Here is a 225,505-nt window from a genome sequence, read left to right on the forward strand (position 1 = left end):
GGTGGTGGTGCGTTCGGCGGCTCCGGTGGCGACGGCCTGGGCGATGGGGTGTTCGGAGGAGTGTTCCAGGGCGCCGGCGAGGCGGAGTACGTCTGCTTCGTCGGTGCGGTCGGCGGTGTGGACGTCGAGGAGGGTCATGCGGCCGGTGGTGACGGTGCCGGTCTTGTCGAGGACGATCGTGTCGACGCGGCGGGTGGTCTCCAGGACCTCGGGGCCCTTGATGAGGATGCCGAGCTGGGCGCCGCGTCCGGTGCCGACCATGAGGGCGGTGGGGGTGGCGAGGCCGAGGGCGCAGGGGCAGGCGATGATCAGCACGGCCACGGCGGCGGTGAACGCGGCGGTCAGGCCCGAGCCGTTGCCGAGCCAGAAGCCGAGCGTGCCGAGCGCCAGGGCGATGACGACGGGGACGAAGACGGCGGAGATCCGGTCCGCGAGGCGCTGGGCCGCCGCCTTGCCGTTCTGCGCGTCCTCGACCAGCTTCGCCATCCGGGCCAGCTGGGTGTCGGCGCCGATCCGGGTGGCCTCGACGACGAGCCGGCCGCCCGCGTTGAGCGTGGCCCCGGTGACGGAGTCGCCGACGCCGACCTCCACGGGCACGGACTCACCGGTGAGCATCGAGGCGTCCACGGCCGAGGCACCCTCGACGACGGTGCCGTCGGTGGCGATCTTCTCGCCGGGGCGGACCAGGAACCGGTCCCCGACCTGGAGTTCGGCGGTCGGTACGGTCACCTCGCGGCCGCCGCGCAGCACGGTGACCTCCTTGGCGCCGAGCTCCAGCAGCGCCTTGAGGGCCGCGCCCGCCTTCCGCTTGGAGCGGGCCTCGAAGTAGCGCCCGGCCAGGATGAACGCGGTGACTCCGGCGGCCGCCTCCAGATAGATGTTCCCGGCGCCGTCGCTCCGGCCGATGGTCAGCTCGAACGGGTGCGTCATGCCGACCATGCCCGCCGTGCCGAAGAACAGCGCCCACAGCGACCAGAGGAACGCGGCCGAGGTGCCGACCGAGATCAGCGTGTCCATCGTCGCCGCGCCGTGCCGGGCATTGGTCCAGGCGGCCTTGTGGAACGGCCAGGCGGCATACGTGACGACGGGGGCCGTCAGCGTCAGCGAGAGCCACTGCCAGTAGTCGAACTGGAGCGCAGGGATCATCGACATCGCGATCACCGGCACGGCGAGCGCGACGGCGGTCAGCAGCCGCTGGCGCAGCGGCCGCAGCTCGTCGGCCCCGGGGGCGCCTTCCTCGGCGCGTACCGGGGGAGCGGGCTCCTGCGCGGTGTAGCCGGTCTTCTCGACGGTGGCGATCAGGTCCTGTACGGAGATGTCCTCGCCCCGGTAGCTGACCCTGGCCTTCTCGGTGGCGTAATTGACGGTGGCCTCGACGCCGTCCATCCGGTTGAGCTTCTTCTCGATGCGGGCCGCGCAGGAGGCGCAGGTCATGCCGCCGATCGCGAGCTCGACCTCTGCGGTGCCGGTGCCGGTGGCAGTGCCGGTTGTGGCGGTGTGCGCGGACACGGTGTCCTCCCTGGCGGTGACGTTGATACCCCTGGGGGGTATGCATTGCTGATTCAGGTATACCCCCCTCCCCTATGAAACGCAAGGGGCGGGCAGGACACACGGGCCCGGATCGTGAGCGTTCGATCACCCGATGTGCGTCCGACCTCACGTATCTTCGCCTGGCATTGAGGCTGCATCCTCGGTGTACCGACCCGTAGGCTGGCCATTGGACTAGACCTATTGATGCTTCCTGGAGGATGGGGCCCATGAGCAACCGTGCAGTCCTGGAGGTGATCGCACTCGACGCGGAGGACGCGGTCGCCGCCCAGGCGGGTGGTGCGGACCGGCTTGAGCTGGTCACCGACATGGCGGCGGACGGTCTGACCCCGTCCTGTGCGACCTTCGCGGAGATCCGGGCCGCGGTGGACATCCCGCTGCGGGTGATGCTCAGGGTGGCGGACGGCTTCGCGGCCGGCGACATCGAGGTGCTGCTGGACCGGGCGCGCGAGCTGCGCGCGGCGGGCGCCGAGGAATTCGTCCTCGGCTTCCTCGACGAGGAGGGCCGCCCGGACCTGGTCGCCGTCGAACGGCTCGTCGCCGAGCTGGACGGCTGCCGCTGGACCTTCCACCGGGCGATCGACCGGGCCGCCGACCGGGACGCCCTGCGCAAGCGGCTGGCGGACCTGCCCGGCCTGGACACGTACCTCACCGCCGGCTCGGCCAAGGGCGTCGACGACGGCATCCCGACGCTGCTGGCCGAGGCGGCGCGCAAGGGCGAGCCCGGCTACGAGCCGCAGATCCTGGTGGGCGGCGGGCTGCGCCTGGAACACCTGCCGGAGCTGCTGGCCGCGGGCATCGACGCCGTGCACATCGGCGGCGCGGCGCGCCCGCACGGGTGGTCGGGACCGGTGGACGCGGCGGCCGTCCGGGAGTGGCGGACGGTGCTCGACGCGTAGCGGGGCGGGGCCGGGGGTGCGGGGGCTCTGCCCCCGCACCCCCGCTCCTCAGACGCTACGGGCCAGTTCGGCCGGCAGCTCTGCCGCGTGCACCACCGTCAGCCCCGACACCGCACGCGTCAGCGCCACGTACAGCCGGCGCAGGCCCGTGCGCTCGTCCGGTTCGCCGTCGACCACCGCGGCCGGCTCGTCCAGCACCACGTAGTCGTACTCCAGGCCCTTCGCCAGCGACGCCGGGACCAGGGTCAGGCGGGACTCGGCGGTCGTCTCCTCACCGGGCGAGAGATACGCGTGCCCCGCAGCGGCCAGAGCCTGGGCCAGCGCGGGGATCCGCGCGTCGGCCGCGATCAGGCCGATCGAACCCTCCCGCTCCAGCGACTCCTCGCACGCCGCCAGCACCGCCGCGTCCAGCTCCGCCGGACCGGCCGCCGCCCGCACCTCCAGCGAACCCGGCGACTCACGCACCGACTCCACCGCCGCCAGCCCCGGCGAGATCACCGGCAGCAGCCGCGAGGCGTACGCGATCACCTCGCGCGGCACACGGAAGCCCGCCGTCAGCTCCTCCACCACCGCGTCCGGCTTGCCGAGATGGTGCAGCGCCTGCGCCCAGTTCTCCGTCGACCACGGCGTCGTGCCCTGCGCGAGGTCACCGAGGACCGTCGCCGACCCCGTCGTGCAGCGCCGCCCCACCGCCCGGTACTGCATGGGGGACAGGTCCTGCGCCTCGTCGAGCACCACATGGCCGAGCGAATGCGTACGCGCCACCAGATCGTTCGCCTCGTCGATCAGCACCGCGTCCGCCGACGACCACTTCGCCGACTTCACGCTCCGGGCCGGCTTCGTCCACAGGATCGTCTTCTGCTCGTCCTCGTCGAGCAGCCCCTCGGCGTGGGCGGCCAGGAACTCCGCGTCCGACAGCAGCCGCAGCACCAGCTTCGCCGGGTCGACGGCCGGCCAGATCGCCTTCACCGCCGCCTTCACCGCGGGGTTGCGGGCCACCGCGTTCTGCACCCGGTCGTCGGGCGCCTCGCCCGCCTCCTCCATCCGGACCAGGACGGAGTGCGCGATGCGCTGCGGAAGCGCGTCGTGGGCGGCCCCGTAGCGCATGTCACGGGCCAGCAGCTCGGTGACCATCTCCTCCAGCTCGTACGCCGGAACCCGCCAGCGCCGCGAACCGCGCACCACCACGACCGGCTCCGTCGGGAGCGTCACATGCGAACGGATCGCCCGCCGCAGCACCTCGGCCATCCGGGCATCGCCCTTGACGACGGCGGCGTCCGCCGTGTCCGTGCCGCGCACCTCGATGCCGGCCGTCACCAGATCGTCGACGGTCGCCTGCTTCACCGCCAGCTCGCCGAGGGCCGGCAGCACCTGCTCGATGTACTGGAGGAAGGACCGGTTCGGCCCGATGACCAGCGCGCCGGTACGGGCCAGCCGCTCCCGGTGCGCGTACAGCAGATACGCCACCCGGTGCAGGCCGACGGCCGTCTTCCCGGTGCCGGGGCCACCCTGCACGCACACCGTCCCGCCGAGCTCGCTGCGGACGATCTCGTCCTGCTCGGGCTGGATCGTCGCGACGATGTCCCGCATCGGACCGACACGCGGCCGCTCGATCTCCGCCTGGAGCAGCTTGCTGGTCTGCTCGGCCTCGGCGGGGTCGGTGAGGTGCTCGTCCTCGTACGCGGTCAGCTCACCGCCGGTGTAACCGAAGCGGCGACGCTGCCCCACGTCCTGCGGGTCCTTCCTGGACGCCCGGTAGAACGGCTGCGAGACGGGCGCGCGCCAGTCGATGACCATCGGGTCGCCGTCGGCGTCGTGGACATGGCGGCGCCCGATGTAGAACTGCTCTCCCTCCGCGCCCTCGGCCTGCTCGGCACCGACCCGGTGCAGATAGTCCAGCCGCCCGAAGAAGAGCGGGGTGTGGGCGAGGTCGGCGAGCGACTTGATGCGCTCGTCGATCTGGGCCTGCAGGACGGCCGCGTTGACCCAGTTCGCGGTGACATCGCGGATGTCCAGGGCCTGGGCGTCCTCGCGCATGGCGCGCAGCGCGGCGCGGGACGCCGTGAGATGGGCGCGTTCGCGGGCCAGCGGATCGGTGGTGGTGTCGCTCTCGTGTTCGTGCGCGGGCACGGTGTTGCCTCCGGCTGTTCAACGCAGGACGGCGGACCGCAGCCCGTCCCCGGCAGGCGCTCGGGGGCGATGCGGTCCGCTGGGGGATCGATCACGGGTACGCGCAGCGGCTGCGCGTACGGCTGTCGGCCGGTTTCCGTCCGGTCGGCGGCGCTCCCCCGGCTGCCGGCGGACCCTCGCGGGCCGCTGCCGGTACCACGGTGCGGGAGGCGGGCAGACCGGCGATTGTATCGACCGCTTCCGCCGGGGGCGAGCGAATTACCGCCGGCGTCCATCCCGTAGGGGACGGCATGCGACCGCAGACCTACCCGCGGCGCCGCCGGATTCCGCCCGCGGGCCGATGCCCGTACGGGCCGGGCGCAGGACCATGGAACACATGAGCACAGTCCTTCTGAACCCCCGCAGGACCGGCCCCGCGCACGGCGCGACCGCGGCCACCGGTCACCACCGCAGCCACCGCTTCGGCGACGCGGTCCGCGCCGTCAAGGTCTTCGCCCGCGCCGCGTTCGGCGTGGTCGTGCTCGGCGAGTACGCGGAGGAGGCGGGCGTCCGCCGCCACCACGCCCACTGAGCACGACCACGCCGAACGCGGCCGCCGGTCAGCTGTCGGCCAGCAGCTCGTCCGCGTCCACGATCCGGTACGCGTACCCCTGCTCGGCCAGGAACCGCTGGCGGTGCGCCGCGAAGTCCTGGTCGATCGTGTCGCGCGCGACCACCGAGTAGAACCGCGCCTCGTGCCCGTCCGCCTTCGGCCGCAGCACCCGGCCGAGCCGCTGCGCCTCCTCCTGGCGCGAGCCGAAGGTCCCCGAGACCTGGATCGCGACGGTCGCCTCCGGCAGGTCGATGGAGAAGTTCGCGACCTTCGAGACCACCAGGACGTGGAGTTCGCCCTCCCGGAACGCGTCGAAGAGCTTCTCGCGCTGGGCGTTGCTCGTCTCGCCCTTGATCACCGGGGCGTTCAGATGCTCACCCAGCTCGTCGAGCTGGTCGATGTACTGCCCGATGACCAGGGTCTGCTCGCCGCGGTGCTTGCGCACCAGCGCCTCCGTCACCTTCCGCTTCGTCGCGGTCGTCGCACAGAACCGGTACTTCTCCTCGGCCTCGGCGGTCGCGTAGGCGAGCCGCTCCGAGTCCGTCAGATTGACCCGCACCTCGACGCAGTCGGCCGGCGCGATGTAGCCCTGCGCCTCGATCTCCTTCCACGGGGCGTCGAACCGCTTGGGCCCGATCAGCGAGAAGACGTCCGACTCGCGCCCGTCCTCGCGCACCAGCGTCGCGGTGAGACCGAGGCGCCGCCGGGCCTGGAGATCGGCGGTGAACTTGAAGACGGGCGCGGGCAGCAGATGCACCTCGTCGTAGATCACCAGCCCCCAGTCGCGGGAGTCGAACAGCTCCAGGTGCGGGTAGACGCCCTTGCGACGGGTCGTCAGCACCTGGTACGTGGCGATGGTGACCGGCCGGATCTCCTTGCGCGTACCGCTGTACTCGCCGATCTCGTCCTCGGTCAGCGAGGTCCGCTTCACCAGCTCGTGCTTCCACTGCCGGGCCGAGACGGTGTTCGTCACAAGGATCAGCGTGGTCGCCTTCGCCTGGGCCATGGCACCGGCCCCGACCAGCGTCTTGCCCGCACCACAGGGCAGTACGACGACACCCGAGCCGCCGTGCCAGAAACCCTCGACGGCCTGCTTCTGGTACGGCCGCAGCGCCCAGCCGTCCTCGGCCAGCTCGATGGGGTGCGCCTCGCCGTCCACGTAACCGGCGAGGTCCTCCGCAGGCCAGCCCAGCTTCAGCAGCGTCTGCTTGATCTGCCCGCGCTCGGACGGGTGCACCGCCACGGTGTCCGGGTCGATCCGCGCCCCGACCAGCGGCTGCACCTTCTTCGACCGGAGGATCTCCTCCAGTACGGGCCGGTCCGTGGAGGTCAGCACCAGGCCGTGCACCGGGTGCTTGGACAGGGTGAGGCGGCCGTACCTGGCCATCGTCTCGGCGATGTCGACGAGCAGCGCGTGCGGAACGGGATAGCGCGAGTACTGCACGAGGGCGTCGACGACCTGCTCGGCGTCGTGCCCGGCGGCGCGCGCGTTCCACAGCCCGAGCGGCGTCAGCCGGTAGGTGTGGATGTGCTCGGGCGCCCGCTCCAGCTCCGCGAAGGGCGCGATGGCCCGGCGGCAGGCGTCGGCCTGGTCGTGGTCGACTTCGAGGAGCAGCGTCTTGTCGCTCTGGACGATGAGAGGTCCGGTCACGCGCGTCGGCCCTTTCTGCGGGGTGCGGCCACGGATGCGGCCAAACGTCCAGTGTGCCGCATGCGGGCGCGGTCGTGCCCGGTCCGGGCCCGTCCGCCGGTCAGTCCGCCCGGCGGCGGCCGCGCCCTTCGGGGAGCTGCCCCAGGTGTACGGCGGCGTGGACGGTCAGCGCCAGTTGCCGGACGTCCTCGGTGAAGGTGTCGACGCGGATCCTGCGTCCGTCGGTCAGCACGAGGTCGCAGGTGAAACCCACGCCGCGGGCCTCGGCCAGCAGCCGGTCGTCCTCGCCGCGCGCGCCGACGGACGCGATGTCCTGCCACGGGACCAGGGTGACGGTGCCTGCCACACGGTGGGTCAGCCCCCGTTCGTGGATGTCGAAGCACTGCTCACGGGTACGGAACCCCTGGACCAGCCGCCAGATCCCCAGGCCCAGCCCCACCAGCCCGACGCCGAGCAGCAGACCGGCCAGCTGCGGAGCCCCGTCGGTGGTGCCGATCGACGCGACGGCCACCGGCACCCCGAAAGCCATGCCGACCGCTCCGACGAGGAGCATGATGCCGGCGTGCCGCAGCCGTCTGCCCCCGTCGGTACGGTGCTCACGGACGAATCCCCCCAGCTGTCTGGCCGCTTCGGTGCGCCGCATGACATCCCCCTCCAGCGTCGTGGACACGTCAGAGTGTGCCCTTCGTCCGGCCGGCCCGCCCCCGATTCGCACGCACTGCCGCGTTCGGCGGGTGGCCGACGGGGCGGGGACGGGGGACGGGCGGGGAAGCGCCGGGGGTTACGCCGTGGCGTCGTCGGCCAGTTCGGCGACGCCGGTGATGCGGTGCAGCGGGTACGTGCGGACCTCGTCCGCCGTGTGGTCGTACGCCGTGACGAAGCCGCCCTCGACCCGGACCGGGGCGATGACGCGCTGGCTGGCGGCGCCGTCCGCGTTCACGTAGCCGATCCAGAGCGCCGATCCGGTCATCGCGGCGGCCTGGACGGTGGCGAGGGTCTCGGCGGAGGTCGTGCGGGGCAGGGCGCCGGGCGTGGTGGCGGGGGACTCCGGGGCGTCCTTGCGGACCACCGTGGCGGCCGTGTCCCCGGCACGGATCGCCCGGACCGCCGCGCCGAGCAGGGTGTCGTCCGGCACCGGAGGGCCCTCCGGCACGGGGACGGGGGCCGTGCGGGGCGGGGTGCGGCGGGTGCCCGCACGGGTGATCAGGACGTCGCCCTCGGCGGACTCGGCGGCCGGGGCGTACCCCATCTCGCGCAGCCCTTCGAGCAGGGAAGCCGGGTCGACCTGGGCGGCCAGGGCGGTCGGCGCGAGGCGGCGCAGGCGCAGGGTGGCCGAGCGCTTGTCGGCGAGGATCTCGTTCAGCACGGCCTCGTCGTCGCAGCGCACGTACGAGGAGGCGGCACCGATCCGGAGGTGGCCGTGGCGGCGGGCGACGTCGTCGACGAGATAGCTGAGCGGCTGCGGGACGGGCGTGCGGCTGTGGGCGGCGAGGAACGCGTGCAGGTCGGCCGCGGACTGCCCGGCGTCCAGGGCGCGGCGTACGGAGCCGGGGGTGAAGCGGTAGACCGTCGCGCCGCCCTTCGACTCGATGTCCGCCAGGGCGGAGAGCATGTCGGCCAGGGGGCGTTCCAGCGGGCCCGGGGCGACGGCCGTCAGGTCGGCCTGGAGCAGTACGTGGTCCAGCGGTTCCGGGATGAGCGGCGCGAGCAGCGCGGCGGCCTCGGCGGGCCCGGTGCCGAGCAGGGCCCGGGTGTGCGTGGCGAGCGCGCCGCGGCCGGTGATGCCGAGGAGCTCGGACTCGTTGAGCGTCCACAGGGCGATCCGGGACCGCAGATCGACGGTGTCCCCGGCCGAGGCGGAGGCGCCGCGCAGGGGGCGTTCCCAGCGCAGCCGGGCGAGGACGGTCTCCGGGTCGGGGGCGGTGCCGGGTTCCAGGGCGGAGAGGAGGGCGAGGACCCGGTGGCGTACCTCCGGGGCGGCGGAGCGGTCGAGTTCGGGGCCCAGTGCGGACAGGGCACGGCCCTTGGCGTCCTGGCCGCCGACCAGTCCGGAGGTGCGGGTGGCGGCGAGCCAGGCGGTGGCGAGGGCCGTCCAGCGCTCCTGGGCGGGGAGTTCGGCCCAGTCGTCGTACGCGGGCGTCGGCGCGTAGCGTTCGTCGGCCTCCCCGTCGGAGGCCAGCAGCCCGGCCGCGTAGGCGAGTTCGACCCAGAACGCGGCGACCTGCTCGGGGACCTCCAGGGCGGTGGCGGTCCTCTTCAGCTCGCGGACGCTGAGCCCGCCGGCCCGCAGTATGGCGGGGCCGCCGCCGTTCCAGCTCTTCAGCAGCTCCTCGACGGTGTTCACCGCCAGGAACGCCTGGCCGGCCGCGGCGCTGTCCACAGCCTGTGGATCGCGGTTGGCGACCGCCTCCACGGCCGGCGGCCGCGGTTCCGGTACGCGGTGGGCGCGCCCGGCCCGCAGATGCAGGGCGGCCTCGCGCGGCAGCACCACGGTGCGGGTCGACACGGGCAGCAGCAGCCCGTGGTCGCGCAGCCACTTCACGGGCGGGGTGGGGTTCGGGGTCACCTCCCCGTACGGCGGCCCCCACACCAGCCGGTCCAGCACGGACAGGGCCTCGGCCGGGGCGCTGTCCAGCAGCTCGCCCATCCTGGCCCGGTCGGTGAAGAGCGCGGACAGGGCGGACACGGCGGAGACCGGGTCGTGGGTGGCGGGCAGCCCGGCGGCGGCCAGGATCTCCTGGAGGCGGCCCGGTGACATGCCGGAGGTCGCCTCGGCGACGGTCGGCCCGAGACCGGTGGGGGAGGCGTGCTGCGGGGACGGCGCGAGGATCTCGCGCGCCGTGCGCACCAGTCGCAGCCGCTCGTCCTCGCCCCAGACGAGGGCCTGTTCGCGCAGGGTGGCCAGCGCGCCGGGCAGCGCGTCCGTGATCGTCGCGCCCGCGCCGTCGCGGTGCTCGCCGTCGTCCCGGCCGTCGCCGGTGAGCAGCCCGAGCAGCGTCTCGTACGCGGCGGGGTCGGCGGCCACCGCGAGTGCCTCGGCGGTCTGCAGGGCGAACTTGTCGAGGTGCTCCAGCGCGCGTACGACGGAGGCGCGGGTGCCGGCCCTCGTCGCGAGCTGGGTGATGTCGCCCGGCACCGGGTTGAGGAGATCGGGGCGGGCGCGCAGCAGCCCGGCCAGCGACTCGTCGTCCCGGGCGCGAAGAGCTTCGGCGAGCGTCCGCGGTGGTGTGGTCATCCCCATCCGTCCCACGGTAGCCGCTCCGGACAGGCCCGAGAGGCTCCGAGGGCGCTACCGTCGGTGCAGGGCGGTAGAGGGGAACGATCGCGTGGGGATCGAGAGCGACCAGCTGGTCTACGACTATCTGAGCCGGGTCGGGGACCTGGCGCAGCAGCAACAGCTGTCCTCGGCGGCCCGGATGAGGCTGGTCGCGACGCTCCGGGGCGAGATCGACCGGCAGCGCGGGAAGCAGTCCGGGGACAGCCCCGCGGCGGTTCGCCGCATCATCGGCAGGCTCGGCACACCGGACGAACTGGTGGCCGCCGCGGCCTCGTCGGGTGACGGCACGGTGGAGATCGCGGGGCGGCCGGAGCCCGCGGCGGAGGAGGGCCGGAGCATTCCCCGGCCGCGCAAGGGGATGCTCCGGAAGGACGGCAAAGACAGTTCGGGCAAGGGCGCGTCGCGGCCCGAGGAGCCCGGGTCCGGTGCGCCGGAAGCGCCGGCTGGCCGGGTGCCCTCGCCGCCGCACATGGCCGGCACGGACGAGCTGGGCCCGTCCGGGAGCGAGCCCGACTGGTGGCGGATCGAGCCGGGGCCGTTCGACGACGGGGTCGCCGTGCCGGGGTTCGTCGGCGGGGTCGAGATCCCGGACATGATGAGGCAGCCGCCGTCCGGGGAAGCGGCAGCGGTGCCGCGCCCGCGCGCGGCGGGGGACGACGAGCCGGACGAGGACCCCGGTGCCGGGGAGGAAGAGGCGCAGGAGGCGCCGCGCCGCCGCCGGTTCCCGCGGCTCCGGCGCCGTGCGCCGCGCGAGGACCGGGCGGGTGGCCACGGCTTCTCCCACCCGCTGCTGCTGCTCGCCGCGGTGCTGCTGGTGGCGGGCGCCGTGACGGGTTCCTGGCTGGCCCTGGCGGGCGGCTGGCTCCTCGCGTACAGCTCGCGCACCCTGTCCCGCGTGGAGGCGAAGTGGGCCGCGATGGGGCTGCCGGGCGTGGTCGCGGCGGGTGCCCTGGTCTGGCTGTGGGGCAGGACCGACGGCCGGTGGGGCGAGCCCATCGGGACCGGGCAGATGAACGACGCGATCGACCAGACGTGGCCGTGGGTGGTGCGGGGGGCGGCCGTCGCCTCCGCGCTCTACCTGGTGTGGCGGTCGCGGAGGCCGCGGTCGTGACGGCCGGGGCCGCGCCCTCGTTGTGCCGGGCGGGTCCGGGACGTCAGCCGGTCATCCTCGCCTGGAACTCGTCGAGGATCCTGCCCGCGGCGGTGTAGCCGATGCCCGCGATCCACAGCCGGTCGTCGACCTCGAAGACCTTTCCGTCCTTGGAAGCCTTGAGCCCCTTCCACAGGCCGCTGTTCATCGTCCTGGCCGTCCCCGCCTTCGCCGGGTCGCCGTACGTCGACGTGAAGACGACGTCCGCGTCCGCGAGGTCGATCTTCTCGGGCGACACGTCGTACGAGAAGCCGTCCTTGGCCTTGTCGGTGATCGCGGGGCGGCCCATGCCGAGGTCGGCGAGGATCGAGCCGATGTAGTTCTGCTTGCCGTAGATGCGGATGTCGGCGCCCTCGACGAAGCGGACGAAGTTGACGTCGGTGTCGGCGGCCTTCTTCCTGCCGCCGATCGCCTCGGTCACCTTCGCGACATGGGCGTCGTAGTCGGCGACGGCCTTCTTCGCCTCGGCCTGCTTGCCGAGCGCCTCGGCGTGCAGCTGGAAGTTCTCCTTCCAGGCGGTTCCGGTGGACTCCGTCATCACGGTCGGGGCGATCGCCTTCAGCTGCTCGTAGCGGTCGCCGTCGCGGACCTTGGAGGTGAGGATCAGGTCCGGCTTCAGCGAGGCGACGGTCTCCAGGTCGGGGTTGGCGATCTCGCCGACCTCCTTGATGCCCTTCGTCCGGTTCGCGGGCAGGTAGGAGGGGAAGCCGTCCTCCGAGGCCGAGTGCGTCGCGCCGACGGGCCGCACGCCGAGGGTGAGCGCGGAGTCCAGCTCACCGGTGTCGAGGACCACGACGCGCTCGGGGGCCACCGGGACCTCGACGTCGCCCATGGCCGTTTTGACCGTGTGGGTCTGCGCGGCGCCGGAGTCGGAGGAGCCGCTGGCGCTTCCGCCGGACTCGGAGAATCCGCAGGCGGAGAGCGTGAGCGCGCCGGCCAGGGAGAGCGCGCCGAGAGCGAGGCCGCGGCGGCGGACGGAGGGGGCCATGGGGTGCCTTTCGTAGGAGTGGGGGTGGTCGCCGGCCGGGTGCGCGCCGGAGCGACCGGGGTCGGTGCGCGGGCTCACGAGTCCGGTCCGGCCTGCCACGGGGCACCCGGCACCACGAGCGGCGAGCCGGTCACCGGGTCCGGGACGATCACCGCTTCCAGGCCGAAGACCTCGCGTACGAGTCCGGTGGTGACGATGTCCTGCGGGCGGCCCTCGGCGACGATCCGGCCCGCCTTCATGGCGACCAGGTGGTCCGCGTACCGGGCGGCCTGGTTGAGGTCGTGGAGCACGGTGACGACGGTCCGGCCGCGGGTGCCGTCCGCAGCCGGGGCGGTGAGCCGGCGCACCAGGTCCAGGACCTCCACCTGGTGCGCGATGTCGAGGTACGTGGTCGGCTCGTCGAGCAGCAGCAGATCGGTCTCCTGGGCGAGCGCCATCGCGATCCAGACCCGCTGGCGCTGACCGCCGGACAGCTCGTCCACGGACCGGTCGCCGAGTGCGGTGATGTCCGTACGCGCCATGGCGTCCGTCACCGCCCGCTCGTCCTCGTCCGACCACTGCTGCCACCAGTGCTGATGCGGCTGGCGGCCGCGGGCGACGAGGTCGCTGACGGTGATCGCCTCCGGGGCCACCGGGGTCTGCGGCAGCAGCCCGATCGACTGGGCGATCTTCCGGGTGGGGATCTTCGACAGCTCGGTGCCGTCGAGGAGCACGGCCCCGCCGCGCGGCTTGAGCAGCCGGCCGAGCGCGCGCAGGGTGGTCGACTTGCCGCAGGCGTTCGGGCCGACGATGACCGTGACCCGGCCGTCCGGTACGTCGAGGTCCAGCGCGTCGACGACGGTGCGGTCCTCGTACGCGAGCGTCAGCCCCCGCGCGGTGAGCCGGCCGGTCGTGGTCCCGGCCACCGTGGCGTCGGACATCGGGGTCGAACTCATGCTGTGCCTCCACTACGGCCGCGACCGCCGCCCTGCCCGCGGATGATCAGCCAGATCAGATACGGGGCGCCGACCGCCGCCGTCAGTACGCCCACCGGCAGTTCGGTGGGCGAGAAGAGCCTGCGGGCCAGCAGGTCCGCGGAGACCACGATCACCGCGCCGAGCAGCGCCGAGCAGAGCAGCGGGATCTGTGCGGTGCGGGTCATCCGGCGGGCGATCTGCGGGGCGAGGAGCGCCACGAAGTCGACCGGTCCGGCCGTGCCGGTCGCCACGGACGCCAGGATCACCCCGAGCGCGACAAGGCCCAGCCGTACCCGCCCCAGCCGCACCCCGAGCGCGGTCGCGGTGTCGTCGTCCATCGAGACGGTGCGCTGGGCGCGGGCGGCCCACAGGACGGCGGGCAGCAGGATCAGCAGCGTCCAGCCGATCGGGGCGGCCTCGGCCCAGCCGCGGCCGTTGAGGGAGCCGGTCATCCAGATGTGTGCCTGCTGGGCGACCAGGTAGTCGCCCTTCGTCAGGAACAGGGTGGTCACCGAGCGCAGCGCGATGGCGAAGCCGATGCCGATGAGGACGAAGCGGGTGGCGTGCAGCCCGCCGCGCCAGGCGAAGACGTACACGAGCGCCGCCGCGGCCACCCCGCCGATGACGGAGAGGTACGGCAGCACGGTGTACGAGGTGATGCCGAAGGTCATCGCGCCGACCGTGAGCGCGCTCGCCCCCTGGCTGATGCCGATGATGTCGGGGCTCGCGAGGGGATTGCGGGCAACGGTCTGGATCAGCGCGCCGGCGATCCCGAAGGCCGTGCCGACCAGCAGCCCCACGGTCATCCGCGGCAGCCGCAGCGTGCCGACGACCAGTTCGTCGGGGGACGGCTGCCCCAGGACCACCTTCACGACCTCGCCGGGCGCGACGAAGCTCTCGCCGACGCAGAGGTACGCGACACAGACGGCGGCCAGCAGCACGACGAGTGCGGTGGCGACCAGGGCCGCCCGCCGGTGCAGCAGGAACCGCCCCCGCGCCCCGATCCGTACGACGTGATACCCGGCGGGCCGCACCCGGACCGCGGTCTCGGCACTCATGCGGGCACCGCCTTCCGGCGTACGAGGGCGACCAGGAACGGCACCCCGATCAGCGCCGTCATCACGCCCGCCGGGACCTCGCTCGGCGGGAAGACGATACGGCCGATCACATCGGACACCAGCAGCATCACGGGCCCGATCAGCGCCGCCATCGGCAGCACCCAGCGGTGGTCGGAGCCGACGACCGCGCGGGCGATGTGCGGTACGGCGAGCCCGATGAACGCGATCGGCCCGGCCGCCGCGACCCCGACCCCGGTCAGCACCGTGGCCCCGACGCCGCCGACGATCCGCACCGTCGCGACGTTCTGCCCGAGTCCCTTCGCGACGTCCTCGCCGAGCGCCAGCGCGTCGAGCCCCCGGGCGACGGACAGCACGAGCACCGTCCCGATCAGCACGAACGGCCAGATCTGCCCCGCCACCTCGGCCTCGCGCCCGCCGAGCGAGCCGACCTGCCAGAAGCGGAACTCGTCCAGCGCTGACGCCTTGGTCGTCAGCACCGCCGAGACCACCGACACCAGCAGCGCGTTGATGGCGGCGCCGCCCAGCGCGAGCTTCACGGGGGTGGCGCCCCCGCGCCCGCTCGACGCGATCGCGTACACGGCGACGGAGGCGATCGCCGCCCCCGCGAAGCCGAACCACACGTACCCCGTCAGGGTGTGGATCCCGGCGAACGCGATGGCCAGCACCACACCCACCGAGGCGCCCTGGCTGATCCCGAGGATGCCGGGGTCGGCGATGGGGTTACGGGTGATGCCCTGGAGCACGGTGCCCGCGATGGCCAGCGCGGCGCCGACCATCAGCCCGATCAGGGTGCGCGGGACGCGCATGTTCCGGATGACTTCGGCGTTGTCGGAGTGCCCGCCGTGCAGCAGGGCGTCGAACACCTCGGACGGGGGTATGGAGCGGGCCCCCACGGCCAGGCTGAGGAGTACCGCCACGAGCAGCGCCGCAACGGCCGCCGCCGTCGCGAGTGCGCGTCTGGAGCGGCGTGGAGCGGCGGCTGACATCGGACCCAATCAAGTGGCGGAGAACAAGTGGCGTGAACGGTGCGAAGGTAAGGCTTGGCTAAGTCTAAGCACCGTCATTCCGGGCCCGAAGGCCGCACCGGGCACGGACGCGCCGCCCGCCCCCACGACAATGGTTGCCATGCCCTCTCCCCCCTTGACGGTCGGCTTCGACCTCGACATGACGCTCCTGGACACCCGGCCCGGCATCAAGGCCGCCTACCTGGCGCTTTCCGCCGAAACGGGGACGCCGATCGACGCCGACCTGGTGGTGAGCAGGCTCGGCCCGCCGGTCGACGAGGAACTGCGGAACTGGTTCCCGGCCGAGAGGGTGGCCGCGATCGCCGACCGCTACCGCGAGATCTACCCCACGCACGCCATCGCCCCCAGCCTCGCGCTGCCCGGCGCCCGGGAGTCGATCGCGGCGATCCGGGAGAGGGGTGGCCGGACGATAGTCGTCACCGCCAAGCACCGTCCGAGTGCGGAACTCCACATGTCCCACCTCGGCATCGAGCCCGACGCCGTCATCGGCGGCCTGTGGGCCGAGGCCAAGGGCCACGCCCTGCGCGAGCACGGCGCACACATCTACGTGGGCGACCACACCGGCGACGTACGGGGCGCCCGCACGGCCGGCGCCCTGTCGGTCGCGGTCACCACGGGCCCTTGCGACGCGACGGAACTCCGGGCGGCGGGAGCGGACGTCGTCCTGTCGTCCCTGACGGAGTTCCCGGCGTGGCTGGAGGGGTACGCGGCGCGCTGAGGTCTGCGGGAGCGCCTACGCCTTGGCCGCGCACTCGGCCCAGAGCAGCTTCCCGCCCTGCCCCGGCAGTCCGCCGCGCATCGGGTACGCGCCCCAGGACTCCGCGTAGAGCGTGACGAGGTAGAGGCCGCGCCCGCGTTCGGCCAGTTCCTCCGGTGTCCCGGCGCCCCGTCGGAACGGGGCGGGGATGTGCGGATCGGTGTCCCACACGCTCAGCCGGACACGGCTGCGCCCGGCGTCGCGCAGGCGCAGGGAGTACGGCCCCGAGGAGTAGAGGTAGGCATTGGTGACCAGTTCACTGGCCAACAACTCGGCGATCTCGGTGAGTTCGGGCATGCCGTGCACGCGCAGAACGTTGCGGAGGGTGGCACGGGCGACGCCGGGGGCGCGGGGATCCTGCGGGAGTTGGAGGGTGTATGTCCAGGGCGGGGATACCGTGGAACCGACCATGGAAGTCTCCGTTCACGGAGGGAAGTTGAAGGATGCACTTCGAGTTGCCCGGTGACGAGGCCGCTCCGTCGAGCGGGGTACTTCCGGGCGGGTGGCCTGAGACCAAGCTAGCGGCATGAGGCATAAAGTATTTGCTCAATTGCCAATCGGTTGAGATATGCACTCGTGTGAGTGACGTTGCCAACGCGTTTCTGATTAAGGAGAGTTGACGCATGGCGTCCAGAAGCACCCCCGGCGTGCGGCGCCTGCGCCTCGGGACCGAGTTGCGCAGACTGCGGGACCGCGCTGGGCTCACGGCCACCGAGGGCGCGCGCCTGCTCGGCATCAGCCAGGCTCAGCTCAGCAACATTGAGGCGAGTCGATTCGGTGTGAGCGAGGAGCGGCTGCGCGCAATGGCGCGCAACTACCGCTGCTCGGACCCCGCGTACATCGCAGGACTGCTCGATCTCGCCGGGGAACGTTCGTCGGGCTGGTGGGAGACATTCCGGGAGGTGCTGCCCTCCCCGTTGCTGGACATCGCAGAACTGGAGCACCACGCGACCGCGCTGCGGTCTGCCAACACGTCCCACGTCCCGGGACTGCTCCAGACCACGGACCACGCCCGCGAGATCTTCCGGCAGGTGGTGCCGGAATTTTCCCGCTCGGACATCGAGCACCGTGTGAACCACCGACTACAGCGCCAGGCCCTCCTGGACCGGCCAAGCCCGCCGGCGTACTGGGCAGTCATCCACGAAGCCGCCCTCCGCGTGCCGGTCGGCGGTCCAGCCGTCACCAGGAACCAGCTCCGGTATCTGCTTGAGCAGGGCGAGCGGGCACACATCACGGTCCAGGTGATCCCGTTCGCCATCGGCGCCTATCCCGGATCGGGGCAGACCATCCTGTATGTGCACGGCTCGGTGCCCCGCCTCGACACGGTCTCACTGGACCAGTCGCACGGCCCTGTCCTGGTGGACGCTGAGGCGGAGCTGGAGGCTTACCGCCTCCTGCTGGCACGCATGGAGGCCGTGGCACTGACGCCGGACGAGTCCAGGGATTTCATCCACAGTCTGATCGCCGACCAGTGAAGGAGCCGGATATGCGCCAGCGCTCATGGCAGAAGTCTTCGTACTGCGGGCAGGGCGAGTCGTGCCTGTACGTCGCCGCGCGCAGCGGCGCGGTCAGCCTCACCGAGAGCAGCGACCCCGCCGGAGCGATACTCCGTACCACTCCCGCCGCCTGGGCCGCCCTCGTGCGCACTCTCAAGGAGAGCCACCGGCAGGACTGATTCCCGCGTCAGGCCAGACCCGGCCCGTGCGGGGGTTCAGCCCCTGTCGGCGCCAGTGGCCACGTGGTCGTTGATCTGGCGCAGTCGCTGCCAGGCGGCGGGGTCGGTGCCGTCGCCGAGCGTGTAGTGCAGGGCGGGCCGGGTGGCCGGGCCGAGACGGATGGGCGCGAAGGCCTTGTGGTCCCCGCTGAGGTCGGTGACGGCGTCGGGGCCGAGGGTGAAGGAGAGTGGCACCGGCGGCGGCTCGTGGTGGGCCGGGGTGGTCAGATCAGCGCGTGCGGTGCGCAGTTGGCCGATCATCGTGGCGAGGTTGTGCCTGGCCGCCAGGGATTTGGCCAGTTCGGGCATGGCGTCCAGCGGAGTGTGCTGATCTGCGCGGTAGCCGACGGCCAGCGTGATGTGCTCCTCGACGCCGAGGTGGGTGCGGACGGCACGCACGGTGGCGATCGCCGGGTGGTCGGGGGTGCCGATCGCGACCGCCCAGGTGGGCAGGGACTGCTGGGCGCGGGTGCGGGCCAGATCGGTCAACTGGCGTGGTGACCAAGGAACGCCGACGGGTTCGGAGGTTGCCCATCCGGCGGGCGGGGCTCCGGTGAGTGTGCGCCAGGCCTGTTCCAGGGCGCCGCCCAGGACGAGATGCTCGTCGGCGGGGTGGACCGTACGGATGGAAAGCAGCAGCTGTCGTTCGCCTTCGGTACCGGGGCGGGGTCGGAAGGCGTCCGCGACCTGGGGTCTGTCGTCGGCGGCGTGGGTGAATCGCCCCTCCTGCCAGCGCAGTACGGCCCCGGAGAGGCCGTCGTAGTAACCGCACTCGGGGTCGCCCACGACCCAGCGGGAGGGCAGCCCGTCCAACAGTGTGCGGGCGGGGAAAGTGAGCCGGGTGCTGGGCGGAGTGACGATCTGGAGTTCGCGTCCGGTGCGGGCCGCGTTGCGCACCACGTCCGTCAGCCAGGTCGTGGCAGCGATCACGGGGCGGCCCTGGATGACGACGGCGGCCTTCTCGGTGAGCAGGTCGACGCCCAGGGGTGTCGCTTCCGCGACGGCGTCGGCGAGGTCGGTCACGACCTCGGTGTGACCGGCCTCGCGCGGCCAGACATCGCCCCCGTGCACGGCGACCAGCCGCCCGGCGACGGACCCGGCCAGCCGCGCGGCCCCCTCCACGGAACTGGTCGCCCGTACCTCGGTCCACCACACGGGCGACTCCGCGCGCACGTCGGGCCCGAGCAACCGGGCCACCTCACCCGGTACTTGGACGTACCGGGGCGCTTCGAGCGACACCAACGCCTGCCCGGCAGCCGTGCACAGCTGAGCGACGGACCCGTCGCCGGCCCGGTTCACGAGCAGATCGGGACCGCCGGCGAGGAGCCCGGCCAGCAGCGTCCTGGTGTCCGGCATCTGTGGGGTGAGGGCTATGACGTCCTGGGTCATTGGCTGCTCCTGAAGTGGTGGAACGCGTCATCCCTCTTCGGTGGGCTTGAGAGGCCAACCGCAGCGTCAGTCCCGCAGGGTATGGACAGCCGGAGAAGAAGAACCGGCTTCAGATGACGCAGATGCGCGGCCGGGCATGCTCATCTTGAAGAGCGGGAGAGGTGCCCGCACAGGCGTCTATTCGCGATGCCAGTCGCGGACAATGTTGCCTTTATCGTCCCAAGTGGTTTCTTCCCGAAGCGAATAGATGTCATTATCGAAAAACTTTCGAGACTTCAGGACGCCATTGGGATACCATTCCAGGAACTCTCCTGATGCGACGCCATTGATAACAGCTCCCCGCAATCTCAAAGAGCCATCCGGATGCCACATCTGGGACAATCCGTTCTTGATTCCATCGACGTAGGTATCGAGGCAGACCATTTGCCTGTCCTGATATTCTGCGGCCTCTCCCGTGAACAACTCTCCGCGATAGAGTAGGCGATGCCCCATGTCCATATCGACATCAGGGTCATCGATGTCGATGCGATGCACCTGGTTCATCATGGAATCCAATTCTCGTCGCTCGGTGGATAGCCCGTAAATCGACCGTTAGGCGTCGGCATTTCGGGAAGCATACTGTAACAGTTGGCGCAGAATGGGGCGCCTCTGCCCGGAAGTCCCGTTTCCTTGTTCTTCAGGAAGGGGAACTCGACGGACGCCCGTATCTCCTTGAGGGCGTCTACGCCGTCCGGTAATCCCAGACGGGTGCGAGCCCGCAGCAGCTCGTTGGTGGCTTTCACCTCTGCATGACCCAGCGGATGGTCCGGGTGCGGCTTGTTCGGAGCCAACGTCTCATAAAGCTTTTGAAGCGTCGGGTGCAGCTTTTCCTTGGGGATAATGTTGTCCGGACGCCCGTTGATACCTTCGATCACAATGCCGGTCCGAGGGTCCATGACTGCACCCACGCAGGCGCCAACGTCACCCTTGACGAACTGTTTGGCATCCTTGGCGTCCCGGTAGACCTGCGCCCTCTCCTTCGCAAGGGCGTCCAGATACTTGTCAACAGGCTGGCCGTCAATGTGGGTGATTAAGCCATCTGTAACTGTGACGCGGGAGCTTTGCGGGTCGATCAAGTCCAGCAGTTTCTCTCCATGGTCGGCTGGGAGAGTACCGTCCGGGTCCGGCAGACGGGTCTCCGGAGAAATTGCTTCGGCTGCTGTTGACGCAGTTCCTTGCGCGTCGTGACCTGCGTGTCCATCAGGGCCCGAAGCATGCGGGAGATCGGAATGACCTTGCCTTGGAACAGTCGGGCTGTCTGTGGAGCCCGAGCCGCCGGGGCCATCCGCGTGACCCGGGCTGTTCCCGGTCTCTCCGTGCCCTCCTTCGGTATGGCCGCCGTCGCCACTTCGGACCGGGCCCGGCTCGCCTGTCGGCCCATGCGTCGTGTTTCCCGTACCGCTGCCACCGCCCGTGTCGTGGACGGCGTGCGGGCGGGGGCCGTCGCCCGCATGGGCGGTCGCTCCGGGCGCGTGTCCGCCCACGCCGACCGGCTCGCGGTCGCCGTGCGGTTGGCCGGCGCCCCGTTCGGCGGCGGAGGGTTCCTGCCTGGCCGGGGTCAGGTCGGGTTTGCCGTCGGGGCCCAGGGGGACGAACTTGCCGTCCTCGTCGACCCGGTAGCGGTGGTCGAGGTCGAGGGCTCCGTCGGGGAACCTGGTCTTCGGGATCTGGAGGTGGTCGCTGACGTTGGCCAGGACCTGGGAGACCTTGGGCAGACCCGAGAGGGCCTTGGCGGCCTTGAACGTGCCGGAGAGCGGGTCGAGGGCGTCGCCGATCTTCGCCATGGTGCCGGCGGCCTTCGCGATCGTGCCGCCCTTGCCGAGTTTCGCGGCAGCGGCGAAGGGGCCGGTGGCGAGGGTGAGGATGTTGAAGGAGACCACGGCGTGGGCGCGAGCCGGATCCTCGTTCGCCATGTCGTACGCGATGAACTGCTTGCCGAACTCCTTCGCGTACGGCTTGCTGTCGCGCTGCCAGTCGGACAGGTGCTCGTCCTGGCCGAACAGGTCCATGCCGTAGGCGTAGCCGCCGACGACCGTGCGTCGCAGACCGTCCCAGGCCTGGTCGCGCGCCTCGCCCCCGTGAAAGCCGACGAGGGTGATCAGGCCGTCGATACCGCCCCCGATGCTGTCCTTGACCAGGCCGTCCCACGCCCAGCTCTTGGCCCCGTGCCCCCACCACCCCAGGCTCCAGCGCTCATAGGTACGCCCCTCGGGGCTGCCCCACGGCAGGTCCTTCACGTCCTTGAGCGCGCCGGCGCTCTGGCCGTACATGCCGAGCCCGTGGCTGCCGTCGTCCACGATCCACGCGGGGCGGCAGGCAGCGGGGCTGATCGCGTTGATCTTGTTGGCCGCGTTGCGTTCGGCCTCCTGGAAGGCCGCGCGCGCCGCATCCACACCGTCCATCAACGCCTGGTGCCTGTCGGTCTTCTCCTGATCCTGGGTCCAGTCGTCATCGCCCCGGACGCTGTCGACGAAGCCGATCGCGTCCAGTTTCAGCTGCTTGAGACGGTCGGCGTGCGGCTTGGCCTCGTGGATGAACGTGTCCAGGGCGTCGGCGAGCGACTCGATGTTCCCCGCGAATTCGTCGGCCGTGTCCATCACCGGCCGGGTCGAGGAGAACAGCTTCTCGGCCTCGGGTGCCTTGTAGTACGCGGCCGTCGCCTGGAAGCGGGAGTGGATGTCCTTCCCGCCGTTCCGGATGCCCGTGGCATGCGTACGCAGAGCGGACGCGGCCTTCTCCAACTGGCCGAAGTCACCGGTGTACTGGGGTATCCCACCCGGTTCGATCACGGCGGCTACTCCCCGCCCCGGTGGCCGGGCTTCTGCCCGACCGCCCTGATCTCGGCGGGGGTCGGGGCCTTCGCCGCCTCGCGCTGGGCGCGGGCGGCCATGGCCAGATCGCCCTCGATGTACTCGGTGGTGGCCTTGACGGTGCCGTCCATCGACTTCTTCGTGCGGGCGGCCATGAACCTGATCCGCTGCTGGGTGTCCGCGATGAAGTTCGCCACCGCGGCGCCGACCGGTCCCGCCGGTGCCTCGCCGCAGTACGGCCCGCTGATCGTCCCCGCGTGCAGCGCGGCATCCTCCACGTTCTCGCCGTAACCCCTGACGCCCTTGCTCAGGTCGTCGGCGGCCAGCCCCACCAACGACAGAACGGACTCCACCCCGCTCGGCCTGATGTCCCACCCCGTCATGCCGTCCCCCTGCATCCCCCGGCCGATACGTCTCGTCACCCGCGTCCGGCGATGTGCGTGCCGCCGCCGACGGGATCTTCATCTGTATCAAGGGGTTCTTAGCACTGGCAACGCAATTCAAGCCAAACGTGTGCTGGATTGAGTACGCAGTGTGCTGCCAGGGGGCTGTGGCGACCGGGGCTCGCCGAAAGGTGGGGGGCTTGAGCAGCCTTTTCCGTCTCCTGTCGCAAACCCGAGAGGGTGTGGTCCGGCGACTGGACGGTGCGGCTGATGGTGTTTGCGCTAGGGAATGAGGATGGCAGGTGCTTCGGTCGCGCTACCGCTTGGCCGCCCCCGCCCGTACCGACCGGATCACGCCCGCCGCCGCGATCAGGAAGCCGACGCCCATCAGCATGCACAGCGACCAGGCGATCGACGGGAGCGGGTGGGTGCCGAGGAAGAGAGGGGCCATGGTGGCCAGCGTGGACAGCGCGCCGATGAAGAAGACGATCGCGCCGATCCGGACCAGCCGGTCACCTGCGCCAGAAGGTGTAGTACTCACCCCACAAGGGTAGTTCCCGGCAGCGGCGCACGACCCTGCGGTCAACCCTTCGGTCGACCTCGCGGTCAACCCCGTGGTGACCGGCGTGCGCGGCAGGCGCCGTTTCCGGACAGAGTCCGGATGACCAGGCTTGACGAGGGGTACCCCCCCTGGGGAGGCTGCTGCCAGCAGGGGAGCACCACCACTGGATAGCCTGACCTGCTGAGGATTTGTTCCGGCATACAGGTTGCACAGGTTGCATACGGGTTGAGATGGGGTGCGTGCTTTGCCGACTGGCAAGGTCAAGTGGTTCAACAGCGAGAAGGGCTTCGGCTTCCTCTCCCGCGACGACGGCGGCGACGTCTTCGTGCACTCCTCCGTGCTTCCCGACGGTGTCGATGCCCTCAAGCCGGGCCAGCGCGTCGAATTCGGAGTCGTCGCAGGTCAGCGAGGGGACCAGGCGCTCTCGGTGGCGATCCTGGACCCGACTCCGTCCGTCGCGGCCGCGCAGCGCCGCAAGCCGGACGAGCTCGCGTCCATCGTGCAGGACCTGACCACCCTGCTGGAGAACATCACGCCGATGCTGGAGCGCGGCCGGTACCCGGACAAGGCGGCCGGCAAGAAGATCGGCGGCCTGCTGCGCGCGGTCGCCGACCAGCTGGATGTCTGATTCCGCTCGGCGTCCGGTCCCGGGCGCGGCCCGGGACCGGACGCGCGGTCAGACGAACGACAGCGCGTCGGGGCCGAGGGGCGGTACCAGTCCCTCGGCCGCCGCGCGGGTCAGCAGTCCGCGGATCGCCGCGTAGCCGTCCTCGCCGAGGTCGGCCGTGAACTCGTTGACGTACAGCCCGATGTGCTGGTCCGCCACCGCCGGGTCCATCTCCTGGGCGTGCTCCAGCACATAAGCCCGGGACGCCTCCGGGTCGTCCCAGGCCATCCGCACCGAGGCGCGCACCGACTCGGCGAGCAGCTTCAGCGTGTCCGCGCCCAGCGACCGCTTGGCGATGATCGCGCCGAGCGGGATCGGCAGCCCGGTCGTCTCCTCCCAGTGCCGGCCCATGTCGGCGAGGTTGTGCAGCCCGTAGTTCTGGTACGTGAACCGGGCCTCGTGGATGACGAGACCGGCGTCCACCTTCCCGTCGCGCACGGCGGGCATGATCTCGTCGAACGGCATCACGACGATCTCGCCGACACCGCCCGGCACCACCTCGGCAGCCCAGAGGCGGAACAGCAGATAGGCGGTGGAGCGCTCGCTCGGTACGGCGACGGTCCGGCCCGTCAGGTCGGTGTCCGCCCCGTCCCTCGTGAGGACGAGCGGGCCGCAGCCCCGGCCCAGCGCCCCGCCGCACGGCAGCAGCGCGTACTCGTCGAGCACCCATGGCAGCACCGCGTACGAGACCTTCAGGACGTCGAGCTCGCCGCGCTCGGCCATTCCGTTGGTGAGGTCGATGTCCGCGAAGGTGACATCGAGGGCGGGCGCGCCGGGGACCCTTCCGTGCGCCCAGGCGTCGAAGACGAAGGTGTCGTTCGGGCACGGCGAGAAAGCGATCCGCAGCGGAGCCGACGGGTCAGAAGTCGTTTCGGTCATGGTGGGTCCAACCTTCCAGTACGGGTACGAGCTTCCCGAACGCCTCGGTGAGCGCGGCCAGCGCGTCGCCGATGCGCCAGGAATCCCGGTCGCGCGGGCCGACGGCGTTCGAGACGGCCCTGATCTCCAGGACGGGCAACCCGACGCGCTCGGCGGCCTCCGCGACCCCGAAGCCCTCCATGGCCTCGGCGGCCGCCGAGGGGTGCGCGGCGAGCAGGGCGGCGGCGCGGTCGGCGGAGCCGGTCACGGTGGAGACGGTGAGGACGGTGCCGGTGACCGCGCCGGTGGCGGCGGCCGTCGCCCGTACCAGCGACCGGGGCGGGAGATGCCGGACGCGGCCGAAGCCGAGCTCGGTGACCGGCACGAAGCCCGTCGCGGTCTCGGCGCCCAGATCCGCCGCATCGATGCGGTCGGCCACCACCAGGGAGCCGACCGGTGCGACACCGGCGAACCCGCCGCCGATGCCGGCCGAGATCACCAGGCCGTAGCGGTCCGAGGCCAGACCGAAGGCGGCCGAGGCCGCCGCGGCGGCCGGTCCCGCGCCGCCCGCCAGGACGTCGAAGGGGCCCGCGCGGTGGATCTCCGCGCCAGGGACCCGGCGCACCGGCGCTTCGGAACCGCCCCCGCACGCACGCGTGACCGCGTCCCGTTCCGCGGGGACAGCGGTCACGACGAGCACACGCACGGGGCAGCCTCCGAGGCGCAGGAGGGGATCAGAAGGGCGTCAGGAGGACTTCTTCAGTTCGAAGTGCCAGATGCCGGTCAGCTGCTTGCCGTTGGTCTCCACGATGCTGATCTGCGTCTTGTCCGTGGTCTCGCCGGTCTGGCTGGAGAAGAAGGCGCTGCCCGGGATGGACCGGTAGGTCTTCTTGTACGGCTCCTGCTCGGCCTGCTGACCGTTGATGAACAGGGTCCAGCCGTTGTCCGCGATCTCCGGGTCGACGCCGAAGCGGACCTTGTCGTCCATCGCGACCTCGACGGACTTCTCCGCCTTCTTGTTGAGGCAGGCCTGGTACTCGGACTTCTTGAGCGGCTTGCCGTCGTTGTAGCAGGCGGCCTCGGAGCTCACCGAGTTGCCGCCGACCGTTACGGTCGCGAGCGGCGTCGGCTTGTCGCAGGCGGAGAGGACAAGGAGTCCCGCGGACACGGCACCAAGAGCGACGCCGATTCGGCGGCCCTTACCGGAGAAGAACGCAACGGTCATGGGCCGAAGGCTATCGGTCGCTCCGGTTCACGCCACGCGGGGGTGCGGCGAGCCGCGTCGCGTGGCGCCCAGCAGACCCCGTACGGACGTTGCGGCGCCGAGGGCGAGGATGCCCGCGGCGACCGACATGCCCAGTACGCCGTTGAGGGGGAGGAGGATGCCGATGCCGCCCCCGACCACCCAGGCCATCTGGAGCAGGGTCTCGGAGCGGGCGAACGCGGAGGTGCGCACCTCTTCGGGTACGTCGCGCTGGATCATCGCGTCCAGCGAGAGCTTCGACAGGGCCAGCGTGAAACCCGCGGTGGCGCTGAGCGCGGCGACCATGACCGTGCTGAAGAAGAGCGCGGCGAGCACGGCGACGCCCAGGGCCAGGGTCAGCACCGAGACGACGATCACCTCGGGGCCGCGGGACCGCAGCCAGGAGCCGACCGCGGTGCCGGACGCGTTGCCCACCCCGGCCGCGACGCCGACGATGCCGAGCGAGACCGCGGCGCTCTGCCCGGGGAACGGGTGCTCGCGCAGCAGGAACGCCAGGAAGAAGATCAGGAAGCCGGAGAGCGCGCGGTGCGCGGTGTTGGCCTGGAGCCCGTTCAGCACGGACGGGCCCACGGACCGCAGCCCGGGCCGCTTCTCGCCGTTGCGCGCCCGGCCCTTCCGGGGCTCCCTCGTCCCGGACCCGGGGGCCACCGTGCCGTGCGGCGGCACCAGCTGGGCCTTCCGCTCGCCCTTCGAGGAGTCGACCTTGTGCGGCAGGGTGAAGGCGAGGACCGTCCCGCCGATGAAGATCACGCACGCGCCGTACAGCGGCCAGCCGGATCCGAGGGTCTGCAGCCCCGCCGCGACCGGGGCGGCGATCCCGGTCGCCAGCAGCCCGGCGAGCGTGACCCGGGAGTTCGCCTTCACCAGGGAGAAACGCGGCGGCAGCAGACGCGGCACCACCGCGCTGCGCACCACCCCGTACGCCTTCGAGCAGACCAGGACGCCCAGCGCGGCCGGATACAGCTCCAGGCCGCCGGTGGCGACCGCGCCCGACATGGTGAGCGCGAGCACCGCGCGGGCCAGCATCGCGGCGGCCATCGCGGCGCGCCGGCCGTGCGGCAGCCGGTCCAGGAGCGGGCCGATCACGGGAGCGAGGAGCGTGAAGGGCGCCATGGTGATGGCGAGGTAGAGGGCGACGCGGCCGCGGGCCTCGTCCGTCGGCACGGAGAAGAACACCGTCGAGGCGAGCGCGACCGTGATCATCACGTCGCCCGCCCCGTTCACGGCATGCAGTTCGATCAGTTTGCCGAGCCCGGACTCCCCGGCGCCATGGGCGTACGTCGCCTTGCGGATGCCCCTCGCGGTGCCGGTGAACGGCTGGTGGAGAGCATGACCGATCGCCCGGCCCGTCCTGCGGAGCGGGCCGGGCCCCTCGTGCGACCTGGCGGAAGTCACCTCGTCATAGTGCCCCAGTAGCGGTGTCGGCGAACCGGCATCCGCGCGGGGCGCGGTGCACTCCGCCCTGTCGGGCCAGTGATCCGCCCGCCCCGGGCAGGGGCGTCCCCCGCCCGGGACCGTGACCTTTCGTGAGCCGCCGAGGGAGGTCTCCCCAGCGGATTCCCGGGGGATTCCCGGGGGATTCCCGGGGGATTCGCCAAGGACACGACACCGGATACGGCCTCGTTTGGGACGGGCAGGTGGGCGGGGGGCGGCGGAGAGGGTAGCGTGCGTAGCGCGCCACCGGCGGTTGTTCTCGGCCGCGCGCCTCTCGGCGATCCCGCAGAATGGATTGCAGAAGGTGTGCCCGAGGCAGGCAGCAACGGGTGTGGACGTCGACGCGGCCCCCAGGTCCGCTCCGCCCGCATCCGTCATGGCCGAAACCGATGGATGTGCTGGCGCGCTCGTGAGACTGGCGTAGGAGAGAAGCGAGACCTGTGAGTGCTGCGACGACGCGAAGCCGTACGGCCCGTACCCCCGTTCCCGACCGTCTGTGCGCCGAGGCGGTAGACCTGGCCCGCGCGGCGGCCGAGGAGGCAGCCGCGCCGGGGGTCGTCGGTGAGCATGTGGGCGTGGTCTCCGAGGGGGACCGGGTCGTCACGCACCTCTTCGAGTGCAAGGAGCCCGGCTACCGGGGCTGGCGCTGGGCGGTGACCGTCGCGCGGGCCTCCCGCGCCAAGTACGTCACCCTCGACGAAACGGTGCTGCTGCCCGGCAGCGACGCGCTGCTCGCCCCGGAATGGGTGCCGTGGAGCGAGCGGCTGCGCCCCGGCGACATGGGGCCGGGCGATCTGCTGCCCACCGAGGCGGACGACATCCGCCTGGAGCCCGGCTACACCGGCGAGGACGAGCCGCCGCCGAACTCCGCGGTCTCCGAGATGTCGCAGGAGATGGCCGACCTCGTCGACGCGGAGGACGCGGAGCTGACGACCCGCCCCGCGACGACGAGCCGGGGCTCGATCGCGGCGGTCGCGGACGAGCTCGGCATGCGGCGGGCGCGGGTGCTGTCCCGGTACGGGCTGCACGCGGCGGCCGACCGGTGGGACGAGGCGTTCGGCGCGAAGACGCCCATGGCACAGGCGGCCCCGGCCTCGTGCGTCACCTGTGCCTTCCTGGTGCCGCTGGCGGGTTCGCTCAGGCAGGCGTTCGGGGTGTGCGCGAACGAGTTCGGTCCGGCGGACGGGCGGGTCGTGTCGCTGTCGTACGGGTGCGGCGGGCATTCGGAGGCGGCGGTGATGCCGAAGCCGCCGAAGCCGGCGCCGCACGCGCTGGACACGATGCAGGTGGACGAGTACCCGTTGCGGCCGGCCCGGGACTCCGGCTCGGTCCCGGCGGAGGCGGACACGCCCACGGAGGACCTGGGCCACTCGTAGGCGGTGGCCGGGTGCGGGGTGCTCCTGCGGCCCGGCTTCCGTCCTCGTTCGCCGCACGGGATCGAGCGGGCTGCCCGGTGGCCCCGGCGCCGCCTTGCTCCCGATCGCCGGTCGGGCCTGATTCTGCCGCTCGTCCGAGGGATTCCGCGTCCGCCCGGCGAACCGCCCTGCCCTCGATCACCGGGCGGGCCCGATTCCACCGACTGTCCGCAGGCGAGGGCCTGAACCGGCCGATGCGCTGTTCCGCCGCCCACGTCCGGCGCGAGGACCCGGTACCTTCGGGCGCACACTTGGCGGCATGGGCAGTGCGTAACCCGAAAGAGCGGAGTCAGAGCGTGAGCATGAATGCGACCGAGGGGGCCGACCCGTTCGGGACCGCGCGGCTGCGGCGCGGTGTGCTCGACGCCTGGGGCGCCGGCCCCGCCAGGTTCCGCGAGGACGCCAACGCCGAGGAGGACCTCGCGCTCGGCGGCTACCGCGACCGCCTCGTCGTCGAGCTGGCGCAGAACGCCGCCGACGCCGCCGCCCGCGCACAGGTCCCCGGCCGGCTCCGCCTCACCCTGCACCCGGCGGCCCCGGACACCCCCGCGGTCCTCGCCGCCGCCAACACCGGCGCGCCCCTGGACGCCACCGGCGTGGAGTCGCTCTCCACGCTGCGCGCCTCCGCCAAGCGCGAAGGGCACGAAGGCGCCGTCGGCAGGTTCGGCGTCGGGTTCGCCGCCGTGCTCGCGGTCAGCGACGAGCCCGCCGTCGTCGGCCGGCACGGCGGTGTCCGCTGGTCCCTCGCCGAGGCCCGCGACCTCGCCGCTCGGGCGGCCGTCGCCAGCCCCGGCCTCGGCGACGAACTGCGCCGCCGCGACGGCCACGTACCGCTGCTCCGCCTCCCGCTGCCCGCCGAGGGCACCGCACCCGACGGGTACGACACCGTCGTGGTCCTTCCGCTGCGCGACGGCGGCGCCGAGGACCTCGTGCTGCGGCTGCTCGACGCGGTCGACGACGCCCTGCTGCTCACCCTGCGCGGCCTCGACGAGATCGTGATCGAGACCCCGGACACCGTACGGACACTGCGCCGCACCGAGCACGGCCCGTACACCCACGTCGAGGACTCCGCGCACGGCACCAACCGCTGGCGCACCGTCTCCCACCACGGCCCCGTCGAGCCCGCCCTGCTCGCCGACCGCCCCCGCGAGGAACGGCTGCGCCCGCACTGGTCGGTCACCTGGGCGGTCCCGGTCGACACGGAGGGCGCTCCGGTGCGCCCCCGCACCCTCCCCGTCGTCCACGCGCCGACCCCCACCGACGAACCCCTCGGCATCCCCGCGCTGCTCATCGCGTCGCTGCCGCTCGACACCGCCCGCCGCCACTTCGCGCCGGGACCGCTCACCGACTTCCTGGTGCAGCGCGCCGCCGACGCGTACGCCGAACTGCTCGCCGGCTGGCAGCCGGTCTCCGTCGACACCATCGACCTCGTACCGGGGCCGCTCGGCAAGGGCGAACTGGACGGTGCGCTGCGCGGCGCGATCCTGGAGCGGCTGCCGCGCATCGCGTTCCTGGCGCCGGCCGCCCCGCGCGACACCACCGCCGAGGCGGACCGCTGGGACAGCTGGGACGTGGCGGCGGACGGCCTCCCCGGGGCGGCCACCACCGCGCTGCGGCCCATCGAGGCCGAGGTACTGGAGGGCGTCGGCGCCGAGACCGTACGGGTGCTCGCCGAGGTACTGCCGTGTCTGCTGCCCGCCGGGCTGGAACGCCGCAGCGAGCTGCGCACCCTCCAGGTCGCCCGGGTCCCGCTGACCGAGGCGATCGACCGGCTCGCCGGTCTGGAACGCGACCCCGGCTGGTGGCGGCGGCTGTACGACAGCCTGTCCGGCATCGACCCGGACCGCCTCTCCGGCCTGCCCGTACCGCTGGCCGGGACCCCGGAGACCGCGGACCCCGGGACCCCCGCCGTGCCCCGCACCACCATCGGACCCCGCCAGGTCCTCCTCCCGCTCCCCGACGCGGCCGCCGGACCGGTGCTGGGCCGCCTGGCCCGGCTCGGGCTGAAGGTCGCCCACCCGGACGCCGCCCATCCGCTGCTGGAGAAGCTGGGCGCCCTGCCCGCCACCCCGCGCGCCGTGCTGACGACCCCGCAGGTCCGGGCCGCCGTCGCCGGTTCGCTGGACGCGGGCGAGATCTGGGACGAGGACGCGCTGGACGGCGACGAGCTCGCCGAGACCGTCCTCACCCTCGTCCGGGACGCCGAGCTGGCACCCGGCGACGAGCCCTGGCTCGGTGCGCTCGCCCTGCCCGACGAGGACGGCGAACCGGCCCCCGCCGGGGAACTCGTGCTGCCCGCGAGCCCGTTCGCGGCCATCATGCGGGAGGGCGAACTCGCCCTCTGCGACCAGGAACTGGCCGACCGCTGGGGCGAGCAGCCGCTCACCGCCTGCGGGGTGCTGGCCACCTTCGCCCTCGTACGGGCCACCGACGTCGTGCTGGACCCGGACGAACTGGAGCCGCGCGAGGGCGACTTCGCCGAACCCGACGACGCCGGTCTGCTGGACGCCGTGGACGTGTGGTGCGAGGACATCCTCGACCAGCTGCCCGACACCCCCGTTCCGCCGGTCGCCACCGAGATCGTCGCCGTCCGCGACCTGGACCTGGTCGACGACGACGCCTGGCCGCAGGCGCTCGCCCTGCTCGCCCGGCCGCCGCTGCGCGACGCGCTGACCCAGCCGGTGCGGGTGCTGCTGCCGGACGGCACCACGCAGTCCGTCCGCCCCTACACGGCCTGGTGGCTGCGCGACCACCCGGTGCTCGACGGCCGCCGCCCCGCCGGGCTGCGGGCCGCGGGCGGGGACCCCCGGCTGGCCGGGCTGTACGACTCCGCCGACGCGACCGGGTTCGACGACGCGCAGGTGCTGCGCGCCCTCGGCGTACGGACCTCCGTGGCCGCCCTGCTCGACGAGCCGGGCGGCGCCGCCGAACTCCTCGGCCGGCTCGCGGACGAGGACCGCCCGGTCGGCCCCGTACAGCTGCACTCCCTGTACACGGCGCTGGCCGACCTCGACCCGGAACAGGTCACGCTGCCGGACGAGCTGCGGGCCGTGGTCGACGGCGAGGTGCGGGTCGTCGACGCGGCGGACGCCGTGATCGCGGACGCCCCCGATCTGCTGCCGCTCACCGGGGGGCTCCCGCTGCTCCCGGTCGCCCCGACGCGCGCCGCGGAGCTGGCCGAGCTGTTCCAGGTGCGCCGGCTCGGCGAGAGCGTCGAGGCGGAGGTGTCGACGGAGGGCGAGGAGCACCAAGTGCCGGACGCGGTACGGGTCCTGCTCGGCGCCGGCACCCCGGACGTGTACGTCGAGCACGGCGAGCTGCGCGCGGGCGGCGTCGAGCTGGACTGGCGCCGCGCTCCCGACGGCACCGTGCACGCCGCCACGCTGGAGGGCGTCGCGGCGGGGCTGGCCTGGGCGGCGGGGCAGTGGCCGCGCCGCTTCGAGGTCGCGGCGCTGCTGGAGGACCCCTCCCGTACGGAGGAACTGGCCCGGGACCGCTGGTTCGACTGACGGGCGGTCACGGGCGCCGGGGTACGTCCACGGAGGGATCTTCGCAAGAAGTTCATTTCCGTGTACAACCCTTCACATGAGTTGCGGGTCTGGTTTGACGAGTCAGCAGACTCACAGTCCGAACCAGCCCCGCCCGTGGCGCGTCACGTGCCCGCGGGGCCTTTCTCCACTGGGGAAACACATGCGTATTCGTGCCACCGTGGCCGCCGTCTCCGGCGCCCTGGCCCTGTCTGCTCTGGCTGTCCCGGCCGCCGTCGCCGGCGACCACTCCGTCCCGAACCTGAACAAGCCGACGTCGGGTGCCGAGGTCTTCGGCACCGCCGCCCGGGGCGTCTCGAAGGCCGCCGCGGCCTCCGCCGCCGACGCGTCGGAACCCGTCATCTCCAAGGTCGTCGTCAACGGCGGCAAGGACATCGTCCTGGGCACCACCGCCAAGAAGACGATCTCCATCTCCGTCACCGCCTCGCACGCCACCGGTGTCGTCGACGTCTACGCCGACCTGTGGCACGGCACGAACCCGACGTCGGAGAACACCATCGACGGCGCGATCCTGCCGAACGAGGACCTGTCGAAGTGCACCAAGGTCAACGCGACGACCTCGACGTGCAAGCTGACGTACACGATCGACCCGCGCTACGACCTGTACAAGAACTCCCTGGCCGGCACCTGGCACGTCTCCGCGGGCGCCCTCGCCGGTAACCAGATGGACATCGCCTACACCGACTTCTACAGCACCGCCCGGGTCCAGCGGCTGTCGAAGCTGACCGTCAACGCCTCGCCGGAGCCGGTGAAGAAGGGCAAGACGATCACGGTGACGGGGAAGCTGTCGCGGGCGAACTGGGAGGACCACGCGTACCACGGTTACGCGACGCAGCCGGTGAAGCTCCAGTTCCGCAAGAAGACCAGCTCCACGTACACCACGGTGAAGACGATCAAGTCGAGCAGTGTCGGGAACCTGAAGACCACGGTCAAGGCCTCGGTCGACGGTTACTGGCGCTACAGCTTCGCGGGTACGTCCACCACCCCGGCCGTCACCACCGCCGGTGACTTCGTCGACGTGAAGTAGTCCCGTCCGGCCGCATCCGGCCACCTGTGGTCACCCGTGAGCAGCGGGATCCCTCCGCGAGGGGTCCCGCTGCTCACGCATCCCCGCCCCGTGCATCCCATCCGGCCTCCCGAGGCCTTTCTCCACGGAGAAACCCATGCGCATACGTGCCACTGTCGCCGCAGCCTCCGGCGCCCTGGTCCTGTCCGCCCTCGCCGCCCCCGCGGCGCACGCGGCATCGGCCGACCCCGTCATCTCCAAGGTCACCATCAACGGCGGCAAGAGCACCGTCCTGGGGGTGACGGCACCGAGGACCATCACCGTCTCGGTCACCGCCTCGCACGCCTCCGGCATCGAATCCGGCTGGCTGATCCTGTGGCACGGCAAGGACCAGGACGAGGGCATGGACGGCGCCCTGCTGCCGAACGAGGACGAGGCGACGTGCAAGGCCGCGAGCGCGACCACCAGCACCTGCTCCCTCACCATCACCGTCGACCCCAGGGTCGACCTGCCGAAGAACGTGCTCGCGGGTTCCTGGCACGTCCTCGCGGGCGCCGAGGCCAAGGACGGCTCCAGCTACTACTCCGACTTCGCCGCCACCACGAACATCCAGCGCTACTCGGAGCTGACCGTCAACGCCTCGCCGGAGCCGGTGAAGAAGGGCAGGACGATCACGGTGACGGGGAAGCTGTCGCGGGCGAACTGGGAGGACCACGCGTACCACGGTTACGCGACGCAGCCGGTGAAGCTCCAGTTCCGCAAGAAGACCAGCTCCACGTACACCACGGTGAAGACGATCAAGTCGAGCAGTGTCGGGAACCTGAAGACCACGGTCAAGGCCTCGGTCGACGGATACTGGCGCTACAGCTTCGCGGGCACGTCCACCACCCCGGCCGTCACCACCGCCGGTGACTTCGTCGACGTGAAGTAACGGCGCGGGGCGTAAGGGGGCGGGGGACCGCTCCCTTACGCCGGGAAGCGTCGGCCGACCAGCCGCCAGGCGTACTCCAGGCCGGCCGACGCCACCACCGCGATGCCCACGGCGGCCCACGGCATCGTCGTCCCGACCAGCTTCAGCGCGAAGAAGTCCTGGAGCCACGGCACCACCAGCACGACCAGGAACGCCAGCCCCATCGCCAGCACCAGGCCGATCCGCCACCAGGTGTACGGGCGGGCGATGATCGCCAGCACCCACATCGAGACCAGGAAGAGCGTGAGCGTGGCCGCGCTGGTCTCCGCTTCGAGGGCGCCCGTACCGGTGTAGTGGTGCCGGGCGATCAGATACGTCGCGAAGGTGGCGACGGCCGCGATGACGCCCGACGGGATCGCGTACCGCATGACCCGGCGCACGAAGTGCGGATGCGCCCGCTCCTTGTTGGGGGCCAGGGCCAGGAAGAACGCCGGGATGCCGATGGTCAGCGTCGACAGCAGGGTCAGATGGCGGGGCAGGAACGGGTAGTCGACCTGGAAGCAGACCACCAGGACCGCCAGCAGCACCGAGTAGACGGTCTTGGTCAGGAACAGGGTGGCGACCCGGGTGATGTTGCCGATCACCCGGCGGCCCTCGGCCACGACGGACGGCAGCGTCGCGAAGCTGTTGTTCAGCAGCACGATCTGGGCGACGGCCCGGGTCGCCTCGGAGCCCGAACCCATGGAGACGCCGATGTCGGCGTCCTTCAGCGCCAGTACGTCGTTGACGCCGTCACCCGTCATGGCGACGGTGTGGCCGCGGGACTGGAGGGCGGCGACCATGTCCCGCTTCTGCTGCGGGGTGACCCGGCCGAAGACCGCGTTCTCCTCCATGGCCGTGGCCATGTCGTCCGGGTCGGTGGGCATCCGGCGCGCGTCCAGGGTGTGCTCGGCGCCCGGCAGCCCCAGCTTTCCGGCGACGGCGCCGACGGAGACCGCGTTGTCGCCGGAGATGACCTTCGTGGCGACCCGCTGGTCGGCGAAGTACGCCAGGGTCTCCCCGGCGTCGGGCCGCAGCCGCTGCTCCAGGACGACCAGGGCGCTCGGCACGGCCCCGGCCGCGATGTCCGGCCCGTCGAGCACACCCTCCGCGCGGGCCAGCAGCAGCACCCGCAGCCCCTGCTCGTTGAGCTGCTCGATCTCGGCGAGCGCCGGGTCCTGCTCGGGCAGCAGCACATCGGGGGCGCCGAGCAGCCAGGACGACTCCCGGCCGCCGCCCTCGTCGAAGGCGGCGCCGCTGTACTTGCGGGCCGAGGAGAACGGCAGCGCCTGCGTGCACCGCCACTGCTCGCCGTCCGGACAGGCGTCGACGATGGCCTGGAGGCTGGCGTTGGGCCGCGGGTCGGACGAGCCGATGGCGCCCAGCACGCTGCGTATGTACGTGTCGTCCGCCCCGCCCAGCGTCCGCACCTCGGTGACGTCCATGCCGCCCTCGGTGAGGGTGCCGGTCTTGTCCAGGCAGACGACGTCGACCCGGGCCAGGCCCTCGATGGCGGGGAGCTCCTGCACCAGGCACTGCTTGCGGCCGAGCCGTACGACACCGATCGCGAAGGCGACCGAGGTGAGCAGCACCAGGCCCTCGGGGATCATCGGGACGATGCCGCCGACGGTCCGGGCGATCGATCCCCTGAGGTTGTTGTCGTTGACGAAGAGCTGGCTGATGATCAGGCCGATCGCGGTCGGCACCATCATCCAGGTGACGTACTTGAGGATCGTGGAGATGCCGGTGCGCAGCTCGGACTGGACCAGGGTGAAGCGGGACGCCTCCTCGGCGAGCTGGGCGGCGTAGGCCTCGCGGCCGACCTTGGTGGCGGTGAAGGCGCCGCCGCCGGCGACGACGAAGCTGCCGGACATCACCGGGTCGCCGGGGTGTTTCAGCACCGGGTCGGCCTCGCCGGTGAGCAGCGACTCGTCGATCTCCAGGCCGTCGGCCTCGGCGACCGTGCCGTCCACGACGGCCTTGTCGCCGGGGCCCAGCTCGACGAGATCGCCGAGGACGATCTCGGAGGTGGAGATCTCGGCCGCGACCCCGTCCCGCCGGACCGTGGGTTTCGCCTCGCCGATGACCGCGAGGCTGTCCAGGGTCTTCTTGGCCCGCCATTCCTGGATGATGCCGATGCCGGTGTTGGCGATGATCACGAAGCCGAAGAGGCTGTCCTGGAACGGCGCGACGATCAGCATGATCAGCCAGAGCACGCCGATGATCAGGTTGAACCGGGTGAAGACATTGGCGCGGACGATCTCGCGCAGCGAACGGGACGAGCGGACGGGTACGTCGTTGACCTCGCCGCGGGCGATCCGCTCGGCCACCTCGGCCGCGGTCAGCCCGCGTGGGTCCACGACGGGGGCGGGCAGCCTCACCGGGTGGACCGGGTCGAGCTCCGCCCCGGCGTCGATCATGGCCGAACCGGGGTGGCCGGTGGAGCCGTCTGCTTCGGGAGTCTGCTCACCGAAGGAATGGGGTGCCCGCTGCGTCATGGTTTCGACGGTACGGGGGGATGGTCCGGTTCACCCAACGAGGGGTCCGAAGATCAGACCGGGGGAGGAGGGGAATGGTCCTGTGGTGGTACGGGACCGGCGCCGGACCCCTAGGCGGTGGCGCCGTTCCCGGTGTCGGTGGTCTCGGCGGACGCCTCGGCCGCGGCGGCCGCCCGCTTGATCGCGGCGTCACGTCCCCGCACGTACCAGATGCCGATCAGGCCGAGCCCCGCACCGGCCAGGCAGGTCCACACCCACCACAGGTGGCCGTGGTCGTCGAACCAGTTGTAGAACGGGATCTGGACCAGGAAGAGGACGAACCAGAGGATCGTGCCGCCGGTGATGGTGGCGACGACGGGCCCCTCCAGGGGCTCGGGTGCCTCGTGCTTCGGTGTCCACTTCGCCATGACCTCAGTGTATGGGGCCCTCGTACGGAGCCTCCGCGGCCCGGGCGGCCCAAGGGTCTACGCGCGGAGATAGCGATCTTCGCCTTATGTATTCATACTGAATCTGCTTACGGCTGACTCGAATTATTCGTGTGAAAGTCCAAAGCTGACCACTTTCATTCCCCCTCTACGTACGACTGAGGTCATACATGTCCCCCTCGGCCACCGCTCCGGTCGACGCCAAGCAGCCCCCGGCTCCCCAGTCGCAAGGCAGTCTGGATCGTTTCTTCAAGATCTCCGAGCGGGGGTCGTCGGTCGCGCGCGAGATCCGCGGCGGATTCGCCACGTTCTTCGCAATGGCGTACATCATCGTGCTGAACCCGATCATTCTCGGTAGCGCGAAGGACATGTACGGCCATCAGCTCGACAGTGGCCAGCTGGTCACCGCCACCGTGCTGACCGCCGCGTTCTCCACGCTCCTGATGGGCGTCATCGGCAATGTGCCGATCGCGCTGGCGGCCGGCCTCGGCGTCAACACCGTCGTGGCCCTCCAGCTCGCTCCCCGGATGAGCTGGCCCGACGCGATGGGCATGGTCGTCCTCGCGGGCATCGTGGTGATGCTGCTGGTCGCCACGGGCCTGCGGGAACGCGTGATGCATGCCGTGCCGACCTCGCTCCGCAAGGGCATCGCGATCGGCATCGGCCTCTTCATCCTGCTGATCGGCCTGGTCGACTCCGGCTTCGTCTCCCGCATCCCGGACGCCGCGCACACCACCGTGCCGCTCCAGCTCGGCGGCGACGGCCACCTCACCGGCTGGCCGGTCCTGGTCTTCGTCATCGGTGTGCTGCTCACCCTCGCGCTGATCGTCCGCAAGGTGCCGGGCGCGATCCTGATCTCCATCGTCGCGATGACGCTCGTCGCGATGATCATCGACGCCGTCGCCGACCTGCCGGCCGGGGCATGGGGCCTGACCGTGCCGCAGTGGCCGGGCAATCCGGTCGACACCCCCGACTTCGGGCTGATCGGTCACGCCAGTCTGTTCGGCGGTTTCAGCAAGGTCGGTGTGCTCACCGGCATCCTGTTCGTCTTCACCGTGCTGCTGTCCTGCTTCTTCGACGCGATGGGCACCATCCTCGGGGTCGGCGACGAGGCGAAGCTGACGGACAAGGACGGCAACTTCCCCGGCATCAACAAGGTGCTCTTCGTGGACGGCATCGCGGTCGCCGCGGGCGGTGCGAGCTCCGCCTCCGCGGGCACCTGTTTCGTGGAGTCCACGGCGGGTGTCGGCGAGGGTGCCCGCACCGGCTTCGCGAGCATCGTGACGGGCCTGCTGTTCACGGTGGCGCTGTTCCTGACGCCGCTGGCGACCATGGTGCCCTCGCAGGCGGCCACCCCCGCGCTGCTGGCGGTGGGCTTCCTGATCATCTCGGGCTCGGTGCGGGACATCGACTGGAGCGACTACACGCTCGCCATCCCGGCCTTCCTGGCCATGGTGATGATGCCGTTCACGTACTCGATCACCAACGGCATCGGCATCGGCTTCATCGCCTTCTCCGTGCTGCGCGTGGCGGCCGGACGCTGGCGCGAGGTGCCGGTGCCCATGTACGTGGTGTCGGCCGTCTTCGTCTTCTACTACGCGATGCCGGCCCTCGGCCTCACGTGACCTCTTCGGTCCTGATCCCCGCGGTCCCCTCGGGGCCGTAGAACCTCTCCGTCTCGTCGACGGCCGCCTTGAAGCGCTCGTCGAAGTCATCGCGAATGAGCGTCCGGACGACATAGTCCTGGACGCTCATTCCGCGTTTGGCGGCATGCTGCCGGAGCCGGTCGAGCAGCTCACCGTCTATCCGCAGGCTGAGCACAGTCGATCCCATGGCAAGCAGGGTTACGGCCCAGTGGGTCGTTTCGCGTCACTTTACGGATCCGACTCACTCGTTCGGGTGACCGATTGGGTGAAGTGCCTCTCGCGCGTGTAACACGAATGGTCTTTAGGGTAGGTAATGAGTTACGCTAATAAACATGCCTGACCTGATCCACGACGGCGACAGTGCGGCCGCCGTGAGCTCCCTTCGCTCCGCCGTGATGCTGCTCAGCCGGCGCCTCAAGCACCAGCGCGTCGACGAGTCGCTGAGCCCCACCGAGATGTCGGTGCTCGGCACGCTCGCCCGGTGCGGCTCGGCCACACCGGGCGAACTGGCCCGCAAGGAGCATGTGCAGCCTCCGTCGATGACTCGCATCGTCGCGCTGCTCGAAGCGAAGGGGCTGGTCAGACTGGAACCGCACCCCGATGACCGTCGCCAGAAGGTGGTCAGCCAGACCGAGCAGGCGGAAGCCATGCTCGAAGAGAGCCGCTCCAAGCGGAACGCCTGGCTGACCGCCCTCGCCGAGGGCCTGGACGAGGACGAGTGGGAGACGCTGCGCAAGGCGGCGCCCGTGCTGGAGAAGCTCGCCCACCTGTAGCGGGGCGGGCCGCGCCGGACCACAGCCGGCGCACCGCCCGTACCGCCGCACCCCGTCAGTCAGCGAAACGTATACGCCCGAGGAGGCGAACCCTTTTGAGTACGGGATCCGGAGCAGACTCCGCCCCCGCACCGACTTCCACCCACGAGAGCAAGCCCGGCGGGACCTTCTCGTCGCTGAAGATCCGTAACTACCGCCTGTTCGCCACGGGCGCCGTGATCTCCAACACCGGTACCTGGATGTCCCGCATCACGCAGGACTGGCTCGTACTGAGCCTCACCGGGTCCGCCACGGCCGTCGGCATCACCACGGCCCTCCAGTTCCTCCCCATGCTTCTGTTCGGCCTCTACGGCGGTGTCATCGCGGACCGTCTCCCGAAGAGGAAGCTGCTCCTCGTCAGCCAGGCGGCGCTCGGCCTGTGCGGGATCGCCCTCGCGGTGCTCACGCTCTCCGGTGTGGTCCAGGTGTGGCACGTCTACCTCATCGCCTTCCTGCTCGGCATGGTGACGGTGGTCGACAACCCGGCCCGCCAGTCGTTCGTGTCCGAGATGGTCGGACCGGCGCAGCTGCGCAACGCGGTCAGTCTCAACTCGGCGAACTTCCAGTCCGCCCGGCTCATCGGCCCGGCGGTCGCGGGTGTCCTGATCACCACGGTCGGCAGCGGCTGGGCCTTCATGTTCAACGGCCTGTCCTTCGCCGCCCCGCTCATCGGCCTGCTGATGATGCGCCCCGGCGAGCTGCACAGGGCCACCGTCGTACCCCGCGCCAAGGGCCAGCTGCGGGAGGGTCTGCGCTACGTCTCCGGCCATCCCGAGCTGATCTGGCCGATCGTCCTGGTCGGCTTCGTCGGTACCTTCGGGTTCAACTTCCCGATCTGGCTCACGGCCTTCGCGGACGAGATCTTCCACGGCGGCGCCGGGATGTACTCGTTCTTCAACATCCTCATGGCGGCCGGCTCCCTGGCCGGCGCCCTGCTCGCCGCCCGCCGCCGCTCCTCCCGGCTGCGGATGCTGGTGGCCGCGGGCACGGCGTTCGGTCTGCTGGAGATCATCGCGTCCCTGTCGCCGTCCGTCTGGCTCTTCGCGATCCTGCTGGTCCCGATCGGCATGATCGGCCTGACGACCAACATCAGCGCGAACACGAGCGTCCAGATGGCCGCCGACCCGGCCATGCGCGGCCGGGTCATGAGCCTGTACATGATGGTCTTCGCCGGTGGTACGCCGGTGGGCGCCCCGATCGTCGGCTGGATCAGCGACGCCTACGGGGTCCGTACCGGCATGGCCGTCGGCGGCGCGTTCTCGCTGGTGGCCGCGCTCGGTGTCGGCCTGATGCTGGCCCGCGTCGGCGGCCTGCGCCTCCGCGTCGACCTGCGTCCCGGCCGCCCGCACGTCCGGTTCGTCCCGCGGGAGGAGCTGGCCGCGGCGGCGTGAGTGCCGTCCGAAGAGGTACAGGGCACGGCCCCGACCGGTGGGCACCGGCCGGGGCCGCCGTGCGTCGGGGAGCGTCAGTCGCGGGGGAAGTCGCCGGTTTCCAGAGCGAGGCCCACCACGGTCGGGGTGAGATCGACCGGGGTGCCGAAGTCGAGGCTCAGCACGCTGCGGTACTCGTCCTCCTTCGGAAGCGTGTGGAGGTGCCAGGTACCGGTGTACGGGTCGACGGTGAGGTACACGGGCACACCGGCGGTGGCGTAGGTGGCCTTTTTCGATCCGTAGTCATTGGCAGCGGTGCTCTTCGAGACCACCTCCGCCACGAACTCGATGTCCTGGTAGCGGCATCGGCCGTTCGCGTCCTCGGCGGCCCCTTCGGTCAGTGCCACGACATCGGAGGCGAAACCGTTGAGCAGCCCGGGGAAGTCGATGCGTACATCGGACAGCAAGCGCTCCCGCGGGTACCTTGCGCGCAACTGCTCGATGATGTCGAGAATGATCCGCCAGTGTGTGCGCCGCTGCGGCGACATGTAGATGATCCCCTCGACGATCTCGACCTTGAATCCCTCGGGGGTGGGCTCAAGCCACTCGAACATCATGTCCAGAGTGCGCTCGTCGCTGCTGTCGGCCATCTCGATCCTGTCGGTGTCTACGACGGTCATCGTGGCGCTCCTCCCCGCTGCCGCGCGGGCGCGGGCAGCCGCGTAGTACAACGATACGTACGGAGGCCGGGACACGCCGGTACGGTGCGACACTCGGCCCATGAGCCGTCTCAGACTCTTCGTCGCCGTGCTGCCGCCCGCCTTTGCCGTCGAGGAACTGCGCCGTGCCGTCGCCCCGCTGCACGCGCTGCCCGAGGCCGAGGGGCTCCGCTGGACCGGGGTACCCGGCTGGCACTTCACGCTGGCCTTCCTCGGGCCCGTGGACGAGGGACTGCTGCCCGAGCTGGAGGAGCGCCTCGCCCGGGCCGCCCGCCGCACCGGCCCCTTCCCGCTGCGCATCCACGGCGCCGGCCGGTTCGGCGGGCGGGCGCTCTGGGCGGGGGCCGCGGGCGCGCTCGACACGCTGCGGCTGCTCGCCGAGCGCGCCGACGCCGCTGCCCGCCGCACCGGCATCCCGATGGACGAGCACCGCCGCTACAGCCCGCACCTCACCCTCGCCCGCAGCCGCCGCGCCGACATCGACCTGCGGCCCTGCGTCGAGGCGCTCGGGGGCTTCGAGGGCACCGGCTGGGAGGTCGGCGAGATGGCCCTCGTGCGCAGCGATCTGCCGGTCGCGGGGGTGCCGGGCGAGCAGCCCAGGTACGAGGTGGTCGCATCCTGGTCGCTGGGTCACTGAGACCGGCGGTTAGGCTCGAAGGGTGGATCCGAAGACCAGAAACCGCATCATGGCGGCCGTGCTCGTGCTGATGTTCGTCGTCGTCGCCGTGGCGGCCGCCGTCGGGGCGTGACACGGCCGGGCCCGTCAGGCGGCCGTCCTCACCAGGCGAACGCCTCCGGCGAAGGCCCCGGACCGGGGAAGATCTCGTCCAGCGACGCCAGCAGCTCCGCCGGGAGATCGAGCTCCAGCGCCCGCAGCGCCGAGTCCAGCTGCTCCCGGTCGCGCGGCCCGACGATCGGCGCCGTCACCCCCGGCCGGGTGAGCAGCCAGGCCAGGCCGACCTCGCCCGGCTCGAGACCGTGCTTGTCGAGCAGATCCTCGTACGCCTGGATCCTCGCGCGCTGCGCCGCGTCCTTCAACGCGTCCGCGCTGCGGCCGGAGGCCGAGCGCCCGGCCGTGCCCTCGCGCTCCTTCTTCAGCACACCGCCCAGCAGCCCGCCGTGCAGCGGGGACCACGGGATGACGCCGAGGCCGTACTCCTGCGCCGCCGGGATGACCTCCATCTCGGCGCGGCGCTCGATCAGGTTGTAGATGCACTGCTCGCTGACCAGTCCCAACGAGCCCCGCCGGGCGGCCAGTTCATTGGCCCGGGCGATCTGGTAGCCGGCGAAGTTCGACGAGCCGGCGTACAGGATCTTGCCCTGCTGCACCAGGACGTCGATCGCCTGCCAGATCTCCTCGAAGGGAGTGTTCCGGTCGACGTGGTGGAACTGGTAGAGGTCGATGCGGTCCGTCCGGAGCCGCTTGAGAGAGGCGTCGACGGAACGCCGGATGTTCACGGCGGAGAGCTTGTCGTGGTTGGGCCAGGCCTCGCCGCCCATGTCCCCGTACATCTTGGTGGCCAGGACCACCCTGTCGCGGCGTTCGCCGCCCTTGGCGAACCAGGTGCCGATGATCTCCTCGGTGCGGCCCCTGTGCTCGGCCCCGCCGTACACATTCGCGGTGTCGAAGAAATTCAGACCCGTGTCCAGCGCCGCGTCCATGATGGCGTGGCTGTCCACCTCATTGGTCTGCGGGCCGAAGTTCATGGTGCCGAGGACGAGGCGGCCGACCTTGAGTCCGGTACGTCCGAGCTGCGTGTACTCCATGGACAGCAAGCCAACGCCTTCGAGCCCGCTCGAAGCAAGGGGACCGGCGTGCGACTGCCCCCGGCGGGGCGTCGGAGCGCCGGGGGCAGTGCGTCGTGCCGTGCGGGCTACTTCAGATACACGATGCCGTCGGTGGTGACCGTCGGCCGGCCCGAGGTGGCGACGACGACGATCCTGACGGTGTGCTTGGCACTGGACGACCAGCTCTTCGTCCACAGCGCGTCGCGGTACTTGGTGGTGCCGGATTTCAGATCCACCGTGGACACCTTCACCCCGTCCACGTAGACGTACACCTGCCCGGACGTGCTCGCCCGTGAGGTCACCAGGGCGACCGAGCGGCCGGTGAACGTCCAGCTCAGCGAGGCACCCTTCGACGTGCTGGAGTACGACTTGCCGCCGAGGTAGCTCGACGAGGACCGCGTCGTCCACGAACCGGACTTCGTCGCCGAGCTCTCCTGCACGATGACCGGCGTACCGGCGACCGAGGCGGTGGCGGTGTTGCCCGCCTGGTCGTACGCCTTCATGGACCAGGTGGTCGCCGCGCCGGACCTGGCGGTGTGCGAGGCGTCGGCGGTCGTCGGGCCGTACGTCCTGGCCACCGGCGCGGTGAGCCGGACCTCCTTGAGCGAAGCGGCGTCGGTGGCCTTCCACTTCAGGGTGAGCGGGACGGCCGTGGTGTTGACCGTGCCGGTGCGCAGCGCCAGGTTCGGCTTGGTGGGGAACGTGGGCGCGGTCTGCTCGGCGACCACGGTGGCCGCCGCCGAGGTGGTGACCTTGCCCGACTGGTGCGTGGCGCGGACCTGGATCCGGTGGGAGCCGATGGCGAGGGTGGCCGGCGCGGAGGTCGCGGTGCCCGCGGTGGTGGCCACGGACTTGCCGTCGACCAGCAGCTCGTACGTGGAGACGAACGCGCTCGGGGTGCTCGCCGACCAGCCCACGGTGACCGCGGACCTGGTGTAGTACGTCGTGCCCGAGAGCCCGGCGCCGGTCACCGACTTGACGGCCAGCCCGGTGACGGGGCCCGCGGCGAGATCGCGGATCGACTTCAGCTGCCCGTACAGCTTGGTGCCGGGGCACTGGGTGTTGAAGCCGTCGCGGTGCCCGGAGATCCGGCTGAAGGAGTACTTCGTACCGGCGGTGAACGTCCTGCCGAAGTAGTTGTTCCCGTCGGCGCCCGCGGTGAGCACGGTGGTGCCCGCCGGGTCGCCCTTGTACTGGCCGAGCTTCCACGCGGCGATCCGGGCCACCGCCGTGGTCACCGCGCCGGGCGCGGCCGCGTCCGTGTACGTGCCGATGACCGCGATACCGGCCGAATCCCGGTTGAAGCCGTAGGTGTGCGCACCGAACACCGGCCGGTCCACACCGCCCTTACGGCCCTCGAAGATCGTCCCGCACTTGTCGACCAGGAAGTTGTAGCCGATGTCCTTCCACTTCTCGCTCTTGACGTGGTACGCGTACAGGCTTCGCACCACCGCCGCGGAGTCGGCGCAGGAGTAGGTGTTGCTCCCCGCGGTGTGGTGGACGAAGACGGCCTTGACGCCGTCCAGGTACTCCGGCGCCTCCGGGCTGATCGACTCGTCGGCGCCCCAGCCGGCCCGCGGGACGATCGGCGGCTTCGGCACGGTCGAGGCCGGCGCGGGCGGCAGGGTCCCGGCCGGGGAGGAGCTCGGCGACGACGGGGGGCTCGGGCTCGCCGGGGGAGTGGGTTCCCGGGTGGCCGTTTCGGACGGGGCCGGTTCGGCCGACGTGGGCTCGGCGGGCGGTTGCGTGCCGTCGCCCGGCGCGGCCGGGTCGGACGCGACCGGGTCCGTCGGTTCGGCGGTGGGCGTGGCCGTCGGGTCCTCGGCGGGCAGGTCGGCCGCGAAGGCGGCCGGTTCCGCGGCGAGCGAGCCGCCCCGGCCCGGGTCCACGGTGTCCAGTCGCAGCCCCGCGGGCAGCTTCGCGGACACCGTGCCGCCCGCGTTGATCCGCACCTCCACACCGTTGGAGGGCCCCACCCAGCGGGGCTCGGTGCTTCCCCGTACGCCGGACCGGCCGGTCTCCGTGCGCCCGTCCAGGTCGGTTTCGAGTTCCACCCAGGACGTCCAGTTCCCGCTGGTGGCGGACCTGGTGCGGACCTCCACGGCTCCGGCGACCCTTGCCGCCGGGTCGGTCCAGGTGACGCCCAGCATGCTGAACGGTGCGGTGTCCCGCCTGCCGAGGGCGGCGGACGTGCCGTCGTCACCGACCTTCAGCGAGGTGGCGCGTACATCGGCCTTCGCCGGGCCGGGCTTGGCGTCGGCGTCCACCGAGGAGTTGCCCGTCACCCCCTCGAAGACCAGGACGCCGGCGACCGCCGAGGTCGCCACTGCGGCCGTGATCCGGATTCTTCGCTTCGAGAAGGACTGGTTCGGGATTCTGCGCTTCGATCTCAAGTCGTACCCCAGGGATCGTCTTCGACATTCGGATCATGACCCGCTGCGACAAGCGACGGCACAGGTCACAGGTGACCAGTGGGGGGTACGAGTGCCGGCGCGCACACAGCGGAACCACAGCTTCCCATGCCTCTGCTACGCCCCGGCATCGCCCCCGCCGGGGCGTAGCCTGGCTGCCGTGACCTCCGTACCGCGCGTTCTGGCCGTGCTCGACGAGCTGCTCCGCGACGCGGATCCCGGCGGGCGCGGGGCGCTGTGGCAACTGGCTGAGCAAGGCCGCGAGTTGGATGCCAACCTGGTACGCCTGCCGCCCGGCGGCGAGGTCGGCGAGCACCAGGAGGACGTGCTGGACGTCCTGCTGGTCGTCGTCGCGGGCAACGGCCGGATCACGGCGGCGGGTGAATCGCTGGAGTTGACGCCCGGCACCGTCGCCTGGCTGCCCCGGACCTCCCGCCGCGCCCTCGCCGCCGGTCCGGACGGCCTCGCCTGGCTGACCGTCCACCGCCGCCGCCCCGGCCTGACCATCGGGTCCGCGGCCGCCCCCGCCCTGTCGTACGGGGGCGGCGAGTCCCCCTGCATGCTGGACCGGGTCTGCCCGGGATGCGGCCGGCTCTCGCCGGACCCGGAGCCCGTGTTCTGCAGCCGGTGCGGGGAGCGGTTCGCCGAGGGGTGAGCACGGACGGCCGGGAACGGCCGTGAGGTGACCGGATCACAAGTGCTGTGCGCCGCTGCGCATATGACCGAACGTCTAGTCTGTTGCCACCATGTAGTCCACAGGGGGTCGCATGCACAGCGAGGGTACGGCCGGTCGCGATTCGGACCACGGGCAGGGCGAGGATTCCCCGCGTGGCGCCGACGCCGGCCGGGCGGGCGACTTCCTCCGGAGCGATTCGAGTGAACACGCCCGGTCATGGCCCCCGGCGGAGCCGGATTCGGACCGGGCGGCGGCCCCCGCTCCGCACCATGTGATCGACGGACGTTACGAGCTGCTGCACAGCCTCGGGCGCGGTGGCATGGGCGAGGTCTGGGAGGCGCTGGACACCCGCCTGGACCGCCATGTCGCGGTGAAGGGGCTGCTGGGCCGGGACGTCGTCGGGGCGGCCACGCAGGAGCAGATGATGCAGCGGGCCCGGCGGGAGGCCGCGGCCATCGCCAAGATCAAGCACCCGAACGTGGTGGCGGTGCACGACCGGGTCGAGTCCGGCAACCAGGTCTGGATCGTGATGGACCTGCTCGACGCGCGTTCGCTGGCGGAGCTGATGCGCGCGGAGCAGCGGCTGCCGGTGCGCCGGACGGCCGCGATCGGCCTTCAGGTGCTGAGCGGGCTGCGGGCGGTGCACGAGGCGCGGGTGGTCCACCGCGACGTGAAGCCGGCCAACATCCTCTTCGCCAAGGAGGACTTCGCGATCCTGGCGGACTTCGGGATCGCGACGTTCGACGGCGCCGCCCCGCTCACCAGGGCGGGTGAACTCATCGGCACCTTCAAGTACCTGGCGCCCGAACTGCTCGCCCAGACCTCGCGGGAGAGCGCCGCGACACCCGCCTCCGACCTGTGGTCGCTGGGCGTCACGCTGTACGAGATGGTCGAGGGCAGGCACCCCTTCGACCGGCCGAACGAGTACGAGGTGCTGGTCGCCGCCTGCCAGTCCGACCCGCTGCCGATGGAGCACGGCGGCGGCCTGGCCGATGTCGTGGGCCGGCTCATGCACAAGGACCCGCGCCGGCGCCTGAGCGCCCACAGCGCGGAGGAGATGCTGCGGAAGATCCTCCGCGATACCGCCGCGAAGCCGGACCCCGCATCGGAGCCCGAGCCCCCGCCCGTACCCCCGCAGGCACCACCCCTGCCCCCGCCGCCCCCGCCCCAGCGGCCGAAGAAGGGCGTCCCGGGATGGCAGAAGCTCTCGGCGGCCGTGGTGTGCGGGGCCCTGCTGGCCGGTCTCGGATGGTTCGCCGCGGACCGGATGCGGGGCGACGGCGAGGCGGAGGCCGACGCCCGGCCGGGGCGGGGTTCCCAGCCGGAGCCGTACATCAGGACGCACCCGATCCTGAAGGTGGGCGTCAAGGCCGATCAGCCCGGACTGAGCGAGCGGACCAAGGCCGGTACGTACCGCGGGTACGAGATCGACGTGGCCTACGCCATCGCCCGCGACATGGGCTACGGCCGTGACCAGGTCGCCTTCGAGCCCGTGAGCAGCGAGAACCGGAGCACGATACTGCAGAAGGGCGATGTGGATCTGGTCATCGCCACCTACAGCATCACGCCGGAGCGCAAGCACGCGAAGGCGCCCGACTACAGCGTCGCGTTCGCCGGCCCGTACTACGTGGCCAGCCGGAGCTTCATGGTCCGCAGGAAGGCGAGGACGGTGTCGATCGACGACTCCAGGATGCTGCGGAACGAGCAGTTCGAGGTGTGTACCGCGCGGAGTTCGACGTACGAGTCGTGGCTGCCCAAGGCGGGCTACAACATGACGGAGTCGCTGCCGAACGGCTACGACCGGTGCGTGCGCGATCTGCTGGACCCGGCGTCGTCGGTCTACGCGGTGAGCACGGACGACGTCATCCTCGCCGGGTTCGTCAAGAACAACCCCGCCGAGCTGAAGCGGCTGGACAGCGGTCCGGGCGCGGAGGGCTACGGCGTCGCGATGAAGCCGGACGAGAAGGGGCTCAAGGGGGAGGTGTGTTCGGCGCTGAAGAAGATCATGACCGACGGGGTCTGGGAGAAGCTGTACGCCGAACACATCGCCCCGCTGCTCAACAGGCCGAACCCGCCGAACAAGCCGAAGCCGGCGGAATGCCCGTCCTGACGCCCTGAGCCACGGGCCGGTTCAGCGGTCGGCCGCCCACGCCGCGTCGGCCGGGGGCCGGCCGGTGGCGAGGATGTGGCGGACGATCCGGAGGGCCTCGTCGTCGCGTACGGCCTGCTGGTCGCACGGTCACCGGACAGCGTCCGGGAGCTGGCCACGACCTGGGAGGGCGTAGGTCCACGGCTCGACGGGTTGCGCGAGGCCTTCACGGTGCACTCCGCCGTTCCCGACGGCCGGGGCGGTGACTTCGACGGGTCCGCCCTCCTGCTGACGGAGTGGGGGCGCATCCTCACCGAAGCCGCCCGGCGGGGCTGGGGTGTCGTGGGGCTGAGCGAGTAGGGGGAACTCGTGAAGCAGGGGTGCCGCCCGCACTCCCTCCGGCCGCCTCAAAACATGTGGAGGCGCACCGGTGCCGGCGGACATGATGACGACATGAGCAATCGCGTACTTCCCGTGCAGGCACTGATCGTTGTGGACGTCCAGGCGGACGCGGTCCGCGGTGACCGGGCGGTTCCCGAGGCGGCCCGGCTCGTGGACCGGACGGCGGAGCTGATCGCGCGGGCGCGCGAGGGCGGGGCGCTCGTCGTCCACGTACAGAACGACGGGCGGCCCGGTGCGGGGGACGAGCCGGGGACGCCCGGGTGGGAACTCCACCACACCGTGGAGACCTCGCCCACGGAGGCCGTGATCCGCAAGCTCAGGGACGACGGGTTCCACGGGACCGCGCTGGGTGACCTGATGAGGGACTCGGGGGTGCGGGCGCTCGCCATCTGCGGGGTGATGTCCGAGATGTGCGTACAGGCGACGGCCCGTACGGCGCTGGAGCTGGGGTACCGGGTCGTCATGCCGCACGACGCGCACGCGACGCACGACATCCCGGCCGCGCCCGGGATCAGCGGGCCCGTCCCGGCCGCCACGGTCTCACGGGTCGCCGAATGGGCCCTCGGCAGCGATCTGGAGGTCGTGGCGCACGCCGCGGACGTGGAGTTCGCCGCACCGGCCCCGTACGGAGGCTGAATCCGCCGGAGCGGGAACCGCGGCGCCCGGTCCCGTCGTCATCACGCGCGCGCCACCATGCGCGGGCCACGCCGAGTGCTGTGCGGGCCGCGCCCCATACCCGAACTCCAAGGAGCAGCATGAGAGTCAACGGCAGCACGCGACCCCGTAGCGGCAGCCGAAGCAGCACCGTTTCCTCCTCGCGACGCAGCTCTCGTACGGCTCTCCTGAACGGCTCGAAGGCGGTGCTGGCCGTCGCGCTCGTCCTCGGCGCGGCCACCGCCTGCGGCACGGACAGCGGCGGGGTCCACGCGACCAAGGACTGGAAGGTCGGCGACTGCGCAGGGCCCGACAGCAGCGAGAAGGACGCCTACCAGCCCCTGGACTGCGGCGACTCCGGGGCGACGATCAAGGCGCTGGAGATCAAGGACGGCGCGATCTTCTCCGACTCCATCCAGTGCCCGGCCGGTACGGACGCGATCATCTCGGTGAAGGTCTCCTTCGGCTCCGGCGGCGACGCCAAGTCCGGCATCCCCAGCAAGACCATCTGCGGCCGCAACCTGAAGGGCGACCACCCCGGTGACGCCGGTGCGGGCGGCGGTCAGCTGGTGAAGGGCGACTGCGTGGACGACCAGGCCAAGGAAGTCGCCTGCGGCAGCGGCGGCAGCGGTGTGAGCAAGGTGCTCGATCTGACGAAGACGGCCGAGCAGTGCCCGGCCGGGAGCAAGCCCCTGGAGCTGTTCCCGAGCCCGGGGCGGCCCTACGACGCGATCTGCACCGGCAAGGCCTGACGCGTACGGAACGACTCCGCGGCCGGTGAAGCACCCGCTTCACCGGCCGCGGTGCGTCCGCGGGACGAGACGCTTCGGACCGACGCGGGGAACGTGAACCGTATGCCGGTCAGGCGGGCTCTGCGGCGGGCCGGCGGAACAGGGCCGTCCAGAGGAAGGGCTCGCCGAAGAGCGGGGAGCCGGGCGGTTCGTCGTGCATCCGGCGGAGCTCGATCTCCGTCAGCTCCGAGAAGATCCGGCGCAAGGACTTTGGTGTGTAGGCGAGTCCGCCCTGGAGTCCGCCCCCGTCGTAGAAGGCCTCGTCGGGGAGTTCGGAGCCCATGCCGCCCTCGCCGGACGCGAAGCAGGCGAGGGAGAAGCAGCCGCCGGGGGCGAGGACCCGGTCGAGCAGGGCGAGGTAGCTGACGCGGCGGTGCGGCGGCAGGTGGTGGAAGCAGCCGGAGTCGTGCACGAGGTCGTACGGGCCGGTCAGCTCCGTCTCCGTGAGGGCGAAGACGTCACCGTGGTGGAACCGGACATCGGCCCCGGCCTCGCGGGCGCGGTCCTTCGCCCAGGCGAGGGCCGACGGGGAGAGGTCCACCGCGTCGACCTCGAAGCCCAGGGACGCCAGATGGACGGCGTTGCGGCCCGGCCCGCAGCCCAGCTCCAGGACGCGGCCGGGGGCGATCAGCCCGCGGTCGACGTACGAGACGAGGTTCTCGTCCGGCTTCGCCACGAAGAACGGCACGGGCCGCTCCCGGTCCGCGTAGAAGCCGTCCCACCAGGATCCGGCGTCGGCCGTCCACCGGTCGGCGTCCCGTGCGAACAGGCCGTCCATGAGGCGCAGTACGTCATCCGTCGTGCGTATGTTCCGGTCCATGCGGACCCCCTTTCCACCAGGGAAAATCGTAGATTCGCAAGGTCTCCGCGCCCAGTTGGGCGGAGCCCGGCGAAACCGCCCCGGGGCGGCCTGCCGGGCGGCGGGGACCGGGCCGACCACCCTGGCCGTACGGGCCCGGTCCGGGGGCGGGGGCGCCTGCGCCGAGGCGTGAAGAGGCAGGTCTCGCGCCCCCCGGGGGTTGTTTCTTGGAGAGTTCCGGAGGCGGGGGAGCGCGGGAAGTGATGGAGTCCTCAGTGCGTGGCGGACCCACCACCGACCGTGCGGAGCGGGAAGAGTGGGGACAGCGGTACGGACGACGAAGGAGGACCGATGACGGGTGTCGTGGCGAGCCGGCGGAACGGGACGGTCGGGCAGTCCATGGAGCTCCTGGGAGCGCGGGACCGACTCCTGCGGGCAGGGCGTGAGTTGTTCGGGGCGTACGGGTACGCGCACACGGGCATCGAGGAGTTGTGCGCCCGCGCGAAGGTGCCCGTCCATGTCTTCCATCAGGAGTTCCTCTCCCGCGAAGTGCTGTTGATGGCGCTGTACGACGAGGTGGCGACCTACGGACTGCGCGCGGCCGAGAACGCCCTGATGGCGGAGGGCATGGAGGACTGCTCGACGGAGGAACGGGTCCGGCTGCTCTTCGAGGCCTATGTGAAGGCGGTCACCGAGGACCGGTGCGCGGCCAGGGTGGCCTTCGTCGAGGTGCTCGGGGTGAGCCGGGAGGTGGACAAGCACCTCGCGACCTGGCGGGCGATGTGGATCGAGTTCCTGACGTCCGAGGCCGAGCGTGCCGTGCGCCGGGGCGAGGCGGTGGCCAGGGACCACACGGTGACCGTCACGGTGCTCAACCACTCGGTGGACGAACTCATGGCCCACCACGGCCGCCGGCCCCGCCAGGTCGACGCCGAGTGGCTGACCGACGAGCTGACCCGGCTCTCGCTGGCCATGATCCTGTCGTCCTGACGCACCCGGTTGCCGGGTCGGCAAATAATGGGCCCATGAAAGACGGCGCGGAGCACACGGAACGACCCGACGACGAGATCACGACCGTTCTGACGGGCGTCGGCCCGCGCCTGCGGGCCCTGCGCCAGGAACGCGGCACGACCCTGGCGGAGCTCAGCGAGACGACCGGGATCTCCCTGAGCACCCTGTCGCGCCTGGAGTCCGGCGGCCGCAAGCCCACCCTCGAACTGCTGCTGCCGCTGGCGAAGGCGTACGGGGTCCAGCTGGACGAGCTGGTCGGCGCCCCGGCCACCGGCGACCCGCGCATCCACTTCCGCCCCTTCACCCGCGACGGCATGACGTTCGTACCACTCACCCGGCACCTCGGCGGGCTGCACGCGTACAAGCAGATCCTGCCCGGCGGACGCGGGTCCACGGGACCGCTGGAACAGCGGGTGCACGAAGGGTACGAGTGGCTGTACGTGCTGGCGGGGCGGTTGCGGCTGCTGCTGGGCGAGCACGATCTGGTGCTCACGGCCGGTGAGGTCGCCGAGTTCGACACGCGGACGCCGCACGCGTGGGCCAGTGCCGGACCCGAGCCGGTCGAATTCCTCAGCCTGTTCGGACAGCAGGGCGAGCGGATGCACGTGCGGGCCCGGCCCTCTTCGGACGGCCGGTAGGAAGTCCCGCTCTCAGACCCGCAGTTCCGGCGGGAAACCCGTCCAGCACAGCTCGTCGGGCAGATGCCGCATGTCGTTGGAGACCAGGACCGACGCCGGGCGGCCCGGGGCGTAGCGGATCACCGTCAGCGAGGCATTGCCGTGGTTGAGGCCGAGCCAGCGCCACTTCGGCGCGTCCATGGCGTCCCGTATCAGCCAGGACACCAGGAAGCTGTGCGTGACGACGAGTTCATGGACGTCCTCGTCGCCGTCCGGCGGACCGGTGAACTCCGCCAGGGCGCGACGCGCCAACTCCGGCCCCCGCACCCGTTCTTCGGCCGTGCACGGCTCCAGGAACCGCAGGAAGCGGTCGGCACTGCCGGCGGGCAGCTCCGCCCGGTCGGGAAAGTGCGGAACGTAGTCGTCGGCGGTCTCCGTGACCCGGACGGGGACGTCGTCGAGCTGTTCGGCGATCAGCTGTGCCGTCCGGGCGGCCCGGGGCAGCGGGCCGTGACGCACCACCGAGACCGGGTGCTCGCGCAGCCGCCGGCCGAGCAGCTGCGCCTGGCGGCACCCGGCCTCCGTCAGCGTGCTGTCGTCGTCCTCCCCCGCCGCCTCACCGTGCCGGACGAGATAGAGGTGCCGGGTGGCCGTTCCTGTCATGCCGGTTCCTTCCGTGTCCGCTCATGGACGGGGCGTGTACGGGCCGCCCAGCCCCCACGCCTGATGCATCGCGTCGGCGAACGCGCCCGCCAGCGCGTGCTCGCCGGTGGGGCCGGGATGCGTTCCGTCGTACGTGTCCTCGTGGATGTCGTATCCCGGAGGGCGGGAGGCCAGCAGGACCGGGGACATCGGGTCGTCCAGGTCGGCGACGGCCTTCGCCAGGAGTTCGTTGAAACGGTCGCACTCGGCGGCGAACGGGGCGTCCGACTCGGCCCGGATGTTCGGTATCACGGGCATGAGGACCATCTTGACGTGCGGGTTCGCGGTGCGCGCCGCCGTGATGAACGCCCGTGCGTTCAGGGCGGTCCGGTCGCTGTCCGTGTAGAACCCGAGGTCTATCAGGCCGAGCGAGACGAGCAGGACGTCCGTGCGGTGCCCGGCCACCGTGCCGGCGATCACCGGGGCCATGTGCAGCCAGCCCTCGCCCCAGCCGGCCAGGTGGGTGCGGGCCCCGGCGGGGAAGTCCGGCGCGCCGTACGCGTGGCTGACCGGGGCGCCCGCCACCGTGTCGTACAGCGAGCTGCGCGGCCCGACGATCGCGAACGGCGTACCGAGGGTGGAGGTGAGGTGCTGCCACATCCGGTAGCGCCAGGTGAAGTCGCCGGCGCAGCCGATGGTCATGGAATCGCCGACAAACGTGAACCGCATGGCGTCATCATCGCGGATCACTCCTGCCGCCTGCGACGTGACGATGGACACTTGTGCCATGCGTTCGTACCTGACTGTGTCCGGAGCCGCCGCGCTGCTCCTCCTGTCCACCGGTGCGGCTCCGGCCGTGGCCGACGACGGAGCCGACCGGAGCTTCACGATCGAGGACCCCCGGATCACCGAGTCCAGCGGCCTCGCCGCGAGCCGCGCCCACCCCGGCATCTACTGGACGCACAACGACAGCGACGACGGGCCGTACGTCTACGCCGTCGACTCCCGGACCGGGAAGACCGTCGCGACCATCACCATGAAGGGGGTGGGCGAGCCCCGCGACGTGGAGGCCATCTCCCTCGGACCCGACGGCGATCTGTACGTCGGTGACATCGGCGACAACCTGAACGGCAGCTGGGACCACGTCTGGATCTACCGCTTCCCGGAGCCGAAGGAGCTGAAGGACGCGACGGTCCGGGCCACCCAGTTCGACGTGAAGTACGCGGACGGCCCGCGCAACGCCGAGGCGCTGATGGTCCACCCGAAGACCGGGCGCGTCTACATCGCGTCGAAGAACGAGGACGGCGGCGGGCTGTACGAGGGCCCCGCGAAGCTGACCACCGGGGCCACCAACGTCTTCCGGCGGGTGGGCGAGGTGCCGTGGGTGACGGACGGGGCGTTCTCCCCGGACGGCAAGGAGCTGGTGCTGCGCTCGTACTTCAGCGCCCGGGGCTACGTCTTCGAGAACGGCAGGCTCGGCGCCGACCACGCGGTCCGGGCCCCGCTCCAGCGGCAGGCGGAGTCCGTGACGTACACGGCGGACGGCTCGGCGCTGATGTTCGGCTCGGAGGGGGAGCGGAGCGACGTGGAACGGGTGGACGTGGAAGGCCGCGACGGGGGCGGCTCCACGTCGCCGTCCCGGGGCGGCGACGCGTCGGCCTCGTCCGCCGGGGCGGGGGGCGAGGGCACCGGGGACGTGAAGGGGACGACCCTGACCGGGGTGCTCGTGCTCGCCGGCATCGGCTTCCTGGTCTTCATGGGGCGACGCCGTAAGGGAAACTGAGGGAATGAACCTTGATCCCGGGCCGTTCGGCACCGCGCGGCTGGACGCGCTGCCGCTGCGGGTCGCGTACGCGGACGAGATGGCGGCGGTGCTCGGCGACCCGGCCCTGCACACCTACACCGGGGGTGCCCCGGAGACCGCAGACGGGCTGCGGGCCCGCTACCGACGCCAGACCGCCGGCTCTCCGGACCCCGGGGTGCGGTGGTGGAACTGGGTGCTGCGGGTGCGCGACGAGGGGCGGCTGGCCGGATACGTCCAGGCGACGGTGGACGTGCCGGGTGCGGAGGCGGAGATCGCCTGGGTGGTCGGGACACGGTGGCAGGGGCGCGGGTACGCGAAGGAGGCCGCTGCGGGGCTGGTGGCGCACCTGCTGGGGGTGGGGGCGGGACCGGGGGCGGTGCGTACCGTCCTCGCCCACATCCATCCGGACCACGACGCCTCCGCAGCCGTGGCCGGTGCGGCGGGACTGGTGCCGACGGAGAAGTGGTGCGACGGCGAACGGCGCTGGCAGCGCACCGCCGTTGTCAGTGGTCGGTGCGAGAGTGGCCCACGTCAGCACAGCACTTGGGAAGGGCACCTCATGGGCACCTGGGACACCGGCCATTTCGACAACGACAGCGCCGCGGACTTCTCCGGGAAGATCGACGACGCACCGGAGGCGGGGCGGGAAGCGGTGATCCGTGACGCGTTGACCGTCGCGATCGAGGCGGACTACCTGGACAGCGACGAGGGCGCTCCCGCCGTCGCGGCGGCGGCACTGGTCGCCTCCCAGTGTCCGGGCGGTGAGCCGGTGACCACCGCGTACGGCCCCGACCATGCCGTGCCCGTCCTCGCGACGGACCTGCGCCCCCTCGCGGTGAAGGCGCTCGACGCGGTGCTGGGCGAGAATTCGGAGCTGCGCGAGCTGTGGGACGACGCGGGGGACAAGGAGTGGGCCCCGGGTATAGCCCGGCTGCGGGAGGTGCTGGTGGCGGCGGCCGGGTGATCAGGCGCGGGGACGGCCGGCCTGAATCAGCTCGGCGACATCAAGGGGCACCGGAGCGCCGATCGAATCGGGCAGAGTGACCGTCTGCCCGGGGGCGTACACCTCGTGATTGTCGTAACCCCCGCCCACGGGCTCGGTCAGGACGTGCAACCGGCCGTGCTTGCGGTCGACGATCACATACACCGGGATCTTGGCCTCGGCGTAGGTGACCACCTTGTTGCGCAGGTCGCTCCGGTAGTTGCTGGAGGTGACCTCCAGGACGAGGCGGAAGACGGCGGGGTCGTAGCAGTTGTTCTCGACCAGATGCTTGTCGAGATCGGCGTCGACGATCGACAGGTCGGGGATGGCGAAGTCCGCAGGGCCGCTGGGGAGCCACACGCCGATTCCCTGGAAGACCTCCGTCTCGCCGTCGTCGAGACCGGCTGCGACGAACGGGCGCGTGATTTTGTTCAACACCCGGGCGTGCGGAGCGTCCGGGGATGGGGCCACGGTGATGACGCCTCCGATGATCTCGACACGGCAACCCGGGTTCTGCTCCGCGAGCCTGTTGGCCGTTGTGAGCAGCGATTCCGGCTCACCGTCACAGGGGTGCTCGACTGCTGCTGCAGACATTGCGGGCCTCCTGAAGGGGTGATGTCGAGGTCATCATCGTAGGCCGATCCGGTCGTCAAAGTCCGGAAGCCGTTCCGCCACCCGACCGAGTGAACGACGAAGGGCCCCGCGCAGACGGCGCGGAGCCCTTCCTCGTACGGGTAGGCGTTACAGCTTCTCGATCACGTAGTCGATGCAGGCGGTCAGCGCCTGGACGTCCGACGGGTCGATCGCCGGGAACATCGCCACGCGCAGCTGGTTGCGGCCCAGCTTGCGGTACGGCTCGGTGTCGACGATGCCGTTGGCGCGCAGGGCCTTGGCGACGGCGGCGGCGTCGATCTCGTCCGCGAAGTCGATCGTGCCGATGACCTGCGAGCGCTTCGCCGGGTCGGTGACGAACGGGGTCGCGTACTTCGACTCCTCGGCCCAGCCGTACAGGTTCTGCGCCGAGGCGGCCGTGCGGCCGGTGGTGAAGTCCAGGCCGCCCTGGGTGTTCATCCAGGTCAGCTGCTCGTTCAGGAGGAACAGCGTGGCCAGGGCCGGGGTGTTGTACGTCTGGTTCTTCAGGGAGTTGTCGATCGCCGTGGGCAGCGAGAAGAACTCCGGGATGTGCCGGCCGGAGGCGTGGACGCGCGCGGCGCGCTCCAGGGCCGCCGGGGAGAAGACACCGATCCACAGGCCGCCGTCGGAGGCGAAGGACTTCTGCGGGGCGAAGTAGTAGACGTCCGACTCGGTGATGTCGACCGGCAGGCCGCCCGCGCCGGAGGTGGCGTCCACCAGGACCAGGGAGCCCTCGTCGGCGCCCGCGACGCGCTTCACCGGAGCGGCGACACCGGTCGAGGTCTCGTTGTGCGTGAAGGCGTACACGTCGACGCCCGCCTCGGCCCGCGGGTCCGGGTGGGTGCCCGGGTCGGAGGCGATCACGGTCGGGTCGGCCAGCCACGGGGCGAGCTTGGCGGCCTTCGCGAACTTCGACGAGAACTCGCCGAAGTTGAGGTGCTGGGACTTCGTCTCGATGAGTCCGTGCGTCGCGATGTCCCAGAAGGCGGTGGAGCCGCCGTTGCCCAGGATCACCTCGTAGCCCTCGGGGAGGGAGAAGAGGTCGCGCACGCCCTGACGCACCGCGCCGACCAGGTTCTTGACCGGGGCCTGGCGGTGGGACGTACCGAGAAGAGACGTGCCGGTGGCGGCGAGCGCGTCGAGCGCCTCCGTCCGCACCTTGGAAGGACCGGCGCCGAAGCGTCCGTCGGCGGGCTTGATGTCAGCGGGAATCTGGATATCGGCCACGAACCGGAGCGTAGTGCCTCCCGGACACGGCCGAGCACCGTGTCCGTCGGATGAGACACCCGCGCCGGTCCGTGGACGGCGTACGGGGAGTGCCGGTCAGCCCAGATCCACCGGCAGCTCGTGCAGGTCGTTCTGGGTGACGATCGGCTTGTTCCGCAGCTCGGACGCGGGCACGGCGAGCTCCAGCTCCGGGAACCGCTCGTACAGCGCCGGCAGCGCCACGCCCGCCTCCAGCCGGGAGAGCGCCGCACCCGGACAGACGTGCGGGCCGTGGCCGAACGCGATGTGGCGGTTGGGGGAGCGGGTGATGTCGAAGTCACCGGCCGTCGGACCGTGCTGCGCCTCGTCGCGGCCGAGCGCGCCGAAGGAGACGATCAGCGCCTCGCCCTTGGGCAGGACCTTGTCGCCGACCTCGATGTCCTCGGTGGCGAACCGGATCAGGACGTGCGACGTGGGGGTGTTCCAGCGCAGGGTCTCCTCGATCACGTTCTCCCACGGCACCTGACCGCCGAGCACCTGCTCGCGCTGCTCGGGGTGGGTCTGGAGTGCGACGACCGCGTTCACGATCAGGCTGATCGTGGTCTCGTGACCGGCCGCGATGATCAGCTGGAGGGTGTTGACGATCTCCTCGTCGGTGAGCTGGTCACCGTTCTCGGAGGCCGCGATCAGGGCGCTGGTGAGGTCGTCGCCCGGGTTCTCCCGCTTGCCGTCGACGATCTTCGTGAAGAGCTCGCCGAGGTCCGCCATCATCTGCGGGACCTCCTGGGGCGGCGTCTGCGTCGAGAAGAACTTCTCGAACAGCTCCTTCAGCCGCGGGTGATCGGCGCTGTCCACGCCCATCAGCTCGCTGATCACGTTCATCGGCAGCGGGTAGGCGAACTCCGCCTTCAGGTCGACCCGCTCGCCCTTCGGCAGCGCGGCCAGCCGGTCCAGGCTCGCCGTGGTCAGCGCCTCGATGCCGGCCCGCAGCCGCTCCACCCGCTTCACCGTCAGCGCCTGCGCGACCAGGGTGCGCAGCCGGCGGTGGTCGGCGCCGTCGACCGTGAGCATGGAGCGGCCCGGGTTGGCGAGGCCGATCAGCGGCCAGTCCATCGGTATCTCGCCGCGCTGCCAGGCGTTCCAGACGTCGATGTCCTTCACGATCCGGCTGTCGGTGAGCAGTTGCCGCGCCTCGGCGTGGTGGGTGACCGCGTAGCAGTGCACCCCGCCCGGCAGTTCCACCTCGGCGAGCGGGCCCGCGGCACGCAGCCGGGCGCTCTCGCCGTCGAGGTCGGTGACGAAGGGGTCGAGCGCGATCCGGGTCATCTCTGGCCTCCGGTGGCGGTTTCCGCGGTGGGTCCCAGCGCGAGGGTGGGCGTGAAGGTCAACGGCAGGCCGGTCAGGCCCCGCAGCCACGGGGACGGGCGCCGGGTGAGCTGTTCGGCGGGGACGGCGAGGTCGATGTCCGGGAGCCGGTCGAGCAGTACCTCGATGCCGGTACGGGCGATGACCTCGGCGGTCTCCTGGGCCGGGAACGGGCAGCGGTGCTCGCCGTGCCCGAAGGAGAGGAAGGCGTTGTTGCCGCCGGTCAGGGTGGAGCCGTCGGTGCGGACCTGAGGGTCGTAGTTGGCGGCGGCGATGCCCAGCAGCAGCAGGTCGCCCGCCTGGATGTGGCGGCCGCCCAGCCGGGTGTCGCGCGAGGCCCAGCGTCCCGCGACGTTCTGCGTCGGGGTGTCCTCCCACAGGACCTCGTTCATGGCCTCGGCGACGCTGTGCCGGCCGCCCGAGAGGGAGGCGGCGAACCGGTCGTCGGTGAGCATCAGCCGCAGCGAGTTGCCGATCCAGTCGGCGGTCGGCTGGTGGCCCGCGGCCATCATGACCATCAGGTCCTGGGCGACCTCCTCGTCGGTGAAGTTGCCGCGGTCGGCGATCATCCGCGAGGCGACGTCGTCGCCGGGCTCGGCGTGCTTGTCGGCCAGCAGCTGGAACATGGACGAGGCGAGGTGCTGCTGGCCGGCCAGCGCCCGCTCCCGGCCGTCGATCATGTCGTTGAGCGAGCCGACGAGCGCGTGGCCGACGGTGTCGCTGAAGCCGTAGATCTTCGCCAGGACGAGGGCGGGCAGCAGCATCGCGTACTCGGCGATGATCTCGGTGCCGCCGGTGGCGCAGAACCGGTCGATGAGACCGTCGGCGAACTCCTCCGCGTACCGCTTCAGCGAGAACGGGTCGACGGCCTCCAGCGCGTTGCTGATCATCGCGGCGCGCTCGGTGTGCCGGGGGCCGACCGTGTACAGGATCGACGGCTGCTTGCGGCCGATCATCGGCAGCAGCGGCCAGTCGTCGGGGATGCGGTCCCACTGGTTCCACAGGTCGGAGTCGCGGCTGAACAGCACCGGGTCACCGGTGACCTGGTGCAGTTCGCGGTAGCCGAGCACGAGCCAGGCGGGGATGTCGCCGTCGAGCACGACCGGCGCCACGGCCCCGTGGTCGCGGCGCATCTCCCGGTAGAGCCGGGTCGGCTCGGTCTGGAACCGGGGGCCGGAGAGCGGCTCGCGGCCCTGGGAGACGGGGCATCCTGCGGGTGGCGCCGGGGGCTGGGTCACGGGGTGGGCTCCGGGGTCTTCTCCGGCGCGATCTCCGGACGGGCGGCGGCGGACCGGGCGGCAGCCCCGCCCTGCGAGAGGGTGTGGAGGTACTCGACCAGCGTGATCAGTACGTACTTGCTGGACGAACGGTCACGGGCGTCGCACTCCACCAGGGGCACGTCGTCCGAGAGGGCGAGCGCCTCGCGTATCTGCTGTTCGGTGTGGAGCGGGCCGCCGAAGTCGTTGCAGGCCACGATGAACGGCGTGCCGTGGTGCTCCAGCCGGTCGATCGCGTACCAGGAGTCGGCGAGCCTGCGGGTGTCGACGAGCACGACGGCGCCGAGCGTGCCGGAGAACAGCCGGTCCCACAGGAACCAGAAGCGTTCCTGGCCGGGGGCACCGAAGAGGTACAGCACGGAGCGCTCGTCGAGCGAGATCCGGCCGAAGTCGAACGCGACGGTCGTGGAGGTCTTCGACTGCACGCCGTCGAGGTGGTCGACGGCCTCGCCCGCGCGGGTCATGGTCTCTTCCGTGTTCAGCGGACGGATCTCGCTGACGGAGCGGACCATGGTCGTCTTGCCGACGCCGAAGCCGCCGACGACGACGATCTTCAGTCCGTTGTCGGCCGTCGCCCGCAGGGCGGCACGGTCAGAGGTTGCGGAGTCCAACGAGCACCTGTTCCAGGATCTCGGGGTCGGGGAGCCGGTCCGCGACACGGGCAGTACGGGGGTGGCGGGCGCTGATCCGTCCGGTGTCCAGCAGGTCGGACAGCATGATCCGGACGATGCTGACGGGCAGCCCGAGCGCCGCCGAGATCTCCACGACCGCGGTGGGCAGTTGGCACATCCGCAGGATCGTGGCGTGCTCCGACTGCATGCCGGGAGTCGGCTCGCACTCGGAGACCACCAGCGTCACCAGGTCGAACGCGTCCGAGTCGGACCGGCTGCGGCCCCCGGTGAGGGTGTACAGCCGGTCCGGATCGTCGTCCCGGCCGGGACGGCGGGGGCGGGTCATACGGCCGCGTTCGCGTCGGCGGCGCCGACGTCGGAGGCCGAGGAGGAGCGCGGCGGGGCGCTGAGGTGCTCGCCGAGCTGCTCGACGAGCTCGCTCATGTTGTGGCCGATGAGGCCGACGTCGGAGTCCTCGGAGGCGACGACCGCGAGATGGGCGCCCGCGCCGGCCTCGACGATGAACAGCACACCGCCGTAGAACTCGGCCATCGCGGACCGTACGCCGCCGGTGCCGTCGCCGAACTCGACGGAGGCGCCGTGGGACAGGCTCTGGATGCCGGCCGAGATCGCGGCCAGCTGGTCGGCCTGGTCGACGGAGAGCTCAGGGGTGCGGCACAGCTTGAGGCCGTCCCTGGACAGGACGAGGGCGTGACGGGTGCCGGGGGTGCGCTCCAGGAGCCCCTCCAGCAGCCAGTTGAGCTTCTCGTCGGTGGTGGCGGTCATCGGGTGTTGCCTTCTTCCGGGTGCGGGGTATTGGGCCGGACAGCCTGGCGGAAGCTGCTGAAGCGGGCTGCCTGTTCCTTGGGGTCGGAGGTGCGGGGCCGGGGGGCCGTGTCGCCGTCGCCGTGGGTGTTGGCGCGGGCCTCGGCGGCGGCGAGGGTACGGCCGCGGGGACGCTTGGGCAGCCCGCTCTCGCCGAACCGGGGGAGGCTGCCGGTGGTCTCGGACGCGGGGGAGTCCACGGCGGGGGCAGCGGGTTCGGCGGGCTCGGCGGGGGCCGGCGCGTGCTGCGGGTGCCGGGCGTCGGACGCCGCGGGAGCCGCCGTTCCGGCCGCCGCCGCCGTTGCCGTCCCCGTCTCCGCCGGGGCGGTGCCGTGCGCGGGCTCCGGCTCGGGGACCGGCCGGGACACCGTCTCCGGGGCCGCTACGGGGGTCCGGGTGAGGAGCTCCTGCGGGAGCATCATCAGGGCGCCCGTGCCGCCGCGCGCGGACGGCCGGAACGAGACGGTCAGACCGTGCTTGCGGGCCAGCCGGCCGACGACGGCCAGGCCGAGCCGGGTGCCGGAGAGCCCCGTCAGGTCCTGGTCGGTCGCCGACACCGCGCGCTCGGCGCGGCGCAGCTGCACATCGCTCATGACCAGGCCGCTGTCCTCGACGGTCAGGACGATGCCGGCCGGCACCTCCTCGACGTACACATGGACCTCCGCCGTGGGCGGCGAGAAGTTGGCGGCGTTGTCGAGGAGTTCGGCGAGCGCGTGCATGACGCCCTCGGCGGCGTGGCCGGCGACCGCGACATCGCTGGTCGAGTGGAGCCGCACCCGCTGGTAGCCGCTGATCCTGCCCATCGCGCCGCGCAGGATCGACTCCATCACGATCGGCTTCGCCCAGCGCCGCCCGGAGCGGGCGCCGGTCAGCACGGCGATGGAGTCGGCGAGCCGGCCCGCCTGGGCGGTGCGGTGGTCGAGGTGGAGGAGATCGCCGAGCACGTCCTCGGCGGAGTGCCGGTGCTCCATCTCGCGCAGGTCGGCGAGCATGCTGGTGGCCAGGGCCTGCATCCGGCCCGCGGCGTTGGCGCAGGCGGCGACCGCGGCGGAGCGCTCGGTCTCGCTGCGGGTCGCGCGGGCGGTGAGCCGCGCGATGTCCGCGGTGAGCCGTTCGGTCTCGGCGGCGGCATGCGCGGTGAGACGGGCCGTCTCGGCCTCGGACACGGACCTGAGGCGTGCCGTCTCGGCCGCCGCCGCGGACTTGATCCGGGCGGTCTCGGCGGTGAACCGCTGGCCCTCGGCCGCCGAGGCGGACACGAGGCGGCTGATCTCACCGGTGAACCGCTGGGTCTCCGAGGCGAGCCGGGCGCGCAGACGGCCGGCGTTGGCGCGGGCCTGGACGGCGACGGCCATGGCGGCGGACAGCACCACGGCGGCGGCACCCGCCCCCCACGCGAGCTCGGTCCGTACCGAATCGGGGGCGGCGGAGACCGCCCACAGGCACAGGGATCCGGTGACGGCCAGCGATATCAGCAGGGCCACTGCGGTCGGCCGGGATGAGGGGCTCAATGGGAGTCCTTGGGGCGGACGGGTGCGGACGGACGGAACGGACAGGTGGGACAGGTTGGGCGGATCGAACGGTACAGATCGGGACAGACTGGAACCGCCAGACTGAATGCGGCAACTGGAGCTGACAATTCCAAGGCAAGTCTCGGTCACTATATGAGAATTGACGCTCTCTTTGGGAAGATCTTGTGGCCTTCTCTGTTACGTATGTGACTACGCGTCCGACGTATTCCGACGTATTGACGTATTCAGGGGAAACGGGCGGCGCGGGACGGCCCAGTGGCCCGATCAGCGGCATCCTGGGCGTCATGGCCGCACATCAGAATCCGACGGAACGCGCCGAACTCGCACAGGCCCTGCGCACCGCGGTCCGCGGGGAGGCCGACTTCGGCACCACCGCACGGGCGTTGACGACGATGGACGCCTCCAACTACCGCCGCGTACCGCTCGGCGTCGTCTTCCCGCGCGACGCCGACGACGTGGCCGCCGCCCTCGCGGTCTGCCGCGCGCACGGCGTCCCCGTGGTGCCGCGCGGCGGCGGCACCTCCATCGCGGGACAGGCCACCGGCACCGGCGTCGTGCTCGATCCCACCCGCCATCTGCGCGGGATCGTCGAGCTGGACCCCGGCTCCCGTACCGCCGTCGTCCAGCCGGGCGTGGTCCTGGACGAGCTGCGCGCCGCCGCCGCACCGCACGGCCTCACCTTCGGCCCCGACCCCTCCACGCACAGCCGCTGCACGCTGGGCGGCATGATCGGCAACAACTCCTGCGGCGCGCACTCGGTCGCCTGGGGCACCACCGCCGACAACACGCACGCCCTGACCGTGACCCGCTACGGCGGCGACACCCTGCGCCTGGACCGGGGAGGAACACCCGAGGCACTGACCGGCCTCCCCGAACTCATCCGCACCCACCTCGCCCTGCTCCGCACCGGATTCCCCGAACTTCCGCGCCGCATCTCCGGGTACGCGCTGGACGCCCTCCTGCCCGAGCGCGGGACCGACCTCGCCCGTGCCTTCTGCGGCAGCGAGGGCACGCTCGGCGTGGTGACGGAGGCGACCGTACGACTGGTCGAGGCACCGGCCGCCCGCGCCCTCGCGGTACTCGGCTACGCCGACGAGGCCACGGCCGCCGAAGCCGCCCCCGGCCTGCTCCCGCACCACCCGCTCACCGTCGAGGGCATGGCCGCCGATCTCGTACGGGAGCCGGCCGGGCTGCCGCGCGGCGGTGCCTGGCTCTTCGTCGAGACGGGCGGCGCCACCCCGGCCGAGGCGCGGGCGCACGCCGAGCGCGTGCTGCGGGCGGCCGACGCGCTGGACGGCACGGTCGTCACCGACCCGGCCGGGCAGCGGGCCCTGTGGCGCATCCGCGAGGACGCGGCGGGCACCGCGACGCGGATGCCGGACGGCACGGAGGCCTGGCCCGGCTGGGAGGACTGCGCCGTACCGCCCGCCCGTCTCGGCCCCTACCTCCGCGACTTCCGCGCCCTGCTCGCCGGACACGGGCTGCGCGGCACTCCGTACGGGCACTTCGGCGACGGCTGCATCCACGTCCGGATCGACTTCGACCTGCTGAGCACGCAGGGCGTGGCCCGCTTCCGCCGCTTCTCCGAGGACCTCGCCGGCCTGGTCGTCGCGCACGGCGGATCACTGAGCGGCGAACACGGCGACGGCCAGGCCCGCGCCGAACTGCTCCCGCGCATGTACGGGGACGAACTGGTCGCCCTCTTCTCCCGCTTCAAGGACATCTGGGACCCGGACGGCGGCATGAACCCCGGCATCCTCGCCCGCCCCGCCCGGCTCGACGAGAACCTCCGCTTCGAAGTGCTGCCGAAACGCCCGGTGGACGTCGCGTTCGGCTATCCGCACGACGGCGGCGACTTCTCGGCGGCGGTGCGCCGCTGCGTGGGCGTCGCCAAATGCCGTACGGCACAGCCGGCCGGCGCGGGCGTGATGTGCCCGTCGTTCCGGGCGACCGGCGAGGAGGCCCACTCCACCCGCGGCCGGGCCCGGCTGCTGCACGAGATGCTCGCGGGCGACGCGGGCGGGGTGATCACGGACGGCTGGCGCTCGACGGAGGTACGGGACGCGCTCGACCTCTGCCTGTCCTGCAAGGGCTGCCGGAGCGACTGCCCGGTGGGCGTCGACATGGCCACGTACAAGGCCGAGTTCCTGCACCACCACTACCGGCGACGGCTGCGCCCGGCCGCCCACTACACGATGGGCCGGCTGCCGGTGTGGCTGCGCCTGGCGTCCCCGTTCGCGCCCGCCCTCAACGCCCTGGCCCGGGTGCGCCTCCTCGCCGCCCTCGCCAAGCGGCTGGCGGGCATCGCGCCGGAGCGCGGGATTCCGCTCCTGGCGCGGGAGACGTTCACCCGGTGGCTGAACCGGCGCTGGGGCAAGGGAACGTTCATCTTCTCGAACGACGAGGTGGCCATGGTCTGGCCCGACACCTTCACCGAGCACCTCTCGCCCGAGGTGGGCGGGGCGGCGGTACGGGTCCTGGAGGCGGCGGGCCGCCGCGCGATCCCCGCCGGGCGCGGGCTGTGCTGCGGCCTGACCTATGTGTCGACGGGCCAGCTCGACAAGGCCCGCAAGGTCATGCGCCGCACCCTGGACCGGCTCGGCGGCACGCTCGGCACCCCGCTGGTCGTCCTCGAACCGAGCTGCGCCGCGACCCTCCGCACGGATCTGCCCGAACTCCTCCCCGACGACCCGAGGGCCGCCGAACTCGCCGCTTCCGTACGGACGTTCGCCCAGTACCTGGAGGAGTACGCCCCCGACTGGCGACCACCCCGCCTGAACCGCCCGGTCACCGGCCAGACCCACTGCCACCAGCACGCGGTCCTGGGCGACGCGGCGGAACGCCGGCTGCGCGAACGGGCCGGGCTGAGCGGTGAGTTGAGCGGCGGCTGCTGCGGCCTGGCCGGAAACTTCGGCTTCGAACGCGGCCACTGGGACGTGTCGGCGGCCTGCGCGGAGGAGAGCCTGCTGCCCTCGGTAAGGGCGTCGGAACCGGGCACGGCCATCCTGGCGGACGGCTTCTCCTGCCGGACCCAGCTGGAACAACTGGGCGGCGTACGGGCCCGCCACCTTGCGGAGGTACTGGCGGAGGGCCTGGAGGGTGAGCCCCCGCCCGCCGGGCCTCCCGGTCCGTCCGGATCGAGCGGCGCGGGGCGGGGCCGTTGACCTGCCACTGTTCGACCGGGTGCGTACGCAGGCTCCTCGGCGCCCGGGCGGGCCGCGACGAGCGCCCACGGCTTGCCGCTGCCGTCACCGGCGTCCGTCGGGTCAGGAAGGTGCGCCGCCCAGGACTTCCACCTTGCCGGAATCGAGGAAGTAGTAGGCGCCGACCACGGCAAGAGTGCCCTTTCCCACGAGTGGGGCCAGGTCCCGGTTGGAGCGCAGACCGGCCGCGGTCAGTTCGACCTGGGCGCGGGCCATGGTCTCGACCGGGTCGGCACCGCCCTCGCGAACCGCCCGCTCGTACGCGGGCCGCAGGGCCTTGGCGATCGCCTCCAGGTTGCCGGGCAACGGCTTGCCGTCACGGATGGACTCGTACGCCGCCGCGACGGCGCCGCAGCGCTGATGCCCGAGGACCACGATGAGCGGAGTGCCGCTCGTCATCGGCCCGTACTCCACCGACCCCGTGACCACCGGGCCGACCGCCTCCCCTCCCGTGCGCATCACGTAGAGGTCGCCCAGTCCGGTGTCGAAGAGGAGTTCCGGCGGCACCCGGGAGTCGATGCACGAGAGGACCGATCCGAAGGGTTCCTGCTTCTGGGCCACGAACTCGCGCCGGTCCGGATCCCGGTCGGGATGCCGAAGGTCTCCGCTCACCCAGCGCTTGTTGCCGTCCATCAGTCTCGCGAGCGCCCCGGCGGGGGTGGCCGGCCGTGCTTCCGGCGACGTGCCGGCCGCCATCGGGGTGGCGCTCGTCGATGAGCACCCCGCCAGTGCGGCCGTGGCGACCACGAATCCGCCGGCGAGCAGAGTTCTGCGATCCGGACGTGCCGCTCTGTCCATTTCGGTGGTTCCCCTCAGTCCGCGGAGACGCGTCCGTACGTCTTGGCCAAGGCGATTGTTCAGCGCGGTGCGGGAACCCGGCCACAGGCGCAAGCGGGCGCGGGCCGCTTTGCCACCGACGGCCCACAGAACCGGCGCGGGCGGCGGCGCGGGCCGAGCCGGCGGCCGCGGGCTCGCTCTCATTCGGTTCTCCGCACGATCTCGCGGGCGAGCGCGACCAGCTTCGGCAGCGCCGGATGCCCCGGGACATCCCGCCGGGCGAGCAGCACGGGTACGGACGGGGCGTCGACGAGCGGACGGTAGGCGACCCCGGGGTGCGGATGCATGCCGGCGGTGGAGGCGGCGGAGACCCCGACGCCGCGCCCCGCCGCGATGGCGGCCAGCCAGTCGTCGGTGTTGGCGACGGTGAGGGTCGCGGTGGGCCGCGCGTCCGGCGGCCACAGGTCGACGGTCGTGGTGCCCGAGACGGTGTTGAGGACGACGGTCTCGCCCGTCAGGTCGGTGAGGCGGAGCGCCGCGCGGTCCGCGAGCGGACCGTCCGCCGCCACCGCCGCCACCCGGTCCTCCTCGAACAGCACCTCGGTGACCAGGCCGGGCGCCTCGACGGGCCCCCGCAGCAGCGCGGCGTCGACCTCGCCGCGGGTCAGACCGGCGGTGCGGTCGTCGATCCGCAGCAGTTCGAGCGGGGTCTGCGGATACAGCTCCTGCCAGCGGCGCAGCAGCGGTGTGGTGTACGGGCCGAACGCCGACCAGGCGTGCCCGAGCCGCAGCGGCCAATGGCGCAGCCCGCCGGAGTCCAGTGCCTCGTCGAAGGCGGCGACCGCGGCGGCGGCCCTGTCCCGGAAGACGACGCCCTCGGGGGTGAGGGCGAGATGGTGGGTGGACCGGTCGACGAGCCGGACGCCGAGGTGCCGCTCCAGGGCGGAGAGGGTGCGGGAGACCGCGGGCTGGGTGAGGCGGAGGCGGGCCGCGGCGCGGGTGACGTTGCCCTCGTCGGCCACGGCGAGGAAGGCGCGCAGATGCCGCACTTCGATGCCGCGACCAGCGCTTTGTCCGGAACGTCCGAGGCTCATGCGCGGGGAGCATAACCGGAGCGCGATCGACATTTCACGTGGCACGCGGAGGTACCTACCGTAAGAGGACGTACCGCATCGGTTGAGTGCAGTATCTTCGATCGAACAGTGCATTGAATTGAACTATCGGATTCGGGAGGAACACCGCAGGTGAACGACCAGCGCAGTGCAACAGGGGCCGCGGCGGCCATGGAGCGGGCCGCAGCCGTCGCCGTACCCGAGGCGGTCCCCGCCCTGGGTGAGGCGGCGGGTCCCGCGGGCCGCAGGGGCCGGGGTGCGGCGCTCGCCCCGGTCGCGCTGGTGGTCGCGGGCGGCCTCTCCGTCCAGTTCGGCTCCGCCGTCGCGGTGCTGCTGATGCCGCGGGCCGGCGCGCTCGGCGTCGTCACCCTGCGCCTGGCCGTGGCCGCGCTCGTGCTGCTGGTCGTCTGCCGCCCGAAGGTGCGCGGCCACTCGCGCGCCGACTGGGGCACGGTCCTCGCCTTCGGGCTGGCCATGGGCGGCATGAACACGCTCTTCTACCAGGCCGCCGACCGCATCCCGCTGGGCGCGGCCGTCACCCTGGAGGTGCTGGGCCCGCTCGCCCTCTCGGTGTTCGCGTCCCGCCGCCTGGTCAACGTGGTCTGGGCCGGGCTCGCGCTGGGCGGCGTCGTGCTGCTGGGCGGCGGAGGCTTCGACCGTCTCGATCCGGTGGGCGCCGCCTACGCCCTGGGCGCGGGCGCGATGTGGGCGACGTACATCGTCTTCAGCGCCCGCACCGGCCGCCGCTTCCCCCAGGCCGACGGCCTGGCCCTGGCCATGGTCGTCGCCGCGCTCCTCTCGCTGCCCCTCGGCATCGTGGAGTCGGGCTCGAAGCTGATCGTCCCGTCCACGGTGGGGCTGGGCGCGGCGGTGGCGCTGCTGAGCTCGGTGCTTCCGTACACCCTCGAACTCATGGCGCTGCGCCGCCTGCCCGCGCCCACCTTCGCGATCCTGATGAGCCTGGAACCGGCGATCGCGGCCACGGCCGGCTTCCTCATCCTCGACCAGGCCCTGACGACCACCGACGCGCTGGCGATCGCGCTCGTCATCGGGGCGAGCATGGGTGCGGTGCGCAGCCAGACCCGGCGCGCGAGGCCCCGCGAACGGGCCTGACGCCCCGGGGCGGACCCTTGTCGGCCTGCCCCCGCGCACGGGATCGTGGCGGCCCGTCACGCGAGATTCCGCCGGGGAATCCATGATCGTCGCCGGCGTCTGCTTCGTCGTCGCCGTGGGTGCGGCCGTGTTGTCCGGGAGGAACCTGGACCGTCACCTCCAGGGCCCCGGCTCCGGGCCATCTGGGCGGAGGGCCGCACGGCCGAGACCCGGTGCACCGCGCTGCGTCCACCGCGCGTGCGCGGGCGAAAAACAATGCAAGCATGCTTGATTGTTTATTGCTCCGCTGCCATGCTCCTGGGCACACCGCCACGCCCCGAGGGGAGCGCACCGTGTCCCAAGTCGCAGCCGTGATCGACGATCTGCGCGACGAGAGCGAGGAACTCGACGCACTGGTGAGGGGGTTGAGCGCGGAGCAGTGGTCCGTGCCGACGCCCGCGCCCGGCTGGAGCGTCGCGCATCAGATCGCCCACCTCGCCTGGACCGACGAGGTCGCGCTGCTGGCCGCCACCGATGCCGACGCCTTCGCGGGGGAGGTGGCCAGGGCCATGGAGGCGCCCGAGTCCTTTGTGGACCGGGGTGCCGAGGAGATCGCCGCCGCCCTCGCCCCGGCGGCGCTGCTCGCGCGGTGGCGCGGCGGGCGGGAGCGGCTGGAGGCGGTGCTGCGGGAGGCCCCGGCCGGTACCCGGATCCCCTGGTACGGGCCGCCGATGGGCGTCGCGTCCATGGCGACCGCCCGGATCATGGAGACCTGGGCGCACGGCCAGGACATCGCCGACGCCCTCGGGGTCACCAGGACCCCCACCGCCCGGCTGCGGCACATCGCCCGGATCGGGGTGCGGGCCCGCGACTACGCCTATCTGGTACGGGGGATCAAGGCGCCCGAGGAGGAGTTCCGGGTCGAACTGCACGCCTCAGACGGCGAGTTGATCGCCTCCGGGCCGCCGGACGCGCCGCAGCGGGTCACCGGGCCGCTCGTCGACTTCTGCCTGCTCGTCACCCAGCGCGCCCACCGTGACGACCTCGCCGTCCGGGCGGTCGGCCCCGACGCCGACCAGTGGCTCGGCATCGCCCAGGCCTTCGCCGGGCCCGCCGGACCGGGCCGGGCACCCCGGGGGGACACCGCGTGACCGGCGTACTGCGGATCGGCAACGCCTCCGGGTTCTACGGCGACCGCTTCGACGCCGTACGCGACATGCTCACCGGCGGGCCCCTCGACATCCTCACCGGGGACTACCTCGCCGAGCTGACCATGCTCATCCTCGGCCGGAGCAGGCTCAAGGACCCCGCGCGCGGCTACGCCACCACCTTCCTGCGCCAGCTGGAGGAGGGCCTCGGGCTCGCCCACGAGCGCGGGGTGAAGATCGTCGCCAACGCGGGCGGCCTCAACCCGGCCGGACTGGCCGGCGCCGTCAGGGAGCTGGCGCAGAAGGTCGGCGTCCCGGTGCGCGTCGCCCACGTCGAGGGCGACAGCCTCCCCGTGCCCGAGGGGTTCCTCACCGCCAACGCCTACCTCGGCGGCGCCGGGATCGCCGCCTGCCTCGACGCGGGCGCGGACGTCGTCGTCACCGGACGGGTCACCGACGCGGCCCTCGTCACCGGGCCCGCCGCCGCCCGCTTCGGCTGGGGGCCCGACGACCTGGACGCGCTCGCCGGGGCCGTCGTCGCCGGACACGTACTGGAGTGCGGAACCCAGGCCACCGGGGGCAACTACTCGTTCTTCCGGGGCCACGACCTGCGCCGGCCCGGCTTCCCCGTCGCCGAGATCCACGCCGACGGCTCGTCCGTCATCACCAAGCACGACGGCACCGGCGGCGTCGTCGACATCGGCACCGTCACCGCCCAGCTGCTGTACGAGACCGGCGGCGCCCGGTACGCCGGGCCGGACGTCACCGCCCGGCTCGACACCGTACGGCTGACCCAGGACGGACCCGACCGGGTCAGGATCTCCGGGGTGCGCGGCGAGGCCCCGCCACCCACCCTCAAGGTCGGGCTCAACCGGCTCGGCGGCTGGCGCAACGAGGTCGTCTTCGTGCTCACCGGTCTCGACATCGAGGCCAAGGCCCAGCTGGTGCGGGAACAGTTCGCCGACGCGCTCGCCCGCTCCGGCGCCGAACCCGACGAGGTGCGGTGGGAGCTGTCCCGGACCGACCGGGCCGATGCCGCCACCGAGGAGAGCGCGAGCGCCCTGCTCCGGCTCGTCGTCCGCGACCGGGACCAGGAGACCGTCGGGCGCGCGGTCTCCGGCGCCGCGATCGAGCTGGCGCTCGGCAGCTACCCCGGCTTCCACGTCACCGCCCCGCCCGGCAAGGGCGCACCGTACGGGGTGTTCGAGGCGCGGTACGTACCGGCCGGCGAGGTCCCGCACATCGCCGTGCTCCCCGACGGGCGGCGACTGGATCTGGTGCCTCCCGCGACGACAAGGCCGCTCCGGGACGCCGGGGAACCGCCGCTGCCCGCCCCCCTGCCGGACCCCGGCCCCACCCGGTCCGCCCCGCTCGGCCGGATCGCGGGTGCCCGCAGCGGAGACAAGGGCGGGGACGCCAACGTGGGTGTGTGGGCCGTCGACGACGAGGCCTGGCGGTGGCTGGCCCACGAGCTGACCGTCGAACGGTTCCGGGAACTGCTCCCGGAGACCGCCGCTCTCACCGTCGTACGTCATCTGCTGCCGAACCTGCGCGCCCTGAACTTCACCGTCCACGGGCTGCTCGGCGAGGGCGTCGCCGCCCAGCACCGGTTCGACCCGCAGGCCAAGGCGGTGGGGGAGTGGCTGCGCTCCCGGCACCTGCCCGTACCCGTATCGCTGCTGGAGACCGTCCACGCACCGGAGGCGCACGCATGACCGTCCTGCCCACCGCGCTCGACACCGCGAGCCCCGAATACGCCGCGAACCGCACGGCCATGCTCGCGAAACTCGACGAACTGGCGGCCGAGCACACCAAGGCGCAGGCCGGCGGCGGGGAGAAGTACGTGGCGCGGCACCGCTCGCGCGGCAAGCTCCTGGCCCGTGAGCGGATCGAGCTGCTGATCGACGAGGACACCCCGTTCCTGGAGCTGTCGCCGCTCGCCGCCTGGGGCAGTGATTACGCGGTCGGCGCCTCGCTCGTCACCGGGATCGGGGTGATCGAGGGCGTGGAGTGCCTGATCACCGCCAACGACCCGACGGTGCGCGGCGGCGCCTCCAACCCCTGGACCCTGAAGAAGGCCCTGCGGGCCAACGAGATCGCCTTCGCCAACCGGCTGCCCTGCGTCAGCCTCGTCGAGTCGGGCGGCGCCGACCTCCCCTCGCAGAAGGAGATCTTCATCCCCGGCGGGGCGCTGTTCCGCGACATCACCCGGCTGTCGGCCGCCGGCATCCCCACCGTCGCCGTGGTCTTCGGGAACTCGACCGCGGGCGGGGCGTACGTCCCCGGCATGTCCGACCACACCGTCATGATCAAGGAACGGTCCAAGGTCTTCCTCGGCGGACCGCCCCTGGTGAAGATGGCGACCGGCGAGGAGAGCGACGACGAATCGCTCGGCGGCGCCGAGATGCACGCCCGCACCTCCGGACTCGCCGACCACTTCGCCGTCGACGAGCAGGACGCGCTGCGCCAGGCCCGCCGGATCGTCGCCCGCCTCAACTGGCGCAAGGCACACGCCGATCCGGGCCCCGCCGAGCCGCCGAAGTACGACCAGGACGAGCTGATCGGCATCGTGCCCGGCGATCTGAAGGTGCCCTTCGACCCCCGCGAGGTCATCGCCCGGCTCGTCGACGGCTCCGACTTCGACGCGTTCAAACCGCTGTACGGGACCAGCCTGGTCACCGGCTGGGCGCGGCTGCACGGCTACCCCGTCGGCATCCTCGCCAACGCGCAGGGCGTGCTGTTCAGCGAGGAGTCGCAGAAGGCCGCCCAGTTCATCCAGCTCGCCAACCAGCGCGACATCCCGCTGCTCTTCCTCCACAACACCACCGGCTACATGGTCGGCAGGGAGTACGAGCAGGGCGGCATCATCAAGCACGGCGCGATGATGATCAACGCGGTGTCCAACTCGAAGGTCCCGCACCTGTCCGTGCTGATGGGCGCCTCCTACGGCGCCGGGCACTACGGCATGTGCGGCAGGGCGTACGACCCGCGCTTCCTCTTCGCCTGGCCCGGCAGCAAGTCCGCCGTCATGGGCCCCCAGCAGCTCGCCGGGGTGCTGTCCATCGTCGCCCGCGCCTCCGCCGCCGCCAAGGGGCAGCCCTACGACGACGAGGCCGACACCGGACTGCGCGCCATGGTCGAGCAGCAGATCGAGTCCGAGTCGCTGCCGATGTTCCTGTCCGGGCGGCTGTACGACGACGGGGTCATCGACCCGCGCGACACCAGGACCGTCCTCGGGATGTGCCTGTCCGCGATCCACACCGCCCCGGTCGAAGGTGCCCGCGGCGGCTTCGGAATCTTCCGTATGTGAGGACGATCATGATCAGTACCCTCCTCGTCGCCAACCGGGGCGAGATCGCCTGCCGGATCTTCCGCACCTGCCGCGCGCTCGGCATCGCCACCGTCGCGGTGTACTCCGACGCCGACGCCGGCGCGCTCCACGTACGGGAGGCCGACACCGCCGTACGGCTGCCCGGCGCCGCTCCGGCCGACACCTATCTCCGCGGCGACCTCGTCGTACGCGCCGCGCTCGCGGCCGGTGCCGACGCCGTCCACCCCGGCTACGGCTTCCTCTCCGAGAACGCCGGATTCGCCCGCGCCGTGCAGGACGCCGGCCTCGTCTGGGTCGGCCCGCCGGTCAAGGCCATCGAGCTGATGGCGTCCAAGACCCGCGCCAAGGAACTGATGGCCGCCGCCGGGGTGCCGCTGCTCGCCCCCGTCGACCCGGAACGGGCCACCGCCGACGACCTGCCGCTGCTGCTCAAGGCGGCGGCGGGCGGCGGCGGGCGCGGGATGCGGATCGTCCGCGAACTCGCCGACCTGCCCGCGGAGCTGACGGCGGCCACGGCCGAGGCGGCCGCCGCGTTCGGGGACGGCGAGGTCTTCGCCGAGCCCTACGTGGAACGCGGCCGGCACGTCGAGGTCCAGGTCATGGCCGACGGGCACGGCGGGGTCTGGGCGCTCGGCACCCGCGACTGCTCCCTCCAGCGACGCCACCAGAAGGTCGTCGAGGAGGCCCCCGCACCCGGACTCGACGACGCGCTGCGGACCCGGCTGCACGACGCCGCCGTGGCCGCCGCGCAGGCCGTCGGCTACCGGGGCGCGGGCACCGTCGAATTCCTCCTCGCCGCCGACGGACGCCCGTACTTCCTGGAGATGAACACCCGCCTCCAGGTCGAACACCCGGTCACCGAAGCGGTCTTCGGCCTCGACCTCGTCGCCCTCCAGCTCCGCGTCGCCGAAGGCGAACCGCTGCCCGCCGCCGCACCCCCCGCACCGCACGGCCACGCCGTCGAGGCCCGCCTCTACGCCGAGGACCCCGCCCGCGACTGGCAGCCGCAGACCGGAGCACTGCACACGCTCCACCTGCCCGAGGAACCCGGACTGCGCCTGGACACCGGATACACCGGCGGCGACACCATCGGCGTGCACTACGACCCCATGCTCGCCAAGGTCATCGCCCACGCCCCCACCCGCACCGAAGCCGTACGCCTCCTCGCCCGCGCCCTGGAACGCGCCCGCATCCACGGCCCGGTCACCAACCGCGAGCTGCTCGTACGATCCCTGCGCCACCCCGACTTCCTCGCCGCCCGCCTCGACACCGGTTTCTACGACCGCCACCTGGACGCCCTCACCCGGACCCCGGTCCCGGCCTCTGCCCCGTCCCCGTCCCCGTCCCCGGACGGGGCCGGGGCCGGGCCGCGCCTCGCCGCGCTGGCCGCCGCGCTCGCCGACGCCGCCGCCCGGCAGCACGGCCCCGGACCGGGCACCGTCCGCCTCGGCGCCTGGCGCAACATCTCCTCGCAGCCCCGGACCAAGCGCTACCGCGCCGAACCCGACGGCACCGAACACGAGGCCGCCTACCGCACCACCCGCACCGGCCCCGTCCCCGAGACCGGAGAACGCGTCGTCGCCGCCGGGCCCGGCCGCGTCACCCTCGAAACCGGCGGCGTCACCCACCACTTCGACATCGCCGTCCACGGCGACAAGGCGTACGTGGACACCGCCACCGGCTCGTACACCTTCACCGCCCTGCCCCGCTTCACCGACCCCACCGACCGGACCGAACCCGGCTCGCTGCTCGCCCCCATGCCCGGCACCGTCGTCCGCGTCGCCGACGGCCTCACCGCCGGGGCGGCGGTCACGGCCGGACAGCCCCTGATCTGGCTGGAGGCGATGAAGATGGAACACCGCATCCTCGCCCCCGCCTCCGGCACCCTCACCGCACTCCACGCCGCACCCGGCCTCCAGGTGGAGGTCGGCGCCCTGCTCGCCGTCGTGCAAGACGTACAGGAGGATCCGAAGCAATGAGCACCGTCCTCGAAACCGAAGAGCACCAGGCCCTGCGCGCCGCCGTCGCCGCACTCGGAAAGCGCTACGGACGCGACTACATGACCTCCGTCGTCCGCGACGGCGCCCACCCGCGCGAACTGTGGACCGAGGCCGCCAAGCTCGGCTACCTCGGCGTGAACCTCCCCGAGGAGTACGGCGGCGGAGGCGGCGGCATGGCCGAACTCTCCATAGTTCTTGAGGAGTTGGGAGCTGCGGGCAGTCCGCTGCTCATGATGGTGGTCTCCCCGGCGATCTGCGGCACCGTCATCGCCCGCTTCGGCACCGGAGCCCAGAAGCGGCAGTGGCTCCCCGGCCTCGCCGACGGCAGCCTCACCATGGCCTTCGGCATCACCGAACCCGACGCCGGATCCAACTCCCACCGCATCACCACCACCGCCCGCAAGGACGGCGACGACTGGCTGCTCACCGGCCGCAAGGTCTTCGTCTCCGGCGTCGACATCGCCGACGCCACCCTCGTCGTCGGCCGCACCGAGGACGCCAGGACCGGCAAGCTCAAGGCCTGCCTCTTCATCGTCCCCCGCGACGCCCCGGGCTTCGGCCGCTCGCAGATCGACATGGAACTCCAGGCCCCGGAGAAGCAGTTCGAGCTGGTCCTCGACGACGTACGGCTCCCCGCCGACGCCCTGGTGGGCGACGAGGACGCCGGACTCCTCCAGCTCTTCGCCGGACTCAACCCCGAACGCATCATGACCGCCGCGTTCGGCATCGGCATGGGCCGCTACGCACTCGCCCGCGCCGTCGACTACGCGAAGACCCGCCAGGTGTGGAAGGAACCCATCGGCTCCCACCAGGCCATCGCCCACCCCCTCGCCCAGGCCCACATCGAACTGGAACTGGCCCGGCTGATGATGCAGAAGGCCGCCCGGCTCTACGACGACGGCGACGACATCGGCGCGGGCGAGGCCGCCAACATGGCGAAGTACGCGGCCGGCGAAGCCTGCGTCAAGGCCGTCGACCAGGCCGTGCACACCCTCGGCGGCAACGGCCTCACCCGCGAGTACGGCCTCGCGTCCCTGGTCACGGCGGCCCGCGTCGCCCGGATCGCCCCCGTCAGCCGGGAAATGATCCTGAACTACGTCTCCCACCAGTCCCTGGGACTCCCCAAGTCGTACTGAGACCGTCCGTCTCCCCACACCGCCGCTCCGAAGGGACCCGCCATGGCGCACGTGTTCCACAGCGACCACCCCGCCGTACCCGCACTCGACACACCCATCCATGACGCGGTCCTGGGAGACGCCACCACCGCGTACGGCGACACGGTGGCCCTGATCGACGGGACGGACGACAGCTCCACCCTGACCTACCGGCAGCTCGACACCTTCCACCGCAGGATCGCCGCCGCGCTCGCCGGGGCCGGGGTGCGCAAGGGCGACGTGCTGGCCCTGCACAGCCCCAACACCATCGCCTACCCGGCCGTGTTCTACGGCGCGACCCGGGCCGGCGCCACCGTCACCACCATCCATCCACTGGCCACGGCGGAGGAGTTCGCCAAACAGCTCCGCGACTCCTCCGCCCGCTGGATCGTCACCGTCTCCCCGCTCCTGGCGACGGCGCGCGAGGCCGCCCGGCTCGCCGGCTCCATCGAGCAGGTCTTCGTCAGCGACCGGGCCGAGGGACACACCTCCGTACTCGACATGCTCGCCACCACCGCCCCCGAACCCCGCATCACCCTCGACCCCGGCGAGGACATCGCCGCCCTGCCCTACTCCTCCGGCACCACCGGAACCCCCAAGGGCGTCATGCTCACCCACCGCTCCATGGGCACCAACCTGGAGCAGCTCCGCCCCTTCGCGCCCATGGGCCCCGGCGACCGCATCCTGGCCGTGCTCCCGTTCTTCCACATCTACGGGCTGACCGCCCTGATGAACGCCCCGCTGCGGATGGGCGCCACCGTCGTCGTACTGCCGCGCTTCGACCTCGGCCAGTTCCTCGCCACGATCGAGAAGTACCGGATCACCGGCCTGTACGTGGCCCCGCCGATCGTCCTCGCCCTCGCCAAGCACCCCCTGGTCGACCGGCACGACCTGTCCTCGCTGGAGTACGTCGTCAGCTCCGCCGCCCCCCTCGACGCCGCGCTCGCCGCCGCCTGCTCCCAGCGCCTGGGGCTGCCACTCGTGCGCCAGGCCTACGGCATGACGGAACTCTCGCCCGGCACCCATGTCGTCCCGCTCGCCGCCGAGAACCCGCCCCCGGGCTCGGTCGGCAGACTCCTGCCCAGCACCGAGATGCGGATCACCTCGCTCGGTGACGACACCGAGGACGCCCCGCCCGGCACCGACGGCCAGATCCTGATCCGCGGCCCGCAGGTCATGAAGGGCTATCTCGGCCGCCCCGAGGCCACCGCCGAGATGATCGACGCCGACGGCTGGCTGCGCACCGGCGACATCGGACACGTCGACGCCGACGGCTGGCTGTTCGTCGTCGACCGGGTGAAGGAACTCATCAAGTACAAGGGCTACCAGGTCGCCCCCGCAGACCTGGAGGCCCTGCTGCTGACCCACCCGTCCGTCGCCGACGCCGCCGTCATCGGGGCGTACGACGACGAGGGCAACGAGGTCCCCAAGGCGTGCGTCGTCCGCCAGCCGTTCGCACCGGACCTCGCGGCGGACGACGTCATGGCGTACGTCGCCGAGCGCGTCGCCCCGTACAAGAAGGTCCGGCAGCTCGAATTCGTCGACACGATCCCGCGCGCCGCCTCCGGCAAGATCCTCCGCCGCGAACTGCGCGACCGGGAGCGGACCCGCGGGACCACCAGCGGCTGAGGACCCACCGGAACCAGAGGAGACGACCGACCCATGACGGCGCTCGCCGGCCCCACCCACGACCGGGGCATCACCACACTCACCCTCGACTCGCCCGCCAACCGCAACGCACTCTCCGCTCCACTCGTCGGCGAGCTCGCCGACGCCCTGGACGCGTGCGCGGCCGACGACACCGTACGGGCCGTCGTCCTCACCCACACCGGCAACACCTTCTGCGCGGGCGCCGACCTCACCGCACCGCCCGACCCGCACGTCCTCGTCGCCCTGATGCGGCAGATCGTCGCCCTGCCCAAGCCCGTCGTCGCCCGGGTCACCGGACACGTACGGGCCGGCGGCCTGGGCCTGCTCGGCGCCTGCGACATCTCCGCGGCCGGCCCCGCCGCCTCCTTCGCCCTCACCGAATCCCGCCTGGGCCTGGCCCCCGCCGTGATCTCGATGCCCCTGCTGCCCCGCATCGACCCGCGCGCCGCCGCCCGCTACTACCTCACCGGAGAACGCTTCGACGCCGCCGAGGCCGCCCGCATCGGCCTGATCACACTCGCCGCCGAGGAGGTGGACAAGGACCTCGCCCCCGTCCTGGACGGGCTGCGCAAGGCGTCCCCCCAGGGGCTGGCCGCATCGAAGAAGCTGGTCACGGCTACTGTGCTGAAAAGCTTCGACCAGGACGCCGAAGACCTCATCGCCCGCTCGGCGGCCCTCTTCGCCTCCGCCGAGGCCCGGGAGGGAATGACGGCCTTCCTCGAACGACGGGACCCCGCATGGGTGTTGTGACGCCCCCCACCGACCGGACCCCCAAGCAGGACCGCAGCCGCGCCACCCGCCGCCGGCTCCTGGAAGCCGCCGTCGCCTGCCTCGCCGAACACGGCTGGGCGGGCTCCACGGTCTCCGTCGTCGCCGAACACGCGGGCGTCTCGCGCGGCGCCGCCCAGCACCACTTCCCCACCCGCGAGGATCTGTTCACCGCCGCCGTCGAATACGTCGCCGAGGAACGCTCCGCCGCCCTGCGCGCCCTGCCCGTCCAGGCCCGCACGGACGTCGTCGCCGCCCTCGTCGACCTCTACACCGGCCCGCTCTTCCGCGCCGCGCTCCAACTCTGGGTGGCCGCCTCCAACGAGCCGCAGCTCCGCCCCCGCGTCACCGAACTCGAAGCCCGCGTCGGCCGCGAGACCCACCGCATCGCCGTCGAACTCCTCGCCGCCGACGAGACGAAGCCCGGAGTGCGCGAGACCGTCCAGGGCCTCCTCGACATGGCCCGCGGCCTCGGCCTCGCCAACGTCCTCACCGACGACACGGCCCGCCGCCGGAGGGTCGTGGCCCAGTGGGCGGCACTGCTGGACGACGCACTCGACTGACCGCGGGGCACCGGGCCGGGGGCGGGACACGGCCCAAAACCGCCCGGCCCGGAACCGGCGCTCAGTTCCCCAGGTCCGCGAGCTGGTCGTACCCCTCGATCTCCCGGGGATCGCGCGAGGCGGGGCCCACGTACCGTGCCGAAGGACGCACCAGCCGCCCCGTCCGCTTCTGCTCCAGGATGTGCGCCGACCAGCCCGCCGTACGCGCGCAGGTGAACATCGACGTGAACATGTGCGCCGGAACCTCCGCGAAGTCCAGCATGATCGCCGCCCAGAACTCCACGTTCGTCGCCAGCACCCGGTCCGGCCGCCGCGCGTGCAGCTCCTCCAGCGCGGCCTTCTCCAGCGCCTGCGCCACCTCGAAGCGCGGCGCGCCCAACTCCTCGGCCGTGCGCCGCAGCACCCGCGCCCGCGGGTCCTCGGCCCGGTAGACCCGGTGCCCGAAGCCCATCAGCCGCTCGCCCTTGTCCAGCGCCTTCTTCACGTACGCGGTGGCGTCACCGGTCCGCTCGATCTCCTCGATCATGCCGAGCACCCGGGACGGCGCACCACCGTGCAGCGGCCCCGACATCGCGCCCACCGCGCCCGACAGCGCCGCCGCCACGTCGGCTCCGGTCGACGCGATGACGCGGGCGGTGAACGTCGAGGCGTTCATGCCGTGCTCGGCGGCCGACGTCCAGTACGCGTCGACGGCCTTCACATGCTTGGGGTCCGGCTCGCCCCGCCAGCGGATCATGAACCGCTCGACCACCGACTGCGCCTTGTCGATCTCGCTCTGCGGGACCATCGGCAGCCCCTGACCGCGCGCCGACTGGGCGACGTACGACAGCGCCATCACGGCGGCCCGCGCCAGGTCGTTGCGCGCGGTCTCCTCGTCGATGTCGAGCAGCGGCTTCAGACCCCACACCGGGGCGAGCATCGCCAGCGCGGACTGGACATCGACCCGGATGTCCCCCGAGTGCACCGGGATCGGGAACGGCTCGGCCGGCGGCAGACCGGGGTTGAACGCCCCGTCGACCAGCAGGCCCCAGACGTTGCCGAACGACACATGGCCGACGAGATCCTCGATGTCGACACCCCGGTATCGGAGCGCCCCGCCTTCCTTGTCCGGTTCGGCGATCTCCGTCTCGAACGCGACGACTCCCTCTAGTCCCGGTACGAAGTCGGACATGGCGGCTCCCTCGGTCGACGGCTCTGCGGAGGCCACAGTGGCCTGCCCCAAGATATTGGCGGCTTCCCCCCGACGCGGGGAAGCGTGACATCCGGCACAGCACCCCGGAACGACACCGCCCCGGACCACTGCCCACCCCCTCCCTACCCCTCCTTGCCGGGCCGACTCGACCGCTGCGGCAGGATGACCCCGTGCCCACCGCAGACTCCCCCTCCGATTCCACCACCGATCCGGCCGCGATGCGCGAGCAGTACCGCTCCGAGGGCTTCACCGAGGACACGCTGGCCGCCGACCCGATGCAGCAGTTCGCCCACTGGTTCCGGCAGGTCGCCGTCGGCGGGCTGCTCCACGAGCCCAACGCCATGGTGGTCTCCACCGCCACCCCCGAGGGCCGGCCGTCCTCGCGCACCGTGCTGCTGAAGAAGTACGACGCGCGCGGCTTCGTCTTCTTCACCAACTACGAGTCCCGCAAGGGCCGCGAACTGACCGCCAACCCGTACGTCTCGCTGCTCTTCCCCTGGCACCCGATGGCCCGCCAGGTCATCGTCACCGGCCGGGCGGCCCGCGTCGGCCGCGAGGAGACGGTCGCCTACTTCCGCACCCGCCCGCACGGCTCCCAGCTCGGCGCCTGGGCGAGCCCGCAGTCCACGGTGATCGGCTCCCGCGCGGAGCTGCTCGCCCGCTACGAGGAACTGGAGGCCCGCTACCCGGAGGGCGAACACGTTCCCGCGCCCCCGCACTGGGGCGGCTTCCGGGTCGTCCCCGACACGATCGAGTTCTGGCAGGGCCACGAGAACCGGCTGCACGACCGGCTGCGGTACGTACGCGAGGGCGAGCAGTGGCGCGTCGAGCGCCTGTGCCCGTAGCGGATCCCTTCGGGGCAGCCCCCTGCGGACATGCAGAGACCCGCAGGCTCTGGTCCCTCCTTGCGGAGGAGCCGGCCGGACTTACCGGCGAGCCTGCGGGTCGGTGACTGCTTGGGATTGGCCGACGACCGGCCTGCACTGCAAAGAGCGCGACAACGGGCGTCAGCCCGCAGCCACCTCACGAGTCCGAGAAGAAATCACTTCCGGAACACCTCCTTTCTTCGCTGGCAGCAGCCTAGGAACGTCTCTCGCACCGCACAAGCGAATTAATGCGCGGGTTGATTTCCGGGAAGTCGACGTGGGCTGGGTCACCTTGGAGTTCAATGGTCTGACGTGCGGAAATGCCGGATGCGTCCTGCGGGGGGTATGGGGTGAGTGCGTCCACAAGCAGTGGAACGGCCGAGGCGCTCGGACCCGACGAGGGACCGAAGGCGGGGCCCGGGGCCGATTTGCTCGCCGCGCTGCTCGACGGGATGGACACCGCGCTCTGCGCGTTCGACGCGAACGGCACGATCACCCACTGGAACCGCGAGGCCCAGCGGATCCTGGGCTGGTCCGCCGAGGAGGCCGTGGGGCGGTCCGGGTTCGCCGGGTGGGCGGTGCGGCGGGCGGACGCGGGTGAGGTGCAGGGGCGGCTGATGGCGGCCATGGACGGGGCGGGCCGCCGGGTCCATGAGTTCGCGCTGCTGCGCAAGGACGGCGGGCGGGTGCTGGTGCGGACCCAGTCGGCCCGGGTCCGGGGCGCGGACGGCGGACCGGCCGGGGTGTACTGCGCGTTCAGCGAGGTGCACGCGCATATCGATCTGGAGCGGTCGATCGCGCTGAGCGAGGCCTTGTTCGAGGACGCGTCCTGGGGTGTGGTGCTGGTCGACGCGGATCTGCGGCCGACGATCGTCAACGCGCATGCGGCAAGGGCGCTGGGCGGTGGCCGTACGACGTTGCTGGGGCGCCCGCTGGGGGAGCTGATCGTGCAGGGCGTCGAGGATCTGGAGGGCGCGTTGCAGCATGTGCTCGCCGAGGGCGCACCACCGGCGCCCGCCGAGTTGTGGGTGACGCTGCGGACGGCGGAGGGGGAGCGGCGGCGCTGCTGGCGCAGTGGTTTTCTGCAGCTGACGTCGCCGCTCGCCGAGGAGCCGGTGCCGCTGGGGGTCGGCTGGCTGTTCCAGGACGTGACGGCCGAGAAGCTGGCGGCGCAGGAGGCGGACCGGATGAGGTTCAGGTCGAACCAGCTGCACCGGGCCTCGCGGTCGGCGTCCGAGTGCGAGGACCCGATGGAGGCGGCGACGTCCTATCTGGACTACGCGCTGGCGGGCTTCGCGGACCACGCGCTGGTCGATCTGGTGGCGGGGGAGCGGCTGGTGCGGGTGGCGGCGACCCCGTCCGGTGAGCCGGGCCCGTGCCTGCCGGTGGCGGGCGGGTCCATTCCGCTTCGGTACGCGGCGGGGCACCCGGCGCTGCAGGCGGTGGACCGGACGGGTTCGGCGCGGGCCAGTGCGGGGTCCGGGCCCGGGGCCGGGGTGTGGGCGGCGGAGCGGCAGTGGCCGGGCGACGCCGTGCACGCGCTGTGCACGGTGCTGCGGAGCAGGGGGCGCACGCTGGGTGTGGTGACGTTCCTGCGCTCGGCCCACCGCGCGGCCTTCGAGCGTCCTGACGCGGCGTACGCGGAGAGCGTGGCGGTGCGGGTGGCCGCGGCGGTGGACCTGGCGCAGGTGATGAAGCGGCCCCAGGGCCGCTAGGGCCTCTCGTTCGGATCATGCCGGGCTCGCGGGGCGGGCAGGGGTGTGCCGGGCCCCGGGGTGGAGCCCGGCACCGGCCCCGGCCGGGGCCCGGCCTCACGCCGCGTGCAGCGCCAGCGTCGGGGAGAGACGGGACGCCCGCACCGCCGGGTAGAGGCCCGCGATCGTGCCGATCACCAGCGTCGCGCCGAAGCCGCCGCCGACCGCCCACGGCGGCACCACCCAGGGCAGCCCGCCCGAGTACGCGTACACCCCGGTCGCCGCCGCGCCGAGCGCCACGCCCGCCAGGCCGCCCAGGCCGGAGAGCATCAGCGACTCCGTGACGAACTGGATGCGGATCTGGCCCCGGGTCGCGCCGAGCGAGCGGCGCAGCCCGATCTCGTACCGCCGCTCCAGCACCGAGATGATCATGGTGTTGGCGACCCCGACGCCGCCGACGAGCAGCGCGATGCCGCCCAGGCCCAGCAGCATGCTGCTGAACGCCCCTTCGGTCGCCGCCTTGGCCCGGAGCGCCGACGACGGGTCGGTGACCTTCACGTTCTGCGGGTTCTGCGGGTCGACCGTCGCCGCCATGACCTTGCGTACGTCCTGCACCGCCGCGTCGGCCGAGCGCTCGTACACCGATGTCGGGTGGCCCTCGAAGCCCAGCAGACGCTTCGCGCCCTCCCAGCCGACCAGTGCGGAGCGTTCGATCTCCGGTGCGAGCGGCAGCGGGGCGAGGATGCCGACCACGGTGAAGTACCGGTCGCCCATCCACACCTGCCGGCCCGGAGCGGTGATGCCGAGACGCTCGGCGGAGACATGGCCGAGCACGACGGAGGGGTAGCGTCCGGTCGCGTTGTTGAGCCAGCGGCCGCTGCGGACCTCGCCGCGCAGCACCCGCAGCAGGTCGCCGGTGGCCGCCTTGACGGTGATCCCGCCCGTGTCGTCCTCGTCGATCTTCTCGTTGCGGCGTGCGGTCGTGTCGAGGTCGGCGGTCGCGCCCACCTCTTGGACGCCCTTGATGCGGCCCACCATCCCGACCGCGTCCTCGGGCAGTTCGACGTCCTGCCCGGCGAACATCGAATCGCCGGGGGAGGCCACGAGCAGGTTGGTGCCCAGCTTGTCGAGCTCCCGGAGCAGTTGGGCCTGGCTGGAGGCGGAGATGCCCACCACGGAGATCATCGTCGCGATGCCGATGGCGATGCCCAGGGCGGAGAGCACGACCCGCATCGGTCGGCTGCGCAGCCCCGCCGAGCCGACGTGCAGCACGTCCCGGGGGCGGAGCCGGGCCGCTCTCAGCCGCCCCCGGCCCCGGCTGCCGGCCTCGCGGTCCGCGCGCCGCGCGCTCACCGGCCCGCCCCCGTCCCGGAGGGGGAGCGGCCGTTCCCGGACCCGTCGCGCGCATCCGCGGACGGATCGCGTACGTCCGCGGACGGATTGCGTACGTCCGCGACCACCTGGCCGTCCCGGATGCGCACCTCGCGCGGCAGGTCCCGGGCGATCTCGGTGTCGTGCGTGATGACCGCGATGGTCGCGCCCTCGCGGTTGAGGTCGTGCAGCAGCTTCATCACCGCTTCCCCGGACGCCGAGTCGAGCGCCCCGGTCGGTTCGTCGGCCAGCAGCAGCGCGGGTTCCCCCACGACGGCCCGCGCGATGGCGACCCGCTGTCTCTGTCCGCCGGAGAGCTGGTGCGGCTTGTGGTCGAGGCGGTCGGCGAGCCCGACCCGCTCCAGCGCGGCGGCGGCCCTGCGGCGGCGTACGGCACGGGACAGGCCCGAGTACAGCAGGCCCTCCGCGACGTTGTCGCGGGCGCTGACGCCCGGCACCAGGTGGAACGCCTGGAAGACGAAGCCGATGTGCTGGGCACGCAGCGCGGAGAGCCTGCGGTCGGAGAGCGCCGCCACGTCGTGCCCGGCGATGTGGACGGACCCGGCGGTGGGGCGGTCCAGGGTGCCGATGATGTGCAGCAGCGTGGACTTGCCGGAGCCGGACGGGCCGACGATGCCGAGGAGTTCGCCCTCCTCGACGGTGAGGTCCACCCCGCGCAGGGCGGCGACCGGGCCCGGGTACTCCTTGGTGACGGCCTTGAGACCGACGACCGTGCTCATATCTTCGGCACCCCGACCTTCATGCCCTCGCGCAGCCCGCCACCGGACACCTCGACCCGGCCCTCGGCGAACATGCCGAGCTCGACCTTCACATCGCGGACCGTGCCGTCCTGGACGACCTGGAGGCCGAAGCCGCCGCCGGGCAGCGCGAGCAGCGCGTTCACCGGGACGCTGAGGACGTCCTTGTGGAGTTCGCCGGCCAGGTTCACCGTGACCGGCGCCTGGTCGAAGCCGCCGACCTTGTCCGGCTTGTCGAAGGAGACGGTCAGAGTGACCTTGGGGCTGTTGTCCTGCGGGTCCTTGCCGGGCTTCGCCGTCCGGCCGACCGAGGAGACCGATCCGGCCGCGCTGCTGCCGTCCGGCAGATCGACGGTGACCCTGGTACCCGCCTGGGCGAGCTCGCTCTCGGCGACATCGAGTTCGAACGTCACGATGCGCTCGGAGCCGGTCGTGGTGAGGACCGGAGCGCCGGGCTGGGCCAGTTCGCCGACGGCCGCCCCGACGCTCTTGATCCGGACCTCCGCCGGGGCGAAGACGATGTCCTTCGGTCCCACCGTCCCGGTCCGCTCTCTGTCGTGGGACTTCTGCCAGCGCTTGACGGCTGCCGCGGTCAGCTCGGTGTACTCGTCGTCCGCGGTGAAGCCGGTGTAACCGAGCTCCACGAGATTGCGCTCCAGCTGCTCCACGTCCCGGCCCCGGTCGCCCGGCTTCAGCGTCCGGTACATCGGCCCCGAGCCGTACATCAGCCACACCGCCCGGCCGTCGACCTCGTAAAGCCGCTCGTTCCGCTTGACGGTCGAGCCGGTGCGCGGGGTCCAGGTCATGGTGCCTGCCGCGCCCGCGTTGACCTTGCGCTGCTTGTCGAAGCCGAGCGTCCCGTCCGCCTGGGCGCTGTCGCGCAGGTCGCCGCGCTCGACCGCGACGGTGGCCGGGGGCAGCCCGGTGTTCTCCGGGCCGCCCGGCTCCCCGGCGGAGCCGAACCGGGTGAGAACCAGCGACCCGGCCGCCACGGCGAGCACCGCGGCAGCGGCCACCATGACGCGTCCGCGCCTCACCGCCCGGCGCTTTCGCACGCCGCGTTGGCCTTCTCGAACTTCTTCATGTCCTTCTGCTGCATCGCGGGCGCCTGCGCCATCCCGCCCTCGAACTTCGGGTCGGGCATGTCGAAGCCGTTCTCGCGCATGCACCGGGCGAAGGCGAGCATCTTGTCCTTCTCGGCCTGGGTGAGTTCCTTGGGCCCACCGCCGACCGCCTTGTCCTGGCAGGCCTTGATCGCCTTCTCCATCTCCTGCTTGCTCTTGCCGCCGCCGTTGATGGTTATTCCGTGGCCGTTGTCGCCCGGCTTCGGCTCCGGGATGTCCAGACCCTGCTCCCGCAGGCACTTGCGGTGCTCCAGGGCCTGGTCCTCCTCCGTCTTCTTGCCGTCCGAAGCGGTTTTGCCGCTCTTGGTTCCGCTGCCGTCGCCCGAGCAGGCGGTGGCCGACAGGACGACGGCGGCGGCGATCAGGCAGGCGGCGGCGACGCCGCGACTCTGTGCGCGGGAGGTGGTCCGGCGGGAAATGGTGGGGCTCATGGGGGCTCCTCGTCCGTTGTTGACAGGCCGGGTGCGTACGGCCCGAGCGTGTGCGAGGACGCGGTTTCGTTTCTCTCAGCCCGGATGCTTACACCGGCGAAACACCGCTTTCGGCTAAACAGGGCCCATGCGTGTGCTGCTGGTGGAGGACGAGGAATTCCTGGCGGGGATGATTGCCGAGGGGCTGCGCCGCGACGCCGTCGCGGTGGACATCGCCCCCGACGGCCGGGCGGCGCTGGACCGGCTTCGGTTCGGGGCGTACGACGTGATGATCCTCGACCGCGATCTGCCGGGGCTGCACGGCGACGAGGTGTGCCGGCGGGTCGTCGGCATGCGCCTGCTGACCCGGATCCTGATGCTCACCGCGTCCGGCACGGTACGGGACCGGGTGGCCGGCCTCGGCCTCGGCGCCGACGACTACCTGACCAAGCCGTTCGCGTACGACGAGCTCCTCGCCCGGGTCCTGGCGCTCGGCCGCCGTGCCCGCCCCGCTCTCCCGCCGGTCCTGGAGCGGGCCGGGCTGACGCTCGACACCGCCCGCCGCCAGGTCTGCCGCGACGGCCGCTACCTCTCGCTCTCCCGCAAGGAGTTCGCCGTGCTGGAGGCCCTGCTGCGGGCCGAGGGCGCGGTCGTCAGCGGCGACGACCTGATCGAGGAGGTGTGGGAGGAGGACACCAGTTACCGCACCAACGCGGTCCGGGTCACCCTGTCCAAGCTCCGCGCCAAACTGGGCGCGCCCCCGGTGGTCGAGACGGTCCCGGGGGCCGGCTACCGCATCGGGGACGGCCTCGCCGACGGGCCGGGGGAGAGCCTGTGAGCAGCGAGCGCGCCCGGCTCACCGCGCTGTACGGCGGACTGCTGGTGCTGGCCGGTGCCCTGCTGGTGGGGCTGGTCTACCTGTTGGTCAGCGAGGGCCTCTACGCCAGTGTGCTGACCGCGGTGGCCCCGGCGGTCCCCGCCGGGACCACCGCCTCCGCCGTCCGGTCGGGCATGGCCACCGCGCCCGCGCTGCCGTCGTCGGACTGGGCGCAGACCGTGGTCATGCAACCCGGGCAGTACGCGGTGGCGCGGAAGGTCAGCACCGCCGCCGGGGATGCCGCGCTCAACCAGTTGCTGACGGTTTCGGGGGTCTCCCTCGCCGTCTACTCGGCGCTCTCCGTCGCGCTCGCCTGGTGGATGGCGGGCCGGGTGCTGCGGCCGGTCGGTGTGATCACTGCCCGCGCCCGCCGGCTCTCCGGCAGCAACCTGCACGAACGCCTCGCGCTGAAGGCCCCGCCCGGCGAGCTCAAGGAACTGGCCGACACCTTCGACGGGATGCTCGACCGGATCGAGGAGCTGGTCGCCGCCCGGCAGCGGTTCGCCGCCAACGCCGCCCACGAGCTGCGCACCCCGCTCGCCGTGCAGAGGGCCGCGGCCGAGATCGGCCTCGCCGACGACCCGTCGCCCGAGAAGGTCGCCTGGATCCGGGACAAGCTCATCGACACCGCCGCCGACAGCGAGCAGCTCATCGAGGGACTGCTGCTCCTCGCGGTCTCCGACGAGGGCCTGCGGCGGCGCGAACGGGTCGACCTGGACGCGACCGCGGCCACGGTGACCGAGGCGCTGGAGCCGGAGGCGGAGAACCGGTCCATCACCGTCGAGGCGGAGGCCCGGCCGCTGCCGGTCGAGGGCGACCCGGTCCTGCTGGACCACCTCGTGCACAACCTGGTCGCCAACGCGCTGCGCCACAACCACCCCGGCGGGACGGTACGGGTCCGGGTGGGGCCGGGCGGTCTGGAGGTCGCCAACACCGGGCCGGTGGTGGACCCGGCGACCGTGCCGCTGCTGTTCGAGCCGTTCCGCCGGGCGCAGGCCCGCCGCCACGCTCCCGGTGAGGGGGCCGGTCTGGGGCTCTCCATCGTGGCGTCGATCGCGAGGGCGCACGGCGGCGGGGCGAGTGCGACGGCGAACCCGGGCGGCGGACTGACGGTCCGGGTCGTGCTGCCGACGTGCCCGTAGCGGGGAGGCCGACGGCCCGGTGCGATCAGCGGCGGTAGAAGATCCGGTCCCGGTACTCCGTCATCACGCGTCCGTTCCACTCGTGGCCGCCGTCGACGTTCGCCGAGCGCAGCAGCGGCGGCTCCACGCCCCGCTCCACGAGCTGTTCCGCCGCGGCGGCCATCATCGCCTGCATCAGGGCGCTGGTGACCACCGTCGACGCGGGGGCGAACGGTGCCTCGATCCCGTCGAAGGTCAGCTCCGCGTCACCGATGGCGATCTTGCTGTCGAGCACGATGTCGCAGTGGTCCCGCAGGAAGCCGCCCGAGACGTGCCGGGAGCGGGTGCCCTCCGCGTACGCCACCGAGGTCACGCCGATGACCTTCAGGCCGAGCGCCCGTGCGTTCTGCGCCATCTCCACCGGGAGCGCGTTGCGCCCGGAGAGCGAGATGACCACGAGGACGTCGCCGGCCCGGGCGGGGCTGGAGTCCAGCACGGCGCCCGCCAGTCCGTCGACCCGCTCCAGCGCGGAGCCGAGGGTCGCGGGCATGACGTCGACGCCGACCGTTCCCGGGACGGCCAGCAGGTTCATCAGGGCGAGGCCGCCCGCCCGGTAGACGACGTCCTGGGCGGCGAGCGAGGAGTGCCCGGCGCCGAAGGCGAAGAGCCGGCCGCCCGCCGCGACGGCGTCGGCGATCGCGGCACCGGCGGCCGCGATGTTGCCGGACTCCTCGTCGCGTACCCGCTCCAGCAGGCCGATCGCTGCGTCGAAGAACTGACCGGCCAGCTTGCTGTCGCTCATCGAGGAGGCCCTTTCCGGCGGGAGAGAGAGTGTTCACGGGTGTCCGTGCCGCGGATCACGTTGCGGTCTGGACCAGTGACCTGTCAATACCGCCCCGGCGGCTCCGCTGCACGGTGTTCGCCGGGCGCGGCACGGTTGTCGGCGGTATGCGTCAGAATTGGGTCAGGGCCAGCGCGCAGCGCTTACGACGTTTTCCTGTCACAGCATCGAGGGGCACGAATGTCCGGACTGATCGACACCACGGAGATGTACCTCCGCACCATCCTCGAACTCGAAGAGGAAGGCGTGGTCCCCATGCGCGCCCGGATCGCGGAACGACTGGACCAGAGCGGTCCCACGGTCAGCCAGACGGTGGCGCGCATGGAGCGTGACGGTCTGGTGCAGGTCGCGGGCGACCGGCACCTGGAGCTGACCGACGAGGGGCGCCGCCTGGCGACGCGCGTGATGCGCAAGCACCGGCTCGCCGAGTGCCTGCTCGTCGATGTGATCGGCCTGGAGTGGGAGCAGGTCCACGCCGAGGCCTGCCGCTGGGAGCATGTGATGAGCGAGGCGGTGGAGCGGCGGGTGCTGGAGCTGCTGCGTCATCCGACGGAGTCGCCGTACGGGAATCCGATCCCGGGCCTGGAGGAGCTGGGCGAGAAGGCCGAGGCCGACCCCTTCCTCGACGAGGGCATGGTGAGCCTGTCGGAGCTCGACCCGGGTGCCGAGGGCAAGACGGTGGTCGTGCGCCGGATCGGTGAGCCGATCCAGACGGACGCCCAGCTGATGTACACGCTGCGGCGCGCGGGTGTGCAGCCCGGCTCCGTGGTCAGCGTGACCCAGTCGCCCGGCGGCGTGTTGGTCGGCAGCAGCGGCGAGGCGGCGGAGCTGGACACCGAGGTCGCCTCGCACGTGTTCGTGGGCAAGCGCTGAGCGTCTCGTCCCCGCGCACCACCGCTTGGCCGGATGCCGTCGGCAGGGCGTTCACGGGTCGATTCCGCTTTCCCTTTTTCCGTCCGGAACTACAGCGCCCGGACGGATCGCGTGCCAGGCTGTGCCTGAGGCATACCTGAGAGTGTCGGTCGACTGGCCGCGCGGTCGGGAGGGAGCAGGCGCATGCGCCCGTCGTACTGGCGCGCCCGGCATGTCCGGCGCGCGTACCGGACCGTCGCTGCCGCGGTCCCGGCCGCCCGGGCATCGCACGGCAGTGCCCGTGGAAGCATCCGCGCATCGCCCGCCGCCGCCCGTCGCCGCGCACCGGTGCCGGCGGCCTCCCGGAAGACGGAGGGCCCCGGCGCCTCGCGGCGCCGGGGCCTGTCCTCCCCTGCTTCGACCTGGAGCCCCGAGCTCTCGAGGTCGATCCCCACGGGCCCTCATCCCCGAGTGGCCCGCCTCCCGCAGAAGATCTCCCCGCCGCCGCCCCGGTCAATCCTTGACGGCGGTCACTCGAACGAGCGGTGTTGGGTGGCGAAAGGCGGTTTTCGAATACAAGTTCGATAGTCTGGCGTGACGCGACCACGCGGTGATCGAGCAGTGCATCAAGCGGTGATCGAGGACCAGAAGGGGGTGCCAGGACATATGGTGCGGCGCATCGATGTGACCGGGACCGGCGGGGTACGCCTCGCGGCCTGGGAGTTCGCCGACCCGCCCAAGGGGCGCGCGGAGGGCGAGCGCGCTCCCGGGGTCTTACTGCTCCACGGCCTGATGGGAAGGGCCGCGCACTGGGCCCCCACCGCCCGCTGGCTCGCCGGGCGGTACCGCGCCGTCGGCCTCGACCAGCGCGGGCACGGCCGCAGCGACAAACCGGCCGAGGGCCCGTACACCCGTGACGCGTACATCGCCGATGCCGAGGCGGCGATCGAACAGCTGGGCCTGGCCCCAGTCACCCTCGTCGGACATTCGATGGGCGCGCTGACGGCCTGGCAGCTCGCCGCGAAGCGCCCCGATCTCGTCCGGGCCCTGGTCATCTGCGACATGCGGGCCTCCGCGCTCGGCGCGGCCTCGCAGCGCGAGTGGGAGGACTGGTTCAAGACCTGGCCGGTGCCGTTCGCGACGCTCTCCGACGTACGGAAGTGGTTCGGCGAGGACGACCCCTGGGTGGAGCGGCCCAACCCGGCCCGCGGCGAGTTCTTCGCCGAGGTGATGGCCGAGCGGGCCGACGGCTGGCGCCCCGTCTTCTCCCGCCGCCAGATGCTCCGGTCCCGCGCGACCTGGGTGTTCGACGCGCACTGGGAGGAGCTCGCGCAGGTCCGCTGCCCGACCCTGGTCCTCCGCGGCCTCGACGGAGAGCTGGGCCGGGCGGAGGCCCAGGAGATGGTCCGCGTACTGCCGCGCGGGCAGTACGCGGAGGTGGCCGACGCCGGCCATCTCGTCCACTACGACCAGCCCGAGGGCTGGCGCGCGGCGGTCGAGCCCTTCCTGGAGCAGTTCGCCGAGGACTCCCGGGCCGACCGCGAGCCCGTCCCGTCGTAGCGCGGCATCAGGACGGGCGCGGACGGGGCCCGCGGCGGACCGGGGGCCTGATCCGGCCCCGATCCGCCGCACGGCCGACGGACCCTCAGCCCTTGCTGACCGCCGCCAGGATCTCCGGGAGTCGGTCCGCCGTGCGGGGCGCGGCGATCCGCAGCCCCGCCCAGGTGATCAGCGCCCCGTACACCGCCCCCACGGGCAGCAGCAGCCACAACCACTGCTCCAGACCGGCGACGTGCAGCCAGATCGTCACCGCGATCGCGGGTGCGCAGAGCAGCCCCGCCGAGACCATGCCGCCGAAGATCGAGATCCAGGCGAGCCCGGCCTGCCCCGGCGCCACGTTCTTGAACGCCCCGTCCTGCGGGATCGAGTACGGGAAGTTCGCCGACGCCACCGCGCCCGTCGCCAGCATTCCGCCCAGCAGGGCGAGCGACAGCCCCATGACCTCCGGCAGGTCGCCCCAGTCACCGAGCACCCCGGCGGTCACCACGGTCACCAGGACCGTGTACGGCAGTGTGATCAGCAGCAACGCCAGGGCCCGCGCCCGCAGCTCCAGATAGGCGTCACGGGCCGAGGAGATCGTCAGCGCCACCATCCAGAACGCGGAGGTGTCCTGCCCGAACTGGTTGTACATCTGGATGCCGAGCATCCAGGCGGCGAAGCAGGCGAAGTAGATCGACCCGGTGCCCTGGAGCGCGTTGAGGATCGGCACGATCAGCCCGATCGCCAGCGCCGTGGTCCAGGCGGCCTTGGTCTTCGGATCGCGTGCGATGTACCGCAGGCTGCGCTCCATCACCGGCCCCGTGCGCCCCTGGGGCAGCAGCGCGGAAAGCCTGGAGCCGCCCTTGCCGGCCTTCTCGCGGCCCGGCCCGGCGGCGGCCAGGGTCGAGCCGTCCGGGGCCGTCATCAGCTTCACCAGGCTCCGCTGCCACAGCCACAGCAACGCGGCCAGCGCCGCGAAGGACAGCAGCAGTTGTACGAGTGCCTGTCCGTACGAGCCCCGCGACGCCGAGTCCACCGCGCCGACCGCCGAGGCGGGCGGCAGCCAGCGCACCACGTCCGCGGCCGGGTCGAGCGCGGCGAGCCCGCCCACCCGGCCGAGCCGCTGCGCACCGAAGTTGACGACCTGGAGGCCCACCGCGATCAGCAGCCCGCTGAGCACCGCGAGGTCGCGGCCCTTGCGCGACGTCAGCAGCCGGGTGTTGGCCGTGGCCACGGCCCGCGTCAGCGCCACGCACACCAGCAGCGTGAGCGGCGCGGCCACCACGGCGAACACCGCCCCGGCCGCCCCGCTCGCCACCGCGAAGGCCGATCCGGCCGCCAGGCAGAGCGTGAACAGCGGACCGATCCCGACCAGCGAGGCCGTCAGCAGCGCCCCGATCAGCGGGCGCGGCCGCAGCGGCAGCATCGCCAGCCGGCTCGGGTCGAGGGTCTCGTCGCCGCTGGGGAAGAACAGCGGCATCACCGTCCAGCCGACCGCCACCACCCCCGCCAGCAGCACGACGAGGGAGGCGGCGTGGGCGTGCCCGCGCAAGGCGATCAGCCCGAGCAGCAGGCCCGCGGCGAACAGCAGGGCGAAGACGACGGAGGCGATGTACGCGGCCCGCCGGCCGGCCGACTGCCGCAGTCCGTTGCGCAGCAGGGTCAGCTTCAGCCGTACGAAGACACCGACGAGCCCCTCGCCGGCGCCGGCCGGTCCGGGCGCGGCCCCCGCCGGGGCGTCGAGCACGCTCATCGCTTGCCGCCCAGCCAGTCCAGGGAGTCGCCGTCGGTGCGGGAGCCCGCGCCGACGAGTTCGAGGAAGGCGTTCTGCAGCGAGGACGCCTCGCCGCGCACCTCGGCGAGGGTGCCCCGGGCCCGGATCGTGCCGGCCGCCATGACGGCCACCCAGTCGCAGAGGGACTCGACGAGCTCCATCACATGGCTGGAGAAGACGACGGTCGCCCCCGAGCGGGTGTAACGCTCCAGGACCTCGCGGATGGTCTGCGCCGAGACCGGGTCGACGCCCTCGAACGGCTCGTCCAGGAAGAGCACTTCGGGATTGTGCAGCAGCGCCGCCGCGAGCCCGATCTTCTTCCGCATGCCGGTCGAGTAGTCCACGACCAGCTTGTGCTGGGCGCCCGCCAGGCCGAGCACGTCCAGCAGCTGGGTGGCCCGCTTGTCGACCTCGGCGCCCGGCAGCCCCCGCAACCTGCCGGTGTACGCGAGGAGTTCGCGCCCCGAGAGACGCTCGAAGAGCCGCAGCCCCTCCGGGAGCACCCCGATCCGGCCCTTCACCTCGACCGGGTCGCGCCACACGTCGTGACCGGCCACCTCGACGGTCCCCTGGTCGGGGCGGAGCAGTCCGGTGACCATCGACAGCGTGGTGGTCTTGCCGGCGCCGTTGGGCCCGACCAGACCGATGAACTTGCCCGCGGGCAGCTCCAGATCGATCCCGGCCACCGCGGTCTGTTCCCCGAACCGCTTCCACAGCCCCTGTACGCGCACGGCGGGCGGCGGCGTGGCCGGTCCGCCCGCCTCACCCGCCCGTGTCGCTCTGTCGGTCTCTGCCCGGTCCTGCATGATGCACTGCCTTTCGATGGCCCCGTTTTCAGGGACCACCCTACGAAAGGGCGCTCTGCGGGGGGCGGGTCCGTGCGTCGGCCGCTTCCCTGGCGCAGGCGTAGGCGAGCGGGCTGATGAGCTCCTCCGCGTCCGGCAGCCACCGGTTGGCGGAGGTGGGGCGGCGGGCCCACTGCACCGCCCCGCGCCCGCCGACCCGGGTCGGCGGACCGGTCACGTACTGGCCGTCGCCCCGGCCGACCAGATCGATGGCGGCGGCCCGCCAGCCCAACGTCCGTACGAGGCCGTCCGACTTGGCCGCCGCACCCGGCAGCACGAAGAAGGACATCCGCCGGTCGGGGCTGCACGTGACGGGGCCCAGGCGCAGGCCCATCCGCTCCATCCGGGCCAGCGCCAGGAAGCCCGCCGACTCCGGTACGTCGATGGCGTCGAAGGTGCGCCCGGTGGGCAGCAGGATCGACGCCTTCGGGTGCCTGGACCACATCCGGCGGGCCGCGGCACCGCTGCCGGTCGCCTGGCCCGCCCAGTCCGGACCGGCGGGATGGGCGCCGGGGGCGGCGCAGCCGGTGTCGCCGCAGGAGCACCGCTCGCTCCCCTCCGCCGCCTCCAGCCAGGTGCCCGGGCACACGTCCCAGTGCCGCTCCTCCGCGTACCGCACCGCTGCGTCCAGCAGTTGCTCGCCCCGCTGCAGGGGGACCTTCACGGCTTCCGTGACGACGACGGGCTCTTCGACTCCGATGGGCTCTTCCACGCAGAGCACAACTACGGCCAACGCCCGGGGTTACGGGCGCGCGAGGCGCGGACGCGGCGTACCGGTCCGGCACGCGGGGCGCATGGATGCATGGGCGGGGGCGCGCGTGAGGCGGTGCCCGGCGGGGCGGGTAGCCACATACGGGCAACCGCCGGGCGGCAGATGTGCGGGTCCGGAACGGTCGGCCTCTGTCATATGCCGACATGAATGACAAGGAACACGACGCACGTGACGAACACGATGAATCTGTGCATTTTCCGCGTAATCGCCGGGCAGTGATCGGCTCAATGATCACTGCGGCCTCAGGGGGAAACATGGCAGCCAGGCCTCTCGTCGCCCGCCAGCCGAACGAACGGCTCCAGGCGCTCATCCAGGAAGCCGGATGCTCCAACGCCGGCCTCGCCCGCCGCGTCAACATGGTCGGCGCGGAACGCGGGCTCGACCTGCGCTACGACAAGACGTCCGTGGCCCGTTGGCTCCGCGGACAGCAACCACGCGGCAGGGCACCGGGAATCATCGCCGAGGCGCTCGGCCGCAAGCTCGGCCGTACGGTCACGATCGACGAGATCGGGATGGCCAACGGCAAGAATCTGGCATCGGGCGTCGGCCTGCAGTTCGCCCCGACCGTGATCGGCGCGATCGAGCAGGTCTGCGAGCTGTGGCGCAGCGATGTCGGCCGCCGCGACTTCCTGTCCGGCTCGGCGGTCGCCTCCTCCGCGCTCGTCGAACCCAGCCGCGACTGGCTGATCACCGGAGCCGACCCGCAGGTGGCGCGGGCCGCCGGGTCCCGGGTCGGGATGCCGGACGTGGAGGCGGTGCGGGCGATGACGGCCGCGCTGGTCGACCTCGACCACCGCTTCGGCAGCGGGCATGTGCGGCCGGTCCTGGTGCACTACCTGAACAGCGTGGTCTCCGGGCTGCTCTCCGGGGCGTACCGGGAATCGGTCGGCCGGCAGCTGTTCGGGGCGGTCGCACGGCTCACCGAACTCGCCGGGTACATGGCGGTCGACACCGGCCAGCCGGGGCTCGCCCAGCGCTACTACATCCAGGCGCTGCGCCTGGCCCAGGCGGCGGGCGACCGGGCGTACGGCGGTTATGTACTGGCCGCCTCGATGAGCCATCTCGCCGCGCAGCTCGGCAATCCCCGGGAGATCGCCCAGCTGGCCCGGGCCGCGCAGGAGGGCGCGCGCGGGCGGGTCACCCCGAGGGCGGAGGCGATGTTCTACGCGGCGGAGGCCCGAGGCCACGCCCTGCTCGGCGACGCCCGCACGTGCCAGGCGGTGACGGGCCGCGCCCTGACGGCCATGGAGCAGGCAGAACCCGGCACGGGCGACGACCCCGACTGGATCGCCCACTTCGACCACGCCTATCTCGCGGACGAGCTGGCGCACTGTCACCGCGACCTCGGCCAGGCGGAGGCCGCCGAGCGCCGGGCGAAGGAGTCCCTGGCCGGCCATCCGGAGTCCCGGGCCCGCCGCCGCGGCATCGGTCTGGTGCTCCTGGCCACGGCCCAGGTCCAGATGCGCGAGGTGGAGCAGGCCTGCCACACGGGCACGCGGGCGATGGAGCTGCTGGGGTCGGTGCGCTCCGGCCGGGGCGCGGAGTACCTGGACGATCTGCAGCAGCGGCTGCTCCCGTACGGGGACGAGGCGGCGGTGCGCGAGTTCGGCGCGCGGCTGGAGCTCCAGGCGGCCTGACCGGGGGTGCGCGGGAAGCCGCCCCTTAACTGCGTCCCGGGAGCGCTGAGCGTTACAGCACCTGTGAAGGGCTGGTGAGTGACAGCACACGCTTGGCGGACGGCGGCAACCACCCGATAGCGTGAGCCGACGATTCCGTAGGTTTACACGTAGGAGTCCCGGTGACGCAGAGCGGACAGGGTGACGAGCAGCAGCTCCCTGCTGTACGGCCCGCGCACGAAGGTGTCGTGCTGCCCGCGGGTGGCGGCGAGCCCTGGATACCAGGGGGGCCCGCGGATCAGGCCGCCCCGGCGGGCGGCCAGCCGTGGGGGCAGCCCTGGGGGCCGCAGGCGGCGCACCAGGACGCCCCGCATCAGTCCCAGCCGCTGCCGCAGCCCCAGGCGCCCGCCCAGGGGCCGGGGGCGTACGGGCAGGGACCGTACGGACAGATGCCGCCGGGGCAGGGGTACGGGCAGCCGCCCGTCCCGCAGCACGCGCAGATGCCGCAGGCCCAGCCGTTGCCGCCGGTACAGCCCCAGCAGCCCTACCTGCCGCAGCAGCAACCACAGCCTCCGTATGCTCAGCAGCAGCCGCAGCCTCCGCAGGCCCACCAGCAGCAACCGCAGCCCTTCGGGCAGCCGTTGCCGCCCGAGGCCGGGCCCGGGGCGGGTCCCGGCGGGGACGCGGAGGCCACGCAGTACATCGCGCCGGTGGCCGGCGGTCCCGGGCCGGGCGGGCTGCCGCCGCAGCAGCAGGCGTACCAGCAGCAGCCCGGTCAGGGCGGCGACGCCGAGGCGACCCAGTACATCCCGCCGGTCCCGGGCGGCGCCCCGTACGGCATCAGGCCCGGGGCCCCGGGCGACCGGCAGCCGCCCGCCGAGTTCGACAACCTGTTCCGCAGCGACGAGCCGGCGGGCGCCACCCAGCAGATGCCCCATCTCGACCCCGGACCCCGCTACCAGGGCGACCGGCAGCCCCCGCAGCCCCCGCAGCCCGCGTACCGGCCGATGGACGAGGAGCCGCAGCAGCCGCGCAAGAAGCGGGCGCACGTCACGCTCATCGCGGCGGTCGTGGCCGGCTGCGCCGTCGTCGGTCTCGGCGCGGGTGCGCTGATGAGCGGCGGCGACGACAAGGGCAAGGACGACAAGCAGGCGGTGGCCGCGGCGAGTTCACCCGTCGGGGAGCCCGGGACGAAGGCCGCGTCCGATCCGGCGAAGCCGCAGGCCGAGGCGCTCGACAAGCTGCTCGCGGACAGCAACAACAGCCGCTCGGCGGTCATCGGGGCCGTGGAGAAGACCAAGAGCTGCACGGATCTGGACCAGGCCGTGACCGATCTGAAGGGCGCCGCCCAGCAGCGCCGCGATCTGGTGACCCGGCTGGAGGGGCTGTCCGTCGACAAGCTGCCGGACCACGCCCGGTTGAGCGACTCCCTCACCAAGGCCTGGCAGGCCTCCGCCGCCGCCGACGAGCACTACGCCGCATGGGCCGCGCAGGCCAAGAACGGCAAGAAGGTGTGCAAGCACGGGAAGGCGCGCACGACCTCCGAGACGCAAGCGGCCACCGTGCAGAGCGGCGAGGCCAGCAAGGCGAAGCGGCAGGCGTCGGAGCTGTGGAACTCGATCGCGTCGAAGTACGGGCTGACCCGTCGGGCGGCCACCGAGCTGTGACGGCGGGCGGGGCGGGGGAGTCCGGAACGGGCCCGCCGCCCCGCGCCGCGCGGATGCGCCGGAGCGCGGCGGTCAGCTCCTCGCGCTGGCGTCCGACAGGGTCTTCGCGACGTCCACGAAGCCCTTCCGGTCCGCGACGAGCCGTCCGTCGCGCACCACCTGGAACGTCACCCGGGTGTTGACGATCCGCGGATACGAGGACGAGCCCAGCACGTCCTCGAAGCTCCAGCGCAGCACCGGGGTGAGGCCGCCGGTGTCGGCCGGGGTGCCCGCGTTGAGGGCGGAGGCGAGCTTCCAGGCGTTGATCCGCGGGGAGTCGATCGCCTCCACGATCTCCTTCAGCACGGTGAACGCGACCCAGGTGGTCTGCACGCCCGTGTCGTCCGGGTCGATCCGGTTGTCGCCGAAGGCGTGCTCGCGGATCACGTTCCGCATCCCGTCCCAGCGGGCGTCGCCCGCGTCCGGGTACCAGCCGGTGATGTAGGCCCCCTCGAACGGGCTCTTCCGGCCGCCGGTGCTGTCGATCAGCGGCTGGTCGACGCTGCCGAGCACGGAGGAGATCCGTACGCTGCCGCTCCCGTACGACGGTTCGAGCCGCCGGAAGGAGTCGAAGAAGGTCTCCGTGCGCTTCCCGAGCACGGCCGTCACACAGCCGTCGGCCGCCCCCGCCGCTTCGAGTGCCGGCCCGGCGGCCGTGTCGTAGGAAGTGGCGGACTCCGACGCCCGGATGTCGGCGGGCGCGGGCCGGCCGGCCTCGGTGAGCCCCGTCCTGAGGAGCCACGCCTGGCCGTCGCCGCTCAGGGTGTCGGGCCGGACCACGGACACCCGCTCGCAACTGCGGGCCAGCTGCCGGGCGTTGCCGGCGAGCAGGGCCGGCTGGCCGCCGTTGACCGGATAGGAGTTGTAGCTGCTGAACTCCTCGTCGGAAGCGCCGTATCCGCCGATGTAGGGGATTCCGGCGGCCTCCAGCGGAGGCATGAACGCCGAGCCGTGCCGGCTGTACGAGCCGACGACCGCGACCGCCTTCTCCTTGACGGCCCGCCGGGCGCAGTTCGCCGCGCCGATCGAGGTGTCCTCCTCGTCGCAGGTGACGACGCGCAGTTCGTGGCCGTCCAGCCCGCCGTTGTCGTTGGCCCAGCGGGCATAGGTGCGCGCCATGGCGGTCATGCCCGCCATGTTCACCGCGTCCGGTCCGGCGACCCCGCTCGGGGCCCACGTCAGCACGGTGACGGGCTCCCTGGAGCCCCCCGTGGCCCCAGGGAGTACGCCGCAGCCGGTGACCAGCAACGCCCCGGCCGCCGCCGCACTTGTGAGGAACTTGTAGGGGCGGGGGGAGGTGGGGCGTCGCCATCCGGTCATGGGCATGAACGTTTCCGGCCGCGGGGTAACGCCGCAGTGTGCCCCGGTCAACGCTCGGTGACATCCCGGTGAATTGCGGGGGCCGGCGCGGGAGGCCGAAAAGGGAACGTACGATCGATGACCGTGCAGCAAGGTTCGGAGAACTCTTCCCGTCGCGGCCGTCGCTCCTCCACCATGGGCGGCATGCCGCTGAATGACATGCCTTGGTGGCGCTGGCGCAGCAACGTGCGCTCGGCGCTGCACATGCTCTCCGACCCCGTCTTCCACCACGAGTGCTGGCTGGCCGGCCGGGAGGGGTACGGAGACGTCACCGACGCCGTGTACCGCCTGGTCGAGGACACCTGGCTGGACAACTGGTCCGCCGAGAAATACATAGGGACGATCTTCCGCGACGCGGGCGAGGCCGCCCTCGTGGACGTCGCGGTGCTCCGGGTGCTGCGCATCATGCACCAGGTCGGCGCGGACGCACCCGTCTCGGCGTATCTGGAGCACCAGGGCTGGCCGGAGGCCGTGCAGGCCGCCCGCGAGGCCCATGTGCTGCTCGCCGGAAACGACGGCGAGGACCCCGACACGCCGCCGCGCTCCCTCGACGTGCTCCGCATTCTGACCAGGTCGGCCTGAGGGCGGCCGGGTGTGGGACGCTACGGGGATGACCGCGCCGCAGCCCGCTGAGACCGCCCCCGAGCAGTACGTCCTCACCCTCTCCTGCCCCGACAAAAAGGGCATCGTGCACGCCGTGTCGAGCTATCTCTTCATGACCGGCTGCAACATCGAGGACAGCCAGCAGTTCGGCGACCACGACACGGGTCTGTTCTTCATGCGGGTGCACTTCTCGGCGGACGCCCCGGTGACGCTGGAGAAGCTGCGGGCCAGTTTCGCCGCGGTCGGCGACTCCTTCCGGATGGACTGGCAGATCCACCGTTCCTCGGACCGGATGCGGATCGTGCTGATGGTCAGCAAGTTCGGGCACTGCCTCAACGACCTGCTGTTCCGCTCCCGGATCGGGGCGCTGCCGGTCGAGATCGCCGCCGTCGTCTCCAACCACACGGACTTCGCCGAGCTCGTCGCCTCGTACAACGTTCCCTTCCGGCACATCCCGGTGACCAGGGAGACCAAGGCCGCCGCGGAGGCCGAGCTGCTGGAGCTGGTCCGCGAGGAGAACGTCGAGCTGGTCGTCCTCGCCCGCTACATGCAGGTCCTCTCGGACGACCTCTGCAAGCAGCTGAGCGGCCGGATCATCAACATCCACCACTCCTTCCTGCCGAGCTTCAAGGGCGCCAAGCCGTACCACCAGGCACACGCCCGTGGTGTGAAGCTGATCGGGGCGACGGCGCACTATGTGACCGCGGACCTCGACGAGGGGCCGATCATCGAGCAGGAGGTCGAGCGGGTGGGTCACGGCGTCACGCCGGACCAGCTGGTCGCCATCGGACGCGATGTGGAGTGCCAGGCGCTGGCGCGGGCCGTGCAGTGGCACGCCGAACGCCGCATCCTGCTCAACGGCCGCCGTACGGTGATCTTCGCGTAGGTCCCGATCCGCCGGACGGGCCTCGGCCGGAGGCCTACAGGCGGCTCAGCGAGGCCGCCGCGAAGAGCACGTCGCGGATCGCCTCGCGGTCGCCCTCCTGACCGGCCGCCGCCTCCACCGGCGGCACATGCCCGGCCACCAGCCGGCAGAACTCCACGCCGTCGAGCGCCACCTGCGCCACGGTGTGCGCGGGGGAGCCGAGCGCGGCCGGGGAGTCCAGCGGGATGTACCAGTCGCCGCCGCCCGAGCCCTCGACCTCCAGATGCAGCGAACGGCCCGGTGAGCCGGCCGTCACCAGATGGCGGGCGGGCCCGGCGAGACCGGTCCTGCGGCGCTCGGCGAGCACGGCGGGCAGCAGCCGGGCCGCCAGGTCGATCATCCGGTTGAGGTGGGCGGCGGACGGCGCCTCGTACGGATAGTCCACCGCGTTCGCGATGTCGCCGCCGTGCACCCAGCACTCGAAGGCCCGGTCCAGCAGGGAGTCGTGCATCGGCAGGGCGAAGTCCCCGTACGAGACGGAGAGCTCGGAGACCCCGCGGCCGGCGAAGGACACCGTGCGGATGAGGGTGTGGCTCTGCTCGCGCCACGGTTCGTGGATCCGCCGGGTGGGCGGGCGCCGGGCGGCCGACCAGTACTTCTCGGTGCGGACGGTGGGCGAGAGCGGCCAGTCGGCACCGGGGCCGCGGGAGCCGTCGCCGAGTGCCACGTCGAGGCCGAGGGCGGCGCCGACCAGTCCGTCGACGGTCATGAGATGGCCGATGACGCCCGCGACCGTGGTCTTGCGGGTGGTCTCCTGCTCGCCCTCGAACCACTTCAGCCGGACCGGGGCGTGCCACTCCGAGTCGCCGATGTCACGGAGCAGCGCGTCCAGCCGCGCGGTCTCCGCGTCGTACGGCGAGGCCCAGTCCGGCACCGGGATGTCGGCCGGGCGGCGGCTCAGGCAGGCGTCGATCACCCGGGTGCGCAGCGTCGGATCGAGGTCCAGGCTGCGGTCGGTGTGCAGCAGCCCGACCGCGTCGCGCAGCCGCAGGGCCTCGTCGGCGCAGGCGGCGCACTCGGTCAGATGCGCCTCGACGGCCTCGGTCTCCTCCGGCGAGCAGGCCGCCAGGGCCCAAGCGCCGAGGAGCGCCTTCAGGACCCGGTGCCCCAGCACCGGCGGGCCGGGCGGGTCCGTCGGGCCGGATGGGTCGGACGGGTCCGGTGGTGGCACGGCGGTTTCCGGTTCCGGTGTCGTCGGTGGGCCCGGCCACGGCTCCCCGGGCGGGGCCGTGGGGACGGGTGGTGGCAGCGGTACGGCGGAGAGGTCGAGGTCGTCCGCGGCGGACCGTGGTCCCGGTATGCGCCGCGCGCCCCGCACCTCGTCCTCGCGTCCGCCGTCCTCGCGTCCGTTCGCGGCGTCGTCGGTCACAGGGGCCGTCCGTATCCGGGCGGCGACGTCCCTTCGAGCGGGCGGGTGTGTGCGGTGGAGAGCAGTTGCAGCCCGAGGCGGAGCCGACGGCGGGCCTCGTCCTCGGTGACCCCGAGGTCGGCCGCGGTCTGCCGGTAGTCCCGGCGCTGGATGTACGCGAGCTCCAGCGCGGCCCGCAGCGGGGCGGGCATGGACGCGACGATGTAGTCGGCCCGCGCCGCGGCCGTGGCCCGGTGCACCCGTTCCTCCAGCCCGATGCCGTCCTCGTCCTCGTCCTCGCGCAGGCTGTCCTCCTCGCGCAGCCGCCGCACGGACTGGCGGTGCGTGAGCCGGGCCACCCAGGAGCGCATCGAGCCCTGCTGGGGGTCGTAGGCGTCGGGGTTCTCCCACACGTAGCCGAAGACCTCGCGGGTCACCAGGTCGGCGGCGGTCTCGTCGTCGAGCATCCGGTGGGCCTGGCTGTGCACGAGCGAGGCGAACCGGTCGTACAGCTCGCCGAGAGCAGCCGCCTCACCGCGCGCCAGCCGCTGCTGCATCTTGCGGTCCCAGCGGGGTGGTGCGTTTCCAGCCATGCGACCCCCAGCCCTGTTCCCCTCGTCACACCGAATGTAGTCGGCGGTGCCGGAGATGCACGTCCCTTTGTGGCAAGTACGCCCGTGAAGAGGCCCGGGATGGTAGGGAATGCGTCCTGGAGCGGCGACGGAATCCAAGTCGAAGTGATCATTTCTGCCCGAATCCGAATGTGTCCTGACAGGTCGCTCGGTGTTTCATAGGGGTGCGGCCGGGGCAGCCGCGAAAAGGAGAAGGAACGGAAACTTCCGGATCGCCGGAATCCCCGGAGCGAGAGGGTCGGTCGCGTGACACTCAGAGTGGCCGAGAACGTGCAGGGTGAGTGGACCGTGCTGCGCGTACGCGGCGAACTGGATCTGGTGACGTCGCCCGCCGTACGCCAGTCCGTCCACGAGGCGGTCGCCGACGGCCGCCACGACGTGGTGCTCGATCTCTCCGAGGTCCTGTTCTGCGATTCCAGCGGCGTCGGCGTACTGATCGCCGCCCGTCGGCTGATGCACTCCTGCGGGGGCCGGCTGCGGCTGATCCTGCCGGCCCGGGGCGCGGAGGAGGGCTCCCACGTCAACCGGGTGCTCGCCGCCCTGGGCGTACGCCGTCTCTTCGACGTCTACCCCGACCGGTACGCGGCCGTCGACGAGCGGGCCCGGCCGCTCTCCGCGTGAGATCGCCCCGGTCGCGGCGGTCGTGACGAGCGGCAGGCGGCACCGGTGAAAGCGCGTAAGTGACACGTGACGCCTTCCGGCGTCGTACGCTCCCCGCATGGACAGCGCAGAGTATGAGCGCAAGATCGCCTTCCGCTTCGCCGCCTTCGACCAGGACGGCAGCGGATACATCGATCGCGCGGATTTCAGTGCCGCCGCCGCCCGTCTGCTCGCCGAGTTCGGTACGACGGCGCGCTGCGACAAGGGCCAGGCGCTCTACACCGGGGCCGAGGCGTTCTGGCAGGGCATGGCGGGCATCGCCGATGTGGACGGGGACCAGCGCGTCACCCGCGAGGAGTTCGTGGGCGGGGCCGTGAAACGGCTGCGCGACAACCCGGAGCGCTTCGCGGAGATCGCCCGCCCCTTCCTGCGCGCGGCGATCGCCGTGGCGGACCAGGACGGCCAGGGCGCCGCTTCGGTGGCCGCCATGGAGCGGGCGCTGCGGGTGCTGGGGGCCGACGCCGGGACGGCGGAGCTCGCGGCGCGGAGCCTGGACGCGGACCGGGACGGCCGGATCACCGAGGACCAGGCGGTCTCGGCGTTCGCCGACTACTTCACGGTGTTCGCCCCGGACGCGTAGGACCGGGAGGGGCGGGGCGGCGCCGGTCCCGCCGCCCCGCCCCTCCCGTCAGGCGAACTGCTCGCGCAGCCGGTACTTCAGCACCTTGCGCAGGGTCTCGTTGCGCGGCAGCGCCACCACCACCTCCAGCCGCTCCGGCAGCTTGTGCACGGAGAGCCCCTCGGCCCGCAGATACCCCGTGACCTGCGCCAGCGTCAGCGGCGCGGCGCCCGCCGGCTGTTCCACGACCGCGCAGACCAGCTCGCCCCGCTCCGGGTCCGGGAGCCCGATCACCGCGGCGTCCCCGACGTCCGGGTGCCGGTGCAGCAGGTCCTCTATCTCCTTGGCGGAGATGTTCTCGCCCTTGCGGATGATGATGTCCTTCAGGCGACCGGTGAGCACCAGATGCCCGCTCTCCCTGACATGGCCGACGTCGCCGGTGATCAGGAAGCCCTCCGCGTCGAACGCCGCCGCGGACGCCGCCGGGTCCAGATAGCCCGAGCAGACGGCCTCCCCGCGCAGCCGCACCTCGCCGTCCGTGCCCCGGGGCAGCGGCTTGCCGTCCTCGTCGGTGATCCGGATCTCCATGCCCGCCGGTGGCCGCCCCTCCGTCTCGGCCAGGTGTTCCACCGTGTCGTCGGGGGCGCCCATCGTGATCATGGGGACCTCGGTCATCCCGTACCCGTGGGTGAGCTGGACGCCCAGCTCCCGTACCGCCGCGTGGTAGATCTCCGGCGGCTTCGGCGCCCCGCCGCCCGCCAGCAGCCGCAGGGTGGGGATCAGCCTGCGGTCCGGGTCCTTGCGCTGCTCGGTCAGGAACATCGAGTAGAACGCCGTGGAACCGCCCGCGACCGTCACCCCGTGCCGGCGGTAGCCCTCCAGCGCGTCCGGCATGGCGAAGTGTTCGAAGAGGACCGCCGGGAAGCCGTACAGGAGCAGCATCACCGAGTAGTCGGGCCCGGCGACATGGGCGAAGGGGAAGGCCATCGAGCCGATGTCGTCGGCCGACAGGTGCAGCGCGTGGGCCAGGCAGGAGCCGCCCGCGATCAGGCTGCGGTCAGTGTGGAGGACGCCCTTCGGGTCGGAGGTGGTGCCCGAGGTCCAGTAGATCCAGCGCACCGCCGTGCCGTCCGAGGGGGGTGGCGGGAGCACCGACGGATCGCCGTCCGGCAGCGAGGCGTACGCCTCGAACACCGTCACCGGCCGGTCCGCCGCCAGCCGTCCGGCCATCGCGGTGTGGTCGAAGCCGCGCCAGGTGCCCGGTACGGCGAAGAACTCCGCCTGCGACTCGCGCAGCGCGAACCCCACCTCGCGGTCCCGGTAGAACGGGATGACCGGCGACTGCACCGCCCCGATCCGGGTCAGCGCGAACGACAGCAGCACCGTCTCGATCCGGGTCGGCAGCTGCCAGGCGACGACGCGGTCGGGGCGCACGCCCATCTCCCACAGCCCGGCCGCGACCCGCTCGCCGCGGGAGCGCAGCTCGCCGAAGGTCAGGGTGCGGTCGTCCTGGATCAGGAACGGGCGGTCCGGGGTCAGGGCGGCCCGGCGTTCGACGAGTTCCCAGAAGGTGCCCGATGCACCCAGGGCGTGCGCGGTTTCGGTCACGGCGAACCCCTCACAGCTGACGGACAGTCAGATAGTGCGGAGAGCGTAGAGCGCTGCGCCTTGTCGGTCCAGGGGTGCGGGGCTAGCCTGAGTCCGACGTCAATCTGACGGGTCATCAGAAATGCGTGCGCCGAAGGGGACACCATGACGGAACTGCCTCGGATCGTCAGCGTCGACGACCATGTGATCGAGCCGCCGCACCTCTTCTCGACCTGGCTGCCCGCCAAGTACCGCGAGCGAGGCCCGCAGCCGCTCACCGCGGGCATCGGCGAGCTGGCGTACACGGGCGGCAAGTACGTCATCACGATGGACCCGGACGGCCCGCCCACCGACTGGTGGATCTACGAGGACCTGAAGTTCCCGTACAAGCGCAACATCGCCGCCGTCGGCTTCGACCGCGACGACATGACGCTGGAGGGGATCACCCGGGCGGAGATGCGGCCCGGCTGCTGGGACCCGGCCGAGCGGCTCAAGGACATGGACCTCAACCACGTCGAGGCGAGCCTCTGCTTCCCCACCTTCCCGCGCTTCTGCGGCCAGACCTTCGCCGAGGCCCACGACAAGGAGGTCGCGCTCGCCTGCGTGCGCGCCTACAACGACTGGATGGTGGAGGAGTGGTGCGGCGACAGCGGCGGCCGGCTCATCCCGCTCTGCATCATCCCGCTCTGGGACATCGACCTGGCCGTCGCCGAGATCAGGCGGAACGCGGCACGCGGGGTGCGGGCGGTGACCTTCTCGGAGATCCCCACCTACCTCGGGCTGCCGTCGATCCACACCGGCTACTGGGACCCGTTCTTCGCCGTCTGCCAGGAGACCGGCACCGTCGTCAACATGCACATCGGGTCCAGCTCCCAGATGCCCGCCGCCTCGCCGGACGCCCCGCCCGCCGTACAGGCCAGCCTCTCCTTCAACAACGCCATGGCCTCGATGATGGACTTCCTGTTCAGCGGGGTCCTGGTGAAGTACCCCCGCCTGAAGCTCGCCTACAGCGAGGGCCAGATGGGCTGGATCCCGTACGCCCTGGAGCGCGCCGACGACGTCTGGGAGGAGCACCGGGCCTGGGGCGGGGTGCGCGGTCTGATCCCCGAGCCGCCGTCCACGTACTACTACCGGCAGATGTTCTGCTGCTTCTTCCGCGACAAGCACGGCGTCGCCTCGCTCGACGTCGTCGGACGGGACAACGCGACCTTCGAGACCGACTACCCGCACGTCGACTCGACCTTCCCGCACACCAAGGAGGTCGCCCTCGACCACGTCAAGGGACTGGACGACGAGACCGTCTACAAACTGATGCGCGGAAACGCGATCCGGATGCTCGGTCTGGACCTGGACCGGGACCGCGAGAAGTAGGCCCGCGATGGACCTCGCGTACACGGAGGAGGAACAGGAGTTCCGGGCGCGGCTGCGCGAGTGGCTGGCCGCCGTGCTCCCCGGGCTGCCGGCGAAGCCCGGCCCCGACGACTGGCCGGGGCGCCGCGCGTACGACACGGCCTGGCAGCGGATGCTGTACGACGCGGGCTACGCGGGTCTGCACTGGCCCGTCGACGCGGGCGGCCGGGGCGCGACCCCGACCCAGCACCTGATCTTCCTGGAGGAGACGGAGCGGGCCGGGGCCCCGTACGTCGGCGCGAACTTCGTCGGCCTGCTGCACGCCGGCCCGACGATCGCCGCCGAGGCCACCGCGGAGCAGCGGGCCCGCTGGCTGCCGCCGGTGCTGCGCGGCGACGAGATCTGGTGCCAGGGGTTCAGCGAGCCCGACGCCGGGTCGGACCTCGCCGCGCTGCGGACCAGGGCGGTGCGCGACGGCGACCACTACGTGGTGAGCGGCAGCAAGATCTGGACCTCGCACGCCGAGGTCGCCGACTGGTGCGAGCTGCTGGTGCGTACGGACCCGGCGGCGCCCCGGCACCGCGGGATCAGCTGGCTCGCGATGGAGATGGACGCCCCCGGGGTCACCGTCCGCCCGCTGCGCACCCTCGCCGGGTCCACCGAGTTCGCCGAGATGTTCCTCGACGAGGTGCGGGTGCCGGTCTCCCACCGCGTCGGCGCGGAGAACGACGGCTGGCGGGTCACCATGGTCACCCTCTCCTTCGAGCGCGGCACGGCCTTCGTCGGCGAGGTCGTCGCCTGCCGCCGCACCCTGGCGGCACTGGCGGCCGAGGCCCGGCGCACCGGACGCTGGGACGACCCGGTGCTGCGCCGCAGGCTGGGCAGGCTGAACGCCGAGTTCCGGGCGCTGTGGCGGCTCACCCAGTGGAACGTCAGCGAGGCGCAGCGGGCCGGGGCCGGCGGCGTGCCCGGGACCGGCGGCTCGGTCTTCAAGCTGCGCTACTCGCACGCCCGCCAGGAGCTGTACGAGGCGGCGGCCGAGGTGCTCGGCGCGGACGGCGCGGACCTGGACCGGGAGTGGGTACTGGACCGGCTCTCCTCGCTCTCGTACACCATCGCCGCGGGCACCTCGCAGATCCAGCGGAACATCGTCGCCGAACGCATACTCGGCCTGCCGAAGGGGCGCTGACGCACTCATGGACTTCCAGCTCTCGGACGACCAGCGGGCCCTGCGGGCGGGGGTGCGGGAACTCCTCGCCGGACGGTTCGGCAGGGACCGGATGCGGGCCGCGCTGGACGCCGGCACCGGCGCCGGCCGGGCGCTGTGGCGGGAGCTCGGCGAAGCCGGGTTCTTCGCGCTGCGGCTGCCGGAGGCGCAGGGCGGTGTCGGTCTCGGGCTGCCCGAAGCGGTTCTGCTCTTCGAGGAGGCGGGGCGCTCGCTGCTGCCCGGGCCGCTGATCGCCACCCATCTCGCCGCCGGTGCGGCGAAGGGCGCGGCGCGCGGCGAGACGGTGGTCGCCGTGCTCGACGCGGGGCAGCCGGTGGCGCACCTGGGGGAGGCGGACGCGCTGCTCGTCCTGGCCCCGGGGGACGCGCCGCGGACGACGGGCGGCACGCTGCGGGACGCCGCACCGGTACGGGACGCGGCCGGCCCCGTACGGTCGGCCGACCCGTTCACACCCCTGTGGCGGGTCACCGAGCCGGTGGAGGCGGGCGAGCCGCTGCCCGGGGGCGGGCGGCTGCGCGAGGAGGGCGCCCTGCTCTCCGCCGCCGAACAGCTCGGCAGCGCCGCCCGGACAACCGAGATGGCGGTCCAACACGCCGGTACGCGCGAACAGTTCGGCGCACCCATCGGCTCCTTCCAGGCGGTCAAACACCTGTGCGCCGGAATGCTGGTCCGTGCCGAACTGGCCCGCAGCGCCGTGTACGCGGCGGCCGTGACCGCGGACCCGGTCGAGATCGCGGGCGCCAAACTGCTCGCCGACGACGCCGCGGTCCGCAACGCGCGCGACTGCCTCCAGGTGCACGGCGGCATGGGCTTCACCTGGGAGTCGGACGTACACCTGCACCTCAAGCGGGCCTGGCTGCGGTCCGGGCAGTGGCTGACGGCGGCGGCGGCCGAGGAGGTGCTTGCGGGGGACCTGTGCTGAAGCCGGACGGGTTCCGTGCAGGTCTCCGGCCCCCGGAAGCGGGTCGCCGCCCGACGCACGCCTGTCACAGGCAGCGGTATGAGCCTCACGCTGCGGAGTTACGCAGTGCAGTCGGCGGGCGCGGGCGCCGTCCCGGGCCCTTCACGTATTCCGTCACGGGGTGGAGTCGGCGCCCGGCTCGGGTACGCTCCGTTGGATGCGACAGGAACTGGAACCGGGCGATCCGGGTGTTGCCCGTGCGGCGACTCCGGTCCGGGAGAGGTGCCCTGCTCGCTTTCCAGGCAGAGGCGCCGGGCGAGCCCGGGAGGCGGCTCCCGCGGCCTCTGCGCGCCTCTGTTCGACTCCCCGCAACGTGCGTCGCACAGTATGCACCACGCGTACTCCTTCGCGCTGGAATATGCCCGAAGCGCTTGTTGCGGTGACTGTACGTCAACCATGCTGTCTCGCAGGGGAGTCACGTTCCGTGACCCCGAGGAGGCGCGAGGCGATGTGTCCGCCGGTTCGGATGGTGTGAGCGGTGCAGGTGCTTCAGGTTCAGCTGGAGGTCGGGCCGGATCCCGCGGAGGTCGGGCGGGCCCGTAGATGGGCCCGGTCGAGACTGGTCGGGTCCGGGATAAGGGACGACGAGCCGCTGGCCGAGACGCTCATCCTGCTGATCTCGGAGCTGGTCACCAACGCGGTGGTGCACACCGGGTGTCCGGCCGTGCTGCGCATGCTGTTCGGCCCGACCGGCGCGGCCGGTGCGGCCGGGACCGTCCGGGTCGAGGTGGCCGATGCCAGCTGCCGCCCGCCGCAGCAGCGCCACGCGGCGGGCGAGGACACCAACGGCCGGGGCCTGGAACTGGTCGACGGCCTCGCCGACCGCTGGGGCTGGCAGCCGGAGGGCGCGGGCAAGCGCATCTGGTGCGAGGTCGACCGGGGCGCGCCGCTGATCCAGCTGTCGTCGCACCCCGGCGCGCAGGGCGCGGGCGACGCGGACCGCGAGGTGCGCAAGGTTTCGCGCGCCGTGACGCATCTTGCATAAAGGTTAAAGCAGTTGCTCCGGGCGGGTCAGAGGATCGCGACGGGCGCCACCGGAGTGCCGGTCGCACCGACGAACGGCTCCGGCATCGCGGAGAGCAGGAAGGCGTACCGCCGCTCCTGCGCACAGGCTGTGGACAGCGCCTCCAGGTTCCAGTTCTGGCCCTGGAGCATGCCCATCTCGACCAGGTCCAGCGCGTGCACCCCCAGCCACAGATCGTCGATCTCCGGCGGGAAGATCTCGAAGGTCAGGGTGTCGTTGGCGACCGCCGCCGCATCACGGGCGCGGAACCACTCGGGCGTCCGGACCGAGAGGCCGGGCGAGGGATAGCCGTACGCGTGCTTGTCGCCCGCCAGCAGGACCTGCACCTGACCGGTCCGTACGAGCACGATGTCGCCGGACCGCACACGCACCCCCGCCAGCTCCTCGGCCGCCTCCAGGTCCTCGGGGGTGACCGCGTGGTCGCCGGGCAGCCGGTCCGTGCCCAGGGCGCGTGCCACGTCGAGCAGCACCCCGCGCGAGACGATGTGCGGGGCCTTGTCGATCCCGCTGAACTCCGCGCCGCCGTGTGCGGTGATCGTCGCGGCCGGGCGGCCGTTGTAGATCCTCCCCGAGTGCGAGGCATGGGTCAGGGCGTCCCAGTGGGTGGCCGTCTGCAGGCTCAGGACCGCGGTGTCGTCGCTGGTGGCGACGGTGCCGGGGCCGAAGAGCTCCTGGTTGATCTGGACCATGGTGTGCAGCGGATTGATCCGCCCGGGGATCAGCCCGCTCTGCACGCCGTCCTGCTGGAGGGGGAGCGCGAGCGGTATCCGCAGACCGCTGCGGACGGTGGCGGCGGCCTCGCGCACCACGGCGTCGGTGATCAGGTTGAGCGTCCCGATCTCGTCGTCGGCGCCCCAGCGGCCCCAGTTGTTGACCCGCTTCGCGATGTCGTGGAACTCGGCCGGCAGTGACATGGCGCCTCCTGGGGCTTGTGCTCGTGGACCTGATGGCCCATAAAATCTAACGGTCCGTCAGAAACCGCGGGAAGGGGCCGGGCATGGGGAACTTCTTGGCAGGCAAGGTGGTGGCCGTGACGGGTGCCGGGCGCGGCATCGGGCGGGCGGTCGCGCTCGCGGCGGCGGCCGAGGGGGCGCGGGTCGTCGTCAACGACTACGGCGTCTCCATCGAGGGCGGCGAGCCGAGCAGCGAGGTCGCCGAGTCGGTCGTCAAGGAGATCGAGGCGGCGGGCGGCGAGGCGGTGGCGGTCGCCGACGACATCTCCACGATGGCGGGCGGCCGGCGGATCGTGGACACGGCGCTCGCACGGTTCGGGCGGATCGACGGGGTCGTCTGCGTGGCCGGGATCCTGCGGGAACGGATGCTGTTCAACATGTCCGAGGAGGAGTGGGACCCGGTGATCGCCACCCACCTCAAGGGCACCTTCACCGTCTTCCGGGCCGCGTCGGCGGTGATGCGCAAGCAGGACGGCGGCGGCACCCTGATCGGCTTCACCAGCGGCAACCACCAGGGCAGCGTCGCCCAGGCCAACTACAGCGCCGCGAAGGGCGGGATCATCTCGCTGGTCCGGAGCGCGGCGCTCGGCCTGCACAAGTACGGCGTCACGGCCAACGCCGTCGCCCCGGTCGCCCGGACCCGGATGTCCGCCAACGTCCCCATGGAACTCAAGGAGATCGGCGAGCCGGAGGACGTGGCGGCGCTCGTCGTCTACCTGCTCAGCGACCGGGCCCGCCAGGAGAAGATCACCGGCCAGGTGTACACGGTCGCGGGGCCGAAGATCGCGGTCTGGGCCCAGCCGAGGGAGCTGCGGGCCGGATACGTGGAGGGGGCGTGGACCCCGGAACGGATCGCGGACTTCCTGCCGGGGACGGTGGGCACCGACCCGATGCCGATGCTGGCGCGGCTGGAGGAGATGGCCGCGGCGGCCGCGGCGAAGGCCCGGCCCAACGCGTGAACCCGCCTCGCCGGGGCTCCGCCCCGGCCGGGCCCGATGGTGAGCGGCAACGGTCAGGAGGCACCGTGGACTTCAGCTTCGGCCCCGACGACACCGCCTTCCGGGAGAAGGCCCGTACCTGGCTGGAAGCGCACCTCGTCGGCGCGTACGCGGCGGCGGCCGGCACCGGCGGCCCCGGCAGCGAGCACGAGGGCTTCGCGGTCCGCCGAGCCTGGGAGCGCGAACTGGGCCGCGACGGCTGGATCGGCCTCGGCTGGGAGCACCGCGCCGCCGGCCACGGCAACCGTCGCGCGAGCCTCACCCAGCAGGTCGTCTGGGCCGAGGAGTACGCCCGCGCCGCCGCCCCCGCCCGGGTCGGCCACATCGGCGAGAACCTCCTCGCCCCGACCCTGATCGCCTACGGCAGCGAGGAGCAGCAGCGCCGCTTCCTGCCCGCCGTGGCACGCGGCGAGGCGCTCTGGTGCCAGGGGTACAGCGAGCCGGACGCCGGATCGGACCTCGCCGCGGTCCGCACGGCCGCGGTGCCCGACCGGAGCCGCGGCGGCCACCGGGTGACCGGGCAGAAGATCTGGACCTCGCTCGCCAAGGAGGCCGACTGGTGCTTCGTGCTGGCCCGTACGGAGCCCGGCTCCCGCCGCCACCACGGCCTGTCGTTCCTGCTCGTGCCGATGGACCAGCCCGGCAGGGTCGAGGTCCGGCCGATCCGCCAGATGTCGGGGACCAGCGAGTTCAACGAGGTCTTCTTCGACGGGGCGCACGCCGAGGAGTGCGTCGGCGGCGAGGGCAACGGCTGGACCGTCGCCATGGGGCTGCTGGCCCTGGAGCGCGGCGTCTCCACGCTCGTCCAGCAGATCGGCTTCGCCGCCGAACTGGACCGGGTGGTCCGCGCGGCCATGGACAGCGGCGCCGTCACCGACCCGGTCCTGCGCGAACGCCTCGTACGGCAGTGGGCCCAGCTGAGGACCATGCGCTGGAACGCCCTGCGCACCCTCGGCTCCACCGGCGACCCCGGCGCGCCCAGTGTGGCGAAGCTGCTCTGGGGCGGCTGGCACAAGCGCCTGGGCGAACTGGCCGTGCAGGTCGGGGGCGCGGCGGCGGCCGTCGGCCCGGACGACTGGTCGGCGAAGGAACCGTACGGACTCGACGAGGCACAGCGCCTGTTCCTGTTCACCCGGTCCGACACCATCTACGGCGGCTCGGACGAGATCCAGCGGAACATCATCGCCGAGCGGGTGCTCGGCCTACCGAGGGAGCCGAGATGAGAGGCGTCGTCTTCGACGGCAAGCGGACCGAGGTCGTCGACGATCTGGAGATACGCGACCCGGGCCCCGGCGAGGTGCTGGTGGCGGTGGCCGCGGCCGGGCTGTGCCACAGCGACCTCTCGGTGATCGACGGGACGATCCCGTTCCCGTCGCCGGTGGTGCTCGGGCACGAGGGCGCGGGCGTGGTCGAGGCGGTCGGCGCGGGCGTCTCCCATGTGGTGCCCGGCGACCACGTGTCGCTGTCCACGCTGGCCAACTGCGGGGCGTGCGCCCAGTGCGACCGGGGGCGCCCGACCATGTGCCGCAAGGCGATCGGGATGCCGGGGCAGCCGTTCGCACGGCGCGGGAACCCGCTGTACCAGTTCGCGTCCAACTCGGCCTTCGCCGAACGGACCCTGGTCAAGGCCGTGCAGGCGGTGAAGATCCCGGCGGACATCCCGATGACCTCCGCGGCGCTGATCGGCTGCGGGGTGCTGACGGGTGTCGGAGCCGTGCTCAACCGGGCGAAGGTCGACCGGGGCGACACGGTCGTGGTGATCGGCACCGGCGGCATCGGGCTCAATGTGATCCAGGGCGCCCGGATCGCGGGCGCGCTGACGATCGTCGCCGTCGACGCCAATCCGGCGAAGGAGGCGGCGGCCCGGCAGTTCGGCGCGACGCACTTCCTGACCTCGGCGGACGGCGTGCGGGAGATCCTGCCGGGCGGCGCCGACCACGCCTTCGAGTGCGTGGGCCGTACGGAGCTGATCCGTACCGCGATCGACCTGCTCGACCGGCACGGCCAGGCGATCCTGCTGGGCGTCCCGGCCGCGACGGCGGAAGCCTCGTTCCTCGTCTCGTCGATGTACCTGGACAAGTCGATCCTGGGCTGCCGGTACGGCTCCTCGCGCCCGCAGCGGGACATCGCGCTCTACGCGGAGCTGTACCGGGAGGGCCGGCTGCTCCTGGACGAACTCGTCACCACCACCTACCCGGTGGAGGACTTCGACAGGGCGGCGGACGACGCGCACCACGGCCGGGTGGCGCGGGGCGTGCTGGTGTTCTGACCCTCCGGGCAGCGCCCCCAGGCGCCCCTCAGGCGCTCCCGGCGCGGAAGGTGCGCCGGTACACCGTCGGGGACACCCCCAGCGCCGCCTGGAGGTGCTGCCGCAGTGACGTGGGCGTCCCGAAGCCCGCGTCCCGCGCCACCTGGTCGATCGACAGATCCGTCGACTCCAGCAGGTGCCGGGCCCGTTCGACCCGCTGCCGGGTCAGCCACTGGACGGGGCTGACCCCGACCTCCTCCCGGAACCGCCGGGTGAAGGTGCGCACGCTCATCGACTCCTGCTGCGCCATGTCGCGCAGCAGGATCGGGTGCTCCAGCCGCCCGAGCGCCCAGCTGCGCGCGGTGGTCGTGGTCGCGAACCGGGCCTCGGGCAGCGGGCGTTGGATGTACTGCGCCTGTCCGCCGTCCCGGTGCGGGGGCACGACCGTGCGGCGGGCGACGTCATTGGCGACGGCGGTGCCGTGGTCCCGGCGCACGATGTGCAGGCAGAGGTCGATCCCGGCGGCGACCCCGGCGGAGGTCAGGACGTCCCCGTCGTCGATGAACAGGACGTCCGGGTCGACCCGGACCCCGGGGAAGAGCCGCTGGAAGTGGTCGGCGTGCGACCAGTGGGTGGTGGCGGGGCGCCCGTCGAGACACCCGGCGGCGGCCAGCACATAGCTGCCCGTGCAGATCGATACCATCCGGGTCCCCGGCCTGATGCGGGCGAACGCGGCGGCCAGTTCGTCGGTGAGCCTGCCCTCGTCGAAGACGGGGCCGAGTTCGTAGCTGGCGGGAACCACCACCGTGTCGGCGGTGGCCAGGGCCTCGGGGCCGCGTTCGACGGTGATCGTGAAGTCCGCGTCGGTACGGACGGGGCCCGGCGGGCGGACGGAACAGGTCACGACTTCGTACAGGCGGCGGCCCTTCTCGTGCGGCTCGATGCCGAACGCGCGGCCGAATATCCGCTGGGGGATGCCCAGTTCGAAGGGCAGCAGCCCGTCGAGGGCCAGGACGGCGATTCGGTGCGGCATTGGCGGACTCCCTTCACCCCTAGTGGTATAGACCTCAACCCTGATACATGTCACTCCTGTGAAGGAAAAGTCAGCGCAATACCCGCGCATTCCCGCCGCCGGACACGATGGCGCGCAGCCCCTTTCGCCCGGTTCCCGTGATGTGTACGCAAGGGGCGGTGGACTCGGTGACGGCGGGGCCGAGGGGCTCTGGAACCGCAACTTCCGGCTCTTCTTCGTCGCCCGTACCGCCGCGCTCTTCGGGGACGGCATGATCCCGGTGGCCCTCACGGCGGGGCTGCTGGGCGCGGGGCGCCCGCACTCCTCGGTGGGGTTCGCGCTCGCGGCCTGGATGGGGCCGCTGGCGCTCTTCGTGCTCTTCGGCGGCGTGCTGGCGGACCGGTTCACCCCCCGCCGCATGATGATCATCGCGGATGCCCTGCGGCTGGTCGGGGCCTCGGTGCTGGCGTTCTCCTTCGCCACCGGGAACCCGCCGCTGTGGGCGGTGTACACGCTCAGCGCGGTGGCCGGTGTGGGCGCCGCGCTCTTCCAGCCGGGCGTCGCCTCGACCGTGCCCCGGGTCGCCTCGGACGTGCAGCGGGGCAACGCGGTGCTCAGGGTTTCCGAGGCGCTGATGACCATGGCGGGCCCGGCCTTCGCGGGCATGCTCGTCGGGCTGGCCAGCGCCGGGGCGGTCTACGCGGCGAACGCGTCGACGTTCCTGGTCTCCGGCCTCTGCCTGTTCCTGCTCCGGCTCGCCCCGGCCCCGTCGGACGAGGCGCAGCGCGGCGGCTTCGTCGCCGAACTGGCCGACGGCTGGCGGGAGTTCCGGGCCCGCAGCTGGCTGTGGGGGGTGATCGCGATCTGGACGGTGTACGGCTTCACGGTGCTCGGCCCGATGCTGCCGCTCACCGCGGTCGAGGTCACCGAGGCGCACGGCTCGGGGACGTACGGCGTGATGATGGCGGTGAACGGCGCGGGCAGCGTCGTGGGCGGGCTGCTCGCCCTGCGGCTGAGACCCCGCCGCCCGCTCGCGGCGGGCGCCGTCGCGCTGACCGGGGTCTGTGTGAACCTGCTGGTGCTGGGTCTCGGGCTGCCGGTGCCCGCGCTCGGGGCGGGGCAGTTCACGGCGGGCGCGGCATTCGCGTTCTGGCTGGTGATGTGGTCGACGACGGTCCAGACCCATGTGCCGCCCGAGGCGCTGAACCGCCTGCACGCGTACGACGTGGCGGGCTCGCTGCTGATGCTGGCGGCGGGCCGGGCCCTGGCCGGACCGGTCGCGGACCGGGTGGGCGCGCCCGAGCTGCTGCTGGCCGGAGCGGTGATCAACCTGCTGGTGGTGGCGGTACTGCTGGTGTCCCGGCCGATCAGCCGGCTGGAGCGGATCAGATGACCGGGGCGGGCCGGCCGGGGGCCGCACGCGCCCGTGCGGTCGCGGTCGGGGCCGCGGTGCTGACCGTCCTCGCCGGGCTCGGGGTCAGGGCGTTCATGGACGGCGCCTTCGCCAAGTACGCCGGGGACGCGTTCTACACGGTGCTGATCTGCGCCCTGGCCGCCGTGATCGCGCCCGGCGCGCGCCCGGTCGTCAAGGCGGGGGCGGGGCTGGCGTTCAGCTGGGCGGTGGAACTGCTGCAACTGACTGGGGTGCCCGCCGATCTCTCCCGGCACAGCACGGCGGCCCGGCTGGTGCTCGGTTCGACCTTCGGCGCACCCGATCTGTTCTGGTACGCGGTGGGGGCGGCGTTCGCCTGGGCGGTGATGGTCCTGGTGGCGCCGCCCCACTGGTGGCCTCCGCTCCACTGGCGGTCCCCGTCCCCTCGGCGGCTTCCGTCTCGCACCGCGACCGGAGACGTCAGCGGCACGCTGCCCCGGCCGGAAGAGGGGAGCGACTTCCGGTGGCCCGATTCCTGCGAAGGGTGTCCCTCCGGCCACTCGTGAGGGGATGGGCCAGGGCCCGATGCTGAGTGACGTGACCCAGACAACCGCAAGCGCCGCCCGGGACGACGACCGGCAGGCCGTCCCCGCAGCCCCCGGGCGCCCGTCCCGCCGACGTGTCCACCGCGCCTGGATCGTCGCCGCCGTCACCTTCGTGACGATCATCGGCGGCGCCGCTTTCAACTCGCTCCCCGGCCTCCTCATCGACCCGCTCAACACCGAGTTCGGCTGGTCGCGCGGGGAGATCGGGCTGGCCGTCTCCATCGACATGGCGCTGTACGGGCTCACCGCGCCGTTCGCCGCCGCGCTGATGGACCGTTTCGGCATCCGCCGGGTCGTCGTCGTGGCCCTGAGCACCGTGGCGGCCGGGGCGCTGGCCAGCGTATGGATGACGGCCGCCTGGCAGCTGATGATCTACTGGGGCCTGCTCGTCGGCCTCGGCACCGGCTCGATGGCGCTGGCGTTCTCCGCCACGGTCACCAACCGCTGGTTCGTGGCCCGCCGCGGTCTGGTCACCGGCATCCTCACCGCGGCGGGCGCCTCAGGCCAGCTGGTCTTCCTGCCGCTGTGCGCCTGGATCGTCGCCCATCACGGCTGGCGCCCCGCCTCGGTGACGGTGGCGCTCGCGGCCCTGGTCGTCGTCCCGTTCGTCTGGCTGCTGCTCCGCGACCACCCGGCCGATGTGGGCCTCGCCCCGTACGGCGGCGCCTACGCGGAGAAGCCCGCGCCCGCGCGCGGGGCGGCGCGGCGGACCGTACGCGTACTGGTCGACGCCGCGCGCACCGGACCCTTCTGGCTGCTGGCCGGTACGTTCGCGATCTGCGGGGCCTCCACCAACGGCCTGATCCGTACGCACTTCGTGCCCTCGGCCCACGACCACGGCATGCCCATCACCGCCGCGGCCTCACTGCTCGCCGTCATCGGGGTCTTCGACATCATCGGCACCGTCTTCTCCGGCTGGCTCACCGACCGCTTCGACGCCCGGCGGCTCCTCGCCGTCTACTACGCGCTGCGCGGCGTCTCGCTGCTCTTCCTGCCGATGCTGATGGCGCCCACGGTCCACCCGCCGATGGTGTTCTTCATCGTCTTCTACGGCCTGGACTGGGTCGCCACCGTCCCGCCGACGCTGGCCCTGTGCCGCGAGCAGTACGGCGAGGACAGCGCCATCGTCTTCGGCTGGGTGCTGGCCTCCCACCAGGTGGGGGCGGCGCTGGTGGCGTTCCTGGGCGGAGTGGCGCGGGACGTCTTCGGCTCGTACGACATGGTCTGGTACGCCTCCGGGGCGCTCTGCGCGACGGCGGCGCTGATGGCACTGGTGATCCGTCGGGTCCGGGAGCCCTCGGACACCGTCGCCGGACTCGGCTGACGGGCCCGGGACTTGGCGCCCGGAGTCCGGTGCCTCAGTCCGACGGGCCGTCGGCGGAGAGGTGCTGGGCGACGGCCAGGAAGACGTGCAGGTTCGCGATGTCGCTGACCGCGGCGCTGCACCGGCGGCCGGAGCCGCCGGTACCCAGGGCGCTGACCCGGCCCGCCGACACCTGGATCTCCTGGACGCCGGACCAGGGGAGGTGGCCCTTCCCCCGGGCGGTCAGGCCGGTGCGGGAGAGCGAGAACTCCCCGAAATCGACCGTCTCGCCCGCCAGGACCTTTTCCAGGGCCGCCGCGCCCTGGGCCTGGAGGACGGCCTGCTGCATATGGGGTCCCCAGGCCTCGGGGCCCTCGTAGAAGTGCGTGATCCTCGCATGGTCCCGGCCCGGACCCACCGCGGAGTAGACGTACTCGGTGGTCGTCGGGACGCCGTTGATGATCTTTTGCGTGATGTCCTGGTAGAGACGTACGGAGTCCCAGCGGATGGCGACCCTGCCGTCGCCGGACTCCGGGTGCACGACCAGTCCGTGCTCGAACAGATGGAGACGCTTGGCGGCCTGTCTTCGGCTGAAGTCCGGATACCGGCGCAGCCACCAGAAGAACAGCAGGCCGGGTATCACGAGCATCGCCAGGAGGTGGAGCGTCGTGAAGATGTAGAGGGCGAAGAGCGCCTTGTTCAGGCGCTTGGGGGCGAACGTGCCCTGTAGGGCGCCGAGTCGGTGGGTGGCGGCCAGCTCGGCGGCCTCGGGCGGGAGAGTGTTCGGTACGGCTGCCATGGACGTGTCCCTCGTCTCGAAGCTCGCGAACTCGCCTCGAAACTCGCGAACTCGCCTTGAAGCTCGCGGGCTCCTCTCGAAGCTCGCGGGCTCGTCTTGAAGCTAGGGCCGGACAAGGCATTCCACCAGCGACTACATTGCATGTGAGCCATGCATGGGGGGAATGTGTTCGAGACCGACGCGCTGCGTCTGCTGGTGACCGTGGCCGAGACCGGATCGTTCACGAAGGCCGCGGCGCGGCTCGACTACACGCAGTCCGCGGTGTCCCGGCGGATCGCCTCGCTGGAGAAGGCGGCGGGCGGCCCGCTCTTCGAACGGCTCGCCCGGGGCGTGCGGCTGACCCCGGCCGGGCGGGCCCTGCACCGGCACGCCGTGGAGGTGCTCGCGCGGCTGGCGGGCGCGGCGGACGAGATGGCGGCGATCCACGCCGGGCGGGGCGGGAGACTGCGCGTGGGGGCGTTCGCCACGGCCAACATCTCACTGGTGCCCGCCGCGCTGCGGGCGTTCGTGCGATCCCGGCCGGACGTCGAGATCGTCGCGGCCGAGGGCCGGACCGGTGAGCTGGTGCGGCGCCTGGCGGAGGGGGCGCTGGACCTGGCCGTGGTCAGCGACTACCCGTCCGGTCTGCCGTCGGCCGACGCGGTCACGACCGAGGTGCTGCTGGAGGACGAGCTGTTCGTCGTCCTCCCCCGCGACCACCGCCTGGCCGGTGCGGGGACGATCGACCTGCGGGAACTGCGCGACGAGACCTGGCTCCAGGACGTCTCCGCCGACCGGCCCACGATGCTCGCCGAGGTGTGCGGCCGGGCCGGCTTCGCGCCGAAGCGGATCACCAGGATCGCCGAGTGGACCGGCAAGTTCGGCTATGCGGCCGCCGGGCTGGGGGTCGCGCTGGTGCCCTCGCTGGCCACCTGGGCGGTCCCCGACGAACTCGCCGTCTGCCGGCTCGGCGACCTCGCCCCGCGCCGGACCGTGCACGTCGCCCTGCCCGCCGCCGCCCCGCTTCCGGCGGCACGGGAACTGCGGGAACTGCTGCACGCGGCCGTGCCACGCACCACCGCCGGCTGAACGGCCACCCGCCGGGGCGGGGGGAACGGGACGGGGCGGAACGGAACGGGGCGGGGCGGGGCGGAACGGGTAGGGGCGCACGGCGCCGTGCTCACCCGTCGAGCGGGCCGACCGCGCTCACCCGTCGAGCGGGCCGAACCGCCCGAACACCCCCCGGTGGAAGAGCAGCGGATCCGCCCCGTCCACCGCGCCCAGCGCCTCCACCCGGCCGACGACGATCAGATGGTCGCCCCCGGTGTGGACGGCCTGGATGCGGCAGTCGACCCAGGCCGGTACGGAGTCCAGCAGCGGCGACCCGGTCACCGGGGCGGGTGCGTAGGCCACCCCCGCGAACTTGTCCGCGCCGCTCACCGCGAAGCTCCGGCACAGCGCGCCCTGGTGCGCGCCGAGGATGTTGACGCAGAAGGCCCCGGCGCGCGCGATACGCGGCCAGGTCGTCGACGTACGGGCGACCATGAACGTCACCAGCGGCGGGTCGAGGGAGAGCGAGGCGAACGACTGGCAGGCGAAGCCCGCCGGGCCCCGCGCGTCGTCCGGGTCGTGCGCGGTGACGATGGTGACGCCGCTGGCGAAGCTCCCCAGCACGCGGCGGAACTCGCCCGGGTCGACGGGCGGTCGCTCGCCGTCGGACACGGCGCGCAGATGCGGGCGCGGCAGCGGATCGACCGGTGCCGGCCCGGCGGTGGTGGCGGCGCCGACGGACCTGAGGTACCGGACGGCGATGGCGGCCATGCCTGCGTGTCCCATCACCCTTCGATTAGAGCTGACACCCCATCAGATGGGAAGGGTCGCGGACCGGCAGCTTGGACGTGCCTGTGCGCGGCAAGGTACATTGCATTGCATGGAACCAGGTGATCCGAGCAACCGCAGCGCGAGCAAGGCCGAGAGTCAGCTCCGCAAGGGCGTGCTGGAGTACTGCGTGCTCGCCCTGATGCGTGACGGGGCGCGGTACGGGGTCGAGCTGCTGCGGGAGCTGGAGGGGACCGGGGCGCTGGCGACCAGTCAGGGCACGGTGTATCCGCTGCTGTCACGGCTGCGACGGGACCAACTCGTCGTCACCACCTGGCAGGAGTCCGCCTCGGGCCCACCGAGGCGCTATTACGAGCTGACCGAGGCCGGGCGCGCCGCGCTCGCGGAGTTCACGGGAACGTGGCCCGCCTTCCGCGATGCCGTCGACCGCCTTCTCGCGCCGACGACGCACCCGCAGGTACCAGGGGAGATCGAACGATGAACACCAGCAAGTCGCAGAGCGTCGGCACCGGCGGGAGCGAAGTGGTCCGGGACTACCTCGCGGCGGTCGGGCGCGAGGCGTCGGCGCTTCCCGCGGACCGTCGCCAGGAGCTCGTGGCCGATCTCGCCGAGCACATCGAGATCGCGCTCGCCGAGCGGCCCGGCAGCAGCGACCAGGACATCCTGCGCGAACTGGGCGACCCGCGCACCATAGCCGCCACCGCGCTCCAGGAGTCCGGCTTCGGCCCCGGGGCGGCCCCCGGCGCCTTCGCCGCTCCCGGAGCCGGTACGGGGCAGGCGTCCGGAAGCCGCTCGCCCGCGTGGCTCGTGGTGCTGCTGCCGGTGCTCGCCTTCGGCCTCGGCTACCTCTGGATTCCGCTCGGCTTCGCGCTGAAGGTCGCCGGAGCCGTCGTGCTGTTCAGGTCCCGGTACTGGACGAGGAGCCAGAAGTGGACCGGCTTCGGCCTGACCGTGCTGGCGCCCTCGCTGATGAACGTCGCCTGGTTCCTCTTCAGCTACCCCAACGATCCGCCGCAGTCCGCGTACTGGACCGCGATCGCGGCGACAGCCGTCGTGACGGTCGCCGGGGCGATCTGGCTCTGGCGGGTTCGGGGCGACGCGAACGCCGGACAGCGGTAGTCCCGGGCAGGGCCCACCCCCGACGATCGTCAGGGGTGGGCCCTGCCGTTCGGCCCGGGTGCGCCGCTCCCGCCGCTTCTAGGTTCACGTCCCATGAGACGAGAGATACGAGAAACCGGAAGCAGAACCCGGCCCCGACGGATGATGAGTCCGCTGCTCGCCTGCGCCGTCCTGGGCTCGGGGGCGGCGGCCGTCGCGGCGCTCGCCCCCGGCGGCCTGGGCACGGACCACGCCGTCGAGGTGACGGACGGCGCCTCGGCCTCCGTCTACCGCTCGGTGACCCGGGCGGTGGCCGACGCGCCCTCCTGGACGGGGCCGCTGCTGGAGGCGGCGACCGACGGCACCCTGGTGGTCCTCGGCCTGCTGCTGGTGTGGGCCTGGTGGGGCGCCGTACGCCGGGGGGACACCCGGACGTCCGCCGGCACCGTGCTCACCGGCGTCGGCACCGTGGCGGCGTACGCGGTCAGCGAGGCGGCGAAGCTGGTGGTGGACGAGGAGCGCCCCTGCCGGGCCCTGCGTGGCATCGCGGAGACGGCCGCCGAGTGCCCGCCGCCCGGCGACTGGTCCTTCCCGAGCAACCACGCCACCCTGGCCGTCGGCCTCGCGGTGGGTCTGGCCGTGCTGCGCCCGCGCCTGGCCGCCGTCACCCTGCCGGTGGGTGCGGCGGCGGCCCTGCTGCGGGTCGCGGTGGGGGCGCACTACCCGCACGACGTGCTGGCCGGCGCGGTCCTCGGGGCCTCGGTGGTGGCGGCCGCACTCCTCGCGTTCCTGCCGCTCGCCCGGCGTGCGGCGTCAGCGGTCGAGCGGCGGCTGCGCGGGCGCGACGATTCCGGCCTCGTGGGCGACGACGGCCGCGGCGGCCCGGTTGTCCACGCCCAGCCGGGCCAGGATGGAGCTCACATGCGCCTTGACCGTCCCTTCCACCAGATGCAGCCGCCGGGCGATCTGACCGTTGGACAGCCCGCTGCCGAGGAAGCCCAGTACGTCGCGTTCCCGGGCGGTGAGAGCGCCGACCCGTTCCCGGGCGGCGGCGCGCCGGCCGGCCAGGGCGCCCGCGCCCGTCGCCGAGAGATGGGCGACGACCCGCGCCGCGACCTTCGGTGACAGATAGGCGGCCCCGTCGGCCACCGCGCGGACCCCCGCGATCAGCTCCTCGGGCTCGCCCGACTTGATCAGGAAACCGGCGGCGCCGCCTCCGAGGGCCTGGAGGATGTAGTCGTCCTCGCCGAAGGTCGTGAGCATCACGACCCCCGTCCCCGGCACGGTGCGCCGGATCTCGGCCGCCGCCTCGATCCCGTTCGTCCCGGGCATCCGGATGTCGAGCACGGCGACGGCCGGACGGTGGCGGCGTACCAGCTCCACGGCGTCGTGCCCGTCGGCGGCCTCGGCGACGACGTCGATGTCCGGGGCGGTGGCCAGCACGGAGCGCACTCCCGCGCGGATCATGGGCTCGTCGTCGGCGATCAGTACCCGGATCACCGTCCGCCCGCCGTTCCCTGCGCGTGGGGCGCGCTCATGGGGTCAGGGCCTCCTTGGACATCAGCCGGCCGTCTCGGAAACAGAGCCGGTAGGCGTCCCCGGACCGGTCGTCGAAGCGGTCCGCCGTCATCGCGTAGTACGTGCATGCGATGCCCTCTCCCTTCGGTTCCCCGGCCACCGGCCGCTGCGTGGTCTCCCGGTCGGGCAGCAGCCGCTCGACCGCCTCCCGATCCTGACCCACCCGCAGCCGGGCGTAGTCGCCGGGGTCGAGCACGGAGAGCCGGGCCGAGCGGATGTCCCAGGCCATCAGGGCTCCGCTCAGCCCCGCCCATGCCACCAGGGGCAGCACCACCGCGAGGGCCAGCGCCCGGCGGGCGCGGCTGCGCGCGTGCCGGTGCTCCGGGGGCAGGACCGGGGGAGCGGACCTCGGTGCGGCGGGCGGCCGGTGGGCGGGCGGTGCGTGCGGAATCCGTGCGGTGACCGCGAAGCCGCCCTCGTACGGGCCGTGGGCGAAGGTGCCGCCGGTCAGCCGCACCCGTTCGTCGAGCCCGATCAGCCCCCGCCCGGTGCCCGGTGCGTCCTCGGCGCGGTCCGGTGCGGGGGCGGGCCCGTTCTCCACCCGTACGGTCGTCTCCTCGGCCGTATGTGTCACCCGCACGTCGACCTGCGCCCGCGGTGCGTGCTTGGCCGCGTTGGTCAGGGCTTCCTGGACCACCCGGTGGGCGGCGCGCGCGGCCGGCGGGGGCAGGGGGCCGGCATCGCCCTCGACCCGCAGGCCCACCGCGAGCCCGGCGGCCGCGGCCTCCTCGACCAGCCGGGGGATGCCGGTGCCGGGCGGCTGCGGCGGCCCGTCGTCCGCCTCCTCGCGCAGCAGGCCGATCACCTCGCCGAGCCGCTCCACGGACGCGGCCGCGCGCGCCCGGATCTCCCCGGCCGCGGCCCGGTGTGCCTCGTCGAGCCCGGGGGCCAGCTTGAGGGCGCCGGCCGACAGGGCGATGAGACTGAGGTCGTGCCCGAGGACGTCGTGCATGTCCCGGGCGATCCTGGCCCGCTCGCGGGACCTGGCCTGCTCGGCGACGAGCCGCTGTTCGCGCTCCAGCCGGGCCGCCCGCTCCCAGCCCGCCCGGACGAGTTCCTGGTACTGGCGCCAGAAGCGCCCCGCGAACCACGGCAGCATCGCCGCCACCGCCACCACCGCGACGAACCGCCCCGCCATCAGCAGCCAGGAGGGCACCAGGGCCACCGCCACCACCCCGCCGGCCACCACCGCGACGAGCACCAAGACCACGGGCCCGGTCCTCCCCGGCTCCCGGCCCGCGAAGAACGCCGCCGCTGCGGCGGGCAGCGCCCACCAGGGGCTGACCGCGCTCAGCCCGACACAGACCGCCGCGCCGACGGCCAGAAGACTCCCCGGTGCGACGACGGCCCGCCGGACCGCACCGCTCGACATCACACTCTCCACCGGACGACCGTACGCAGCGGGTGAGCGCCCCCGACACTGCCGAAAGTCACCGTTGCCCAATTCCCTGGCGCGGGGCAGCCGGTACGGTTACGCTCTCTCGCGAGACGGAGCGTTCCGTCTCGTCATCGGACGAAGGAGTGAGATTCTGTGCCCAGCGCCAGGACTTGGTTCATCACCGGCGCCTCCCGTGGCCTGGGGCGCGCCTTCACCGAGGCCGCTCTGTCCGCCGGGGACCGGGTCGTGGCGGCCGCCCGCGACATCGGCCCGCTCGCCGACCTGACGGAGAAGTACCCGGACACGCTCCTGGGTCTTTCCCTCGATGTCTCCGACCGCCGGGCCGTGTTCGAGACGGTGGAACGCGCGGCGGCGGCCTTCGACGGCCTGGACGTCGTCGTCAACAACGCGGGCGGTCTGCTGTACGGCATGGTCGAGGAGGCCACCGAGAAGCAGATCCGCGACCATCTCGACGTCAACTTCTTCGGCGCGGTCTGGGTCGCCCAGGCTGTGATCCCCCACCTGCGCGCCCGGGGCGGGCGGCTGCTCCAGATCACGTCGATGGGCAGCGGCGGTGGCATGGCCTCCGTCGGGTTCTACGGCGCCGGGAAGGCGGCGCTCGACTCGGTCAGTGAGGCGCTGGCGATGGAGGTCGAGCAGTTCGGCATCAAGGTCACCGTCGTGCAGATGGGCGGCTACGCCACGGGCCTGTTCACCTCCGGCACCACGGCGACCGCGCCCGACCCCGCCTACGACGAACTGCGCACCCGCCTGACGGAGATGTGGGGCGACGACGCGGGCCCGGACCCGAGCGAGGCGGCCCCCGTACTTCTGGAGCTGGCCGCACTGCCCGACCCGCCGCGCCGTCTGATCCTCGGCGGCCGGTCGTTCGACATGGTCCTGGAGATGGGCCGCGCCCGCGAGGAGCAGTACCGCGCCTGGGAATCCCTCAGCCGCATGGCCCCGGGGTGAGCCAACCCGACGGACCGCACCCGTCCGGGTGCGGTCCTGCAGCCGCCGCATCCGTTCGACCCGGACCTGGACACCAGCGCCCTGTCACCCGCGTGACCGGCCGGATCCGAACCGGTCACGCGTGACCGGCCCGATCCGAACCGGTCCGAACGAAAGACCCTAGATCCCTCGGTACTTCGGCGCCCGCCGCTCCACGAAGCTCGCCACGCCCTCGTTGGCGTCCCGCGTCGTCATGTTGATCTCCTGAGCCATGGCCTCGGCGGCGAAGGCCGTCGACCGGTCGGCGTCCATCGAAGCGTTGACGAGCTGCTTGGTGAGGGCGATCGCACGGGTCGGCCCCTCGGCCAGCCGCTGCGCCCACGCCCGCGCCGTCTCCGCCAACTCCCCGTCCGGTACGACCCGGTTGACCAGCCCCAGGCGTTCCGCCTCCGTCGCCGGGAGCGAATCGCCGAAGAACATCAGCTCCTTGGCGCGCTGCGGGCCGATCAGCCGAGGCAGCAGATACGCGCCGCCGCCGTCGGGCACGAGACCCCGGCGTACGAACACCTCGATGAACTTCGCCGATTCGGCGGCCAGCACCAGATCGCAGGCGAACGCCAGGTGGGCCCCGATCCCGGCCGCCGTGCCGTTGACGGCCGCGACGACGGGCTTCTCGCAGTCCAGGACCGCGGCGATCAGCCGCTGCGCGCCGAGCCGGATCGTGCGGGCCACGTCGCCCGGCACCCGCTCGCCGGCCTTCGGGGCACCGCGCAGATCGGCGCCCGCACAGAAACCGCGGCCGGTGGCGGTGAGGACGACGGCCCGGACCGCCGGGTCGGCGGAGGCCTCGGCGAGCAGGCCGATGACGCGTTCCCGCTGCTCCCAGGTGACGGCGTTCATCGCCTCGGGACGGTTGAGCGTGATCCGGCAGACGCCGTTGTCAGTGGCGTGGAGTACCCATGAGTGGAGCGGGTCGGCGGACTCGGTGAGGTCTTCGGGGGAGGACGGCATGAGGCATCTCCTGGTCAGGTGGGTCGGTCGGTGGCGCGGCCGGTCAGCGGCAGACGGCGAGGGCGTCCAGCGCCACCGCGCCCTGCCCCCGGCCCAGCACCATCAGCGGGTTGATGTCCAGTTCGGTGAGGTCGTCGCCCAGCTCCAGCGCCATCCGCTGCACCCGCAGCACGACCTCGACGAGCGCGTCCACATCCACCGGCGGACCGCCGCGCACACCCTCCAGCAGTGCCCGGCCGCGCAGTTCGCCCAGCATCGACCGCGCCTGGTCCTCGCCGAACGGCGGCACCCGTACCGCCGCGTCGTGCAGTACCTCGACCAGTACGCCACCGAGCCCGACCGTCACCGTCGGCCCGAACAGCGCGTCCTGAGTGACGCCGACGACCATCTCGACGCCCCGCTCGACCATCTGGCAGACCAGGATCCCGTCCAGCTCGACACCCTCGTACCGCGCGATGTCGGTCAGCTCGCGGTACGCGTCGCGCACCTGGCTCGCGGAGGTGAGCCCGACCTTGACCAGGCCCAGTTCGGTCTTGTGGGCGAGCCGGGCGCCCGAGGCCTTCATGACCACGGGATAGCCGACCAGCCCCGCGGCCCGGACGGACGCCGCGGCGCTGGTCACCAACTGTTCGCGCGGTACGCGGATTCCGTACGCCCGCAGCAGCTGCTTCGCCGCGTGCTCGCTCAGCTGGTGGCCCGGACGCATCAGTGCCTGCGCCTTGCGGAACGAGGGCGACGGCGTGCGGGGCGCCTCGTCGAAGGGGGAGCGGTAGGAGGCGGTGAACCGGTGGTGGTCCAAGTAGGCCTTCACGGCGGTGATGCAGTTGCCGAAGGTACGGAAGGTGGCGACGCGGGACGAGCCGAGCAGCGTCGTGCGGTACGCCTCCTCCGTCCCCACGGGCGAGCCCCACACCACGCACACCAGCTTGTCCGTGGTCTCCGCCGCGTCCACCAGGTCCTGCGCGAGCTTGTCGCTCATCGGGGGGAAGGGGCCGGTGATCGGACAGATCAGCACCCCGACGTCGGGGTCGGCGAGGATCGCGTCGATGATCTTCCGGCCGCGCCAGTCGCCGACCGGATGGCCGCCGTTGTCGACCGGGTTCGCCACGTTCAGATAGCCGGGGATCCATTCGTGCAGCTCGCGCTGCTTCGCCTCGGAGAGGGTGGGCAGGCTCAGCCCGGCCCCGGTCGCCAGGTCCGAGAAGTGCGCGCCCGTGCCGCCCGAGATCGAATACACCACAACCCCCTCGGCCCGCGGCTTCCGTGCCCTCGCCAGCAGGGCCGCGGTGTCCTGGAGCTCGTCGAGCCCGTCCACCCGGATCACCCCGAACTGCCGCATCGCCGCGTCCACCACCTGGTCGGCGCCGGTCAGCTTGCCGGTGTGTGACGCGGCCATCCTGGCCCCCGTCTCCGTACGCCCCACCTTGACCGCCACGACCGGAACCCCGGCCCGCGCCGCCCGGTCCGCCGCCAGCAGGAAGGAGCGCCCGTCCTTGAGCCCCTCCACATAGCAGGCGATGGCCCCGACCTCGGGGCGCTGCGAGAAGTACGAGATGAAGTCGGCGGTCTCCAGATCCGCCTCGTTGCCCGTGGGTGCCCAGTGCGAGAGCCGCACGCCCAGCTCCTGAAGGGTGTAGACGGGGCGGCCCTGGTGGCCGGACTGGGTGATCAGGGCGATGGCGGGCCCGTCCAGATCGTCCCGGAACTCCTCGAAGGCGTTGAGGTTGGTGTTCGGCCCGAGCAGCCGCAGCCCGGACCGCTCAACCGCCGCGGCGAGCCGCGCCTGGGCGGCGGCGCCCTCCTCCCCGGTCTCGGCGAAGCCGGAGGCGAAGGCGACCGCGAACCGCACCTTGGCCTGCGCGAGTTCCTCGATGACCGGGAGCGGATCACCGACCAGCAGCACCGCCAGATCGACCTGCTCCGGCAGGTCGGCGACGGAAGGAGAACAAGCCCGCCCGAACACGGACTCCCGGGTGGGGTGCACGGGGTACAGTCGCGCCCCGACCCGCTCGGCCCAGGCGATCAGCTGCCGGGTGATGCCGGTGTTGGGCCGCCCCTCGGCGTCGGACGCGCCGACGACGGCCACGGACCCGGGCCGGAAGAACCGGTCCAGGTCCGGCACGGCCGCGTGCAGCGGCCGGCCGCTGACGTCCAGGACGCACTCCGTCGCGGCGTCGACCGTCATGCTGTGGACGGCGGCGTGCGGCTCTTCGCCGCAGGCCACCACCCTGGCGCGGAAGTCGGTGGTGAGGGTGCCGTGAGTCGATCCAAGCATCGTTCCGCCCACTTCTGGTCGGGGTCCGTCGGGTGATCGTGCCCGGCCAGCAAAAGCTGACGCTCTGTCAGGTTACTGAACTGACGGCGCGTCAGGAATGGGTGTGCAGGCAAAGGCTGGACGAGAGCGGGCCTCCGTACAACCTCCGGGTGATCTTGGGAGTCGAACGGGCTGGCCGGACACACCGGCCGTCGTTCGTCATCCACGGCTCACCTCTGGGGAAAACATGAGACCTGTCGGACCCGTCAGACCCGTCTCCACCCGGCGCACCCTGCGCCTCGGCGTCCGTGCCGCCGCGGCTGCCGCGGCCGCCGGACTGCTGACCGCCGGACTCGCGGCTCCCGCGTTCGCGCAGGAGCAGACCGATCAGCTCTGGATACAGGCCCCCGGCGAGCAGAAGCTCCAGCTGGGCGGCGACGCGTCGGAGGGCAGCCCGCTCGACATCGGGCTCTACCACGACAACGACAACTTCACCGTCACCGACGGCCGGCTCTCGGTCGACATCTCCGGCGTCGCCGGAGTGGCCGACGTGACCTGGCCCGACAACTGCGCACCGACCGGCACCACGGCCCTGTGCACCGTTCCCGAGGTGCCCGTCATCGGTGACGCCTACAGCCCGCAGGTCCACCTCACGCTCCGCGCCGCCGACGGTGCCGCGCTCGGAGCCCAGGGCCGGATCACCTACGCCGCCGTGGCCACCGGCGGCCCCGACGGCACCCTGGAGGCCCCGCACGACTCCTTCGACACCACGGTCACGGTCGGCTCGGGCCCCGACCTGTCCCTCGGGGAGATCGCCCCGGCGAAGGGCCTCCAGCCCGGCGACGTCCGGACCGTCCCCTTCGCGGTGACGAACAAGGGCGGCGAGCGGTCCGAGGGCCTCACCGCCACCTTCACCGCCTCGTACGGGCTCGACTTCCTCACCGAGTACGCCGAGTGCACGTACAAGACGCTCGGCGGCGACTACGCCCCGATGTCCCAGGCCACCTGCTCCTTCGATCAGGTCATCGAGCCGGGCGACTCCTTCACACTGCCCGCACCGCTGCGGGTCGCCCTCGCCGCGCACGCGTACGCCGAGCGGCTCGACATCAGCATCGAACCCGGCAACGGGGCCACCGACCTCTCGGACGAGGACAACTACACCATCGCCGCCTTCACCGCGGTGAACACGGCGGACTTCGAGGCGCGGGGCGCCCGGGTCACGGGCGGCGCCGGGGAGACCGTCACCGCCGAACTCGGCTTCCGCAACAACGGCCCGGCCTGGATCGGCAACCTCGGCTCCGGCGACCCGGTCGCGGCCGTCGACTTCACCGTCCCCGAGGGCGCCACCGTCACCTCCGCCCCCGCCGACTGCGAGCCGCGCACCCTGAGCGGCGGCCACTACCCGCAGCGGACCGGCGCCCCGCGCTACAGCTGCGAGATGCCGTACTGGGCCCTGCCGGACACGACGCGCTCCCTCCCGTTCCAGCTGCGCATCGACCGAGTCGTCCCCGACGCGACCGGCCGGGTCGTGCTCACCACCGGCGGCTCCAGCCCCGCGACCTTCCCGTTCGACCCGCAGCCGGCCAACAACACGGCTCAGCTCGTGGTCAACGCCACGCCTGCGGCCTGACCGAGGCCCCCGGAGCGTGAGTGCGGGGTGCGGCCGGATCGCCAGGCCGCGCCCCGTGCGGGGCGGGCGCTGATGCCCGTCAGTTCGAGGACGCGTAGCTCACGAAGCGAGCCCAAGCCGCCGGCGTGACGGCGAACCGGGGGCCGGGAACGCTCTTCGAATCGCGGATGTGGACCGTGCCGGGCGTGGCCGCGACCTCGACGCAGTCGTTTCCGTCGCCGCTGCTGCTGTAGCTGCTCTTGAACCACTCCAGCTCGGAAGTGTCCCCGGCAGAGGGTTTGCGGATCATGTCTCTCCCAGTACGTGCTCGATGAAGGCCAGCGACTCCCGTGGCGTAAGAGCCTGGGCCCGGATCATCCCATAGCGCAACTCAAGGATTCTGAGCTGCTTCGGGTCGGAGACCGGGCGGCCGCTGAACGCGCCCTCGGAGCGCCCCACCGCACTGCCATCGGGAAACTTCAGTACCTCGATCAGCCCACCTGTACCGGGGTGTTCCTCACGCTGGGTCGGCATCACCTGGATCGCCACGTTTCGCAACTTTCCCACTTCCAGCAGGTGTTCGAGCTGTCGGCGCCAGACGCTCGCGCCTCCCACCGGACGGCGAAGAGTCACCTCTTCCTGTACGAAACTGATCGAAGGCATGGGAACACGCTCGAAGATGGATTTCCGCGCCATGCGAGCGGCCACTACGCGATCCGTCTCGTCCGGCGTGTAGGCGGGGAGCCACGACGCGAACAGGGCTCGCATGTGTTCTTCGGTCTGCAAGAGGCCATTGATGTTGTGGTTGTGGTAAGCCTCCAGCTCAACGGCCTTCGCTTCCATCTTCGCCAAGTCCCGGACCTTCTTCGGGTACCGGACCTCCGCCACGTCCTCCTTCATGGCGGAGAGCTTGCCGCGCGCGCCCACTGCCTCGTCCGCCCTGTCCAGGAACTCCGGACGGGGGATGCGGCGGCCGCCCTCCACCTTGTAGACCTGGTCCTCCCCGTACCCGATCGCCTTGCCGAACTCGCAGGCGCGCAGCCCGGCCGCCTCTCGCCATGCCTTGATCTGGCGGCCCACCGTGGCGAGCACGGCGAGGCCCGACTCGTCATCGGGGTCGACGTCCCAGCCGGACTCGTCCGCCCCGCCGTCAGTGCATTCCGTACCTGCCCCGTCCACGCTCATCCGTGCCCCATTTCCGCCGTGCGTGCCGTTCCTTCCCAACCCCCTCCGTCCCCGGAACGTCACCCTGGACAGTCAGGACAACAGTGGACAGACCCGGGACAGATGTGGATGGCCGCCCGGCCTCATTTGACCCGCGGGGCTATGGCCTTCGCCAGTCCCACGACATCGGCGAAGCCTCCGTACTTGTTGTCGGAACTCACGGACAGCACCCGGTCGCCGATCTGCATCATGACGAACTCCTGACCGACGTAGATCGTCCGGTCGACCTTGACGAGCACACCTCCCTCGCCCGGACCGTCAACCGCGCTGACGGTCACCGTCACCGGGTTGAGCTGCCCCGAGGAGCTCCGCTCATAGGCGCTTCCGCAGATGCCCTCCAGCACCTTCAGCCGGCCGAGCGCGCTCGTCGCGTCGCCCGCGGAGTAGGAGTTCACCGCGACGCCGACCTCGTGGGCCGACGAGTCGACGACCCCCACATTGGCGTACGCGGCCGGGTCCCCGAGGGCGATCCATGTGCCGTGGGCGGCCAGTTGGTCGCAGCTGGGCGCCGCCTTCGGACTGGGAGCGGCGGATTGCGGCACCTGTGACGGGCCGCTGTCCTTCTCCGTGAACACGGAGGACAGCTTCCAGCCCTTGGGCAGGGTGCGGTTGTTCGGCAGGTAGGTCCTCAGGACCGATCCCGGCACCACGTTCGGATCCGCGGTCGGCTTCGCAGGCGCGTCGGGCGTCGCGGGCGCCACCGGCGACGAACCGGCAGCGGCGGGGCCGGTCGCCGCCGCCGATCCCCCGGCGGCCGGCTGCTCCGCCGACTGCGAGCTGCAACCCGCGCAGACGACGGCCGCGCACACGGCCCCGGCAACCGCGGAGAACCGGAATGTATTCATCAACACCTCGTCCCTCTCTCCTGTCCTCTGGTGCATGACAGCACATCAGACTGACATGCTCACCGCTGTGGACCGCGACCCGGTCGGGCGCGACATCGGTGATCCAGGAACCCCGAGGCGCTACGGCCAACGGGCGGTGCGCGAGGGCGTGTTCGGGCATCGGCGTGCCGGTCGCACCGGAAGCGGTGGCCCGTCCGGTCTCAGCCCCGGCGTGCCACTCTCTTCGCGATCTTCGTTGCGTCCAGGGCCAGTTCGCGCAGCATCCCGCTGATCGGGTTGGTGAAGCCGGTGAAGTACAGGCCGGGGGCCTGCTTGGGGGTGCGGCCGCCGTGGACCACCGGCCGGCCCCGGGCGTCCAGTACGTCCAGGTGGCCGACCAGCCCCTCCAGCCCCCGCCGGTAGCCGGTCGCCGCGATCACCGCGTCCGGGGTGATCCGCTCGCCGTCGGCCAGCACCACCGCGTCCCCGTCGAACGACTCGACGGCCGCCACCGGTACCACCCGGCCGCTCTTCACCGCGTCGATCAGCCCCACGTCCTGCACCGGGATGGCGCCGTCCTTGACCCGTGAGTACAGGCCCGTGTCCGGGCGCGGCAGGCCGTGCGCGGAGAGGTCGGGCACGGCGGCCCTGGCCATCAGGCCCGCGGCCCGGTCGACCAGCCGGACCGGCAGCCTGCGTACCAGGACGGCGGTCGACTGGGCGGGCCAGCCCGCGGTCGAGCGGCGCACGATGTGCGGCACGGTGCGCACGGCGATCCGTACCCGGGACGCCCCGCCCTCGACCAGGTCGACGGCGATCTCCGCGCCCGTGTTGCCGATGCCGACGACCAGGACGTCCTTGCCCGCGTACGGGGCGGGGTTGCGGTACTCGGAGGCGTGGACCAGATCGCCGGTGAAGGAGTCGCGGCCGGACCAGTCGGGGACGCGCGGGGTGTGGTTGAAGCCGGTGGCGACGACGACGGCCCGGCCGGTCAGTACCCGGCCACCGGTCGCGGTCAGCTGCCAGCTCCTGCCGTCCGGGGCGCGGTCGATCCGGGACACCTCGACACCCGTCACCACCTCCAGCTCGTGGTGCTCGGCGTACTTGTCCAGATAGCGCACCACATCGTCCCTGGACACCCAGCGTCCGAACCGGCGCGGCATCGCGAGCCCCGGCAGCGCCGACCGGCGCCGGGTGGTGTGGAGGTGCAGGCGGTCGTAGTGACGGCGCCAGGACGCCCCCACGTTCCCGGACTTCTCCAGCACGACCGCCCGTACGCCCAGCTCGCGCAGGGCCGCGGCGGCGGCGAGACCGCCCGGACCGCCGCCGATGACGTATACGGGCCGGTCCTCGGTGAGGTCGGTCTGGGCCGATATGGAGCTACCGGCGGTAAGTGCGCTGTCGGGCATGGTTCGGAGCGTAATCGCGCACCCGGTTGATGGGTCTCGGTCAAGACCGGAATCGATTGCGAATTGATCACGCGTGTAAGTGATTTGTCGAATCACGCCCATCTCGCGCCGCTTCTTGGGTACTCCTTGCGCGCCTCTTGCGCGGGTCGCTCACCATCGGGTGAACTGACGTACCGTCAGATTCATTGGACGGGAGGCCCCGGGAGGCCCCATGCAGACGATCTGGCTCGGCGGAGCCGAGTGGCTCGCCGTTCTCCGGATAGGCCTCGGCCTGTGGTGGCTGGAGAGCTGGCGGCACAAGGACAAGAAGGGCTGGTTCGAGCGCGGTACGGGCATCGCCTGGGCCGCGGACGTCGCGGGCAAGCACCGCTGGGCGGCCGTGCGCACCGGCTTCCGGCAGATCGTCGCCCCGCGCCCCAAGGTCATGGCCTACATCGTCGTGTACGCCGAACTCGCCCTGGGGCTCGGCCTGATCACCGGGTTCCTCACTCCCGTCGCGCTGGTGGCGGGGCTCCTTCTCAACCTTCTCTACCTGGTGCTGATGATCCACGACTGGGCCGAGCAGGGGCAGAACGCGATGATGGCGCTCATCTCGCTCGTCGCGCTGTTCGCGATGTCCTGGCAGACCTGGTCCCTCGACGAGGCGATCGGACTCTTCCTGTGACCGCGGCCGCCGTACGTTTCGACCTCCCCGAGCCCGATGCCTTCAGCCGCCCGTACTGGGACGCCGCCGCCCGGGGGCAGTTGCTGCTGCGCCGCTGCCGCGCCTGCGGGCGCGCGCACCACTACCCGCGCGAGTTCTGCCCGCACTGCTGGAGCGAGGACGTCGCCTGGGAGCCGGCGAGCGGGGACGCCACGCTCTACACCTGGTCCGTCGTCCACCGCAACGACCTGCCGCCGTTCGGCGCCCGCGTCCCGTACGTCGCCGCCGTGGTCGACCTGGCCGAGGGGCCGCGGATGATGACGGAGATCGTGGGGTGCGAGGAGTCCGCTCTCGCCATCGGCATGGCGCTGCGGGTGGGCTTCCGGCAGGAGGAGGGGGAGGAGGCCGTCGCGGTCTTCCATCCCGGGGACTGCTGAGGGCTCCGCGCCGGGCGTGCTCTCAGGATTCGATGCCGCGCAGCTTGCGCCGTTCGCGGAAGTTCGGGTGGCGTACGACCACACCGCCCATGCCGCAGGAGCCCGTCAGCCTCAGGAGCGGGGCGCCGGGGGTCCGTGCGTCGGATGTCTTGTCCTTCAGGCCGCCGAGTCCCTGGTCCAGGTTGTCGGTGTGCACGGTCCAGCCCTCCGGGATCACGATCTTCACCCCGGCCATCTCGCCGCGCACCTCCAGCGAGATCTCGCGCAGCCGGCACTCGGCGCGGGTGAAGTCGATCCGGACGCCGCCGAGGCCGCCCTGGGCGCGTATCGCCGGGGGGACCTTCCAGACGCCCGAGCGTGTCACGCCGTGCATGCCGCCCTTGAGGACCAGCGGCTCACCGGTGGCCACCTCGATGGGGACCAGGTCCTCGGTGAGGGGCGCCAGTTCGGCGTACGTCTTGGCCGAGAGCGCCTGCCCGAGCCGGGTGTCCAGCTCGTCCATGTCGATACGGCCCTCGGCGGCCGCCTCGCGCAGCTGCTCGACCACCGCCTCGCGATCGGCATCCGAAGCGCGCATACGGGCGGCGGAACGGGCGGGCTCAGCAGTCATGGGGGCGATGATACGGGCGGGGGAGCCCCGGATCCCAGTGGTGGAGCCGCCGACGATTGAGGCGGCCCGGTGGGGGAACCACGTATCTGTCGGCCGTGTGGCCGCTGTCGTCATGGGCTGCCACGGGGAGTTGCGGGCTCTGCTGACAGGGGGAGTTGACGATGCTCGCGAGACAGTACGGGTACACCGTGTCCGAGGCTGCGGCAGCGAGGGTCGCGCCGTGGACGGTGGAGCAGTTCCGGGATCAGAAGGAGCGCGCGGACCGCACCGCCCGCAAGGCGGTCTGGTTCGGTGGCGCGGCGATGGCCCTGCTCGTGGCGGCCCTCTTCGACGGGGCGGATTCCGGGCTGGGCTGGGCATGGCTGATCCTCGCCATCCCGGTGATCACGGCGGTTCTCGTCGTACACATGCGGAAGCAGGGGAACAGCTTCCACGAGGAACAGCTGCGGCGGCTGCGCGAGCAGCCCTGGCAGTCGTGGCCCGTGCGGGGTCAGGAGGTCAGGGCCATGAACATGTCGGGCCCGCAGCGCACTGAGCTCAGGCGTCGGTACGGTGCCTCGTTCGTCTGCGCCAGGCTGAGCCTGCTCAGTCCGCAGGGCACGGAGGCGGCCTGCTTCGTCACGTTCATGGCGCGGGACGCGTGGCAGGGCATGACGGACGGGTACGGGATCCTGCTGGTCTGCGGGGATCTGCGGGAGGCGTGCCATGGTGCGCTGCCGGGGCAGCGGAGCCTGCTGGCGCTCACCCCCGGGGCGCAGGTGCGGTGGCAGGGGAGCGGGGGAGAGGACGCGCTGCTGATCGCGGACGTGGTGTCGCGGGCGCAGGGCCTGGACGACCTGTTCGGCTAGGGCCTCTCGTTCGGATCATGCCGGGCCCGCGGGGCGGCCGTCCCGCGTCACAGCCCCGGCGCCCCCCACACCGGGAACCACCGGGCCAGATCCTTCTCCATCCGCAGGTCGTCCCCGAGTACCGCCCTGACCTGCAACTCCAGCTGGTTGTCCCGCTTCTCGCCGCCGCCGGGCAGCGGGGCGAAGGGGTAGAAGGTGCCGCGCTTGTAGAGGTAGACCAGGGCCAGCGGACGGTTCCGCTCGTCCCGGAAGCCGACCAGCGAGCAGAGCAGGTGCGGGCCGAACCCGCCGTCCTGGAGCAGCGTGTTGACCGCGTGCAGGTCGTTGACGAGGGTGGCGGTGTCGTCGGCCGGACGGCGGGAGAGCAGCCAGGTGTAGCCGTACGCGTCCTGGCTGAACTCCACCGGGAGGCCGCCGCGGCCGGCATCGGCGTCGAGCAGGTCGCGTACGTCCTGCTGGAGGCGGGCGAAGGCGCCGCCCTCGACGCCCGAGAAACAGACCGAGCCGAGACCGGTCGGGGTGAAGCCCGCGCCCGCCTGGAGGGTGAGGGCGGCGGACGGTACGGCGAAGAGCTCGTCGAGGTCGGGGCGGACCGGCTTGCTGCGGCCGAGGATGGTGTCGAGAAGACCCATGGAGTGTTCCTTGCGGACGGGGGACGGCGTTCCTTCGGACGTCGCATCGGCGTCGTTCCTGGCGTCGCTCAGGGCGTCGTCCCGGGGGTCGCTGCGGGCGTTGCTCACGGACGGGCGAGTTCGGCGGAGATGCGGGCCAGCTGGTCCAGGCGCTTTTCGAGGGTCGGGTGCGAGGAGAGCAGCCGGCTCAGGCTCTCCTTGGAGGAGAACGCGGGGACGAAGTAGAAGGCGTTGTACGGCTCCGCCTTGCGCAGGTCCTCGGTCGGGATGCGGGCCATCTGGCCGGTGACCTTGGTCAGGGCGGAGGCGAGCGCGGAGGGGCGGCCGGTGAGCAGGGCGGCGGTGCGGTCGGCGGAGAGCTCGCGGTAGCGGGAGAGCAGCCGGGTCAGCAGGAAGCTCAGCGCGTACACGACCGCGCTGACCAGCGGGATCAGCATGATCGCGATACCGATCGGGTCGTTGCTGCGGCTGTTGCGGGAGAGCCCGCCCCACAGGGCGACCCGGGTGATGATGCCGGCGAGCACACCGAGGAACGAGGCGATCGTCATGACGGCGACATCGCGGTGCGCGACGTGCGACATCTCGTGCGCGAGCACACCCTCCAGCTCCGAGGGCTCCAACCTGCGCAGAAGCCCGGTGGTGGCACAGACCAGGGCCGTCTTCTCGCTGCGGCCGGTCGCGAAGGCGTTCGGCACGTCGGTCTGCGCGATGGCCACGCGTGGCTTCGGCATATCGGCAAGAGCGCAGATCCGGTCGACCGCGCCGTGCAGCTCCGGCGCCTCCTCCGGGGTGACCTCACGGGCCCCCATGCTGAACGCCGCGATGCGGTCGCTGAACCAGAACTGCGCGATGAACATGCCGCCCACGAAGATCAGAACGATCGGCCAGGCGCCGCGCAGCACGGCCAGCAGTACGCCGACCAGGACCACGTACAACAGGCCGATCAGGAACATGGTGCCGACCATGCGTGTGGTCAGGCCGCTGTCCGGGGCGTAACGGGAACGGGGACGCGCGCCGTTGCGGGTGCGGGAAAGGGTTCGGCTCATTTTCGCCTCCAGTCACCCTGATGCCTTCCATCTTGCCCCTTTCACAAGGAACGCGGAGGCGATCGGGTGGCTCGAAATGCCCGCCCGGTCCGGCGGGCGGAAAATGGATCTCCCCGAGGACATTTGGCCGAACAACACCTAGACCCATTAGATGCCCGAGGCATCTAGTGGGCGGAGATCGGATAGGACTCCCCCATCTCTTTGCGAGGTCCGCCATGGCAGACGCCGAGACCGTCTCCTTTCCGCAGAACCGCACCTGTCCCTACGACCCGCCGACGGGATATCGCGAGCACCGGGGGCAGCGGCCCGTGTCTCCCGCCAGGCTCTTCGACGGCCGCACGGTGTGGCTGGTGACCGGGCACGCCGAGGCGCGTTCGCTCCTGGTGGACCAGCGGCTGTCGTCCGACCGGGAGAACCCCGCGTTCCCGTTCATCGCCGAGCGGATCGCTTCGAGCAGCCTGCGCCGCGTCGAACTGATCGGCGTCGACGACCCGGAGCACAACGTCCAGCGCCGGATGCTGATCCCGAGCTTCACGGTCAGGAGGACGGCCGCGCTCCGGCCGCAGATCCAGAAGACCGTGGACCGGCTGCTCGACGCGATGGCCGAGCAGGGCCCGCCGACCGATCTGGTCGACGCCTTCGCCCTGCCCGTACCGTCCATGGTCATCTGCGCCCTGCTCGGGGTCCCCTACGAGGACCACGAGTTCTTCGAGGCGCAGTCGCGCAAGCTGCTCCGCGGTCCGGCGGCCGCGGACATCGAGGCGGCGCGGGACGAGCTCGACAACTACTTCGGGGTGCTGATCGAGCAGAAGCGGGCCGCCCCCGGCGAGGGGCTGCTCGACGAGCTCATCGTCAAGCAGCTGGAGACGGGCGGAGTGGACCACGAGGAGCTGGTGCGGCTGGCCCAGATCCTGCTCGTCGCCGGGCACGAGACGACCGCGAACATGATCTCGCTCGGTACGTTGACGCTGCTCCAGCATCCCGATCAGCTGGCCCGGATGCGCGAGTCCGAGGGCCTGATGGGTTCGGCGGTCGAGGAACTGCTCCGCTTCCTGTCCATCGCCGACGGGATTTCCCGGGTGGCCGTCGAGGACATCGAGGTGGGCGGGGTGACCATCCGTGCGGGGGACGGGGTCATCCTGACCACGTCGGTGATCAACCGGGACGAGTCCGTCTACCCGTCCCCGGACGAACTGGACCTCGGCCGGAACGCGCGCAATCACGTCGCTTTCGGCTTCGGAGTCCATCAGTGCCTGGGCCAGAATCTGGCGAGGGCCGAGCTGGAGATCGCGCTGCCCGCGCTTTTCGAGCGTCTTCCCGGTCTGCGGCTCGCGGTACCCGCCGAGGAAATCCCGTTCAAGCCCGGCGACACCATCCAGGGGCTGCTCGAAATGCCCGTGACCTGGTGATCGGAAAATGGTGATCGGAATGCGACCGGAAGGCTCTGCCGTAATGCGGATCAATATCGACAAGGACCGGTGCATCGGCGCGGGCCAGTGCGCGCTCACCGCACCGAAGGTGTTCACCCAGGACGACGACGGGTTCAGCGAGCTGCTGCCCGGTTACGAGGAGGCCCTGGACGGCGCCACGGTGAAGGAGGCCGTCCGGGTCTGCCCGGTGCAGGCGATCACCCTCGGCTGACGTGCCGCCGGGCCGTGCCCGTACGGCAGGTTCCGTGCGGGCACGGGCGGACATGGGCCGGGGCGGGCCTCCGGCCCTACGGCCAGAGCAGTTCCCGGGTCCAGGCCGCGTCCCGCCCGCGGTAGCGCAGCCGGACGTGCCTGCGCGCCGCGTCGCCCTGGAAGAACTCGACCTCCCGCGCCCCGACCACGTACCGGGTCCAGCTCGCGACCTCTGCGTCCGGTTCGGACCGGGCCCGCTCCCAGGCGGCGTCGGCGGTGCGGGTCAGCTCCTCCAGCGAGCCCAGTACCTCGCTCTGCGAGCCGGTCAGCGCCGAGGCCAGCGCACCGGTCGAGCGGGCGTGCAGATCGGCGAGGCTCTCGTCGGGCGCGCACGCGGTGACCGGCCCCCGCACCCGTACCTGCCGGCCCTGCGCCGGCCAGTAGAAGCCGAGCGCCGCGTAGGGCCGGGCGGCGAGCTGGCGGCCCTTCGCACTGGTGCGGTGGGTGGCGAAGTGCCAGCCGCGCTCGTCCGCGTCGTGCAGCATCAGCGTCCGCACATCGGGGTGCCCCTCGTCGTCCGTCGTGGCCAGCGACATCGTGTGCGGCTCCACCTGCCCGGCGGCCACCGCCTCGGCGAACCAGCGGTGGAAGAGGGCGAGCGGGGTGGGCGGCGCGGCGGCCGGATCGAAGCCGGGGAGGTCCACGTCCCAGACACGCTGGGCATGGAGCAGGTCCAGGAAGCTCTGATGTGCGTCGGTCATGCCCCCATTGCAGCGCATGGCCGGTACGGGGCGGTCGGGACCGGTGGCACCGGTGATCGCCGCCCGGCGCGGTCCCCGGCCCCGGCGCATGGGCCTGATACCGGCCGGCCACGGAGCCCCGCCTGCTCACCCCCGCCCCAGCACCACCGTCCCCGACGAGCAGAACCAGCCGCCCGTCCCCGATGCCACCGCCAGTTCCGGAAGCCGGCCGCCCGCCTTGCGCACCTGGCGTCCGCCCGCCTCGCCGCGCAGCTGGCGTACCGCCTCCACCAGCAGGAACAGCCCGCGCATCCCGGGATGGCAGGCGGACAGGCCGCCGCCGTCGGTGTTCACCGGCAGCTCGCCGGTGAGCCCGGTCCGGCCCTTCTCCACGAACGCGCCGCCCTCGCCCTTGGCGCAGAAACCCAGGTCCTCCAGGGTCACCAGCGTCATGTAGGTGAACGCGTCGTAGAGCTCGGCGAGATCGATGTCCGCGGGCCGCACCCCGGCCCGCTCGAACGCCAGGCGGCCCGAGACCGCCGCCGGGGAGACCGTGAAGTCGTCCCACTCGGACATGGTGGAGTGCGAGACGTGCTCGCCCGTGCCGAGGATCCACACCGGTGCCTTCGCCGTGTCCGGTACGTACTCCTCGGCGGCCAGCAGCACCGCGCAGCCGCCGTCGCTGCGGATGCAGCAGTGCAGTTTGGTGAACGGGTCCGCGATCATCGGCCCCGACAGCACCTCGTCCACCGTGACCGGGTCCCGGAACATCGCGTCCGGGTTGGCCGCCGCGTTCGCCCGCGCCTGGACCGCGACCTCGGCGAGCTGCTCCAGGGTCGTCCCGTACTCGTGCATGTGGCGGCGGGCGGCCATCGCGTACTTGGCGATCAGCGAGTGCCCGTACGGCACCTCGAACTGGAGCGGGCCGCGCGCCCCGAAGGAGAGGTTGGAGGTCCGGCGGCCCGCCTTGATGTCCGCGCGCGCCGTCGAGCCGTACACCAGCAGTACGGCATTGGCGTGCCCCGCCGCGATGGCGTCCGCGGCATGGGCCGCCATCACCTCCCAGGTCGAGCCGCCGACCGCGGTGGAGTCCACCCAGGTCGGCTTCAGGCCCAGGTACTCGGCGACCTCGACCGGGGCGAGCGTGCCGAGTCCGGCGGAGGCGAAACCGTCGACGACGGACCGGTCCAGCCCCGAGTCGGCCAGCGCCCGACGGGCGGCCTGGGCGTGCAGGGCGTACGGCGTGGCCGTCTCGACGCGCCCGCAGTCGGCGAGGGATATGCCGACGACAGCGACCTTGCGGTGGGAAGAAGGCATGAATCTGACGGTACATCAGATCTGGATGCGGGGGCACTGTCCGGTGGGGCGGGGGTCTTCCGTCACCTCCCGTGCGCGACTCTGTGCATCTCGGGGATTCGGCCCTAGCATGACGCACCGTCAGATCAGGGGTTTCCGGCCCCTGAGGGGAAGGAGTCCGTCGATGGATGCCGCCTTCACCGCGGAACAGGACGAGATCCGCCGCACCTTGCGCGAACTGCTGGCCGCGCACTGCACACCCGACGACGTCAGGAACGCCGTGCGCACCGCCGACGGGTACGACGCGGAGCTGTGGCGGCGCCTCGCCCAGGACCTCGGGCTGCCCGGTCTCGCCCTCCCGCAGGAGTACGGAGGCGTCGGCTGCGGTCTCACCGAGCTCGCCGTCGCCTGCGAGGAGACGGGCCGCGCCCTGCTGCCCTCGCCCCTGATCGCCACCGCCGCGCTCGCCGCGCCCCTGATCGCCGCACTCGGCACCGACGCCCAGCGCACCGCCCTGCTGCCGCGCATCGCGGCCGGTGAGCTGACCGCGACCCTGGCCGTCCCCGGCGGTTCGCTCGCCACCGCCCTCGGTCTCACCGCCGACCCCGCCGACGGCACCTGGGCGGGCGGCGGCCGGGCGGGTGGCATGCAGGCCAGGCCGGTCGCCGGTGCGCGGGGCTGGCGGCTGTACGGGGAGGCCGCCCAGGTCCTCGACGGGCACAGCGCCGGGCTCCTCCTGGTCGCGGCCCACGCCGGAGGCTTCCCGCGCAGCCGTACGCTCCTGTTCCTGGTCCGCCCGGACACGGCGGCAGGAGCCGTCCGCACCCGGCTCACCTCGCTCGACGAGACCCGCACACAGGCCCGGATCGAACTCCGCGACACCGAGGCCGAACTCCTCGGCGCCGACGACACCGTGGACATCACCGGCGCCCTCGCCTCGGCCGGTCACCCGGCTGCCGCGCTGCTCGCCGCCCAGGCGGTGGGGGCGGCGGCGAGCGCGCTGGAGCGGACGGTCGAATACGTCGGGGCGCGCGAGCAGTTCGGCCGGGCGATCGGCTCCTTCCAGGCCGTGAAGCACCGCCTCGCCGACCTGTACGTACAGGTGCAGGCGGCCCGCTCCGCGGCGTACTACGCGGCCTGGGACCCGGCCGATGCCGGGGGGCTCGCCCTCGCCCAGGCGCTGGAGGCGCTCCGGACCACCACCGCCGAGGCCGTCCAGCTGCACGGCGGGCTCGGCTTCACCTGGGAGCACGAGGCGCATCTGTACTTCAAGCGGGCCGCGGCCGACGAACTGCTCTTCGGCCCCGTCCACGGGCTCCGCGACCACGCGGCGCAGCGGGCCGGGCTGTTCGCGGGATCGGCGAGGGAGCCGGCTGTTTCGGGGCCGGCCGGAAGGGCGGCGGTCTGATGGCGCCCGGCGTACGGCTGATCCAGAAGGTCTCCTCCACCCGCGCGTTCGCGAGGATCGCCCCGCATGTCGTCCCCGCCATGGACTGTACGGTGCACCGGCTCACCCGCGGCAAGGTGCTGCTCAGCTCCCGGATGCTGCCGGGGCTGATCCTGACGGTGCCGGGGGCGAGGAGCGGGCAGCTCAGAACCACTCCGCTGGCCTGCATGCCCGAGGGCGGGGCGGAGCAGAGCTGGATTCTGGTCGGCAGCAACTTCGGCCGTACGGGGCACCCGGCCTGGACCGCGAATCTGCTGGCCGGTCCCGACGAGGCGGTCGTCAACTGGCAGGGCCGGGACATTCCGGTGCACGCCACGCTGCTGGAGGGTGCCGAGCGGGACGAGGTGTGGCGGGCGGCGCTGAAGTTCTGGCCGCCTTACGCGACTTACCAGGAGCGGGTCGACCGGGAGATCCGGCTCTTCAGACTGCGCGTGCGCGGCGGCTCCTGAGCGGGGCGACGCCTGGACGTGGCGGATCCCGACACGGTCCGGGTGCACCGACGGCGGACCACATGCGTGGCCCGCCGTCGGTGAGACAGGACCTGGGGCGCCCGGGACGGCCGCGCGATACCCCGGTGGGGGTGGGGCCGTCGGCGCCGGTGCTACCTCGTCGGCTTCCTGCCGGTGATGCCCAGATGCACCAACAGGGCGAGGTTCGGCTTGAGTTCGGCCTGCTTCACGCCCCAGGTCGTAAAGCCCTTCTGGTGCGAGGCGACGGCGGCCAGCATCGCGACCAGCGAGCCCGCCATCGCCGCGGCGCTGACCTCCTTGTCGACCTTGCCCTTGGCCTGGAGCTCCTTCACCGAATCGGTGAGGGAGTTGGTGACCGAGTTCAGGATCTTCATGCGGATCTTGTAGAACCGCTTGTCGCCCTCGGCCGCACCGAGGTCGACCACGCGCAGGATCGCGTCGTGGTGCCGCCAGAAGTCGAGGAATCCCTCGACCAGTTCTTCGGCTGTCTGCCAGCCGGCCTTGCCGACCCAGGAGCGGCCGGCGACCAGTTCGGTCAACCCGGCGCCCTCCTTGGCCATTTCCTCGGCGATCTCGAGGACGGCGCCCTCGACGTCGGGGAAGTACTGGTAGAAGGTCGCGGGTGAAGTCCCCGCCTTCCGGGCGACGTCGATGACTTTGACGTCCCGGTACGGTGAGGAGCTGAGCATCTCGCTGAGGCAGTCGAGCAGCTTCTGCCGCGTCGCCTGTCCGCGTCGACCGGCCACGCGGCCGTCGACGGTGCGCACTTGTCCTGTCATGCCGTCAGCTTACCGAGGGGTGATCGGAGCGCGATTCGGCCGACTGCAAATGGGGATCACCGCAGACACGGTGGGGGGAGTGGCCGGATTTCGACGTATGCGCCCCTGAGCTGAACCACGGAGCGATAAATCTTATCAACAGCCTGTGGATAACTTCGGTGGATAACTTTCCGTGATGCCGTGAGCATCGAAGTCATCCGTCGAGATTTATCGAAAATCAGTTCGATGATGACGGGTCGGGGCGCGACGAACGCGACCCGCGGTTACGTTTGCTGTGACGAGCGTCACTGCCATGAATCGCGAGCGACGCGTGATCACGGAAGGACCCGGGCCCATGGCCGCATTCGCGCGATCCGCGCCGTGCTGGGTGGATGTGCAGCTTCCCGACCTGGAAGCGGGTAAGCGCTTCTACGGCGAGCTGTTCGGCTGGACCTTCCGGGCCGGCGAGGGACCGTACGCGGACGCCTACAGCGGCGGGAAGCTCGTCGCCGCGCTCGCCGCCAAGCAGGACGGCCGGATGCCCACCGCCTGGGGGATCTACTTCGCCACCGACGACATCGTCGCGTCCGTCGCCCGGATCAGGGAGGCGGGCGGCCAGGTGATCACCGAGCCGGTCCGGGCCGGCCGGGCCGGAGTCCTCGCCCAGGCGGCCGACCCCGGCGGAGCGGTCTTCGGGCTCTGGCAGGCCGGTGACCGCGAGGGTTTCCAGAAGCAGAACGAGCCCGGCTCCTTCTGCTGGACCGAGGTCCACACCCGCCGGAAGGACCGGGTGGACGCCTTCTACGAGGAGGTCTTCGGCTTCCAGGGCACCGACCTCGCCGAGGAGACCGACCTCGCCCAGGACACCGGACCCGGCTCGGACACCGGACCCGGCTCGGACGCCGAATCCGGCGGATCCGGCGCGGCCGGGCCCGTTCCCGCCTTCCGGATGTGGTCCCCGGCGGGCACCGAGCCCGGCCCGGACACCGCGGTCGGCGGCCGCAGCGTCATCACCGACGCCTTCCCGGCGGAGCTGCCCAGCTACTTCCTCGATTACTTCGCCGTCGAGGACTGCAACAGCGCGGCCGGGCACGCCGTACGCCTCGGCGGCCGGATCTCCGCGCCGCCGTTCGACATCCCGTACGGGCGGATGGCGGTCCTCCAGGACGATCAGGGCGCCGTCTTCGCCGTACTTCAGCCCCCTGTGTCCGAGAACGGGGCAGAGTGAGCTGTGACACCCCGATCCGCCCCCGGGTTCGCAACCAGGGCCTCAGCCAGGAAGAATCGGGGGTGCGCACCGCCGGGTGGTGCCCAGTGGTGAGACGCCGTACAGGGCGGGTTTTCGCGGGCTTCTGTTCCTGAGGTCCGTACGGGGAGGTGGCAGGGCAAGTGGTGGAGCAGCTGACGCAGCACGACCCGAGGCGGATCGGCCCGTTCGAGGTGCTGGGACGGCTCGGGGCCGGCGGCATGGGGCTGGTCTATCTCGCCCGCTCGGCTTCGGGCCGGCGCGTGGCGATCAAGACGGTCCGCACGGAGCTCGCCGAGGACCAGCTGTTCCGGGTCCGCTTCACGCGCGAGGTGGAGGCCGCCCGCGCCGTCAGCGGCTTCTACACGGCCGCGGTGGTGGACGCCGACCCGCGCGCCGCCGTGCCGTGGCTGGCCACCGCCTATGTGCCGGCGCCCTCGCTGGAAGAGATAGTGAGTGAGTGCGGGCCCATGCCGGTCCAGGCGGTGCGCTGGCTGGCCGCCGGTATCGCGGAGGCACTGCAGTCGATCCACGGAGCGGGGCTCGTCCACCGCGACATGAAGCCGTCGAACGTGCTCGTGGTCGAGGACGGCCCCCGGGTGATCGACTTCGGGATCGCGTCCGGTGTCTCCAACACCCGGCTGACCATGACGAACGTCGCCGTGGGCACGCCCGCCTACATGTCGCCCGAACAGGCCAGGGACTCGCGCAGCGTCACCGGCGCCAGCGACATCTTCTCGCTCGGCTCCACCCTCGTCTTCGCCGCCACCGGCCATGCGCCCTTCCACGGCGCCAACCCCGTCGAGACGGTCTTCATGCTGCTGCGCGAGGGCCCCGACCTGGAGGGCCTGCCCGGCGAACTGCGGCCGCTGATCGAGTCCTGCATGCAGATGGACGCCGGGCTGCGACCCACCCCCGCCGACCTCCAGGCCCAGCTCGCCCCGCATCTCTTCGCCTCCGGCGGCGACGACAGCGGTACGGCCTCCGCGTGGCTGCCGACCTCCGCCACCGCGATGATCGAGCAGCGCCGCGGCGGCCGGAAGACCGCCGCGCCCGCCCCGGTGCCGCCGCCGCCCCCGCAGCCGCCGGGCCCCGAGCGGGACGCCGCCTGGCGCAGCGGCGGTGACCTGCGCTCCCCGGCCGCCGGACCGCGGCCCGGCCCGGCTTCCGCGCCCGACGCGGGCGGTCCGGTGCGGCTGCCCGGTGCGAAGGTGCCGATCGGCCCCGGCCCGCGCGCCCAGGACGTACGGGCCGCCGCCACGGCCACCGCGGACGCCGGCCCCGCGACCGGCTGGGTGCGCCCGCCCGCCGGGGTGAACGGCTCCGTCCCGGCCGCCCCCGTGCCCGGACCCGCGCAACCGCCGGAGCCCCCGCCCGGCCCGGACCGCTGGCGGCCCTGGCGGTTCCGGATGTCCAACGACGTCTGGGGCACCCCCGTCGTCGCCGGGGACCTCCTCTACGTCACGTCGTTCGAGGTGCACGCCCTGGACGTCGGCAACGGGCGCCGCCGGTTCAAGACCCGGGACGTCGCCTGGGTGATGGCCGTCGAGGGCGGCCGCATCCACGCCTCCGACGGGCCGTCCCTGTACGCCCTGGACGCGGCGACCGGCGCCGAGCGGTGGCGGCTCCAGACGGACGCCTGGGTCTACTCCCTCAAGGCCGACCGCGGCACCGTCGTCACCGGCACCCGGGGCGGCGGCGTCCAGGCCTGGGAGGCCTCCACGGGCGAGAAGCTGTGGGAGAGCGGCGGTGTGCAGACCGACTTCGAGACGGCGGAGGCCGGCCCCGTGGTCCACGAGGGCACGGTCTACCTCTGGCAGAACGCCCGGCTGCGCGCCGTCGACGCCCGTACCGGCATCGAGCGCTGGTCGTACCCCATCGGCGACGCGGCCTCCTGCGGCGGTGTGCCGGTCCGGGTGACCGCGGCCCCGGACGGCTTCGTCTACGTCAGCGCCGGGGCCCGGGTCCTGGCCGTGGACAACGTGTCCGGGCATGTGCGCTGGCACTTCGAGTCGCCCGCCGTCTTCCTCTCCCCGCCCGCCTTCGCGCCCGGCCCCGCCGTCACCGGCGGCGGTGTGTACCTCGCCGACTACCTCGGCACGGTGTACGCGATCGACGCCTCGACCGGCAAGGACCGCTGGCGCATCGCCACGGAGGCCCGCCAGTCGATCGAACCGGTCCTGGTGACGGCCGGGAACGTCCATGTCGGCAGCGGCAGCGCGCTGTACACGCTCGACGCGGTCACCGGCACCCCGAAGTGGCGGTTCGCGGCGGGCGGCGAGGTGGTGGGCGCCCCGGTGGTCGCCGACGGCCGGGTCCACTTCGGCTCCGCCGACCACGTCCTGTACACCCTGGACGCGGCGGGCGGCCAGCTCCGCTGGAAGCTGGCGACGGGCGGCGAGATCACGGGGTCGCCGGTGGCGCAGGGCGGCGTCGTGTACGCGTGCAGCAAGGACCGCTGCGTGTACGCGCTGGACGCTCTGAAGGGCACGGGTACGGGCGGCCGGGCCAGGACGTAGGCGCCGCGACGGGCCTCAGCGGCGTGGGCGCCCGTCCTCGTCGGGGCCCCTGTCCGGGCCCGCGTCCGGGTGGTGGGCCGCCGGGTCCGGCCCCGTGTACAGCTCCGGCTCGGGCTCCGGCAGCGTGCTCGTCTGCACGGACGGCCCCGGTTCCTGCGTCGGCGGCCAGGTGTCCGGGTTCTCCGATCCGGGCGCCGCGTACGGCCGGTCGTGTGTCGCGCGAGCGGGCCGCCGCCCGGACATCACCGCCGCACCCACCAGCAGCAGCACCCCGCCCGCAGCCGCCTCGGCCACGCCCCACCGCAGCCCGGAACCGTCGCCCGCGACGGCCAGACTGCCCAGCGCCTGCCCCTGGCGCACCATCCACAGCACGGTGAACCCGAGCACCACCACACCCGCGGCCGCCACCAGCAGCCGCGACCGCAGCACCACACCGGCCACCGTCAGCAGGGCGGCGAAGAGGAACGCGAGCAGGATCGAGCCCAGCGGACCGGGCCGGCCCGGTCCGATGCCGGTGAACAGCTCCTCGATCCGGTAGTGACGCCCGAGGCGACCGTCGTACCAGTCACGGAAGGGGCTCAGCACGGCGGCCGCCGCTCCGGCGAGAGCGAGCACCGAGCCCAGGACGTTGCGGATCATCATCGGCCTCCTGCGCGTGCGCGGACCGGCGTCACAGCTCTGCACCGCTCTCGGCCTCGACGCTACGCCGGGGCCCTGGCCCTCGCCACCTTGAGCTACCGTGACGCACGGTCGTTCGACAACTGCAGAAATGGACAACAACACAAGGGGGGCTGCATCGATGATGCGGCAGCACATAAAGCTTTCCGCGGTACTGGTCGTGGTGGTTCTCGCCCTCACCGGCTTCTCCACCTCCAGCCACGGCGGCCGCAGCGGCAAGAGCAAGAGCCACGGGTCGAGCAGCAGCAGCGGCGGTGGCTGCTCCAACTCCAAGAAGAGCAACGGCAGCTACCACAGCAGCGACTACGACGACGATGACTACGACTCGTCGAGCAGTTCCTCCGGCGGTACGGACTACGCGACGCAGACCCCGAGCGCCACGGCGTCCGACGCGCCCCGGGCGTACGTCTTCCGCTGCGCCCAGCCCCGCAAGGGCAAGCGCAAGGCCGTCACCACCTCCGCCGTCAGGCTCACCGCCAACGCCTCCGGCTCCCACACGTACACGGTCGACGTGACCTTCCTCGACGCACGTGGCAAGACCGTCGACACCGGTTACACCACCGTGGACGCCGAGGGCGGCCAGACCGTGACCCTCTCCGTGCCGATGGACAGCCCGCGCAAGGTCTCCAAGGTGAAGAAGTGCCGCGTCGAAGCCGAGATGAGCTACTGACCCACCGACCTGCCGGTCCGTCGGCCGGCCCCCGGGCGGTCCATCAGCGTGTCCGGAATTCGCCCGCGCCCCGACCCCGGAACAGTTCGGCCTGCCGCTCCGGCGGCAGATTGCCGAGTGCGATGAGGTGCGGGGCGTGGGCCATGGCCTGCGCCCTGGCCGCCTCCCGCGCGGACCACACCGCCCGCACCGTCCCCTGCACCGCCCCGGTCGGGTACGAGGCGATCACGCCCGCCGCCCGCAGCGCCGCGTCCACCGCGCCGCCGGGCGCCGTCACCTCGCTGACCAGCCCGGTCTCGTACGCACGACGGGCCGAGACCCGCTCGGCGGTCCCCATCAGCGACATCCGGGCCACCTCGCCGAACGGCATCCGCTGCGCCATGGAGATCGCCTCGTACGCGCTGACCATGCCGTACGTCGTGTGCGGGTCGAAGAACGTCGCCTCCTCGGACGCGATCACGAACTCCGCCTCGCCCAGCAGATAGAACGCCCCGCCGCAGGCCATCCCCTCCACGGCCGCGATCACCGGCTTCCACAGGTCGTTGGCCTTCGGCCCGATCGTGAGCAGCGGATCGTCGATCGTGTACGGGGACGAGGGCTGCGGCACGTCCACGTCCCGGTCGATCCCCGTGCAGAAGGCCCGGCCGCCCGCACCGGTGAGGACCACCGCCCGCACCCCGTCGTCGAAGCGGAACGCCCTCCAGACGGCGGCCAGTTCGGTGGCCGTGGCCAGGTCGATCGCGTTGAGTCTGGCGGGCCGGTCGAGGGTGACGAGCGCGACCCCGGTCTCCTTGTCCGTCTCCGTGCGCAACGCCATCGCCCTCACCGCTCCAGCAGCCAGCGCACCAGGGTCACCCCGGGACCGGCCGGGCAGAACACCGCCCGCACCGGGGCACCGATCCGCAGCCGCCCCGGATCGACCGAGTCCAGCGGGGCGTCCGGACCGCTCACCACATTCCCCACCAGCCGGATCCGCGGCGCGTCCGCCAGCTCGACCACGACGGCGTTGTACGGGGCCTGCGCGGCGTACGCGGGCAGCAGCGGCGGATGCGGCAGCACGTAGGACCAGATGCGGCCGCGTCCGCTCATCGGCCGCCACTCGCTCTCGAAGGACTGGCAGTGCGGGCAGCACGGCCGGGGCGGGAAGCGGAGCCGTCCGCACTCCTGGGCGGCGCACGCCTGGACGCGGAGTTCGCCGCGGGCCGCGTACTCCCAGAAGGGGGCGTCGTCCTCGTCCACGACGGGCAGCAGCAGTCCATCCATGCCGGTCAACTCCTCAACTCCTCAGCAGTACGGCGGACGTGGGCACGCCCTCACCGGCGGTGACCAGGCACGTCCCGGCGTCCGGGACCTGGGCGGTGGAGACGCCGCGCAGCTGCTTGACGCCCTCGTTGATCAGGTTGAAGCCGTGCACATACGCCTCGCTGAGCCCGCCGCCCCCGGTGTTGATCGGCAGCCGCCCGCCGCTCTCCAGCGCCCCGCCCTCGGTGAACGCGGCGCCCTCGCCGCGCCCGCAGAAGCCGTATCCCTCCAGGGAGAGCGGGATGAGCGGGGTGAACGCGTCGTAGATCTGCGCCACATCGACATCGTCCGGGCCGAAGTCGGCCTGCTTCCACAGCTGCCGGGCGGCCGTCCAGGCGGGCCCACTGAGCGGGTCGTCGTTCCAGTAGTTGACCATCCCGTGGTGCTGGGCGGGCAGCCCCTGGGCGACGGAGTGGATGTAGACGGGCTTCTGCCGGCAGTCCCGGGCCCGCTCCGCGGAGACGATGACGCAGGCCAGCGCCCCGTCCGTCTCCAGGCAGTTGTCGAAGAGGCAGAGCGGCTCGCTGATCCAGCGCGAGGTCATATACATGTCGCGGGTCAGCGGCCGCTCGTACATCACCGCGTCCGGGTTCTGGTTGGCGCGGTTGCGGCAGGCGAGGGCGACGTTGAAGAGGTGGTCGCGGGTCGCCCCGTACTCGTGCATGTACCGACGGGTCAGCATCCCGATCTCGTCGGCCGGCCGCAGCAGCCCGTACGGGCGGGTCCACTGGGCGGGGGTGGGCAGCTGCACGGCGGTGTTCTTCCAGGGCCGGGGCCCCGAACCCCGCTTCCGCGACCGCCAGGCGACCCCGACGCCCGCCTGCCCCGTCGCCACCGCGGCGGCGAGATGCGCGATCGTCGCGCAGGAGCCGCCGCCCCCGTACCCCACCTTGCTGAAGAAGGTGACATCGCCCGCCCCGATCGCCTTGGCGACCTCGACCTCGTCGGTCTCCTCCATCGTGTACGAGGCGAACGCGTCCACCTCCGACGCGGCGATGCCCGCGTCGTCGAGCGCCGCGACGATGGCCCGGCAGGCCAAGGTCTTCTCGGACTCCGGCAGTTGTTTCGCGAAGGCCGTCTGTCCTATGCCGGCTATCGCCGTCGCGTCCTTGAGTGCCGTCACCGCCACCTCCCAGGCCGTCATGACTGCTGACAGCGGCTGAGGCTACAGCTAATCTGACGGATAGTCAGCTACTGCGTCAGGGAGGCGAACGATGCGCGGCGACGAGGAGTGGGGCAGCATCCCGAAGCTGGTCCGGGCGGCGGCGCGGCGGTACGGGGACCGGGAGGCCGTCGTCGAGGGCCGCACCCGGATCTCGTACGCCGAACTCGGCGAGCGCGTGGAGCGGGCCGCCGCCGCGTGCATGGCCTCGGGCGTCGAGCCGGGGGACCGGGTCGCGGTCTGGGCCCCGAACACCCTGGACTGGATCGTCTCGGCGCTGGGGGCGGTGACGGCCGGCGCGGTCCTCGTCCCCCTCAACACCCGCTTCAAGGGCAGCGAAGCGGCGTACATCCTGCAACGCAGCCGGGCGAAGCTCCTCTTCGTCACCGGCACCTTCCTCGGCACCTCGTACGTGGCGTCGCTGCGCCGGGCGGGGGCCGAACTCCCCTGCCTGGAGACGGTGGTGGTGCTGGCGGACGCCGCCCCCGACGACTACGTCACCTGGAAGGACTTCCTGGCGGCGGGGGAGGGAGTCTCCGGCGCGGCGGTACGCTCCCGGGCCGACGCGATCGCCCCCTCGGCCCCCTCCGACATCATCTACACCTCGGGCACCACGGGCCGGCCCAAGGGTGCCGTCATCACCCACGCCCAGACGCTGCGCTGCTACGCGATCTGGAGCGAGCTGGCGGATCTGCGCGAGGGCGACCGCTATCTGATCGTGAACCCGTTCTTCCACACCTTCGGCTACAAGGCTGGCATCATCGCCTGCCTGATGCGGGGCGCCACGATGGTCCCGCAACCGGTCTTCAACGTGGACACGGTCCTGGCCAACATCGCCGCCGAACGCATCTCGGTGCTGCCCGGCCCGCCCACCCTCCACCAGTCCCTCCTGGACCACCCGGCGCGCTCCGCCCACGACCTCTCCGCCCTGCGCCTGGTGGTGACGGGCGCGGCGGTGGTCCCGCTGAAACTGGTGGAACGCCTGCGCACCGAGCTCCGCATCACCACCGTCCTCACCGCGTACGGCCTCTCCGAGGCGAGCGGCATCGTCACGATGTGCCGCCGCGGCGACCCCGCCGGGACGATCGCCTCGACGTCCGGCCGGGCGATCCCGGACACCGAGATCTGCGTCCTGGCCGACCCCGGCCTGCCCGGCGAGGTGCTGGTCCGCGGCTTCCACGTGATGCAGGGCTACTTCGAGGACCCGGAGACCACGGCCGCCGCGATCACCCCCGACGGCTGGCTCCGCACCGGCGACGTGGGCGTCCTCGACGAGGCGGGCAACCTGCGGATCACCGACCGGATCAAGGACATGTTCATCGTCGGCGGCTTCAACGCGTACCCGGCCGAGATAGAACAGCTCCTCGGCCTGCACCCGGACGTGGCCGACGTCGCGGTGATCGGCGTCCCCGACCCCCGCCTCGGCGAGGTGGGCAAGGCGTACGCGGTGCGGCGGCCGGGCGCGACGCTGACGGCGGACGACCTGATCGCCTGGTCCCGCCGCGAGATGGCGAACTACAAGGTCCCCAGGGCGGTGGAGTTCGTGACCGAGCTGCCGCGCAACGCGAGCGGCAAGGTGGTGAAGGGGGAGCTGCGGGGACGGGCGGGCTGAGGTTCAGGACGCTCCGGGGCTCTCGACGGGCAGCCTCAGCGACAGTGCGGATTCGATGAGCCGTTTGTCATATGCGACGAAGGCGACGAGGGCCTGTCCCAGCCCTTGCGCCGCGGCGAGGTGCAGCGCATCGAGCGAGCGGAGGCGGTTGCCTGGGGACAGCTGTCCGGCACGGTCGAAGAGGAGGGGTGGCATTCGCACGAGGGCACTTTCGTCGAGCCACTCCTCGGCCTCGGCGGTGACATCAGCGCTCGCTCCGACGGCGTGCAGAGCGCGCCCGACCTCGGTGCGAGTGAGGTCGCAGGTGAGGACGGTGGCGGAGCCGTGGGTGGAGAGCCACGCCTTGAGTGCCACGGTCTCGGCTTCCTCCTTGAAGAGCTTGAGCGCGGCGGACGTGTCCAGATAGATGAAACGCATCAGCACCCGTCGCCTCCGTCCTGGTCGTCGCGCAGCTCCTCCAGAGCCTGTGCGAGCGGCATGTCACCGACGGCAGAAGGCGCGGTCCGCATGCGTGCTGTCTGTGTGGCGGTGCGCGCGCGGCTGAGCTCCGTGAGATCGATGAGCCCGTCGGCGACAGCCTGGTTGATCGCTTCCTCGGCCGGATCCGGAGGCACTATCCGTGCCACGGTCCGGCCGTGACGGGTGACGGTGAAGGTCTCCCCGTGTTCCAGTCGCACGAGTACGGCGGCGGCATTCCGCTGCAGATCGCGGACGGTGATCCGGGTGTCCCGGTCGTGCTCTTCGCTGTCCATGCCGCACAGGATACGAGCATGTGCGACAGCTCGCCATAATGTGCGGCGGGGCTGGGGCGCTGCGAGATCGAGCGGTGATTCGACGCTTGGGGGGTAGGTGTGAAGCCGCCCGGCGGCGCTGATCCGGAAGCTGTAACGGGTGCACAGGACGGGGTTCGGTTGTGCCCGTGGTCAGTTTCTGTCGCGTAACGTCGGACTTTCTCCGCCGCCACACGGCGGTGACCTGCGGTGAGTAGCCTGCTGTCCTTCTTCGACGAGCACGGCGGCCGAGGTAATGACAGGGAGGTCGGCGTCGAGGGTTGCCCCCAGCCATCTCTGGAACTCCCGGCCTCGCTGAACCGCCTGTGCGAGTCGCTCGCTGTTGAGTACCGGTGCGCCGCTCACGTCGCAGTTCTTGCATCGGGTGGGCCACTCGTAGTGCGGGTGCGGCTCAGTCGGCGTGGGTGTCGTCCCGCGGGGTGACCACGGTGGCGTGGGTGTCGCTGGTCGCGTGCGTGTCGGCCGACACCGGGGTGGCTGCGCCGAGGCCGAGGGCACGGTGAACGCGGCGGCGACGAGCGTCTTTTTTGTGCGGGTTGTTCCGACTCCTGTGATGGGAGCGAGCATCTGGACGTGAAGCGATGCCAGTGAAAGGGGGGGGCGATGCCGGTACCCCTCCGGCAGGAAGCGGTCGAACGTTGGTGCGATTGCGCTGATCGCATGCGCGCGGACACGCAGCGGCCGCGACGGCTCCCCCTCCGCGCCGCCGCGGCCGCTCCCCCGTACCCCCGTCGATGTGCGGTATCAGCGCGGATCCGCCCCGGTCATGTGGCTGTCCATGGGCTTGATCTCGGGTTCGCCGGTCATGTGGCTGTCCATGGGCTTGATCTTGGGTTCGCCGGTCATGTGGCTGTCCAGCGGCTTGATCGCGGGCTCGCTCGTCATGTGGCTGTCCGCGGGCTTGGTGTCACCCGTCGTGCCGGGCGTCGGCACCTGAATCTTCTTGTCGTCACTCATGTCGTGAACTCCGTTGCTCGGTGCATGAATAGGCGGCGAAACCCGTCCAGCTGCTCCCCCGTGGGCTGCCGGACGGGCTGCTCAGAGCCGTTCACCTTAGTGCTCTGTTCCGACTGCCGACTCGTCTGCCCCCCGACGCGACGCATCGACAGGTACGAGAGTGTCAGTGGGCGATAAACGAATGATGAACGCTCGTCAGCTCCTGCGAGGGGCAGAGACAGGACCGAGCAGACGCTTGACGGCCTCGGCTTCAGGGGCTTTCAGCTGATCGAAGACCGAAAGGGCCTCCTGCCAGCACACTTTGGCACGATCTGCCTGTCCGATGCCCTGAAGAGCCCTCCCCAGCACGGTCAGCACGTTGGCGCGACGCCACTCACCCCCTACGTGCAGCAACACCGTCAGTGCCTGCTCGGCGAGGCCGGCGGCCCGGGCGGACCGCCCCGCGTCGAGATGGACCTCGGCCAGACGGAAGAGAGTCATGCCTTCCCACAGCCTCTGCCGGCTGTCCCTGAAGACGGAGAGCGCTTCGGACAGCCGGTCCTGGGCTTCGTCCTGCCGACCGGCCCGGGCCAGTGCGAGGCCCAGGGCGTAGCGACCGTTGGCCAGCCGCAGCGTGAGCCCCATGCGGTTGTAGAGGGCGACGCCCTCGCTGGCGAGTTCCACCGCACTCGTCGTGTGCCCTATGGCCAGATGGACCCGGGACAGGTTGCACAGGGCGCTTGCTTCGCCCGGCTGATTGGCGTCGGCCCGGAACGCGGCGATGGTCTGCTGGAGAAGGGCCTCGGCTTCATCGAGCCGGTTACGGTACCCGGCGATGATTCCCAGTTCGTTCGGGGCATTGCAGTGGGTCCACACATCGTCGGTCGACGGAGCGAGCTGCATGGCCCTGCGTGCTTCGTCGTCGGCCTGGTCGAAACGGCCGGCGGTGCTGTGCACCTGGGCGAGCGTCGTCCGCGCCCGGGCCTCGGAGCGAGGGTCGCCCGCAGATGCCGCGGCATCCCTCACCGCTGTGGCCACCGACTCGAACTGGCGGGAGTTGGCGCCCGACTCCGCAAGGTCCTTGGAGGCCATCAGTAGATCCACGCTGCGGCGGATGGCTCCGGCAGCGGCTGACTGCTGGGCGCATGCCAGGAGGGGACTGGCCTCGGAGTAGAGCCAGTCGAGCGCATGCTCATGCTTGGTGAACGAAAGCCCCTTGTACCCGGTGGGCTCCAGATGGCTGACCGTGCGGTCCCCCGGCCGCTCCAGCGCGTACACCCCCGCCGCCGTCGCCAGGTAGAAGTCCAGCAGCCGCGACAGCGCCGCCTCCCGCTCCTCCTGGGGCTCCTCGTCGCGCTCGGCGCACGAACGCGCGTAGAGGCGCACGAGGTCGTGGTAGCGGTAGCGGCCGGGGGCCGCGGACTCCAGGAGGCTGGTGTCCACCAGTGCCTCCAGCAGGTCCTCCGCCGCGTGGGTCTCCAGGTTGAGCACGGCCGCCGCCGCGGCGAGGGAGATGTCGGGGCCGTCGGCCAGGCCGAGGAGGCGGAAGGCGCGGGCCTGGGCGGGCTCCAGCTGGCCGTAGCCGAGTTCGAAGGTGGCCTTCACCGCGAGATCGCCCGCCTGGAGCTCGTCCAGGCGGCGGCGTTCGTCGGCGAGCTTGGCGGCCAGGACGGAGACCGTCCAGGTGCGGCGGGCGGCCAGGCGGGAGGCGGCGATGCGGATGGCCAGGGGGAGGAAGCCGCAGGCGGCGACCACGTCCAGGGCGGCCTCGCGCTCCGAGTTGATGCGTTCCTCGCCCGCGATGCGGGTGAAGAGCTGGAGCGCCTCCTCGGGGGACATCACGTCCAGGTCGACCAGATGGGAACCGGCCAGGTCGACCATCCGGACGCGGCTGGTGATCAGCGCCGCGCAGCCCGCGGTGCCGGGGAGCAGGGGACGGACCTGCGCCGCGTCGTGGGCGTTGTCGAGGAGGACCAGGATGCGGCGGCCGTCGAGCGTGGAGCGGTACAGGGCGGCGCGTTCGTCCAGGGAGTCGGGGATCGCCGAGTCCGCGGTGCCCAGCGCGCGCAGGAACGCCCCGAGGACCGTCTCCGGCTCCGCCGCCCGCGCGCCCGCGCCCTGGAGGTCCACGTACAGCTGCCCGTCCGGGAAGTGCTGGCGCGCCTGGTGGGCGACGTGTACGGCGAGGGTGGTCTTGCCGACGCCGCCGATGCCGGCCAGCGCCGAGACGGCCATCACCGAACCCTCGGCGGTCGCCAGCCGGTTGCCCAGTTCGCGTACGAAGGAGGCGCGGCCGGTGAAGTCCGGGACGGTGGCCGGGAGCTGGGCGGGGCGCACCGGCGCGGGAGCCGGGGCCGGTTCGTCCGCGGGGCGGGCGAGTTCCTCGTCGGCCCGCAGGATGCGCTGCTGGAGCTGGGCGAGCTCGGGGCGCGGGTCGACGCCCAGTTCGTCGGCGAGCAGCCGGCGGGTGTCCGCGTAGACGGCCAGCGCCTCGGCCTGACGGCCGCTGCGGTACAGGGCGATCATCAGGAGTTCGCGCAGCCGTTCCCGCAGGGGGTGCGCGGCGGTGAGCGCGGTCAGCTCGGAGACCGCCTCCGCGTGGCAGCCGACCTCCAGGTCCAGGTCCAGGCGGGTCTCGGTGAGCTGGAGCCGCCACTCCTCCAGCCGGGTGCGCTGGTTCTCGGCGTACGGTCCGGGCACGGAGGCCAGGGCCTCGCCGTCCCACAGCCCGAGCGCCTTGTTGAGGAGGGTCCGGGCCTGGGCGCGGTCGCCGGACGCGCGGGCCTTGTCCGCTTCGGCCGCCAGCTCCTGGGCCACCGTCACGTCGAGGGCGTCGTGGCCGGCCCGGATCGCGTATCCGCCGGCGTCGCTGACCAGCGTCTGCGGGTCGAGGACCTTGCGGAGCCGGGAGGCATAGGTGCGTATGGCGGCGAGCGCCTGCGAGGGCGGCTCGTCGCCCCAGATGGCGTCGATGAGTTCGGCGGCGGTGGCCGTGCGGCCGTCGCGCAGGAGCAGCGCAGCCAGCAGGGCCCGCTGCTGCGGCGAACCGGACGGCAGCGCTTCGCCGTCCCGCCGTGCCCGTACCGGACCGAGCACGGAAAAACGCAGATCGACGCTGCCCGCCGACCGCTGATGCGGAGCGCGCTGCTCCGGAACACGCACGTGTGACCCGTGGTCACGGTCCATTGCTGCCCCCTGCCCTGCTCGCCCCGCCGGTGTCGCCCATCGTGCTGTCGCTGCCTGCCTGGATATGCCCGCCCATGTGCCGGTCCGGGGCGGGTGGATCCGGATTGCTCGGTACCGCTGGTATCGCGCTCAACAGTCTGCCTTGTCTTGGGCAGGCACGTCAGCAGTGGGTGACTCTCTGCACAAGCCCTCGACAACGATTGAGGAACGGGGTCCGGTCGAGATTACTGACGGTTCGTCAGATCGGCGCTACCGTGGAGAACATGGAGACCTTCCCGAAGATCATCTCGGTGGACGACCACACGGTGGAGCCCGCTCATGTCTGGCGGGACCGGCTCCCGTCCAAGTACCTCGACCGCGGCCCGCGGATCGTCCGCGCACCGCTCAAGGAAATGACCTTCATGGGCGGGAAGTTCGCGCCCGTGATGGGTGCGAAGGGCGATGACGGGCCGATCGGCGACTGGTGGGTGTACGAGGATCTGCACCGCCCGCTCACCCGGCTCGACACCGCGGTCGGCTACGACCGGGACGAGATCAAGCTGGAGATCATCACGTACGAGCAGATGCGTCCGGGTTCGTTCTCGGTGCCCGAACGTCTCGCGGACATGGACGTCAACCACGTCCAGTCCGCGCTCTGCTTCCCCACCTTCCCGCGTTTCTGCGGCCAGACCTTCACCGAAGCGAAGGACCGCGAGCTGGGGCTGCTCGGAGTGCGCGCGTACAACGACTGGATGGTCGAGGAGTGGTGCGGGCCCGAGGCGCGGGGCCGGCTCATACCGCTCACCCTGATCCCGCTCTGGGACGCCCGGCTGGCCGCCGAGGAGGTCCGGCGCAACGCGGCGCGCGGCGTGCGAGCGGTGGCGTTCTCCGAGATACCCCCGCATCTCGGACTGCCGTCGATTCACACGGACGAGTGGGATCCCTTCCTGCAGGCCTGTGACGAGACGGGGACGGTGATCGCGATGCACATCGGCTCGTCCTCGCGGATGCCGTCCACCTCGGCCGACGCCCCGCCCGCCGTCGGATCCACCATCACCTTCGCCAACTGCTGCTTCTCGATGGTCGACTGGCTGATGAGCGGCAAGTTCGAGCGGTTCCCGAACCTCCGGATCATGTACGCGGAGGGGCAGATCGGGTGGATCCCGTACATCCTCGAACGCGCCGACGTGGTCTGGGAGGAGAACCGGGCCTGGGGCGGCGTCGCCGACAAGGTCCACCGCCCGCCGTCGGAGCTGTTCGCCGAGCACGTCTACGGCTGCTTCTTCGACGACGCCTTCGGGCTCAAGAACCTGGACTCGATCGGCGTCGGGAACGTCCTGTACGAGACGGACTACCCGCACTCCGACTCCACCTGGCCCAAGTCGCGCGAGGTCGGAGAGGCGCAGATGGGGCATCTGGACGCCGATGTGGTGGACCGGATCGTGCGCCGCAACGCGATCGATCTGCTGGGACTGACGGACGACGGACTGTGGGCGGGGTCCGGCGGAGGGCACTAGGGCCTCTCGTTTGGATCAGGCCGGATCAGGGAAGAACGTGACACTTCAGGCATCGGGTGTCACGTTCTTTCCCCCGGCAGGCGTCCGGAGCGGGTCAGATCCTGACGACCGGCTCCTGGAGCTCCGTCACCCACTTGTCCCGGTCCTCGGGGCACTCCAGGCTGACCTCGCGGGCGTACCCCGCGGACCGGTAGCCGTTGGCGTCGATCCAGCGGGCCAGGGCCTGGGACGTCGGCAGTACGCCGTCCATGGAACCCCGGTGGACGATGGTCGCCGCCTCGAACGGGGGCAGCTCGACCACCGTGATCCCGGTGTCGCCCAGCGGGCCGACCGGGGCGGACACCGTGACCCCGGCGTGGACGACGACGGCGCCGCCGCCTTCCGGGGCGTCCTCGTAGTACGCGATCCCCGGCCCGCTCGGGCCGACGCCCGTGCCGTCCAGCAGCGGGAAGAGCCGGTCGTACAGCGGACCGATCACCGGAGTGATGTCCTCCGGTTCATAGCTCGCCGCGGTGCCGGCCAGCTCGGCGACCCGTACGGCGGCGACATTCCTGACGACGGCATCGTCCACGGACATGCGTCCCTCGCTCTCGATCGACCGGAGCCTCGCCTCGACCTGCGCCAGCCGTGCGGCCGCCGCCCTCATGGCCTCCTCCAGCTCGGCCTGGCGCAGCCGCAGCATCCCGCGCAGCTCCTCCGGCCCCACCTGCTCGTCGAGGATGGCCCGCACCTGCTGGAGCGTGAAGCCGAGATCCTTGAGCGCGATGACGCGGTTGAGGCGGGCGAGCTGGGCGGCGCCGTAGAAGCGGTAGCCGGTGGCGGGGTCGGTGCGGTCGGGGTGCAGCAGCCCGATGGCGTCGTAGTGACGCAGCATCCGGGCCGACACCCGCCCGTACCTGGCGAAGTCTCCGATGGTGAACATGATGTCTCCCAGCGCACCCCTTCACGCGGTGTCAAGGTCAAGCGCCGCGGTCCCGCGGCCGGGGAACCGGACGAAAAGGCGGGTGTCGGAAGATGAGGAGGAACGGAAAAGGCAGGAGCCCCGTTCCCCGCCGAAGCGGAGGAGCGGGGCTCCTTGGGTACTACTAGCCGGCCGCGATCGGCCGACCCGGGCAACTAGGCCGGGGTGACGTTCTCAGCCTGCGGACCCTTGGGTCCCTGAGTGACGTCGAAGTTCACGACCTGGTTCTCCTCGAGGGAGCGGAACCCGGACGCGTTGATCGCGGAGTAGTGGACGAAGACATCCGGGCCGCCGCCGTCCTGGGCGATGAAGCCGAAGCCCTTTTCAGCGTTGAACCACTTGACGGTTCCGGTAGCCATAAGCCCTCCTTGGGCCAAAGGGTTGCCCTGCTCCAGAACCTGCAAAGAAGTCTGAAAACTACAAAAGCCTGCGGGTTACATGCTCCGCAGGCTCTGTACTGCAAGGGAAACCAAACTGCAACTTGCGTCGAGCCTAGCACGCAGCGTGTATCGAACGGTAGAGGGAAAGATCACTTCACCCGGATGTTTGATTGCCGTGCCGATGAGCTGACGAAGTGGGCGTACCGGAGGGTGTCGCGAAGGCGACTTCCAGGGGTACGGAGAACGCCTTCGGGACGCTTCGGAAGCGGTTCCGGACCGGCCGGGGCGGCGCCCTCGTTCCCGTACGGCGGGATGCGGGCTCCCGGGGGTGAGGCAGGGCGCGCCCCGCGCCCCCGGTGCCGTGCGGATCGCGCCACGGGTCTAGCCTCGCGATGTGGACAATTCAACCGTCTCAACCGTCGCAGGCGACGGCCGTCGCAGCCGGCCGCGCGTCGGCCACATCCAGTTCCTGAACTGCCTCCCCCTGTACTGGGGCCTGGCACGCACCGGGACCCTGCTCGACCTGGAGCTCTCGAAGGACACCCCGGAGAAGCTCAGCGAGCAGCTGATCAGGGGCGATCTGGACATCGGCCCCGTCACGCTCGTGGAGTTCCTGCGCAACGCCGACGACCTGGTCGCCTTCCCCGACATCGCGGTGGGCTGCGACGGGCCCGTCATGTCCTGCGTGATCGTGTCGCAGGTGCCGCTGGACCAGCTGGACCGGGCCCGGGTGGCGCTCGGCTCGACCTCGCGCACCTCCGTACGCCTGGCCCAGCTGCTGCTCGCCGAGCGGTACGGGGTCGAACCGGACTACTACACCTGCCCGCCGGACCTCGGCCTGATGATGCAGGAGGCGGACGCCGCCGTGCTGATCGGCGACGCCGCGCTGCGCGCCAACCTGCACGACGCGCCGCGGCTCGGCCTCCAGGTCCACGACCTGGGCCAGATGTGGAAGGAGTGGACCGGGCTGCCGTTCGTCTTCGCGGTCTGGGCGGCCCGCAAGGACTACCTGGCGGCCGAGCCCCATCACGTGAACAAGGCGCACGAGGCATTCCTGGCCTCGCGGGACCTCTCCCTGGAGGAGGTCACCAAGGTCGCGGAGCAGGCGGCGCGCTGGGAGGCCTTCGACTCGGAGGTGCTGGAGCGGTACTTCACGACCCTGGACTTCCGCTTCGGCCCGGACCAGCTGGCGGGCGTGCGGGAGTTCGCGCGCCGGGTCGGTCCGACGACCGGCTTCCCGGCGGACGTGAAGGTCGAGCTGCTCGGCGGCTGACCGCGAGGCGGGCCGGGGCGGGGCCGGGATATGCGGGATATAGGTGAATCCTGTACTTCTTCGGCCGGGCTTCTCGGGGCGGGGCTTCTTCGGGCCCTTAATCCTTCCCCGCCCTTCTCCCGGCTTCCCCGGCATCTCCCGTTCCTTCTCCCGGTTTCCGCCGGTCCGGCCTCGATTCGGGTTATTACGTCTCGAATAGCCGATTCCCCGATGGTGCCCGCGGTGTGCCCCGGCCGGAACCCGGAATCGCTCGGGTGAACGACGCATTCACGCCTTTTGTTGTGTCGAAAGCTGTTGTTCGTTCCCTTAGGAGCGAAATAGGCGGATGGTTTCCCCTGTGACCCGATGACCTTCGCCCCCTAGGCTTCGGTCGGAGGTCAGGCCGGTCCACAGGGGGAGTCCATATGCAGCCGCTGGAAGCCGGCGAACCGCTGAGCATCGGTGCCTACCGATTGCTCGGCAGGCTCGGTGCGGGCGGCATGGGCCGGGTCTATCTGGGGCGCAGTGCCGGCGGGCGCACCGTGGCGGTCAAGGTCGTGCACCCGCATTTCGCTCTCGACGAGCAGTTCCGTGCGCGCTTCCGCCGCGAAGTGGACGCGGCACGGCGGATCGGCGCGCAATGGACGGCCCCCGTTCTGGACGCCGACCCGGATGCGCCCATTCCCTGGGTCGCCACCGGCTACGTGGCCGGCCCGCCGCTCTCCGCCGCGGTCGCCGAGCACGGGCCGCTGCCCGAGAACGCGGTACGGACACTGGGCGCCGGACTCGGCGAGGCACTGGCCGCGGTGCACGGGCAGGGCGTCATCCACCGCGATGTGAAGCCGTCCAACGTACTGCTGGCCCTGGACGGCCCCCGGCTGATCGACTTCGGGATCGCCCATGCCATCGGCGCCACCGCCTCGCTCACCTCCACCGGGGTCTCGGTCGGCTCGCCCGGCTACATGGCGCCGGAACAGATCCGGGGTACCGACATCTCGGGTGCGGCCGATGTCTTCTCGCTCGGCGCGGTGCTCTCCTACGCGGCGACCGGCACCGCTCCCTTCCTCGGCGACTCCTCGGCCGTACTCCTCTACAAGGTGGTGCACGAGGAGCCCGAACTGGGGGAGCTGGAGGGGGACCTGCGGGAGCTCATCGCCGGGTGCCTGGAGAAGGAGCCCGAGGACCGGCCCACGCCCATGGAGCTGGCCCGGCGGCTGGCGCCGGGCGGCGCCGCCGCGCTGGTGGCGGCCGGCTGGCTGCCCGGACCGCTGGTGCGCGAGGTCAGCCAGGCGGCGGTCGCGCTGCTGGACCTGGAGCCGCAGGACGTGCCGGCGCAGTCGGGGCCGGTGCCGTTCAGCAGCGCGGCGTGGGGCGCCGTCGGCGCCACCGACATGAACGGGGCGAACGGGGCCGGGACCGGAGGTGTGGGCGGCGGGTTCGGGACGCCGGCCGAGCCCTTCCCCACGCACGACCCGACCCGGCTCTCCCACCCGGGCGTCCTGCCCTCGTGGCCCGCGACCGCGGGCGCGGCCCAGTCGGCCAGGACGGCGGGGGCGTCGCGGGCCGACGCGTCCGGGCTGCCCGGACCACGCGCGTCCGACCCCCATTTCTCCGTCACCGTCGGCACGGACTCCGGCCCGGCCCGGCCGGATGCGGACCGGGGCCGGAGGCTGAGCTGCACCGTCGCCCTCGCGGTGGCGGGCGCGCTCGCCGCCGTGACCGTGGGCGGCGCGTTCCTCTTCGACCTGATGCCGGGCGGCGGCGGCCGGAACAGCGCCGAGCACGGCAACGCCGGCAGCACCCCGCCCGCCGCCACCCCGTCCGCCCGGCCCTCGCAGCCCACGGACACGGGCACGGCGAGCCCGGAGGGGATCACCGGACTCCCGAAGGAGTTCATCGGCACCTGGAAGGGCCCGGTGACCGAGAAGACCACCGGTGAGCCGCACGGCACGCTCACCGCCGTCTTCACCGCGGGGAAGACGGGCACGGACGTGGTCCGGATGAACACCGAGCTCACCAGCCTCGGGGTCACCGTCAGCTGCAACAGCGTCGCCAGCCTCACCTCCGGCACCCCCGAGGAAGTGACCCTCCACGAACGCGTCGACCCGGACCGGCCCAGCACCCCGGCCCTGTGCACCTCCACCACCACCGACGTCCACTTCACCCGGGCCGCCGACGGCACCCTGCGTTTCCGGTCCGAGGAGCGGGGCGCGGGCCTGCCGTACGGCACGCTGAGCCGGTCCGGCGGCTGACCCCGCAAGGGGCTGGCGTACGCTGAGCCGGTCCGTAGATCCGTTGAAAAACCGCCGAAAGGTGACAGCCCGGTGACCGAGAAGGCCGACCTCCAGCCCATCCTCGACCGAGCCGCCGAGGGCGGTCGGATCTCTCCGGAGGAGGCGCTCGACCTCTACCGCTCGGCGCCGCTGCACGCGCTGGGCGCGGCCGCCGACGCCGTACGCCGCCGCCGTTACGCCGGTACGGAGCACATCGCGACGTACATCATCGAGCGCAACATCAACTACACGAATGTCTGTGTCACGGCCTGCAAGTTCTGCGCCTTCTACGCCGCGCCGAAGGACACCGCCAAGGGCTGGTCCCGCGACCTCGACGACATCCTGCGCCGCTGCGCGGAGACCGTCGAGCTCGGCGGTACGCAGATCATGTTCCAGGGCGGGCACCACCCGGACTACGGCGTCGAGTACTACGAGGAGCACTTCTCCGCGATCAAGAAGGCGTTCCCGCAGCTGGTCATCCACTCGCTGGGCGCCTCCGAGGTCGAGCACATGGCCCGGATCTCCAAGGTCTCCGTCGACGAGGCCGTCCAGCGCATCCACGCCGCCGGTCTCGACTCCTTCGCGGGAGCCGGCGCCGAGCTGCTGCCGGCCCGGCCGCGTACCGCGATCGCCCCGCTCAAGGAGTCCGGCGAGCGCTGGCTGGAGATCATGGAGATCGCCCACCGGCTCGGTGTCGAGTCCACCTCCACCATGCTGATGGGCACCGGCGAGACCAACGCCGAGCGCATCGAGCACCTGCGGATGATCCGCGACGTGCAGGACCGCACCGGCGGCTTCCGCGCCTTCATCCCGTACACGTACCAGCCGGAGAACAACAAGCTGAAGGGGCAGACGCAGGCCACGCTCTTCGAGTACCTGCGGATGATCGCCATCGCCCGGATCTTCCTCGACAACGTCGCCCACATCCAGGGCTCCTGGCTGACCACCGGCAAGGAGGTCGGCCAGCTCTCGCTGCACTACGGCGCCGACGACCTCGGCTCGATCATGCTGGAGGAGAACGTCGTCTCCTCGGCCGGTGCCAAGCACCGCTCCAACCGCCTGGAGATCATCGATCTGATCCGCAAGGCGGACCGGGTGCCGGCCCAGCGCGCCACCACGTACGAGCACCTCGTCGTGCACGACGACCCGGCGAACGACCCGGTCGACGAGCGCGTGGTCTCGCATATCTCCTCCACCGCCATCGAGGGCGGCACGGCGCACCCGGAGCTGAAGCTCCTCAACGCCAACTGAGTCCGTCTTGCTGACGGTTCACGCCGCCGACGCGGTGCACGGCGCCCCGGACGGGGCGGACTCCGTGGCCGTGGACGGCGGTGTGCTCGTCGCCGTCGGCGGGTACGGGGAGCTGACCGCCGCCCGTCCGCGGGCCCGGATCCGGCGGTGGTCCGGGCTGATCACCCCGGGGCTGCTGAACGCGGCGGCCCCGGCGCTGCTGGAGGCCGCCTACCACCCGGACCCGCGCGAGGCCGACGAGCTCGGCACCGAACCGCTCACCGGCGACGCGCTCACCGCACTCGGCATGGACGACGCCCGCTGGGGTGCCAGTGCCCGGCGCGGCCTGCAACGGATGCTGCGGCACGGCACGACCGCCGTCCGGGGCCCGTTCACCCGCCCCGCCGTGCGCACCGCGGTCGCCCGCTCGGGCCTGCGCGTCCACGCCCCCGGCCCGGTGCCGGAACACGTGTCGCTCGACCCGCTGGCTTCGGTGCCGGAGCCCGGCGAGGCGTTCGCGGCGGCCCTGACCGTCGGCGGGCCCGCGGACCTGGCGGTGTTCGCCGTACCGGACCTCGCGGCGCTGCGGGCCGAGGGTGCCGGGAGCTGTGTGGCGACGGTGCTCGGCGGGCGGCTGGTCTTCCGCCGCAGCTGACGCGTACGTACGGCGGCCCGGCTCACGGCACCGGCGGGCCGCCCAGATAGCGGCCCTTCGCGTCGTACGGCCAGGCGTTGGAGACACACCCCTTCAGCCCGTAGATCTGCTGCATCATCGCGGGGGCGGGGCGGCCCCTGCCCGGGCAGGTCTCGTGGCCGTGGCCCAGCCAGTGGCCCACCTCGTGGTTGATGATCAGGGCCCGGTACTCGGCGAGCGGGCCGTGGAACTCGGGCGATCCGTGCTGCCAGCGCTTGAGGTTGACCATGACGTCGGTGCCGACCCGGCAGTTGACCTCGCCGTGGGTGTCGAGGCCGCCCTTGCCGCAGAGGGCGTCGGTGGTCGCCGGGGTGGCGATACGGATGACGAGTCCCGCCGGTCCTGCGGCGACCCTGTGGAAGGTCTGCTCGCCGTGGTGCGACCAGCCCCGCGGCGCGGCCAGGATCCGGGCGATCTCGGCTGCGGCCCGGTCCGGGGCGACGCCCGAACCGTCCTCCACCTCGACCCGGTACGCCCTGCCCCCGCCCTTGCCCTCGGCGGTGTCCTGGGCGCGGGCGCCGGTGAACGTGCCGGTGCCCGGCGAACTCGCGGACGCGGACGGCGCGGACGGCTTCTCCTCGGCGCCGGTACTCCACCGGGGCCCCAGCACGGCTGCGGCACAGATCAGCGCCGCCGGGACGACCACGGCGGCGGACGGGCGTCTTCGGCGGCCCTGCGGCCCCGAACCTCGTGCGGACATCTGAGCTCCCCCCTGGATCCCGGCGGCTCGGTGCCCCCATCTGTACTGACCATCGGCGGAACCGATCGGTTCAGTCCATCCGGGTCACGACTTGCGACCGGCGCGGAGCGGCGCGGACCGGGCTGCTTGAATGGACGGGTGACCCGAGCCTCCCTGGAAAAGCAGCCGCACGAAGTAGCCACGATGTTCGACGACGTGGCGGCGAACTACGACCTCACCAACGACGTGCTGTCACTCGGCCAGGCCCGGCTGTGGCGCAAGGAGGTCGCGAAGGCGGTGCACGCCCGGCCCGCGGAGAAGATCCTCGACCTGGCCGCGGGCACCGCGACGTCGTCGCTGCCGTTCGCCGCGACGGGCGCGTACGTCGTGCCGTGCGACTTCTCCCTCGGCATGCTCCGGGAGGGCAAGAAGCGCCACTCCTGGCTGCCCTTCACCGCGGGCGACGCCACCAGGCTGCCGTTCCGCGACGAGACCTTCGACGCGGTGACGATCTCCTTCGGGCTGCGCAACGTGCAGGACACGGACGCGGCGCTGCGCGAGCTGCACCGGGTCACCAAGCCGGGCGGCCGGGTGGTGATCTGCGAGTTCTCGCAGCCGGTCTGGGCACCGTTCCGCACCGTGTACACCGAGTACCTGATGCGGGCGCTGCCGCCGGTCGCGCGCGCGGTGTCGTCCAACCCCGACGCGTACGTCTACCTCGCCGAGTCCATCCGCGCCTGGCCCGACCAGCCCGGACTCGCGGCCGCGCTCCAGCGGGCCGGCTGGTCGAAGGTCGCCTGGCGCAACCTCACCGGCGGTGTGGTGGCGCTGCACCGGGGCGTGCGCCCCTGAGGCAACGGGTCCGGCGACCTCTGCCGAGGGGAACCGGGCGGCCGGGAGACGTGCCCGTCGAAGCGCGCCTGTCCCGCCGCGCGTTCACGGCGTCAGGGTCAGCCGGAAGCAGACCACCTCCTGGCCCGTCCCCGGCGTCGTGAAGCTCTCGGCCCGCTCCATCCCCAGCCGCCGGGCCACGGCCATGGACCGTTCGTTCCCCGCGTCGATCGTCGCCACCACCCGCTCCACCCCGGCCGCGCGCAGCCGCTCCAGCGTGAGGCGCGCGGCGGCGGTGGCGTAACCCCGGCCCCAGGCGGTCCGGGCCAGCCGCCAGCCGATCTCGATCTCGCCGACCGGCCCGTACTCGGTCCGCGGCCACGGCTGGGCACCGGTGAAGCCGGCCACCTCGCCGTCCTCGCCCAGCACCGTCCACAGGCAGTAGCCGAGTTCGGCGTCGTACCTGCGCTGCCGGGCGGTCCACTCGTCGTACATCGAGAGCTCCTCCGACGCACCGCCGAAGAACTCCATCACCTCGGGGTCGTCGAAGGCGCGGTGCCAGGAGAGCGCGTCCTCGTCGGTCGGGACGCGCAGCTGTACGGAGGGAGCGCCGGGAAGCACGGTCGACATCTGGGAGCCCTTCGGAAGGTCGATCAGCGAACCCCCCTAGACTGCATGGGACAGGTGCCGCGCGGCACGCGATTTCGAGTCTTCGGGAGATCCGACCGTGACCGAGCAGCCCCTCTCCGAACACAGCGCGGATGTGATCGTCGTCGGGGCAGGCCCGGCCGGCTCCACGACGGCGTACTACCTCGCCAAGGCCGGACTGGACGTTCTGCTCCTGGAGAAGACGGCCTTCCCCCGCGAGAAGGTCTGCGGCGACGGTCTCACCCCGCGCGCCACCAAGCAGCTCGTCTCCATGGGCATCGACATCTCCGAAGAGGCCGGCTGGCTGCGCAACAAGGGCCTGCGCATCATCGGCGGCGGCGTCCGCCTCCAGCTGGACTGGCCCGATCTCGCCTCGTACCCGGACTACGGACTGGTCCGCAAGCGCGACGACTTCGACGAGCAGCTGGCCCGCCAGGCGCAGAAGGCGGGCGCGCGGCTGTACGAGCGCTGCAACGTCGGTGCCCCGATCGTCGACGACCGCACCGGCCGCATCACCGGCGTCCACGCGAAGCTCGGCGAGGAGAAGACCCCGGTCACCTTCCACGCCCCGCTCGTCGTCGCCGCCGACGGCAACTCCACCCGGCTGTCGCTCGCCATGGGCCTGCACCGCCGCGAGGACCGCCCGATGGGCGTCGCCGTGCGTACGTACTTCACCTCGCCCCGCCATGACGACGACTACCTGGAGTCCTGGCTGGAGCTGTGGGACCGGCGCGGCCCCCAGGACCGGCTGCTGCCCGGCTACGGCTGGATCTTCGGCATGGGCGACGGCACGTCCAACGTCGGCCTCGGCATCCTCAACTCCTCCTCCGCGTTCAAGGAGCTGGACTGGCGCGAGGTCCTCAAGGCGTGGTGCGCCTCGATGCCGGAGGACTGGGGCTACACCCCGGACAACATGACGACGCCGATCCGCGGTGCCGCCCTTCCGATGGCCTTCAACCGCCAGCCGCACTACACCAAGGGCCTCCTGCTCGTCGGTGACGCGGGCGGCATGGTCAACCCGTTCAACGGCGAAGGCATCGCGTACGCCATGGAGTCGGGCCAGATCGCCGCGGACGTCATCGTCCAGGCCCACGCCCGTGCGACCCCGGCCCAGCGCGAACTGGCGCTGAACAACTACCCGAAGGTGCTCAAGGAGACCTACGGCGGCTACTACACGATGGGCCGCGCCTTCGTGAAGCTGATCGGCAACCCCAAGGTCATGAAGGTCGCCACCCAGCGCGGCCTGACGCACCCCCTGCTGATGAAGTTCACCCTGAAGATGCTCGCCAACCTGACCGACCCCACGGGCGGCGACGCGATGGACCGCATCATCAACGGCCTGTCCAAGGTGGCCCCGAAGGCCTGACCCTCGCAGGCCGGCCGGCTCCCGTACCACCGGCCGGCCTGCGGCCGAAATCCGTAACTTCTGGCTCCCGGCGCCCAGTTGCGCGCCGAGCGGGCTGTCCAGTCCTGCCTCGGAGGATCGTTGCCCCGCTCCCGCATCGTCCGTACCATGAATTGAACGAGGGTTCATGGCTTGATCTGGACGTGGGGGACAGATGCAACACGGGGAACAGGTAGACATGCTCAAGCGCCTTCTCGCGCTGCGCGAGACGCGCCGCGACGAGAAGATGCTCGATGAGGTCGTCACGCTTCCGGTCACCAAGTACACGGACGAGGGGCTCCTGGAGCAGGAGATCGCCTCGGCCTTCTCCCGGTACCCGCTGATCGCGGGTCACGCGTCGGCGCTCGCCGAACCCGGGGCCTATCTGACCAGCGACTGGGACCAGTTCCCGTACTTCGTCGTCAGAGGCGAGGACGGCCGGGTCCGCGCCTTCTACAACCAGTGCCGCCATCGCGGCGCCCGGCTCGCCGAGGCGCCCGCCGGCACGGTGAAGAACTTCGTCTGCCCCTTCCACGGCTGGGTCTACGGGCTCGACGGCGCCCTGAAGGGCATCACCCGGGCGCACGACTTCCCGGGCGTGAACCCGTGCGACTACGGGCTGGTGGAACTGCCGGCCACGGAGGCGGGAGGCCTGATCTGGGTCGCCCGGACGCCCGGGGCCCCGCTCGACATCCCCGGCTTCCTCGGGACGTTCTTCGAGGACCTCGTGAACTTCGACGTGGCCTCGCTGGTCCAGTACAAGAAGACGAAGGTGGTCAAGGAAGCCAACTGGAAGCTGCTGATCAAGACGTACCTGGAGGGCTACCACGTCCCTTACCTCCACCGGGACACGCTCGCGTCCGCCTTCAAGAGGGGCGTGATCGCCCACGACGGCGACGGGCCGCACATCCGGCTGTCCGCGGCGCGCACCAACATAGGCGAGATCGCCCTCAAGCCGGAGGAGGAGTGGCGCATCCTCGACTACGCCTCCGTGTACTACACGCTCTTCCCCAACACCTTCTTCATCCTGCATCCCGACTACGTGTCCATCAACACGTTCTGGCCGCTGAGCCCCGACCGGACGATCTGGACCCACGAGATGCTCTACCGGGCCGAGGACTTCGCCGGTTCCGCCGGGCAGAGTGCCCTGGAGAAGCGGTTCCGGTTCACCAACGACACCGTGTTCGACCAGGAGGACTTCGCCATCGCCGAGGACGTGCAACGCCACCTCGTGCACGGCGGCAGCGACCACCACGTCCTGGGACTCGCGGAGGGCCTGCTCGCGATGTTCCAGAGCAACATAGACGAGCGGCTCACCGCTCCGGGCGAGGCTGCCGATACTCCGGTCACCACCCGCGCGACGACAGGACAGCACTCATGACCACGGACATCAGCGAATTCGCGCACGGCATCTTCAAGGCCCAGCCCTTCAGTATGTTCCTGGGCGCCGAACTCACCTCGGTGGGGCCCGGCTCGGCCGAGATCCGCATCTCCAACCGGCCCGAGATCCAGCAGCAGCACGGCTTCGTGCACGGAGGCGTCCTCAGCTATCTGGCGGACAACGCGCTGACCTTCGCGGGAGGACTCGCCCTGGGGGGCGATGCGCTCACCGCCGAATACAAGATCAACTACATCAAGCCGGCGGTCGGCGACACCGTCATCGCCCGCGCGCAGGCCACCGCCACCACCCGGCGGCAGGCCGTGTGCCAGTGCTCCGTCTACGTGACGTCGTCGGAGGGCGCCGAGCGCCTGGTCGCCGTGGCGCAAGGGACGATCGTGACGGCGGGCGAGCGCTCGGCGCAGGAGGACTGACGGCGGACGGCCGCCCACCGCCGTTCACCCGCGCCGTCTCCCGCGCCTGCCGCCGTCTCCCCGGCCCCTGGCGAGAAGACCCCGTCCTCACGCCAGGGGCCGTTCCGTGCCGGGGGCCGCCCTGTGTCAGGGGCGGTTCCTCGTACGGCGAGGCGTGGTCAGCGAGCGTCCGGCAGCGCCTGCTCACGCAGGACGTGTTTCATCACCTTGCCGGAGGGAGTGCGGGGGAGGGACGGGACCACCACCAGCTCCCGCGGGATCTTGTACTTGGCCAGCGTCGAGGAGACGAACCGGCGCAACTCATCGAGGGTCACGGGTGCGTTCGCCTCGACGACGGCCACGACGGTCTCTCCCCACTCCTCGTGCGGCCGGCCGATGACGGCGCAGTCCTGGACCGCCGGATGCTGGCGCAGCGCCTCCTCCACCTCGGGGGAGAAGACGTTCTCGCCGCCGGTGATGACGACATCCTTGAGCCGGTCGACGATGAACAGGTAACCGTCCTCGTCGACGCGTGCCAGATCCCCGGACTTGTACCAGTCGCCGTCGAACGCGCGCTCCGTCGCCGCCGGGTCGTCGAGGTAGCCGATCATCCGCGTACCCGAGCGCAGCCACAGTTCCCCGGTCTCGCCGGCGCGGGCGTCGGAGCCGTCGGCCCCGACCACACGGATGTCCACGCCGGGCATTCCCCCGGCGCCGATCGACCCGGCCTTGGCGACCTGCTCCTGAGGATAGAGAGCGGAACCGACGGGGCCCATCTCGGTCATCCCGTACACCTGGTAGAAGCGGTCGGATCCGTAGGCGGCCTGCAGCATCCGTACGGTCTGCGCTCCCAGCGGTGCACCGCCGTAGGCCCACAGCCGCATGTGCGACAGATCGAAGCCCGACAGGTCACGTCCCGCCGCCTCCAGTGTCTTCAGCGGGGCGAGGTAGGCGATGGGCGCGCCGAAGAACGCCGTGGCCCGGTGCTTCTGGACGGCTTCGAGGAAGGCGACGGGCTGGTACTCCTTGAGCAGGACCACGGTGCCGCCCAGGTAGATCATGGACAGGAACCAGTTGTTCAGCGGCGCGGCGTGCCAGATCGGCATCGCGATGAGGAACCGGTCGTCGCGGCGCAGACCGGTGGCCGCGGTGGTGTACGCGGGCACGCTGGACAGGCCGCGGTGCGAGTGGAGACACCCCTTGGGCGCACTGGTCGTCCCGGAGGTGTACAGCACCTGTGCGACGGCGTCGGGCCCGACGTCCACGCCGTCCCACTCCTGTGCCTCAGTGACGCACAGGTCGAACTCGCCGCCGCCGGTGTCGCTCGTGGTGAGAGCGGCGACGCCGGGGGCCCCTTCGCGCATGCGCCCGGCCAGTTCCTCCGCCACGACCGCCACACGCACCTTCGCGTGCCCGACGACGTACGCCACCTCATGTGCGGTGAACTTGTGGTTGATGGGCACCAGGGCCGCGCCGGCCCGCCAGATCCCGAACGCGGCCACGGCGAAGGCGGGAGTGTTGTACATCATCACGCCCACGCGGTCGCCCGGCCGCACCCCGCGCTCACGCAGTACGGCAGCCGCGCGCTTCGAGGCCGAGAGCAGCTCGGCGTAGGTCATCGAGCCGAGGTCGGAAACCACGGCGGGCTTCGCGGCAGAGGCGCGAGCCGACTTCTCCAGCATCCACGTCAGGTTCATTGCAGGACTCTCCACATCCCGTCGCGGCCGCGGCGCGACGAAGCGCGGTCCTGCCGCAACTCCTGGATGGCGCTCCCACCGGCTCAGCAAGGATTGAATCATTGTTCAATATTCTGCGGAAGCCTCAACAGCCCCTGGTGCGAGGGCGGATGACGCGTCAGCGGCGCGCCGTGGCCGCGGCGGGTAGGTACGGATACTCAGGGCCCGTGTGGGTGACCGTACGGACGTGACACCGAGCGCCTCGTCTGTAACGTCTGTGGCGACCGGCTCCGGCGAGCGCAGCAGGCGCGGCCGGAGAACTCGCCCGGGCGGTGGCCCGGGTCGCGGGGGAGGGCGCGGGCATGGCGTGGGACGAGTGGGAACAGGTCAAGGCACAGGTTGCCGAGCGGCGCACCGCTCGATTACAGCTCAACAGCCTTGCGGGGGACGGCGGACACGCCGGTCCGTCCGGTGGCGGGGGCGGTGCCGGAACGCTCAGGCACAAGGGCGGCCCGTGGACGAAGGCGGCCAGCACGGCGGACGATCTCCAGACCGGCACGATCACCGCGAAGGTCGACCTGCGCAGAGCCCACGACGGCATCGTCGGCGGTCTGGCCGGGCTGTCCAGCCTCGGGGCACTCAAGTCCGTTCTCACTTCGTGGGACGAACGCTTCGGCCGGGTCCGTGAGGAGTGCGGTTCTCTGGAGCCGAAGCTGCGGCAGGTGGCTGTGGACCTCGCCGAGGTGGACGCCGAGGTGGGGGAGAGAGCGAAGGCGGTCGTGGTGCCGGGCACGCGGAGGGGCGAGTAGGCCATGACCACAGAACCCGGGCTGACATGGCAGCGGTTCCGCGACCTCGAACTGTCGGAACTGACCGACGCCGCCGACGGCTGGCGTGCCGCCTCCGCGTTCGCCGATGCCGCTCGCGAACGTGTCGAGGGTGACATGGGCGGCAGGCTCGCCAAGACACAGAACAGCGAGTCCGCCCGATCGGCCGTGAAGCGACTGAAGCGGCTGAGCGAGAACTACCACTACATCCACACCGAGACCGGCCTCGTCCGAGGCGCCCTCGACGGGCTCGCCGGCGAACTCGGCGCACCGCAGCGCCGGTTGCGCGAGGCCCTGGAGGACGCTGCCTCGCTCGGATACACCGTCAACGACAACGGCAGCATCGTCTACCCCGCCGGCGGTACGAACGAGCTGACCGGCGACGCGATCCCCGGTGGCTCCGTGGTGGGCGACAACGGCCTCATCGGTGCCGGGAACCCCGGGCTGTACCGCGATGCCGACGGCATGCTGAACCCCGCCCCGGGCCCGGGTGCTCCCGCGCTGAAGAGCCCCAACCCGCACCGTGCCAAGGCCCAGGACGTCGCCGACCGCCTTGCCCATGCCATGCGGGAAGCGCACGAGATCGATGCGCGGTACAGCTCGGCACTCAAGAAGCTGAAGGCGGCCCCGGGCCTCACGGTCGACACCAAGACGTGGGCGGATGTGGGCTCGGACGCCGACGCGGTGAGCCAAGCCGCCCAGAAGTACCTGGAGACACACCTTCCGCTCGACAAGTCGCCTGCCGAGCGCAAGGAGTGGTGGGACCACCTTGGTCAGGAGCAGCGTGAGGAGTACATGTCCGCGTTTCCGGGGGTGATCGGGAACTTGGACGGGATTCCGGCACTGGCGCGCGATGAGGCGAACCGCGAGAATCTCCAGCTGCTCATCGGGCGACTCGGTGTGAAGGACGACGATGCTTCCCGAGACATGCTGGGTGGTCTGAGAGGGATCCAGGAGAAGCTGGAGAAAGGCGGCAAGTTGCCGATGTACCTGCTGGGCATCGGCGATGAGGGGAACGGCCGCGCGATCATTGCCTATGGCAACCCCGACACCGCCGACAACGTCTCGGCATATGTTCCGGGACTCGGAACCAAGTTGGATGCGGAGTTCGCCGACGGAACGGTCGACCGAGCATTGCAGACAGCCCGCGGCGCGCAAAACGCCGACCCGTCCAGCAGGACATCGTCGATCGTGTGGCTCGGATACGACGCTCCGCAGGTGACGCCAGGTGATCTGGCCAGCGGGAAAAGCGTGATGTTCACGAACGATGCCGAGGCAGGAGCCCCCGCCTACAACGCGTTCATGGCGGGGATCTCCGCAACGCACGAGGGCAGCCCCCCGCACGTCACGGCCATTGGACACTCCTACGGATCCCTCACGGTCGGGCTCGCAGCCCAGGAGAAGGGCGGCATCCCCGGCGCCGATGACATCATCCTGGTGGGCAGCCCAGGCACGGGTGCGGACACCGCTCAGGACCTCAACGTGGGCAAGGGCCACGTGTACGTAGGCGCAGCCGACAACGACATCGTCACCAAACTTCCGAACCACGCGGAAGCCTCCGGAATGACCTCCGGCGCGGTCGGCGGCGGGTCGACCGGATTTGTTCTGGGAGCCGGCATGGCCGGCCCGCCGGGAGCGCTGATCGGTGGCGGTGCCGGAGCCATCGTCGGAGGTATCGCCGGCTACACCGCCCAAGACGCACAATCCGACCCCAGTGAACGTTGGTTCGGCACCGACCCTGCAAGTGAGGATTTCGGAGCAACGCGGTTTGCGGTGAAGGATGGGGAAACCGTGTTGGAAGATCACGGAAAAATGTCGGCGCATTCAAATTATTTCAACCGGGCGAAAGATCAGATCTCGGCTGACAATATTGCCAACATTGTAGTTGGCAATTCTGACAGGATCACGCTGGAGACGCCTCGATGAGAATTTTGGGAGCTGTGGTATTGATGGTTGGGGCGCTGCTCCTGACCGGATGTGGCACATCAGGCGACTCGGCTGGGCGCGAGGTAAAGATGAACATGCAGGAAGCGGCAGTGCGTGCGGACGAGATCCTCGACGGTACGTTCGGCGCCATCAAGCCGCCAGTTCACTGGACGCACGATGAGTCGATTGAGGGGAGTTGTGACGTACAGAGAAGCCGGGCGGTCATGACGATCGTCTCGGAGGAACGTCGGGGGAGCTTCCTGGGGGTGATCGAACGCTACTGGAAGAGTCAGGGATACGAGCAGCTTGCAGTGAACAAATCGAAGAGTCCGGCGATGTACTACAGAACGCCCGACGGATTCAATGTGCGTGTTCTCATCGGTAGTAACGGGCAAGCTTTCTTCGAAGTCGCGACGCCTTGCGTAAATGCTTCGAAGGTGTCTCCGCCGAAGGCGGAGACGGTCGGCCCGAACTACGCCGGAAAAGATATTCCTTTTCCTGACGTCAGGTCGGATTTCTGGTCCGCGAAGAGCCCTCCCTCTCCCCACGCATGACTTTTCGGCAGGGTATCGACCGAAGGGCCCCGAGCCCGGCATCACGACGGGTCGTCAGGGACGGCGGACAAGAGGCTGTGCAGGATCGGACCGGCTGAACCGCCACCCGTGACGCCCTGCTCGACGACGCACGCCACAGCCACATTGCCGCGCCGTGCGACGAGCCAGCCGTTGTTGGGTTCGCTCTCGGAGACCTCCGCGGTGCCGGTCTTCGCGCCGATGGCACCGGGCAGATCGGCGAGCACATGCGCCGTCCCGTCGGTGACGGTGGCCCGCATCATCGTGCGCAGCTGGGTCACCACGGACGACGGGAGCGGCTTCGTCGAGGTGGTGTCCTCAGTGCTGGGGACGATGGTGGGCTGGTGGAAGCGGCCGGACGCCGCGGTCGCCGTGACGGACGCCATGATCAGCGGGTTCGCCTGGATCCGGCCCTGCCCGATCATCGAAGCGGCCTTCTCCGTCTCGTCCTTGGGCACCGGCACCGAGCCGTCGTACGACGGGATCCCCACGTGCCACTCCTGCCCGACCCCGAAGTACTCCCGGGCCACATCGCCGAGTTCGGCGTCGCCGAGCTTGCCCCGCAGGCTGATGAAGGCCGTGTTGCAGGACTTCGTGAAGTCCTGCCGGAAGGTGGCGCCCGGGAACTCGGACGTCTCGACGTTGTGGAACTCCTTGCCGACGGTGAGGTACTTGGGGCAGTCCACGACGTCGTCGGGCGCGACGGCGTTCTTGAGCAGCAGTGCGCTGCTCGTCACGATCTTCCAGGTGGAGCCGGGTGCGTACGTACCGGAGACCGCCCGGTTGAATCCGGTGGTGGGGGAGTTGGCCATCGCGAGGATCTCGCCGTTGTCGACCCGCAGGGCGACGAGCGAGGCGTTCTTGCCGTCGGCCTTGTCGGTCAGGGCCTTGTCGGCCGCTGCCTGCCAGGTGGCGTCGAGTGTCGTGGCCACGGGTCTGCCGGACGGCTGCCCGTCCTTCTTCCCGAAGGTGGTCTCCGTGCCCTCGACCTCGCCGGTGACCCGGTCGACGAGCAGGATCGCCCCGCGCGGCCCGGAGCCGCCCCCGGCGAATTGGGCCAGCACCGGCTGCAAGGACGGATGGGCGTCGCCCGTCAGGGACGTCCCGTTCCGGTCGGTGACCTCCGGCTCGGGTGTCTCCTCCCGCTCCAGGCGGAACTTGGCGGTGTCACTGAGATGCGGATGGACGAGCGACAGGGACCAGTCGACCTTCCAGGCCCCGTTCTTCTGTTCCCGGACGGGGAGCCGGGACCGGTAGGTCCAGGTGCCCAGCCCCTTGACGGGCATCTTCGCCGTGAAGGCGACCCGGACCGTGCCGTCGTCCTCCTTCGTGGCGCGCGCCGGGGCCAGCTCCGGCCTGCTGATGTCGAGACCCGAGGTGAAGTTGCTCAGCACCTCCCGGGCCTTCGCGGGACTCGTGGTGCGGGAGCCCGCGCTGTCGAGCCGGCCGCCCGCCCAGTCCGCGAGGAACGCCCGGGCCTGAGCGGTCGCCGCGGGATCGGGGGTGTCGCCGTGCCCGTCGCGCTCGAAGGGGCCGAGCCCGGCGGCATACGCGCCGCCTGCGGCGACGGCCGTCACGACGGTCACGGCGATGGCCGCCCGGAGACCGGGGCGACGGCCGCGGTGGCGGTGGGCGGCAGGGTGCCCGGAGTCCGCTCCGGGAGATGAGGAAAGGCGTGTCATGCCGTGAGGAGAGCAATCGGCTCAGGCATCTGTCCAAGTCGGATATCGATGAGTGATCGATCAAAATTGCATATGATTGCTGATCGTGGACCTGATCAGGCACCTGGAGTGCTTTGTGGCTGTTGCAGAAGAGTCACACTTCGGACGTGCCGCGGCCCGCCTCGGGATGGCCCAGCCGCCCCTGTCGCAACGCATCCAGCGGCTGGAGCGGGAGCTGGAGGTGCGGCTCTTCGACCGGTCCAGCCGTCAGGTGGCCATCACCAAGGCGGGCCTGCTGCTCCTGCCCGAGGCGCGCGAGCTGCTCACCCGGTCCGAGTCGCTGCGGGCGGCCGCACGCCGGATCAGGGACGGCGAGAGCGGACTGCTGCGGGCCGGGCTGCCGCCCGACATCGCCGGTGACACCGTCGCCGCGCTCCTCACGGGGTTCCGGGACCGGCGCTCCGGCGTGGAGCTGGAGCTGCACGAGCTGTCCACCACGGACCAGCTGACCCGCTTCGCCGCACATGAACTCGACGTCGGACTCATCCACCACCCCTGCGACGTGACCGGCCTCGAACTCGGCCCGGTGCTCCGGCGCGAGCTCGGCGTGCTGCTGTCGCGCGACGCCGGGGCGGCCGCACTGGCCGAGGTGCCGCTCTCCGCGCTCGCCGGATCCGACCTGATCCTCTTCCCGCGGGCCGGCGCCCCCGTGCTCTACGACGACCTGCTCACCACCTGCGCCCGCGGCGGCTACACACCGCCCGCGGTCCGGCATGGCCAGGGCGCCAGCTTTGTGCGCGGCCTCGTGCTCTCCGTCGGCGCCGTCGCCTTCGGCCCGCGCGACGCACGGGCCGCAGAACCCGACGCCGACCTGGTGTGGCGCCCTCTCGCGGGCGCCCCGCTGGCCTGGCGGCACTCCGTCGCCTGGCCGCGCGGGCACGGCGACACCGCCGTACGAGCCTTCGCCGACGCGGCCACGCACGCGCTGCGCACCACCGCCGACGCCCGACCCGACACCCCCACCCGCCCGATGCACCTGCGCCCGGCAGCGGAGTACTGGCTGTGACCCGAACCGTGAACGTGCCCGACGCCCCCGACCGCATCCGTGCGGCCTTCGCCGATGCCGGAGTCACCGGGCGGCTGCACGCCCTCGACATCGATTCCGGCGCCCGGCTCGGCGTCGACGCCGACCACCTCGTCTGCACGGCGAGCGTCCACAAGCTGTGCCTGCTGGTTGCACTGCACGACCGGGCCGCGGCCGGTGACCTCGACCTCACGGAGCAGGTCGAATGCCCGCCGGACGGCCGTACCCCGGGGCCCACCGGGCTCGCCGCGATGCTGGACGCCACCAGGCTGTCGCTGCGCGACCTCGCGTACCTGATGATGGCTGTCAGCGACAACGCCGCGGCGGATCTGCTCCTGGCCCGGGTCGGTCTCGACGCGGTCAACCGCGCGACGGCCCGCCTCGGCCTCGACGCGACACGGGCCGTGCACACCTTCGGCGCCATGCTCGCCGGCATCAAGGAGGACGCGGGACCCGCCGGTGCCCGGGCGCTGGCCGACCCGCACGTCGTCGCACGGCTGCGCGCCCTCGACCCGGCCCGCTCCAACCACAGCACCCCGCGGGACATGACCCGGCTGCTGCGCGCCGTCTGGCGCGACGAGGCATGTCCGCCCGAACACGGCGCGGCCATCAGGCGGGTGATGGGTCTCCAGGTGTGGCCGCACCGTCTGGCCTCCGGTTTCCCGTTCGACGACGTGCACGTCGCGGGGAAGACCGGTTCGCTGCCGACGCTGCGCAACGAGGTGGGCGTCGTCGAGTACCCCGACGGCGGCCGTTACGCCGTCGCCGTCTTCACCCGCACCGCCCACACCGCGGCCACGCTCCCCGCGGCCGACGCCGTCATCGGCACGGCCGCCCGCATCGCCGTGGACGCGCTGCGCAGCCGATAGTGCGAGGGGCCGGCCGCCACCTCCCGCGCACCGCTCCGGACAACGCCCCTCAGCGGCGCCCCGCCCGTCCGTAGCACCGTGCCAGGGCGTGGAAGGCCTGCTTCGGTTCCCAGTGCCAGTCGGACTCCGGGTCGTCGAACCGGTCCTTGACCGGCTTCACCACGGCGTAGCTCGCCATGTCCAGGTCGTAGCGCGGGACGGGTGAGTGCGGGGCGTCGGCGGTGACGAACTCGAAGGCCATCGCGGCGTACAGGCCCATCTCCTCGAAGACGCCGAGGAGTTCGGTGAGATAGGCGGCCTGGGTGCGCTCGCTGCGGACCAGGTCCCCTTTGATCTCGGGTGGTTGCTTGGTGTAGTCGACCGTGTCCCACCCCATGCCGCCCTGCTCGGGCGCCCCCGCGTACGTGCACGTGCCGAACTCCGTGATCGCCAGCGGCTTGCCCCAGCGCAGGTACGGGCGCAGCTCGCGCACATGGTCCGCGCGGTCGGGGAAGTACGAGTAGTAGTCGATGCCCACGATGTCGAAGAGGCTCCAGTCGACCTCGTCGTCCTGCGCGGCCGCGTACGAGAGCTTGCCGCCGAAGACCGACCGTCCGACCGCGGCGGCCCGTGCCGTGAACGCGGACAGGCGGCGCATCATCCGCTCCGGGTCGTAGGTGCCTTCCATCAGGTTGCGGATCCGCTCCTGCGCATTGGCGCCGGGCACGATGCCCGGTACGAACAGCCAGAACTCGCACCCCACGCTCAGGTCGGCCCGCGCGCCCTGGCGGCGCAACCGCTCCAGGTGGCGGCCGGTCTCCGCGAGGTGGTCGAGGATCTCCGACGCGGGACGGTCGCCCAGGGTCGGCTGGAGCCAGATGTGCAGGCCGAGCTCGGCGGCCTCGGACGCGGTGGCGTCGAGACGGTCGACGCCGTCGCCCGTCACCTCGATCGACGTGGCGTGCAGGTCGTTCCTGATGGCACGGAGATCCGCGCGCATACGGGCGGTGCTCCACGCGGTGCCGGGGGTCTCACCCGCGCCGACGGTGTAGCAGACCCCTCGGTGCTTCAGCCCGCCGCTGCCCGGGCGGTCGGTCGTCGCGGCCGAGGCCGACGGCCCGGTCAGGAACGGCCCGGCGGCCGCCGCGGCCCCGACCGCCCCCGCCCCGGCCAGGAACCTGGCCCGGCTGATTCCCCTGCTGCGCTCGCTGCGATGCACTCTGGCTCCCCGTGCGGTCGGCGGTTGGTGTGTCGCCGCCAGTCTGCGGAGCGGAGGCGGGGGCGGGCGTCCCCCGAAAGTCTGCGGGTGCGCGACCATGGGATGAACCGGGCGCCCGGAACGGCTACTTCAGTCGCCGAGGATCCGTTCCCACAGCAGCCCGTCCCGCCAGCTCCCGTCGAGAAGGATCGCGGAGTGCGCGACGCCGTACGGGCTGAACCCGTTGCGGCGCAGTACCCGCTGCGACGGCAGATTCTCCAGATTGGTGGACGCCTCGGCGCGGTGCAGCCCGAGTTCGTCCGTCATCACCCGGAGCACGAGCCCGACGGCGCGGCCGGCGTGCCCCTGATTCTGGGCGACGGAGGCGATCCAGTATCCGACGGAGCCGCGGCGCAGGTGCGGCTGCGGCAGGATGCCTCCGACGGTGACCTGCCCGATCACCTGGTCGTCGGCGAGCACCACGCCCGGCCAGACCGTGCCCGCCCGGTATCCGGCCAGCAGGCTGTCGATCCGTTCCGCCTGGCCCTCCGGGGTGAAGAACTCGGGCGGCTGGGCCGGTTCCCACGGCCGGAAGGCCTCGAAGTCCCGCACCCGGTGCGCGGCGATCGGTGCGGCGTCGGTGGGCTCGATCAGGCGGATCATGGTGCTGCTGCGCATGGGCCGATCCTCGTCGCGGTGCGTCGGATGAAACGGTCAGCCTATGCGGGCCGCGAGAGCCGCCACCAGGTCCGGCGGACCGGCCCGCGTGACGCCGGACACCGAGGGTGCCGCCGACGCGGCCCCGTACCGGAATCCGCCCCGGGGTCCGGACCCGCACTGATCCGCCGGACAGGCCCCGGGCCGCGCCCTCGGTGGCCGGAGCACCTCGCTCACCTGGACGGGACCCGGCGCTCCTGGTCGGCCCCGGTGCGCTTCCCGCCGGTGGCGACCACGCGGCCCCTGGGCCTGCGCGGCAGCAGTCGGCGGGTGAGGCCGGACTCGTAGCGGGGCTGGAGCAGCAGGAACAGGCCCACCGCGCAGACGAACGCGACCCCGAAGAGCATCCAGGATTTGGCGCCCCGCGCCGAGTAGGCCACGATCCCGAACGAGAACAGCGCCGACCAGAAGTACATGAGCAGCACGGCCCGGCGGTGCGAGTGGCCGAGCTGGAGCAGACGGTGGTGGAGGTGGCCCTTGTCGGCGGCGAAGGGGGACATCCCGTTCCACGTACGCCTGATGACGGCGAGCACGAGATCCGCCACCGGCAGTGCGATGACGGACAGCGGCAGCATCAGCGGAATGTAGACCGGCACCATCGCGGCCGAACCGGACCTGCCGTCCACGGACTGGCTGAGGAGGCTCGGGTCGACCTCGCCGGTCACCGAGACCGCGCACCCGGCGATGAGCAGGCCGAGCAGCATCGAGCCCGAGTCGCCCATGAAGATCCGGGCCGGATGCGAGTTGTGGACCAGGAAGCCCAGGCACATGCCCGCCAGGATCGCGGAGATCAGCGTGGTGGACGCGGCGGCCTCGATCCCGTAGCCGTACCAGAGCCGGTACGCGTACAGGAAGAACGCCGTCGCCGCGATGCCCACCGTGCCCGCGGCCAGCCCGTCGAGCCCGTCGACGAAGTTGACCGCGTTGATGGAGACCACGATCAGCCCCACGGTCAGCAGCGTGCCCTGCCAGTCGGAGAGGTAGATCCCGTCCGTGCCCGGCACCGGGAGCCAGAGGATCGTCAGCCCCTGGAACACCATCACTCCGGCGGCGAGGATCTGACCGCCGAGCTTGACCAGCGAATCGACGCCCCACTTGTCGTCCAGGACACCCAGGAGCCAGATGAGGGCGGCGCCGGACAGCAGTGCCCGTGGTGTCGAGCTCTGGGTGAAGATGCCTTCCAGATGCGGCAGGTGGGAAGCGACCAGCAGCCCGGCCACCAGCCCGCCGAACATGGCCACGCCGCCGAGGCGCGGTGTGGGCTCGCGATGGACGTCCCGTGCCCGGATCTCGGGCATCGCGCCGACGGAGATCGCGAACTTCCTCACGGGGCCGGTCAGGAGGTGGGTCACGGCCGCCGTGATGAACAGCATGAGCAAGTAATCCCGCACGGGCGGCCTCACATTCCGGCCCAGCGGGCCGATACCTGAGCCCGATCGATGCCTTCGCTGCGCCCAGGCGAGCCTAACTCATACGGATTTCAGTGCGAGGGGGAGCGGGGCGAAGCGGGTGGCGGGGCCGAAGCGCAGAGTCTCGAACCGATAGCCGCGTTCGACGACCGCCGGTAGGAGGGTGAGATGGGGTACGCATGGTGGACCGTCCGATCCCGGCGCTGTGCAGCGCGCCCGCCAAAGGGGGTGTGAGCAGGGGTTTGTTCCATCGCGCGGCATGGTGCGACGGCGTGGAGTGGTCGCAACGCCACGGGTGGCGGTACCGCAGCAGGGCGTTCCGAGGATGTGCCGGGCATGCGAAACGCCCTCCGCCGAGCGTGGCGGGAGGGCGTTCACGACCGGGGCTCAGATCAGATGGTCGAACTCCCCCGCCTTGATGCCGAGAACGAAAGCGCGCAGCTTGGCGACGCTCGTCGTGACGACGACGTCGGGGTCGTCGCTCTCACGCATCTTGATCGAGCCGTCGACAGGAGCCAGTTCGATGCAGCTCTGATTGTTGTCCGCTCCGGAGAAAGAGGACTTCTGCCAGTTGATTGCGTCGGTCATGCCGGTGGGCTCACATTTCCTGTGCGATGCGTTGGATGAATCGGGCGGACTCCTCGGCGTCGAGCGAGACGGACGCGACAGAGTCGAGCAGAGCTCGGTATCGGGCCAGCTGGGCCTCGGCGTCCAGGAAACCCGCATCGAAAGCGGTGTCCAGCTGGACGGTGTCGAGTGCCGGGATGCCGGCCCCGGCGTACAGCGTCGAGTGCACCGAACCCGTGATCTGCTCGGCGAACGGGATGACGCGGATCGTCACGGACGGCCAGGTGGAGACCTCGTGCAGGAAGGTGAGCTGCGCCTGCATGGTCGCGGGGTCGCAGTACCGCATGCGGAGTGCGGCCTCGTGAATGAACGCCTCGAACGGGGTGGGCTTGTGCCGGTCGAAAATGTCGCGCCGCCTGGTGCGGTGCTCGACCCGGGCGTTCAGCTCGTCGGTGGGAAGGCTGGAAATTCCACTCCGGATGATCGCCCGCGCATACGACTCCGTCTGGAAAATGCCAGGAATGTTGAGCATCTGGATGGCGCGGATGTAGGACGCCTTGTGCTCCAGCTCGGCCAGATCCAGGAATCCGGGCGAGAGTATTCCGCGGTAGTCGTCCCACCATCCCTTGGTGCGCTCCTCGGCCATCTCGGCCAGGGCGTCCACCAGGTACTTGTCGGTGGCTGAGTAGTGGGCGGCGAGTCGGCGCACCCGTTCGCTGCTCACTCCGTACCGGCCGGACTCGATATGGCTGATCTGGGCCCGCTCACCGCCCAGATACGCGGCAGCCTCGCTCCCGGACATCCCGGCACGCTCGCGGAGCTTACGAAGCTCCGCACCCAACCGCCGCTGCCTGGCAGTCGGGTAGCTCCTCGGTGGCATGTGCCCTCCCCTTCGTACGGGTACGAGTCTGCCGTCCCACCGTGCCGACACCGCTGTGCAACCGGACCGGGACGAGCACGGCCGGGGCCTTCTCCTCGTGGACGGGATCGCCGCCCGCTGGGGAACCACCGCGTACGGGACGCGGGCGCCGCACTCGAAGACGGTGTGGTTCACCCTCTCCGCCTCCGGACGCTGAGGCGTCCCCGACCCGCGCAGGTCCACATCAGCTGCCCTGCCGGGAGAGGACCCGGGCACCTTCACGGCGTGCGGCCGACTGGACGGGCACGGTGCGAGCACCTTGTACGACAACGGCCTTCGGGGCGTTCTTCTCCTGTGTGTTCTTCTCCCGTACGACGAGCAGGCCGGCCACCACCAGCAGCACCCAGAGCACCGGGCCGAGCGGGTTTCCGGGGGAGATGAACCCCTGCGCGGCAAGTCCGAGGAGGCCGCCGGCGGAAAGCACCGCCGCGAGAACGACCTTGCCGAGGCTCATTTCCGATGCCGCACGGGAATGGCGACGGAATTCGAACCTGCCGAAAATCCTGGTGAAGCACAGCAGGAAGATTCCCGAAACGCCGACCCACAGCGGTGCCACCGCGAGCCACATCGGGCTGCCGGGTTCCGGTGTCGCGAAGCCGAGTCCGACAATTGCGATTCCCGCAGTCATCACGAGCGCGGGCATGTGCCAGAGGTACAGGGTCATGAAACGGGCTCCGCACCATTGCAGAAAGCCGGTAGCGAAGGGGAGTTCGGCGAACCGCGTGAGTACCGGTTTGAGGGTCAGCCAGAGTCCGAGCTGGCCGATGGTCAGCGACAGCATCAGCGCGGTCGGAGGGCTCATGTTGGAGACCGGGGCCCCGGGCATTCCGATCATGGATGCCGGGTAGGGCCCGAAGAACACGGCCGCCGCGGTGAGTCCGAAGCCGACCGCGGCCAGGCCCGCCGATGTCCACCCGCTCCGCATGCGCAGGCCGCCGTCGGCGTAGTGGAAGCCGAACTGGTGGGCCGCCAACCAGACGAACAGGGCGTTCAGGAAACCGATCGCGGGGCCGACCTCGAAGCGCAGCACGTCGACGGCCAGGGCGCAGACGGCGAGTACGCTGATCACGCGCCATCCGTACCGGCGGTACCACGTGTACATCAGCGGCGTGAGCGCGACCACGAGGACATAGACGGCGAGGAACCAGAGCAACTGCCCGGCTATCTTGCCCGCCATCAGCACCGGCTGCTGGGGTACTCCCGCGCCGATCAACACGTGGGGCAGCAGCAGCCACACGGCTGCCAGGGGTACGACCGGCACCAGGAGACGCGCAATTCGGCTCCGGAGCCAGGTGCGTGCCGATTTCGCCGATCGGAACGAGAAGAAATTGGCGGCTCCGCCGGCGAAGAAAACCATGGGCATGACCTGCGTCAGCCATGTGACAATCCACCAGCCGGGGCTCGCGAGCGCATTGCCGGTGCTCAAATGGCCGTTCTCATAGGCCAGTACGGGCATGAGCCAGTGCTGGGAAATCACGGCCAGCACACATAGCGCTCTGATGATGTCTATGAATGGATCACGACCGCGAACGGGCGAATGAGCCTGCGTCTGCTGCATGTAATCATCGTGCGGTCAGCAGACGATTCGGGCAGTAAAGCGGTCCCCCGAATTCATCGGGGTGCCAGCACCGCGTGCCGTGGTGGGGAGAACCCCACCACGGCACGCGGTGCGGTCGCCGCACCTGAGGACCGTGTGGTTCACCTTCGCCGCCCCCGGACGCCGAGGCGCCCGGAGCGTGGCCCCGCCACCGCCACCGCGACCAGCACCAGAGCCGCGACCGCGCCGCCGAGCGGCATGACCGCCGACACGGACACGTGGTCGACGACGGCTCCGCCCGCCAGGGCGCCGAGGGCGAAGGTGGCCTGGAACGACGAGGTGAACAGGACGGACGCCGCCTCGGGCGCTTCGGGCGCGGCCCTGGCGAACCAGGCCTGCGAGCAGACCGGCACCGCACCGTAGGCGACGCCCCAGACGATCAGCAGCGCGACGGCTCCGGCATCCCACCTGCCCAGGACCGGGAGCAGGGCGGTCGCGGCGGCGATCAGGCCCGCGGCGAGGGAGACCGCGGCGCGAGGGCGACGCGTCACCAGCGCGCCGCCGACGAAGTTGCCGACGATCCCGGCGGCCCCGTAGACCAGCAGGAACACCGTGATCAGCGTCGGACCGGCGTGGGTGACCTGCTTCAGGAAGGGGGTGACATAGGTGTACGTCGCGAAATGGGACAGAACGATGAGGAAGGTGAGGAGCAGGGCGAACCGGGTGCCGGGCCGGTCGAGCACCGTGCCCAGCAGGCTCGCGCGGGTGACCTGTGCGGGCGGCAGGGGCGGAACCACCAGGAGCATCAGGGCGAGTACGGCCACGCTCAGCACGCCAAGGACCACGAAGGCCGTCCGCCAGCCGGCCAGGCCGCCGATGAACGTACCGGCGGGTACGCCGAGCACGGAGCCCAGCGGGACGGCCGAGAAGATCACCGCTGTCGCCCGGCCGACCGACGCCGGGCGGACCAGCCGGCCGGCCAGCCCGGCCCCGATGGACCAGAAGCCGCCGATGGTGACCCCGACCAGCACCCGGGAGACCAGGACGACGCGGTAGTCGGTCGCGGCGGCGACGAGGAAGTCGGCCAGGGCCAGCAGGAGCATGAAGGCGCAGAGCATCACACGCCGGTCGACACGCGCCGTCGCCACGGTGACCAAGGGGGCGGAGACCGCCGCGAGCAGTCCGGGCATGGTCATCATCAGGCCCGCCGTGCCGTCCGAGACGGCGAAGTCGGACCCGATCGATGTGAGCAGGCCGATGGGCAGGATCTCGGTGGTGACGATCGAGAAGATGCCCAGCATCACGGAGACGACGGCGAGCCGGCCGCGTAAGGGGGTGCGGGCAGGGAGGGCCGTGCGTTCGGAGGGGGTGAGGGCCGCGGGGGTGGTCATGGCGGGTGCCGTCCTGTGCTCGGTGACGCGAGGGCTGTTCGCCCCAGTTCACAAGCGGCGGTGGACGGTGTCCGGCAGGTTCGCGACGTCAACGCCGCCGGCCGGGGGTGACGTCGGTTTTCCGCCGGAGCTCCGGCGGGACCGGGAACGGCGAAGGGCCGTCGCTCCCGAGCGGGGGAGTGACGGCCCTTCGCCGCGCGCCGCGAAGGCGCTTGTGAATCAGAGAACGCGGACCGCGCCCGACGGCGGGTCGTAGGACAGCGGGCGCTGCACCACACCGGTGCTGGAGTTCTGCGCACCGACGAACTGGCCGTTGCCCACGTAGATCCCGACGTGGTACGCGCTGCCCGCGCCGCCCCAGTACAGGATGTCGCCCGGCTGGAGGTTGCTCAGGGAGACCTGGGTGCCGGCGGTCGACTGGGACTGGGAGACGCGCGGCAGGTCGATGTTGACCGAACGGAACGCGGCCTGGACGAGGCCGGAGCAGTCCCACGAGTTGGGGCCGGTGCCGCCGGGCACGTACGCGTCGCCGACCTGGGCCTGCGCGAAGGCGATGACGGCCGCTGCGGAGCCGGTCGCGCTCGACGAGGAGGACGAGGCGGACACGGCCGTGCCGGCGCTGGAGCCGGAGGTCGCGCTGAGCGTCGTACGGGCGGTGGAGCGGGAAGCGCGCTCGGCGGCCTCCGCCTTGGCCTTGGCGGCCGCCTCCGCCTTCTTCTTGGCCTCTGCCTTGCGGACCGCCTCGGCCTTGGCCTTCTTGGCGGCCTTGGCCGCGGTGGAGGCTGCGGCGTCCTCCTGGGCCTGCGTCTGCAGGTCCTGGGCGACCTGCTGCGTGGCCTGGGCGGACGCGGCGACGGCGGTGGAGAGCCCGGAGGTGATGGTGGGCATCTCGATGGTCTGGGTCACCGGCTCGGCCTGGGCCGGACCGGCAGCGCCTGCGACCGCGATGGTGCTGAGGACGCCACCGGCAACTCCGGCCCGCAGCGCCGTCTTCGAGGCGTTTCGGCGGGGCTTCCGGTGGCTGGGTATGTGAGCGGTGTGGGACATGAGTACTAGCGCTATCAGGGCCCTGGGGCTCCCATCAAGAAACGTGTGTTGCGACACAGTTACGTACGGAATCTGTGAATCCGCTTTCCGGGGACCCTTATTGACGCCGTAACGGGCAAAACGGGCATGCCCGATCACCGCTGTGATCACGGGCTTTCGGCATTACGCCCGAATTGCCCGCCGCTTACCATCCGTTCACACCGATGGCCAAGCCCGCTTTTGTTGGGGCCTTGATGAAGTGACGCAGGTCACAGTGTGGTCGCCGCGTGGGGGTCGGTTATGCGCCATGCGTCCAATGCGGCGACGGGCGAGGTGAGATGTCCCGTTCAGTTGATTGATCGCAAATGTTCATGCATGTCCACTTCGCTCCTCGCGACCCCCTCTCCCGGGTGAGGTTCGAGCGGCCCGGGCGGGGGCGGGGCGGCCGGTGGGCGGTCGATCGGGGTCAGGAGTGGAAGATCCTTTATCACCCCGGGATGTCCATCGCCAATTTGCTTGGTATGGCCATCTCTTGATAGGGCAACAGCCGTTTGACCAGCGGTAACGGCATCGGATGTCACGTCTCGTGATCACTCGGCCGCTTCGCGTGTGAAGATCACCGCTCATCCGACTTCATGATCCTTCGTCAGGTGGTGGAGATCACAAAGACGTTGTCGTACCCCGTGTCGCAGATCACAGGACGGCGGGCATAGGATGCGGGGCAGTCGGGCTTGTGAACTGCCTCACATGTGCACGATCTTGGTGGGGTGGTGAGCCGGTCGCCCGATGCGGTCCAACGGTCAAGGACGACTGGAAGGAGCGAGGAGCGTGAATGCCTACGCGCCCATCCTCGTGCTCGGCGCCCTCGGGGCAGGGTTTGCGATCTTCTCCGTGGTCATGGCCACGCTTATCGGCCCCAAGCGGTACAACCGGGCAAAGCTCGAAGCGTACGAGTGCGGTATCGAACCCACACCCACTCCGGCCGGAGGCGGCCGCTTCCCCATCAAGTACTACCTGACGGCGATGCTCTTCATCGTCTTCGACATCGAGATCGTCTTCCTCTATCCCTGGGCGGTCACCTTCGACGCCCTGGGGATCTTCGGGCTCGTGGAGATGCTGCTCTTCGTGCTCACCGTCTTCGTCGCCTACGCCTATGTGTGGCGTCGCGGCGGCCTGGAATGGGACTGAGGGGCTGAGGGGCACACCATGGGACTCGAAGAGAAGCTGCCCAGCGGCTTCGTGCTGACCACTGTCGAGCAGGCCGCCGGCTGGGTACGGAAGTCCTCCGTCTTCCCGGCCACCTTCGGCCTCGCCTGTTGCGCCATCGAGATGATGACGACCGGGGCCGGGCGTTACGACCTGGCCCGTTTCGGGATGGAGGTCTTCCGCGGATCGCCGCGGCAGGCGGATCTGATGATCGTGGCAGGACGGGTCAGCCAGAAGATGGCTCCCGTCCTGCGGCAGGTCTACGACCAGATGCCCAACCCCAAGTGGGTCATCTCCATGGGGGTTTGCGCGTCATCGGGCGGAATGTTCAATAATTACGCCATTGTTCAGGGTGTTGATCATATTGTTCCGGTTGACATCTATTTGCCCGGTTGTCCGCCGCGGCCCGAGATGCTGATGGACGCGATCCTCAAGCTCCACCAGAAGATCCAGGGCTCCAAGCTCGGGGTCAACGCGGAGGAGGCCGCCCGCGAGGCGGAGGACGCGGCACTCAAGGCACTGCCCCTGATCGAGATGAAGGGGCTGCTGCGATGAGCGGGAACGACAATCACGACGAACAGAGCAACGACAACGCTGTGCCCGCCCCGCGCGCGGACACCGGCGAGATCATCGGCGTACGCAAGGGCATGTTCGGCGCCGACAACGGCGGTGACACCTCCGGCTACGGCGGCCTCGTCCGCACCGTGACCCTGCCGGGCGCCACGTCCCGTCCGTACGGCGGCTGGTTCGACGAGGTCGCCGACGAGCTCGAAGGGGCCCTGGAGGAGCAGGACCTGCTTCCCGGGAACGCCATCGAGAAGACCGTCGTCGACCGCGGCGAGCTCACCTTCCACATCGCCCGCGAGCACCTCGTCCGGGTCGCCCGGACGCTGCGCGACGACCCGGCGCTGCGCTTCGAGCTCTGCACGGGGGTGAGCGGCGTCCACTTCCTCGGCGACAAGGGCCGCGAGCTGCACGCCGTCTACCACCTGCGCTCGCTCACGCACGGCCGGCTGATCCGCCTGGAGGTGTCGGTCCCGGACAGCGATCCGCACATCCCGTCCCTCGTCGCGGTCTACCCGACCAACGACTGGCACGAGCGCGAGGCCTACGACTTCTTCGGGCTCGTCTTCGACGGGCACCCCGCCCTCACCCGGATCATGATGCCGGACGACTGGCAGGGCTTCCCGCAGCGCAAGGACTACCCGCTCGGCGGCATCGCCGTCGAGTACAAGGGCGCCCAGATCCCGGCTCCGGACCAGCGGAGGTCGTACTCCTGATGTCTACTCCCCACTCCCACCCGTCGCCCGGCCACCACCCCTCAGCGAGTCCCTCCGGGACGCCCCTTTCGGATGCCCGGGCGACGACCGAGGGGACTGTATATACAGTCACCGGCGGTGACTGGGACGAGGTCGTCGAGTCCGCGGTCAAGTCCGACGACGAGCGCATCATTGTCAACATGGGCCCCCAGCACCCGTCCACGCACGGTGTTCTGCGGCTGATCCTGGAGATCGACGGCGAGACCGTCACCGAGGCCCGCTGCGGCATCGGCTACCTCCACACCGGCATCGAGAAGAACCTCGAATTCCGGAACTGGACGCAGGGCACCACCTTCGTCACGCGCATGGACTACCTGACGCCCTTCTTCAACGAGGCGGCGTACTGCCTCGGCGTCGAGAAGCTCCTCGGCATCGAGGACCAGATCCCCGACCGGGCCAGCATCCTGCGTGTGCTCCTGATGGAGCTCAACCGGATCTCCTCGCACCTGGTGTGCATCGCCACCGGCGGCATGGAGCTCGGCGCCACCACGATCATGATCTACGGCTTCCGTGATCGTGAACTCGTTCTCGACCTCTTCGAGCTGATCACCGGCCTGCGCATGAACCACGCGTTCATCCGCCCCGGCGGACTCGCCCAGGACCTGCCGCCCGGCGCGATCGACCAGCTGCGCGAGTTCGTGAAGACCATGAAGAAGAACCTGCCGGAGTACGACAAGCTCGCCACCGGCAACCCCATCTTCAAGGCCCGCATGCAGGACGTCGGCTACCTCGACCTGACCGGCTGCATGGCCCTCGGTGCCACCGGCCCGATCCTGCGCTCCGCCGGACTCCCGCACGACCTGCGCAAGACCGACCCGTACTGCGGGTACGAGAACTACGAGTTCGACGTCCCCACCGCCGACAGCTGCGACGCCTACGGCCGCTTCCTCGTCCGCCTGGAGGAGATGCGCCAGTCGCTGCGGATCGTCGAGCAGTGCATCGACCGGCTCGCCCCCGGCCCGGTGATGGTCGCCGACAAGAAGATCGCCTGGCCCGCCCAGCTCGCGCTCGGCCCCGACGGCCTCGGCAACTCGCTCGACCACATCAAGAAGATCATGGGCACCTCCATGGAGGCCCTGATCCACCACTTCAAGCTGGTGACCGAGGGCTTCCGGGTCCCGGCCGGACAGGTGTACACCGCGGTCGAGTCGCCCAAGGGCGAACTCGGCGTGCACGTCGTCTCCGACGGCGGCACCCGCCCCTACCGGGTCCACTTCCGCGACCCGTCCTTCACCAACCTTCAGGCCATGGCGGCGATGTGCGAGGGCGGCCAGGTCGCCGACGTCATCGTCGCCGTCGCGTCCATCGACCCCGTGATGGGAGGCGTCGACCGGTGACCGAAGCACGTCAGGAAGTCAGTCTGGGGATGCCGCAGCTCCCCGCCCCCGCCTACCCGGCCGAGGTGCGCGCCAGGCTCGAAGCGGACGCGAAGGAGGTGATCGCCCGCTACCCCGACAGCCGCTCCGCCCTGCTGCCGCTGCTGCACCTGGTGCAGTCCGAGGAGGGCTACGTCTCCCGTACGGGCATGGCGTTCTGCGCCGAGCTGCTCGGCCTCACCACCGCCGAGGTCACCGCGGTCGCCACCTTCTACACGATGTACCGGCGCAGGGCCGGCGGCGACTACCAGGTCGGTGTCTGCACCAACACGCTGTGCGCGGTGATGGGCGGCGACGCCATCTTCGACCGGCTCAAGGAGCACCTCGGCGTCGGCAACGACGAGACGACCGAGGACGGGAAGATCACCCTCGAACACATCGAGTGCAACGCGGCCTGCGACTTCGCCCCCGTGGTGATGGTCAACTGGGAGTTCTTCGACAACCAGACGCCCGAGAGCGCGACCCGCATGGTCGACGACCTGATCGCCGGGCGCACCGTCGAACCCACCCGCGGCGCCCCGCTCTGCTCGTACAAGGAGACCGCCCGGATCCTGGCCGGCTTCCCCGACGAGCGCCCCGGTGCCGTCGAGGCCTCCGGCGGCGCTGGCCCCGCCTCGCTGATCGGACTCCGGCTCGCCAAGGGCGAGGAGCCGCACCCGCGCGTCGTCGCCCCGCGCGGCGAACGCCCGCACGCCGAGGAGGGGGAGTGATGACGTTGACGACCGAGATCAACGACAACGGAGGCGGCAACGGGGACAGCCCCGAGAAGCTGCTCGCCCCCGTCCTCTCCGCCTTCTGGGACCAGCCGGAGTCCTGGACCCTGGAGACCTACCGGCGCCACGAGGGATACGAGGGACTGCGCAAGGCCCTCGCCATGGCGCCGGACGAGCTCATCGCGTACGTCAAGGACTCCGGTCTGCGCGGCCGGGGCGGCGCGGGCTTCCCCACCGGGATGAAGTGGCAGTTCATCCCGCAGGGAGACGGCAAACCGCACTATCTTGTTGTCAACGCCGACGAATCGGAACCGGGCACCTGCAAGGACATCCCGCTCCTGTTCGCCAACCCGCACAGCCTCATCGAGGGCATCGTGATCGCCTGTTACGCGATCCGTTCGTCGCACGCGTTCATCTACTTGCGCGGTGAGGTCGTCCCCGTGCTGCGACGTCTGCACGAGGCCGTACGAGAGGCGTACGAGGCGGGCTATCTGGGGACGAACATCCTGGGCTCAGGGCTCGATCTGGAACTCACGGTGCACGCCGGTGCCGGCGCGTACATCTGTGGTGAGGAAACCGCGCTGCTCGACTCTCTCGAAGGACGGCGTGGCCAGCCCCGGCTGCGACCCCCCTTCCCCGCGGTCGCCGGTCTGTACGCCTGCCCCACTGTGGTGAACAACGTCGAGTCCATCGCCTCGGTTCCCGCGATCCTGAACCGGGGCAAGGACTGGTTCAAGTCGATGGGCAGCGAGAAGTCTCCCGGCTTCACGCTGTACTCGCTCAGCGGGCACGTCGCGGGCCCCGGCCAGTACGAGGCACCGCTCGGCATCACGCTGCGCCAACTGCTCGACATGAGCGGCGGCATGCGCCCCGGCCACCGGCTGAAGTTCTGGACCCCGGGCGGCTCGTCGACCCCGATGTTCACCGACGAGCACCTTGACGTACCGCTCGACTACGAGGGCGTCGGCGCCGCCGGATCCATGCTCGGCACCAAGGCGCTCCAGTGCTTCGACGAGACGACCTGCGTCGTGCGGGCCGTCACCCGCTGGACCGAGTTCTACGCCCACGAGTCCTGCGGCAAGTGCACGCCCTGCCGCGAAGGCACCTACTGGCTGGTCCAGCTGCTCCGCGACATCGAGGCCGGCAAGGGACAGATGTCCGACCTCGACAAGCTGAACGACATCGCCGACAACATCAACGGCAAGTCCTTCTGTGCCCTCGGCGACGGCGCCGCCTCGCCGATCTTCTCCTCGCTGAAGTACTTCCGCGAGGAGTACGAGCAGCACATCACGGGCAAGGGCTGCCCCTTCGATCCCGCCAGGTCGACCGCCTGGGCCGACGACAAGAACGCTCACCAGGGGGTGAACGCATGACAGTCACCACGAGTGCGCCCTCCGGGGGCGGCGAGGCGGCCATCCCGCCCGAGGACCTGGTCACGCTGACCATCGACGGCATCGAGATCAGCGTGCCCAAGGGCACCCTGGTCATCCGGGCCGCCGAACTCCTCGGCATCGAGATCCCGCGCTTCTGCGACCACCCGCTCCTCGACCCGGCCGGCGCCTGCCGGCAGTGCATCGTCGAGGTCGAGGGCCAGCGCAAGCCGATGGCGTCCTGCACCATCACCTGCACCGACGGCATGGTGGTGAAGTCGCAGCTCACCTCTCCGGTCGCCGAGAAGGCCCAGAAGGGTGTGATGGAGCTGCTGCTCATCAACCACCCGCTGGACTGCCCGGTCTGCGACAAGGGCGGCGAGTGCCCGCTGCAGAACCAGGCGATGTCGCACGGCGACGCGGACTCCCGCTTCGACGGCAAGAAGCGCACGTACGAGAAGCCCGTCCCGATCTCCACCCAGGTGCTGCTGGACCGGGAGCGGTGCGTGCTCTGCGCGCGCTGCACCCGGTTCTCCAACCAGGTGGCGGGCGACCCGATGATCGAGCTGATCGAGCGCGGCGCGCTCCAGCAGGTCGGTACCGGCGAGGGCGACCCGTTCGAGTCGTACTTCTCCGGGAACACCATCCAGATCTGCCCGGTCGGAGCGCTGACCTCGGCGGCCTACCGCTTCCGCTCCCGCCCCTTCGACCTGGTGTCCTCGCCGTCGGTCTGCGAGCACTGCGCGGGCGGCTGCGCGACCCGCACCGACCACCGGCGCGGCAAGGTCATGCGGCGGCTCGCCGCCAACGACCCCGAGGTCAACGAGGAGTGGGTCTGCGACAAGGGCCGCTTCGGCTTCCGCTACGCGCAGCAGCCGGGCCGGCTCACCACCCCGCTGGTGCGCAACGCGGACGGCGTCCTGGAACCGGCGAGCTGGCCCGAGGCGCTCGCCGCCGCGGCCGCCGGCCTCTGTGCCGCGCGCGGCCGGACCGGCGTGCTCACCGGCGGCCGGCTGACCGTCGAGGACGCCTACGCGTACAGCAAGTTCGCCCGGGTCGCGCTGGACACCAACGACATCGACTTCCGGGCCAGGGTCCACAGCGGCGAGGAGGCCGACTTCCTGGCCGCCCGCGTCGCCGGGCGCGGCCGGGACCTGGACGGCGCGGGGGTCACGTACACCTCGCTGGAGCAGGCCCCGACGGTGCTGCTCGTCGGGTTCGAGTCGGAGGAGGAGGCGCCCGGCGTCTTCCTGCGGCTGCGCAAGGCCAACCGCAAGCACGGACAGCGCACCTACGCCATCGCCTCGCACGCCACCCGCGGCCTGGAGAAGGCGGGCGGCACGCTGCTTCCCGCCGCCCCCGGCACCGAGACCGAGTGGCTGGACGCGATCGCGGGCGGTGTCGGGCTGGAGGGCGACGGAGCCGCGACGGCCGGGGCGCTGCGCGGCGAGGGCGCCGTGATCGTGGTCGGCGAGCGGCTGGCCGCGGTGCCGGGCGGGCTCACCGCCGCGGTACGGACGGCCACCGCGACCGGTGCCGCGCTGGTGTGGATCCCGCGCCGGGCCGGCGAGCGCGGCGCGGTGGAGGCGGGCGCGCTCCCGTCTCTGCTGCCCGGCGGCCGCCCGGCGACCGACCCGCGGGCCAGGGACGAGGTGGCGGCCGTCTGGGGCGTCGCCGAACTCCCGTCCCGCTTCGGCCGCGACACCGGCCAGATCGTCGAGGCCGCGGCCACCGGCGAACTGGGCGCGCTGGTCGTCGCCGGGGTCGAGGCCGTGGACCTGCCGGACCCGGCGCGGGCCCTGGAGGCCCTGGACCAGGTCGGCTTCCTGGTCTCGCTGGAGCTGCGGCCGAGCGAGGTCACCGAGCGCGCCGATGTGGTCTTCCCGGTCGCCGCGGTGGCCGAGAAGTCCGGCACCTTCCTCAACTGGGAGGGCAGGGCGAGGATGTTCGAGGCGGCGCTGAAGCCCGAGCAGATGACGCGCACGCTCGCGCCGGGCGATGCCCGGGTGCTGCACATGCTGGCCGACGCGATGGCCCGCACCGCCGGTGCCGAGGGCCCCGGTCGCTTCGCGCTGCCGGACCTGAAGTCCGTACGCCGTGAGCTGGACCGGCTCGGCGGCTGGAGCGGGGCGCGCGCCACCGAACCGAACGAGCCGGCGCAGCCGCTGCCCAGGCCCGGCGACGGCGAGGCCATCCTCGCGGGCCACCGGATGCTGCTCGACCTGGGCCGGCTCCAGGAGGGCGACGAGGCGCTGGCCGGCACCCGGCACGCCGCGGTCGCCCGGCTGTCCGCGGCCACCGCGGCCGAGACGGGCGTGAAGGACGGCGATCTGCTGGCCGTCACCGGCCCGGCGGGCAGCGTCGTATTCCCGTTGAAGGTCACCGACATGCCGGACCGGGTGGTCTGGGTGCCGCTGAACTCCGTCGGGCGGGGCGTCCCGGCCGACACCGGCGCCCGGCCCGGCGGTCCGGTCCGGATCGGCCCCGCCGCACCGGGTACTTCCGACGTCACACCGGAGGTGGGGGCGTGAGTGCCTTCGCTCAACTGGCCGCGGCACCGCACAGCGCCGTGCTCGCCGCCGAGGACCTGTCGATGTTCGGCACCGACCCGTGGTGGCTCGTCGTCATCAAGGCGGTGTTCTGCTTCGCGTTCCTGATGGTGACCGTGCTCTTCTCCATCGTGTGGGAGCGCAAGGTCGTCGCCTGGATGCAGCTGCGCATCGGTCCCAACCGGCACGGCCCCTGGGGCATGCTCCAGTCGCTCGCCGACGGCATCAAGCTGATGCTGAAGGAAGACGTCATCGTCAGGCGGGCCGACAAGGTCGTCTACGTGCTTGCCCCGATCGTCGCCGCCATCCCGGCGTTCATGGCGATCGCGGTGATCCCGTTCGGCCCGTCCGGCAACGAGGTCTCGATCTTCGGGCACCGCACCTCGATGCAGCTCACCGACCTGCCGATCGCGATGCTGTACATCCTCGCGGTCGCCTCGGTCGGGATCTACGGCATCGTGCTGGCCGGCTGGTCGTCCGGCTCGACGTACCCGCTCCTCGGCGGTCTGCGCTCCTGCGCGCAGATGATCAGCTACGAGATCGCGATGGGCGCCGCGTTCGCCTCGGTCTTCCTCTACTCCGGGTCGATGTCGACCTCGAAGATCGTGGAGGCGCAGCAGGACCGCTGGTTCATCGTCCTGCTGCCGGTCTCCTTCATCATCTACATCGTCACGATGGTCGGCGAGACCAACCGCGCACCGTTCGACATGCCGGAGTCCGAGGGCGACCTGGTCGGCGGCTTCAACACCGAGTACTCGTCGATCAAGTTCGCGATGTTCATGCTCGCCGAGTACGTCAACATGGTCACCGTCTCCGCGGTCGCCACGACCCTGTTCCTCGGCGGCTGGCGGGCCCCGTGGCCGATCAGCACCTTCTGGGAGGGCGCGAACCACGGCTGGTGGCCGATGCTCTGGTTCGTCATCAAGGTCCAGCTGCTGCTGTTCTTCTTCATCTGGCTGCGCGGCACGCTGCCCCGGGTCCGTTACGACCAGCTGATGAAGCTCGGCTGGAAGGTCCTGATCCCGGTCTCCGTGGTCTGGCTGATGCTGGTCGCGACGGTGCGGGCGCTGCGCAACGAGGGCTACGACTTCACGAAGATCGTGCTGTACGTGGCCGGGGCCGTGATCGCGATCCTGCTGATCTCCTTCGTCGCCGACATCTTCCGCGACAAGAAGGGCCGGGCCGCCGAGGCGGAGGCCGGACCGGAGCCGGCGTTCGACCCGATGGCGGGCGGGTTCCCGGTGCCGCCGCTGCCCGGACAGACCCTCCCGCCGGTGCCGCGCCGCAGGCCGCGGGGTGAGCGGGAGCTCGTTGTCAGTGGCGGGTCGGATACTCAGAGTGACGAACACGCGAGTGACGGAAAGGAGGCCGACGGTGTCTGAGTCATCGGAGTCCTCGGGGTCCCCGGGATCCTCGGAGGAGAAGTTCCAGAACCCCGTCGCCGGCTTCGGCGTGACCTTCAAGGCCATGTTCAAGAAGCGGCTGACCGAGCAGTATCCGGAAACGCCGAAGGTGACGGCGCCGCGCTTCCACGGCCGGCACCAGCTCAACCGTCACCCGGACGGGCTGGAGAAGTGCATCGGCTGCGAGCTGTGCGCCTGGGCCTGCCCGGCGGACGCGATCTACGTCGAGGGCGCGGACAACACCGACGAGGAGCGCTACTCCCCGGGTGAGCGCTACGGCCGGGTCTACCAGATCAATTACGCGCGCTGCATTCTCTGCGGACTGTGCATCGAGGCCTGCCCGACCCGGGCGCTGACGATGACCAATCAGTTCGAGCTCGCCAACACCACCCGCGAGAGCCTCATCTACACCAAGGACGAGCTGCTCGCGGGCCTGGAGGAGGGCATGGTCGACACCCCGCACGCGATCTTCCCGGGGATGGACGAACAGGACTACTACCGAGGTCTGGTCACCGAGGCCGCCCCCGGTACGGAGCGTCAGACCGCCGTCTCCAAGGGCGAGAAGCCGGACGACGCGCACCGCGGGAACAACGGCTCGGCCCAGGAGGTGGGCGCATGACCGCCCTGGCCGCCGCGGCCTCCCAGACCTCGACCGGTGAGGCCGTCCAGTTCTGGGTGCTCGGGATCGTCGCCGTGATCGGCGCACTGTCCACCGTACTGATGAAGAAGGCCGTGCACAGCGCGCTGAGCCTCGCCGGGACCATGATCGTCCTCGCGGTGTTCTACCTCGCCAACGGCGCCTATTTCCTGGGCATCGTCCAGATCGTCGTCTACACCGGCGCGATCATGATGCTGTTCCTCTTCGTGGTCATGCTCGTCGGTGTCACCGCGGCCGACTCGCTGAAGGAGACCCTGAAGGGGCAGCGCTGGCTGGCCGCCGGCTGTGGGCTCGGCTTCGGCGTCCTGCTCATCGCCGGCATCGGCAACGCCTCGCTGAACAGCTTCAACGGACTCGGCACCGCCAACACCGAGCACGGCGGGAACGTCGAGGGGCTGGCCAGCCTCATCTTCACCAAGTACGTCTTCGCCTTCGAGATCACCGGCGCCCTGCTGATCACGGCGACGGTCGGCGCGATGGTGCTCACCCACCGGGAGCGCACCGAACGGGCCAGGACCCAGCGGGAGATGTCCGAGGAGCGCGTACGCGGAAAGCAGCTGCCGCCGCTGCCCGCCCCCGGTGTCTACGCCCGGCACAACGCCGTGGACATCCCGGGCCTGCTCCCGGACGGTACGCCCTCCGAGCTCACCGTCATGCAGACGCTGCGCAAGCGCGGCCAGATCCGCGATGTGTCGAACGAGTCCCTGGAGCAGCTCAGGGCGCTGGAGCAACGCTCCGAGGAGCGGCTCGGCCGTGACAACGAAGAAGAGGAGGTCGCCAAGTGAACCCGGTCTACTACCTCTATCTCGCAGCGCTGTTGTTCACCATCGGTGCGGCCGGGGTGCTGATCCGGCGGAACGCGATCGTGGTGTTCATGTGCGTGGAGCTGATGCTCAACGCCTGCAACCTCGCGTTCGTGACCTTCTCCCGGATGCACGGCAATCTCGACGGCCAGATCATCGCCTTCTTCACGATGGTCGTCGCCGCCGCCGAGGTCGTGGTCGGGCTCGCGATCATCGTGTCGGTGTTCCGTTCCCGCCACTCGGCCTCGGTCGACGACGCCAGCCTGATGAAGCTGTAAGGGGACGTTGAATCGTGGAGAACCTGATCGCGCTGCTCGTCGCGGCGCCTCTGCTCGGAGCGGCGGTCCTGCTCTGCGGCGGCCGGCGGCTGGACCGGGCCGGACACTGGCTCGGCACCCTGCTCGCCGCTGCGTCGTTCGTCATCGGTGTGGTGCTCTTCCTCGACATGCTGGGGAAGGGCGCGGAGGACCGGGCACTGCACCAGAAGCTGTTCAGCTGGATTCCGGTCGAGGGCTTCCAGGCCGATGTGGCCTTCCAGCTCGACCAGCTGTCGATGACGTTCGTGCTGCTGATCACCGGTGTGGGCACCCTGATCCACATCTACTCGATCGGCTACATGGAGCACGACGAGCGCCGGCGCCGCTTCTTCGGCTATCTGAACCTGTTCCTCGCGGCGATGCTGATCCTGGTCATCGCCGACAACTACCTGCTGCTGTACGTCGGGTGGGAGGGCGTCGGTCTGGCGTCGTACCTGCTCATCGGTTTCTGGCAGCACAAGCCCAGCGCGGCCACGGCCGCCAAGAAGGCGTTCCTGGTCAACCGGGTCGGCGACATGGGCCTGTCGATCGCGATCATGCTGATGTTCACCACCTTCGGCACCTTCGCCTTCGGCCCGGTCCTCGGGGCGACGGGCCAGACGAGCGAGGGCAAGCTGACGGCGATCGGCCTGATGCTGCTGCTCGCGGCCTGCGGCAAGTCGGCCCAGGTGCCGCTGCAGTCCTGGCTCGGTGACGCGATGGAGGGCCCGACCCCGGTCTCGGCCCTCATCCACGCCGCGACCATGGTGACCGCGGGTGTGTACCTCATCGTCAGGTCCGGCGCGATCTTCAACGCCGCGCCGGACGCGCAGCTGGTCGTCGTGGTCGTCGGAGCGGTCACGCTGCTCTTCGGTGCGATCGTCGGTTGCGCGAAGGACGACATCAAGAAGGCCCTCGCCGGGTCGACAATGTCGCAGATCGGCTACATGATCCTGGCCGCCGGGCTCGGCCCGATCGGCTACGTCTTCGCGATCATGCACCTGGTGACGCACGGCTTCTTCAAGGCCGGGCTCTTCCTCGGCGCCGGTTCGGTCATGCACGGCATGAACGACGAGGTCGACATGCGGAAGTTCGGCGGCCTGCGGAAGTACATGCCGGTCACCTTCATCACCTTCGGCCTCGGCTACCTCGCGATCATCGGCTTCCCCGGTCTGTCCGGCTTCTTCTCCAAGGACAAGATCATCGAGGCGGCCTTCGCCAAGGGCGGCACCGAGGGCTGGATCCTCGGCTCGGTGGCCCTGCTGGGCGCCGCGATCACCGCGTTCTACATGACGCGCGTGATGCTGCTGACGTTCTTCGGCGAGAAGCGCTGGCAGCCCGACGCCGAGGGCAACGAGCCGCATCCGCACGAGTCCCCGAAGTCGATGACCATCCCCATGATCGTCCTCGCGTTCGGTTCGGTCTTCGCCGGAGGCTTCTTCTCCATCGGCGACCGCTTCCTGAACTGGCTGGAGCCGGTCACCGGCCACAGCCACGGACACGCGCCGGTCAGCGCCACGACGGTCACCGCCGCCACCATGGTGGTCCTCGTCATCGGCGTCGCCATCGCCTGGGCCATGTACGGACGCAAGCCCGTTCCGGTCGTCGCCCCGCGCGGCTCGCTGCTCACCCGGGCCGCCCGCCGCGACCTCCTCCAGGACGACTTCAACCATGTGGTCCTGGTCCGCGGCGGCGAGCACCTCACCCGCTCCCTGGTGTACGTCGACCACACCCTGGTCGACGGCGTCGTCAACGGCACGGCGGCCACGATGGGCGGGCTCTCCGGCCGGCTGCGCAAGCTGCAGAACGGCTACGCCCGCTCCTACGCGGTCTCGATGTTCGGCGGTACGGCGGTTCTCATCGCCGCGACCCTGCTGATGAGGGCGGTCTGATCACCATGTCCTTTCCCCTCCTGACAGCGACGGCGGCGCTCCCCGCGATCGGCGCGGTCGCCACCGCCGCCGTCCCGGCCGCCCGGCGCACCACCGCCAAATGGCTGGCGCTGGCCTTCTCGCTGGCCACACTCGTACTGGCGGGCATCGCGCTCGCCCGCTTCGAGCCCGGTGGCGACCGCTACCAGCTCACCGAATCGCACGCCTGGATCAAGGACTTCGGCGTCCGGTACGAACTGGGCGTGGACGGCATCGGGGTGGCGCTCATGGCGCTCACCGCCCTGCTGATCCCCTTCGTCATCCTGGCCGGCTGGCACGACGCCGACCCCCTGGAGACGAAGTCCTCCCGCTGGCGCCCGACCCAGGGCTTCTTCGCCCTGATCCTGATGGTCGAAGCGATGGTGATCCTCTCCTTCGAGGCCACCGACGTCTTCCTCTTCTACATCCTCTTCGAAGCCATGCTCATCCCGATGTACTTCCTCATCGGCGGCTTCGGGGACCGGGCCCACACCGGCAGCGACGAGAACGCGGCGGCGCAACGCTCGTACGCCGCCGTCAAGTTCCTGCTCTACAACCTGGTCGGCGGGCTCATCATGCTGGCCGCCGTGATCGGGCTCTACGTCGTCGCGGGGACGTTCTCGCTCTCCGAGATCGCCGAGGCCCGCGCGAACGGCTCGCTCTCCATGGCGACCGGCACGGAGCGCTGGCTCTTCCTCGGGTTCTTCTTCGCCTTCGCGGTGAAGGCCCCGCTGTGGCCGCTGCACACCTGGCTGCCCAACGCGATGGGCGAGGCGACCTCCCCGGTCGCCGTCCTGATCACCGCGGTCGTCGACAAGGTCGGCACGTTCGCGATGCTCCGCTTCTGCCTCCAGCTCTTCCCGGAGGCCAGCAAGTGGGCGACGCCGGTGATCGTCGTCCTGGCGCTGATCAGCATCGTGTACGGGGCGCTGCTCGCCGTCGGCCAGCGCGACATCAAGCGCCTGATCGCCTACGCGTCGATCTCGCACTTCGGCTTCATCATCCTGGGCATCTTCGCGATGACCAGCCAGGGCCAGTCCGGCGCCACGCTCTACATGGTCAACCACGGCATCTCGACCGCCGCGCTGATGCTGGTGGCGGGCTTCCTGATCACCCGGCGCGGTTCGCGGCTCATCGCCGACTACGGCGGGGTGCAGAAGGTGGCGCCGGTTCTGGCCGGCACCTTCCTGATCGGAGGTCTGGCCACCCTGTCGCTGCCCGGACTCGCTCCGTTCGTCAGTGAGTTCCTGGTCCTGGTCGGCACGTTCAGCGCGTATCCGGCGGCGGGCATCATCGCCACGACCGGCATCGTGCTCGCCGCGCTCTACGTCCTCGTCCTCTACCAGCGGACGATGACCGGCCCGGTGAAGGCCGAGGTCCAGGGCATGGCGGACCTCAAGGTCCGGGAGCTGGTGGTGGTCCTCCCGCTGATCGCGCTGCTGCTCTTCCTGGGTGTCTATCCGAAGCCGCTGACGGAGATCGTCAACCCGGCGGTGCAGCACACCATGTCGGACGTCCAGAAGAAGGACCCCCAGCCTGAGGTGGAGGCCGCCAAGTGAGCGCAACAGCTGTCCACAGCTTGTGGACAACGGCGGGCGGGGTGACATCGGCCGCCCCGGTCGAGAAGTTCAAGGCGCCGGTCATCGAGTACACCCAGCTGGCCCCGGTCCTCATCGTGATCGGTGTCGCCGTCGTGGGCGTACTCGTCGAGGCCTTCGTGCCGCGCCGGGCCCGTTATTACACGCAGGTCTTCCTCACGGTCGTCGCCCTCGCCGCCGCGTTCGCCGCGGTCGTCGGACTGGCGGCCGGCGGATACGGAACGACGAAGGCGCACATCGCCGCGATGGGCGCCATCGCGATCGACGGGCCGACGCTGTTCCTGCAAGGAACCATCCTGCTGACCTCGCTGGTCGCCGTCTTCACCTTCGCCGAGCGGCGGCTCGACCCCGCCTCGCACGGCAACCACGTGGACTCCTTCGCCGCCCAGGCCGCCTCGGTCCCCGGCAGCGACAGCGAGAAGGCGGCGGTCAAGGCCGGATTCACCACCACCGAGGTCTTCCCGCTGGTCCTCTTCTCGGTGGCCGGCATGCTCGTCTTCCCCGCGGCCAACGATCTGCTGACGCTCTTCGTGGCCCTGGAGGTCTTCTCCCTCCCGCTCTACCTCCTGTGCGCCGTCGCCCGCCGCAAGCGGCTGATGTCGCAGGAGGCCGCGGTGAAGTACTTCCTGCTCGGCGCCTTCTCCTCGGCGTTCCTGCTCTTCGGGATCGCCCTGCTCTACGGGTACGCGGGCTCCGTCTCGTACGCGGCGATCGCGAACGTGGTCGACGGCTCCGTCACCCAGATCGACCCGGCACTCGCCGACACCATGGGCAACGACGCGCTGCTGCTGATCGGCGGCGCGATGATCCTGACCGGCCTGCTCTTCAAGGTCGGCGCCGTCCCGTTCCACATGTGGACCCCGGACGTCTACCAGGGCGCCCCGACCCCGGTCACCGGCTTCATGGCCGCGGCCACCAAGGTCGCCGCGTTCGGCGCGCTGCTGCGCCTGCTGTACGTGGTGCTGCCGGGCCTCGCCTGGGACTGGCGACCGGTCATGTGGGCCGTCGCGATCATCACGATGCTGGGCGGTGCGATCGTCGCCATCACCCAGACCGACATCAAGCGGCTGCTGGCCTACTCCTCGATCGCCCACGCCGGATTCATCCTCGCCGGTGTGATCGCGACGACCCCGGACGGCATCTCGTCGGTCCTCTTCTACCTGGGCGCGTACTCCTTCGTGACGGTCGGCGCGTTCGCCGTCGTCACCCTGGTGCGCGACGCGGGCGGCGAGGCCACGCACCTGTCGAAGTGGGCCGGGCTCGGCCGGCGCTCGCCGCTGGTCGCCGCGGTCTTCGCGGTGTTCCTGCTGGCCTTCGCCGGTATCCCGCTCACCTCCGGCTTCTCCGGGAAGTTCGCGGTCTTCAAGGCCGCGGCGGACGGCGGCGCGGGCGGACTGGTCGTGGTCGGTGTGATCTCCTCGGCGATCGCCGCGTTCTTCTACATCCGGGTCATCGTGCTGATGTTCTTCAGCGAGCCGAAGGCGGACGGCCCCACGGTCGCCGTCCCGTCCCCGCTGACGATGACGACGATCGCGGTCGGTGTCGCGGTCACGCTGGTGCTGGGCCTGGCCCCGCAGTACTTCCTGGACCTGGCGAGCCAGGCCGGAGTGTTCGTGAGGTAGCGCACACGCCACACAGCTGGGACCCCGCCGGACGGGCTTGAGAAGTCAAGCCCGTCCGGCGTTGTCGTATGCGGCGCCTATCGTGGCAGGGGACGGCGGCACCACGGACGAAAAAGCGGGACGGACCCGGGGGAAAGAGCGATGGGCACGACGGGCGGGACCATGGATGTGACCGAGAGCGACGCGCGGCGGACGCTGCACAAGGTGTTCGGATACGAGGCGTTCCGCGGCGAGCAGGAAGCGATCGTCGACCATGTGGTGGCCGGCGGCGACGCCGTCGTGCTCATGCCGACCGGTGGCGGCAAGTCCCTCTGCTACCAGATCCCGGCCCTGGTCAGAGCGGGCACGGGCATCGTCATCTCCCCCCTGATCGCCCTCATGCAGGACCAGGTGGACGCGCTGCGGGCGCTCGGGGTCCGGGCCGGCTTCGTCAACTCCACGCAGGACTTCGACGAGCGCCGCTCGATGGAGGCCCAGTTCCTCGCCGGTGAGCTCGATCTGCTCTACCTGGCCCCGGAGCGGCTCCGGCTGGACTCCACGCTCGCGCTGCTCTCGCGCGGGGAGATCTCCGTCTTCGCGATCGACGAGGCGCACTGTGTGGCCCAGTGGGGTCACGACTTCCGCCCGGACTATCTGACCCTCTCCGTCCTCGGCGAGCGCTGGCCCGACGTACCGCGCATCGCCCTGACGGCGACCGCGACCGACGCCACGCACCAGGAGATCACCCAGCGTCTGGGCATGCCCGACGCCAAGCACTTCGTCGCCAGCTTCGACCGGCCCAACATCCAGTACCGGATCGTGCCGAAGGCCGACCCGAAGAAGCAGCTGCTCTCCTTCCTCAAGGAGGAGCACGCCGGGGACGCGGGCATCGTCTACTGCCTCTCGCGCAACTCGACGGAGAAGACCGCCGAGTACCTCTGCCGCAACGGCATCGAGGCCGTCCCGTACCACGCGGGGCTCGACGCGGGCACGCGCGCCGTCCACCAGTCCCGGTTCCTGCGCGAGGAGGGGCTGGTCGTCGTCGCGACCATCGCCTTCGGCATGGGCATCGACAAGCCCGACGTCCGCTTCGTCGCCCACCTCGACCTGCCGAAATCCGTCGAGGGCTACTACCAGGAGACCGGCCGCGCCGGCCGTGACGGACAGCCGTCCACGGCCTGGATGGCGTACGGCCTCCAGGACGTCGTCCAGCAGCGCAAGCTCATCCAGGGCGGCGAGGGCGACGAGGCCTTCCGCCGCCGCGCGGCCTCCCACCTGGACTCGATGCTGGCCCTGTGCGAGACGGTCCGGTGCCGCCGCGCCCAGCTGCTGACGTACTTCGGCCAGGAGCCCACCACCGCGGACTGCGGCAACTGCGACACCTGCCTCACCCCGCCCGAGAGCTGGGACGGCACGGTGGCCGCGCAGAAGCTGCTGTCGACCGTGGTGCGGCTGAAGCGGGAGCGTGGGCAGAAGTTCGGCGCGGGCCAGATCATCGACATCCTGCTCGGCCGCAGGACCGCCAAGGTCATCCAGTTCGACCACGACCAGCTCTCGGTCTTCGGCATCGGCGAGGAGCTGTCCGAGGCCGAATGGCGCGGAGCCGTACGGCAGTTGCTCGCCCAGGGGCTGCTCGCCGTCGAGGGCGAGTACGGCACGCTGGTGCTCACGGAGGAGAGCGGCTCGGTGCTCGGCCGGCAGCGCGAGGTACTGCTGCGCAAGGAGGCGCCGAAGCCCGCGTCGCGCTCCACGAAGGCCGAACGCAAGCCGAAGTCGCAGGCGGCCGCCGCCGAGCTGGCCCCCGAGGCCGTCCCGGTCTTCGAGGCGCTGCGGGCCTGGCGGGGTGCCCAGGCCAAGGAGCAGGGCGTCCCGGCGTACGTCATCTTCCACGACGCGACGCTGCGCGAGATCGCCACGGTGCGACCGGACTCGGTGTCCGCGCTGAGCGGGATCAGCGGCCTGGGCGAGAAGAAGCTGGCGACGTACGGGGAGGGGGTGCTGGAAGTGCTCGCGACGTTCGGGGAGGCGGGCCCGACGGCGGAGACCCCGGCGCGCGAAGCCGTCCCCGCACCGGCCCCGGCAGCACCGGCGGCCCCCGAAGCGGACCCGGAGTTCGGCTGGGACGAGGAGCCGCCCGAGTACGAGTGAGTACGGGAGCCGGGCGGTGCCGCGGACCTGCCTACTGCGGGTCCGCAGCCCGGCGGCGCGCGGTGATCGCGGTGAGGTCGAGATCGACCGGGAAGGGTACGGAGACCTTCATCCGGTCGTGGAAGATCCCGGTGGAGGTGTAGGCCCCGGTCGACGGCTCCAGCTCGAAGACATGGACCACCGCCCTGCCGTCGTGGTTCTCCACCCGCCAGTAGTGCGGGATCTTCGCCCGCGCGTACTTCACGGGCTTGGTCTCCCGGTCCCGGGTCAGGGACTCGGGGGAGACGACCTCGATGGCCAGCCGGACGGACCCGGCGGGGAAACGGGTCTGGTTCGGGTCCTGGATGATCTCGCCGTCCACGACGATCACATCGGGTTCGGGCCGGTTGTAGCGGTCGATGTCGATGGTGAACTCGCGCACGACTTCAAGGTCATTCGGCGCCAGCGACTGTAGCTGCCATGCGAAAAAGCTGACCGCCCGCGAGTGGAAGAGGGTCTGCGGACCGACGAAGACGAGGCTCCCGTCGATCAGCTCCGTGTGCGGAGGAAGATTCGGGAGTGTGTCCAGGTCATCGGCGGTCCAGCCGCCCACGGGCGGAACCGCCCACCGCGGCTCGGGGGCCTCGGGTCCGACGCTCATCAGTGCCCCCATGGCGCAGAGTCTCGCGGGACTTTCCAGCGTATCCGCCAGGAACAGGACATGGCTCCCCCGAACGTGTGAACGCCTCACACGTTGCCGACCAGCGGACTTTCCCGCCCCGATCAGTCGCTCCCGGAGGACCCGCCCCCGCCGCTGATGTGGCTTCTTCGGTTCCGGTTCGCCCGGTCCTGGCGGACGTTCCGGTACACCGCGTATGCGGTCCACTCCTCGTCCACCAGGCCGCGCATCGCCCAGCGGTCCCGCAGGCCGCCCCGGGCCACCGCGCCCGCCAGGCCGACCGCCGAGACCAGGGCGGCCAGGGTCCGTCCGCGCGGGTCCGGGAAACCGGCGGCCTCGGCGGCCGCGAAGCGGTCGCGGACGGCGAGCGACAGGGCCGGGTCCGCCGCCGGGTGCCGGTGGTAGGGCAGCAGCCCGAGGAAGCGGTGGGTCTCCCTGCGCAGGACGGAGCGGCGCACCAGGTGTTCCAGGCAGAGCTCCTGGACGTGACGGCCGGTCCGCCGGACCCACCGCCGGGTGTCGACGCCGCCCGCGAGCCCGCCCGTGCCCGGGTCCGACAGGCTCCCCAGGACCTGGGCGAGCAGCGGGTCCGGGGGAGCGAGCGGGCTCACCACTCGTATCCTGCCGTGCTGTCCGGTGACCCGGCCCTGGAGCTCCAGTTCCCTCAGGACCGCGCCCGCCGTCCCGTACTCCAGGAAACGGCCTGAGCAGTCCGGCTTGCCGCGCCGCGGGTCCAGCGCGAGCAGCAGTAGTTCCTCGGGGAGCGTGAGCTCCGGGGCGGGCGGGGTCATGAGGCGGGCACGATCCGTCCGGTGACCTCGCCGAGGCCGACCCGGGTGCCGTCCGGGCCCGGGGCCCAGGCGGTCATCGTCACCGTGTCGCCGTCCTCCAGGAAGGCGCGCTTGCCGTCCGGGAGGTCCAGCGGGTCGCGGCCGTTCCAGGTCAGCTCCAGGAGGGAGCCGCGCTGGCCGGGTTCGGCGCCGCTGACCGTGCCGGAGCCGTACAGATCGCCGGTGCGCAGCGACGCGCCGTTCACCGTCATCTGGGCCAGCATCTGGGCCGCCGTCCAGTACATCGTGGCGAACGGCGGCTCGGCCACCACGTGGCCGTTGATCGCGACGGAGATCCGCAGGTCGAGGCCGCCGGCCTCCTCCTCGTCGGCGTCCTCCAGATAGGGCAGCAGCGGGAAGTCGCGGGCCGGGGGAGCGGTACGGGCCGACTCCAGGGCCTCCAGCGGTGTCACCCAGGCCGATACGGAGGTGGCGAAGGACTTGCCGAGGAACGGGCCGAGCGGGACGTACTCCCAGGCCTGGATGTCCCGTGCCGACCAGTCGTTGAGCAGGCAGAGCCCGAAGACGTGGTCGCGGAAGCCGGCGAGCGGGACCGGGCGGCCCTGCTCGGAGCCCACGCCGACGACGAAGCCGACCTCGGCCTCGATGTCCAGCTTCACGGAGGGGCCGAAGACCGGCGCCGGGTCGGTGGGCGCCTTGCGCTGGCCGGACGGGCGCACCACGTCCGTGCCCGAGACCACGACGGTGCCGGACCGGCCGTGGTAACCGATCGGGAGGTGCTTCCAGTTGGGCGTCAGCGCCTCGGCGTTCGGCCGGAAGATCTGCCCGACGTTGGTGGCGTGGTTCTCGCTCGCGTAGAAGTCGACGTAGTCCGCGACCGCGTACGGCAGATGGAGCGTCACGGAGTCGACCGGGTGCAGCAGCGGTTCGATGTCGGCGCGGTGCGCCGGGACCGTCACCCACGCGGTCAGCGCCCGCCGGACGTCGCGCCACGCGGTGCGGCCCGCCGAGAGCAGCGCGGTCAGGTCCGGTTGCGCGAGGAGCTGCGCGTAGGGGGAGCCGAGCGCGTGTGCCGCGGCTCCGGCGTCCAGTACGTGGTTGCCGATGCGGACGCCGACCCGGCGGTCCTCGGGGTGGTCGGGGGTGGAGAACACTCCGTAGGGAAGGTTGTGCGGACCGAAGGGGTCGCCCTCGGTCGGATCGAGCGGGCTGCTCTGCTCGGGCATGTGTTGCTGCCTCGCTTTCCAGGTCGCTTGGGGGACACGTTACGTCGATGCCACCCGCTCGCGGGAGTGTCCCAACCGCCCCTGATGCCCGGAAGGTTCCGCCGTGCCCCGGGTGTGCGGGGCACGGCGGTGGGTTCGGTTCAGCCCGCCGTGCGCGGGATCCGCTTCTCCCAGGTGCGGTGGAAGACGACCTCGCCGCCCTCCTTGCAGACCACCTCGTCGGAGGTGATGAAGTCGCTGTCGTCCGCACTGATCTCGGAGCGTGTCTCGATCCGTACGTCCCACGCCAGCTCCGGCCGGTGCAGCCGGATCGCCCAGTCGGAGCGGGTGCGTGCGGAGAGCGGGTCGTTCTCCTGGACCGTGTACGTCTCCAGGGCGTCCTCGGTGAACTCCAGGCCGTCCGGGTAGACCCGGGTGCCGCCGTAGCGCGGGTCGACCTCCAGCCGCCATTCGCCCTTGGCGACATCGCGGACCACCAGCCGCTCCGGGCGCTGTTCGTCGAGGGTCACCGGGTACACGACGCCGAGCGGCTCCGACTGCTCCGGCTCCTCGAACCGGATCGCGGGCTCCTCGACGGAGCGGCGCACCGGCAGTTCGACCAGGCTGCCGTCGGCGTCCAGGACGAAGCCCACCGACCCGGCCTGCGGCCAGATCCACGGCCAGTACGAGGAGGAGACCGCGAGCCTGATCCGGTGGCCGGGCGGGAAGGTGTGCCCGATGCCGTTCAGCTCGAAGGTGACGTCCTCGGTGCCGCCCACCGGCCAGTCGTCCGCGCGGTCGCGGCCACCCCGGGCGGAGAGGTTGAGCGCCCCCCGGGTGACCAGGGTGGAGGAGCCGTCCGGCGCGACGTCGCAGAGCCGGGCGATCGCCTGGCCGCGCGGCACGTCCATCCGGATCCGCAGCTTCACCCGGGGGCGGCCGAGGATCTCGATCGGGGCGTTCTCGACCGGGAATTCGAAGCAGACCGACTTGGCGTCCTCGTCGCGCTGGTCGGGCGGCAGGTCGGCGTCGTTGCCGAACGGGAAGAACCGCCCGGCGTCCAGCCCCGTCTGCTGCGGCGAGTCGACGATCTGCGGGCCGCCCCCGAGGGCGTACGCGACCGGTGTGACGTTCGGGGACGGCCAGCTGTGCTCGCCGGTCCAGCGGCCGGGCAGCGTCTCGTACACCGTGGCGGGGCGGTGCGACGCACTGATCCAGGACCGCAGCAGCGGCTCGGACATGACGCCGGTGTCCTTGTCCTTCAGGTGCTGGTCCCACCAGCGCAGCGTCTCCTGGAGGAAGCCGATCGACGGCCCCGGCGGAAGCCCGCGGTCCGGGTACTGGTGCGACCACGGCCCGATCAGCCCGCGGACCCGGTCCGACGGCAGGTGCTCGACGAGCCGCAGGACGGTGTCGCGGTACGGGTCGTGCCAGCCGCCCACCGCGAGGACCTTCGCCCGGATCGCGGAGTAGTCCTCGCAGACGCTGCCGTGCTTCCAGTAGTCGTCGCGGGTCTGGTGCGCCAGCCAGGTGTGGATGAACGGCTCGACCTTCTCCAGCCGTTCGAGCCACATGTCCTTCCAGCCCTCGCCGACCTGCGCCGGGTCCGGCGGCCGGGAGACGAAGGCCAGCATGGTCGCCGCCCAGGCGTGCATGTCGACGGCGAGGACCGAGCCGCCCATGTAGTGGACGTCGTTGTCGTAGCGGTCGTCGGTCGAGCAGACGGTGACGATCGCCTTCAGCGGCTCGGGGGCCAGCGCGGCGATCTGGAGCGAGTTGAAGCCGCCCCAGGAGATGCCGAACATGCCGACCCGGCCGGAGCACCACGGCTGCTCGGCCAGCCAGTGGATGACGGCGACGCCGTCGGCCAGCTCCGTCGCGTCGTACTCGTCGCCCGGCAGCCCCTCGCTGTTGCCGTGTCCGCGTACGTCCACCCGGACGGAGGCGTAGCCGTGGCCCGCGTACCAGGGGTGGCGCTGCCAGTCCCGCGGCGCCGTCCAGTCGCTCAGCCGGTAGGGCAGGTATTCGAGCAGGGCGGGCACCGGTTCGTCGGTGACGGGCCGCCAGATCCGGGCGTAGAGCCGGGTGCCGTCCGGCAGCGGAATGCGGACGTCCTCATGGGTGGTCTCGTACGGGAATGTGGTGCGGATGTGCATGGTGGTACCTCAGTGGACGGGGTGCATGGTGCGTTTGAGCCAGGGTGCGGCGGCGATCACGGCCACACCGGCCACCACCGCGATCGCGCCATTGACACCGAAGTAGGCGGGGTTGGAGACCTCGCCGTACAGCTTCACGACCTGTGCCTGGATGCCGTTGGCGAGGGCCAGTGAGAGGAACCAGAGCGCCATCGTCTGGCTGGCGAACGCCTTGGGGGCGAGCTTGGTGGTCGCGGACATGCCGGAGGTCTCCAGCAGGATGTCGCCGAGGCCGAGCAGCAGGTACGAGCCGACGATCCACCAGGCGGCCATCTTGTAGGTGTCGCCGGAGTGCCCGGACGTCGGCAGCACCATCAGCAGGAAGGACAGTCCGCCGAGGATCACCCCGATCGCGATCTTGTTGGAGGCGTGCGGCTGACGCGGTCCCATCCGGGCCCAGACGGTCGCGACCACCGGGGCGAGCGCGACCTCGAAGGCGCCGAGCGCGGAGGCGTACCAGCTCGCCGGGAAGTGGAAGCCGAAGATCTCGGTACGGGCGTTGGTCGACGCGAGCAGCATCATCGTCGAGTACGCCTGGAACAGGATGAAGTTGAAGACCACGGAGGCCAGGAACAGCACCACGTACGGGCGCAGCCTGCCGCGTTCCTCCGGGGTGACCCGGGGGCTGCGGAACATCACCACGAAGTAGACGACCGGTGCGATCACCGAGATCAGGGTGAGCAGGTCGACGAAGCGGTTCATGGTCAGCCAGCCGGCCAGGGCGAGCGCGGTGGCGACCGCGGCGACCACGACGGCGCCGGCCACGATCAGCCGAACGGCGCGGCGCATGGGTGCCGGTGCCAGCGCGAATTCGGCGCTGTGCTTTCGCCCGGCCAGGTGACGCCGGCCCAGCACGTACTGGATCAGACCGAGGGTCATGCCGAAGGCCGCGGCCGAGAAGCCCCAGTGCCAGCTCGCGTGGTCCCCGAGCCAGCCGGTGACCAGCGGGCCGAGGAACGCCCCGATGTTGATGCCCATGTAGTAGAGCGCGAAGCCGGCGTCGCGGCGCTCGTCGGCGGTGCGGTAGAGCTTGCCGACCATGGTCGCCACATTCGGCTTGAGCAGACCGGTCCCGGCGCTGATCAGACCGAGGCCGACCCAGGTCATGGTGTCGGTGGGCACCGCCATGGCGTAATGCCCGCAGGCGATGAGGATTCCGCCGTACAGGACGGCGCGGTACGAGCCGAGGATCCGGTCGGCCAGCCAGCCGCCGGCGACGGAGACCAGGTAGACGAGGGTGCCGTAGGCGGCCGAGACCGATGCCGCGGTGCCCGCTTCCATGCCCATCCCGCCGCGGGCGACCGTGTCCGCGAAGTAGAGGACCAGGATCGCCTGCATGCCCAGGAACGAGAAGCGTTCCCAGACCTCCAGGCCGGACAGGGTCATCAGCCCTCGTGGCTGGCCGAAAAATGCATGGTCGTCTTCGGGCGGCGGCTGACTCGGTTCGGTGTCGGTGGCCGTGTGGGACAAAGGGAGAACTCCTGATCGTATGAGCTGATCCCGAACATACCGGCGGTGGCGGGAAGGCGCCCACGGTGATCCAAAGGGGACCGGATACGCTGACTTGAGTGAGGACAGCGACACATCGACATTCCGTGTGATCGTCAGCAGACAGGAGATCCCCTCGTGACCGTCGTCGGGCCGTTCGGGCTGAGCGTGCGGGACCAGGCACTTGAGGCCGATGTCCAGGCCGGGTTGGCTGCTGTCGAGTCCGGGCTGCTCGATGCCACCAAGAGCGGCGTGCCCTTCATCACGGAGGCCGCGCAGCATCTCGTACGCGCAGGGGGCAAGCGTTTCCGGCCGCTGCTGGCGATGCTGGCCGCCCGGTTCGGCGACCCGGACGCGCCGGGCGTGGTGCCCGCGGCCGTCGTCGTCGAGCTGACGCACCTCGCGACGCTCTACCACGACGACGTGATGGACGAGGCGGACGTGCGCCGCGGCGTGGACAGCGCCAACAGCCGCTGGGGCAACTCGGTGGCCGTGCTGACCGGTGACTTCCTCTTCGCCCGCGCCTCGCACATACTGGCCGACCTCGGCCCGGAGGCCGTACGCATCCAGGCGGAGGCGTTCGAGCGCCTGGTCACCGGCCAGATCCTGGAGACCGCGGGGCCGGGCGACGGCCGCGACCCGGTCGAGCACTACCTCGAAGTGATGCGCGGCAAGACCGGCTCGCTGATCGCGGTGGCCTGCCGGTTCGGCGCGATGATGGCCGGCGCGGACGAGTCGGCGGTCGACATCCTCACCCAGTACGGGGAGCGGCTCGGCGTCGCCTTCCAGCTCGCCGACGACGTGCTCGACATCGCGTCCGACTCCCACGAGTCCGGCAAGACCCCGGGCACCGATCTGCGCGAGGGCATCCCCACGCTCCCCGTGCTCCACCTGCGGGCGCAGGCGGAGGCCGACGGGAAGCCGGACGACCTGGCGCTCGTCGAGCTGCTCGACGGCGACCTCAGCGACGACGCCCGGCACGCCGAGGCGCTGCGCAGGCTGCGCGCCCACCCGGCGCTGGAGCAGGCCAGGCGGGACACCGTCCGGTACGCGGAGGAGGCGCGCGCCACGCTGACGCCGCTGCCCGAGGGGTACGCGAAGGCCGCGCTGCGGGAGTTGTGCGACGCGGTGGTGCACCGCGCGGGCTGAGCCTTCCCCGTGGCGTCCCCTACTGGACGGGGGCGCGAACGCCGTGCGGTGTCATACCGAAGAGGTACGCGGAGTTGATCCCGGGGGCTGACGCCTTCGTGCCCCCGGTTTGGTCAGATGGAGAACAACCACTCCTGACCAAACCGGGTGAGAATGGCGGCACGGAGTGGACGAGTGCAACCGGACGGAAGCCGCCGACCACGGAGGTAGGGCACACATGGCACCGAACGACAGCGCAGGGACCGACGGCGTGACCAGGGGCACCGCCGCGGGCCGCCGCAAGGCGGCGCGCTACATCGTCCCGGTCGCGGTCGCGGGAGTCGCGGCCGCGACGATCGGGCTCGTCCCGGCGCTCGCGAGCTCCGGCGACCCCGATCTGCCGAAGATCAGCGCACAGGAACTCATCGAGAAGATCGCCGCTTCGGACACCGAGCAGCTCTCCGGCACGGTGAAGATCAGCACGGACTTCGGCCTCCCGTCGCTCGGCGGCCTGGCCGAGTCCTTCACCCAGGGCGGCGCGGGCGGCAAGGGCGGTTCGAGCGCCGACCCGCAGGAGCGGATGACGGAGCTGGCCTCCGGCACGCACACCCTCCGGGTGGCCGCCGACGGCCCCGACAAGCAGCGGCTGTCGATCCTGGACGACGCGTCCGAGTACAGCCTGATCCGCAACGGCGATCAGGTCTGGGCGTACGACAGCAAGTCCGACCAGGCCTACCACGCCACCGAGGACCGGGCCAGCAAGGAGGCCGGGAAGAAGTCCGGGCACGCCGTTCCCGAGGGTGTGCCCACCACCCCGAAGGCCCTTGCCGAGCAGGTGCTGAAGGCCGCCGGGCCCACCACGTCGGTGACGGTCGACGGCACCGCGCAGGTCGCCGGACGCGACGCGTACAAGCTGGTCGTCAAGCCGAAGCAGAGCGGCTCCACGATCGGTTCGGTCACGGTCGCGGTCGACGCGGAGAACGGTGTGCCGCTGAAGTTCACGCTGCTTGCCAGCAGCGGCGGCAAGGCCGTCGTCGACGCCGGCTTCACCAAGGTCGACTTCTCGAAGCCGGACGCCTCCTCGTTCACCTTCACCCCGCCCAAGGGCACCGAGGTGACCGAGGCCGACGACGCGAAGGCGCAGCACAAGAACGACAAGGGCCTCGACGGCCTGATCCCGGGCGCCGGAGAACTGGGCGCCGGCGGCCAGGACGGCAAGGACACCAAGGTCATAGGCGAGGGCTGGAACGCCATCGCCGAGATCACGACCCCGGGTGGCACCGGCCTCCCCTCGAAGGCATCGGGCGACGTCCCGGCCGAGGCGCAGCAGTTCCTGGACGCGCTGGGCGACAAGGTCACCGGCAAGTTCGGCTCGGGCACGGTCTTCAAGACCCGCCTGGTCAACGCCCTGATGACGGACGACGGCAAGGTGTACGTCGGCGCGGTCACCAAGGACGCGCTGGTCCGGGCGGCGAACAACGCCTCCTGACGCCGGGGCGCGCCGCGCTTCCCGCACCGCTCACCCGCCCCGCCGTACGCTCCGTACGGCGGGGCGGTCCGCCCTGGGGCCCGTCCGGCGGACAGGCCCTGGCCGACCCATGGGGAGTACGCATGACAGAGTCCGGGACCGCCGTCGAGCCGGCGCCGGTCACCGAACCGGGAGCCGTGATCGAGACCCGGGGCCTCACCAAGCGCTACCGAGGCGGCCAGCTCGCCGTCGACGGCCTCGACCTCAGCGTCCCCGCCGGCAGCGTCTTCGGGTTCCTCGGCCCCAACGGCTCGGGCAAGACCACCACCATCCGCATGCTGATGGGCCTGATCGAGGCGACCTCCGGCACCGCGCGACTGCTGGGCCACACCATGCCGGGCGCCGCCCGCACCGTGCTCCCACAGGTCGGCGCGCTGATCGAGGGGCCCGCGCTGTACGGCTTCCTGAGCGGCCGGGACAACCTGCTGCGCTACGACTCCGCCGACCCCACCGCCGATCCGCGCACCCGCCGGGCCCGGGTGGGGCAGGCCCTGGACCGGGTCGGGCTGGCCGCGGCGGCCGGGAAGAAGGCCCGGGCGTACTCGCTCGGCATGAAGCAGCGCCTGGGCCTCGCCGCCGCCCTGCTCCAGCCGCGCCGCCTGCTCGTCCTCGACGAGCCGACCAACGGCCTGGACCCGCAGGGCATGCGGGAGATCCGCACCCTGGTCAGGGAACTGGCGGCGGACGGCACCACCGTCTTCCTCTCCTCGCACCTCCTCGACGAGATCGAGCAGGTCTGCACGCACGCCGCGGTGATGGCCAGGGGCCGGCTGATCACCCAGGGCCCGGTGGCGGAACTGGCCGCGGGCGCCCGAGGCCGGCTGGCGGTCACCACCCCCGACCCGGGAGAGGCCGCCCGGGTCCTCAAGGAGCTCGGCGTCACCGGGATCGCGGTCGACGGCGACCGGGTGAGCGCCGAGACCCCGCCGGGCGACGTGGAGCTCGCCGATCTCAGCGCCGCGCTGGTGCACGCCGGCGTACGCCTGAGGTCCTTCGGCGTCCAGCGGGCCTCGCTGGAGGACGCCTTCGTCGCACTCACCGGAGAGGGTTTCGATGTCGCAGGCTGAAACCGCAGTCACCGGGGCGGGCCGGGCACCGAGCCCGCTGTGGACCTTCGGGATCCTCCGCTCCGAACTGACCACCACACTCCGCCGCTGGCGCACCCTCGCGCTGCTCGGGGTGCTGGCCGCCGTGCCCGTGCTGATCGGCATCGCGGTGCGGATCGAGACGGGCGACGGCTCCTCGCCCGGACCGGGCGGCGGCGGGGGAGGCCCGGCGTTCCTCTCCCAGGTCACCAACAACGGCCTCTTCCTGGTCTTCGCCGCCCTCGCCGTGACGCTCCCGGTCTTCCTGCCGATGGCCGTCGGCGTCGTCGCGGGCGACTCGGTCGCGGGCGAGGCCAACGCGGGAACGCTGCGCTACCTGCTGGTCGCCCCGGCCGGCCGTACCAGGCTGCTGCTGACGAAGTACGCCTCGGTGCTGGCGTTCTGCCTGGTCGCGACCCTGGTCGTGGCGCTTTCCGCGCTCGCCGTGGGCGCGCTGCTCTTCCCCGTCGGCGAGGTCACCACCATCTCGGGGACGCGGATCGGCTTCGGCGAGGGACTGCTGCGCGCCGGGCTGATCGCGGTGGTGGTCGCGGCGTCACTGATCGGGTTCGCGGCGGTCGGCCTGTTCGTCTCGACCCTCACCAGCAGCGGCATCGCGGCCATGGCCGCCACCGTCGGACTGCTGATCACCGTGCAGATCGTGGACGGAATCCCGCAGTTGAGCGCGGTGCACCCGTATCTCTTCCCGCACTACTGGATGTCGTACGCGGATCTGCTGCGCGACCCGGTCTATTGGGACGAAGTGGTCAAGAACCTGGGGCTTCAGGGCTTGTACGCGGTGGTGTTCGGCTCGGCGGCCTGGGCCCGGTTCACGGCGAAGGACATCACCGCCTGACGCACGGGTTGTCCGACGCACGGGGTGCAACGCCCCCTCGCGCCGTCGGCCGGGCGAGCCGTCCCCCGATCGGCTCGTCGCGGCACGAACGGCACGAACGGTGCGAATTGCAGGAACGACACGACACGGCACGTTCCGTTTCCGCCTGCGTATTGTTCGACCTCTGGCGACAGGCTGTCAATAACGGCCGGTTCGAACCCGCCTATGCTCACCGAATGATCACATCGCAGAGTTCGCAGCGCCGCAGCGAGAGATCACGGAGGGCGACCCTGGAGGCCGCTCTCGAACTGTGCACGGAAAAGGGGTACGGCCGCGTCACGGTCGAGGCCATCGCGGCCAGAGCGGGCGTCAGCAAGAAGACGATCTACCGCTGGTGGCCGTCGAAGAGCGCGGTGATCCTGGAGGCCTTCACCGACGCGCTGGTCGGCACGACGCCGTTCGCCGATACCGGCGACATCGCCGCCGATCTGCGGGCCAATCTGGCGGGCGCGGTGAAGCTACTCAACACGCCGCCCTTCGGACCCGCGTACGCCGGGATCCTCTCCGAGATGCACCACGACGACGAACTCGCGCGGACCGTCCGGGCGAAGCTGGTCGACCCCCGCTTCGACGAGGCGGTCGCCCGCCTGCGCCGCGCCCAGGAGCTGGGGCAGATCCCGCCGGACGCCGATCTCCCGCTGGCCGTGGAGATGCTGTACGGCCCGGTGTACTACCGCCATGTCCTGCGCAAGCCGATCCAGGACGAGGAGGAGATCGCGGCACTGGTCGCGCATGCGCTGCGGGCGATCGGGGTGCCGCCGGAGCCGTGAGGCCGGGACGGCTGTCGGAGGGGCGTGCGAGCATGCGACGCATGGGAAACCTGTACGACTACTTCAGCGCACCGGACGACCCCACGGCCCTGGCGGCCTTCGGCCGGGGGATCGAGGAGGCCGGTCTCCCGCTGCTCCCGGTCAAGGGGATCGACCCGTACGTGCAGTTGGGCCAGGCCGAGAGCATGCTCACCGGCACGCCGTACGACGACGTCACCTCGCTCCCGCGCTTCAACCGGCTGCTCAGCTCCCCCGAGGACGAATCCCGCTGGCTGGTCACGCTCACCGACGGGCTGCGCGACGCGCTCGCGGCCGCGAGACCCGGCGGCTTCGCCGCGGTGGCCGCAACCTGGTCGCACATCGAGGAGTTCGGAGGCGATGTCCCGCCCGGCGAACTGGCCGACTTCCTCGCGAACCTGGCCGACCTGGCCGAGGAGGCGCGAGCCCGCCCCGAGCCGCACCGGTTGTACTGCCTGATGTCGCTCTGACACCCCGCCGGCCGATACGGACGACCCGGCCGGCACGGGCTGTTCAGCGGACGCGGGTGCTCAGCCGGTGCGGGCGGCTCGGCTGAACACCCGCTCCAGCACCTCCGCGACCCCGTCGCCCTCGTTCGACGACGTCACCTCGTCCGCCGCGGCCCGCAGCTCGGGATGGGCGTTGGCCATGGCCACGCCGTACCCGGCCGCCCGGAATATCGGCAGATCGTTGGGCATGTCCCCGAAGGCGATCGTGGAGTCCGCGGCCACGCCGAGGTAGTCGGCGGCCAGCGCGAGCCCGGTCCCCTTGTCGACGCCGTACGGCTGGAGTTCGACCGTGCCGGGGCCGGAGAGCGTGACGGTGGCGAGATCGCCGACGGCGTCCCGGGCCGCCCCGGCCAGCGCGTCGTCCCCGAGCTCCGGATGCCGGATGAGCACCTTCACCACGGGCGCGGACCACAACTCGTGACGGTGCCGGGTCCGTTGGGCGGGCAGCGTCGGATGGGGCATCGCGTACCCCGGCTCGATCAGGGTCCGCCCGTCCGCCCCGTCCTGGTCCACGGCCGCGAAGACCGGCCCCACCTGGGCCTCGATCTTGCCGAGCGCGGTGTCGGCGGCCTCCCGGTCCAGGGTGAGCGCGTGCACCAGCCGCCCGGACCCGGCGTCGTACAACTGGGTCCCCTGACCGCACACCGCCGGTCCCCGGTAGCCCAGTGCGGCGAACAGTCCGCGTATCCCGGGCACGGGACGCCCCGTGACCACGAGATGCCGGGCCCCGGCGCGGGCGGCCAGGGCGAGCGAGGCGCGGGTGCGGGGGCTCACGGTGTCGTCGCGGCGCAGCAGGGTGCCGTCCAGGTCGGTGGCGACGAGGGCATATGCGGGTGGGGTGGGCATGGCGCAAGCCTAAGAGCGCCCGCAGCACGGACGGGCGCGCGTTGACAGGCCCCCGTCGGGGTGCGTGTAATGAACCCGGTGTCGCGTGACGCCGGCCAAAGAGCAGTGGGCCGGCCGGTGCTCGGGCGAACACCCTTCACCGAGGGGCCCGTCATGAGTTCGTACTCCGCGCCCTGCATCTGACGCAGCCGCGACCGATGGTCGCACTCTTCTCTTCCGCATGCCCCGGCACCGTGCACCGTCATGGGCCGCGCATCGCGCTCACCCGTTCTCATGGAGACACAGAACGCATGCCCACACCTTTCGATCAGTCCGTCGTCGAGGAGTTCCGAGCCAACGCGGGGAAGGCCGGTGGTCCCTTCGAAGGCGCGGACCTGCTCCTGCTGACCACCACCGGCGCCAGGTCGGGGAAGGAGACCACCACGCCGCTCGGCCATGTCCGCCACGGCGACGCGCTGCTGGTCATCGGCTCCGACCCCGGCGCCCCGCGCCACCCCGACTGGTACCGCAACCTGCTCGCCCACCCCGTGGTCCGGGTGGAGCTCGGCACCCGTACGTTCCAGGCCCTCGCGGTCCCCGCGCAGGGGGCGCGGCGCGAGGAACTGTTCGCGCACGCCGTGAAGGCGGCGCCCGGTTACGCCGACTACCAGGCCCGTACCACCCGGCTCCTCCCGGTCGTGGTGCTGGAGCGCGCCGAGCCCGAGGGCTGGGAGCCGGCCCGCGAGGTCACCACCCTCGCCGGCAAGGTGATGGAGGTCCACACCTGGCTGCGGGGCCAGTTGAGGCAGGTGACGGCGGAGGTGGACGCCCACTTCGCCGCACGGGCCGCCCACCGGGGCCCCGGCGCTCCACCCGCTCCGGGCCTCGGGCTGCAGATCAGGCAGCGCTGCCTGGCGTTCTGCCAGTCGCTGGAGTTCCACCACACCAGCGAGGACGAGCACCTGTTCCCCGGCATCGCCCGGTATCACCCGCACCTGACGGACACCTTCGCCCGGCTCGCCGACGAACACCGCACGGTCGCCCGCATCCAGGGGGAGCTGGTGGCCCTGCTGGCGGACATCGGCATTACGGAGCCCGAGCGCTTCCACGTCGAGCTGGACAGGATGTCCACGGAGCTGAACGCACACCTCGACTACGAGGAGGAGCAGATCCTGCCCCTGCTGGCCGGTGTCCCGTGGCCTCCGGGCGCGGGCGGCAGCGCGAAGCCGACGACCGCTTAGCCGCAGAACGTGGAATCGGCTTCGCCGAGGACGACGCGCTCCGGGGAGCCGTGGGCCTTGACGTGCCGGCGCACGACGCA

The 225,505-nt window shown here is 71.6% G+C and carries 205 protein-coding genes and 3 pseudogenes; 111 read left to right on the forward strand and 97 right to left on the reverse strand.

Going from position 1 to position 225,505, the window contains the following annotated elements; genetic code table 11:
* A partial coding sequence (locus tag ACWCPY_RS00005; RefSeq protein WP_451262031.1) for a heavy metal translocating P-type ATPase occupies positions 1-1,509 on the reverse strand: 1,509 nt, incomplete at its 3' end.
* 248 nt (positions 1,510-1,757) lie between these two features.
* On the opposite strand from ACWCPY_RS00005, the gene ACWCPY_RS00010 reads away from it, so the two are divergent.
* A complete protein-coding gene (locus ACWCPY_RS00010) occupies positions 1,758-2,447 on the forward strand; it encodes a copper homeostasis protein CutC (protein ID WP_451262032.1) in 690 nt (229 codons plus the stop codon).
* A gap of 48 nt (positions 2,448-2,495) precedes the next feature.
* Here ACWCPY_RS00010 and ACWCPY_RS00015 read toward each other — a convergent pair whose 3' ends face one another.
* Positions 2,496-4,577: a HelD family protein gene (locus ACWCPY_RS00015; protein ID WP_451262033.1), complete on the reverse strand. Its 2,082-nt coding sequence runs from the start codon at positions 4,575-4,577 to the stop codon at positions 2,496-2,498.
* Between the two features lie 376 nt (positions 4,578-4,953).
* On the opposite strand from ACWCPY_RS00015, the gene ACWCPY_RS00020 reads away from it, so the two are divergent.
* Entirely contained in the window at positions 4,954-5,148 is a 195-nt protein-coding gene (locus ACWCPY_RS00020; RefSeq protein WP_451262034.1) for a hypothetical protein, read from the forward strand.
* 28 nt (positions 5,149-5,176) lie between these two features.
* Here the strand turns inward: ACWCPY_RS00020 and ACWCPY_RS00025 are convergent, their stop codons facing one another.
* From ACWCPY_RS00025 to ACWCPY_RS00035, 3 genes are all read right to left on the reverse strand, one after another.
* Complete coding sequence (locus ACWCPY_RS00025; protein WP_403767104.1) at positions 5,177-6,820, reverse strand: DNA repair helicase XPB; 1,644 nt, start codon at positions 6,818-6,820, stop codon at positions 5,177-5,179.
* Between the two features lie 100 nt (positions 6,821-6,920).
* Positions 6,921-7,463, reverse strand: a complete 543-nt coding sequence (locus ACWCPY_RS00030) for a hypothetical protein (RefSeq protein WP_451262035.1) — start codon at positions 7,461-7,463, stop codon at positions 6,921-6,923.
* A 138-nt stretch (positions 7,464-7,601) separates the two neighbouring features.
* Positions 7,602-10,061, reverse strand: a complete 2,460-nt coding sequence (locus ACWCPY_RS00035) for a helicase-associated domain-containing protein (RefSeq protein WP_451262036.1) — start codon at positions 10,059-10,061, stop codon at positions 7,602-7,604.
* A gap of 85 nt (positions 10,062-10,146) precedes the next feature.
* On the opposite strand from ACWCPY_RS00035, the gene ACWCPY_RS00040 reads away from it, so the two are divergent.
* The gene (locus tag ACWCPY_RS00040; protein ID WP_451262037.1) at positions 10,147-11,208 is read left to right on the forward strand and encodes a hypothetical protein; all 1,062 of its coding nucleotides are present in this window, start codon (positions 10,147-10,149) and stop codon (positions 11,206-11,208) included.
* A gap of 43 nt (positions 11,209-11,251) precedes the next feature.
* Here ACWCPY_RS00040 and ACWCPY_RS00045 read toward each other — a convergent pair whose 3' ends face one another.
* The 4 genes from ACWCPY_RS00045 to ACWCPY_RS00060 form a co-directional block, all read right to left on the reverse strand.
* On the reverse strand, positions 11,252-12,235 hold the full coding sequence (locus tag ACWCPY_RS00045; protein ID WP_451262385.1) for an ABC transporter substrate-binding protein: 984 nt from the start codon (positions 12,233-12,235) through the stop codon (positions 11,252-11,254).
* A gap of 74 nt (positions 12,236-12,309) precedes the next feature.
* Positions 12,310-13,170 carry an ABC transporter ATP-binding protein gene (locus ACWCPY_RS00050; RefSeq protein ID WP_451262038.1) on the reverse strand — a complete coding sequence of 287 codons (861 nt, stop codon included), beginning with the start codon at positions 13,168-13,170 and terminating at the stop codon, positions 12,310-12,312.
* Positions 13,167-14,249, reverse strand: coding sequence for a FecCD family ABC transporter permease (locus ACWCPY_RS00055; RefSeq protein ID WP_451262039.1), 1,083 nt, complete (start codon positions 14,247-14,249; stop codon positions 13,167-13,169). The genes ACWCPY_RS00050 and ACWCPY_RS00055 overlap by 4 nt, the downstream gene beginning before the upstream one ends.
* A complete protein-coding gene (locus ACWCPY_RS00060; protein ID WP_451262040.1) occupies positions 14,246-15,256 on the reverse strand; it encodes a FecCD family ABC transporter permease in 1,011 nt (336 codons plus the stop codon). Before ACWCPY_RS00060 ends, ACWCPY_RS00055 begins: the two co-directional genes overlap by 4 nt.
* A 130-nt stretch (positions 15,257-15,386) precedes the next feature.
* On the opposite strand from ACWCPY_RS00060, the gene ACWCPY_RS00065 reads away from it, so the two are divergent.
* Positions 15,387-16,013 carry an HAD family hydrolase gene (locus tag ACWCPY_RS00065; protein ID WP_451262041.1) on the forward strand — a complete coding sequence of 209 codons (627 nt, stop codon included), beginning with the start codon at positions 15,387-15,389 and terminating at the stop codon, positions 16,011-16,013.
* Between the two features lie 15 nt (positions 16,014-16,028).
* Here ACWCPY_RS00065 and ACWCPY_RS00070 read toward each other — a convergent pair whose 3' ends face one another.
* A complete protein-coding gene (locus ACWCPY_RS00070; RefSeq protein WP_385550364.1) occupies positions 16,029-16,463 on the reverse strand; it encodes an ATP-binding protein in 435 nt (144 codons plus the stop codon).
* A 212-nt stretch (positions 16,464-16,675) separates the two neighbouring features.
* Between ACWCPY_RS00070 and ACWCPY_RS00075 the strand changes: the two genes are divergently transcribed.
* On the forward strand, positions 16,676-17,527 hold the full coding sequence (locus ACWCPY_RS00075; protein ID WP_385336237.1) for a helix-turn-helix domain-containing protein: 852 nt from the start codon (positions 16,676-16,678) through the stop codon (positions 17,525-17,527).
* 11 nt (positions 17,528-17,538) lie between these two features.
* The gene (locus tag ACWCPY_RS00080) at positions 17,539-17,727 is read left to right on the forward strand and encodes a DUF397 domain-containing protein (protein ID WP_385336235.1); all 189 of its coding nucleotides are present in this window, start codon (positions 17,539-17,541) and stop codon (positions 17,725-17,727) included.
* A gap of 36 nt (positions 17,728-17,763) precedes the next feature.
* On the opposite strand, the gene ACWCPY_RS00085 is transcribed toward ACWCPY_RS00080, so the two are convergent.
* From ACWCPY_RS00085 to ACWCPY_RS00105, 5 genes are all read right to left on the reverse strand, one after another.
* A complete protein-coding gene (locus ACWCPY_RS00085) occupies positions 17,764-19,155 on the reverse strand; it encodes a DUF6177 family protein (RefSeq protein WP_451262042.1) in 1,392 nt (463 codons plus the stop codon).
* Between the two features lie 177 nt (positions 19,156-19,332).
* Entirely contained in the window at positions 19,333-19,701 is a 369-nt protein-coding gene (locus ACWCPY_RS00090; protein ID WP_451262043.1) for a toxin-antitoxin system YwqK family antitoxin, read from the reverse strand.
* Positions 19,698-21,935 carry a hypothetical protein gene (locus ACWCPY_RS00095; RefSeq protein ID WP_451262044.1) on the reverse strand — a complete coding sequence of 746 codons (2,238 nt, stop codon included), beginning with the start codon at positions 21,933-21,935 and terminating at the stop codon, positions 19,698-19,700. The genes ACWCPY_RS00090 and ACWCPY_RS00095 overlap by 4 nt, the downstream gene beginning before the upstream one ends.
* Positions 21,936-21,988: 53 nt before the next feature.
* Entirely contained in the window at positions 21,989-22,387 is a 399-nt protein-coding gene (locus ACWCPY_RS00100; protein WP_385336227.1) for a DUF6507 family protein, read from the reverse strand.
* 316 nt (positions 22,388-22,703) lie between these two features.
* Positions 22,704-22,928, reverse strand: a complete 225-nt coding sequence (locus tag ACWCPY_RS00105; RefSeq protein ID WP_266730718.1) for a hypothetical protein — start codon at positions 22,926-22,928, stop codon at positions 22,704-22,706.
* A 265-nt stretch (positions 22,929-23,193) separates the two neighbouring features.
* On the opposite strand from ACWCPY_RS00105, the gene ACWCPY_RS00110 reads away from it, so the two are divergent.
* A complete protein-coding gene (locus ACWCPY_RS00110; protein ID WP_072485776.1) occupies positions 23,194-23,577 on the forward strand; it encodes a cold-shock protein in 384 nt (127 codons plus the stop codon).
* A gap of 48 nt (positions 23,578-23,625) precedes the next feature.
* On the opposite strand, the gene ACWCPY_RS00115 is transcribed toward ACWCPY_RS00110, so the two are convergent.
* From ACWCPY_RS00115 to ACWCPY_RS00130, 4 genes are read right to left on the reverse strand one after another with little or no spacing between them, the layout of a single operon-like run.
* Complete coding sequence (locus ACWCPY_RS00115; protein WP_451262045.1) at positions 23,626-24,495, reverse strand: 1,4-dihydroxy-6-naphthoate synthase; 870 nt, start codon at positions 24,493-24,495, stop codon at positions 23,626-23,628.
* Positions 24,476-25,180, reverse strand: a complete 705-nt coding sequence (locus ACWCPY_RS00120; protein WP_451262046.1) for a futalosine hydrolase — start codon at positions 25,178-25,180, stop codon at positions 24,476-24,478. The genes ACWCPY_RS00115 and ACWCPY_RS00120 overlap by 20 nt, the downstream gene beginning before the upstream one ends.
* 39 nt (positions 25,181-25,219) lie before the next feature.
* A complete protein-coding gene (locus ACWCPY_RS00125) occupies positions 25,220-25,699 on the reverse strand; it encodes a DUF2771 domain-containing protein (RefSeq protein ID WP_451262048.1) in 480 nt (159 codons plus the stop codon).
* Positions 25,700-25,726: 27 nt separating this feature from the next.
* On the reverse strand, positions 25,727-27,133 hold the full coding sequence (locus ACWCPY_RS00130; RefSeq protein WP_451262049.1) for an MFS transporter: 1,407 nt from the start codon (positions 27,131-27,133) through the stop codon (positions 25,727-25,729).
* Positions 27,134-27,612: 479 nt separating this feature from the next.
* On the opposite strand from ACWCPY_RS00130, the gene ACWCPY_RS00135 reads away from it, so the two are divergent.
* The 4 genes from ACWCPY_RS00135 (at position 27,613) to ACWCPY_RS00150 (ending at position 34,072) form a co-directional block, all read left to right on the forward strand.
* Complete coding sequence (locus tag ACWCPY_RS00135; RefSeq protein WP_451262051.1) at positions 27,613-28,548, forward strand: DUF3027 domain-containing protein; 936 nt, start codon at positions 27,613-27,615, stop codon at positions 28,546-28,548.
* A gap of 341 nt (positions 28,549-28,889) precedes the next feature.
* On the forward strand, positions 28,890-32,096 hold the full coding sequence (locus ACWCPY_RS00140) for a sacsin N-terminal ATP-binding-like domain-containing protein (protein WP_451262386.1): 3,207 nt from the start codon (positions 28,890-28,892) through the stop codon (positions 32,094-32,096).
* 181 nt (positions 32,097-32,277) lie between these two features.
* Positions 32,278-33,162, forward strand: coding sequence for a calcium-binding protein (locus ACWCPY_RS00145; protein ID WP_451262052.1), 885 nt, complete (start codon positions 32,278-32,280; stop codon positions 33,160-33,162).
* A 136-nt stretch (positions 33,163-33,298) separates the two neighbouring features.
* The gene (locus ACWCPY_RS00150) at positions 33,299-34,072 is read left to right on the forward strand and encodes a DUF5707 domain-containing protein (protein ID WP_451262053.1); all 774 of its coding nucleotides are present in this window, start codon (positions 33,299-33,301) and stop codon (positions 34,070-34,072) included.
* Between the two features lie 35 nt (positions 34,073-34,107).
* On the opposite strand, the gene ACWCPY_RS00155 is transcribed toward ACWCPY_RS00150, so the two are convergent.
* Together ACWCPY_RS00155 and ACWCPY_RS00160 are read right to left on the reverse strand one after the other, a co-directional pair.
* Complete coding sequence (locus ACWCPY_RS00155) at positions 34,108-36,588, reverse strand: HAD-IC family P-type ATPase (RefSeq protein WP_451262054.1); 2,481 nt, start codon at positions 36,586-36,588, stop codon at positions 34,108-34,110.
* A gap of 110 nt (positions 36,589-36,698) precedes the next feature.
* Entirely contained in the window at positions 36,699-36,995 is a 297-nt protein-coding gene (locus tag ACWCPY_RS00160) for a DUF2530 domain-containing protein (RefSeq protein WP_451262055.1), read from the reverse strand.
* A gap of 188 nt (positions 36,996-37,183) precedes the next feature.
* Between ACWCPY_RS00160 and ACWCPY_RS00165 the strand changes: the two genes are divergently transcribed.
* Positions 37,184-38,638, forward strand: coding sequence for an NCS2 family permease (locus ACWCPY_RS00165; protein WP_451262056.1), 1,455 nt, complete (start codon positions 37,184-37,186; stop codon positions 38,636-38,638).
* On the opposite strand, the gene ACWCPY_RS00170 is transcribed toward ACWCPY_RS00165, so the two are convergent.
* Positions 38,631-38,846 (reverse strand): ribbon-helix-helix protein, CopG family, encoded by a 216-nt coding sequence (locus ACWCPY_RS00170; protein ID WP_093540363.1) that lies wholly within the window; start codon positions 38,844-38,846, stop codon positions 38,631-38,633. The two genes, ACWCPY_RS00165 and ACWCPY_RS00170, sit on opposite strands and share 8 nt — an antisense overlap.
* A gap of 145 nt (positions 38,847-38,991) precedes the next feature.
* Between ACWCPY_RS00170 and ACWCPY_RS00175 the strand changes: the two genes are divergently transcribed.
* Positions 38,992-39,432 (forward strand): MarR family winged helix-turn-helix transcriptional regulator, encoded by a 441-nt coding sequence (locus ACWCPY_RS00175; protein WP_072485764.1) that lies wholly within the window; start codon positions 38,992-38,994, stop codon positions 39,430-39,432.
* A 95-nt stretch (positions 39,433-39,527) separates the two neighbouring features.
* Positions 39,528-40,862 (forward strand): MFS transporter, encoded by a 1,335-nt coding sequence (locus tag ACWCPY_RS00180; protein WP_451262057.1) that lies wholly within the window; start codon positions 39,528-39,530, stop codon positions 40,860-40,862.
* Between the two features lie 74 nt (positions 40,863-40,936).
* On the opposite strand, the gene ACWCPY_RS00185 is transcribed toward ACWCPY_RS00180, so the two are convergent.
* The gene (locus ACWCPY_RS00185) at positions 40,937-41,521 is read right to left on the reverse strand and encodes a Uma2 family endonuclease (protein ID WP_451262058.1); all 585 of its coding nucleotides are present in this window, start codon (positions 41,519-41,521) and stop codon (positions 40,937-40,939) included.
* 100 nt (positions 41,522-41,621) lie between these two features.
* Here ACWCPY_RS00185 and thpR point away from each other — a divergent pair, with 100 nt between their 5' ends.
* A complete protein-coding gene (gene thpR, locus ACWCPY_RS00190; protein WP_451262059.1) occupies positions 41,622-42,197 on the forward strand; it encodes an RNA 2',3'-cyclic phosphodiesterase in 576 nt (191 codons plus the stop codon).
* A 140-nt stretch (positions 42,198-42,337) separates the two neighbouring features.
* Here thpR and ACWCPY_RS00195 read toward each other — a convergent pair whose 3' ends face one another.
* Together ACWCPY_RS00195 and ACWCPY_RS00200 are read right to left on the reverse strand one after the other, a co-directional pair.
* Positions 42,338-43,327, reverse strand: coding sequence for an aldo/keto reductase (locus ACWCPY_RS00195; protein ID WP_451262060.1), 990 nt, complete (start codon positions 43,325-43,327; stop codon positions 42,338-42,340).
* A gap of 107 nt (positions 43,328-43,434) precedes the next feature.
* A complete protein-coding gene (locus ACWCPY_RS00200) occupies positions 43,435-45,498 on the reverse strand; it encodes an N-acetylmuramoyl-L-alanine amidase (RefSeq protein WP_451262387.1) in 2,064 nt (687 codons plus the stop codon).
* A gap of 421 nt (positions 45,499-45,919) precedes the next feature.
* Here ACWCPY_RS00200 and ACWCPY_RS00205 point away from each other — a divergent pair, with 421 nt between their 5' ends.
* The 5 genes from ACWCPY_RS00205 (at position 45,920) to ACWCPY_RS00225 (ending at position 50,332) form a co-directional block, all read left to right on the forward strand.
* Entirely contained in the window at positions 45,920-46,414 is a 495-nt protein-coding gene (locus ACWCPY_RS00205; protein ID WP_451262062.1) for a hypothetical protein, read from the forward strand.
* A gap of 112 nt (positions 46,415-46,526) precedes the next feature.
* On the forward strand, positions 46,527-48,545 hold the full coding sequence (locus tag ACWCPY_RS00210) for a serine/threonine-protein kinase (protein ID WP_451262063.1): 2,019 nt from the start codon (positions 46,527-46,529) through the stop codon (positions 48,543-48,545).
* A gap of 75 nt (positions 48,546-48,620) precedes the next feature.
* Positions 48,621-48,884 carry a hypothetical protein gene (locus ACWCPY_RS00215; RefSeq protein WP_451262064.1) on the forward strand — a complete coding sequence of 88 codons (264 nt, stop codon included), beginning with the start codon at positions 48,621-48,623 and terminating at the stop codon, positions 48,882-48,884.
* Between the two features lie 93 nt (positions 48,885-48,977).
* Positions 48,978-49,562: a cysteine hydrolase family protein gene (locus ACWCPY_RS00220; RefSeq protein ID WP_451262065.1), complete on the forward strand. Its 585-nt coding sequence runs from the start codon at positions 48,978-48,980 to the stop codon at positions 49,560-49,562.
* Positions 49,563-49,681: 119 nt separating this feature from the next.
* Positions 49,682-50,332, forward strand: a complete 651-nt coding sequence (locus ACWCPY_RS00225) for a hypothetical protein (protein ID WP_451262066.1) — start codon at positions 49,682-49,684, stop codon at positions 50,330-50,332.
* 109 nt (positions 50,333-50,441) lie between these two features.
* Here the strand turns inward: ACWCPY_RS00225 and ACWCPY_RS00230 are convergent, their stop codons facing one another.
* Entirely contained in the window at positions 50,442-51,191 is a 750-nt protein-coding gene (locus ACWCPY_RS00230; RefSeq protein ID WP_451262067.1) for a class I SAM-dependent methyltransferase, read from the reverse strand.
* Positions 51,192-51,569: 378 nt separating this feature from the next.
* On the opposite strand from ACWCPY_RS00230, the gene ACWCPY_RS00235 reads away from it, so the two are divergent.
* Together ACWCPY_RS00235 and ACWCPY_RS00240 are read left to right on the forward strand one after the other, a co-directional pair.
* Positions 51,570-52,160 (forward strand): TetR/AcrR family transcriptional regulator, encoded by a 591-nt coding sequence (locus ACWCPY_RS00235; protein ID WP_329820626.1) that lies wholly within the window; start codon positions 51,570-51,572, stop codon positions 52,158-52,160.
* A 35-nt stretch (positions 52,161-52,195) separates the two neighbouring features.
* Complete coding sequence (locus ACWCPY_RS00240) at positions 52,196-52,819, forward strand: helix-turn-helix domain-containing protein (protein ID WP_451262068.1); 624 nt, start codon at positions 52,196-52,198, stop codon at positions 52,817-52,819.
* 12 nt (positions 52,820-52,831) lie between these two features.
* Here ACWCPY_RS00240 and ACWCPY_RS00245 read toward each other — a convergent pair whose 3' ends face one another.
* Both ACWCPY_RS00245 and ACWCPY_RS00250 read right to left on the reverse strand, forming a co-directional pair.
* Positions 52,832-53,461, reverse strand: coding sequence for a histidine phosphatase family protein (locus ACWCPY_RS00245; protein ID WP_451262069.1), 630 nt, complete (start codon positions 53,459-53,461; stop codon positions 52,832-52,834).
* A 21-nt stretch (positions 53,462-53,482) separates the two neighbouring features.
* Positions 53,483-54,169 (reverse strand): GDSL-type esterase/lipase family protein, encoded by a 687-nt coding sequence (locus tag ACWCPY_RS00250; RefSeq protein WP_451262070.1) that lies wholly within the window; start codon positions 54,167-54,169, stop codon positions 53,483-53,485.
* A 58-nt stretch (positions 54,170-54,227) separates the two neighbouring features.
* Between ACWCPY_RS00250 and ACWCPY_RS00255 the strand changes: the two genes are divergently transcribed.
* The 3 genes and pseudogenes from ACWCPY_RS00255 to ACWCPY_RS00265 all read left to right on the forward strand — a co-directional run bounded on the left by ACWCPY_RS00255 (position 54,228) and on the right by ACWCPY_RS00265 (position 56,208).
* Positions 54,228-55,223 (forward strand): WD40 repeat domain-containing protein, encoded by a 996-nt coding sequence (locus ACWCPY_RS00255; protein ID WP_451262071.1) that lies wholly within the window; start codon positions 54,228-54,230, stop codon positions 55,221-55,223.
* A 4-nt stretch (positions 55,224-55,227) separates the two neighbouring features.
* A pseudogene (locus ACWCPY_RS00260) lies at positions 55,228-55,737 on the forward strand (GNAT family N-acetyltransferase); the annotation flags it as partial.
* 66 nt (positions 55,738-55,803) lie between these two features.
* Positions 55,804-56,208 carry a DUF4259 domain-containing protein gene (locus ACWCPY_RS00265; protein WP_451262388.1) on the forward strand — a complete coding sequence of 135 codons (405 nt, stop codon included), beginning with the start codon at positions 55,804-55,806 and terminating at the stop codon, positions 56,206-56,208.
* On the opposite strand, the gene ACWCPY_RS00270 is transcribed toward ACWCPY_RS00265, so the two are convergent.
* The 8 genes from ACWCPY_RS00270 to ACWCPY_RS00305 all read right to left on the reverse strand — a co-directional run bounded on the left by ACWCPY_RS00270 (position 56,209) and on the right by ACWCPY_RS00305 (position 63,654).
* Positions 56,209-56,820: a Uma2 family endonuclease gene (locus ACWCPY_RS00270; protein ID WP_451262072.1), complete on the reverse strand. Its 612-nt coding sequence runs from the start codon at positions 56,818-56,820 to the stop codon at positions 56,209-56,211.
* 147 nt (positions 56,821-56,967) lie between these two features.
* On the reverse strand, positions 56,968-58,086 hold the full coding sequence (gene serC, locus ACWCPY_RS00275) for a phosphoserine transaminase (protein WP_351261792.1): 1,119 nt from the start codon (positions 58,084-58,086) through the stop codon (positions 56,968-56,970).
* Between the two features lie 96 nt (positions 58,087-58,182).
* A complete protein-coding gene (locus ACWCPY_RS00280) occupies positions 58,183-59,391 on the reverse strand; it encodes a cytochrome P450 family protein (RefSeq protein ID WP_451262073.1) in 1,209 nt (402 codons plus the stop codon).
* On the reverse strand, positions 59,388-60,668 hold the full coding sequence (locus tag ACWCPY_RS00285) for a cytochrome P450 (RefSeq protein ID WP_451262074.1): 1,281 nt from the start codon (positions 60,666-60,668) through the stop codon (positions 59,388-59,390). Before ACWCPY_RS00285 ends, ACWCPY_RS00280 begins: the two co-directional genes overlap by 4 nt.
* Positions 60,665-61,318 (reverse strand): GTP-binding protein, encoded by a 654-nt coding sequence (locus tag ACWCPY_RS00290; RefSeq protein ID WP_266415878.1) that lies wholly within the window; start codon positions 61,316-61,318, stop codon positions 60,665-60,667. Before ACWCPY_RS00290 ends, ACWCPY_RS00285 begins: the two co-directional genes overlap by 4 nt.
* Positions 61,299-61,664, reverse strand: a complete 366-nt coding sequence (locus ACWCPY_RS00295) for a DUF742 domain-containing protein (protein WP_451262075.1) — start codon at positions 61,662-61,664, stop codon at positions 61,299-61,301. Before ACWCPY_RS00295 ends, ACWCPY_RS00290 begins: the two co-directional genes overlap by 20 nt.
* Positions 61,661-62,104: a roadblock/LC7 domain-containing protein gene (locus ACWCPY_RS00300; RefSeq protein WP_093540384.1), complete on the reverse strand. Its 444-nt coding sequence runs from the start codon at positions 62,102-62,104 to the stop codon at positions 61,661-61,663. Before ACWCPY_RS00300 ends, ACWCPY_RS00295 begins: the two co-directional genes overlap by 4 nt.
* Positions 62,101-63,654, reverse strand: coding sequence for a sensor histidine kinase (locus ACWCPY_RS00305; protein WP_451262076.1), 1,554 nt, complete (start codon positions 63,652-63,654; stop codon positions 62,101-62,103). The genes ACWCPY_RS00300 and ACWCPY_RS00305 overlap by 4 nt, the downstream gene beginning before the upstream one ends.
* 305 nt (positions 63,655-63,959) lie before the next feature.
* Here ACWCPY_RS00305 and ACWCPY_RS00310 point away from each other — a divergent pair, with 305 nt between their 5' ends.
* Positions 63,960-66,839, forward strand: a complete 2,880-nt coding sequence (locus ACWCPY_RS00310) for an FAD-binding and (Fe-S)-binding domain-containing protein (RefSeq protein ID WP_451262077.1) — start codon at positions 63,960-63,962, stop codon at positions 66,837-66,839.
* Positions 66,840-66,941: 102 nt separating this feature from the next.
* Here the strand turns inward: ACWCPY_RS00310 and ACWCPY_RS00315 are convergent, their stop codons facing one another.
* Both ACWCPY_RS00315 and ACWCPY_RS00320 read right to left on the reverse strand, forming a co-directional pair.
* Positions 66,942-67,676 (reverse strand): carbonic anhydrase, encoded by a 735-nt coding sequence (locus tag ACWCPY_RS00315; protein ID WP_451262078.1) that lies wholly within the window; start codon positions 67,674-67,676, stop codon positions 66,942-66,944.
* A gap of 179 nt (positions 67,677-67,855) precedes the next feature.
* The gene (locus tag ACWCPY_RS00320) at positions 67,856-68,749 is read right to left on the reverse strand and encodes a LysR family transcriptional regulator (protein WP_451262079.1); all 894 of its coding nucleotides are present in this window, start codon (positions 68,747-68,749) and stop codon (positions 67,856-67,858) included.
* Positions 68,750-68,899: 150 nt separating this feature from the next.
* Here ACWCPY_RS00320 and ACWCPY_RS00325 point away from each other — a divergent pair, with 150 nt between their 5' ends.
* The 9 genes from ACWCPY_RS00325 to ACWCPY_RS00365 all read left to right on the forward strand — a co-directional run bounded on the left by ACWCPY_RS00325 (position 68,900) and on the right by ACWCPY_RS00365 (position 80,473).
* Complete coding sequence (locus ACWCPY_RS00325) at positions 68,900-69,880, forward strand: EamA family transporter (protein WP_451262080.1); 981 nt, start codon at positions 68,900-68,902, stop codon at positions 69,878-69,880.
* A gap of 332 nt (positions 69,881-70,212) precedes the next feature.
* Positions 70,213-71,010 (forward strand): TIGR03084 family metal-binding protein, encoded by a 798-nt coding sequence (locus ACWCPY_RS00330; protein WP_451262081.1) that lies wholly within the window; start codon positions 70,213-70,215, stop codon positions 71,008-71,010.
* Complete coding sequence (locus ACWCPY_RS00335) at positions 71,007-72,722, forward strand: acyclic terpene utilization AtuA family protein (protein WP_451262082.1); 1,716 nt, start codon at positions 71,007-71,009, stop codon at positions 72,720-72,722. The genes ACWCPY_RS00330 and ACWCPY_RS00335 overlap by 4 nt, the downstream gene beginning before the upstream one ends.
* Complete coding sequence (locus tag ACWCPY_RS00340; protein WP_451262083.1) at positions 72,719-74,317, forward strand: acyl-CoA carboxylase subunit beta; 1,599 nt, start codon at positions 72,719-72,721, stop codon at positions 74,315-74,317. The genes ACWCPY_RS00335 and ACWCPY_RS00340 overlap by 4 nt, the downstream gene beginning before the upstream one ends.
* Positions 74,318-74,325: 8 nt before the next feature.
* Positions 74,326-76,317 (forward strand): ATP-binding protein, encoded by a 1,992-nt coding sequence (locus tag ACWCPY_RS00345; protein WP_451262084.1) that lies wholly within the window; start codon positions 74,326-74,328, stop codon positions 76,315-76,317.
* Positions 76,314-77,474 carry an acyl-CoA dehydrogenase family protein gene (locus ACWCPY_RS00350; RefSeq protein WP_451262085.1) on the forward strand — a complete coding sequence of 387 codons (1,161 nt, stop codon included), beginning with the start codon at positions 76,314-76,316 and terminating at the stop codon, positions 77,472-77,474. Before ACWCPY_RS00345 ends, ACWCPY_RS00350 begins: the two co-directional genes overlap by 4 nt.
* Before the next feature lie 42 nt (positions 77,475-77,516).
* Positions 77,517-79,121 carry a 4-coumarate--CoA ligase family protein gene (locus ACWCPY_RS00355; protein ID WP_451262086.1) on the forward strand — a complete coding sequence of 535 codons (1,605 nt, stop codon included), beginning with the start codon at positions 77,517-77,519 and terminating at the stop codon, positions 79,119-79,121.
* Between the two features lie 33 nt (positions 79,122-79,154).
* A complete protein-coding gene (locus tag ACWCPY_RS00360) occupies positions 79,155-79,892 on the forward strand; it encodes an enoyl-CoA hydratase family protein (protein WP_451262087.1) in 738 nt (245 codons plus the stop codon).
* Positions 79,880-80,473, forward strand: coding sequence for a TetR/AcrR family transcriptional regulator (locus ACWCPY_RS00365; RefSeq protein WP_451262088.1), 594 nt, complete (start codon positions 79,880-79,882; stop codon positions 80,471-80,473). The genes ACWCPY_RS00360 and ACWCPY_RS00365 overlap by 13 nt, the downstream gene beginning before the upstream one ends.
* 61 nt (positions 80,474-80,534) lie before the next feature.
* On the opposite strand, the gene ACWCPY_RS00370 is transcribed toward ACWCPY_RS00365, so the two are convergent.
* Positions 80,535-81,644: a citrate synthase 2 gene (locus ACWCPY_RS00370; protein ID WP_451262089.1), complete on the reverse strand. Its 1,110-nt coding sequence runs from the start codon at positions 81,642-81,644 to the stop codon at positions 80,535-80,537.
* A gap of 239 nt (positions 81,645-81,883) precedes the next feature.
* Between ACWCPY_RS00370 and pdxH the strand changes: the two genes are divergently transcribed.
* Complete coding sequence (gene pdxH, locus ACWCPY_RS00375; RefSeq protein ID WP_451262389.1) at positions 81,884-82,510, forward strand: pyridoxamine 5'-phosphate oxidase; 627 nt, start codon at positions 81,884-81,886, stop codon at positions 82,508-82,510.
* 371 nt (positions 82,511-82,881) lie between these two features.
* On the forward strand, positions 82,882-84,246 hold the full coding sequence (locus ACWCPY_RS00380; RefSeq protein WP_451262091.1) for a PAS domain-containing protein: 1,365 nt from the start codon (positions 82,882-82,884) through the stop codon (positions 84,244-84,246).
* A gap of 96 nt (positions 84,247-84,342) precedes the next feature.
* On the opposite strand, the gene ACWCPY_RS00385 is transcribed toward ACWCPY_RS00380, so the two are convergent.
* From ACWCPY_RS00385 to ACWCPY_RS00400, 4 genes are read right to left on the reverse strand one after another with little or no spacing between them, the layout of a single operon-like run.
* A complete protein-coding gene (locus ACWCPY_RS00385) occupies positions 84,343-85,578 on the reverse strand; it encodes an ABC transporter permease (protein ID WP_451262092.1) in 1,236 nt (411 codons plus the stop codon).
* On the reverse strand, positions 85,575-86,336 hold the full coding sequence (locus ACWCPY_RS00390) for an ABC transporter ATP-binding protein (RefSeq protein WP_451262093.1): 762 nt from the start codon (positions 86,334-86,336) through the stop codon (positions 85,575-85,577). Before ACWCPY_RS00390 ends, ACWCPY_RS00385 begins: the two co-directional genes overlap by 4 nt.
* Positions 86,333-87,373, reverse strand: a complete 1,041-nt coding sequence (locus ACWCPY_RS00395; RefSeq protein ID WP_451262094.1) for a peptidoglycan-binding protein — start codon at positions 87,371-87,373, stop codon at positions 86,333-86,335. The genes ACWCPY_RS00390 and ACWCPY_RS00395 overlap by 4 nt, the downstream gene beginning before the upstream one ends.
* Positions 87,374-87,387: 14 nt before the next feature.
* Entirely contained in the window at positions 87,388-87,909 is a 522-nt protein-coding gene (locus ACWCPY_RS00400; protein ID WP_451262095.1) for a hypothetical protein, read from the reverse strand.
* Between the two features lie 127 nt (positions 87,910-88,036).
* Here ACWCPY_RS00400 and ACWCPY_RS00405 point away from each other — a divergent pair, with 127 nt between their 5' ends.
* Complete coding sequence (locus tag ACWCPY_RS00405) at positions 88,037-88,726, forward strand: response regulator transcription factor (RefSeq protein ID WP_451262096.1); 690 nt, start codon at positions 88,037-88,039, stop codon at positions 88,724-88,726.
* Positions 88,723-89,907, forward strand: a complete 1,185-nt coding sequence (locus ACWCPY_RS00410) for a sensor histidine kinase (protein WP_451262097.1) — start codon at positions 88,723-88,725, stop codon at positions 89,905-89,907. The genes ACWCPY_RS00405 and ACWCPY_RS00410 overlap by 4 nt, the downstream gene beginning before the upstream one ends.
* Positions 89,908-89,932: 25 nt before the next feature.
* On the opposite strand, the gene ACWCPY_RS00415 is transcribed toward ACWCPY_RS00410, so the two are convergent.
* Complete coding sequence (locus ACWCPY_RS00415) at positions 89,933-90,688, reverse strand: SIS domain-containing protein (RefSeq protein ID WP_329820578.1); 756 nt, start codon at positions 90,686-90,688, stop codon at positions 89,933-89,935.
* A 219-nt stretch (positions 90,689-90,907) separates the two neighbouring features.
* Between ACWCPY_RS00415 and ACWCPY_RS00420 the strand changes: the two genes are divergently transcribed.
* Positions 90,908-91,600: a metal-dependent transcriptional regulator gene (locus tag ACWCPY_RS00420; protein WP_072485713.1), complete on the forward strand. Its 693-nt coding sequence runs from the start codon at positions 90,908-90,910 to the stop codon at positions 91,598-91,600.
* A gap of 645 nt (positions 91,601-92,245) precedes the next feature.
* Positions 92,246-93,139 (forward strand): alpha/beta fold hydrolase, encoded by an 894-nt coding sequence (locus tag ACWCPY_RS00425; protein WP_451262390.1) that lies wholly within the window; start codon positions 92,246-92,248, stop codon positions 93,137-93,139.
* A gap of 85 nt (positions 93,140-93,224) precedes the next feature.
* On the opposite strand, the gene ACWCPY_RS00430 is transcribed toward ACWCPY_RS00425, so the two are convergent.
* The 3 genes from ACWCPY_RS00430 to ACWCPY_RS00440 are packed head-to-tail and all read right to left on the reverse strand — an operon-like array spanning position 93,225 to position 96,458.
* Positions 93,225-94,871, reverse strand: a complete 1,647-nt coding sequence (locus tag ACWCPY_RS00430; protein ID WP_451262098.1) for a transporter — start codon at positions 94,869-94,871, stop codon at positions 93,225-93,227.
* Entirely contained in the window at positions 94,868-95,698 is an 831-nt protein-coding gene (locus ACWCPY_RS00435) for an ABC transporter ATP-binding protein (protein ID WP_451262099.1), read from the reverse strand. Before ACWCPY_RS00435 ends, ACWCPY_RS00430 begins: the two co-directional genes overlap by 4 nt.
* A 40-nt stretch (positions 95,699-95,738) precedes the next feature.
* Positions 95,739-96,458 carry a bifunctional DNA primase/polymerase gene (locus ACWCPY_RS00440; protein ID WP_451262391.1) on the reverse strand — a complete coding sequence of 240 codons (720 nt, stop codon included), beginning with the start codon at positions 96,456-96,458 and terminating at the stop codon, positions 95,739-95,741.
* A 305-nt stretch (positions 96,459-96,763) separates the two neighbouring features.
* Here ACWCPY_RS00440 and ACWCPY_RS00445 point away from each other — a divergent pair, with 305 nt between their 5' ends.
* Both ACWCPY_RS00445 and ACWCPY_RS00450 read left to right on the forward strand, forming a co-directional pair.
* Positions 96,764-98,146, forward strand: coding sequence for a transcriptional regulator (locus ACWCPY_RS00445; protein WP_451262100.1), 1,383 nt, complete (start codon positions 96,764-96,766; stop codon positions 98,144-98,146).
* Between the two features lie 161 nt (positions 98,147-98,307).
* Positions 98,308-99,792 carry a hypothetical protein gene (locus tag ACWCPY_RS00450; protein WP_451262101.1) on the forward strand — a complete coding sequence of 495 codons (1,485 nt, stop codon included), beginning with the start codon at positions 98,308-98,310 and terminating at the stop codon, positions 99,790-99,792.
* Positions 99,793-99,864: 72 nt separating this feature from the next.
* Here the strand turns inward: ACWCPY_RS00450 and ACWCPY_RS00455 are convergent, their stop codons facing one another.
* Positions 99,865-101,151, reverse strand: coding sequence for an ABC transporter substrate-binding protein (locus ACWCPY_RS00455; RefSeq protein ID WP_451262102.1), 1,287 nt, complete (start codon positions 101,149-101,151; stop codon positions 99,865-99,867).
* Between the two features lie 174 nt (positions 101,152-101,325).
* Between ACWCPY_RS00455 and ACWCPY_RS00460 the strand changes: the two genes are divergently transcribed.
* Positions 101,326-101,772 carry an SCO4402 family protein gene (locus ACWCPY_RS00460; protein ID WP_451262392.1) on the forward strand — a complete coding sequence of 149 codons (447 nt, stop codon included), beginning with the start codon at positions 101,326-101,328 and terminating at the stop codon, positions 101,770-101,772.
* Positions 101,773-101,800: 28 nt separating this feature from the next.
* Entirely contained in the window at positions 101,801-102,679 is an 879-nt protein-coding gene (gene purU, locus ACWCPY_RS00465; RefSeq protein ID WP_451262103.1) for a formyltetrahydrofolate deformylase, read from the forward strand.
* A gap of 34 nt (positions 102,680-102,713) precedes the next feature.
* On the opposite strand, the gene ACWCPY_RS00470 is transcribed toward purU, so the two are convergent.
* Both ACWCPY_RS00470 and ACWCPY_RS00475 read right to left on the reverse strand, forming a co-directional pair.
* Positions 102,714-104,087 (reverse strand): zf-HC2 domain-containing protein, encoded by a 1,374-nt coding sequence (locus tag ACWCPY_RS00470; RefSeq protein WP_451262104.1) that lies wholly within the window; start codon positions 104,085-104,087, stop codon positions 102,714-102,716.
* Positions 104,084-104,659 carry an RNA polymerase sigma factor gene (locus ACWCPY_RS00475; protein WP_451262105.1) on the reverse strand — a complete coding sequence of 192 codons (576 nt, stop codon included), beginning with the start codon at positions 104,657-104,659 and terminating at the stop codon, positions 104,084-104,086. The genes ACWCPY_RS00470 and ACWCPY_RS00475 overlap by 4 nt, the downstream gene beginning before the upstream one ends.
* Before the next feature lie 285 nt (positions 104,660-104,944).
* On the opposite strand from ACWCPY_RS00475, the gene ACWCPY_RS00480 reads away from it, so the two are divergent.
* Both ACWCPY_RS00480 and ACWCPY_RS00485 read left to right on the forward strand, forming a co-directional pair.
* The gene (locus tag ACWCPY_RS00480) at positions 104,945-105,319 is read left to right on the forward strand and encodes an STAS domain-containing protein (RefSeq protein WP_451262106.1); all 375 of its coding nucleotides are present in this window, start codon (positions 104,945-104,947) and stop codon (positions 105,317-105,319) included.
* 97 nt (positions 105,320-105,416) lie between these two features.
* Positions 105,417-105,938 carry an EF-hand domain-containing protein gene (locus ACWCPY_RS00485; protein ID WP_451262107.1) on the forward strand — a complete coding sequence of 174 codons (522 nt, stop codon included), beginning with the start codon at positions 105,417-105,419 and terminating at the stop codon, positions 105,936-105,938.
* A gap of 48 nt (positions 105,939-105,986) precedes the next feature.
* Here the strand turns inward: ACWCPY_RS00485 and ACWCPY_RS00490 are convergent, their stop codons facing one another.
* Positions 105,987-107,525: a class I adenylate-forming enzyme family protein gene (locus tag ACWCPY_RS00490; RefSeq protein WP_451262108.1), complete on the reverse strand. Its 1,539-nt coding sequence runs from the start codon at positions 107,523-107,525 to the stop codon at positions 105,987-105,989.
* A 144-nt stretch (positions 107,526-107,669) separates the two neighbouring features.
* Between ACWCPY_RS00490 and ACWCPY_RS00495 the strand changes: the two genes are divergently transcribed.
* The 4 genes from ACWCPY_RS00495 to ACWCPY_RS00510 all read left to right on the forward strand — a co-directional run bounded on the left by ACWCPY_RS00495 (position 107,670) and on the right by ACWCPY_RS00510 (position 112,028).
* Positions 107,670-108,875 (forward strand): amidohydrolase family protein, encoded by a 1,206-nt coding sequence (locus tag ACWCPY_RS00495; protein WP_451262109.1) that lies wholly within the window; start codon positions 107,670-107,672, stop codon positions 108,873-108,875.
* A 7-nt stretch (positions 108,876-108,882) separates the two neighbouring features.
* Complete coding sequence (locus ACWCPY_RS00500) at positions 108,883-110,043, forward strand: acyl-CoA dehydrogenase family protein (RefSeq protein WP_451262110.1); 1,161 nt, start codon at positions 108,883-108,885, stop codon at positions 110,041-110,043.
* A gap of 7 nt (positions 110,044-110,050) precedes the next feature.
* Complete coding sequence (locus tag ACWCPY_RS00505; protein WP_451262111.1) at positions 110,051-111,004, forward strand: acyl-CoA dehydrogenase family protein; 954 nt, start codon at positions 110,051-110,053, stop codon at positions 111,002-111,004.
* Between the two features lie 517 nt (positions 111,005-111,521).
* Positions 111,522-112,028 carry an ATP-binding protein gene (locus ACWCPY_RS00510; protein ID WP_451262112.1) on the forward strand — a complete coding sequence of 169 codons (507 nt, stop codon included), beginning with the start codon at positions 111,522-111,524 and terminating at the stop codon, positions 112,026-112,028.
* Between the two features lie 26 nt (positions 112,029-112,054).
* Here the strand turns inward: ACWCPY_RS00510 and ACWCPY_RS00515 are convergent, their stop codons facing one another.
* Positions 112,055-112,981 (reverse strand): cyclase family protein, encoded by a 927-nt coding sequence (locus ACWCPY_RS00515; protein ID WP_451262113.1) that lies wholly within the window; start codon positions 112,979-112,981, stop codon positions 112,055-112,057.
* Positions 112,982-113,064: 83 nt separating this feature from the next.
* Between ACWCPY_RS00515 and ACWCPY_RS00520 the strand changes: the two genes are divergently transcribed.
* The 3 genes from ACWCPY_RS00520 to ACWCPY_RS00530 all read left to right on the forward strand — a co-directional run bounded on the left by ACWCPY_RS00520 (position 113,065) and on the right by ACWCPY_RS00530 (position 116,287).
* The gene (locus tag ACWCPY_RS00520) at positions 113,065-113,979 is read left to right on the forward strand and encodes an SDR family oxidoreductase (RefSeq protein WP_451262114.1); all 915 of its coding nucleotides are present in this window, start codon (positions 113,065-113,067) and stop codon (positions 113,977-113,979) included.
* Between the two features lie 65 nt (positions 113,980-114,044).
* The gene (locus tag ACWCPY_RS00525; protein ID WP_451262115.1) at positions 114,045-115,241 is read left to right on the forward strand and encodes an acyl-CoA dehydrogenase family protein; all 1,197 of its coding nucleotides are present in this window, start codon (positions 114,045-114,047) and stop codon (positions 115,239-115,241) included.
* Complete coding sequence (locus ACWCPY_RS00530) at positions 115,238-116,287, forward strand: Zn-dependent alcohol dehydrogenase (protein WP_451262116.1); 1,050 nt, start codon at positions 115,238-115,240, stop codon at positions 116,285-116,287. The genes ACWCPY_RS00525 and ACWCPY_RS00530 overlap by 4 nt, the downstream gene beginning before the upstream one ends.
* Positions 116,288-116,315: 28 nt before the next feature.
* Here ACWCPY_RS00530 and ACWCPY_RS00535 read toward each other — a convergent pair whose 3' ends face one another.
* Positions 116,316-117,299 carry a GlxA family transcriptional regulator gene (locus ACWCPY_RS00535; protein WP_451262117.1) on the reverse strand — a complete coding sequence of 328 codons (984 nt, stop codon included), beginning with the start codon at positions 117,297-117,299 and terminating at the stop codon, positions 116,316-116,318.
* Positions 117,300-117,441: 142 nt separating this feature from the next.
* Here ACWCPY_RS00535 and ACWCPY_RS00540 point away from each other — a divergent pair, with 142 nt between their 5' ends.
* The 3 genes and pseudogenes from ACWCPY_RS00540 to ACWCPY_RS00550 all read left to right on the forward strand — a co-directional run bounded on the left by ACWCPY_RS00540 (position 117,442) and on the right by ACWCPY_RS00550 (position 120,579).
* The gene (locus ACWCPY_RS00540; protein ID WP_451262118.1) at positions 117,442-118,671 is read left to right on the forward strand and encodes an MFS transporter; all 1,230 of its coding nucleotides are present in this window, start codon (positions 117,442-117,444) and stop codon (positions 118,669-118,671) included.
* Positions 118,668-119,036 (forward strand): annotated as a pseudogene (locus tag ACWCPY_RS00545) (ribosomal maturation YjgA family protein); the annotation flags it as partial. The gene ACWCPY_RS00540 and the pseudogene ACWCPY_RS00545, both read left to right, overlap by 4 nt.
* Before the next feature lie 199 nt (positions 119,037-119,235).
* Complete coding sequence (locus ACWCPY_RS00550) at positions 119,236-120,579, forward strand: MFS transporter (protein ID WP_451262119.1); 1,344 nt, start codon at positions 119,236-119,238, stop codon at positions 120,577-120,579.
* 34 nt (positions 120,580-120,613) lie between these two features.
* Here ACWCPY_RS00550 and ACWCPY_RS00555 read toward each other — a convergent pair whose 3' ends face one another.
* Positions 120,614-121,357 carry a DUF6585 family protein gene (locus tag ACWCPY_RS00555; protein ID WP_451262120.1) on the reverse strand — a complete coding sequence of 248 codons (744 nt, stop codon included), beginning with the start codon at positions 121,355-121,357 and terminating at the stop codon, positions 120,614-120,616.
* A 165-nt stretch (positions 121,358-121,522) separates the two neighbouring features.
* Here ACWCPY_RS00555 and ACWCPY_RS00560 point away from each other — a divergent pair, with 165 nt between their 5' ends.
* Positions 121,523-122,425, forward strand: a complete 903-nt coding sequence (locus tag ACWCPY_RS00560; RefSeq protein ID WP_451262121.1) for a LysR family transcriptional regulator — start codon at positions 121,523-121,525, stop codon at positions 122,423-122,425.
* A 117-nt stretch (positions 122,426-122,542) separates the two neighbouring features.
* Here the strand turns inward: ACWCPY_RS00560 and ACWCPY_RS00565 are convergent, their stop codons facing one another.
* A complete protein-coding gene (locus ACWCPY_RS00565; protein WP_451262393.1) occupies positions 122,543-123,157 on the reverse strand; it encodes a flavin reductase family protein in 615 nt (204 codons plus the stop codon).
* Between the two features lie 109 nt (positions 123,158-123,266).
* Between ACWCPY_RS00565 and ACWCPY_RS00570 the strand changes: the two genes are divergently transcribed.
* From ACWCPY_RS00570 to ACWCPY_RS00580, 3 genes and pseudogenes are all read left to right on the forward strand, one after another.
* Positions 123,267-123,656, forward strand: a complete 390-nt coding sequence (locus ACWCPY_RS00570) for a PadR family transcriptional regulator (RefSeq protein WP_451262122.1) — start codon at positions 123,267-123,269, stop codon at positions 123,654-123,656.
* Positions 123,653-124,294: a DUF1700 domain-containing protein gene (locus tag ACWCPY_RS00575; RefSeq protein ID WP_451262123.1), complete on the forward strand. Its 642-nt coding sequence runs from the start codon at positions 123,653-123,655 to the stop codon at positions 124,292-124,294. Before ACWCPY_RS00570 ends, ACWCPY_RS00575 begins: the two co-directional genes overlap by 4 nt.
* Before the next feature lie 141 nt (positions 124,295-124,435).
* A pseudogene (locus ACWCPY_RS00580) lies at positions 124,436-125,116 on the forward strand (phosphatase PAP2 family protein); the annotation flags it as partial.
* On the opposite strand, the gene ACWCPY_RS00585 reads toward ACWCPY_RS00580, so the two are convergent.
* Positions 125,087-125,773, reverse strand: a complete 687-nt coding sequence (locus tag ACWCPY_RS00585) for a response regulator (protein WP_451262124.1) — start codon at positions 125,771-125,773, stop codon at positions 125,087-125,089. The pseudogene ACWCPY_RS00580 and the gene ACWCPY_RS00585 sit on opposite strands and share 30 nt — an antisense overlap.
* A gap of 34 nt (positions 125,774-125,807) precedes the next feature.
* Positions 125,808-127,235 carry a sensor histidine kinase gene (locus ACWCPY_RS00590; RefSeq protein ID WP_451262125.1) on the reverse strand — a complete coding sequence of 476 codons (1,428 nt, stop codon included), beginning with the start codon at positions 127,233-127,235 and terminating at the stop codon, positions 125,808-125,810.
* Between the two features lie 147 nt (positions 127,236-127,382).
* Here ACWCPY_RS00590 and ACWCPY_RS00595 point away from each other — a divergent pair, with 147 nt between their 5' ends.
* On the forward strand, positions 127,383-128,201 hold the full coding sequence (locus ACWCPY_RS00595; RefSeq protein ID WP_451262126.1) for an SDR family NAD(P)-dependent oxidoreductase: 819 nt from the start codon (positions 127,383-127,385) through the stop codon (positions 128,199-128,201).
* Positions 128,202-128,360: 159 nt separating this feature from the next.
* On the opposite strand, the gene ACWCPY_RS00600 is transcribed toward ACWCPY_RS00595, so the two are convergent.
* Together ACWCPY_RS00600 and ACWCPY_RS00605 are read right to left on the reverse strand one after the other, a co-directional pair.
* The gene (locus tag ACWCPY_RS00600) at positions 128,361-129,191 is read right to left on the reverse strand and encodes an enoyl-CoA hydratase/isomerase family protein (protein WP_451262127.1); all 831 of its coding nucleotides are present in this window, start codon (positions 129,189-129,191) and stop codon (positions 128,361-128,363) included.
* A gap of 43 nt (positions 129,192-129,234) precedes the next feature.
* Positions 129,235-131,466, reverse strand: a complete 2,232-nt coding sequence (locus ACWCPY_RS00605; protein ID WP_451262128.1) for an acetate--CoA ligase family protein — start codon at positions 131,464-131,466, stop codon at positions 129,235-129,237.
* A gap of 226 nt (positions 131,467-131,692) precedes the next feature.
* On the opposite strand from ACWCPY_RS00605, the gene ACWCPY_RS00610 reads away from it, so the two are divergent.
* Positions 131,693-133,075, forward strand: coding sequence for a hypothetical protein (locus ACWCPY_RS00610; protein ID WP_451262129.1), 1,383 nt, complete (start codon positions 131,693-131,695; stop codon positions 133,073-133,075).
* A gap of 79 nt (positions 133,076-133,154) precedes the next feature.
* Here ACWCPY_RS00610 and ACWCPY_RS00615 read toward each other — a convergent pair whose 3' ends face one another.
* The 4 genes from ACWCPY_RS00615 to ACWCPY_RS00630 all read right to left on the reverse strand — a co-directional run bounded on the left by ACWCPY_RS00615 (position 133,155) and on the right by ACWCPY_RS00630 (position 136,511).
* A complete protein-coding gene (locus ACWCPY_RS00615) occupies positions 133,155-133,364 on the reverse strand; it encodes a DUF397 domain-containing protein (RefSeq protein ID WP_451262130.1) in 210 nt (69 codons plus the stop codon).
* A complete protein-coding gene (locus ACWCPY_RS00620; protein WP_451262131.1) occupies positions 133,361-134,239 on the reverse strand; it encodes a helix-turn-helix domain-containing protein in 879 nt (292 codons plus the stop codon). Before ACWCPY_RS00620 ends, ACWCPY_RS00615 begins: the two co-directional genes overlap by 4 nt.
* Positions 134,240-134,361: 122 nt before the next feature.
* Positions 134,362-135,123 carry a hypothetical protein gene (locus ACWCPY_RS00625; protein ID WP_451262132.1) on the reverse strand — a complete coding sequence of 254 codons (762 nt, stop codon included), beginning with the start codon at positions 135,121-135,123 and terminating at the stop codon, positions 134,362-134,364.
* A gap of 200 nt (positions 135,124-135,323) precedes the next feature.
* Complete coding sequence (locus ACWCPY_RS00630; RefSeq protein ID WP_451262133.1) at positions 135,324-136,511, reverse strand: flavin-containing monooxygenase; 1,188 nt, start codon at positions 136,509-136,511, stop codon at positions 135,324-135,326.
* Between the two features lie 211 nt (positions 136,512-136,722).
* Here ACWCPY_RS00630 and ACWCPY_RS00635 point away from each other — a divergent pair, with 211 nt between their 5' ends.
* Together ACWCPY_RS00635 and ACWCPY_RS00640 are read left to right on the forward strand one after the other, a co-directional pair.
* Positions 136,723-137,175: a DoxX family protein gene (locus ACWCPY_RS00635; protein ID WP_451262134.1), complete on the forward strand. Its 453-nt coding sequence runs from the start codon at positions 136,723-136,725 to the stop codon at positions 137,173-137,175.
* On the forward strand, positions 137,172-137,591 hold the full coding sequence (locus ACWCPY_RS00640) for a Zn-ribbon domain-containing OB-fold protein (protein ID WP_451262135.1): 420 nt from the start codon (positions 137,172-137,174) through the stop codon (positions 137,589-137,591). The genes ACWCPY_RS00635 and ACWCPY_RS00640 overlap by 4 nt, the downstream gene beginning before the upstream one ends.
* Before the next feature lie 22 nt (positions 137,592-137,613).
* Here ACWCPY_RS00640 and ACWCPY_RS00645 read toward each other — a convergent pair whose 3' ends face one another.
* Positions 137,614-138,201: a DUF1707 SHOCT-like domain-containing protein gene (locus tag ACWCPY_RS00645; protein WP_451262137.1), complete on the reverse strand. Its 588-nt coding sequence runs from the start codon at positions 138,199-138,201 to the stop codon at positions 137,614-137,616.
* 161 nt (positions 138,202-138,362) lie between these two features.
* Here ACWCPY_RS00645 and ACWCPY_RS00650 point away from each other — a divergent pair, with 161 nt between their 5' ends.
* Positions 138,363-139,049, forward strand: coding sequence for a hypothetical protein (locus tag ACWCPY_RS00650; protein WP_451262138.1), 687 nt, complete (start codon positions 138,363-138,365; stop codon positions 139,047-139,049).
* Positions 139,050-139,096: 47 nt separating this feature from the next.
* On the opposite strand, the gene pspAB is transcribed toward ACWCPY_RS00650, so the two are convergent.
* Both pspAB and htpX read right to left on the reverse strand, forming a co-directional pair.
* A complete protein-coding gene (gene pspAB, locus ACWCPY_RS00655) occupies positions 139,097-139,681 on the reverse strand; it encodes a PspA-associated protein PspAB (RefSeq protein WP_451262394.1) in 585 nt (194 codons plus the stop codon).
* Positions 139,682-139,785: 104 nt separating this feature from the next.
* The gene (gene htpX / locus ACWCPY_RS00660; RefSeq protein ID WP_451262139.1) at positions 139,786-140,727 is read right to left on the reverse strand and encodes a zinc metalloprotease HtpX; all 942 of its coding nucleotides are present in this window, start codon (positions 140,725-140,727) and stop codon (positions 139,786-139,788) included.
* Between the two features lie 215 nt (positions 140,728-140,942).
* On the opposite strand from htpX, the gene ACWCPY_RS00665 reads away from it, so the two are divergent.
* Positions 140,943-142,136: a cytochrome P450 gene (locus ACWCPY_RS00665; protein ID WP_451262140.1), complete on the forward strand. Its 1,194-nt coding sequence runs from the start codon at positions 140,943-140,945 to the stop codon at positions 142,134-142,136.
* A gap of 43 nt (positions 142,137-142,179) precedes the next feature.
* Positions 142,180-142,368, forward strand: coding sequence for a ferredoxin (locus ACWCPY_RS00670; protein WP_451262141.1), 189 nt, complete (start codon positions 142,180-142,182; stop codon positions 142,366-142,368).
* Positions 142,369-142,444: 76 nt separating this feature from the next.
* Here the strand turns inward: ACWCPY_RS00670 and ACWCPY_RS00675 are convergent, their stop codons facing one another.
* Both ACWCPY_RS00675 and ACWCPY_RS00680 read right to left on the reverse strand, forming a co-directional pair.
* A complete protein-coding gene (locus ACWCPY_RS00675; RefSeq protein WP_451262142.1) occupies positions 142,445-143,110 on the reverse strand; it encodes a pyridoxine/pyridoxamine 5'-phosphate oxidase in 666 nt (221 codons plus the stop codon).
* 126 nt (positions 143,111-143,236) lie between these two features.
* Positions 143,237-144,406, reverse strand: coding sequence for a thiolase C-terminal domain-containing protein (locus ACWCPY_RS00680; RefSeq protein ID WP_451262143.1), 1,170 nt, complete (start codon positions 144,404-144,406; stop codon positions 143,237-143,239).
* Between the two features lie 163 nt (positions 144,407-144,569).
* On the opposite strand from ACWCPY_RS00680, the gene ACWCPY_RS00685 reads away from it, so the two are divergent.
* Positions 144,570-145,793 carry an acyl-CoA dehydrogenase family protein gene (locus ACWCPY_RS00685; RefSeq protein WP_451262144.1) on the forward strand — a complete coding sequence of 408 codons (1,224 nt, stop codon included), beginning with the start codon at positions 144,570-144,572 and terminating at the stop codon, positions 145,791-145,793.
* Positions 145,793-146,281, forward strand: coding sequence for a nitroreductase family deazaflavin-dependent oxidoreductase (locus tag ACWCPY_RS00690; protein WP_451262145.1), 489 nt, complete (start codon positions 145,793-145,795; stop codon positions 146,279-146,281). The genes ACWCPY_RS00685 and ACWCPY_RS00690 overlap by 1 nt, the downstream gene beginning before the upstream one ends.
* 152 nt (positions 146,282-146,433) lie before the next feature.
* Here ACWCPY_RS00690 and ACWCPY_RS00695 read toward each other — a convergent pair whose 3' ends face one another.
* Entirely contained in the window at positions 146,434-147,081 is a 648-nt protein-coding gene (locus ACWCPY_RS00695) for a TetR family transcriptional regulator (protein ID WP_072485663.1), read from the reverse strand.
* A 334-nt stretch (positions 147,082-147,415) separates the two neighbouring features.
* Between ACWCPY_RS00695 and ACWCPY_RS00700 the strand changes: the two genes are divergently transcribed.
* Positions 147,416-148,288, forward strand: coding sequence for a VOC family protein (locus ACWCPY_RS00700; RefSeq protein WP_451262146.1), 873 nt, complete (start codon positions 147,416-147,418; stop codon positions 148,286-148,288).
* Positions 148,289-148,449: 161 nt separating this feature from the next.
* Complete coding sequence (locus ACWCPY_RS00705; protein WP_451262147.1) at positions 148,450-150,825, forward strand: outer membrane protein assembly factor BamB family protein; 2,376 nt, start codon at positions 148,450-148,452, stop codon at positions 150,823-150,825.
* Between the two features lie 15 nt (positions 150,826-150,840).
* Here ACWCPY_RS00705 and ACWCPY_RS00710 read toward each other — a convergent pair whose 3' ends face one another.
* Entirely contained in the window at positions 150,841-151,464 is a 624-nt protein-coding gene (locus ACWCPY_RS00710) for a hypothetical protein (RefSeq protein WP_451262148.1), read from the reverse strand.
* 160 nt (positions 151,465-151,624) lie between these two features.
* On the opposite strand from ACWCPY_RS00710, the gene ACWCPY_RS00715 reads away from it, so the two are divergent.
* Positions 151,625-152,173: a hypothetical protein gene (locus ACWCPY_RS00715; RefSeq protein WP_451262149.1), complete on the forward strand. Its 549-nt coding sequence runs from the start codon at positions 151,625-151,627 to the stop codon at positions 152,171-152,173.
* A 43-nt stretch (positions 152,174-152,216) separates the two neighbouring features.
* Here ACWCPY_RS00715 and ACWCPY_RS00720 read toward each other — a convergent pair whose 3' ends face one another.
* From ACWCPY_RS00720 to ACWCPY_RS00730, 3 genes are read right to left on the reverse strand one after another with little or no spacing between them, the layout of a single operon-like run.
* Positions 152,217-152,990 (reverse strand): enoyl-CoA hydratase/isomerase family protein, encoded by a 774-nt coding sequence (locus ACWCPY_RS00720; RefSeq protein ID WP_451262150.1) that lies wholly within the window; start codon positions 152,988-152,990, stop codon positions 152,217-152,219.
* Positions 152,991-152,995: 5 nt separating this feature from the next.
* Positions 152,996-153,436 carry a Zn-ribbon domain-containing OB-fold protein gene (locus ACWCPY_RS00725; protein WP_451262151.1) on the reverse strand — a complete coding sequence of 147 codons (441 nt, stop codon included), beginning with the start codon at positions 153,434-153,436 and terminating at the stop codon, positions 152,996-152,998.
* A 13-nt stretch (positions 153,437-153,449) separates the two neighbouring features.
* Positions 153,450-154,598 carry a lipid-transfer protein gene (locus tag ACWCPY_RS00730; protein ID WP_451262395.1) on the reverse strand — a complete coding sequence of 383 codons (1,149 nt, stop codon included), beginning with the start codon at positions 154,596-154,598 and terminating at the stop codon, positions 153,450-153,452.
* Positions 154,599-154,689: 91 nt separating this feature from the next.
* On the opposite strand from ACWCPY_RS00730, the gene ACWCPY_RS00735 reads away from it, so the two are divergent.
* A complete protein-coding gene (locus tag ACWCPY_RS00735) occupies positions 154,690-156,249 on the forward strand; it encodes a FadD3 family acyl-CoA ligase (RefSeq protein WP_451262152.1) in 1,560 nt (519 codons plus the stop codon).
* 3 nt (positions 156,250-156,252) lie between these two features.
* Here the strand turns inward: ACWCPY_RS00735 and ACWCPY_RS00740 are convergent, their stop codons facing one another.
* The 4 genes from ACWCPY_RS00740 to ACWCPY_RS00755 all read right to left on the reverse strand — a co-directional run bounded on the left by ACWCPY_RS00740 (position 156,253) and on the right by ACWCPY_RS00755 (position 161,162).
* Positions 156,253-156,666 (reverse strand): type II toxin-antitoxin system VapC family toxin, encoded by a 414-nt coding sequence (locus tag ACWCPY_RS00740; RefSeq protein ID WP_451262396.1) that lies wholly within the window; start codon positions 156,664-156,666, stop codon positions 156,253-156,255.
* The gene (locus ACWCPY_RS00745; RefSeq protein ID WP_451262153.1) at positions 156,666-157,001 is read right to left on the reverse strand and encodes a type II toxin-antitoxin system Phd/YefM family antitoxin; all 336 of its coding nucleotides are present in this window, start codon (positions 156,999-157,001) and stop codon (positions 156,666-156,668) included. Before ACWCPY_RS00745 ends, ACWCPY_RS00740 begins: the two co-directional genes overlap by 1 nt.
* A 783-nt stretch (positions 157,002-157,784) precedes the next feature.
* Entirely contained in the window at positions 157,785-157,997 is a 213-nt protein-coding gene (locus ACWCPY_RS00750) for a hypothetical protein (RefSeq protein ID WP_451262154.1), read from the reverse strand.
* Positions 157,998-158,192: 195 nt separating this feature from the next.
* Positions 158,193-161,162: a BTAD domain-containing putative transcriptional regulator gene (locus tag ACWCPY_RS00755; protein ID WP_451262155.1), complete on the reverse strand. Its 2,970-nt coding sequence runs from the start codon at positions 161,160-161,162 to the stop codon at positions 158,193-158,195.
* Positions 161,163-161,425: 263 nt separating this feature from the next.
* Here ACWCPY_RS00755 and ACWCPY_RS00760 point away from each other — a divergent pair, with 263 nt between their 5' ends.
* Positions 161,426-162,658: an amidohydrolase family protein gene (locus ACWCPY_RS00760; protein WP_451262156.1), complete on the forward strand. Its 1,233-nt coding sequence runs from the start codon at positions 161,426-161,428 to the stop codon at positions 162,656-162,658.
* Between the two features lie 94 nt (positions 162,659-162,752).
* Here ACWCPY_RS00760 and ACWCPY_RS00765 read toward each other — a convergent pair whose 3' ends face one another.
* Positions 162,753-163,580, reverse strand: coding sequence for a MerR family transcriptional regulator (locus tag ACWCPY_RS00765; RefSeq protein WP_451262157.1), 828 nt, complete (start codon positions 163,578-163,580; stop codon positions 162,753-162,755).
* A 194-nt stretch (positions 163,581-163,774) separates the two neighbouring features.
* On the reverse strand, positions 163,775-163,978 hold the full coding sequence (locus ACWCPY_RS00770; protein WP_003967102.1) for a cold-shock protein: 204 nt from the start codon (positions 163,976-163,978) through the stop codon (positions 163,775-163,777).
* Positions 163,979-164,393: 415 nt separating this feature from the next.
* On the opposite strand from ACWCPY_RS00770, the gene ACWCPY_RS00775 reads away from it, so the two are divergent.
* The 4 genes from ACWCPY_RS00775 to ACWCPY_RS00790 all read left to right on the forward strand — a co-directional run bounded on the left by ACWCPY_RS00775 (position 164,394) and on the right by ACWCPY_RS00790 (position 169,409).
* Positions 164,394-165,272 carry a menaquinone biosynthetic enzyme MqnA/MqnD family protein gene (locus ACWCPY_RS00775; RefSeq protein ID WP_451262158.1) on the forward strand — a complete coding sequence of 293 codons (879 nt, stop codon included), beginning with the start codon at positions 164,394-164,396 and terminating at the stop codon, positions 165,270-165,272.
* Positions 165,273-165,676: 404 nt separating this feature from the next.
* Positions 165,677-167,503 (forward strand): serine/threonine-protein kinase, encoded by a 1,827-nt coding sequence (locus tag ACWCPY_RS00780; protein ID WP_451262159.1) that lies wholly within the window; start codon positions 165,677-165,679, stop codon positions 167,501-167,503.
* A gap of 72 nt (positions 167,504-167,575) precedes the next feature.
* Positions 167,576-168,775 carry a cyclic dehypoxanthinyl futalosine synthase gene (mqnC, locus tag ACWCPY_RS00785; RefSeq protein WP_403766717.1) on the forward strand — a complete coding sequence of 400 codons (1,200 nt, stop codon included), beginning with the start codon at positions 167,576-167,578 and terminating at the stop codon, positions 168,773-168,775.
* A 7-nt stretch (positions 168,776-168,782) separates the two neighbouring features.
* A complete protein-coding gene (locus ACWCPY_RS00790; RefSeq protein WP_451262161.1) occupies positions 168,783-169,409 on the forward strand; it encodes a hypothetical protein in 627 nt (208 codons plus the stop codon).
* Between the two features lie 22 nt (positions 169,410-169,431).
* Here the strand turns inward: ACWCPY_RS00790 and ACWCPY_RS00795 are convergent, their stop codons facing one another.
* Positions 169,432-170,148, reverse strand: a complete 717-nt coding sequence (locus ACWCPY_RS00795; RefSeq protein ID WP_451262162.1) for a DUF3152 domain-containing protein — start codon at positions 170,146-170,148, stop codon at positions 169,432-169,434.
* A 138-nt stretch (positions 170,149-170,286) separates the two neighbouring features.
* Here ACWCPY_RS00795 and ACWCPY_RS00800 point away from each other — a divergent pair, with 138 nt between their 5' ends.
* The gene (locus ACWCPY_RS00800; protein WP_451262163.1) at positions 170,287-170,979 is read left to right on the forward strand and encodes a demethylmenaquinone methyltransferase; all 693 of its coding nucleotides are present in this window, start codon (positions 170,287-170,289) and stop codon (positions 170,977-170,979) included.
* Positions 170,980-171,063: 84 nt separating this feature from the next.
* On the opposite strand, the gene ACWCPY_RS00805 is transcribed toward ACWCPY_RS00800, so the two are convergent.
* On the reverse strand, positions 171,064-171,588 hold the full coding sequence (locus ACWCPY_RS00805) for a GNAT family N-acetyltransferase (RefSeq protein ID WP_451262164.1): 525 nt from the start codon (positions 171,586-171,588) through the stop codon (positions 171,064-171,066).
* A 97-nt stretch (positions 171,589-171,685) separates the two neighbouring features.
* Here ACWCPY_RS00805 and ACWCPY_RS00810 point away from each other — a divergent pair, with 97 nt between their 5' ends.
* The 3 genes from ACWCPY_RS00810 (at position 171,686) to ACWCPY_RS00820 (ending at position 174,802) form a co-directional block, all read left to right on the forward strand.
* Positions 171,686-172,972 carry a geranylgeranyl reductase family protein gene (locus ACWCPY_RS00810; RefSeq protein WP_451262165.1) on the forward strand — a complete coding sequence of 429 codons (1,287 nt, stop codon included), beginning with the start codon at positions 171,686-171,688 and terminating at the stop codon, positions 172,970-172,972.
* Between the two features lie 217 nt (positions 172,973-173,189).
* Positions 173,190-174,371, forward strand: coding sequence for an aromatic ring-hydroxylating oxygenase subunit alpha (locus ACWCPY_RS00815; protein WP_451262166.1), 1,182 nt, complete (start codon positions 173,190-173,192; stop codon positions 174,369-174,371).
* On the forward strand, positions 174,368-174,802 hold the full coding sequence (locus ACWCPY_RS00820) for a PaaI family thioesterase (RefSeq protein WP_451262167.1): 435 nt from the start codon (positions 174,368-174,370) through the stop codon (positions 174,800-174,802). Before ACWCPY_RS00815 ends, ACWCPY_RS00820 begins: the two co-directional genes overlap by 4 nt.
* Positions 174,803-174,960: 158 nt before the next feature.
* On the opposite strand, the gene ACWCPY_RS00825 is transcribed toward ACWCPY_RS00820, so the two are convergent.
* Positions 174,961-176,478: a class I adenylate-forming enzyme family protein gene (locus ACWCPY_RS00825; RefSeq protein WP_451262168.1), complete on the reverse strand. Its 1,518-nt coding sequence runs from the start codon at positions 176,476-176,478 to the stop codon at positions 174,961-174,963.
* Positions 176,479-176,819: 341 nt separating this feature from the next.
* Between ACWCPY_RS00825 and ACWCPY_RS00830 the strand changes: the two genes are divergently transcribed.
* From ACWCPY_RS00830 to ACWCPY_RS00840, 3 genes are all read left to right on the forward strand, one after another.
* A complete protein-coding gene (locus tag ACWCPY_RS00830) occupies positions 176,820-177,266 on the forward strand; it encodes an amino acid ABC transporter permease (protein WP_451262169.1) in 447 nt (148 codons plus the stop codon).
* 3 nt (positions 177,267-177,269) lie between these two features.
* Positions 177,270-179,210, forward strand: coding sequence for an alpha/beta hydrolase (locus tag ACWCPY_RS00835; RefSeq protein ID WP_451262170.1), 1,941 nt, complete (start codon positions 177,270-177,272; stop codon positions 179,208-179,210).
* 89 nt (positions 179,211-179,299) lie between these two features.
* A complete protein-coding gene (locus ACWCPY_RS00840; RefSeq protein ID WP_451262171.1) occupies positions 179,300-179,764 on the forward strand; it encodes a hypothetical protein in 465 nt (154 codons plus the stop codon).
* Between the two features lie 41 nt (positions 179,765-179,805).
* On the opposite strand, the gene ACWCPY_RS00845 is transcribed toward ACWCPY_RS00840, so the two are convergent.
* Positions 179,806-181,464 (reverse strand): penicillin-binding transpeptidase domain-containing protein, encoded by a 1,659-nt coding sequence (locus ACWCPY_RS00845; protein WP_451262172.1) that lies wholly within the window; start codon positions 181,462-181,464, stop codon positions 179,806-179,808.
* 115 nt (positions 181,465-181,579) lie between these two features.
* On the opposite strand from ACWCPY_RS00845, the gene ACWCPY_RS00850 reads away from it, so the two are divergent.
* Together ACWCPY_RS00850 and ACWCPY_RS00855 are read left to right on the forward strand one after the other, a co-directional pair.
* Positions 181,580-182,509, forward strand: coding sequence for a LysR family transcriptional regulator (locus ACWCPY_RS00850; RefSeq protein WP_451262173.1), 930 nt, complete (start codon positions 181,580-181,582; stop codon positions 182,507-182,509).
* A 14-nt stretch (positions 182,510-182,523) separates the two neighbouring features.
* On the forward strand, positions 182,524-183,396 hold the full coding sequence (locus ACWCPY_RS00855) for a serine hydrolase (RefSeq protein WP_451262397.1): 873 nt from the start codon (positions 182,524-182,526) through the stop codon (positions 183,394-183,396).
* A gap of 49 nt (positions 183,397-183,445) precedes the next feature.
* Here ACWCPY_RS00855 and ACWCPY_RS00860 read toward each other — a convergent pair whose 3' ends face one another.
* From ACWCPY_RS00860 to ACWCPY_RS00880, 5 genes are all read right to left on the reverse strand, one after another.
* Positions 183,446-184,594, reverse strand: coding sequence for an abortive phage infection protein (locus ACWCPY_RS00860; RefSeq protein WP_451262174.1), 1,149 nt, complete (start codon positions 184,592-184,594; stop codon positions 183,446-183,448).
* A 129-nt stretch (positions 184,595-184,723) separates the two neighbouring features.
* A complete protein-coding gene (locus ACWCPY_RS00865; RefSeq protein ID WP_451262175.1) occupies positions 184,724-185,251 on the reverse strand; it encodes a GNAT family N-acetyltransferase in 528 nt (175 codons plus the stop codon).
* Positions 185,252-185,463: 212 nt separating this feature from the next.
* On the reverse strand, positions 185,464-186,663 hold the full coding sequence (locus ACWCPY_RS00870; RefSeq protein ID WP_451262176.1) for an MraY family glycosyltransferase: 1,200 nt from the start codon (positions 186,661-186,663) through the stop codon (positions 185,464-185,466).
* A gap of 423 nt (positions 186,664-187,086) precedes the next feature.
* Positions 187,087-187,287, reverse strand: coding sequence for a DUF397 domain-containing protein (locus ACWCPY_RS00875; RefSeq protein WP_451262177.1), 201 nt, complete (start codon positions 187,285-187,287; stop codon positions 187,087-187,089).
* A 10-nt stretch (positions 187,288-187,297) separates the two neighbouring features.
* Complete coding sequence (locus ACWCPY_RS00880; protein WP_451262178.1) at positions 187,298-188,146, reverse strand: helix-turn-helix domain-containing protein; 849 nt, start codon at positions 188,144-188,146, stop codon at positions 187,298-187,300.
* Here ACWCPY_RS00880 and ACWCPY_RS00885 point away from each other — a divergent pair.
* Positions 188,145-188,342: a hypothetical protein gene (locus tag ACWCPY_RS00885; RefSeq protein ID WP_451262179.1), complete on the forward strand. Its 198-nt coding sequence runs from the start codon at positions 188,145-188,147 to the stop codon at positions 188,340-188,342. The two genes, ACWCPY_RS00880 and ACWCPY_RS00885, sit on opposite strands and share 2 nt — an antisense overlap.
* Before the next feature lie 27 nt (positions 188,343-188,369).
* Here ACWCPY_RS00885 and ACWCPY_RS00890 read toward each other — a convergent pair whose 3' ends face one another.
* From ACWCPY_RS00890 to ACWCPY_RS00900, 3 genes are all read right to left on the reverse strand, one after another.
* Positions 188,370-189,743: an acyltransferase family protein gene (locus tag ACWCPY_RS00890; protein WP_451262180.1), complete on the reverse strand. Its 1,374-nt coding sequence runs from the start codon at positions 189,741-189,743 to the stop codon at positions 188,370-188,372.
* A 140-nt stretch (positions 189,744-189,883) separates the two neighbouring features.
* Positions 189,884-191,113, reverse strand: coding sequence for an MFS transporter (locus ACWCPY_RS00895; RefSeq protein ID WP_451262181.1), 1,230 nt, complete (start codon positions 191,111-191,113; stop codon positions 189,884-189,886).
* A 219-nt stretch (positions 191,114-191,332) separates the two neighbouring features.
* Positions 191,333-192,160: a C40 family peptidase gene (locus tag ACWCPY_RS00900; RefSeq protein ID WP_451262182.1), complete on the reverse strand. Its 828-nt coding sequence runs from the start codon at positions 192,158-192,160 to the stop codon at positions 191,333-191,335.
* Between the two features lie 807 nt (positions 192,161-192,967).
* Here ACWCPY_RS00900 and ACWCPY_RS00905 point away from each other — a divergent pair.
* From ACWCPY_RS00905 to recQ, 15 genes are all read left to right on the forward strand, one after another.
* Positions 192,968-193,327 (forward strand): NADH-quinone oxidoreductase subunit A, encoded by a 360-nt coding sequence (locus ACWCPY_RS00905; protein WP_003992243.1) that lies wholly within the window; start codon positions 192,968-192,970, stop codon positions 193,325-193,327.
* Between the two features lie 18 nt (positions 193,328-193,345).
* Positions 193,346-193,900 (forward strand): NuoB/complex I 20 kDa subunit family protein, encoded by a 555-nt coding sequence (locus ACWCPY_RS00910; protein WP_030926341.1) that lies wholly within the window; start codon positions 193,346-193,348, stop codon positions 193,898-193,900.
* Positions 193,897-194,625, forward strand: a complete 729-nt coding sequence (locus ACWCPY_RS00915; RefSeq protein WP_451262183.1) for an NADH-quinone oxidoreductase subunit C — start codon at positions 193,897-193,899, stop codon at positions 194,623-194,625. The genes ACWCPY_RS00910 and ACWCPY_RS00915 overlap by 4 nt, the downstream gene beginning before the upstream one ends.
* Positions 194,625-196,001 carry an NADH-quinone oxidoreductase subunit D gene (locus ACWCPY_RS00920; protein ID WP_451262184.1) on the forward strand — a complete coding sequence of 459 codons (1,377 nt, stop codon included), beginning with the start codon at positions 194,625-194,627 and terminating at the stop codon, positions 195,999-196,001. The genes ACWCPY_RS00915 and ACWCPY_RS00920 overlap by 1 nt, the downstream gene beginning before the upstream one ends.
* Positions 196,002-196,030: 29 nt before the next feature.
* Positions 196,031-196,750: an NADH-quinone oxidoreductase subunit NuoE gene (gene nuoE / locus ACWCPY_RS00925; protein ID WP_451262398.1), complete on the forward strand. Its 720-nt coding sequence runs from the start codon at positions 196,031-196,033 to the stop codon at positions 196,748-196,750.
* The gene (gene nuoF / locus ACWCPY_RS00930; RefSeq protein WP_451262185.1) at positions 196,750-198,126 is read left to right on the forward strand and encodes an NADH-quinone oxidoreductase subunit NuoF; all 1,377 of its coding nucleotides are present in this window, start codon (positions 196,750-196,752) and stop codon (positions 198,124-198,126) included. The genes nuoE and nuoF overlap by 1 nt, the downstream gene beginning before the upstream one ends.
* Entirely contained in the window at positions 198,123-200,654 is a 2,532-nt protein-coding gene (locus ACWCPY_RS00935; RefSeq protein ID WP_451262186.1) for an NADH-quinone oxidoreductase subunit G, read from the forward strand. Before nuoF ends, ACWCPY_RS00935 begins: the two co-directional genes overlap by 4 nt.
* Positions 200,651-202,054 (forward strand): NADH-quinone oxidoreductase subunit NuoH, encoded by a 1,404-nt coding sequence (nuoH, locus tag ACWCPY_RS00940; RefSeq protein WP_451262187.1) that lies wholly within the window; start codon positions 200,651-200,653, stop codon positions 202,052-202,054. Before ACWCPY_RS00935 ends, nuoH begins: the two co-directional genes overlap by 4 nt.
* Positions 202,047-202,694: an NADH-quinone oxidoreductase subunit NuoI gene (gene nuoI, locus ACWCPY_RS00945; protein ID WP_451262188.1), complete on the forward strand. Its 648-nt coding sequence runs from the start codon at positions 202,047-202,049 to the stop codon at positions 202,692-202,694. Before nuoH ends, nuoI begins: the two co-directional genes overlap by 8 nt.
* A complete protein-coding gene (locus ACWCPY_RS00950; RefSeq protein ID WP_403766634.1) occupies positions 202,691-203,518 on the forward strand; it encodes an NADH-quinone oxidoreductase subunit J in 828 nt (275 codons plus the stop codon). The genes nuoI and ACWCPY_RS00950 overlap by 4 nt, the downstream gene beginning before the upstream one ends.
* Positions 203,515-203,814, forward strand: coding sequence for an NADH-quinone oxidoreductase subunit NuoK (gene nuoK, locus ACWCPY_RS00955; protein WP_072485616.1), 300 nt, complete (start codon positions 203,515-203,517; stop codon positions 203,812-203,814). Before ACWCPY_RS00950 ends, nuoK begins: the two co-directional genes overlap by 4 nt.
* A 14-nt stretch (positions 203,815-203,828) precedes the next feature.
* On the forward strand, positions 203,829-205,724 hold the full coding sequence (gene nuoL / locus ACWCPY_RS00960) for an NADH-quinone oxidoreductase subunit L (RefSeq protein WP_451262189.1): 1,896 nt from the start codon (positions 203,829-203,831) through the stop codon (positions 205,722-205,724).
* A 5-nt stretch (positions 205,725-205,729) separates the two neighbouring features.
* Positions 205,730-207,301 carry an NADH-quinone oxidoreductase subunit M gene (locus tag ACWCPY_RS00965; protein ID WP_451262190.1) on the forward strand — a complete coding sequence of 524 codons (1,572 nt, stop codon included), beginning with the start codon at positions 205,730-205,732 and terminating at the stop codon, positions 207,299-207,301.
* Entirely contained in the window at positions 207,298-208,962 is a 1,665-nt protein-coding gene (gene nuoN / locus ACWCPY_RS00970; protein WP_451262191.1) for an NADH-quinone oxidoreductase subunit NuoN, read from the forward strand. Before ACWCPY_RS00965 ends, nuoN begins: the two co-directional genes overlap by 4 nt.
* 141 nt (positions 208,963-209,103) lie before the next feature.
* On the forward strand, positions 209,104-211,089 hold the full coding sequence (gene recQ, locus ACWCPY_RS00975; protein ID WP_451262192.1) for a DNA helicase RecQ: 1,986 nt from the start codon (positions 209,104-209,106) through the stop codon (positions 211,087-211,089).
* 31 nt (positions 211,090-211,120) lie between these two features.
* On the opposite strand, the gene ACWCPY_RS00980 is transcribed toward recQ, so the two are convergent.
* The 5 genes from ACWCPY_RS00980 to ACWCPY_RS01000 form a co-directional block, all read right to left on the reverse strand.
* Complete coding sequence (locus ACWCPY_RS00980; RefSeq protein WP_451262193.1) at positions 211,121-211,729, reverse strand: Uma2 family endonuclease; 609 nt, start codon at positions 211,727-211,729, stop codon at positions 211,121-211,123.
* 122 nt (positions 211,730-211,851) lie between these two features.
* Positions 211,852-212,538, reverse strand: a complete 687-nt coding sequence (locus tag ACWCPY_RS00985) for a GOLPH3/VPS74 family protein (RefSeq protein ID WP_451262194.1) — start codon at positions 212,536-212,538, stop codon at positions 211,852-211,854.
* Positions 212,535-213,764 (reverse strand): fumarylacetoacetase, encoded by a 1,230-nt coding sequence (gene fahA, locus ACWCPY_RS00990; RefSeq protein ID WP_451262195.1) that lies wholly within the window; start codon positions 213,762-213,764, stop codon positions 212,535-212,537. Before fahA ends, ACWCPY_RS00985 begins: the two co-directional genes overlap by 4 nt.
* Before the next feature lie 140 nt (positions 213,765-213,904).
* Positions 213,905-215,899 (reverse strand): CocE/NonD family hydrolase, encoded by a 1,995-nt coding sequence (locus ACWCPY_RS00995; RefSeq protein ID WP_451262196.1) that lies wholly within the window; start codon positions 215,897-215,899, stop codon positions 213,905-213,907.
* A gap of 9 nt (positions 215,900-215,908) precedes the next feature.
* Positions 215,909-217,408: a peptide MFS transporter gene (locus ACWCPY_RS01000; protein ID WP_451262197.1), complete on the reverse strand. Its 1,500-nt coding sequence runs from the start codon at positions 217,406-217,408 to the stop codon at positions 215,909-215,911.
* Between the two features lie 156 nt (positions 217,409-217,564).
* Between ACWCPY_RS01000 and ACWCPY_RS01005 the strand changes: the two genes are divergently transcribed.
* The 6 genes from ACWCPY_RS01005 (at position 217,565) to ACWCPY_RS01030 (ending at position 223,320) form a co-directional block, all read left to right on the forward strand.
* The gene (locus tag ACWCPY_RS01005; RefSeq protein ID WP_451262198.1) at positions 217,565-218,575 is read left to right on the forward strand and encodes a polyprenyl synthetase family protein; all 1,011 of its coding nucleotides are present in this window, start codon (positions 217,565-217,567) and stop codon (positions 218,573-218,575) included.
* Positions 218,576-218,792: 217 nt separating this feature from the next.
* Positions 218,793-220,043, forward strand: coding sequence for a LolA family protein (locus tag ACWCPY_RS01010; RefSeq protein ID WP_451262199.1), 1,251 nt, complete (start codon positions 218,793-218,795; stop codon positions 220,041-220,043).
* Between the two features lie 122 nt (positions 220,044-220,165).
* A complete protein-coding gene (locus ACWCPY_RS01015; RefSeq protein WP_451262200.1) occupies positions 220,166-221,149 on the forward strand; it encodes an ATP-binding cassette domain-containing protein in 984 nt (327 codons plus the stop codon).
* Entirely contained in the window at positions 221,136-222,023 is an 888-nt protein-coding gene (locus ACWCPY_RS01020; RefSeq protein WP_451262201.1) for an ABC transporter permease, read from the forward strand. The genes ACWCPY_RS01015 and ACWCPY_RS01020 overlap by 14 nt, the downstream gene beginning before the upstream one ends.
* 215 nt (positions 222,024-222,238) lie before the next feature.
* A complete protein-coding gene (locus ACWCPY_RS01025; protein WP_451262202.1) occupies positions 222,239-222,832 on the forward strand; it encodes a TetR/AcrR family transcriptional regulator in 594 nt (197 codons plus the stop codon).
* Between the two features lie 32 nt (positions 222,833-222,864).
* Entirely contained in the window at positions 222,865-223,320 is a 456-nt protein-coding gene (locus ACWCPY_RS01030; RefSeq protein WP_451262203.1) for a hypothetical protein, read from the forward strand.
* Between the two features lie 60 nt (positions 223,321-223,380).
* Here ACWCPY_RS01030 and ACWCPY_RS01035 read toward each other — a convergent pair whose 3' ends face one another.
* A complete protein-coding gene (locus ACWCPY_RS01035; RefSeq protein ID WP_451262204.1) occupies positions 223,381-224,205 on the reverse strand; it encodes an HAD family hydrolase in 825 nt (274 codons plus the stop codon).
* Positions 224,206-224,495: 290 nt separating this feature from the next.
* On the opposite strand from ACWCPY_RS01035, the gene ACWCPY_RS01040 reads away from it, so the two are divergent.
* Positions 224,496-225,425: a nitroreductase/quinone reductase family protein gene (locus tag ACWCPY_RS01040; RefSeq protein ID WP_451262205.1), complete on the forward strand. Its 930-nt coding sequence runs from the start codon at positions 224,496-224,498 to the stop codon at positions 225,423-225,425.
* Positions 225,426-225,505: the final 80 nt, after the last annotated feature.

Source organism: Streptomyces sp. NPDC002403, from assembly GCF_053593015.1.

Bases quoted from the DNA above. Each gene is read 5' to 3' on its own strand.
- ACWCPY_RS00010 (WP_451262032.1), top strand. From the start codon at position 1,758: ATGAGCAACCGTGCAGTCCTGGAGGTGATCGCACTCGACGCGGAGGAC.
- ACWCPY_RS00020 (WP_451262034.1), top strand. From the start codon at position 4,954: ATGAGCACAGTCCTTCTGAACCCCCGCAGGACCGGCCCCGCGCACGGC.
- ACWCPY_RS00030 (WP_451262035.1), bottom strand. From the start codon at position 7,463: ATGCGGCGCACCGAAGCGGCCAGACAGCTGGGGGGATTCGTCCGTGAG.
- ACWCPY_RS00035 (WP_451262036.1), bottom strand. From the start codon at position 10,061: ATGGGGATGACCACACCACCGCGGACGCTCGCCGAAGCTCTTCGCGCC.
- ACWCPY_RS00045 (WP_451262385.1), bottom strand. From the start codon at position 12,235: ATGGCCCCCTCCGTCCGCCGCCGCGGCCTCGCTCTCGGCGCGCTCTCC.
- ACWCPY_RS00050 (WP_451262038.1), bottom strand. From the start codon at position 13,170: ATGAGTTCGACCCCGATGTCCGACGCCACGGTGGCCGGGACCACGACC.
- ACWCPY_RS00055 (WP_451262039.1), bottom strand. From the start codon at position 14,249: ATGAGTGCCGAGACCGCGGTCCGGGTGCGGCCCGCCGGGTATCACGTC.
- ACWCPY_RS00060 (WP_451262040.1), bottom strand. From the start codon at position 15,256: ATGTCAGCCGCCGCTCCACGCCGCTCCAGACGCGCACTCGCGACGGCG.
- ACWCPY_RS00065 (WP_451262041.1), top strand. From the start codon at position 15,387: ATGGTTGCCATGCCCTCTCCCCCCTTGACGGTCGGCTTCGACCTCGAC.
- ACWCPY_RS00070 (WP_385550364.1), bottom strand. From the start codon at position 16,463: ATGGTCGGTTCCACGGTATCCCCGCCCTGGACATACACCCTCCAACTC.
- ACWCPY_RS00075 (WP_385336237.1), top strand. From the start codon at position 16,676: ATGGCGTCCAGAAGCACCCCCGGCGTGCGGCGCCTGCGCCTCGGGACC.
- ACWCPY_RS00080 (WP_385336235.1), top strand. From the start codon at position 17,539: ATGCGCCAGCGCTCATGGCAGAAGTCTTCGTACTGCGGGCAGGGCGAG.
- ACWCPY_RS00085 (WP_451262042.1), bottom strand. From the start codon at position 19,155: ATGACCCAGGACGTCATAGCCCTCACCCCACAGATGCCGGACACCAGG.
- ACWCPY_RS00090 (WP_451262043.1), bottom strand. From the start codon at position 19,701: ATGATGAACCAGGTGCATCGCATCGACATCGATGACCCTGATGTCGAT.
- ACWCPY_RS00100 (WP_385336227.1), bottom strand. From the start codon at position 22,387: ATGACGGGGTGGGACATCAGGCCGAGCGGGGTGGAGTCCGTTCTGTCG.
- ACWCPY_RS00115 (WP_451262045.1), bottom strand. From the start codon at position 24,495: ATGACCGAAACGACTTCTGACCCGTCGGCTCCGCTGCGGATCGCTTTC.
- ACWCPY_RS00125 (WP_451262048.1), bottom strand. From the start codon at position 25,699: ATGACCGTTGCGTTCTTCTCCGGTAAGGGCCGCCGAATCGGCGTCGCT.
- ACWCPY_RS00140 (WP_451262386.1), top strand. From the start codon at position 28,890: ATGAATGCGACCGAGGGGGCCGACCCGTTCGGGACCGCGCGGCTGCGG.
- ACWCPY_RS00145 (WP_451262052.1), top strand. From the start codon at position 32,278: ATGCGTATTCGTGCCACCGTGGCCGCCGTCTCCGGCGCCCTGGCCCTG.
- ACWCPY_RS00150 (WP_451262053.1), top strand. From the start codon at position 33,299: ATGCGCATACGTGCCACTGTCGCCGCAGCCTCCGGCGCCCTGGTCCTG.
- ACWCPY_RS00155 (WP_451262054.1), bottom strand. From the start codon at position 36,588: ATGACGCAGCGGGCACCCCATTCCTTCGGTGAGCAGACTCCCGAAGCA.
- ACWCPY_RS00160 (WP_451262055.1), bottom strand. From the start codon at position 36,995: ATGGCGAAGTGGACACCGAAGCACGAGGCACCCGAGCCCCTGGAGGGG.
- ACWCPY_RS00165 (WP_451262056.1), top strand. From the start codon at position 37,184: ATGTCCCCCTCGGCCACCGCTCCGGTCGACGCCAAGCAGCCCCCGGCT.
- ACWCPY_RS00170 (WP_093540363.1), bottom strand. From the start codon at position 38,846: ATGGGATCGACTGTGCTCAGCCTGCGGATAGACGGTGAGCTGCTCGAC.
- ACWCPY_RS00175 (WP_072485764.1), top strand. From the start codon at position 38,992: ATGCCTGACCTGATCCACGACGGCGACAGTGCGGCCGCCGTGAGCTCC.
- ACWCPY_RS00185 (WP_451262058.1), bottom strand. From the start codon at position 41,521: ATGACCGTCGTAGACACCGACAGGATCGAGATGGCCGACAGCAGCGAC.
- thpR (WP_451262059.1), top strand. From the start codon at position 41,622: ATGAGCCGTCTCAGACTCTTCGTCGCCGTGCTGCCGCCCGCCTTTGCC.
- ACWCPY_RS00195 (WP_451262060.1), bottom strand. From the start codon at position 43,327: ATGGAGTACACGCAGCTCGGACGTACCGGACTCAAGGTCGGCCGCCTC.
- ACWCPY_RS00200 (WP_451262387.1), bottom strand. From the start codon at position 45,498: ATGCTGGGCGTCACCTGGACCGACCCGGCGGCAAGGGTCGCCGGAGCC.
- ACWCPY_RS00210 (WP_451262063.1), top strand. From the start codon at position 46,527: ATGCACAGCGAGGGTACGGCCGGTCGCGATTCGGACCACGGGCAGGGC.
- ACWCPY_RS00220 (WP_451262065.1), top strand. From the start codon at position 48,978: ATGAGCAATCGCGTACTTCCCGTGCAGGCACTGATCGTTGTGGACGTC.
- ACWCPY_RS00225 (WP_451262066.1), top strand. From the start codon at position 49,682: ATGAGAGTCAACGGCAGCACGCGACCCCGTAGCGGCAGCCGAAGCAGC.
- ACWCPY_RS00230 (WP_451262067.1), bottom strand. From the start codon at position 51,191: ATGGACCGGAACATACGCACGACGGATGACGTACTGCGCCTCATGGAC.
- ACWCPY_RS00235 (WP_329820626.1), top strand. From the start codon at position 51,570: ATGGAGCTCCTGGGAGCGCGGGACCGACTCCTGCGGGCAGGGCGTGAG.
- ACWCPY_RS00240 (WP_451262068.1), top strand. From the start codon at position 52,196: ATGAAAGACGGCGCGGAGCACACGGAACGACCCGACGACGAGATCACG.
- ACWCPY_RS00245 (WP_451262069.1), bottom strand. From the start codon at position 53,461: ATGACAGGAACGGCCACCCGGCACCTCTATCTCGTCCGGCACGGTGAG.
- ACWCPY_RS00250 (WP_451262070.1), bottom strand. From the start codon at position 54,169: ATGCGGTTCACGTTTGTCGGCGATTCCATGACCATCGGCTGCGCCGGC.
- ACWCPY_RS00255 (WP_451262071.1), top strand. From the start codon at position 54,228: ATGCGTTCGTACCTGACTGTGTCCGGAGCCGCCGCGCTGCTCCTCCTG.
- ACWCPY_RS00265 (WP_451262388.1), top strand. From the start codon at position 55,804: ATGGGCACCTGGGACACCGGCCATTTCGACAACGACAGCGCCGCGGAC.
- ACWCPY_RS00270 (WP_451262072.1), bottom strand. From the start codon at position 56,820: ATGTCTGCAGCAGCAGTCGAGCACCCCTGTGACGGTGAGCCGGAATCG.
- ACWCPY_RS00280 (WP_451262073.1), bottom strand. From the start codon at position 59,391: ATGACCCGGATCGCGCTCGACCCCTTCGTCACCGACCTCGACGGCGAG.
- ACWCPY_RS00295 (WP_451262075.1), bottom strand. From the start codon at position 61,664: ATGACCCGCCCCCGCCGTCCCGGCCGGGACGACGATCCGGACCGGCTG.
- ACWCPY_RS00300 (WP_093540384.1), bottom strand. From the start codon at position 62,104: ATGACCGCCACCACCGACGAGAAGCTCAACTGGCTGCTGGAGGGGCTC.
- ACWCPY_RS00310 (WP_451262077.1), top strand. From the start codon at position 63,960: ATGGCCGCACATCAGAATCCGACGGAACGCGCCGAACTCGCACAGGCC.
- ACWCPY_RS00315 (WP_451262078.1), bottom strand. From the start codon at position 67,676: ATGGACAGAGCGGCACGTCCGGATCGCAGAACTCTGCTCGCCGGCGGA.
- ACWCPY_RS00320 (WP_451262079.1), bottom strand. From the start codon at position 68,749: ATGAGCCTCGGACGTTCCGGACAAAGCGCTGGTCGCGGCATCGAAGTG.
- ACWCPY_RS00340 (WP_451262083.1), top strand. From the start codon at position 72,719: ATGACCGTCCTGCCCACCGCGCTCGACACCGCGAGCCCCGAATACGCC.
- ACWCPY_RS00345 (WP_451262084.1), top strand. From the start codon at position 74,326: ATGATCAGTACCCTCCTCGTCGCCAACCGGGGCGAGATCGCCTGCCGG.
- ACWCPY_RS00350 (WP_451262085.1), top strand. From the start codon at position 76,314: ATGAGCACCGTCCTCGAAACCGAAGAGCACCAGGCCCTGCGCGCCGCC.
- ACWCPY_RS00355 (WP_451262086.1), top strand. From the start codon at position 77,517: ATGGCGCACGTGTTCCACAGCGACCACCCCGCCGTACCCGCACTCGAC.
- ACWCPY_RS00360 (WP_451262087.1), top strand. From the start codon at position 79,155: ATGACGGCGCTCGCCGGCCCCACCCACGACCGGGGCATCACCACACTC.
- ACWCPY_RS00365 (WP_451262088.1), top strand. From the start codon at position 79,880: ATGGGTGTTGTGACGCCCCCCACCGACCGGACCCCCAAGCAGGACCGC.
- ACWCPY_RS00370 (WP_451262089.1), bottom strand. From the start codon at position 81,644: ATGTCCGACTTCGTACCGGGACTAGAGGGAGTCGTCGCGTTCGAGACG.
- pdxH (WP_451262389.1), top strand. From the start codon at position 81,884: ATGCGCGAGCAGTACCGCTCCGAGGGCTTCACCGAGGACACGCTGGCC.
- ACWCPY_RS00390 (WP_451262093.1), bottom strand. From the start codon at position 86,336: ATGAGCACGGTCGTCGGTCTCAAGGCCGTCACCAAGGAGTACCCGGGC.
- ACWCPY_RS00395 (WP_451262094.1), bottom strand. From the start codon at position 87,373: ATGGTGGCCGCTGCCGCGGTGCTCGCCGTGGCGGCCGGGTCGCTGGTT.
- ACWCPY_RS00400 (WP_451262095.1), bottom strand. From the start codon at position 87,909: ATGAGCCCCACCATTTCCCGCCGGACCACCTCCCGCGCACAGAGTCGC.
- ACWCPY_RS00405 (WP_451262096.1), top strand. From the start codon at position 88,037: ATGCGTGTGCTGCTGGTGGAGGACGAGGAATTCCTGGCGGGGATGATT.
- ACWCPY_RS00415 (WP_329820578.1), bottom strand. From the start codon at position 90,688: ATGAGCGACAGCAAGCTGGCCGGTCAGTTCTTCGACGCAGCGATCGGC.
- ACWCPY_RS00420 (WP_072485713.1), top strand. From the start codon at position 90,908: ATGTCCGGACTGATCGACACCACGGAGATGTACCTCCGCACCATCCTC.
- ACWCPY_RS00425 (WP_451262390.1), top strand. From the start codon at position 92,246: ATGGTGCGGCGCATCGATGTGACCGGGACCGGCGGGGTACGCCTCGCG.
- ACWCPY_RS00430 (WP_451262098.1), bottom strand. From the start codon at position 94,871: ATGAGCGTGCTCGACGCCCCGGCGGGGGCCGCGCCCGGACCGGCCGGC.
- ACWCPY_RS00435 (WP_451262099.1), bottom strand. From the start codon at position 95,698: ATGCAGGACCGGGCAGAGACCGACAGAGCGACACGGGCGGGTGAGGCG.
- ACWCPY_RS00445 (WP_451262100.1), top strand. From the start codon at position 96,764: ATGGCAGCCAGGCCTCTCGTCGCCCGCCAGCCGAACGAACGGCTCCAG.
- ACWCPY_RS00455 (WP_451262102.1), bottom strand. From the start codon at position 101,151: ATGACCGGATGGCGACGCCCCACCTCCCCCCGCCCCTACAAGTTCCTC.
- ACWCPY_RS00460 (WP_451262392.1), top strand. From the start codon at position 101,326: ATGGGCGGCATGCCGCTGAATGACATGCCTTGGTGGCGCTGGCGCAGC.
- purU (WP_451262103.1), top strand. From the start codon at position 101,801: ATGACCGCGCCGCAGCCCGCTGAGACCGCCCCCGAGCAGTACGTCCTC.
- ACWCPY_RS00475 (WP_451262105.1), bottom strand. From the start codon at position 104,659: ATGGCTGGAAACGCACCACCCCGCTGGGACCGCAAGATGCAGCAGCGG.
- ACWCPY_RS00485 (WP_451262107.1), top strand. From the start codon at position 105,417: ATGGACAGCGCAGAGTATGAGCGCAAGATCGCCTTCCGCTTCGCCGCC.
- ACWCPY_RS00495 (WP_451262109.1), top strand. From the start codon at position 107,670: ATGACGGAACTGCCTCGGATCGTCAGCGTCGACGACCATGTGATCGAG.
- ACWCPY_RS00500 (WP_451262110.1), top strand. From the start codon at position 108,883: ATGGACCTCGCGTACACGGAGGAGGAACAGGAGTTCCGGGCGCGGCTG.
- ACWCPY_RS00505 (WP_451262111.1), top strand. From the start codon at position 110,051: ATGGACTTCCAGCTCTCGGACGACCAGCGGGCCCTGCGGGCGGGGGTG.
- ACWCPY_RS00515 (WP_451262113.1), bottom strand. From the start codon at position 112,981: ATGTCACTGCCGGCCGAGTTCCACGACATCGCGAAGCGGGTCAACAAC.
- ACWCPY_RS00520 (WP_451262114.1), top strand. From the start codon at position 113,065: ATGGGGAACTTCTTGGCAGGCAAGGTGGTGGCCGTGACGGGTGCCGGG.
- ACWCPY_RS00530 (WP_451262116.1), top strand. From the start codon at position 115,238: ATGAGAGGCGTCGTCTTCGACGGCAAGCGGACCGAGGTCGTCGACGAT.
- ACWCPY_RS00535 (WP_451262117.1), bottom strand. From the start codon at position 117,299: ATGCCGCACCGAATCGCCGTCCTGGCCCTCGACGGGCTGCTGCCCTTC.
- ACWCPY_RS00550 (WP_451262119.1), top strand. From the start codon at position 119,236: ATGCTGAGTGACGTGACCCAGACAACCGCAAGCGCCGCCCGGGACGAC.
- ACWCPY_RS00555 (WP_451262120.1), bottom strand. From the start codon at position 121,357: ATGGCAGCCGTACCGAACACTCTCCCGCCCGAGGCCGCCGAGCTGGCC.
- ACWCPY_RS00565 (WP_451262393.1), bottom strand. From the start codon at position 123,157: ATGGCCGCCATCGCCGTCCGGTACCTCAGGTCCGTCGGCGCCGCCACC.
- ACWCPY_RS00570 (WP_451262122.1), top strand. From the start codon at position 123,267: ATGGAACCAGGTGATCCGAGCAACCGCAGCGCGAGCAAGGCCGAGAGT.
- ACWCPY_RS00575 (WP_451262123.1), top strand. From the start codon at position 123,653: ATGAACACCAGCAAGTCGCAGAGCGTCGGCACCGGCGGGAGCGAAGTG.
- ACWCPY_RS00600 (WP_451262127.1), bottom strand. From the start codon at position 129,191: ATGCCGTCCTCCCCCGAAGACCTCACCGAGTCCGCCGACCCGCTCCAC.
- ACWCPY_RS00605 (WP_451262128.1), bottom strand. From the start codon at position 131,466: ATGCTTGGATCGACTCACGGCACCCTCACCACCGACTTCCGCGCCAGG.
- ACWCPY_RS00610 (WP_451262129.1), top strand. From the start codon at position 131,693: ATGAGACCTGTCGGACCCGTCAGACCCGTCTCCACCCGGCGCACCCTG.
- ACWCPY_RS00615 (WP_451262130.1), bottom strand. From the start codon at position 133,364: ATGATCCGCAAACCCTCTGCCGGGGACACTTCCGAGCTGGAGTGGTTC.
- ACWCPY_RS00620 (WP_451262131.1), bottom strand. From the start codon at position 134,239: ATGAGCGTGGACGGGGCAGGTACGGAATGCACTGACGGCGGGGCGGAC.
- ACWCPY_RS00625 (WP_451262132.1), bottom strand. From the start codon at position 135,123: ATGAATACATTCCGGTTCTCCGCGGTTGCCGGGGCCGTGTGCGCGGCC.
- ACWCPY_RS00630 (WP_451262133.1), bottom strand. From the start codon at position 136,511: ATGCCCGACAGCGCACTTACCGCCGGTAGCTCCATATCGGCCCAGACC.
- ACWCPY_RS00635 (WP_451262134.1), top strand. From the start codon at position 136,723: ATGCAGACGATCTGGCTCGGCGGAGCCGAGTGGCTCGCCGTTCTCCGG.
- ACWCPY_RS00645 (WP_451262137.1), bottom strand. From the start codon at position 138,201: ATGACTGCTGAGCCCGCCCGTTCCGCCGCCCGTATGCGCGCTTCGGAT.
- ACWCPY_RS00650 (WP_451262138.1), top strand. From the start codon at position 138,363: ATGCTCGCGAGACAGTACGGGTACACCGTGTCCGAGGCTGCGGCAGCG.
- pspAB (WP_451262394.1), bottom strand. From the start codon at position 139,681: ATGGGTCTTCTCGACACCATCCTCGGCCGCAGCAAGCCGGTCCGCCCC.
- htpX (WP_451262139.1), bottom strand. From the start codon at position 140,727: ATGAGCCGAACCCTTTCCCGCACCCGCAACGGCGCGCGTCCCCGTTCC.
- ACWCPY_RS00665 (WP_451262140.1), top strand. From the start codon at position 140,943: ATGGCAGACGCCGAGACCGTCTCCTTTCCGCAGAACCGCACCTGTCCC.
- ACWCPY_RS00670 (WP_451262141.1), top strand. From the start codon at position 142,180: ATGCGGATCAATATCGACAAGGACCGGTGCATCGGCGCGGGCCAGTGC.
- ACWCPY_RS00675 (WP_451262142.1), bottom strand. From the start codon at position 143,110: ATGACCGACGCACATCAGAGCTTCCTGGACCTGCTCCATGCCCAGCGT.
- ACWCPY_RS00680 (WP_451262143.1), bottom strand. From the start codon at position 144,406: ATGCCTTCTTCCCACCGCAAGGTCGCTGTCGTCGGCATATCCCTCGCC.
- ACWCPY_RS00685 (WP_451262144.1), top strand. From the start codon at position 144,570: ATGGATGCCGCCTTCACCGCGGAACAGGACGAGATCCGCCGCACCTTG.
- ACWCPY_RS00690 (WP_451262145.1), top strand. From the start codon at position 145,793: ATGGCGCCCGGCGTACGGCTGATCCAGAAGGTCTCCTCCACCCGCGCG.
- ACWCPY_RS00695 (WP_072485663.1), bottom strand. From the start codon at position 147,081: ATGACAGGACAAGTGCGCACCGTCGACGGCCGCGTGGCCGGTCGACGC.
- ACWCPY_RS00700 (WP_451262146.1), top strand. From the start codon at position 147,416: ATGGCCGCATTCGCGCGATCCGCGCCGTGCTGGGTGGATGTGCAGCTT.
- ACWCPY_RS00710 (WP_451262148.1), bottom strand. From the start codon at position 151,464: ATGATCCGCAACGTCCTGGGCTCGGTGCTCGCTCTCGCCGGAGCGGCG.
- ACWCPY_RS00715 (WP_451262149.1), top strand. From the start codon at position 151,625: ATGATGCGGCAGCACATAAAGCTTTCCGCGGTACTGGTCGTGGTGGTT.
- ACWCPY_RS00720 (WP_451262150.1), bottom strand. From the start codon at position 152,990: ATGGCGTTGCGCACGGAGACGGACAAGGAGACCGGGGTCGCGCTCGTC.
- ACWCPY_RS00725 (WP_451262151.1), bottom strand. From the start codon at position 153,436: ATGGATGGACTGCTGCTGCCCGTCGTGGACGAGGACGACGCCCCCTTC.
- ACWCPY_RS00735 (WP_451262152.1), top strand. From the start codon at position 154,690: ATGCGCGGCGACGAGGAGTGGGGCAGCATCCCGAAGCTGGTCCGGGCG.
- ACWCPY_RS00740 (WP_451262396.1), bottom strand. From the start codon at position 156,666: ATGCGTTTCATCTATCTGGACACGTCCGCCGCGCTCAAGCTCTTCAAG.
- ACWCPY_RS00745 (WP_451262153.1), bottom strand. From the start codon at position 157,001: ATGGACAGCGAAGAGCACGACCGGGACACCCGGATCACCGTCCGCGAT.
- ACWCPY_RS00750 (WP_451262154.1), bottom strand. From the start codon at position 157,997: ATGAGTGACGACAAGAAGATTCAGGTGCCGACGCCCGGCACGACGGGT.
- ACWCPY_RS00755 (WP_451262155.1), bottom strand. From the start codon at position 161,162: ATGGACCGTGACCACGGGTCACACGTGCGTGTTCCGGAGCAGCGCGCT.
- ACWCPY_RS00760 (WP_451262156.1), top strand. From the start codon at position 161,426: ATGGAGACCTTCCCGAAGATCATCTCGGTGGACGACCACACGGTGGAG.
- ACWCPY_RS00765 (WP_451262157.1), bottom strand. From the start codon at position 163,580: ATGTTCACCATCGGAGACTTCGCCAGGTACGGGCGGGTGTCGGCCCGG.
- ACWCPY_RS00770 (WP_003967102.1), bottom strand. From the start codon at position 163,978: ATGGCTACCGGAACCGTCAAGTGGTTCAACGCTGAAAAGGGCTTCGGC.
- ACWCPY_RS00780 (WP_451262159.1), top strand. From the start codon at position 165,677: ATGCAGCCGCTGGAAGCCGGCGAACCGCTGAGCATCGGTGCCTACCGA.
- ACWCPY_RS00795 (WP_451262162.1), bottom strand. From the start codon at position 170,148: ATGTCCGCACGAGGTTCGGGGCCGCAGGGCCGCCGAAGACGCCCGTCC.
- ACWCPY_RS00805 (WP_451262164.1), bottom strand. From the start codon at position 171,588: ATGTCGACCGTGCTTCCCGGCGCTCCCTCCGTACAGCTGCGCGTCCCG.
- ACWCPY_RS00815 (WP_451262166.1), top strand. From the start codon at position 173,190: ATGCTCAAGCGCCTTCTCGCGCTGCGCGAGACGCGCCGCGACGAGAAG.
- ACWCPY_RS00820 (WP_451262167.1), top strand. From the start codon at position 174,368: ATGACCACGGACATCAGCGAATTCGCGCACGGCATCTTCAAGGCCCAG.
- ACWCPY_RS00825 (WP_451262168.1), bottom strand. From the start codon at position 176,478: ATGAACCTGACGTGGATGCTGGAGAAGTCGGCTCGCGCCTCTGCCGCG.
- ACWCPY_RS00830 (WP_451262169.1), top strand. From the start codon at position 176,820: ATGGCGTGGGACGAGTGGGAACAGGTCAAGGCACAGGTTGCCGAGCGG.
- ACWCPY_RS00835 (WP_451262170.1), top strand. From the start codon at position 177,270: ATGACCACAGAACCCGGGCTGACATGGCAGCGGTTCCGCGACCTCGAA.
- ACWCPY_RS00840 (WP_451262171.1), top strand. From the start codon at position 179,300: ATGAACATGCAGGAAGCGGCAGTGCGTGCGGACGAGATCCTCGACGGT.
- ACWCPY_RS00845 (WP_451262172.1), bottom strand. From the start codon at position 181,464: ATGACACGCCTTTCCTCATCTCCCGGAGCGGACTCCGGGCACCCTGCC.
- ACWCPY_RS00865 (WP_451262175.1), bottom strand. From the start codon at position 185,251: ATGCGCAGCAGCACCATGATCCGCCTGATCGAGCCCACCGACGCCGCA.
- ACWCPY_RS00870 (WP_451262176.1), bottom strand. From the start codon at position 186,663: ATGCTGTTCATCACGGCGGCCGTGACCCACCTCCTGACCGGCCCCGTG.
- ACWCPY_RS00875 (WP_451262177.1), bottom strand. From the start codon at position 187,287: ATGACCGACGCAATCAACTGGCAGAAGTCCTCTTTCTCCGGAGCGGAC.
- ACWCPY_RS00885 (WP_451262179.1), top strand. From the start codon at position 188,145: ATGTGCCCTCCCCTTCGTACGGGTACGAGTCTGCCGTCCCACCGTGCC.
- ACWCPY_RS00880 (WP_451262178.1), bottom strand. From the start codon at position 188,146: ATGCCACCGAGGAGCTACCCGACTGCCAGGCAGCGGCGGTTGGGTGCG.
- ACWCPY_RS00890 (WP_451262180.1), bottom strand. From the start codon at position 189,743: ATGCAGCAGACGCAGGCTCATTCGCCCGTTCGCGGTCGTGATCCATTC.
- ACWCPY_RS00895 (WP_451262181.1), bottom strand. From the start codon at position 191,113: ATGACCACCCCCGCGGCCCTCACCCCCTCCGAACGCACGGCCCTCCCT.
- ACWCPY_RS00900 (WP_451262182.1), bottom strand. From the start codon at position 192,160: ATGTCCCACACCGCTCACATACCCAGCCACCGGAAGCCCCGCCGAAAC.
- ACWCPY_RS00910 (WP_030926341.1), top strand. From the start codon at position 193,346: ATGGGACTCGAAGAGAAGCTGCCCAGCGGCTTCGTGCTGACCACTGTC.
- ACWCPY_RS00915 (WP_451262183.1), top strand. From the start codon at position 193,897: ATGAGCGGGAACGACAATCACGACGAACAGAGCAACGACAACGCTGTG.
- ACWCPY_RS00920 (WP_451262184.1), top strand. From the start codon at position 194,625: ATGTCTACTCCCCACTCCCACCCGTCGCCCGGCCACCACCCCTCAGCG.
- nuoE (WP_451262398.1), top strand. From the start codon at position 196,031: ATGCCGCAGCTCCCCGCCCCCGCCTACCCGGCCGAGGTGCGCGCCAGG.
- nuoF (WP_451262185.1), top strand. From the start codon at position 196,750: ATGACGTTGACGACCGAGATCAACGACAACGGAGGCGGCAACGGGGAC.
- ACWCPY_RS00935 (WP_451262186.1), top strand. From the start codon at position 198,123: ATGACAGTCACCACGAGTGCGCCCTCCGGGGGCGGCGAGGCGGCCATC.
- ACWCPY_RS00950 (WP_403766634.1), top strand. From the start codon at position 202,691: ATGACCGCCCTGGCCGCCGCGGCCTCCCAGACCTCGACCGGTGAGGCC.
- ACWCPY_RS00965 (WP_451262190.1), top strand. From the start codon at position 205,730: ATGTCCTTTCCCCTCCTGACAGCGACGGCGGCGCTCCCCGCGATCGGC.
- recQ (WP_451262192.1), top strand. From the start codon at position 209,104: ATGGGCACGACGGGCGGGACCATGGATGTGACCGAGAGCGACGCGCGG.
- ACWCPY_RS00980 (WP_451262193.1), bottom strand. From the start codon at position 211,729: ATGAGCGTCGGACCCGAGGCCCCCGAGCCGCGGTGGGCGGTTCCGCCC.
- ACWCPY_RS00985 (WP_451262194.1), bottom strand. From the start codon at position 212,538: ATGACCCCGCCCGCCCCGGAGCTCACGCTCCCCGAGGAACTACTGCTG.
- fahA (WP_451262195.1), bottom strand. From the start codon at position 213,764: ATGCCCGAGCAGAGCAGCCCGCTCGATCCGACCGAGGGCGACCCCTTC.
- ACWCPY_RS00995 (WP_451262196.1), bottom strand. From the start codon at position 215,899: ATGCACATCCGCACCACATTCCCGTACGAGACCACCCATGAGGACGTC.
- ACWCPY_RS01010 (WP_451262199.1), top strand. From the start codon at position 218,793: ATGGCACCGAACGACAGCGCAGGGACCGACGGCGTGACCAGGGGCACC.
- ACWCPY_RS01015 (WP_451262200.1), top strand. From the start codon at position 220,166: ATGACAGAGTCCGGGACCGCCGTCGAGCCGGCGCCGGTCACCGAACCG.
- ACWCPY_RS01020 (WP_451262201.1), top strand. From the start codon at position 221,136: ATGTCGCAGGCTGAAACCGCAGTCACCGGGGCGGGCCGGGCACCGAGC.
- ACWCPY_RS01025 (WP_451262202.1), top strand. From the start codon at position 222,239: ATGATCACATCGCAGAGTTCGCAGCGCCGCAGCGAGAGATCACGGAGG.
- ACWCPY_RS01030 (WP_451262203.1), top strand. From the start codon at position 222,865: ATGCGACGCATGGGAAACCTGTACGACTACTTCAGCGCACCGGACGAC.
- ACWCPY_RS01035 (WP_451262204.1), bottom strand. From the start codon at position 224,205: ATGCCCACCCCACCCGCATATGCCCTCGTCGCCACCGACCTGGACGGC.
- ACWCPY_RS01040 (WP_451262205.1), top strand. From the start codon at position 224,496: ATGCCCACACCTTTCGATCAGTCCGTCGTCGAGGAGTTCCGAGCCAAC.